This window comes from Amycolatopsis japonica (assembly GCF_000732925.1).
Classification (GTDB): Bacteria; Actinomycetota; Actinomycetes; order Mycobacteriales; family Pseudonocardiaceae; genus Amycolatopsis; species Amycolatopsis japonica.
The window spans coordinates 6,870,376-7,101,061 of record NZ_CP008953.1 but is presented as its reverse complement, the minus strand read 5'-3'; the positions used below and the strand labels follow the sequence as shown (position 1 = coordinate 7,101,061).

The 230,686-nt window shown below is 68.9% G+C and carries 189 protein-coding genes and 2 pseudogenes (2 of these 191 running past the window's edge); 110 read left to right on the top strand and 81 right to left on the bottom strand.

The genetic code is table 11. From position 1 onward, the window contains the following. A protein-coding gene (locus tag AJAP_RS32640) for a glycoside hydrolase family 76 protein (RefSeq protein ID WP_038518682.1) crosses the window boundary here: on the bottom strand, positions 1–1,201 show its 5' portion. The gene continues 224 nt to the left of window position 1, outside the view; the window shows 1,201 of its 1,425 coding nt (coding positions 1–1,201); the start codon lies at positions 1,199–1,201; the stop codon falls past the left edge of the window. 135 nt (positions 1,202–1,336) lie between these two features. Between AJAP_RS32640 and AJAP_RS32635 the strand changes: the two genes are divergently transcribed. Next, positions 1,337–2,410: an LLM class flavin-dependent oxidoreductase gene (locus tag AJAP_RS32635; protein WP_038518680.1), complete on the top strand. Its 1,074-nt coding sequence runs from the start codon at positions 1,337–1,339 to the stop codon at positions 2,408–2,410. Then, positions 2,407–2,988: an FMN reductase gene (locus AJAP_RS32630; protein WP_038518678.1), complete on the top strand. Its 582-nt coding sequence runs from the start codon at positions 2,407–2,409 to the stop codon at positions 2,986–2,988. The genes AJAP_RS32635 and AJAP_RS32630 overlap by 4 nt, the downstream gene beginning before the upstream one ends. 255 nt (positions 2,989–3,243) lie before the next feature. Here the strand turns inward: AJAP_RS32630 and AJAP_RS32625 are convergent, their stop codons facing one another. Then, positions 3,244–3,585, bottom strand: a complete 342-nt coding sequence (locus AJAP_RS32625; RefSeq protein ID WP_038518676.1) for a YciI family protein — start codon at positions 3,583–3,585, stop codon at positions 3,244–3,246. Positions 3,586–3,713: 128 nt separating this feature from the next. Here AJAP_RS32625 and AJAP_RS32620 point away from each other — a divergent pair, with 128 nt between their 5' ends. The 3 genes from AJAP_RS32620 (at position 3,714) to AJAP_RS32610 (ending at position 5,769) form a co-directional block, all read left to right on the top strand. Continuing rightward, complete coding sequence (locus tag AJAP_RS32620) at positions 3,714–4,127, top strand: PGPGW domain-containing protein (protein WP_038518674.1); 414 nt, start codon at positions 3,714–3,716, stop codon at positions 4,125–4,127. 29 nt (positions 4,128–4,156) lie between these two features. Continuing rightward, positions 4,157–4,825: a TetR/AcrR family transcriptional regulator gene (locus tag AJAP_RS32615; protein WP_038518672.1), complete on the top strand. Its 669-nt coding sequence runs from the start codon at positions 4,157–4,159 to the stop codon at positions 4,823–4,825. An 86-nt stretch (positions 4,826–4,911) separates the two neighbouring features. Further along, positions 4,912–5,769, top strand: coding sequence for an oxidoreductase (locus AJAP_RS32610; protein ID WP_038518671.1), 858 nt, complete (start codon positions 4,912–4,914; stop codon positions 5,767–5,769). Positions 5,770–5,828: 59 nt separating this feature from the next. On the opposite strand, the gene AJAP_RS32605 is transcribed toward AJAP_RS32610, so the two are convergent. Together AJAP_RS32605 and AJAP_RS32600 are read right to left on the bottom strand one after the other, a co-directional pair. Beyond that, positions 5,829–6,653, bottom strand: a complete 825-nt coding sequence (locus tag AJAP_RS32605) for an ABC transporter permease (protein WP_038518668.1) — start codon at positions 6,651–6,653, stop codon at positions 5,829–5,831. Continuing rightward, entirely contained in the window at positions 6,643–7,539 is an 897-nt protein-coding gene (locus AJAP_RS32600) for an ABC transporter ATP-binding protein (RefSeq protein WP_038524329.1), read from the bottom strand. The genes AJAP_RS32605 and AJAP_RS32600 overlap by 11 nt, the downstream gene beginning before the upstream one ends. A gap of 155 nt (positions 7,540–7,694) precedes the next feature. On the opposite strand from AJAP_RS32600, the gene AJAP_RS32595 reads away from it, so the two are divergent. Then, positions 7,695–8,153, top strand: coding sequence for a membrane protein (locus AJAP_RS32595; protein WP_038518666.1), 459 nt, complete (start codon positions 7,695–7,697; stop codon positions 8,151–8,153). 39 nt (positions 8,154–8,192) lie between these two features. Here the strand turns inward: AJAP_RS32595 and AJAP_RS32590 are convergent, their stop codons facing one another. Both AJAP_RS32590 and AJAP_RS32585 read right to left on the bottom strand, forming a co-directional pair. Continuing rightward, entirely contained in the window at positions 8,193–8,495 is a 303-nt protein-coding gene (locus AJAP_RS32590) for a hypothetical protein (RefSeq protein WP_228694684.1), read from the bottom strand. 37 nt (positions 8,496–8,532) lie between these two features. After that, positions 8,533–9,165 (bottom strand): hypothetical protein, encoded by a 633-nt coding sequence (locus AJAP_RS32585; protein ID WP_038518662.1) that lies wholly within the window; start codon positions 9,163–9,165, stop codon positions 8,533–8,535. Positions 9,166–9,532: 367 nt separating this feature from the next. Between AJAP_RS32585 and AJAP_RS44175 the strand changes: the two genes are divergently transcribed. The 5 genes from AJAP_RS44175 (at position 9,533) to AJAP_RS32565 (ending at position 15,385) form a co-directional block, all read left to right on the top strand. Then, positions 9,533–9,706, top strand: a complete 174-nt coding sequence (locus AJAP_RS44175) for a hypothetical protein (protein WP_158509814.1) — start codon at positions 9,533–9,535, stop codon at positions 9,704–9,706. Positions 9,707–9,810: 104 nt separating this feature from the next. Beyond that, positions 9,811–12,411 (top strand): CHAT domain-containing protein, encoded by a 2,601-nt coding sequence (locus tag AJAP_RS32580; RefSeq protein WP_051972669.1) that lies wholly within the window; start codon positions 9,811–9,813, stop codon positions 12,409–12,411. Positions 12,412–12,623: 212 nt separating this feature from the next. Next, positions 12,624–13,139, top strand: a complete 516-nt coding sequence (locus AJAP_RS32575) for a lytic polysaccharide monooxygenase auxiliary activity family 9 protein (protein ID WP_016331699.1) — start codon at positions 12,624–12,626, stop codon at positions 13,137–13,139. A 77-nt stretch (positions 13,140–13,216) separates the two neighbouring features. Further along, positions 13,217–14,158, top strand: a complete 942-nt coding sequence (locus AJAP_RS32570; RefSeq protein ID WP_038518660.1) for a DNA polymerase domain-containing protein — start codon at positions 13,217–13,219, stop codon at positions 14,156–14,158. Positions 14,159–14,230: 72 nt separating this feature from the next. Continuing rightward, positions 14,231–15,385 carry a 4-hydroxybenzoate 3-monooxygenase gene (locus tag AJAP_RS32565; protein WP_038518659.1) on the top strand — a complete coding sequence of 385 codons (1,155 nt, stop codon included), beginning with the start codon at positions 14,231–14,233 and terminating at the stop codon, positions 15,383–15,385. A gap of 147 nt (positions 15,386–15,532) precedes the next feature. Here AJAP_RS32565 and AJAP_RS32560 read toward each other — a convergent pair whose 3' ends face one another. The 3 genes from AJAP_RS32560 to AJAP_RS32550 all read right to left on the bottom strand — a co-directional run bounded on the left by AJAP_RS32560 (position 15,533) and on the right by AJAP_RS32550 (position 18,113). Then, positions 15,533–16,159: an AAA family ATPase gene (locus AJAP_RS32560; protein ID WP_038518657.1), complete on the bottom strand. Its 627-nt coding sequence runs from the start codon at positions 16,157–16,159 to the stop codon at positions 15,533–15,535. 55 nt (positions 16,160–16,214) lie between these two features. Continuing rightward, the gene (locus tag AJAP_RS32555) at positions 16,215–16,880 is read right to left on the bottom strand and encodes a DUF998 domain-containing protein (RefSeq protein WP_038518655.1); all 666 of its coding nucleotides are present in this window, start codon (positions 16,878–16,880) and stop codon (positions 16,215–16,217) included. Between the two features lie 81 nt (positions 16,881–16,961). Beyond that, positions 16,962–18,113, bottom strand: coding sequence for a beta-ketoacyl synthase N-terminal-like domain-containing protein (locus AJAP_RS32550; RefSeq protein WP_038518654.1), 1,152 nt, complete (start codon positions 18,111–18,113; stop codon positions 16,962–16,964). Between the two features lie 134 nt (positions 18,114–18,247). Here AJAP_RS32550 and AJAP_RS32545 point away from each other — a divergent pair, with 134 nt between their 5' ends. From AJAP_RS32545 to AJAP_RS32530, 4 genes are all read left to right on the top strand, one after another. After that, on the top strand, positions 18,248–20,824 hold the full coding sequence (locus AJAP_RS32545) for a sensor domain-containing protein (protein ID WP_038518652.1): 2,577 nt from the start codon (positions 18,248–18,250) through the stop codon (positions 20,822–20,824). 100 nt (positions 20,825–20,924) lie between these two features. Then, complete coding sequence (locus tag AJAP_RS32540; protein WP_038518650.1) at positions 20,925–21,491, top strand: Rv1733c family protein; 567 nt, start codon at positions 20,925–20,927, stop codon at positions 21,489–21,491. A gap of 407 nt (positions 21,492–21,898) precedes the next feature. After that, positions 21,899–22,462, top strand: a complete 564-nt coding sequence (locus tag AJAP_RS32535; protein ID WP_174492059.1) for a TetR/AcrR family transcriptional regulator — start codon at positions 21,899–21,901, stop codon at positions 22,460–22,462. Between the two features lies 1 nt (position 22,463). Continuing rightward, entirely contained in the window at positions 22,464–22,826 is a 363-nt protein-coding gene (locus AJAP_RS32530) for a tautomerase family protein (protein WP_038518645.1), read from the top strand. Here the strand turns inward: AJAP_RS32530 and AJAP_RS32525 are convergent, their stop codons facing one another. Next, positions 22,827–23,522, bottom strand: coding sequence for a CDP-alcohol phosphatidyltransferase family protein (locus AJAP_RS32525; protein ID WP_038518643.1), 696 nt, complete (start codon positions 23,520–23,522; stop codon positions 22,827–22,829). 60 nt (positions 23,523–23,582) lie between these two features. Between AJAP_RS32525 and AJAP_RS32520 the strand changes: the two genes are divergently transcribed. Genes AJAP_RS32520 through ribA form a run of 5 tightly spaced genes read left to right on the top strand, consistent with a single transcriptional unit; the run spans position 23,583 to position 28,451 of the window. Further along, positions 23,583–24,563: a zinc-dependent alcohol dehydrogenase gene (locus tag AJAP_RS32520; RefSeq protein ID WP_038518640.1), complete on the top strand. Its 981-nt coding sequence runs from the start codon at positions 23,583–23,585 to the stop codon at positions 24,561–24,563. 21 nt (positions 24,564–24,584) lie between these two features. Beyond that, complete coding sequence (locus AJAP_RS32515) at positions 24,585–24,983, top strand: 6-pyruvoyl trahydropterin synthase family protein (RefSeq protein ID WP_038518637.1); 399 nt, start codon at positions 24,585–24,587, stop codon at positions 24,981–24,983. Beyond that, positions 24,980–26,047, top strand: coding sequence for a glycosyltransferase family 4 protein (locus tag AJAP_RS32510; RefSeq protein WP_038518635.1), 1,068 nt, complete (start codon positions 24,980–24,982; stop codon positions 26,045–26,047). The genes AJAP_RS32515 and AJAP_RS32510 overlap by 4 nt, the downstream gene beginning before the upstream one ends. After that, positions 26,044–26,862 carry a methyltransferase domain-containing protein gene (locus AJAP_RS32505; protein WP_038518632.1) on the top strand — a complete coding sequence of 273 codons (819 nt, stop codon included), beginning with the start codon at positions 26,044–26,046 and terminating at the stop codon, positions 26,860–26,862. The genes AJAP_RS32510 and AJAP_RS32505 overlap by 4 nt, the downstream gene beginning before the upstream one ends. Further along, the gene (gene ribA / locus AJAP_RS43250; protein ID WP_084098414.1) at positions 26,859–28,451 is read left to right on the top strand and encodes a GTP cyclohydrolase II; all 1,593 of its coding nucleotides are present in this window, start codon (positions 26,859–26,861) and stop codon (positions 28,449–28,451) included. The genes AJAP_RS32505 and ribA overlap by 4 nt, the downstream gene beginning before the upstream one ends. Here the strand turns inward: ribA and AJAP_RS32490 are convergent. Beyond that, on the bottom strand, positions 28,407–29,102 hold the full coding sequence (locus AJAP_RS32490; RefSeq protein WP_083650079.1) for a creatininase family protein: 696 nt from the start codon (positions 29,100–29,102) through the stop codon (positions 28,407–28,409). The genes ribA and AJAP_RS32490 overlap by 45 nt on opposite strands. Before the next feature lie 18 nt (positions 29,103–29,120). Between AJAP_RS32490 and AJAP_RS32485 the strand changes: the two genes are divergently transcribed. The 3 genes from AJAP_RS32485 (at position 29,121) to AJAP_RS32475 (ending at position 31,875) form a co-directional block, all read left to right on the top strand. Continuing rightward, the gene (locus AJAP_RS32485; protein ID WP_038518626.1) at positions 29,121–29,909 is read left to right on the top strand and encodes an inositol monophosphatase family protein; all 789 of its coding nucleotides are present in this window, start codon (positions 29,121–29,123) and stop codon (positions 29,907–29,909) included. Between the two features lie 78 nt (positions 29,910–29,987). After that, complete coding sequence (locus tag AJAP_RS32480; RefSeq protein ID WP_038518623.1) at positions 29,988–31,082, top strand: glycosyltransferase family 4 protein; 1,095 nt, start codon at positions 29,988–29,990, stop codon at positions 31,080–31,082. A gap of 55 nt (positions 31,083–31,137) precedes the next feature. Continuing rightward, positions 31,138–31,875 carry a GNAT family N-acetyltransferase gene (locus AJAP_RS32475; protein WP_038518620.1) on the top strand — a complete coding sequence of 246 codons (738 nt, stop codon included), beginning with the start codon at positions 31,138–31,140 and terminating at the stop codon, positions 31,873–31,875. Between the two features lie 5 nt (positions 31,876–31,880). Here AJAP_RS32475 and AJAP_RS32470 read toward each other — a convergent pair whose 3' ends face one another. After that, positions 31,881–32,183, bottom strand: coding sequence for a hypothetical protein (locus AJAP_RS32470; protein ID WP_038518617.1), 303 nt, complete (start codon positions 32,181–32,183; stop codon positions 31,881–31,883). 94 nt (positions 32,184–32,277) lie between these two features. Between AJAP_RS32470 and AJAP_RS32465 the strand changes: the two genes are divergently transcribed. Further along, positions 32,278–33,141: an NAD(P)-dependent oxidoreductase gene (locus AJAP_RS32465; protein WP_038518614.1), complete on the top strand. Its 864-nt coding sequence runs from the start codon at positions 32,278–32,280 to the stop codon at positions 33,139–33,141. A 273-nt stretch (positions 33,142–33,414) separates the two neighbouring features. Here the strand turns inward: AJAP_RS32465 and AJAP_RS32460 are convergent, their stop codons facing one another. The 9 genes from AJAP_RS32460 to AJAP_RS32420 all read right to left on the bottom strand — a co-directional run bounded on the left by AJAP_RS32460 (position 33,415) and on the right by AJAP_RS32420 (position 44,826). Beyond that, a complete protein-coding gene (locus AJAP_RS32460; RefSeq protein ID WP_038518611.1) occupies positions 33,415–34,377 on the bottom strand; it encodes an LLM class flavin-dependent oxidoreductase in 963 nt (320 codons plus the stop codon). Positions 34,378–34,393: 16 nt separating this feature from the next. Beyond that, complete coding sequence (locus AJAP_RS32455; protein WP_038518607.1) at positions 34,394–36,295, bottom strand: elongation factor G; 1,902 nt, start codon at positions 36,293–36,295, stop codon at positions 34,394–34,396. A gap of 209 nt (positions 36,296–36,504) precedes the next feature. After that, positions 36,505–37,947: a glycoside hydrolase family 3 protein gene (locus AJAP_RS32450; protein WP_038518604.1), complete on the bottom strand. Its 1,443-nt coding sequence runs from the start codon at positions 37,945–37,947 to the stop codon at positions 36,505–36,507. Positions 37,948–37,950: 3 nt separating this feature from the next. Then, positions 37,951–38,781 carry a carbohydrate ABC transporter permease gene (locus AJAP_RS32445; protein WP_038518602.1) on the bottom strand — a complete coding sequence of 277 codons (831 nt, stop codon included), beginning with the start codon at positions 38,779–38,781 and terminating at the stop codon, positions 37,951–37,953. Next, the gene (locus tag AJAP_RS32440; RefSeq protein ID WP_038518598.1) at positions 38,778–39,764 is read right to left on the bottom strand and encodes a carbohydrate ABC transporter permease; all 987 of its coding nucleotides are present in this window, start codon (positions 39,762–39,764) and stop codon (positions 38,778–38,780) included. Before AJAP_RS32440 ends, AJAP_RS32445 begins: the two co-directional genes overlap by 4 nt. Next, positions 39,761–41,053, bottom strand: a complete 1,293-nt coding sequence (locus AJAP_RS32435) for an extracellular solute-binding protein (RefSeq protein ID WP_038518596.1) — start codon at positions 41,051–41,053, stop codon at positions 39,761–39,763. The genes AJAP_RS32440 and AJAP_RS32435 overlap by 4 nt, the downstream gene beginning before the upstream one ends. Positions 41,054–41,351: 298 nt before the next feature. Next, a complete protein-coding gene (locus AJAP_RS32430) occupies positions 41,352–41,774 on the bottom strand; it encodes a DoxX family protein (protein WP_038518593.1) in 423 nt (140 codons plus the stop codon). Between the two features lie 127 nt (positions 41,775–41,901). Next, positions 41,902–43,950: a hypothetical protein gene (locus AJAP_RS32425; RefSeq protein ID WP_038518591.1), complete on the bottom strand. Its 2,049-nt coding sequence runs from the start codon at positions 43,948–43,950 to the stop codon at positions 41,902–41,904. Between the two features lie 78 nt (positions 43,951–44,028). Then, positions 44,029–44,826 (bottom strand): thioesterase family protein, encoded by a 798-nt coding sequence (locus AJAP_RS32420; protein WP_038518588.1) that lies wholly within the window; start codon positions 44,824–44,826, stop codon positions 44,029–44,031. A 58-nt stretch (positions 44,827–44,884) separates the two neighbouring features. On the opposite strand from AJAP_RS32420, the gene AJAP_RS32415 reads away from it, so the two are divergent. Next, on the top strand, positions 44,885–45,580 hold the full coding sequence (locus AJAP_RS32415) for a TetR/AcrR family transcriptional regulator (RefSeq protein ID WP_038518585.1): 696 nt from the start codon (positions 44,885–44,887) through the stop codon (positions 45,578–45,580). A gap of 9 nt (positions 45,581–45,589) precedes the next feature. Further along, a complete protein-coding gene (locus tag AJAP_RS32410; RefSeq protein ID WP_038518583.1) occupies positions 45,590–46,795 on the top strand; it encodes a PP2C family protein-serine/threonine phosphatase in 1,206 nt (401 codons plus the stop codon). 1 nt (position 46,796) lies between these two features. On the opposite strand, the gene AJAP_RS32405 is transcribed toward AJAP_RS32410, so the two are convergent. Next, positions 46,797–47,366 carry a YdeI/OmpD-associated family protein gene (locus AJAP_RS32405; RefSeq protein WP_038518580.1) on the bottom strand — a complete coding sequence of 190 codons (570 nt, stop codon included), beginning with the start codon at positions 47,364–47,366 and terminating at the stop codon, positions 46,797–46,799. 90 nt (positions 47,367–47,456) lie between these two features. On the opposite strand from AJAP_RS32405, the gene AJAP_RS32400 reads away from it, so the two are divergent. Continuing rightward, positions 47,457–47,816 carry an arsenate reductase family protein gene (locus AJAP_RS32400; protein WP_038518577.1) on the top strand — a complete coding sequence of 120 codons (360 nt, stop codon included), beginning with the start codon at positions 47,457–47,459 and terminating at the stop codon, positions 47,814–47,816. Between the two features lie 84 nt (positions 47,817–47,900). Here AJAP_RS32400 and AJAP_RS32395 read toward each other — a convergent pair whose 3' ends face one another. After that, a complete protein-coding gene (locus AJAP_RS32395; protein ID WP_228694682.1) occupies positions 47,901–49,079 on the bottom strand; it encodes an MFS transporter in 1,179 nt (392 codons plus the stop codon). Between the two features lie 75 nt (positions 49,080–49,154). Between AJAP_RS32395 and AJAP_RS32390 the strand changes: the two genes are divergently transcribed. After that, positions 49,155–49,697, top strand: coding sequence for an ArsR/SmtB family transcription factor (locus AJAP_RS32390; protein WP_038518574.1), 543 nt, complete (start codon positions 49,155–49,157; stop codon positions 49,695–49,697). A gap of 4 nt (positions 49,698–49,701) precedes the next feature. On the opposite strand, the gene pdxR is transcribed toward AJAP_RS32390, so the two are convergent. Next, positions 49,702–51,051: a MocR-like pyridoxine biosynthesis transcription factor PdxR gene (gene pdxR, locus AJAP_RS32385; protein WP_148311604.1), complete on the bottom strand. Its 1,350-nt coding sequence runs from the start codon at positions 51,049–51,051 to the stop codon at positions 49,702–49,704. A gap of 46 nt (positions 51,052–51,097) precedes the next feature. On the opposite strand from pdxR, the gene AJAP_RS32380 reads away from it, so the two are divergent. Then, positions 51,098–52,102, top strand: coding sequence for an aldo/keto reductase (locus AJAP_RS32380; protein ID WP_038518572.1), 1,005 nt, complete (start codon positions 51,098–51,100; stop codon positions 52,100–52,102). 79 nt (positions 52,103–52,181) lie between these two features. Here the strand turns inward: AJAP_RS32380 and AJAP_RS32375 are convergent, their stop codons facing one another. Next, positions 52,182–53,339, bottom strand: coding sequence for an epoxide hydrolase family protein (locus AJAP_RS32375; RefSeq protein WP_038518570.1), 1,158 nt, complete (start codon positions 53,337–53,339; stop codon positions 52,182–52,184). A gap of 61 nt (positions 53,340–53,400) precedes the next feature. Between AJAP_RS32375 and AJAP_RS32370 the strand changes: the two genes are divergently transcribed. After that, on the top strand, positions 53,401–54,360 hold the full coding sequence (locus AJAP_RS32370) for a helix-turn-helix transcriptional regulator (RefSeq protein WP_038518567.1): 960 nt from the start codon (positions 53,401–53,403) through the stop codon (positions 54,358–54,360). Positions 54,361–54,378: 18 nt separating this feature from the next. On the opposite strand, the gene AJAP_RS32365 is transcribed toward AJAP_RS32370, so the two are convergent. Both AJAP_RS32365 and AJAP_RS32360 read right to left on the bottom strand, forming a co-directional pair. After that, on the bottom strand, positions 54,379–56,040 hold the full coding sequence (locus AJAP_RS32365) for a sulfatase-like hydrolase/transferase (protein WP_051972667.1): 1,662 nt from the start codon (positions 56,038–56,040) through the stop codon (positions 54,379–54,381). Between the two features lie 62 nt (positions 56,041–56,102). After that, a complete protein-coding gene (locus AJAP_RS32360; RefSeq protein ID WP_038518564.1) occupies positions 56,103–57,242 on the bottom strand; it encodes a PucR family transcriptional regulator in 1,140 nt (379 codons plus the stop codon). A 144-nt stretch (positions 57,243–57,386) separates the two neighbouring features. Between AJAP_RS32360 and AJAP_RS32355 the strand changes: the two genes are divergently transcribed. From AJAP_RS32355 to htpG, 3 genes are read left to right on the top strand one after another with little or no spacing between them, the layout of a single operon-like run. After that, positions 57,387–58,622: a YncE family protein gene (locus AJAP_RS32355; protein WP_038518562.1), complete on the top strand. Its 1,236-nt coding sequence runs from the start codon at positions 57,387–57,389 to the stop codon at positions 58,620–58,622. 51 nt (positions 58,623–58,673) lie between these two features. After that, positions 58,674–60,269: an alkaline phosphatase D family protein gene (locus AJAP_RS32350; protein ID WP_038518559.1), complete on the top strand. Its 1,596-nt coding sequence runs from the start codon at positions 58,674–58,676 to the stop codon at positions 60,267–60,269. Between the two features lie 20 nt (positions 60,270–60,289). After that, complete coding sequence (htpG, locus tag AJAP_RS32345; protein ID WP_038518556.1) at positions 60,290–62,155, top strand: molecular chaperone HtpG; 1,866 nt, start codon at positions 60,290–60,292, stop codon at positions 62,153–62,155. Between the two features lie 91 nt (positions 62,156–62,246). Here the strand turns inward: htpG and AJAP_RS32340 are convergent, their stop codons facing one another. The 8 genes from AJAP_RS32340 to AJAP_RS32305 form a co-directional block, all read right to left on the bottom strand. Continuing rightward, positions 62,247–64,262 (bottom strand): iron ABC transporter permease, encoded by a 2,016-nt coding sequence (locus tag AJAP_RS32340; RefSeq protein WP_038518553.1) that lies wholly within the window; start codon positions 64,260–64,262, stop codon positions 62,247–62,249. After that, the gene (locus AJAP_RS32335) at positions 64,262–65,239 is read right to left on the bottom strand and encodes an ABC transporter substrate-binding protein (RefSeq protein ID WP_038518551.1); all 978 of its coding nucleotides are present in this window, start codon (positions 65,237–65,239) and stop codon (positions 64,262–64,264) included. The genes AJAP_RS32340 and AJAP_RS32335 overlap by 1 nt, the downstream gene beginning before the upstream one ends. Positions 65,240–65,256: 17 nt before the next feature. Next, positions 65,257–66,072 carry an ABC transporter ATP-binding protein gene (locus AJAP_RS32330; RefSeq protein ID WP_038518548.1) on the bottom strand — a complete coding sequence of 272 codons (816 nt, stop codon included), beginning with the start codon at positions 66,070–66,072 and terminating at the stop codon, positions 65,257–65,259. 72 nt (positions 66,073–66,144) lie between these two features. Next, positions 66,145–67,014, bottom strand: coding sequence for a metal ABC transporter permease (locus AJAP_RS32325; protein ID WP_037346150.1), 870 nt, complete (start codon positions 67,012–67,014; stop codon positions 66,145–66,147). Beyond that, positions 67,011–67,754: a metal ABC transporter ATP-binding protein gene (locus AJAP_RS32320; protein ID WP_038518545.1), complete on the bottom strand. Its 744-nt coding sequence runs from the start codon at positions 67,752–67,754 to the stop codon at positions 67,011–67,013. Before AJAP_RS32320 ends, AJAP_RS32325 begins: the two co-directional genes overlap by 4 nt. Further along, a complete protein-coding gene (locus AJAP_RS32315) occupies positions 67,751–68,665 on the bottom strand; it encodes a metal ABC transporter substrate-binding protein (RefSeq protein ID WP_038518543.1) in 915 nt (304 codons plus the stop codon). Before AJAP_RS32315 ends, AJAP_RS32320 begins: the two co-directional genes overlap by 4 nt. 48 nt (positions 68,666–68,713) lie before the next feature. After that, positions 68,714–70,813 carry a (Fe-S)-binding protein gene (locus AJAP_RS32310; protein ID WP_038518540.1) on the bottom strand — a complete coding sequence of 700 codons (2,100 nt, stop codon included), beginning with the start codon at positions 70,811–70,813 and terminating at the stop codon, positions 68,714–68,716. Positions 70,814–70,836: 23 nt separating this feature from the next. After that, positions 70,837–71,274: a hypothetical protein gene (locus AJAP_RS32305; protein WP_038518537.1), complete on the bottom strand. Its 438-nt coding sequence runs from the start codon at positions 71,272–71,274 to the stop codon at positions 70,837–70,839. Positions 71,275–71,551: 277 nt separating this feature from the next. Here AJAP_RS32305 and AJAP_RS32300 point away from each other — a divergent pair, with 277 nt between their 5' ends. The 5 genes from AJAP_RS32300 (at position 71,552) to AJAP_RS43245 (ending at position 81,540) form a co-directional block, all read left to right on the top strand. Continuing rightward, the gene (locus AJAP_RS32300) at positions 71,552–72,136 is read left to right on the top strand and encodes a hypothetical protein (RefSeq protein WP_037346159.1); all 585 of its coding nucleotides are present in this window, start codon (positions 71,552–71,554) and stop codon (positions 72,134–72,136) included. 80 nt (positions 72,137–72,216) lie between these two features. Next, positions 72,217–74,163, top strand: coding sequence for a flotillin family protein (locus tag AJAP_RS32295; RefSeq protein WP_228694680.1), 1,947 nt, complete (start codon positions 72,217–72,219; stop codon positions 74,161–74,163). Beyond that, positions 74,160–79,043, top strand: coding sequence for a DNA repair ATPase (locus AJAP_RS32290; RefSeq protein ID WP_038518531.1), 4,884 nt, complete (start codon positions 74,160–74,162; stop codon positions 79,041–79,043). The genes AJAP_RS32295 and AJAP_RS32290 overlap by 4 nt, the downstream gene beginning before the upstream one ends. Before the next feature lie 285 nt (positions 79,044–79,328). Then, positions 79,329–80,552: an HNH endonuclease signature motif containing protein gene (locus AJAP_RS32285; RefSeq protein ID WP_038518529.1), complete on the top strand. Its 1,224-nt coding sequence runs from the start codon at positions 79,329–79,331 to the stop codon at positions 80,550–80,552. Positions 80,553–80,719: 167 nt separating this feature from the next. Then, positions 80,720–81,540, top strand: a protein-coding gene (locus tag AJAP_RS43245; RefSeq protein WP_456061776.1) for an IS5 family transposase whose coding sequence is annotated in 2 segments (ribosomal slippage) — positions 80,720–81,062 and positions 81,062–81,540 — 822 coding nt in all. Because the reading frame shifts where the segments join, the coding sequence is not laid out codon by codon here. Positions 81,541–81,715: 175 nt separating this feature from the next. Here the strand turns inward: AJAP_RS43245 and AJAP_RS32270 are convergent. Beyond that, positions 81,716–82,636: a MarR family transcriptional regulator gene (locus tag AJAP_RS32270; protein ID WP_038518526.1), complete on the bottom strand. Its 921-nt coding sequence runs from the start codon at positions 82,634–82,636 to the stop codon at positions 81,716–81,718. Positions 82,637–82,819: 183 nt separating this feature from the next. On the opposite strand from AJAP_RS32270, the gene AJAP_RS32265 reads away from it, so the two are divergent. After that, positions 82,820–84,022, top strand: a complete 1,203-nt coding sequence (locus tag AJAP_RS32265) for a cytochrome P450 (protein ID WP_038518523.1) — start codon at positions 82,820–82,822, stop codon at positions 84,020–84,022. 5 nt (positions 84,023–84,027) lie between these two features. Beyond that, entirely contained in the window at positions 84,028–84,207 is a 180-nt protein-coding gene (locus AJAP_RS32260; protein ID WP_037346172.1) for a ferredoxin, read from the top strand. Between the two features lie 49 nt (positions 84,208–84,256). Here the strand turns inward: AJAP_RS32260 and AJAP_RS32255 are convergent, their stop codons facing one another. Next, on the bottom strand, positions 84,257–84,808 hold the full coding sequence (locus AJAP_RS32255; protein WP_038518521.1) for a snapalysin family zinc-dependent metalloprotease: 552 nt from the start codon (positions 84,806–84,808) through the stop codon (positions 84,257–84,259). Between the two features lie 138 nt (positions 84,809–84,946). Between AJAP_RS32255 and AJAP_RS32250 the strand changes: the two genes are divergently transcribed. The 6 genes from AJAP_RS32250 to AJAP_RS32225 all read left to right on the top strand — a co-directional run bounded on the left by AJAP_RS32250 (position 84,947) and on the right by AJAP_RS32225 (position 91,840). Next, on the top strand, positions 84,947–87,568 hold the full coding sequence (locus tag AJAP_RS32250) for a P-loop NTPase fold protein (protein WP_038518518.1): 2,622 nt from the start codon (positions 84,947–84,949) through the stop codon (positions 87,566–87,568). Positions 87,569–87,604: 36 nt separating this feature from the next. Then, complete coding sequence (locus AJAP_RS32245) at positions 87,605–89,359, top strand: substrate-binding and VWA domain-containing protein (RefSeq protein WP_038518515.1); 1,755 nt, start codon at positions 87,605–87,607, stop codon at positions 89,357–89,359. A 1-nt stretch (position 89,360) separates the two neighbouring features. After that, a complete protein-coding gene (locus tag AJAP_RS32240; RefSeq protein ID WP_038518512.1) occupies positions 89,361–89,882 on the top strand; it encodes a hypothetical protein in 522 nt (173 codons plus the stop codon). A gap of 50 nt (positions 89,883–89,932) precedes the next feature. Further along, positions 89,933–90,298, top strand: coding sequence for a hypothetical protein (locus AJAP_RS32235; protein WP_016331763.1), 366 nt, complete (start codon positions 89,933–89,935; stop codon positions 90,296–90,298). A 29-nt stretch (positions 90,299–90,327) separates the two neighbouring features. Continuing rightward, positions 90,328–91,029, top strand: a complete 702-nt coding sequence (locus tag AJAP_RS32230; protein WP_037346186.1) for a Crp/Fnr family transcriptional regulator — start codon at positions 90,328–90,330, stop codon at positions 91,027–91,029. Between the two features lie 121 nt (positions 91,030–91,150). After that, the gene (locus tag AJAP_RS32225; protein ID WP_037346187.1) at positions 91,151–91,840 is read left to right on the top strand and encodes a hypothetical protein; all 690 of its coding nucleotides are present in this window, start codon (positions 91,151–91,153) and stop codon (positions 91,838–91,840) included. A gap of 200 nt (positions 91,841–92,040) precedes the next feature. Here the strand turns inward: AJAP_RS32225 and AJAP_RS32220 are convergent, their stop codons facing one another. From AJAP_RS32220 to AJAP_RS32200, 5 genes are all read right to left on the bottom strand, one after another. Then, positions 92,041–93,486 (bottom strand): DUF1996 domain-containing protein, encoded by a 1,446-nt coding sequence (locus AJAP_RS32220; protein WP_148311734.1) that lies wholly within the window; start codon positions 93,484–93,486, stop codon positions 92,041–92,043. Between the two features lie 167 nt (positions 93,487–93,653). Next, positions 93,654–94,208: a hypothetical protein gene (locus AJAP_RS32215; protein WP_038524306.1), complete on the bottom strand. Its 555-nt coding sequence runs from the start codon at positions 94,206–94,208 to the stop codon at positions 93,654–93,656. 121 nt (positions 94,209–94,329) lie between these two features. Beyond that, the gene (locus tag AJAP_RS32210) at positions 94,330–95,847 is read right to left on the bottom strand and encodes a tripartite tricarboxylate transporter permease (protein ID WP_038518508.1); all 1,518 of its coding nucleotides are present in this window, start codon (positions 95,845–95,847) and stop codon (positions 94,330–94,332) included. After that, positions 95,847–96,341 carry a tripartite tricarboxylate transporter TctB family protein gene (locus tag AJAP_RS32205; protein WP_037346191.1) on the bottom strand — a complete coding sequence of 165 codons (495 nt, stop codon included), beginning with the start codon at positions 96,339–96,341 and terminating at the stop codon, positions 95,847–95,849. Before AJAP_RS32205 ends, AJAP_RS32210 begins: the two co-directional genes overlap by 1 nt. After that, entirely contained in the window at positions 96,338–97,306 is a 969-nt protein-coding gene (locus AJAP_RS32200) for a Bug family tripartite tricarboxylate transporter substrate binding protein (RefSeq protein ID WP_081976006.1), read from the bottom strand. The genes AJAP_RS32205 and AJAP_RS32200 overlap by 4 nt, the downstream gene beginning before the upstream one ends. Positions 97,307–97,438: 132 nt before the next feature. On the opposite strand from AJAP_RS32200, the gene AJAP_RS32195 reads away from it, so the two are divergent. Together AJAP_RS32195 and AJAP_RS32190 are read left to right on the top strand one after the other, a co-directional pair. After that, positions 97,439–98,971 carry a sensor histidine kinase gene (locus tag AJAP_RS32195; RefSeq protein ID WP_038518505.1) on the top strand — a complete coding sequence of 511 codons (1,533 nt, stop codon included), beginning with the start codon at positions 97,439–97,441 and terminating at the stop codon, positions 98,969–98,971. Beyond that, complete coding sequence (locus AJAP_RS32190) at positions 98,968–99,630, top strand: response regulator (RefSeq protein ID WP_038518502.1); 663 nt, start codon at positions 98,968–98,970, stop codon at positions 99,628–99,630. Before AJAP_RS32195 ends, AJAP_RS32190 begins: the two co-directional genes overlap by 4 nt. On the opposite strand, the gene AJAP_RS32185 is transcribed toward AJAP_RS32190, so the two are convergent. Beyond that, a complete protein-coding gene (locus tag AJAP_RS32185) occupies positions 99,581–100,192 on the bottom strand; it encodes a TetR/AcrR family transcriptional regulator C-terminal domain-containing protein (protein ID WP_228694676.1) in 612 nt (203 codons plus the stop codon). The two genes, AJAP_RS32190 and AJAP_RS32185, sit on opposite strands and share 50 nt — an antisense overlap. 92 nt (positions 100,193–100,284) lie before the next feature. Here AJAP_RS32185 and AJAP_RS32180 point away from each other — a divergent pair, with 92 nt between their 5' ends. From AJAP_RS32180 to AJAP_RS32075, 22 genes are all read left to right on the top strand, one after another. Next, entirely contained in the window at positions 100,285–101,652 is a 1,368-nt protein-coding gene (locus tag AJAP_RS32180) for a DHA2 family efflux MFS transporter permease subunit (RefSeq protein WP_038518499.1), read from the top strand. A 92-nt stretch (positions 101,653–101,744) separates the two neighbouring features. After that, entirely contained in the window at positions 101,745–102,947 is a 1,203-nt protein-coding gene (locus AJAP_RS32175) for an ROK family transcriptional regulator (protein WP_016331776.1), read from the top strand. A 343-nt stretch (positions 102,948–103,290) separates the two neighbouring features. Further along, complete coding sequence (locus tag AJAP_RS32170) at positions 103,291–104,508, top strand: ROK family protein (RefSeq protein WP_228694674.1); 1,218 nt, start codon at positions 103,291–103,293, stop codon at positions 104,506–104,508. Next, on the top strand, positions 104,505–106,007 hold the full coding sequence (locus AJAP_RS32165; RefSeq protein WP_038518491.1) for a sugar ABC transporter ATP-binding protein: 1,503 nt from the start codon (positions 104,505–104,507) through the stop codon (positions 106,005–106,007). The genes AJAP_RS32170 and AJAP_RS32165 overlap by 4 nt, the downstream gene beginning before the upstream one ends. A 35-nt stretch (positions 106,008–106,042) precedes the next feature. Continuing rightward, positions 106,043–107,020, top strand: a complete 978-nt coding sequence (locus tag AJAP_RS32160) for an ABC transporter permease (RefSeq protein WP_228694672.1) — start codon at positions 106,043–106,045, stop codon at positions 107,018–107,020. A 22-nt stretch (positions 107,021–107,042) separates the two neighbouring features. Further along, a complete protein-coding gene (locus AJAP_RS32155) occupies positions 107,043–108,095 on the top strand; it encodes a substrate-binding domain-containing protein (RefSeq protein WP_038518486.1) in 1,053 nt (350 codons plus the stop codon). Positions 108,096–108,137: 42 nt separating this feature from the next. Then, positions 108,138–109,307, top strand: a complete 1,170-nt coding sequence (locus tag AJAP_RS32150) for a Gfo/Idh/MocA family protein (protein ID WP_038518483.1) — start codon at positions 108,138–108,140, stop codon at positions 109,305–109,307. Between the two features lie 109 nt (positions 109,308–109,416). Beyond that, positions 109,417–110,574, top strand: coding sequence for an inositol-3-phosphate synthase (locus tag AJAP_RS32145; protein ID WP_038518480.1), 1,158 nt, complete (start codon positions 109,417–109,419; stop codon positions 110,572–110,574). Beyond that, on the top strand, positions 110,571–111,419 hold the full coding sequence (locus AJAP_RS32140) for an SCO3242 family prenyltransferase (RefSeq protein WP_038518478.1): 849 nt from the start codon (positions 110,571–110,573) through the stop codon (positions 111,417–111,419). Before AJAP_RS32145 ends, AJAP_RS32140 begins: the two co-directional genes overlap by 4 nt. Continuing rightward, positions 111,416–112,828 (top strand): EboA domain-containing protein, encoded by a 1,413-nt coding sequence (locus AJAP_RS32135; RefSeq protein WP_038518476.1) that lies wholly within the window; start codon positions 111,416–111,418, stop codon positions 112,826–112,828. The genes AJAP_RS32140 and AJAP_RS32135 overlap by 4 nt, the downstream gene beginning before the upstream one ends. A 4-nt stretch (positions 112,829–112,832) precedes the next feature. Then, positions 112,833–113,696, top strand: a complete 864-nt coding sequence (locus tag AJAP_RS32130; RefSeq protein WP_038518473.1) for a TatD family hydrolase — start codon at positions 112,833–112,835, stop codon at positions 113,694–113,696. Next, entirely contained in the window at positions 113,693–114,763 is a 1,071-nt protein-coding gene (gene eboE / locus AJAP_RS32125; protein ID WP_038518470.1) for a metabolite traffic protein EboE, read from the top strand. Before AJAP_RS32130 ends, eboE begins: the two co-directional genes overlap by 4 nt. After that, the gene (locus AJAP_RS32120) at positions 114,760–116,133 is read left to right on the top strand and encodes an alkaline phosphatase family protein (protein WP_038518467.1); all 1,374 of its coding nucleotides are present in this window, start codon (positions 114,760–114,762) and stop codon (positions 116,131–116,133) included. The genes eboE and AJAP_RS32120 overlap by 4 nt, the downstream gene beginning before the upstream one ends. A gap of 159 nt (positions 116,134–116,292) precedes the next feature. Then, positions 116,293–119,388, top strand: a complete 3,096-nt coding sequence (locus AJAP_RS32115) for a ThuA domain-containing protein (protein ID WP_038518464.1) — start codon at positions 116,293–116,295, stop codon at positions 119,386–119,388. Beyond that, complete coding sequence (locus AJAP_RS32110; RefSeq protein ID WP_038518461.1) at positions 119,385–120,389, top strand: sugar phosphate isomerase/epimerase family protein; 1,005 nt, start codon at positions 119,385–119,387, stop codon at positions 120,387–120,389. Before AJAP_RS32115 ends, AJAP_RS32110 begins: the two co-directional genes overlap by 4 nt. A 10-nt stretch (positions 120,390–120,399) precedes the next feature. Beyond that, positions 120,400–121,287 (top strand): sugar phosphate isomerase/epimerase family protein, encoded by an 888-nt coding sequence (locus AJAP_RS32105; protein ID WP_038518458.1) that lies wholly within the window; start codon positions 120,400–120,402, stop codon positions 121,285–121,287. A 14-nt stretch (positions 121,288–121,301) separates the two neighbouring features. Continuing rightward, entirely contained in the window at positions 121,302–122,318 is a 1,017-nt protein-coding gene (locus AJAP_RS32100) for a multicopper oxidase domain-containing protein (protein ID WP_038518455.1), read from the top strand. Between the two features lie 19 nt (positions 122,319–122,337). Next, positions 122,338–126,303, top strand: a complete 3,966-nt coding sequence (locus tag AJAP_RS32095) for a ThuA domain-containing protein (RefSeq protein WP_038518452.1) — start codon at positions 122,338–122,340, stop codon at positions 126,301–126,303. A 71-nt stretch (positions 126,304–126,374) separates the two neighbouring features. Next, positions 126,375–128,267 carry an OmpL47-type beta-barrel domain-containing protein gene (locus tag AJAP_RS32090; RefSeq protein ID WP_038518448.1) on the top strand — a complete coding sequence of 631 codons (1,893 nt, stop codon included), beginning with the start codon at positions 126,375–126,377 and terminating at the stop codon, positions 128,265–128,267. Between the two features lie 72 nt (positions 128,268–128,339). Continuing rightward, positions 128,340–129,203 carry a sigma-70 family RNA polymerase sigma factor gene (locus tag AJAP_RS32085; RefSeq protein WP_038518445.1) on the top strand — a complete coding sequence of 288 codons (864 nt, stop codon included), beginning with the start codon at positions 128,340–128,342 and terminating at the stop codon, positions 129,201–129,203. Positions 129,204–129,232: 29 nt separating this feature from the next. After that, a complete protein-coding gene (locus AJAP_RS32080; protein WP_038518442.1) occupies positions 129,233–129,706 on the top strand; it encodes a carboxymuconolactone decarboxylase family protein in 474 nt (157 codons plus the stop codon). Next, on the top strand, positions 129,706–130,071 hold the full coding sequence (locus AJAP_RS32075; RefSeq protein ID WP_038518440.1) for a DoxX family protein: 366 nt from the start codon (positions 129,706–129,708) through the stop codon (positions 130,069–130,071). Before AJAP_RS32080 ends, AJAP_RS32075 begins: the two co-directional genes overlap by 1 nt. A 66-nt stretch (positions 130,072–130,137) precedes the next feature. Here AJAP_RS32075 and AJAP_RS32070 read toward each other — a convergent pair whose 3' ends face one another. From AJAP_RS32070 to AJAP_RS44435, 3 genes are all read right to left on the bottom strand, one after another. After that, complete coding sequence (locus tag AJAP_RS32070) at positions 130,138–131,883, bottom strand: BCCT family transporter (protein WP_038518437.1); 1,746 nt, start codon at positions 131,881–131,883, stop codon at positions 130,138–130,140. Between the two features lie 202 nt (positions 131,884–132,085). Then, complete coding sequence (locus AJAP_RS32065; protein ID WP_038518436.1) at positions 132,086–132,850, bottom strand: hypothetical protein; 765 nt, start codon at positions 132,848–132,850, stop codon at positions 132,086–132,088. 26 nt (positions 132,851–132,876) lie between these two features. Beyond that, complete coding sequence (locus AJAP_RS44435; protein WP_167551725.1) at positions 132,877–133,020, bottom strand: hypothetical protein; 144 nt, start codon at positions 133,018–133,020, stop codon at positions 132,877–132,879. Positions 133,021–133,106: 86 nt separating this feature from the next. Between AJAP_RS44435 and AJAP_RS32060 the strand changes: the two genes are divergently transcribed. Then, the gene (locus AJAP_RS32060; RefSeq protein ID WP_038518433.1) at positions 133,107–134,063 is read left to right on the top strand and encodes a GlxA family transcriptional regulator; all 957 of its coding nucleotides are present in this window, start codon (positions 133,107–133,109) and stop codon (positions 134,061–134,063) included. A gap of 9 nt (positions 134,064–134,072) precedes the next feature. Here AJAP_RS32060 and AJAP_RS32055 read toward each other — a convergent pair whose 3' ends face one another. Both AJAP_RS32055 and AJAP_RS32050 read right to left on the bottom strand, forming a co-directional pair. Next, positions 134,073–134,261 carry a hypothetical protein gene (locus AJAP_RS32055; RefSeq protein WP_038518431.1) on the bottom strand — a complete coding sequence of 63 codons (189 nt, stop codon included), beginning with the start codon at positions 134,259–134,261 and terminating at the stop codon, positions 134,073–134,075. A gap of 86 nt (positions 134,262–134,347) precedes the next feature. Beyond that, positions 134,348–135,250: a LysR family transcriptional regulator gene (locus tag AJAP_RS32050; RefSeq protein WP_038518428.1), complete on the bottom strand. Its 903-nt coding sequence runs from the start codon at positions 135,248–135,250 to the stop codon at positions 134,348–134,350. Between the two features lie 120 nt (positions 135,251–135,370). Here AJAP_RS32050 and AJAP_RS32045 point away from each other — a divergent pair, with 120 nt between their 5' ends. From AJAP_RS32045 to AJAP_RS32035, 3 genes are all read left to right on the top strand, one after another. Next, positions 135,371–136,069, top strand: a complete 699-nt coding sequence (locus tag AJAP_RS32045) for a type 1 glutamine amidotransferase domain-containing protein (RefSeq protein WP_038518426.1) — start codon at positions 135,371–135,373, stop codon at positions 136,067–136,069. A gap of 65 nt (positions 136,070–136,134) precedes the next feature. Then, on the top strand, positions 136,135–136,704 hold the full coding sequence (locus tag AJAP_RS32040; protein WP_051972666.1) for a TetR/AcrR family transcriptional regulator: 570 nt from the start codon (positions 136,135–136,137) through the stop codon (positions 136,702–136,704). An 18-nt stretch (positions 136,705–136,722) separates the two neighbouring features. Beyond that, the gene (locus tag AJAP_RS32035; protein WP_038518423.1) at positions 136,723–137,919 is read left to right on the top strand and encodes an FAD-dependent monooxygenase; all 1,197 of its coding nucleotides are present in this window, start codon (positions 136,723–136,725) and stop codon (positions 137,917–137,919) included. Positions 137,920–138,019: 100 nt separating this feature from the next. Here the strand turns inward: AJAP_RS32035 and AJAP_RS32030 are convergent, their stop codons facing one another. From AJAP_RS32030 to AJAP_RS32010, 5 genes are all read right to left on the bottom strand, one after another. Then, positions 138,020–138,769: an SDR family NAD(P)-dependent oxidoreductase gene (locus AJAP_RS32030; RefSeq protein WP_038518420.1), complete on the bottom strand. Its 750-nt coding sequence runs from the start codon at positions 138,767–138,769 to the stop codon at positions 138,020–138,022. A gap of 10 nt (positions 138,770–138,779) precedes the next feature. Beyond that, on the bottom strand, positions 138,780–139,826 hold the full coding sequence (locus AJAP_RS32025) for an ABC-2 transporter permease (RefSeq protein ID WP_038518417.1): 1,047 nt from the start codon (positions 139,824–139,826) through the stop codon (positions 138,780–138,782). Continuing rightward, positions 139,823–140,710, bottom strand: a complete 888-nt coding sequence (locus AJAP_RS32020; protein WP_038518414.1) for an ABC transporter ATP-binding protein — start codon at positions 140,708–140,710, stop codon at positions 139,823–139,825. Before AJAP_RS32020 ends, AJAP_RS32025 begins: the two co-directional genes overlap by 4 nt. After that, positions 140,707–141,099: a GntR family transcriptional regulator gene (locus AJAP_RS32015; protein WP_037346270.1), complete on the bottom strand. Its 393-nt coding sequence runs from the start codon at positions 141,097–141,099 to the stop codon at positions 140,707–140,709. The genes AJAP_RS32020 and AJAP_RS32015 overlap by 4 nt, the downstream gene beginning before the upstream one ends. Before the next feature lie 72 nt (positions 141,100–141,171). After that, positions 141,172–142,350, bottom strand: coding sequence for a glycosyltransferase 87 family protein (locus AJAP_RS32010; protein ID WP_051972865.1), 1,179 nt, complete (start codon positions 142,348–142,350; stop codon positions 141,172–141,174). A 134-nt stretch (positions 142,351–142,484) separates the two neighbouring features. Here AJAP_RS32010 and AJAP_RS32005 point away from each other — a divergent pair, with 134 nt between their 5' ends. From AJAP_RS32005 to AJAP_RS31990, 4 genes are all read left to right on the top strand, one after another. Beyond that, on the top strand, positions 142,485–143,390 hold the full coding sequence (locus tag AJAP_RS32005; protein ID WP_037346272.1) for an AraC family transcriptional regulator: 906 nt from the start codon (positions 142,485–142,487) through the stop codon (positions 143,388–143,390). Between the two features lie 78 nt (positions 143,391–143,468). Continuing rightward, complete coding sequence (locus AJAP_RS32000; RefSeq protein WP_037346274.1) at positions 143,469–144,311, top strand: dioxygenase family protein; 843 nt, start codon at positions 143,469–143,471, stop codon at positions 144,309–144,311. Between the two features lie 192 nt (positions 144,312–144,503). Then, positions 144,504–145,847 carry an erythromycin esterase family protein gene (locus tag AJAP_RS31995; RefSeq protein ID WP_051972665.1) on the top strand — a complete coding sequence of 448 codons (1,344 nt, stop codon included), beginning with the start codon at positions 144,504–144,506 and terminating at the stop codon, positions 145,845–145,847. 120 nt (positions 145,848–145,967) lie between these two features. Continuing rightward, positions 145,968–146,942 (top strand): sporulation protein, encoded by a 975-nt coding sequence (locus tag AJAP_RS31990; RefSeq protein WP_038518411.1) that lies wholly within the window; start codon positions 145,968–145,970, stop codon positions 146,940–146,942. Between the two features lie 57 nt (positions 146,943–146,999). Here the strand turns inward: AJAP_RS31990 and AJAP_RS31985 are convergent, their stop codons facing one another. The 5 genes from AJAP_RS31985 to AJAP_RS31965 all read right to left on the bottom strand — a co-directional run bounded on the left by AJAP_RS31985 (position 147,000) and on the right by AJAP_RS31965 (position 153,960). Continuing rightward, entirely contained in the window at positions 147,000–148,205 is a 1,206-nt protein-coding gene (locus AJAP_RS31985) for an acyl-CoA dehydrogenase family protein (RefSeq protein ID WP_038518408.1), read from the bottom strand. A gap of 188 nt (positions 148,206–148,393) precedes the next feature. Then, a complete protein-coding gene (locus AJAP_RS31980; protein WP_038518405.1) occupies positions 148,394–149,590 on the bottom strand; it encodes a GNAT family N-acetyltransferase in 1,197 nt (398 codons plus the stop codon). A 31-nt stretch (positions 149,591–149,621) separates the two neighbouring features. Beyond that, complete coding sequence (locus AJAP_RS31975) at positions 149,622–151,322, bottom strand: ABC transporter ATP-binding protein (protein WP_038518403.1); 1,701 nt, start codon at positions 151,320–151,322, stop codon at positions 149,622–149,624. Continuing rightward, the gene (locus AJAP_RS31970; RefSeq protein ID WP_038518401.1) at positions 151,319–153,061 is read right to left on the bottom strand and encodes an ABC transporter ATP-binding protein; all 1,743 of its coding nucleotides are present in this window, start codon (positions 153,059–153,061) and stop codon (positions 151,319–151,321) included. Before AJAP_RS31970 ends, AJAP_RS31975 begins: the two co-directional genes overlap by 4 nt. Beyond that, positions 153,058–153,960, bottom strand: a complete 903-nt coding sequence (locus tag AJAP_RS31965; RefSeq protein ID WP_051972664.1) for an alpha/beta hydrolase — start codon at positions 153,958–153,960, stop codon at positions 153,058–153,060. The genes AJAP_RS31970 and AJAP_RS31965 overlap by 4 nt, the downstream gene beginning before the upstream one ends. A 96-nt stretch (positions 153,961–154,056) precedes the next feature. Here AJAP_RS31965 and AJAP_RS31960 point away from each other — a divergent pair, with 96 nt between their 5' ends. The 5 genes from AJAP_RS31960 (at position 154,057) to fxsT (ending at position 163,394) form a co-directional block, all read left to right on the top strand. After that, positions 154,057–155,091 carry a PucR family transcriptional regulator gene (locus tag AJAP_RS31960; RefSeq protein WP_038518398.1) on the top strand — a complete coding sequence of 345 codons (1,035 nt, stop codon included), beginning with the start codon at positions 154,057–154,059 and terminating at the stop codon, positions 155,089–155,091. A gap of 150 nt (positions 155,092–155,241) precedes the next feature. Then, a complete protein-coding gene (locus AJAP_RS31955; RefSeq protein ID WP_037346286.1) occupies positions 155,242–155,958 on the top strand; it encodes a S1 family peptidase in 717 nt (238 codons plus the stop codon). Between the two features lie 168 nt (positions 155,959–156,126). Next, entirely contained in the window at positions 156,127–157,920 is a 1,794-nt protein-coding gene (locus tag AJAP_RS31950) for a VMAP-C domain-containing protein (RefSeq protein WP_038518396.1), read from the top strand. Positions 157,921–157,933: 13 nt separating this feature from the next. Beyond that, positions 157,934–159,016, top strand: a complete 1,083-nt coding sequence (locus AJAP_RS31945; protein ID WP_038518393.1) for an AAA family ATPase — start codon at positions 157,934–157,936, stop codon at positions 159,014–159,016. A 1-nt stretch (position 159,017) separates the two neighbouring features. Then, positions 159,018–163,394 carry an FxSxx-COOH system tetratricopeptide repeat protein gene (fxsT, locus tag AJAP_RS31940; RefSeq protein WP_084098412.1) on the top strand — a complete coding sequence of 1,459 codons (4,377 nt, stop codon included), beginning with the start codon at positions 159,018–159,020 and terminating at the stop codon, positions 163,392–163,394. Between the two features lies 1 nt (position 163,395). Here the strand turns inward: fxsT and AJAP_RS31935 are convergent, their stop codons facing one another. The 3 genes from AJAP_RS31935 to AJAP_RS31925 all read right to left on the bottom strand — a co-directional run bounded on the left by AJAP_RS31935 (position 163,396) and on the right by AJAP_RS31925 (position 166,198). Then, the gene (locus tag AJAP_RS31935) at positions 163,396–165,210 is read right to left on the bottom strand and encodes an HEXXH motif domain-containing protein (protein WP_038518390.1); all 1,815 of its coding nucleotides are present in this window, start codon (positions 165,208–165,210) and stop codon (positions 163,396–163,398) included. Continuing rightward, complete coding sequence (locus AJAP_RS31930) at positions 165,210–165,386, bottom strand: hypothetical protein (protein WP_228694668.1); 177 nt, start codon at positions 165,384–165,386, stop codon at positions 165,210–165,212. Before AJAP_RS31930 ends, AJAP_RS31935 begins: the two co-directional genes overlap by 1 nt. A gap of 98 nt (positions 165,387–165,484) precedes the next feature. After that, on the bottom strand, positions 165,485–166,198 hold the full coding sequence (locus AJAP_RS31925) for a Crp/Fnr family transcriptional regulator (RefSeq protein WP_038518385.1): 714 nt from the start codon (positions 166,196–166,198) through the stop codon (positions 165,485–165,487). A 185-nt stretch (positions 166,199–166,383) separates the two neighbouring features. Here AJAP_RS31925 and AJAP_RS31920 point away from each other — a divergent pair, with 185 nt between their 5' ends. The 3 genes from AJAP_RS31920 to AJAP_RS31910 all read left to right on the top strand — a co-directional run bounded on the left by AJAP_RS31920 (position 166,384) and on the right by AJAP_RS31910 (position 170,572). Then, positions 166,384–166,797 carry a hypothetical protein gene (locus tag AJAP_RS31920; protein WP_038518383.1) on the top strand — a complete coding sequence of 138 codons (414 nt, stop codon included), beginning with the start codon at positions 166,384–166,386 and terminating at the stop codon, positions 166,795–166,797. A gap of 411 nt (positions 166,798–167,208) precedes the next feature. Beyond that, on the top strand, positions 167,209–169,740 hold the full coding sequence (locus AJAP_RS31915; protein WP_038518381.1) for a phosphocholine-specific phospholipase C: 2,532 nt from the start codon (positions 167,209–167,211) through the stop codon (positions 169,738–169,740). A gap of 157 nt (positions 169,741–169,897) precedes the next feature. Further along, positions 169,898–170,572 carry a DUF4232 domain-containing protein gene (locus AJAP_RS31910; RefSeq protein ID WP_038518378.1) on the top strand — a complete coding sequence of 225 codons (675 nt, stop codon included), beginning with the start codon at positions 169,898–169,900 and terminating at the stop codon, positions 170,570–170,572. A 12-nt stretch (positions 170,573–170,584) separates the two neighbouring features. Here AJAP_RS31910 and AJAP_RS31905 read toward each other — a convergent pair whose 3' ends face one another. Next, positions 170,585–171,091 carry a MarR family winged helix-turn-helix transcriptional regulator gene (locus AJAP_RS31905; RefSeq protein ID WP_038518375.1) on the bottom strand — a complete coding sequence of 169 codons (507 nt, stop codon included), beginning with the start codon at positions 171,089–171,091 and terminating at the stop codon, positions 170,585–170,587. A 93-nt stretch (positions 171,092–171,184) separates the two neighbouring features. Here AJAP_RS31905 and AJAP_RS31900 point away from each other — a divergent pair, with 93 nt between their 5' ends. Then, positions 171,185–172,102, top strand: a complete 918-nt coding sequence (locus tag AJAP_RS31900) for an EamA family transporter (protein ID WP_038518373.1) — start codon at positions 171,185–171,187, stop codon at positions 172,100–172,102. Here AJAP_RS31900 and AJAP_RS31895 read toward each other — a convergent pair. From AJAP_RS31895 to AJAP_RS31885, 3 genes are all read right to left on the bottom strand, one after another. Next, the gene (locus tag AJAP_RS31895) at positions 172,059–178,352 is read right to left on the bottom strand and encodes a type I polyketide synthase (RefSeq protein ID WP_038518370.1); all 6,294 of its coding nucleotides are present in this window, start codon (positions 178,350–178,352) and stop codon (positions 172,059–172,061) included. The two genes, AJAP_RS31900 and AJAP_RS31895, sit on opposite strands and share 44 nt — an antisense overlap. A gap of 82 nt (positions 178,353–178,434) precedes the next feature. Next, positions 178,435–179,274 (bottom strand): poly(ethylene terephthalate) hydrolase family protein, encoded by an 840-nt coding sequence (locus AJAP_RS31890; protein ID WP_051972663.1) that lies wholly within the window; start codon positions 179,272–179,274, stop codon positions 178,435–178,437. Positions 179,275–179,520: 246 nt separating this feature from the next. Further along, positions 179,521–180,735, bottom strand: coding sequence for a cytochrome P450 (locus AJAP_RS31885; RefSeq protein ID WP_038518367.1), 1,215 nt, complete (start codon positions 180,733–180,735; stop codon positions 179,521–179,523). A gap of 133 nt (positions 180,736–180,868) precedes the next feature. Here AJAP_RS31885 and AJAP_RS31880 point away from each other — a divergent pair, with 133 nt between their 5' ends. Together AJAP_RS31880 and AJAP_RS31875 are read left to right on the top strand one after the other, a co-directional pair. Then, complete coding sequence (locus tag AJAP_RS31880; RefSeq protein WP_038518364.1) at positions 180,869–181,801, top strand: daunorubicin resistance protein DrrA family ABC transporter ATP-binding protein; 933 nt, start codon at positions 180,869–180,871, stop codon at positions 181,799–181,801. Continuing rightward, positions 181,798–182,541 (top strand): ABC transporter permease, encoded by a 744-nt coding sequence (locus tag AJAP_RS31875; RefSeq protein WP_038518361.1) that lies wholly within the window; start codon positions 181,798–181,800, stop codon positions 182,539–182,541. The genes AJAP_RS31880 and AJAP_RS31875 overlap by 4 nt, the downstream gene beginning before the upstream one ends. On the opposite strand, the gene AJAP_RS31870 is transcribed toward AJAP_RS31875, so the two are convergent. From AJAP_RS31870 to AJAP_RS31860, 3 genes are all read right to left on the bottom strand, one after another. After that, complete coding sequence (locus AJAP_RS31870; RefSeq protein ID WP_038518358.1) at positions 182,525–185,650, bottom strand: BTAD domain-containing putative transcriptional regulator; 3,126 nt, start codon at positions 185,648–185,650, stop codon at positions 182,525–182,527. The two genes, AJAP_RS31875 and AJAP_RS31870, sit on opposite strands and share 17 nt — an antisense overlap. Before the next feature lie 32 nt (positions 185,651–185,682). Continuing rightward, the gene (locus AJAP_RS31865; protein ID WP_038518355.1) at positions 185,683–186,234 is read right to left on the bottom strand and encodes a YbhB/YbcL family Raf kinase inhibitor-like protein; all 552 of its coding nucleotides are present in this window, start codon (positions 186,232–186,234) and stop codon (positions 185,683–185,685) included. A 320-nt stretch (positions 186,235–186,554) separates the two neighbouring features. Beyond that, complete coding sequence (locus AJAP_RS31860; RefSeq protein WP_038524283.1) at positions 186,555–187,316, bottom strand: NBR1-Ig-like domain-containing protein; 762 nt, start codon at positions 187,314–187,316, stop codon at positions 186,555–186,557. Between the two features lie 255 nt (positions 187,317–187,571). Between AJAP_RS31860 and AJAP_RS31855 the strand changes: the two genes are divergently transcribed. Continuing rightward, positions 187,572–188,390: a peptidoglycan-binding domain-containing protein gene (locus tag AJAP_RS31855; RefSeq protein ID WP_038518352.1), complete on the top strand. Its 819-nt coding sequence runs from the start codon at positions 187,572–187,574 to the stop codon at positions 188,388–188,390. Positions 188,391–188,437: 47 nt separating this feature from the next. Here AJAP_RS31855 and AJAP_RS31850 read toward each other — a convergent pair whose 3' ends face one another. Next, positions 188,438–189,112, bottom strand: a complete 675-nt coding sequence (locus AJAP_RS31850; RefSeq protein ID WP_038518350.1) for a GbsR/MarR family transcriptional regulator — start codon at positions 189,110–189,112, stop codon at positions 188,438–188,440. Between the two features lie 121 nt (positions 189,113–189,233). Between AJAP_RS31850 and AJAP_RS31845 the strand changes: the two genes are divergently transcribed. After that, the gene (locus AJAP_RS31845) at positions 189,234–190,049 is read left to right on the top strand and encodes an oxidoreductase (protein ID WP_038518346.1); all 816 of its coding nucleotides are present in this window, start codon (positions 189,234–189,236) and stop codon (positions 190,047–190,049) included. A gap of 1 nt (position 190,050) precedes the next feature. Here AJAP_RS31845 and AJAP_RS31840 read toward each other — a convergent pair whose 3' ends face one another. Then, positions 190,051–190,293, bottom strand: coding sequence for a hypothetical protein (locus AJAP_RS31840; protein WP_228694666.1), 243 nt, complete (start codon positions 190,291–190,293; stop codon positions 190,051–190,053). Between the two features lie 41 nt (positions 190,294–190,334). After that, positions 190,335–190,952, bottom strand: coding sequence for a TetR/AcrR family transcriptional regulator (locus AJAP_RS31835; protein WP_038518340.1), 618 nt, complete (start codon positions 190,950–190,952; stop codon positions 190,335–190,337). Positions 190,953–191,019: 67 nt separating this feature from the next. On the opposite strand from AJAP_RS31835, the gene AJAP_RS31830 reads away from it, so the two are divergent. Further along, entirely contained in the window at positions 191,020–191,649 is a 630-nt protein-coding gene (locus AJAP_RS31830; protein ID WP_038518337.1) for an MSMEG_1061 family FMN-dependent PPOX-type flavoprotein, read from the top strand. A 4-nt stretch (positions 191,650–191,653) separates the two neighbouring features. Then, positions 191,654–192,550, top strand: a complete 897-nt coding sequence (locus AJAP_RS31825) for a PDR/VanB family oxidoreductase (protein WP_202965596.1) — start codon at positions 191,654–191,656, stop codon at positions 192,548–192,550. A 13-nt stretch (positions 192,551–192,563) separates the two neighbouring features. On the opposite strand, the gene AJAP_RS31820 is transcribed toward AJAP_RS31825, so the two are convergent. After that, a complete protein-coding gene (locus AJAP_RS31820; protein WP_038518334.1) occupies positions 192,564–193,709 on the bottom strand; it encodes a hypothetical protein in 1,146 nt (381 codons plus the stop codon). A gap of 80 nt (positions 193,710–193,789) precedes the next feature. Here AJAP_RS31820 and AJAP_RS31815 point away from each other — a divergent pair, with 80 nt between their 5' ends. Together AJAP_RS31815 and AJAP_RS31810 are read left to right on the top strand one after the other, a co-directional pair. Further along, a complete protein-coding gene (locus AJAP_RS31815) occupies positions 193,790–194,746 on the top strand; it encodes an alpha/beta hydrolase (RefSeq protein ID WP_038518331.1) in 957 nt (318 codons plus the stop codon). Between the two features lie 84 nt (positions 194,747–194,830). Continuing rightward, on the top strand, positions 194,831–195,127 hold the full coding sequence (locus tag AJAP_RS31810; protein WP_016331847.1) for a DUF1540 domain-containing protein: 297 nt from the start codon (positions 194,831–194,833) through the stop codon (positions 195,125–195,127). Between the two features lie 217 nt (positions 195,128–195,344). Here the strand turns inward: AJAP_RS31810 and AJAP_RS31805 are convergent, their stop codons facing one another. The 4 genes from AJAP_RS31805 to AJAP_RS31790 form a co-directional block, all read right to left on the bottom strand. Beyond that, positions 195,345–196,013, bottom strand: coding sequence for a hypothetical protein (locus tag AJAP_RS31805; protein WP_038518328.1), 669 nt, complete (start codon positions 196,011–196,013; stop codon positions 195,345–195,347). Positions 196,014–196,165: 152 nt separating this feature from the next. Then, positions 196,166–198,346 (bottom strand): RICIN domain-containing protein, encoded by a 2,181-nt coding sequence (locus AJAP_RS31800; protein WP_038518325.1) that lies wholly within the window; start codon positions 198,344–198,346, stop codon positions 196,166–196,168. Between the two features lie 160 nt (positions 198,347–198,506). Further along, complete coding sequence (locus AJAP_RS31795; RefSeq protein WP_038518322.1) at positions 198,507–199,385, bottom strand: helix-turn-helix domain-containing protein; 879 nt, start codon at positions 199,383–199,385, stop codon at positions 198,507–198,509. 18 nt (positions 199,386–199,403) lie between these two features. Next, positions 199,404–201,218: a glycoside hydrolase family 15 protein gene (locus tag AJAP_RS31790; protein ID WP_038518319.1), complete on the bottom strand. Its 1,815-nt coding sequence runs from the start codon at positions 201,216–201,218 to the stop codon at positions 199,404–199,406. Positions 201,219–201,358: 140 nt separating this feature from the next. Between AJAP_RS31790 and AJAP_RS31785 the strand changes: the two genes are divergently transcribed. After that, positions 201,359–202,666: an MFS transporter gene (locus AJAP_RS31785; RefSeq protein WP_038518317.1), complete on the top strand. Its 1,308-nt coding sequence runs from the start codon at positions 201,359–201,361 to the stop codon at positions 202,664–202,666. Between the two features lie 87 nt (positions 202,667–202,753). Here AJAP_RS31785 and AJAP_RS44945 read toward each other — a convergent pair. Further along, a pseudogene (locus tag AJAP_RS44945) lies at positions 202,754–202,993 on the bottom strand (ion channel); the annotation flags it as partial. A gap of 326 nt (positions 202,994–203,319) precedes the next feature. Further along, positions 203,320–205,929 (bottom strand): LuxR C-terminal-related transcriptional regulator, encoded by a 2,610-nt coding sequence (locus AJAP_RS31775; protein WP_407639386.1) that lies wholly within the window; start codon positions 205,927–205,929, stop codon positions 203,320–203,322. Between the two features lie 172 nt (positions 205,930–206,101). On the opposite strand from AJAP_RS31775, the gene AJAP_RS31770 reads away from it, so the two are divergent. Together AJAP_RS31770 and AJAP_RS31765 are read left to right on the top strand one after the other, a co-directional pair. After that, positions 206,102–206,446: a hypothetical protein gene (locus AJAP_RS31770; RefSeq protein WP_051972662.1), complete on the top strand. Its 345-nt coding sequence runs from the start codon at positions 206,102–206,104 to the stop codon at positions 206,444–206,446. After that, positions 206,443–206,697 carry a hypothetical protein gene (locus tag AJAP_RS31765; protein WP_228694664.1) on the top strand — a complete coding sequence of 85 codons (255 nt, stop codon included), beginning with the start codon at positions 206,443–206,445 and terminating at the stop codon, positions 206,695–206,697. Before AJAP_RS31770 ends, AJAP_RS31765 begins: the two co-directional genes overlap by 4 nt. A gap of 23 nt (positions 206,698–206,720) precedes the next feature. On the opposite strand, the gene AJAP_RS31760 is transcribed toward AJAP_RS31765, so the two are convergent. Further along, positions 206,721–207,227, bottom strand: a complete 507-nt coding sequence (locus tag AJAP_RS31760) for a DUF1269 domain-containing protein (RefSeq protein WP_038518308.1) — start codon at positions 207,225–207,227, stop codon at positions 206,721–206,723. A 200-nt stretch (positions 207,228–207,427) separates the two neighbouring features. On the opposite strand from AJAP_RS31760, the gene AJAP_RS31755 reads away from it, so the two are divergent. Together AJAP_RS31755 and AJAP_RS31750 are read left to right on the top strand one after the other, a co-directional pair. Beyond that, positions 207,428–207,889, top strand: coding sequence for a DUF7144 family membrane protein (locus tag AJAP_RS31755; protein ID WP_038518305.1), 462 nt, complete (start codon positions 207,428–207,430; stop codon positions 207,887–207,889). A gap of 119 nt (positions 207,890–208,008) precedes the next feature. Beyond that, complete coding sequence (locus AJAP_RS31750; RefSeq protein WP_241832910.1) at positions 208,009–210,483, top strand: LuxR C-terminal-related transcriptional regulator; 2,475 nt, start codon at positions 208,009–208,011, stop codon at positions 210,481–210,483. Positions 210,484–210,491: 8 nt separating this feature from the next. Here the strand turns inward: AJAP_RS31750 and AJAP_RS31745 are convergent, their stop codons facing one another. Further along, positions 210,492–211,655, bottom strand: a complete 1,164-nt coding sequence (locus AJAP_RS31745) for an AI-2E family transporter (protein ID WP_038518299.1) — start codon at positions 211,653–211,655, stop codon at positions 210,492–210,494. Positions 211,656–211,862: 207 nt separating this feature from the next. Between AJAP_RS31745 and AJAP_RS31740 the strand changes: the two genes are divergently transcribed. Both AJAP_RS31740 and AJAP_RS31735 read left to right on the top strand, forming a co-directional pair. After that, positions 211,863–213,215, top strand: coding sequence for a hypothetical protein (locus tag AJAP_RS31740; RefSeq protein ID WP_038518297.1), 1,353 nt, complete (start codon positions 211,863–211,865; stop codon positions 213,213–213,215). 417 nt (positions 213,216–213,632) lie between these two features. Further along, complete coding sequence (locus tag AJAP_RS31735) at positions 213,633–214,097, top strand: hypothetical protein (RefSeq protein ID WP_038518294.1); 465 nt, start codon at positions 213,633–213,635, stop codon at positions 214,095–214,097. Here AJAP_RS31735 and AJAP_RS31730 read toward each other — a convergent pair. Further along, the gene (locus tag AJAP_RS31730) at positions 214,018–214,683 is read right to left on the bottom strand and encodes a TetR/AcrR family transcriptional regulator (protein WP_084098410.1); all 666 of its coding nucleotides are present in this window, start codon (positions 214,681–214,683) and stop codon (positions 214,018–214,020) included. The genes AJAP_RS31735 and AJAP_RS31730 overlap by 80 nt on opposite strands. Positions 214,684–214,751: 68 nt before the next feature. Here AJAP_RS31730 and AJAP_RS31725 point away from each other — a divergent pair, with 68 nt between their 5' ends. From AJAP_RS31725 to AJAP_RS45445, 8 genes and pseudogenes are all read left to right on the top strand, one after another. Then, entirely contained in the window at positions 214,752–215,477 is a 726-nt protein-coding gene (locus tag AJAP_RS31725) for an alpha/beta fold hydrolase (RefSeq protein WP_051972661.1), read from the top strand. A gap of 121 nt (positions 215,478–215,598) precedes the next feature. Then, positions 215,599–216,630, top strand: coding sequence for a VanH-AOV family D-lactate dehydrogenase (gene vanH / locus AJAP_RS31720; protein WP_073848014.1), 1,032 nt, complete (start codon positions 215,599–215,601; stop codon positions 216,628–216,630). Position 216,631: 1 nt separating this feature from the next. After that, the gene (vanA-Ao2, locus tag AJAP_RS31715) at positions 216,632–217,678 is read left to right on the top strand and encodes a D-alanine--(R)-lactate ligase VanA-Ao2 (RefSeq protein ID WP_038518292.1); all 1,047 of its coding nucleotides are present in this window, start codon (positions 216,632–216,634) and stop codon (positions 217,676–217,678) included. After that, positions 217,668–218,276 carry a D-Ala-D-Ala dipeptidase VanX gene (gene vanX, locus AJAP_RS31710; protein ID WP_038518289.1) on the top strand — a complete coding sequence of 203 codons (609 nt, stop codon included), beginning with the start codon at positions 217,668–217,670 and terminating at the stop codon, positions 218,274–218,276. Before vanA-Ao2 ends, vanX begins: the two co-directional genes overlap by 11 nt. Positions 218,277–219,416: 1,140 nt before the next feature. After that, positions 219,417–220,214 carry a winged helix-turn-helix transcriptional regulator gene (locus AJAP_RS31705; protein WP_038518287.1) on the top strand — a complete coding sequence of 266 codons (798 nt, stop codon included), beginning with the start codon at positions 219,417–219,419 and terminating at the stop codon, positions 220,212–220,214. A 137-nt stretch (positions 220,215–220,351) separates the two neighbouring features. Continuing rightward, on the top strand, positions 220,352–221,182 hold the full coding sequence (locus AJAP_RS31700) for a prephenate dehydrogenase (RefSeq protein WP_038518284.1): 831 nt from the start codon (positions 220,352–220,354) through the stop codon (positions 221,180–221,182). Between the two features lie 181 nt (positions 221,183–221,363). After that, entirely contained in the window at positions 221,364–223,316 is a 1,953-nt protein-coding gene (locus AJAP_RS31695) for an ABC transporter ATP-binding protein (protein ID WP_038518281.1), read from the top strand. Between the two features lie 32 nt (positions 223,317–223,348). Further along, positions 223,349–230,686 (top strand): annotated as a pseudogene (locus tag AJAP_RS45445) (amino acid adenylation domain-containing protein) (it continues 1,970 nt past the right edge of the window).

Here is a 230,686-nt window from a genome sequence, read left to right as displayed (position 1 = left end):
CGGCCCCGCAGTCGCCGGATTCGCACGGGTCGCGCAGGATCCCGTCCGAGTGCAGGAGCGACGTCGTGGTGGAGGCGTCCGCGAGCCGCCGGGCCGTGGTGAGCAGGGTGGCGTCACCGGTCGCGCGCCGCAGTTCGACGAGCGCGCCGAGGACGATGCCCTGGTTGTAACTCCAGACGGCCTGGCCGTTGTTGGCGCAGGAGGCGTTCAGGCCGTCGTTGATCAGGGCGTTCCCGTTGATCATGCCGCTCGCGCGGAACCAGTCCCAGACCTCGCGTGCCCGCGCGAGCTGACGCGTGTCGCCGGGGATCCGGTTGTGCAGTGAGGCGGCCACCTTGACGTACAGCTCGTTGGTGACGGCGTTCTTGTACGTCTTCGCCGTCGACCACCAGAGTCCGCCGCCGCAGGTCCCGTCACGGTAGGAGTACATGTAGTCCGCCGCGATGACGGCGGTGTCGAGGTAGCGGCGGTCCTTCGTGAGGTCGTAGGCGCGGATCCAGGCGAGCGCCCACCAGCCGGTGTCGTCGATGTATTCGTTCGTGAAGTTGTCGCCACGGTTGCGGTCGAAGGTGTTTCCGATGGCGTAGCGGTAGTTCTGCGAACCGGTTCGCGTGCTGTAGTCGAGGATCGCGGTGAGCGCGTTCGCCGAGTTCCACCAGCCCGTGGTCTGCCAGAGTCCCGTGCCGTTGTCGTAGAACTGCATGAGCGCGGTCGCCGCGGCTTCGGTGCGGTCCTTGGCGGCGACCGTGGTGCGGAACCACGGCGTGCAGGCGATTTCCGGCCGGTTGCCGGCCTTTCCGCAGGCGCGCAGGGCGCCGAAGCGGTGGGTGGCGGGGTCGTCGACGTTGAACATCAGGGTGCGCCAGCCGCGTTGGCCGTCGGGGACCTTCGTGTCGCCGATCCGGCTGTCGGCCGCCCAGGTGCGGCCGCCGTCGAAGGAGCGGTCGAGCCAGACTTCGTCGCCGGGGTCTCCGTTGGCGATGCCGCCCCAGCCCATGTCGTCGCCGTCGGAGAGGTGCAGCGTGATGCCGCGGCCCCAGACGGACGCCGTGCCGGGTCTTCTTTCGCCGACGGCCAAAGCGGGGTCGCGGCTGTCGCAGTACTTGGCGCAGATCGTCGCCGCGACGGTGGGTTCGGGAGTGGTGGTGGCCGGCGTGAGAGCGAATGTCAACGTTGTCACAAGCAGGGAGGTGAGCCACATGGATTCGAGTGTGGGGGCGGTCACTTTCGGGGCCGATCAAGTCACCCTTTCAGCCCGCGTCGATGGTCTGGAATACTTCTTGCGTGCGTGAAGTTGAACGCTCAAGCAACGTAACCCCGGCCTAGGGAGCAGGTCATGCAGTTCGGAATCTTCACGGTGGGCGATGTGACGACCGACCCGACCACCGGGGAGGCGCCCAGCGAGTACGAGCGGATCAAGGCGATGGTGCGGATCGCGCTCAAGGCCGAAGAGGTCGGTCTCGACGTCTTCGCGACCGGCGAGCACCACAACCCGCCCTTCGTGCCTTCGTCGCCGACGACGATGCTCGGCTACATCGCCGCGCAGACGTCGAAGATCATCCTTTCCACGTCGACCACGCTGATCACCACGAACGACCCGGTGAAGATCGCCGAAGACTTCGCGATGCTGCAGCACCTCGCCGACGGCCGCGTCGACCTGATGATGGGACGCGGCAACACCGGCCCGGTGTACCCGTGGTTCGGGCAGGACATCCGGCAGGGGATCCCGCTGGCCATCGAGAACTACCACCTGCTGCACCGGTTGTGGCGCGAGGACGTGGTCAGCTGGTCCGGCAAGTTCCGGACGCCGCTGCAGGAGTTCACCTCGACGCCGCGGCCGCTCGACGGTGTCCCGCCGTTCGTCTGGCACGGCTCGATCCGCAGCCCGGAGATCGCGGAGCAGGCCGCCTACTACGGCGACGGGTTCTTCGCGAACCACATCTTCTGGCCGAAGGAGCACTTCCAGGCGCTGATCGACCTCTACCGCGAGCGGTACGAGCACTACGGGCACGGCAAGGCGGACCAGGCCATCGTCGGACTGGGCGGACAGGTGTTCCTGCGGCCCAAGTCGCAGGACGCGGTGCGGGAGTTCCGGCCGTACTTCGACAACGCGCCGGTGTACGGGCACGGGCCGTCGCTGGAGGAGTTCACCGAGCAGACGCCGCTGACCGTCGGCAGCCCGCAAGAGGTGATCGACAAGACGCTGAGCTTCCGCGAGCACTTCGGCGACTACCAGCGTCAGCTGTTCCTGATGGACCACGCCGGCTTGCCGCTGAAGACCGTGCTGGAACAGCTCGACCTGCTGGGCGAGCACGTGATCCCGGTGCTGCGCAAGGAACTCGACTCGCTTCGTCCTTCTCACGTTCCGGAAGCCCCTACGCACGCTTCTCGTTTGGAGGTCTTGGCATGACCACGATCGCTGTCGTCACCGCGGGATTGAGTCAGCCGTCCTCGACGCGGCTGCTCGCCGACAAACTCGCCGCGGCGGTTTCCGTCGCGCTGCCGGACGTGAAGATCGAGGTGATCGAACTCCGCGATCTGGCCGTCGACGTCACGAAGAACATGCTGACCGGGTTCCCCTCCCCGGCCCTGCGGGCGGCCATCGACACGGTGACCACCGCGGACGGCCTGATCGCCGTGACACCGGTGTTCACCGCGTCGTACAGCGGGCTGTTCAAGTCGTTCTTCGACGTGCTGGACCAGAAGGCGCTCGACGGGAAGCCGGTGCTGGTCGGTGCCACCGGCGGGACCGAACGGCACTCGCTGGTGCTCGACTTCGCGCTGCGTCCGCTCTTCGCCTACCTTCGCGCCGAGCCCGTCGCGACGGCGGTGTACGCGGCTTCGTCGGACTGGGCGTCTCCGGGCGACCTCGACAAGCGGGCGTCGCGGGCGGGGCGGGAGTTCGCCTCGCGGCTGTCTTCGGATTCGCCGGCCGGGGCTCCGGAGAGCGGGTTCGTGCCGTTCGAGCAGCTGCTGGCCGGTGGGTGAGCAAGGGACCTTTGCTCTCTTTGTGCTCACGAGGCGCGTTCGGGGTTCGCCAGCTCGGCCGTTCGTCGAAGGGCGCGCGGGTCTCGGAGTTCGATGACATCGGACGCTCGCCGCGGCACGGGTCGAGTGGGGAGGATTTGGGACGTTGGACGTCCCGAATCCTCCCCGCTCACCGATATCGGCTCCACTACGGCGGCGGGACGAGGCCAAGCCCCGCAGGTCAGCAAACACCCACGGCCACGTCACAAGGCGCGTTCAGGCGGTCGGCCAGACCGGCCGGATCTCGATGGTCGCGAACTTGGCGACCGGATGCTTCGACACGACCTCGATCGCCTCGTCGAGATCGGCGCACTCGATCAGGTCGTAGCCGAGGATCTGTTCCTTCGTCTCCGCGAACGGCCCGTCCGAGACGAGCAGTTCGCCGTCGCGGTGGCGCACGGTGGTCGCGGTGGCCGCCGACCGGAGCCTGCTGCCGGACAACCGCACTCCGCGAGCGGTCATCTCGTCGACCCATTCCTGGGTCCGTTCGTCCAGCGGGTCTTCACAGTCGTCCGCACCGGGGAACGGCGTCCCGCAGATCAGCAACATGTAGCGCATCGGTCCTCCTTGGTCGAACAGTTCATCACCCCGACGAACGGTCTCCTCCGAAACAGACCGTCAGGACCAGCGCTTTCCCGTCCCGACCGGCACAATCGACGGAAAGGGACGACGGCGAGGAGACGACGGTGGGCATCGGAAAACCCGTGAAGCAGGCCCTGATCCTGATCGCGGGCATCATCCTGCTGGCGGTCGGTATCGCGCTGCTCGTGCTGCCCGGGCCCGGGTTGCTGCTGGTGCTCGCGGGTCTGCTCGTGCTGGCCTCGGAGTTCCCCGCGGTGGAAAAGTACGTCGATCCGATCCGCGACAGGGCGATGAAGGCGGCCGAGGACAGCGTTTCATCCCCGCTGCGCATCGCCGGTTCGGTGCTGGCGGGGCTGGGGCTGCTGGCCGCCGGGATCGTCTGGGGTCTGGTGCCGGGATTGCCCCTCGCGGGCTGGAGCAGCGGATCGAGTTTGATCCTTTCCGGGCTCATCCTGTTCGCGTTGCTGATCTGGAGCTACAAGCGGGTGCAGGCGCGGAGGTCCGCGAACGCCGAATAACAGCCGGGTGGTCTGGTACCGTGCGCCGCGTGGCACCCGACTTCCAGCGCGCACGGCGGCCGGAACAGGTCGAGGCCCGGCGTGCGGTGATCCTCGGCGTGGCGCGCGAACTCCTGGCCGAGCGGCCCGTCTCCCGGATCAGCCTGCGGGAACTGAGCGATCGGGTGGGCCTGGCGAAGTCGAACGTGCTGCGGTACTTCGACAGCCGTGAGGCGATTTTCCTGGAGGTCTTGGACTCGGTCTGGGTGTCGTGGCTCGACGAACTCGAAGGCGAGCTGAGCGCCCTCGACGGCCCCGGCTACGAGCGAGTCGCCACCGTCATCGCGACGTCGATCTCGCGGCAGCGCCTGCTCTGCGAGCTGATCAGCACGATGGCCGCCGTGCTGGAACGCAACATCTCCGTCGAGACCGCGCGGACGTTCAAGACGCGGGCCGGCGAACGGACCGAACGGCTCGCCGACATCGTCCGCACTCAAGTCGCGTTGGACGCCGAAGCGGCCGGCTATTTCGCGAAGGCCGTCTTCATCCTCGTCGCGGGACTGTGGCCCTACGCGAACCCAGGAGAGGCCGTGGCGACGGTCCTGGCCGAACGCGGAGCGCCCACCGGCCACGCGATGTTCGTCGACGGGTTGACCGAGGGGCTGGCGAACCAGCTGGTCGGCCTGGTCGTTCGCGCAGGTCAGAGCCCCGAGTGGTAGCAAAGGTCCCTTGCTCCCTTCCCGCACGCGCCGGTCGGCGAGAACCTGCCTAAGGTGAGCGGAACCCACTCGTACAAGGAGCGATCATGAGCCCAGGCGGCACCCACACCCTCGGCGATCTCACCGTGAGCCGGATGGGCTACGGCGCCATGCGGCTGTCCGGCCCCGGCATCTGGGGCCCGCCGAGCGACCGCGACGCCGCGATCGCGGTCCTCCGCGAGGCGGTCGAGCTGGGCGTGACCCACATCGACACGAGCGACTTCTACGGTCCGCACACGACCAACGAGCTGATCCGCGAGGCCCTGCATCCGTACCCGGACGAGCTGCACATCGTCACGAAGGTCGGCGCGAAGCGGTCCCCGGACAAGGGCTGGCCGTCGGCGCTCTCGCGCGAGGAGCTGACGTCCGCGGTCCACGACAACCTGCGCAACCTCGGCCTCGACGTGCTCGACGTGGTCAACCTGCGGCTCGCGGGGGAGCACGGCGTCTTCCCGATCCCGGTCTCGATCACGGAGCCGTTCGAGGTGCTCGCCGAGCTTCAGCAGCAGGGCCTGATCCGGCACCTCGGCCTGAGCCACGTGTCGGCGGAGCAGGTCAAGGAAGCGCGCGCCATCGCGCCGGTCGTCTGCGTGCAGAACGAGTACAACGTCGCGAACCGCGCCAACGACGGGCTCCTCGACGCCCTCGCGGCCATCAACATCCCGTTCGTGCCGTACTTCCCGCTCGGCGGGTTCACGCCGCTGCAGTCCGGCGTGCTCGACGACTGTGCCCGCCGGGTCGACGCGACGCCGATGCAGGTCGCGCTCGCGTGGCTGCTCCAGCGGTCGCCGAACATCCTGCTGATCCCGGGCACGTCCTCGCCCGCGCACCTGCGGGAGAACGTCGCCGCCGCGGACCTGGAGCTGCCCGCGGACGTCCTGGTCGACCTCGACGCCCTCGCCTAGCCGTCCGTGAAGGCCTCCTTCACTACCTTGAGGGTAGGGAAGGAGGCCTTCACGGACTTTCAGAGGACATCCCGGCGCCGCAGCAGCCAGCCGCCGAGGCCGGCGAAGACCACCAGGTAGCCGGCTACCACCAACGTCGCCTGAGAGGCGCTGACGAGTTCCCCGACGCCCGGCGTCGCGCCCGAAGCGCCGAGCGACGCCGCCAGCGAACCGGCGTTGGCTCCCGGCAGCGCCAGCTGAAGCGTGCCGACCCAGTCCACCAGCGGGGCCGCGACCCCGAACAGCAGGTTCTGCACCACCAGCAGCCACACCAGGCCGAGCCCGATCGGTAGCGCGACCCCACGCATCGCGATGGCGAGCGCCGCGCCGAGTGCCGCCCAGGTCATCGCGATGAGCCAACCGGCACCGATCCCCGTCAGCAGTGATCCGAACGACGGCCAGTTCATCGGCTCGCCTTCCGAAGAGGCGATCAGCGCGCTCGTGATCGCGCCGGTCGCGAAGCTCGTCACGACGACGGTCAGCGACGCGACGGCCAGCGCGAACAACTTTCCACTGTAGACGGTCAGTCGCGAAGGTCCTTGCGTCAGAACGGTCTTCCAGGTGCTCCAGCCGTATTCGGTGCCGACGGCCAGCACCCCGAGCACGAGCAGGATCGCCCCGAGGAACACCGGCAGTCCGCCGATCGCGTTGCCGACCAGGTTGGACGGCAGGGTCGCGGCCAGCCCGCGATCGGTACCGGGAGCTCCGCTCGACGAACCCGCCGCGCCCGCGAGCGGCAGCAGGTAGGTGAACGTCAGGCCGAGCACGACCGCGATCCCCAGCATGAACCAGTTCGCCGGACGCCGGACGAGTTTCGCCAGCTCGGCGGTGCAGCTACCCCACATGACCTGCCACCTCTCCGGTGAGCTCGAAGAAGACCTGTTCCAGATCCCGTTCGCGGACGTGCAGTTCACGGACCGCGATCCCTTCCGTGACGAGTTCGCGGTTGAGCCACGCCGCGCGTTCCGGGTCGACGGTCAGATCGAGCCCGGTCCCGCTCTCGCGCACGTTCTCCGCGCCGATCCGGCGCCGCACCAGATCGGCGGCACGCACGATCTCGTCGGACTCGATGTGCAGCACCGTGCCGCCGCGGAGTTCGGCGACGGTGTTCTCCGCGACCAGCCGCCCGCGGGAGACGACGCCGACGCGGTCGCAGATCTGCTGGACCTCGCCCAGCAGATGGCTCGACAGCAGCACGGTGCAGCCCTCCGCGCCGAGCCGCCGGATCAGCACCCGCATGTCGGCCATCCCGGCCGGGTCGAGCCCGTTGGTCGGCTCGTCGAGGATCAGCAGCCGCGGGTCCTTCAGCAGTGCCGCCGCGACACCGAGCCGCTGCCTCATGCCGAGCGAATAGGTGGAGTACCGGTCCTTGCCGCGATCGGCGAGGTCGACCATCGCGAGCACTTCGCCGACGCGGAGCGGATCCGTTCCGCTGTAGCGGGCCAATACCTTGAGATTGTCCGAGCCGGAGAGGTAGGGGTAGAACCCCGGCGATTCGATCAGCGCGCCGACCCCATCGAGGTCACCGGGCGGCCTGCCGAACAGCCGGACGCTGCCGGAGGTGGGCCGGACGAGGCCCAGCAGCATCCGCAACGTCGTCGTCTTGCCTGCGCCGTTCGGGCCGAGGAATCCGTAGATCTCGCCGGGCAGCACGGTCAGTTTCATCCGGTCGACGGCGAGTTGTTCGCCGTACCGTTTCGTGAGTTCGTCTGTGTCCACGGGAAGGTTCATGGTGACGAATGGTGTCGCGGGGAGGACTTCGCCACATCCGTTCACGAGCGGCACTTCGCGTACGTCGCCGGACGTAGCCGGATGGCCGGAATCCTGCGAGATCTGTCGAAAACACCGGTACCGGACACCTCGGCGATGATCATAGGCTCGGTGGCGTGTCGAAAATCCTCTTGATCCTCCACGTGCTCGCCGCCGTCATCGCGGTCGGCCCGGTCACCGTCGCGGCGAGCATGTTCCCCGCCGCGGCGCGAAAAGCCTTCGCCGAACCGGGTTCCGGGCTGTCGGTGCTGCGCGCGCTCAACCGGATCTGCCGCGTCTACGCGATTTTCGGTCTCGCGGTGCCGTTCTTCGGGCTGGCGACGGCGGGAAGCATGCGGGTCTTCGGCGACGCGTGGGTGATCGTGTCGATCGTGCTGACCGCCGCGGCCGCCGGTGTGCTGGCGTTGCTGGTGCTGCCCGGGCAGAACGCGATCCTCGCCGCGCTGGACGCGGAGCCGCCGTCGGCGCCGGTCACCGCGGGGCGGGTGGCGATGTACACCGGGATGTTCAACCTGCTGTGGGCCGTGGTGACGGTGCTGATGATCGTACGGCCCGGGTCGACCACCGGTGCCTGAAAAGCCTCGTGAGTGGATCACCACTCACGAGGCTCTTGGTCAGGCGCTCAGCAACTGATTGAAGAACGACCGGTAGCGGCGAAGCGCGATCCGGAGGTCTTCGGTGGCCGGTTCGCCCTGGCTCCACGCGGATTCCAGTTCCTTCTTGTGGTCCGCGAAGGTCGTGGCCAGGTTCTGGATCACCACCGCGACGAGTTCGTCGGCCTCCTTGACCGCTCGACGCGGATCGTCCACAAAGGCCGTCTGGATGCCTTGCCAGCTGTCGCGGAACCTCTCGACGTCGACGTTTTCGAACAACGTCTGCGCGTCGTCTTCGGTGGTGCGCCGGGAATCGGTGGCCACCAGGTCCTCGGTGCCCAGGGGACGGCCGGCGTCGCCGTCAGCGGTCCGATCCTCGTCGGGCCGTTCCGTCGTCCCCGCGACGCGTTCCGTTCCCTCGGTTTCCAGTGGCCTGCTTTCCATGGCTTTCCGCTCCTTCGCCGGCATCGGTCAACAGATCTTCGAACACTTCGCGGTAGTGCTTCATCGCTTCCCGCATGTCCTCTGTGGACATTTCGGATTCCCGGTGGCGCACCAGCGTGTCGTGCCCGGCGCGGTAGTGCCGCAACGCGTTCGCGTGCCGGACGGACAGATCCGCGAGCTGCTGGTCGTACCCCTCGGTCGGGTAGCCGCGCTCGGCCATCAACGAGACCAGTACCCGGTCCGCCTCGACGACGGCGCCGGACGGGCGGTCGACGAACTGTTCCTGGATCAGCGCCCATTCCTGCGCGTACCGGTCCTTTGTGGTCTCGGGCAACGGCCGGATGTCGAGATCCGAATGTCGTTTCACCCGCGACGAAAGCTCACGTTCGGCTTCTCGCGGGCTTTCGTGCTCCTTGACGGCCCGGTCGTATTCGGGCCCGAACGTCTCTCGCAATCGCCGCCTGCGTTGTCCTTCGATGACGAACCAAGCGGCCGCTCCCACCACCAGGATCGCGGCGATGACGATGATGATGACCAACCACGTGGGCATCGTTATCTCTCCTCCGGATATTCGCCGGTCATCCCCCGACAGGCGGTGAGTTCCCCGCCTTCTCGGCCGGAAACCCTTGTGCCGCAAGAAGTTTTGGATCTTAGGCCGGATGGCCCAGCGAAATGATCTCTCTTGGGCCACTTCGCGGACGTCTGTGCGGCCATGCGGAGGAGGTCGTGAGGCTCGCTAATCAAGCGTCCCCCTATTGGGTGCCGCCGATGACTCAGTGTAGGTAAAAACTCCCGATCACTGCTCCGTTGTGGCACTATTGCCCCGTTCGCAGGAAGAGGGCCTGCGAACGGAGGGGGCCGCCGTAATGGGGCTGCCTGGTACGACAGAAAAGATCATCAGGGGAGGAGATCGTCAAATGTCGACGCCTACGGACGTCAAGGACCCCATCGGCGAGGAGGAGCCGGTCGACCCGGCTCAGCCCAAGCCCGAACTGCCGCAGCACGAGCACAGCCCGGACTGCGAGCACTACCGCGACAAGCTGCTGGAATGCACTGGTGGGTGCGCCCAGACTCCGCCGCCTGTGCCCTGAGGCGCGGATTGTGCTGAAGGCTTTTTCCCGCCCGCCGGGTGTTTCCCGGCGGGCGGGATTCATTCGGCTACGGACTGTGTTCTCATAGATCAGTGGCTGTCACCATGCTCGATCAACTCGAGGTCATTCGTAAAGCGCGTGGCCTGCATCAAGCCGGGCTCGAAGCGGCTTGTTCCGCACGTCAGCGCGAGGGGATCCGGCTGCTTCGCCGAGGGATGGCGTTGCTCGAATCGATCCATCCCGTGGCGGCGGAACACGGTGACGAGTGGCTGGTCGCCCGGATTCGGCTGGCGTCGACCATCGCGACGGTCGGTTCGGAGACCAGTGGCGCGGTCTCGGCGGGGCTTGCCGGTCTCGACGCGATCCGCCCACTTCTCGACGAAGTCTCGGATCCATGGCTGAAGACGGACCTCAGCGGCCGCGTCGACCACAACTACGCCCTTCTGCTCATGTCGGCGGGGCGCAACGAAGAAAGCATCGTCTTTTTCGACGCTTCGCTCGAACACAAGAGGGCCGGATTGGCAGTGGCGACCGACCGGCTGCCGCTGCTCGACGGCTTCCTGAACACGCTGGCCACCCGTGGGCTCGCCTATACCCGGCTGGGTGAAGTCGGCCGGGCCCGGGCAGACCTTTCCGAGGGAATCGAGATCGCGGACTCGAACGGCTTGCGAGTACAGGCCGCCGAGGTGAGACGGCACCTCGGGATCCTCGAACAGCGCGTCGGGAACGTTCCGGCCGCGCTGCGCGTCCACGAGGAAAGTGAGCGCATCTATCAGCAGTTAGGGACCATGACGCCTCCGTTGCTCAAGCAGGAACAGGCCAGGGCCCTGCTCACCGCTGGGCTCGCGGACGAGGCCGGCGGTCATCTCGACGAAATAATTCCGTGGATGCTGGAGCAACGAAGCGTCGCCAGGGATTTGGCCGGGGCGGAGCTGCTCCGTGCCTCGGCGGCCTTGATGAGTGACGATCTCGAACTCGCCCGTTCCCACGCCGCGTCCGCCCGTCGCAGGATGCTTCGCTGGGGCTGCCAGACCTGTGTCGCCAACGCGACCATCGTCGGCCTCCGCGCCGACGTGCAGGAAGCCTTGCGCACCAACGAAATCCCGCCCACTCTGACCTCGCGCGCGCTGCGGGCGGCGAACGGGATGCCGATGCCGCGGCTCGCCGATCAGGCCGCGCTGGCGCGGATGCTGGCGGTTCGGGTCGAGCTGCGGAAGGGGAAACGCAAACGCGCCGCCGAGCTGCTCGCGCGGATTCCGCAGCCGGGGCGGTTGACTTCCGTCGATTACCGGATGCTGCGCAGGCTTTGCCGTGCGGAACTCGCGGTGGCCGAGGGGGACAAGACCAAGGCGCTGGCGGAGATCCGGGCCGGGCTCACCGAACTCGACCGCGTCCGCGACCGGATGGGCGGTATCGAGCTGGTTTCCGGTACGGCGCTGCACGGCAGGGAGCTGGCGGATCTGGCCGTCAAGATCGTGCTGGAGCGGGCCGATGCGGCCCGGTTGTTCGGCTGGACGGAGCGGACCCGGGCGCAAAGTTACCGGTACGAACCGGTTGTCGCGACCGATCCGGAGCTCGCCGAGCGCGTCGGCGAGGTCCGAGGGCTCGATCAGGCGATCCATCAGGCGCAGCACGAGGGGCATCCGACGGCGGCCTTGCGGACGAAGCACGCCGAGCGGTTGCGCGAGGCGCATCGGCTCGGCTGGCATACGGGTCGCTGGGGGAGGCCCCGGCCGGTCGCGCGGCTCGCGGAGGTCGCCGAGGAGCTGGGCGAACGCGCGTTGGTGAGTTTCGCGTCGTCGGGGGACGACCTGGTGGCGATGGTCGTCGTCGACGGGCGGTGCGAGCTGATGCGGCTCGGTTCGGCCGAGCGGGCGGCGGAGTCTGCGCGGATGCTGAACGTCGATCTCGACGCCCTCGCGCCGGATCGCCTGCCGGCGCCGTTGGTCCAGTCGGTGCTCGGTTCGGCGCGGAAACAGGCCGACCGGCTGGACACCCAGCTGATCCGGCCGCTCGAAGCGCTGCTCGGGGATCGCGGCCTGATCGTCGTGCCGACCGGTCCGTTGTTCGCCGTCCCGTGGGGAGTGCTGCCGGCGTTGCGGTCGCGGCCGATCGTCGTCGCGCCGTCGGCGACGGCCTGGCTGGGGGCGGCGCGGTCGACCGTCTCCCGTGCGCGGAAGGTCGTTCTCGTCCGGGGCCCCGGACTTGTCGGGACGCGTGGTGAGCTGGACAAACTCGCCGTGCATTACCGGACCGCGCGGACGCTGGCCGGTGCCGAGGCGACCGTGTCCTCCGTCTTGCGCGCGCTGGACGGGGCGAAGCTCGCGCACATCGCCGCACACGGTGCGCACGAGCCCGAGAACGCCTTGTTCTCCCGGCTGGAATTGGCCGACGGCGCGCTCTTCGCGCACGAGATGGCCGGGTTGGCGCAGCCGCCGACACAGGTCGTCTTCGCGGCGTGCGAATTGGCGCTGAACCGGATCCGGCCCGGCGACGAGGTCCTCGGTTTCGCCAGCGCGTTGCTCGCGAGCGGTTCGCGGACGGTGATCGCGCCGTTGAGCCGAGTCGGTGACGAGGCCGCGGCGGCCGCGATGGACGATTACCACCGCGGTCTCGCGGGAGGGGCCGGACCGGCGACCGCGCTGGCGGACACCATCGCCGTTGATCCGTTCCGGCGACCGTTCGTCTGTTTGGGTGCGGGCTGATCCTCCGGCTTGACAACCCCTGTTCGATCTTCACGACTCCAAGTGCCCGGTTGGTTACTCTTGACCGAGTCGTCTGAACCAATTATGGTCTAGACCACATTCGCCGGCTCGGCGCTTCGGCGGATGTGTCCCCACCTTCATTGGTATTTCGCTCGCTGTGACCCAGGAATCTCGAGTCCGCGGTGGGTGTAGAGATTGGGAAAGGGGTAGGCATGAGCTTCAAACGACGGCTTTTGACCCTGGCGGCCGGTGCGGCGATGGTGCCGGCGGCCCTGGTCGCGATCCCGGCGGGCACCGCCAGCGCGCACGGCTACGTTTCCTCGCCCGCGAGCAGGCAGGCGCAATGCGCCCAGAACACCGTTTCCTGTGGCTCCATCAAATGGGAACCGCAAAGTGTCGAAGGCCCCAAGGGTCTCATGAGCTGCAACGGCGGTGTCGGCCGTTTCGCGGACCTCAACGATGACAGCAAGGGCTGGAAGGTGCATTCCCTCGGCCGTACCACCACGTTCCGGTGGACGCTGACGGCTCGCCACCGCACCAGCACTTGGGAGTACTTCGTCGACGGCGCCAAGGTCGCCAGCTTCAACGACGGTGGCGCGCAGCCGGGTGCCACGGTCACCCACAGCGTGAACCTGCAGCAGAGCGGGCGGCACAAGATCCTCGCCCGCTGGAACGTGTACGACACGGCGAACGCGTTCTACGCCTGCATCGACGCCAACATCAGCTAAGTAGTGGCGCTCGTGAGTGGTAATGACGGTTCCCACCGTCATTACCACTCACGAGGCTTTTGTGTCAGGCTCGTCCCATGTGCGAACGGGACGGCGTCAAGCTGACCAATCTCGACCAGCCCTTGTTCGAGGGCGCGACCAAACGCGACCTGGTGGACTATCTGGACGCCGTCGCGGACCGCCTCGTCCCGGTGCTGGCGAACAGGCCGCTTTCGGTGATCCGGATCCTGCGCGGCCAGGACCCGTTCATGCAGAAGAACCTGCCCAAGTACACGCCCGACTGGGTGAAGCGGTACGGGATGTGGGCGGAGACGTCGAAGCGGCAGGTGTCGTACGCGCTCTGCGACGACCGCCGCACGCTGCTGTGGTTCGCGAACCAGCGCGCCGTCGAATATCACCCGACGTTGATGACCACGGACGTCGACGCGGGGCCCACTCATCTCGTGCTGGATCTGGACCCGCCCGCCGGTGACGATTTCGCGCATGTCGTGAAGGCCGCCGTGCTGGTGCGCCAGGCGCTCGCCGAATCCGGCCTCGTCGGGACGGTGAAGACCAGCGGTTCCAAGGGAGTGCACATCTTCGTCCCGCTGGTGCCGGGACAAGGCGGCGAAGACGTCTTCGCCGCGACCCGCGCGCTCGCCGCCCGCGCGGAGCGGCTCGATCCGTCGGTCGCGACGACCGCGTACATCGTGGAAGACCGCGAGGGCAAGGTGTACCTCGATTCGACGCGGGCGGGTAGCAACACGGTCGCGGCGGCGTACAGCCCGCGCCTGCGGCCGGGGCTGCCGGTGTCGTTCCCGGTGGCCTGGGACGACCTCGAAAACGTGGTTCCCGCCGATTTCACCGTGCACACGGCGCTCGATCTCCTCGGCGGCAAGGATCCGTGGGCCGAGTCGATGCCGGAACCGCAGACCTTGCCCGCCGACCTCGTCGAACAGGGGCACACGATCCCGATCGCGCGGGTCGTGGCGATGCACGAGGGGAAACGCCGGGCGAGGGCGCGCGAGCGGAAGGACTGAACGCCCACGGCGTCACGGTGTTTTGTGTACCTTGGACCGCGCTGGGGGCGGGCGAAGGTACTGGGGGCTTTCGTGGGAAAGATCGATGCCGACGTGGTGATCGTGGGGGCCGGTCCGGCCGGGCTCACGCTGGGGAACCTGCTGCGGGCGGCCGGGATCGACTGCTTGATCCTCGAGCGGCAAAGCCGTGAGCACGTCGAAAACCGGGCGAGGGCGGGATTTCTCGCCGCGAACAGTGTCCGCGTGCTCACCGAGAACGGGCTCGCCGCCGGGCTGATCGAGAAGGGCGCGAGGCACGACACCTGCGCGTTCCGCAATGATCAGGCCGAATTCGAGCTGAAGTACGGCGAACTGGGGAACGGCGAGGTGCACACCGTTTACCCGCAACAGTTCCTGGTCACCGACCTGATCGCCGAGTTCCTCGCTCGCGGCGGGGAGATCAGGTTCGGCACCGAGGTCTCGTCGGTGTCGGGCATGGACGCGACGGTCATCGCCGATGATCTTCTGTTGCGTGCCAAGTACATCGCCGGCTGCGACGGCAGGCGCGGTGTTTCGCTGAAATCCGTCCCCGCGCGGGTCTTCCGGCGGGATCACGACATCTCGTGGCTCGCGATCCTCGCCGAGGCGCCGCCGAGCATGTCCGCGATCGGGTACGCGATCCACGAACGGGGATTCGCCGGGCATATGGCGAGGACGCCGACGGTGACGCGCTATTACCTCGAAGTCCCGCGCGGCGAGGATCCGGACGAGTGGGGAGACGAACGGATCTGGGACGAACTGCACGTGCGGATGCGCTCCGATCGCTACGGCGAGCTCAAACGCGGCGCCATCATCGAGCGCCGGATCGTGGACATGGCCTCGCGCGTGATGGACACGATCCAGCGGGGGAACCTGTTCCTCGCGGGGGACGCGGCGAGCCTCATCAGTCCCGCCGCCGCGAAGGGCGCGAATCTCGCGCTGATGGAGGCCGAGATCCTCGCGCACGCGTTGATCGAAGCCCATACCGAGAGCGACACGACGGCGCTCGATCGCTATTCCGCCGACTGCCTGCCGCGGATCTGGCGTGCGCAGGAGTTCTCGCTCTGGATGATCAATCTGCTGCACGGCCCGGCGGGATACGACGACGAGGCCGTCTTCCAGCGGGCACTGCGGGACGCACGGCTGGAGAGCCTGCGGGTTTCCCGTGCGCACCAAGACTTCTTCGCCGAAAACTACGTGGGTATCTGAACCGGACGTCCGTCGCGTCCGTATTCCGGGGAAAGAGGATTTCGCGGAGTGAAAGGACGAACGACGATGCCGGTACGCATCCGCTGGACGCCGCCGAACCCGCACCCGAACTGTCCCGGCCCCGCGGACGAACCCGAGCCGGAACCGCTAGCCCGCGCGGACTGTGTGTGCGGCGGGGCGCTCGACGCGGAGGAGCCGGACGTCGCCTGAGCGGTGTCTCCCCGGCTCCTCCTCGGTGACGAAGCGCAGCGCGCCGGTGACCTCGCGGGTCACCATCCGCGCGCTGTGCCAGCCCGCCGGGACCCAGCCTTCACGCAGGGCGCGGCGGACCTTCTCGGCCCTTTTGACGTGGCGGGCGAACGAATGCCGCCGGATGACCCGCCCGCGCGCGACTTGGCCCGCGCGGGCGTCTTCCGGGGCCACGTCGAGCCACAGCAACCGGACCGGACGTCGGCTCAGCAGGCCGAGCAGGGCCAGCAGGCCGCGAGTCGTGGCCCTGGTCGACGGTTCGTGCACGACGAGCGGGCCGCCGTCCGCCAGCGCGGAGCGGACGACCCGCGCGCGATGCCAGACGTGGACCAGCGGCCGGTAGATCCGGTACGGCAGCGCGGGCGGCAGCCGTTCACGCAGCCGCGCGCGGACCTGGTCGGAATCGAGTACCGGTAGCGCGCCGGTCGCCGCCCGGGACAGCAGGGTGGTCTTGCCCGCCCCGGGGATCCCCGCCACCACCAGCAGGTCGCGACGGCCGAGCCGGAGTGCGATGCGATCGGTCATACGGCCTCAACGACCCGGCCGAGGATAAAGGTTCCTTTACCTTGATCGGCACAGGTCAGGCCGTCACGCGCGTTCCCGGGAGCGCGGTCTTGTCCGGCAGCAGCGTCCCGCCCTTGGTGAGCCAGGCGACACCGAACGCGAGGATCGCCACCGACTCCAGCCACAGCGCCGGGTAGAGGTCCTTCGTCAGGTCGTCGAACACCAGCCCGCAGAGCACGATCAACGCCAGGCACACCAGCATGATCACGCCCGACGCGACGTACAGCCGGTTCCGTTCGGGTTTGCGGGCGCCGGGGATCTCCTTGTCCGACTTGGTGAACAGCACGATGCAGAAGAACGCCAAGGTGAGGAAGAAGACCGCGGCGAAGCCGAGGTGCAGCAGCCCGATGATCTCGTCCGAGCGGTCGCCGTTCGCCGGTGTCGTGGGGAAGAGCGCCACCCCGACGGCGGCCACCGCCGCGATGTTCCCGGCGATGTCGTCGACCCGGCCGTAACCCCGGTAGGACAACAGGAAGACGCCGATGGCGCACATGACGCCGACCCAGACGTCACGCATTCCCGAGTAGTAGTAGCCGCTGATCGAATTGAGCAGGCCGCCACCGTCGACGACCAGCTTCCCGAAGACCAGTACGAAGGGCAGCCCGATCCCGAGGAAACCTATGGCGCGCCGCAAGAACAGGTAGTTGTGGACGAGATTGTCGGATGCCGTTCGCGGGCTCATGGTCGCCTCCGTGCTCAGAGCTTGTCGCTAGATAATGACAGCTCGTGACGACGTTGAGACCGTGTGTTATCGAATTGCTCGCTAGGGGGTTTCCAGTACGACAGCCGCGACGTACCCGCCCATCCCGATCGACGTCTTGACGGTGAGCCCGCTTTCCGGGCGGGACGGTCCGTCCAGCAGCTGTGGATGCCCGTCCGCCACCGGTTTCGGTGCCGGCACCAGATCCCGCTCGGCCGCGAGGCAGATCGCCGCGATCTCGGTCAGCGCGCTGCCCGACTGGCTGTGCCCGGTCAGCGGTTTGATCGAGTAGATCCCGGTCTCGTGGGGGAAGACCGCTTCGAGGATCTGGGATTCCGTGCGGTGGCAGAGTTTCGTGCCGGTGCCGTGCGCGTTCAGGTAGCGGACGTCCGACGGTGCGGCGGCCGCGTTCTCCAGCGCGCCGGTCACCGCCTCGATCGCGCTCGTCGAATCAGGGTCGAGCGCCATCGCGTTGTGCGCTTCGTGCGTCATCGCGCCGCCTCGCAGCGTCGCGTACGAATCGGTCTTCCGCTGGGTCAGCACGACCGCGACCGCGGCCTCGGAGAAGGTGAAACCCTTTGTGCCCTCTTGGAAAGGGCGGCAGGCCTCGAGCGGGGGCACGTCGGTGATCGCCACCCCGCAGTGCACGAAGTTGCGCACCATCGGCCTGGTGGCGGACAGATCGGTGGTGACCACGACGACGTCGTCGGCCATGTCCGCGTCCAGCCACATCTTCGCGGTGAGCACGGCGGCGCTGCCGGTCGCGCACATCGCGGACGTGGCCATGGAGGGGCCGTGGAAGCCGAACTCCGACATCAGCGTGGCGATCGGGGTCGAGGGCATCATGCCGATGAACTCGCGCCGGTACATGAGCTGCTCGCCGAGTTCGGTGAGCCTGTCCCAGGTGCGCAGGTCCTCACGGACGCCGCCGGAGATCACCCCGACCCGGCGTCCCGGCGTCCAGCCTCGCGAGCCGGCGTCTTCGATCGCCTCCCGTGCCGCGGCGAGCAGGGCGCGCGCGTGCAGGCTGCCGTCCCTCGCCTTGCCGCCCTCGGCGATATGCGCGACCCAACCGGGCAGATCCGGGGTCTCCCCGAAGCCGTCGGTGAATTGGGCGCAGGGGACGCCGCTCGCCAGGCCCTCCCAGAGTGATTCGCGCCCCCAGCCGTAGGCGGTTACGGCGCCGATGCCGCAGATGTCTGTTTTGCTCCGCACGTGTTTCCCTTCAACTACATTCAGTCAACGCTGGGGTGGAATAGCCGCACCGATCAGCTGTCCGGGGAGGACGGCTACGTCGATTTAGTGATCTAATCGGAAGCTACATCAGTCGAGTAGGGGGTTTGGATCAGATGGATCCTGACGATCTCGACGGTGGGACTCCCGACACCCACCGGCCCTCGGATCAGGATTCCTCGCCAGCGAACGGCACCGCGACCCGCACGGTGGGAAAAACCGACCGGCACGCGTCGCTCGTCCGTCTGCTGACCGAGTTGTCCGCCGAGAGGGATCGGCGCGGCGAACCCGCGCTCGCTTTTCTCGGCCAGGGGTACCGCCTTTTGGAGCAAAATTCCGACAGCGGGACTTTGGGGACGCAATATCTCACGATGGTGGAGGCGAGCCCGTACGGGATCTGTGTCCATCAGCGGGGCAAAGTCGTGTTCGTGAACTCGGCCACCATGCGCTTCGTCGGCGCGAAGGTGTCGACCGAGATCATCGGGATGCACATCACGGATCTGGTCGACGCGGGTTCGCAGGACGCGCTGCTGGCGCGGATCGGTTCGCTGGCCTCGCCCGGCTCGTTCAGCGAACCGACCGAGATGACCTTGCGGACCCTTCAAGGCCGTAGCGTCGCCGTCGAATCCCAGGCGGTGCTCACCACCTGGGAGGGCAAGCCCGCGTACCAGGTGATCATGCGCGATCTGACCACGCAGAAGGCGGCCGAGTCGGGCCTGCGGTTCCAGGCGGCGCTGGTCGGCCACGCGAGCGACGCGATCATCGCGACGTCGCCCGACGGGCTGGTCACGAGCTGGAACCCGGCGGCCGAGGCCGTCTACGGGCACGACCTCGACCAGGTCATCGGGGTGCCGGTGGCCGAGGTCGTCGGCGCGCCGATGAGCCCGCGGGAGGTCGTCGCGGCGGGTGGTGTCGTGCAGGCGACGCATTACAGCGCCGACGGCACGGCGCTGGCGGTGCGTGTCTCCGCGGCCGAGATGTTCGACGGTTACGTGCTGCTGTGCGCCGACGAGACCGCGCAGCGCCGGGCCGAGGCCGAATTCGCCACCGTCGTCGAGACGCTCGACGAGGGGGTGCTGCTGGTCGGCCCCGGCGGACGGATCGAGCTGGCGAACTCCGCGGCGCACCGGATCGCCGGCGTGCCGTCGGGATCCCTGGTCGGCCTGGAGAGCCGGACGCTGCGGCTGCACGACGAACAGGGCGTTCCGGTGCCCGTCGACGATCTGCCGTCCGCGCGGGTGCGCCGGTCCGGGAAGGTCGAGACCGGGCGGGTCGTGCAGGTGCGGCGGCGCGACGGCGCGCACCGATGGCTTTCGCTGACCTCCGGCCCGCTGATGGCGCCCGGCCAGAGCGTGCCCTCGGTGCTGACGTCCTTCGCCGACATCACCGAACGGCGGGCGATCAGCGAACGGCTGGCCTACGAGGCCACCCACGACCCGCTGACCAGGCTCGCGAACCGCACGTACGCGCTGAACCACCTGCGCCGGACGATCGCCGACCCGGCGGCCACGACCACCGTGATGTTCATCGACCTCGACAAGTTCAAGATCATCAACGATTCGCTCGGTCATACCGTCGGCGACCAGGTGCTGCGCATCATCGGCGACCGGCTGCGGGCCGCCGCCGGGCCTTCGGACCTGGTCGGACGGCTCGGCGGGGACGAGTTCCTGGTCATCACCACCGGTTATACCGAAGCCGCCGAGGTGCGGGCGCTGGCCGATCATCTCCAGCGGCGGCTCGCCGAATCGCTCACGGTGCACGGCCGAGAACTGCATATCAATACGAGCATTGGAATAGTGATCGCCGAACCGGGCGATCGACGCACCGCCGACGAATTGCTGGAAGACGCCGATTTGGCGATGTATCAGGCGAAAACTTTCGGCCCCGGTCGTTACGCGTTCTATGCGCCGATCATGCGGAAACGAGTGCGGGACCGTTTCGCGCTGGAACAGGATCTGCGGAACGCCGTCGCGGAAGGGCTGGTCGAGACCGTTTATCAGCCCGTCGTCGATTTGCGGACCGGTGAGATGGTCGCGGTGAAGGCGAAGTCCTGTTGGGACCATCCCGTTCGCGGGCCGATCGATCCGGCGGAATTGGCCGAGCTCGCCGACGACGGCGATCTTTTGACGGTCATCGGGGCGGAGGTTCTCGCCAAGGCCGCCTGCGAGATCTCTCGATGGCGTGCCGATCATGGTGTGCACTGTAATGTGAATGTGAGCCTTTCGGTCCGCCAACTGGGCGATCCCACGTTGCTGCAAGTGGTTCAGACAACACTGGAGAGTGCAGGTCTTGGGCCGCAGGACCTGAGTCTCGACGTCGACGAGACGGCGCTGAAGGACGCGGCCGACGCCGTCGACGCGCTGCGGAAGACCGGGGTGCGGGTGACCGCGGAACGGTTCGGCGCCGGGTACTCCTCGCTCGCGCAGCTGTGCAGGCTCGATCTGAGCGTGATCGAGATCGACCGGTCGTTCGTGGCCGACCTCGGGCGATCGAGCGACGCCGAACCGATCGTCGCCGGGATCATGGCGATGGCGCACGCCGTCGACCTGATGGTCGTCGCGGAAGGCGTCGAGACCGCGCGGCAACTCGAGGTGCTGCACGAACTCGGTTGCGATTGGGCGAAGGGGCCTCTGGTGGCTCCGCCGGGCCGGGTCGAAGACCTGAAACCCGCGTACGAACACGTTGTGCGGTGAACCGGACGCTCGCCGCGTGCGTGGTCCTTTGATGCGGGACCAAAGCCTCCTGTCGTGACGGCTCTTCCCGGCGCAGGCTTACCGGTGAAGGAGGTCCGTCGTGTCGCTTGTGTACCTGTGGCGCCGGATCCACCTCGGCCGCGGCTGGGACCGGGTCGAGGCGGCGATCTTGATCGCCTGCGTCCTGATCGCGCTGCTCGGTGTGCCGCTGGCCGCGGCGGCGGGCTCGGAGGCCTACGCGACCATGATGGCGCGCTCGGCTCTTGAGACGGCTTCGCGTCACTCGACGACCGCGTTCCTCCTCGAAGACGCTCCGCCGGCGCGCGTCGGTGTCGATGGGACGCCCTCCGTGGAGACGGCTCCGGTCGCGGCGCGGTGGGCGTTGCCGGATGGTCGGTTTCAGGAGGCGCGTGTCGCTTCGGACCTCGGCGCTTCGGCGGGGGACCCGGTGATCGTGTGGCTCGACGATTCCGGTGCCGTCGTCGAGCCGCCGGTGACGCCGCTGGACGCGGCCAGCACGGGGATCGGTGTCGGGGTGGGGGTGTGGCTGGGCGCGGTGACGCTGCTGGCGGCGGGGTATCTGCTCGCGCGGCACCTGCTGAACCGGGCGCGGTGGGCGGCTTGGGACCGGGAGTGGGAGCGGTTCGGGCAGGACTCGCGTTCTTGAGGCCTGGGCGTTTAGTCCTCTGAATGCCTGCGGTCCGTGAAGGCCTCCTTGAGGGACCCAGGGTCCCTCAAGGAGGCCTTCATGTACTTGGGGAAGGTGTGAAGGTCGAGTTTCCTCGGCTGAGCCGAGGGAAGGGGCCTTCACGCGCGCTGGCTGTGAGGCCTGAGGGTTCTGTGGCGTATGTGGTGATTTGGCGGTCCGTGAAGGCCTCCTTCCCTACTTTGAGGGTAGTGAAGGAGGCCTTCACGGACCGGCGGCCATCGCGGAGCGCGTGAGCCCGCGCGTTTAGTCCTCTAAATGCGGAAAGTGGGCGCTGACCTGCGGGGAAGCGTCAAAGTGGTAGCAAAGGTCCCTTGCTCCCACGCGCGTGGCTTGTCTCTGTACCTACTAGTATGTACGGTCAAGAAGTGGACAAGAGGGAACGGCTCATCGAGAGCACTCGCGAGCTTCTGTGGGAGCGCGGGTACGTCGGCACCAGCCCGAAGGCGATCCAGGAGCGCTCCGGCGCCGGCCAGGGCAGCATGTACCACCACTTCCAGGGCAAGTCCGAACTCGCGCTCGCCGCGATCGGCCGCAGCGCCGACGACCTGCGCGCCAAGGCGGAGGCCGAGTTCTCCGGGCCCGGTTCGGTCGTCGAGCGCATCACCGTCTACCTGCGCCGCGAGCGCACCGTGCTCAAGGGTTGCCCGGTCGGCAGGCTCGCCCAGGACCCCGACGTGATGGCCGACGCGGAGCTGCGAAGGCCGGTCGAGGAGTACTTCGGCTGGCTCACCGGGCGCCTCGCCGAGTTGCTCGAAGAGGGGCGCGCGGCCGGTGAGCTCGACCAGGCACTCGACCCGCTCACCACGGCGACCGCGCTGGTCGCGGTGCTGCAGGGCGGCTACATCCTCGCCCGCGCCGCAGACTCCCCGGACGTGTTCGCGAAAGCCGTCGACGGCGCCCTCGGCCTGCTGACCACCAAGGAGAACTGACATGCCCTTCGTCCGTATCGACACCATCGGGACCGAGAAGCTCGAAGCCCTCGGCAACGCCGTCCACGACGCGATGGTCGAGACGCTCGGCATCCCGGCCGACGACCGCTTCCAGGTCCTCAACGGCCAGAGCATCCTGAAATACGACGACTACCTGGGGATCCGCCGCGACGAGGGGGTCGTGTACGTCACGATCACCATGCGGCAGGGCCGCACCGACGTGCAGAAGAAATCGCTGTACCGGCGGATCGCGGAGCTCGCCGAGGAGTACGCGGGGACCGAGCCGCGGAACGTGCTCGTCACGATCACCGAGAACAATCCCGTCGACTGGTCGATCGGGAACGGCGAAGCGCAGTACGCGTGATCACGCGGGCGCGGCGGTGAAGGCGTGCTGCTCCAGCAGCCACCACGTGTCCCGTCCGAACGACCAGGTCAGCAGCGCCAGCGCGCCCAGCGTGACCACGAAGCCGGCCCAGAGCGGCAGGACCGTCGAGGCCACCACGACCAGCACGATGCCCTGGACCGCCGCGACGGTCTTGCGCGCCATGCTCGGCGGAAGCGGCGTGTTCAGCCACGGCCACAGCCTGCCCGCCACGACGAAGACGTAGCGCATCGCGCCGATCGTGAGCACCCACGGGCCCAGCGACTGCGCCACGACCACGCTCAGGATCAGGATCAGATACGCGTCGACCTCCATGTCGAACCGCGCGCCCAGCGGCGACGCCGTCCCGGTGCGGCGCGCGACCTGGCCGTCGACGGCGTCCAGGGCGAGCGCGACCGACGCGATGACGACCATCGCGACGATCTCCCGGCCCGCGGTGTCGACGACGAGCGCGGTCACGCAGCCGACCAGCCCGGAGCGAGCGAGCGTCACGGCGTCGGCGGGGCCCAGGGAGCGCGCGGTGCTCCGGTTCAGGCCGTAGGTCAGGAATCCGCCCACGGCGAGGCCGTAGGCCGCTCCGGCGAGCCAGCCCAGCGGGCCCAGCCCGGTGACGGCGTCCAGCGTCCCCAGCAGCGCCAGCTGGACGAGGACCCCCAGGAAAATACCGGGGTTGATCACGAGGCCTCCTCGTTATGGTGGCGGTGACCCCGCTTCCAGGGTCCGACATGAGAGGACACGATGGAACGCGCCTTCTGGTTCAGTGGTTCCGGCGACGGTGAGCTCAGGCCCGTCACGCTCCCTCCGGTCGGCGATGACGACGTGCTGGTCCGCACCCTGTACACGGGCGTGAGCCGCGGCACCGAGACGCTCGTCTTCCGCGGCGAGGTCCCGCCGAGTCAACGTGCGGCCATGCGCGCGCCGTTCCAGGAAGGCGATTTCCCCGGTCCCGTCAAGTACGGATACCTCAATGTCGGCGTGGTCGAACGCGGTCCCGAGGACCTCGTCGGGCAGGTCGTCTTCTGCCTCTATCCACATCAGACGCGCTTTGTCGTCCCGGCGTCGGCCGTCACGCCGGTGCCGAGCGAGGTCCCGCCGGAACGCGCGATCCTCGCGGGCACGATCGAGACCGCGGTCAACGCCGTCTGGGACGCGTCGCCGAAAATCGGCGACCGGATCGCCGTGGTCGGCGCCGGGATGGTCGGCGGCGGCGTCGCGAAACTGCTGGCCGGTTTCCCCGGGGCCAGGGTGCAGCTGATCGACGTCGACCCGGAGCGCGCGAAGATCGCCGAAGCGCTCGGTGTCGACTTCTCGACACCCGAGGACGCGCTGGGCGAATGCGACCTCGTCGTGCACGCCAGCGCGAGCGAAGCGGGGCTCGCCCGGTCGCTGGAGCTGCTCGCGCCGGAAGGCGAGGTCATCGAGCTGAGCTGGTACGGCGACCGGCGGATCAGCGTCCCGCTCGGCGAGAACTTCCACTCCCGACGGCTGGCTATCCGCAGCAGCCAGGTCGGCATGGTCTCGCCGTCCCGCCGCCTGAACCGGACCTACGCCGACCGCTTGGCGCTCGCTTTGCGTCTTCTCGCCGATCCAGGATTCGAAGTGCTGGTCAGCGGGGAATGTCAGTTCCGTGAACTGCCGGACGTCTTGCCGCGTCTGGCCGCGAATGAACCAGGAACGCTCTGCCTCCGTGTCACCTATCAGATGGAGGACACGCGTTAAGGGTTCGACCCGGGAGGTCCGTTGTTCAGTATCACCGTCCGCGACCACGTCATGGTTGCCCACAGCTTCCGCGGCGAGGTCTTCGGCCCAGCACAGCGACTGCACGGCGCGACCTTCCTGGTGGACGCGACGTTCCGCCGCTCCGAACTGGACGCCGACAACATCGTCGTCGACATCGGCAAGGCGACCGAAGAGCTCAAAGCGGTGCTCGCCGACCTGAACTACCGCAACCTCGACGACGTGCCCGAGTTCGCCGGGATCAACACCTCGACCGAGTTCCTCGCCAAGGTCATCGCGGACCGGCTGGCCGGCCGCGTCCACGCGGGAGCGCTCGGTGAGGGCGCGCGCGGCCTCGAAGGACTCACCGTTTCGCTGCACGAATCCCACGTCGCGTGGGCGAGCTACGAGCGTGCGCTGTGAACCGTCTCCACGTGGTCCTGCCCAACGACATCGACGACGTGAGCGCGCCCAGCGGCGGCAACGTCTACGACCGGCGGTTGTGCGACGGCCTCGCCGGCGAGGCGGTGGAGGTCCACGAGATCCCCGTGCGCGGGAACTGGCCGCGGCCCGACACCGAAGCGCGCAAGGTCCTGGCGCGCAAGCTGGCCGAACTGCCCGACGGAGCCGCGGTGCTGCTCGACGGACTGGTCGCCTGCGGAGTGCCCGAGGTGATCGCCCCGGCGGCGCGGCGGCTGTCGATCGCGGTGCTGGTGCATCTGCCGCTGGCCGACGAGACGGGACTTTCGCCTTCGCTCGCCGCCGAACTGGACCGGCTGGAACGCGAGACGCTGGGCGCGGTCGACGCCGTGGTCGTGACCAGCGACTGGGCGGCTCGACGGCTGATCGGGCACCACGACCTCGCCGCGCATCGCGTGCACGTGGTGCCGCCCGGCGTCGACAAGGCCGAAGTCGCCTCCGGGAGCCTGGACGGGACGCGGTTGGTCTGCGTCGCCAACGTCACCCCGCGCAAGGGACAGGGCACGCTCGCGGACGCGTTGAAGTCGCTCAAAGATCTACCGTGGATTTGTGAGTGCGTTGGTGCCATTCCCCGAGAGACCCGCTACGTCGAACGCCTGCGGCGGCACGCGCTCGGCGGTCGGTTCACTCTCACCGGCCCGCGATCCGGCGAGGCGCTCGAAGCGACGTACGCGGCCGCAGACCTTCTCGTGCTGCCTTCGCGCGCGGAGACCTACGGCATGGTCGTCACCGAGGCTCTCGCGCACGGCGTCCCCGTGCTGACGACCGCCGTCGACGCTCTGCCGGACACGCTCGGCCGGGCGCCCGACGGCAGTGTGCCCGGGCTGCTCGTCCCCGGTGAGGACGTCAACGCGCTGGCCGCGGCCCTGCGCCGCTGGCTCACCGAACCCGACCTGCGTGACCGCCTTCGCGCCTCCGCACGCCTGCGCCGCGAGACGTTGACCGGCTGGGACGAGACGGCCCGCGGCGTCGCCGCCGTGCTGCTGAGCGAACGGACGGCGGCATGACCAAATACGCCCCCAGCTGGCTCCAGCTGCGTGAAGACGCCGACGCCGCCGCTCGGGCGGCCGAGCTGATCGAGCCGGTGCGGTCCTTCTTGAACGAACAGGACGAGGTCGTCGTCCGGGATCTCGGCTGCGGCACCGGTTCGCTCGGCCGCTGGCTGGCCAGGCGGCTGCCCGGCCGCCAGCGCTGGATCCTGCACGACCGCGATCCGGACCTGCTCACCCACGCGCAGGCCCGCACCAGCCGTCCGGATCACGCTTTGGACGGAAGCGAAGTCACCGTCGTCACCGAGCAGCGTGACATCACCGAGTTACGCGCGGAGGATCTCGCCGGGACCTCGCTCGTGGCGGCGTCGGCGCTGCTCGACCTGCTCACCGCCGAGGAGATGTCCCGGCTGGCGGAAGCGTGCGTCGAGGCGCGCTGCGCGGTCCTGTTCACGCTGAGCGTTTCGGGCCGGGTCGTGCTTTCACCCAAGGACAGGTTCGACGTCGAGATCTCCGACGCCTTCAACGCGCATCAGCGCCGGGTGACCGGCGGCCGGTGGCTGCTCGGGCCGGACGCGGTGGACGTCGCCTTCGGGGTTTTCGAACGCCTCGGCGCCACCGCGCGGCGTGCGCCGAGCCCCTGGCGGCTCGGGGCGGATCAGGCCGCGCTGACCGCGGAATGGCTCACCGGCTGGGTCGGCGCCGCTTGCGAACAGCGGCCGGAACTCGCGGCGGACGGCGACTCCTACCTGCGATGGCGGCTCGCGCAGTGCGCGGCCGGCGAGCTGAACGCGGTGATCCAGCACGAAGATCTCCTGGTGGTGCCCGCGTGAAACGGCTCTGGCCCTGGCTTCGGATCGTCGGCGCGCTCGCCATCCTCGGCGCGCTCGTCTGGCAGCTGGGCACCGGCGTGTTCCTCGAAGGTCTGCGCGAGGTCGACGCGGGCGGGATCGCCGCCGCGCTCGGGATCGGTTTCGCCACCACGGTTTTCAGCGCCTGGCGCTGGCGCCTGGTCGCTCGGCGGCTCAGTCTCGAGCTCTCGTTCGGAAGTGCCGTCGGCGAGTACTACCGCGCGTTGTTCCTCAACGGCGTGCTGCCGGCGGGCGTCCTCGGCGATGTGAACCGCGCCGTGCAGCACGGGCGCGAAGCCGGTGACGTGCCGCGCGGCGTCCGCGCGGTGGTGCTGGAGCGCACGGCCGGGCAGATCGTGGTGATCGGCGCTTCGGTCGTCGTCGTGCTCAGCGTGCCTTCCGTGGTGCCGCCGCCGATCGACCGCGTGGTGACGGTTGCCGGGATCGTCGTGGTCGTGCTGGCGCTCGCGGCCGTCGTCACCGGGATGACGGCCGGGCGGCGATGGATCCACAGTGGATCGAAATGGCGCCGCGGGTTCGCCGTGTCCCTCGCCGACGTCCGGCTCGGCCTGCTGACCAAGGAAACCTGGCCAGGGGTGGGCCTGCTCTCGGTCGCCACCCTCGCCGGGCACCTCGCCCTGTTCGTCGTCGCCGCGCGCGCGGCGGGCGTCACCGCGCCGGTCGGCGACCTGCTGCCGTTGATGATCCTCGCCCTGCTCGCGATGGGGCTGCCGCTGAACATCGGCGGCTGGGGCCCTCGCGAAGGCGTTTGCGCGCTGCTGTTCGGCGCCGCCGGCCTCGGTTCGGCGCAGGGCGTCACCGTGGCCGTCGTCTACGGCGTGCTCGCGCTCGTCTCCAGCCTTCCCGGTGCGGGCGTCCTGCTCGCGCGTTCTGTCAGGAGTCACCGAACAGACAGGAGAAGCCCGATGACCGTCGAGAGGGTCGTTGAGACCAGACTGCCCACCCGGTACGGCGTTTTCCGCGCGTATGGGTACTTGGACGCCGACGGCACCGAACAGATGGCGCTGGTGCACGGCGACGTCGCGACCTCCCGCACGCTGGCGCGGGTCCATTCGGAATGCCTCACCGGCGACGTGTTCAGCTCGATGCACTGCGAATGCGGCGACCAGCTGGACGCCGCGCTGCGGGCGATCGTCGACGAGGGCGCCGGAATCCTCGTGTACGCCCAGGGCCACGAAGGACGCGGCATCGGCCTGCTCGCGAAGCTGAAAGCGATGCGGCTGCAGGACGAAGGGCTCGACACCGTCGAGGCGAACATCGCGCTCGGGCTGCCCGTGGACGCCCGCGACTACCGCGCCGCGGCGGAGATCCTGAACGATCTCGGCGTGCGGTCGGTGCGGCTGCTGTCCAACAACCCGGCGAAGGTCGACCAGCTGGAACGGCACGGCGTGCGGATCAGCGAGCGGGTGCCGCTGCTGGTCACGCCGAACGACGAGAACCTGCGGTACCTGCGGACCAAACAGGAACGGATGCACCATTTCCTGCCGCATCTGGACCTGATCGAGTCAGCCGAGCGCGGCCAAGGTGTCCCCGAAGCTCTCCACCAGTGACGCCAGCACCAGCCGTCCTTTCTCCGCAGTCGCCAGCGAAGGCCGCCCGACCACACCGGATTCCGCGTACGGGCGCAGGCCCACCGTCAGCAGGTGCCGCCTGTCGTCGGCGAGGTGATCCGCCTCGGTGAAACCGGGCCGGACCAGCGAAGGGTGCGCGTGCAGCAACAGGGAGGTCTCCAGCTCGCCGGCGTGCATGTCGCTGTCCAGCGACGTCTCCAGCCCGGCCGCGTCGTGCGCCGCCTGCCAGCCTTCGACACCGGGGAAGAGCGCCATCGGCGACGTCGACTCCTGGACCACGTTGGACAGGACGTAGTTGCCGCCGTGCGCGTTCACCAGCACCAGTTTCGGGACACCGGACCGGCGCAGTGACGCGGCGACGTCGTTCACCACGGCGTAGAGCGTCGCGGCGGAGATGCTGACCGTGCCCGCCCACTCCGCGTGTTCGTGGGAGCAGCCGATCGTGATCGGCGGGAGCCGCAGCACCGGATACGCCGCGGCGATGGCGTCGGCGATCGTCGTCGCGATCACCGCGTCGGTGGCGAGCGGGAGGTGCGCGCCGTGCTGTTCGAAACTGCCGACGGGCAGCACCGCGACCTCGGCGCCGCGGGCGCTTTCGTCGGCCGTCGTGGCCGTCGGGAACAGGTTCACGCGGGCTACGGTACCCATATGACCGACCACGCCGCATTGTTGTCCGTGGCCCGCGAGGCCGTCGCCAAGGCGACCGGGATCATCCGCTCGATGACGTCGTTTTCCGTTGCGGCCAAAGGTGATCGCGACATGGTGACCGACGTCGACCTCGCCGTCGAGGACGCCGTCCGCGAGTTCCTGGCACGCGAGACGCCGGAGATCGGCATCCTCGGCGAGGAGCGCGGGCATGAGGGGAACGAGGACCTGTGGTGGGCGCTCGACCCCGTCGACGGCACGGCGAACTTCGCGCGCGGGATTCCGCTGTGCGGTGTTTCGCTCGGTCTCGTCGACGGTCTGAACAGCACGGTCGCGGCGATCTCCCTGCCGTTCCTCGACGTCACCTACACCGCTGTGGCGGGCCAGGGCGCGTACGCGGGCGAAGAGCGTCTCACGGCGTCGAAAGCGACGAAGCTGTCCGACGCGATCGTGAGTATCGGCGACTTCGCGGTCGGCGAGGGCGCGGAGGTCAAGAACCGCGTCCGGATGGCGTTGCTGGCGGAACTCGGCGGCCGCGTGCAGCGGGTCCGGTTCCTCGGTTCCGCGGCGATCGACCTGGCGTGGGTCGCGGACGGCAAACTCGACGCGAGCGTCATCCTCGCCAACAAACCGTGGGACACGATGGCGGGTGTCCTGCTGGTGCGCGAGGCCGGGGGAGCGGTCGTCGACCTCGACGGCGGCGAGCACACGGTGCGGTCGGCGGCCACGATCGCGGTCGGCGCCGGACTGCGTGACGAGATCGTCGCGTCGATCGCGCGCGTGGCGGGCTGAACTTTGTCACCCGGGAAATGAACCGGACGGGCGCCTCATCCGTGTCTCCTGATAAGGCGCCCGCATCTGGAGGTAACCGTGTTCACCTCGAATGTCCGCGTGACCGAACCGGTCGTCTTCGTCCTGCCGGGCGAAACCGAGGACGTCAGCGGTGAATACGACCGCCGGATGTGCCAGAACCTCCCGGCCACCGGCCTCCCGCTGCTGGAACTGCCGATCGCCGGGGAATGGCCGATGCCGGGGCCGCTGTCGCGGTCGAGACTGGCCCGTTCGCTCGCCGCGCTGCCCGACGACACCGTCGTCCTGATCGACGGCACGGTCGCCTGCGGGGTCCCGGAGATCGTGGTCCCGCACGCGCGGCGGCTCCGGCTGGCCGTCCTGGTCCACCGGCCGCTCGCCGACGATCCCGCGCTCGATCCGGCGCAGGCCGCCGAACTCGACGCCTGCGAACGGGAGACCCTGCGGCTGACGGGGATGATCGTCGCCACCGGGCCGTGGCTCGCGCGGCAGCTGATCGACCGGCACGACCTCGACCCGACCCGCGTCTACGTGGCGACACCGGGGACGGACGCGGCGCCGCTCGCCGCCGGGGCCGACGGCGTTTCGCGGCTGCTGTGTCTCGCGCCCATGACCCCGCGCCACGGCCAGGACGTGCTCATCCGGGCGCTGTCCCTGGTCGACGAACTGGCGTTCAAATGCGTGTTCGCCGGCGCGACACACCACGATCCCGCGTACGTCGACGAACTGCGCTGGACGGTCGAACGGCTCGGGCTCGGCTCCCGGATCAGCCTCATCCAGCCGCCGGACGACCTCGACCTGGTCTACGACGGCGCGGATCTGCTCGTCCTGCCCGCCCGCGGCGGCACGTCCGGACTGGTCGTCGCCGAGGCGCTGGCGCGCGGGATCCCCGTGGTGGCCACGGAAACCGCCGGCGCGCACGACGCGCTCGGCACCGCGCCCGGCGGCGGCGTGCCCGGCATGCTGGTGCCGCCGAACAACCCGTCGGCACTCGCGGCGGCGTTGCTGCGCTGGTCGCTCGACGCCGAACTCCGCCATTCCCTGCGGACGTCGGCGCTCGCGCGCAGCAGCGTCCTCGAGGAATGGGACGTCGCAGCGGGCAGGCTCACCGATGTGCTCTCCCGGTTGCAGGCGGCGCCGCGCCAGCCGGTTTGATCATCGCCCGGAAGCAGCTATCGGGGGAGATCACCGGCTCGGTTGACTGGGCGGCATGCGAATCGTCGATCTTGTGTCCCGTCCCGATCTCCTCGATGCCGCGCTGAATCTCGGCGACGTCGGCGGTGAGTTCATCTACGCCGGGTTCAGCGGCAAGATGATCACCCCTGACCGGTTCCTGCGCCACTGGTCGCGGTATTTCCTGATCGCACTGGACGACGGCGGCGAGCCGATCGCGCGGGCGCTGTCGGTCCCGCTGACCTATCCGGCCGAAGACCGCCACGAGCTGCCTTCGCACGGGTGGGACGAGGCGATCCAGTGGGCCGCGCAAGATCTCATGGACGGCCGCGCGCCGGACACCCTGTGTGCGCTCGAAGTCGTTGTGGCGCCGCGAATGCGCGGGACGGGCCTGTCCACGCCGATGCTCAAGGCGCTGAAGGCGCGCGCGGCCGAGACGGGGTTGAAGCGGCTGATCGTCTCCGTGCGCCCGATCGGCAAGGAGGACGAACCCGACGTTCTCATGGAGGACTACGCCCTCCGGCGGCGCGAGGACGGGCTGTTCGCCGACCGCTGGCTGCGCACCCACGAACGGCTCGGCGCGCGGATGATCAAGGTGTGCCCGTTCGCGGTGACCATTTCGGGCTCGATCGCGGACTGGAAGGAGTGGAGCGGCGTCGACCTCGTCGACGGCGACAACGTGATCCCCGGCGGGATCGCGCCGGTGCACGCGAACGTCGAGCGGGACTGCGGGGTGTACGTGGAGGCGAACGTGTGGATGGAGCACCCGTTCTGATCGGCTCAGTCTTCGCGGCGGCGGAAGCGCTCGCCGTCGAAGACCATTTCGAGTGGCGGGAGCCGGCTGTCGGGCCGCCAGCCGGCGCGGAAGGCGTCGCGAATGGCGCGGCGGACCTGCGTCTGTGTCGGCAGGAAGGCGTGGTGGTAGGGGTCCAGGACGAGAATCTGACCGTCGGTGCCGTCTTCCTTGACGCGGATCGCGCGCGTCGTGCGTTCCCAGTCGGCGTCGAGATGCCAGAGGAACGACTGGCCGTTGCGCAGCGAGACCCGATGGGTGTCCTTCTCCGGCCAGGCCATCGTGCTCACTCCTCGTCATCGTGTCGCGGGGCGTTCCTCGCGATTTCCGCCGCAATCGTCGCATCGGGCCCGGTGCCGTTCTCCGGTACCGCAGAGTGGAGCCATGGACCTCGAACGAGTCGGTTTCGCCGGGCTGGGCAGTATGGGCGAGCCGATGGCACGGAACCTGGTGCGGGCCGGGATCCCGGTGCTCCGCTGGAACCGCACGCCGGGCAAGGCCGGCCAGGTGGCCGACGTCGCCGAACTCTTCGCGCGGTGCGACGTCGTGATCCTGATGCTCAAGGACGCGGCCGCCGTCGACGCCGTGCTCGGCCGCGGCGGGCCCGAGTTCGCCGGGCGGGTGGCGGGCCGCACGATCGTCCACATGGGAACGACGGCACCAGGTCATTCCCGCGCGCTGGAGGCGGACCTCGTCGCGGCGGGGGCGACGTACGTGGAGGCGCCGGTTTCGGGTTCGCGTGTCCCGGCGGAGGCGGGGGAGCTGGTCGCGATGCTCGCGGGCGACCCCGGCGCGGTCGAGGACGTCCGGGAGCTGTTCGGGCCGATGTGCCGGGAAACCGTGTACTGCGGGCCGGTTCCCAACGGGCTCCTGATGAAGCTGGCGGTCAACGTGCACCTGACGTCGGTCGTGACTTCGCTGGCCGAGACGGTGCATTTCGCCCGGGCGCACGGGCTTGATCTCGGCCGGCTCGCCGACGTGCTCGGCGCGGGGCAACTCGCTAGCCCGATCCTGCGGGTCAAGGCGCCGAAACTGGTCGAAGAGGATTTCGCGCCGCAGGCCTCGATCGCGAACGTCCTGGCGAACGTCGAGCTGATCGCGGCGGCGGCCGGGGACGCGGGCTTGAAGCTGCCGCTGATCGAGGCGTCCCGTGCCCTCTACGCCGAGACCGCGCGGCTCGGTCTCGGTGAGGAGGACATGGTCGCCGTCGTCAAGGCGCTCGACACCCACCCGCATCCAGAGGACTGAACGCGGTCGTTGCGTGTGCAAGGACCGCATTTAGTCCTCTAAATGCGGTGCTTTGGGGCAGGGACCCGGCGTGGTCGGGTAGCGATGTCCTGAAGGCCACCCTTGAGACATCTAACGTCCCCAAGGAGGCCTTCACGACGACGCCGACGCGGCCCTTGGTCGCTCGGATGTGGGGAAGGGAGCTTTCGCCGCATCGGATGTGGGGAAAGTCCCCTTCACCTCGGGCGCTGCCGCCCCCTGACCGCATTTAGAGGACGAAATGCGGAAGGGGGGTCAGCCACGCAGGGCCGAGGCGATCCGGCCCGCCGCGGCGAAGGACTCCTCCTCCGGCTCACCGAGCAGCGGCAGCAGGATGACGGACTCGGTCCCGGCCGCGTACAGCGCGCGGATCTGCTCGACGCATCGGTCGAGCGGGCCGCTGATGCTCAGCCTGTCGATCCATTCGGGCCGCAATCGCCGGGCCAGGTCTTTACCGTCGGTGGCTGCCTTGACCTCGGCAAGCAGTTCGGCGCCGAAGTCCAGCGGCTCCAGCGCCGGACCGGAGTTCGGCCCGATCGCGGACGCGACGTCCGACCGGGCGCGTTCGCGGGCCCGCTCGGGATCGGCGTCGAGGGCCAGCCAGTTGTAGGTCGCGATCGAATGGCCTTCGACACCGATCAGGTCCCGTGTCGCGCGGACGTACTCCGGGGTCGCCGGTTCGGCCAGGAGCGTCCCGTCGGCGACCCGGCCCGCCGCCGCGAGCGATTTCGGGCCGCGGACGCCTGCGACGAGCTTCGGCGGCAGCGCGGGCGGGAACTCCAGTTCGACCTCGTCGAGCCGGACATGCTTGCCCTCGAAGGAAACGCGCTCACCCGCCAGGAGCCGCCGGATGACCGTCAGCGTCTCCTCGAACGCGGCGAGCGCCGACTTCGGCCACGCGTCGATCTGCCGCATCCAGCTCGGCACCCCGTGCCCGAACCCGGCGATCAGCCGTCCCGGGTACAGCTCCGCCAGCGCCGCGATCTCCATCGCCGCGATGGCCGGGTTCCTCGCCACGGCGGGCATGATGCCGATGCCGAGCGTGATCTTCTCGGTCGCCGCCAGCACCGCCGACGCCGTCGCGATCCCGCCCGCGTAGAAGCAGTCCTCGACGATCCAGACCTCGTCCAAACCCTCCCGTTCCGCGCGCCGGGCGAGGCCGGTCAGCCGGGCGGCGGGCAGCTCGCGCGGGATCCTGACCCCGAGCCGTGAAACCATGACGTTCTCCGTTCACTCAGACGCGCCGCAGCACGCGTAGCAGGTATTCCTTGCGTTCCAACGGGTTGTGATCGGTTCTAGATCGTGAAGGCACCGGCCCCCGGACGGGCCGGTAGCCGTGGAAGGACGTCTCCATCGCGCCTTCTCCGCGGGTCGCCGAGGGCAGGAGCTGGTGCACCTCATGGGTTTTCGCCGCCGGGATCTCGCCTTCCAGCTCGGCCGTCCCGTCCTTCGTGAGCGTCGTCCGCGGCACGGCGCGCGCTCGCGCCAGCAGCGCGGTCACCGGGCCGAGCGTGTCGGCCGGCGTCTGGAGGGTGAACCGGTGCAGGGGTTCGTGCACGGTCGTCCCGGCTTCGCGCAGCGCCTCCATCAGCACCAACGGCGTCAGATCGCGGAAATCGCCCGCGGTGCTGGACATGCTCTTGTCGAACGTGCCGTGGGCGTGGCTTTGCCTGGCGTAGTAGCCGGAATGCGTCATCGTCACCGCGCAGTCGCGCACTTCCCAGCCGTGGATGCCTTCGCGCAGCGTCTCCTTCACCGCGTCCTCCACGGCTTTGATGAAGGAGTACGGCATCGAGCCGAGTTCGACCTCCAGCCGGAACGAAGTCCCGCTCCCGGGTTCGACGCGCAGTCCGACCGTGGCCAGAAAGGGATTCGACGCCGTGCCGATGAGTTCGACGGCCGATCCGGTGCCGTCGACGCGTTCGACGCAGATCGTGGTCGTCTCGCTGAACGTGACGTCGATGCCGTACTCGTCCGCGAGCGTCGCCTGTATGACCTCCTTCTGCACTTCTCCGTACAGCGAAACGGAAGTCTCCTGGCGGACCTCGTCGTGCCGCAGGCCGATCAGCGGATCCTGTTCGGTCAGCCGGGTGAGCGCCTGGTGCAGCGGCCCGCGATCGGCCGGCCGCAGCGGCGAGACGACGGTTTCCAGCGTCGGCGGCGAGAACCGCGCTTCCCGCGTCCGCGGCCGGGCCCCGAGCACGTCTCCGATCCGGACGTCGAGCCCCGAAAGCTTCGCGATCCGCCCGGCTTCGGCCGACGCCGACGGCACGGCCGAGCCGTTGTCGAAAACGCTGATCGCGGTGACCTTGCCTTCGCCATCGCCGAGCGGGACCTTGTCGCGCACGGCGACGCTGCCGGAGAACAGCCGCACGTACGCGATCTTCTCGCCGCCCGGCGCGCGCTCGACCTTGAACACCGTGCCGGACAGCGGCGCGTGGACGTCGGCTTCCTTGGCGGGCAACAGGTTCTCGATGCCGTCGCGGAGCGCGTCGATCCCGGCGCCGGTGATCGCGGACCCGAAGTAGACCGGATGAGCGCGACCTTCGGCGACTTTCGCGGTGAGTTCGGCGCGGAGCCGTGACGGCGTGAACGCGTCCGGGGCGGTGAGGTATCCGGTGAGGAAGTCCTCGTCGAGCGTCGCCAGCAGATCGATCACCCGATCGGGAGCCATCGTGACGGCCGTTGGCGTGAGTTTCCCGGTGATCTCCTGGAACACGCGCTCCGGATCGGCGCCGCGGCGGTCCAGTTTGTTCACGAACAGCAGCACCGGGATGCCCAGCCGCCGCAAGGTCCGCATGAGGACACGGGTCTGGGCTTGGACGCCTTCGACCGCCGACAGCACCAGGACGGCGCCGTCGAGCACGCCGAGCGCGCGTTCGACCTCGGCGATGAAATCGGGGTGGCCGGGGGTGTCGATCAGGTTGACGGTGACGTCGCCGAGGGCGAACGACACCACGGCCGCCTTGATGGTGATACCGCGGGCGCGTTCGAGCGCCAGCGTGTCGGTCTGTGTGCTGCCGTCGTCGACGCTGCCCAGTTCGCCGATGATCCCGGCGGTGTGCAACAGGCGCTCGGTCAGGCTCGTCTTCCCGGCGTCAACATGCGCCAGAATCCCCAGATTGAGGGTCTTCACGAGTGGTCTCGTCCTCGAGGTAGGCGGAAATTACCTGATGGAAGGACGTGGTCACTCGCAAGACGATCATCTCCTAGGCCGGGAACCGATCTTCCCGACTACAACACCCCGGCTCCGGCCCCGCAACCGAATAACGCAATTCGTCCTCTGAATGCGGTAGTTGCGTGTGCAAGTACCGCATCCAGAGGACGAAATGCGAGAGGGGCAGGTCAGGCCAGGTACTCCGCGGCGGCACGGAGGCTGACGTAGGACCCGCTGAACGTGTCGATCCGCGGCCCCTCGGTCTCCGGGCCGGGAACGCCGGTCTCGACCCGGATGTAGTCCACAGTGGACTCGCGCAGCCAGCTGAGGAACTCGCGGACCTCGGGGTGCCGGTGCGCCTCGCGCGTCACCACCACGAGGTCGCGCGCGCCGTGGACGGCCTCGATCGCGGTCGCGATCCCGTCCGCGCCGACCTTGAGCGCCCGGGTGCCGGGCACGAGTTCGGTCAGATGCGAGCCGAGCCCCCACGGCATCGGGCCCGCCGCGATGATGGGCTCGGTCTCGATGTCGATCACCAGCGGCGGGCCGCCCAGCTTCGGCGAACCCTGGATCCGCAACGCCTTGCGCGCCGCTTCCAGTCCGAGGCGGTGATCCACCGGAGAGATCGGCGTCGAAACCGGGGGAGTGCCGAGCGCGGCGACCCGCTCCGACGCCTCCACCAGCCGCTCCATCGGCAGCTCACCGGATTCGACGGCGGCCGCGATGACCGCCGCGATCCGGTTCAGCTCGTCCTCTTCGAACGACACCCCACCGAGGCAGAGCGCGTCGGCACCGGCGATCAGCGCCCGCACCGACGCCCGTCCGACGCCCTCGGTCTTGCCGAGTTCGCCCGCGACGGCGCCCATGTCCAGCGCGTCGGTGATGACCGCGCCGGTGAAGCCGAGCTCGCCGCGCAGCACGTCGGTGAGCGCCTTCGGGTTGAGCGTCGCGGGTAGTTCACCCCACGCGGGCACGACGAGGTGCCCGGTCATCACCGCGCGCACCCCGGCCGCGATCGCCGCTTTGAACGGGACCAGTTCGATCTCGTGCAGTTCCGCCTCGGTCCGGGGCAGCACCGGCAGCGCGTGGTGCGAATCGTCCGTCGCCGCCCCGTGCCCGGGGAAATGCTTGGCCGACGCGGCCACGCCGTACTTCTGCAGCCCGGTGATGAACGCCGCCACATGCGGCGACGCCTTCACCGGATCCGAACCGAACGCCCGGACCCCGATCGAGGGATCCTCCGCCGCCAGCGTGAGATCCGCGCACGGGGCGAAACTGATCGTCACCCCGCACGCGGCCAGCCGCTCGCCGAGCGCGGCCGCGACCGAGGTCGTCAGCTCGACGTCGTCCGCGGCGCCGAGTGCGAGTGGTCCCGGCACGAACGAGCCGGTGGCGACGTCGAGCCGGGTGACGTCACCGCCCTCCTCGTCGATGCCGACGAGCACGTCGGGCCGTTCCGCCCGCAGCTGTGCGCTCAGCGCGGCCACCTGCTCGTCGTCGACCACGTTGCGGCCGAACAGGATCGCGCCGCCGAGGCCGTCCGCCACCTTGCGGCGCAGCCAATCCGGCGCGGTGGTGCCGTCGAAGCCCGATACGAGAACGGATGCGGCGAGCTTTTCCGGTGAAGACAAGGATTACCCCTTCACTGCGCCTGCGGTCAGGTTGGACACGAGCTTGCGCTGGACGATGATGAAGAACACCAGCGCGGGCACGGCGTAGATGACCGACGCCGCCATGATGCCGCCCCAGTCCACGGAGAACGCCGTCCGGAACGACGACAGCCACACCGGCAGCGTCTGCTTGTTCTGGTCGCGCATGAACACGAACGCGAACAGGAACTCGTTCCACGCGGTGATGAAGCTGAACACCGAGGTGGTCACCAGTCCCGGCGCGAGCAGCGGCAGCGTCACCCGGCGGAAGGCACCCGCCCGGCTGCAACCGTCGATCATCGCGGCCTCTTCGAGGTCGTACGGGATGCCGTTGACGAAGCCGTAGAGCATCCAGCACGTGAAGGGCAGCGTCGCCGCGAAGTACACCAGCAGCAGCGAAGGCAGCTGGTTGAGCAGCCCGGCGTCGCGCATCAGCAGGTACATCGGGATCAGCAGCGCTTCGAACGGCGCCAGCTGGGCGACGAGCACCAGCAGCAGGAATCCCTTACGCCCGCGGAAACGCATACGGGACAAGGGAACCGCGGCCAGCACACCCGCGACGAGCGAACACAGCACCGCGCCGAGCGTGACGATCAGGCTGTTGGCGAGGTACGTGGTGAAACCGGGTTTCGTCAGCGCCGAGACGAAGTTGTCGAACGTCACCGAAAGCGGGACGAGGTCGTAGTCCGGGGACAGGACCTGGCCCGGTGTCTTCAGCGAGGAGGTGAACATCCAGTACGTCGGGAAGACGAACAGCAGCGCCACCACCACGCCGAGCGTGCCGAGGCCGATCCGCTGGGTCAGGGACTTCCTCATGACAGGTCGGCCTCCTTCGTGCGCACCAGCAGCTGGACGTACCGGGCGGTGAGCAGGATCAGCACGAGCATCATCAGCAGGGCGGCGGTGGCCGCCAGACCGAAGTGGTTGCCCGCGAGGCCCTTGAGGTACATGTAGACCGGCAGCGTCGTGCTGGCGCCGTCCGGCCCACCTTGACGGATCGCCCACACCTGGGCGAACAACTTGAAGTCCCACAGCACCGACAGGAACGTGACCATGGTCAGGATCGGCCGGATCGCCGGCCAGCTGACCGCCCAGAACGCCTGCCAGGCGTTGGCGCCGTCGATGCCCGCGGCCTCGTACTGCTCCTTCGGGACGCCGAGGAGCCCCGCGTAGAGCGTGAACGCCACGAACGGCACCGCCTGCCAGACCACCAGGATCCCGATGACGGTGAGCGTGCTCGGGCCGGTGGAGAACCACGAATGCCCGATGAAGCTCTCGAAACCGAGCTTCGCGAGCGTCTTGTTCAAGATGCCGTACTGCTGGTCGAAGATCCACTGGAACACCGTGGTCGTCGCGACCACCGGCGTCGCCCACGCGAGGATCAGCGCGACCTGCACGATCACCCGGACCACCGGGTTGAGATGCCGCATCAGCACCGCCATGAGCAGCGCGAGCAGCAGGGTGAGGATCACGACCGACGCGGTGAACACCAGCGTCCGGACGGTGATCTCCCAGAACTCCGAATCGGACAGGATCTCGGAGAAGTTCTCGAATCCGACCCAGACCATCTCCCCGGAGACCAGCTCACGGAGATCGAGCTTGCGGAGACTGATCCCGATCAGCTGCAGCGTCGGCCAGCCCAGCAGGACCAGGATCGCGACCAGAGCGGGAAGGATCAGCAGGTACGGCGCCGTCCGCTCGCCGAGGCGGAGGCGCCGGTTGGATTTCGGGGGTTTGATGCGCGGCGATGCCGGCGGGGTGGCCCCCGCCGGCATCGTCACATCTTTCGTCGTGGTCATCCGCCGATGAGCTTGTCGAGCGCTGCGTTGGCGTCGGCGGTCGCCTGGTCGAGCGTCTTCGTTCCGGTCAGGTAGGCGGTCAGCATGTCCTTGATCGGGTTCTGACCGGACTCGACGTCACCCCACTTGGGGCTGGTCGGCACGGCGCGGCCGTTCTTGGAAGCCTCGGCCATCACCTTGGTGAGCGGGTTCGCGTCGAGCGCGGACACGTCGGTCGAGGTACCGGGGACGTAACCGGCCTTGGCCAGCTCGGTCTGGTACTTCGGGGTGGAGAACAGCTTGACGTAGTCCTTCGCCGCGGCCGCGTTCTTGCTGTTGGCCGGGATGACCAGGTTCGAGCCGCCCAGGAAGACCGGGGCCGACTTGTCGGCGGTCTTGCCCGGGATCGCGAAGGCGCCCGACTTCTCCTTGATCTTCGGGTCGGTCTTCGCCGCGGTGTCGACCTCACCCGGGACACCGATCATCATCGCGACCTTGCCGGCGCCGTAGATGCCCGCCTGCTGCGGCGTGGCCTCGTCGGCGTCCTTCGGGGCCTTGGTGCCCGAAGCGTCGGTGAGCTGCTTGTAGAACTCCAGCCCGGCCTTCGCCTGCGCGGAGTCCAGGGTCGACTTGAAGGACTTGCCGTTGGCCTGGGCGATATCGCCGCCCTCGTCCCAGATGTAGGACAGCAGCTCGTACCAGTTCTGGCCGGGGTGGTAGAGGGCCTGGAACTCGGGGTCGCTGCCGAACTTGGCCTTGAGCTTGGTGATCGCGTCGAGCCACTCCGTGCGCGTCTTCGGCGTCGCGGTGATGCCCGCCTGCTCGAACATGTCCTTGCGGTAGATGACCTCGCGGTTGGCCGCGTAGAACGGGACGCCGTAGGTCTTGCCGTCGAACTCGCCCGACGCCTTGAGGCCCTGCAGCCACTGCGCGCCGTTGAAGTCGTTCACGCTGGAGGTGAGGTCGGCGAGCACGCCCTGGTTCGCGAACGCGGGCGTCTGGGTGTTGCCCAGCTCGATCACGTCCGGCGGGTTGTCACTGGCCAGCGCGGTGGTCAGCTTCTGCTGGATGCCGTTCCACTGCTGGATCTCGTACTTGACCTTGACGCCGGGGTGCGCGTCTTCGAATTCCTTGTGGAGCGAGTTCGTCAATGCTTCGGGGGCGGTCCCCGTCATGAGCCAGACCGTGAGCGAGCCGTTCGAGGCCGCAGCGCTCGAATTCGTGCTGTCGCCACTGCCGGAACCGGCGCAGCCCGCCGTCGCGAGGGTGATGGCGGCGGCGCCCGCAGCCATCTTGAGCCAGCGCTTCACTCGTGCCGTCCTTTCGATGCCCGGCCACCATGCCGAGCTCCCACAAAATGGTGTAGACCAATGCGGGCAGCGTGGTACGTACCACTCCGACTGTCAAGCGGGTGGCCGGTTCGTTGTAAACGAGCCGCAATCTTTCACCTTGAGTGAGCGTTCGATCACGCTGATGATCAGTTTTCGGCGCGCTCGTCAGCGCCTCGCGAGGCGGGCTGACATGCGGTTTTTCTTTGTCCGTCCCGGTGATCGGTGCATTCGGCGGGTGATCTTTGCGCCGTTCGGTGTAAGGGTGGCGCGCGTTCGCCTAGAGGTCGTCCTCGTCGTCTTCGGGAGGCTTGATCCCGAGCAGCGCGCGCGTCTGATCCTGGAGGAACCACGCCAGCGTCGCGCAGACGATCAGCAGGATCAGCGGGAGGACCGGGCCGCCGTTGGCGAGGATGAACAGTTCCGTGGCGCTCGCGCCCACCATGACGCCCGCCAGCAGCAGCGCCGACGGCCCGCCGAGACGGGGGATCAGCAGGCCGATCGCGCCGGCGACCTCGAGTACGCCGGTGACGTACCGCAGCCACTGCCCGAGCCCGATCTCGGCGAAGACCTGTTCGGTGTGGCCGCCGGAGAACAGCAGGTAGCCGCTGTAGAGGAACTCGGCGGCGAGCGCCACGCGCACGACCCACAGCAGGATCGAGCCGATGGGCAGGCTTCGGGTACCGCTGGCTCCTCCGGTCATGCCGGGGATCCTTCTCCTGCTGAGCGGGGCTGGCAAGGCGGCGGCGAGGTACATGGGCTGAAGGCTTCCTTCGCCGCGTCTGATGCGGTGAAGGGAGCCTTCAGCCCGGCCGAAAACGGGACACACGTCACGTCTGGTCGCCGAGGAGTATCTGTTCGAGCAGCAGGTCGACGTCGCGGGCGGACTCGGCTTCGCCTATCCGGTGGAACGTTTCGGCGGCACGGAGCGCGCGGCGGGCCGCCTCGCGGACGCGGCCGGCGGCGCTGAGCACGTGGGCGGCGACGTGGTCGAGCTGCGCGACGAGATGTTCCCTGACGGGCACGGTTTCGGTTTCCACCGCGTGCACGGCGGTTTCCGCGGCGTCGAGCGCGCTCAGTGCCGCGTCGACGTCGCCGGACCGCAGCCGGGACAGCGTCGCCGCGTTACGGCAAGTGGCGGCCACGTAGCCGCCGCCGATCGCCAAGGCCGCGTCGGCGGCCCGCGCGTAGAAGTCCGCGGCGTTCGCGCCGTAGCCGAGCAGATCGAGCTGTTCGGCGGCGGCCATGCTCACCGAGATGTAGGAATGCCCGGTGTCGCCCGAGGCGTGGAGTATTTCGGCGAGGACGGCGTATTCGTTGAAGGCGCGCGAAGATTCGCCGAGCGCGCGGTAGCTGTCGGCGTACATCCACCGGCAGCGGTGGCCCCAGTCCGGTGACGTGGCGAGCAGGGCGATGGTGCGGGGCGCGACGTCGAGCACCTCGTCGTAGCGGCCGGCGCCGTGCAGCGCGGTGACGAGGACGTACCAATGTTCCGCGGTGTCCTTGCCTTTCGACGCGGAGACACCGAGAGACGCGTAGGCGTCGTCGACGGCCTCGGCGAACCTGCCGGTGCCGATCAGCGACAGCGCCCGAAGATGGCGGAGATGTCCGCGCAACCGTTCCGGGCCGCCCACGGGCAACGTCGCCAGCAGATGCTCCACGAAGACGTCCAATTCGTCGAGCGATCCCGTGCGCTCGTAAGCGATCCGGACCTGCTCGACCGCCTCGACGGCCTTCTCGCCGACGTTCCCGACGATGAAGGCGTCCGTCGCCGACCGCGCGAGTTCCAGTGTGGTCACCGGATCCTCGCCGTCGCCGTTCCGCAACGACGCTTCGAGACACAGAAGTGTCCCGAGGAGCAAGGGATCGCCCGCCTCACCGGCCCGCTCGGCACCCCGTCGCAAGGCTTCGTACGCCTCGGAAGTGCGGCCTTGCCCGGAAAGCACGTGCGCCAGCCAGTATTCGCCCCAGCAGGCGGCGCGTTCGTCCGTCCCGGCGCGCAAGCGGGCCGCGGCCACCGTCGTCAGCGCGACCCCGGTCTCGACCTGATCGTCGAAGACGAGCCACAGGCCGAGCCAGCATTGGTTGAGCAGGAAGCGGATTTCGTCGCCCTGGCCCCGGAATCCGGCGGCCGCGTGGCGCAGCCGCTCCTCGGTGTCCTCGCCCTGGAAGAAGATCGCGCGCAGTTCGCTCAGCCGCGGCGCGATTTCATCCGGGACATCGCCGATCGCTTCGAGGCAGGCTCGCGCCTCCTCCGGTTCGCACCGGTGATTGTGGATCTCCGCCCGGATGACGAGTTCCTCCGCGGACAACCCCGGCGGCGGCAGGATCGGGACCCGGGGGAGCGCCGACGGCAGGAGCGGGACGAATTCCGCGACCGGTTTCGCGGCCATCTTCCGTTCGGCGTAGACGGTGAAGTATCCGGAGTGCTCGCGTCCGTCGAGTTCCTCGGCTTCGACGAGGGCCGCCGCCCGCATCCGCTCGTGCAGCCTGCTCAGGGAGACGCCGTCGTACGGGCCGTTGAGAACGAACGGGATCTCGCCGTATCCGGTTTCCGTCAACCGACGGGTGAGCAGCGCCGCCGAGGCGAAGAACTCGAGCCTGCCGACGGCGTCCGAATGGTCGCCGACACCGTCCAAAAGCGACAGAAGTTCGAGACCGGTGTGCTCGTTGCCGGTGAGGGCGCAGAATTCCAGCCGCGACGCGTGATCGCCGTACCGGATCGGGTCGCCGGACGAAGCCCTGCTCACCCAGCGATAGGTCGACGCGGCCTCGGCGTACTTGCCGGCGGCGGCCAGTGGCACCAGGGTCCGGCAGAGCCGGGTGATCTCGGCGCCGGCGGAATCGTTCTCGCCCGCGCGGCGTGGTTCCGCTTCCATGGTCCTGCCCCCAGAACAATGACGTCGACGCCGGATCTTAACTCCCGGCGCCGCGTCATGAACCCGCTTTCGGGTGGTTCAGGGGAGACGTACGGCGGCGATCTGGGTCGCCTGCCCGATCAGCCGGTTCTTTTCGTCCCAAAGCTCCGCGACCTCGTCCATCCGGTCGCCGCCGAGTTCACCCGCGCGCATCCGCACCCGCACCGGACCCGGCGCCGGAAGACCGCGCAGGTACGCGGTGAACTGGACGGTCGGCGCCCAGCCCGCGATGCCCAGGTCGTAGGAGATCGGCGGCACCGGATCGAGCGCGACGAGCAGGCTCACCGGATCCCAGTCGCTGCCGTCGGCGAGCCGCAGCCAGGACGAGATGACGCCTTTCCGGGACGGCTGTCCCACCGCGAAACCGGCCGCGGCCGGGTCGAGACGCTGCTCGACGACGTCCATCAGGCCGATGCGGAATCCGCCACCGCCGTCGGCGGGCACGGGCAGGCAGTCCTGCTCCGGCGGGATCTCGACCGGGTCCACTCCGGACCACCACGCGTCGCCGTCGGTCAGGACGCCTTGGGTGATCAGCGCCTCGGTGCAGGGCGCGCCGCCCTGGCTCAGCCGCGCGCGCAGCTGGGTGAGGCCGCGGCCCTCGCGCAGCACCTCGACCTCGACGACCGCGGGGCCGGGCTCGGGCGCCACCGAGAACGAGCCGCTGATCGCGGTCAGATGCGGATGGGAGGAGACCTCGGCGGCCGCCTTGGCGAGCACGGCGAGAAGGTAGCCGCCGTGCAGCTTCGTCCCGATCGTCCACTGTGGATCGAGCTCGGTGTCGAAGACCTGGCCGTCGCCTCGGCGGCGGAGGGCGGTCGCGGTCCGGAAGTGCGCCATGCCTCAAGCTGACATCGTCAAGTTGACGGTGTCAAGTCAATGCTGGCAGCATCACGGCATGGGCGCGAAGCGGACGAAGGCGCGGCCGGGCGAAGGGGACAAGCTGCGCGGTGAGATCTTGTCCGCCGCCGACGCCCTGCTCGGTGAGGCGGGTACCGACGAGGCGCTGACGCTGCGAGCCGTCGCGCGCCGCACGGGCGTCTCCACGCCGTCGGTCTACGCGCATTTCCCCAGCCGGGACGCGTTGCTGGAGGCGGTCTGCCTGCGGGTGTGGGACGAACTCGCGCGCCGTATGCACGAGCATGCCGTCGAGGTCGCCGATCCGATGCGTGCCCTCAGCCGCCGCGCACGGGTGTACGCCCGGTTCGCCCTCGACCATCCGGTGCAGTACCGCGTGCTCCTGATGCGTCCCTCCGGCGGTTCGTCGCCCGGCGCGGTCGCCTGTTTCCGGTACCTCGCCGACGCGACCGCCGCCTGCGTGCGGGCCGGGATCCTGCGCGGCGAACCGGAGGTCCTCGCGATGGGCCTCTGGTCGGCGATGCACGGCTGCGTGAGCCTGCTGATCGCCCAGCCGGGGTTCGACTGGCCGGAAGAGCCGGAGGCGCTGATCGACACCGTCATCCGGATGGCCGGGCTCGGCACGGCGCTCGCCTGCCGCGTCCCGAGGGACGCCATTCCGCCGAGTGCAGCATTGGCGGACGACCTCGACGAACTGGCGGCGGGCTGGGAGGTGGCCGCCGATCGGACTGGTTAGGCTCAGCGCATGCCCGAGACCCCGACAGCCGACGATCGGCTCCAGGTGCTCGAAGCCATCACCGACACGGCCTTGGGGAAACTCGGTCAGGACAAGGTGATGGCCACGATCCTGGCGCGCGTGCGCGAGGTTCTCGGTGTCGACACCGCCACGGTGCTGCGGCACGATCCCTCGGCCCAGCAACTGCTGGCGATCGCCGCTTCCGGGATCGAGGAAGAGGTCTACCAGGACGTCCGGGTGCCCGTCGGTGCCGGCTTCGCGGGCCGGGTGGCCGCGCAACGCCGTCCGGTGATCATCGACCACGTCGACGAGACCACGGTGGTGAACGCGCTCCTGTGGGAACGGGGGCTGCGCACGCTGCTCGGCGTGCCGATGCTCGCGGGCGACGAGCTGATCGGGGTCCTGCACGTCGGGTCGCTGACGCCGAGGGAGTTCTCCGAGACCGACATCGACCTGCTTCAGCTGGTGGCCGCGCGGCTCGCGCTGGCGGCGCAGATCGAACTCTCGTCGACCGATCGTGCGGCCGCCGCCGCGCTGCAACGCAGCCTGGTGCCCGCGCGGTTGCCCGCTGTTCCGGGCATCCAGTTCTCCGCGCGGTACGTGCCGGGTACCGAACCCGGGGTCGGCGGCGACTGGTACGACCTGTTCTCACTGCCGGGCGACCGGCTCGGCATCGTGATGGGCGACGTCGCCGGGCACGGCCTCAACGCCGCCGTGATCATGGGACGGCTGCGCAGCGCGCTGCGCGCCTACGCGCTCGAATCGGACGATCCGGCGGAAGTACTGTCCAAACTGGACCGGAAGGTGCAGCATTTCGAGCCGGGCTCGCTGGCCACCGTCGTGTACGGATTGCTGACGGCTTCGCGCAACAGCATGGCGATCTCGCTGGCCGGGCATCTGCCGCCGGTGCTCGCGCCGCCCGGTGGTCCGTCGGTGTTCGTCGACGCGCCGGTCGATCCGCCCATCGGGGTCACCGGGCCGCGGCGCCGAAGAACCGTCGTCGAACTGCCGCCCGGTGCCGTGCTCGCCTTCTACACCGACGGTCTCGTCGAGCGCCGGGATCAGCTGATCGACGTCGGTCTGCAGCGGCTCGCGGGCGTGGTCTCCGCGGAGCAGCCCGGAGTGGTCTGCGCACGCGTGATGGCCGCGCTCGTCGGCAACACCCCGGCACAGGACGACATCGCCCTCCTCGTCGCCCGGTGCGAACCGAACTGACTCACCGGACCGGGTGATTCGCGCGGACGTTCACGGCCGCGAGCTCGACGGTCCTGGTGATCCGCCGTTCCCGGGTCTCCGGCTTCTTCGCCGTCAGGATCCATTCGAGGATCAGCCTTTTCGACGACGGCGGGAACTTCTCGAAGTGAGTGCGGGCGGCCTCGTCGGCGTCGAGCCGGGCACGCAGGTCCTCCGGGACACCGCCGCCGTCCGGCACGACCTGCCAGCGGCCCTTCGCCTTGGCCAGGTCGATCATCGCCTGACCGCGTTCGGTCATCTGTCCTTCGGCGATCAGGCGGGCGGCCCGCTCGCGGTTGACCCGGCTCCACGTGCTCCGGGGGTTGCGCGGGGTGAACCGCAGCCGCGAGCTGGTGGCGTCGTTCTTGCGGTGCAGCCCGTCGATCCAGCCGAAGCACAGGGCCTGCTCCATCGCCTCTTCGATCCGGACGCCGGCGACGCCGCTGTCCTTGTGCGGGATGACCAGCCAGACCTCCTTTTCGGTCCCGGCGTTCTCGGCCAGCCAGGCGCGCCAGTCGGAGGGGGAGGCGGCGCTGAAGATGGTCTCGTCCATGGCCGGGTTCCTTTCGTCGTAACGTCTATGACCATCATCGGAAGCAAAGTGCTCATCGAGTGAGCACTTTTCGAAGGGAGGTGGCCCCGGATGGAGATCTGGGTGAACCCGGCGTGTTCCAAATGCCGGTCCGCGGTGTCGATGCTGGACGAGGCGGGGGCCGAGTACACCGTGCGGAAGTACCTCGAGGAGCCGCCGACGGCGAAGGAACTGAAGGCCGTCCTCAAGCGGCTCGGGCTCGAGCCGTGGGACATCACCCGCACCGCCGAGCCGATCGCGAAGGAACTGGAACTCAAGACCTGGGGGCGCACCCCCGCCGACCGCGACCGCTGGATCGAGGCGCTGGCGACGCATCCGAAGCTGATCCAGCGGCCGATCATCACCGCCGACGACGGCACGACCGTGGTCGGGCGGACCCCGGAGGCCGTTCAGTCGGTACTTCCGGACTGACCGCCTCGTGCGTGGTAGGTACCAGGTCCGGTCCGTGAAGGCCTCCTTGAGGGACTCTGGGTCCCTCAAGGAGGCCTTCACACCTCAGGTACGAGGGGTGAGCAGCGCCAGCGCCAGGATCACTGCCGCCGCGCCCGCGAACACCGGCCGCAGCCCGAAGACCTCCGCGAACAGCCCGGCGGCCGCCGCGCCCAGTGGTTTGGTGCCCCAGGCGACGAGCCGGTGGCCGCTGGTGGCCCGGCCCAGCAGGTGGTCCGGGATGATCCGCTGCCGCAGCGAAACGACGATCACGTTCCACAGCACGACGCCGGCCCCGCCGAGGAAGAACACCACGCCGATCACGTACGGGTTCGTGGTCGCCGCGGGAATCCCGGCGAGTGCGGCGCCGGTGAGCAGACTGAGCACCAGTGCGCGGGAGCGGCCGAGCGCGAGTTCGATCCGCTCGGCCGCGAACGACCCCGCGAAACCGCCGAGGGCGATGACGGCCAGCAGGAATCCGTAGGCCTGCTCGGACAGTCCCATCGCCGACGACGGGCCCACCGCGTACAGCACGAAGAGCGTGATCACGGCGCTCGTGGCGAGGTTGAACCCACCGACCATGATCGCCAGGATCCGGAGAATCCGGTTCTCCCAAAGGAAACGCAGACCTTCGACGAGATCTTCGCGCACGCTCGTGGCCCGCGGCCGTTCGACGCGGAACGAACCGGGGACGAAAAAGAGCGCGACGAGCGCGATGATCCAGAGCGCCGAGGGTGCCGCGAACGCGGCGAAAGTGCCTGCGGCGACGAGGAAACCGCCGAGCGGTGGTCCGGCGAATTCGTTGGCGGTGAGTTCGGCGGCGTAGAGACGGCTGTTGGCCCGCGTCAGCCGGTCGCGGCCGACGATCTGCGGGAGGATCGCCTGCGCTGCCGTGTCCTGGACCGTTTCGGCGATCCCGAGTCCCAGCGCGACGACGTAGAGCAGCCAGATCGACCCGGACCCCAGTGCGATCGCCACCGCGAGCACGGCGACGAGCGCCGCGCGGACCAGATTCGCGACGAGCATCGCGCGGCGGCGGTCGACGCGATCGGCGAGCACGCCGGCGTGCAAAGCGAACACCAGCCACGGCAAGGAAGACACGGCCGCCAGCCCCGCGACCAGCGATGGCGACCGGGTGAACTGGACGGCCACCAGGCCGAGCGCGACCTTGACGATCCCGTCGGCCAGATTCGACAGCCCCGACGAACTCCACAACCGCCGGTAGGCGGTCCCCAGTGAGATCACCGATCGAGGATCGCACATCGATTGAGAAAACTCCATCGATGTCTCTCTTCTCCATCGGTCGGCTACGCTGCGCTCATGGACGATCAGGTCGCCGCGAGGGTCGCGGACAGACGGCGCGAAGCGACCGCGCGTGAGGCCAAGGCGCTCGGTCATCCCTTGCGGCTGCGCATCCTTCGGCTCTGCGGCGAGCGGGAGCTGACCAACAAGGAGCTCGCCGACCGGCTCGGCAAAGACCCCGGCACGGTGCTCTACCACGTGCGCCAACTCGTCGAGGCCGGTCTCCTGGAGCAGGCCCCGGTGCGCACCGGGGCGAGCGGCGCGCTCGAAAAGCCCTATCGCAACGCGGGCAAGACCTGGTGGCTGGACGGGCCGTTGAACGGCGAGGACGAGGACACCAGGTTCGGGCCGATCGAGGCCTTCCAGGACGAACTCCGCGAGGCCGGGCCCGGTTCGGTGCGGGTGGCCGAGCGGTTCGCGCTGCATCTCTCGCCGGAAGAGGCGACCGAACTCGACAACCGCATCCTCGACATCCTCGACGAGTACATGGCGACCGACGGGCAGCGGCTCGACCGGCCTTTGCTGAACGGGATCTTCCTGTTGCACCGCATGGCCGAGTGACTCGTCATCGCGCGATGGCTTCCCGCAACAGGCGGGCCGCGGTGCCGACGGAGCCGTCCGCGAGGTTGCCGTAACCGAGGACCAGCCCGGGTTCGCCGGGTGCCACGCGGTAGTCGCCGAGATCGGCCACGCGCAGGCCTTTGGCCGCCGCTCGTTCCACCACCGCGGCGGCGGATCCGCCGGGCAGCTCCAGTACGAGATGCAGGCCGGCGGCGACGCCGGACAGGCGCGCCGGGCCGAGCGCGTCGACCAGCGCGTCGCGCCGAGCGCGGTAGCGGCGCCGGGCCGCGCGCAGATGCCGGTCGTATGAGCCGCGTTCGAGGAAGGCCGCGAACGCCAGCTGGTCCAATGCCGGCGGAGTGGGCGAGGGCTCCACTCTGTCCGTCCACTGTGGAGGGACGGTGTACCAGCCGAGGCCGAGCGCGGGACTGAGGGTCTTGCTGACCGACCCGAGCAGCGCGACCCTGGCCGGATCCATGCCCTGCACCGTCCCGACCGGACGCCGGTCGTAGCGGAACTCGGCGTCGTAATCGTCCTCGATGATCAGGCCGTCGGCTTCGCGCGCCCAGGCCAGCAGCCCGGCGCGGCGGGCGGGTGACAAGACGGTGCCGGTGGGGAACTGGTGCGCCGGGGTCACGAGAACGGCCCGGACGCCGGGAGGGATCTCGTCGACGCGGAGCCCGTCTTCGTCGACCGGGACGCCGACGACGTCGAGCCCGGCGCGTGTCGCGACGCGGCGCAGGGTGTGCCAGCCGGGGTCTTCTGCCGCGACGCGGGTGATCCCGGCCGCGAGCAGCGCCCGGCACAGGCGGCCGAACGCGTCGGTGACGCCGGACGCGATCCGGACGTCGTCGACGACCGCACCTCGGCAGCGGCGGAGGTGGTCGGCGAGCACGGCGCGGAGCCGCGGATGCCCGCCGGGGACGGGGTAGCCGAACTCGCCGTGGGGCGCGTTCACGAGTACTTCGCGGACCGCCTCCGCCCAGCGCGTCCGAGGGAAGTGCCGCAGATCGGGCAGGCCGGGCGCGAGGTCGATCTCGGGCGGCGAAACCTTGCGTACGGCGGGTTTCGCGGGCTCGGCGCTCGACGCGGACCAGCGCACGACGGTGCCCGATCCGGTGCGCGCGGCGAGGTAGCCCTCCGCGATCAGTTGCTCGTACGCCTGCGTGATCACCCAGCGGGAGCACCCCAGATCCGCGGCGAGGGTGCGACTGGGCGGCAACGCGGCGCCGGAGCCGAGCGTGCCTTCGCGGATCACGGTGCGCAGCGCCCTGGTGAGCCGCTCGTGCCTGGGGCCCGGCCCGGAGAGGTCGAGAAGCACGTCCCAAGCCAGATTGGTCCGGGATCCGGTCATGGGAACGGACTGTAGTACCGGACCGATCGCGCATAAGGTCCAGACCATGGAAAAGGTGGAACTCGGCCGGACCGGCCGGAAGGTCAGCCAGGTCTCGCTCGGGTGCATGACGATGGGCACCGCCACCGACGAGCGGACCTCGGCGCGGATCCTGGACGCGTACCTCGACGACGGCGGCGACTTCCTCGACACCGCGAACTGCTACTCGTGGTGGGTGCCCGGCGCGTCGGGCGGGGAGAGCGAGGAACTGCTCGGGAAACTGCTGAAAGGCAGGCGGGACAAGGTCTTCCTGGCGACGAAGGTGTCGGCCGCGGTCGCCGACGCCGACAGCGCGCGCAAGGGGTATCACGACGACGGCACCGCGGACTGGGATTACATCGGACGGCATTTCGAGGGCGCGGGCGGCGACGTGATCCGGCGCGGCGTCGACGAAAGCCTGCGGCGGCTCGGCACCGACCACATCGACCTGTACTACGTCCACGTCGACGACCGGGCGACCCCGCTGGAGGAGACGCTGGCCGCGCTCGACGAGATCGTCCGCGCGGGGAAGGTGCGGCAGATCGGCTGGAGCAACGTCCGGACCTGGCGGCTGGAACGGATCCGCGCGCTCGCGGAGCGGCACGGCTGGGCCTCGCCGGTGGCCGTCCAGTTGCAGCATTCGTACCTGCGGCCGGTGGCCGATTCGGCGTCGCTGGCCACCGGGGACATGCTCGACTTCCTGCGGGACAACGAAGACATCGCCCTCGCCGCGTACTCGTCGATCCTGCGCGGGATCTACGACGACTCCGCGCGGCGGCTGGCGCATCCCGTCTGGCAGACCTACGCCGGCGCGGACGGCGAGGCGCGGATGGCCGCCGTCGAAACGGTGGCGCGGGAGGTGGGGGCGACCGGGAACCAGGTCGCGCTGGCGTGGCTGCTGCGCCAGACGTCGCCGCGGGTGCTGCCGCTGATCGGCCCGCGGACCTGGGAACACTACGAGGCGATCCGGCCGGCCTTCACGCTGGAGCTGGGCGCGGAGGCCATGGCGCTGCTGGACGGCGCCGGTAGCTGAAGGGGACTTTCACCGCATGAGACCCGGCGATGGGAGCTTTCACCGCATGACATGCGGTGAAAGCTCCCATCAGCCCCCGTCAGGAAAGCTTGCGGAAGAACGCCCGGAGGTCCCCCACCAAAAGGTCCGGCGCGTCCTGCGTCGCCCAGTGGCTGCCCCGGTCGAACTCCTGCCACGAAACGATGTTCGCGTGGTCCCGCTCGGCGAAGCGCCGCAGCGGCCGGAAGTCGTAGGCGAAGCTGGCCAGCCCGGTCGGCGCGGTCGTCGGCTCGGCCGGGTGCTCGCTGTGCTTGTCCTCGTAATAGAACCGCGCCGCCGAAGCCGCGGTGTTGGTGAGCCAGTACAGCGTGGCGTTGGTGAGCACGTGGTCGTCGCTCGTGGCCGACAGCAGCTGCGCGCTCCAAGCCAGCTGCCCGGTCGGCGAGTCGGCCAACGCGTGCGCGAGGTTCTGCGGCGCGCTTTCCTGGAGTTTCGCGTAGCCGGACATGTCGTCGTTGAAGGACTGGAGGAACTGCATGTACTCCAGTTCCTTCTCGGTCATGCCCTCGAACTCCGCCGGATCGCCGCTGGGGAACGAGAACAGCTGCGTCACGTGCACACCGAGCACGTGCTCGGCGTCGATCCGGCCGACCTCGGGGGCGACGAACGAACCGGCGTCGTTCCCGTGCGTGCCGTAGCGCTCGTAGCCGAGGCGGCGCATCAGCTCGGCCCACGCCTGAGCCGTGCGGTACCGGTTCCAGCCCTTCTCGCGCGTCGGGCCGGAGAAGCCGAACCCGGGCAGCGAAGGGATGACCACGTGGAACGCGTCCGCCGCCTCGCCCCCGTGAGAACGCGGGTCCGTCAGCTGGTCGATCAGATCGAGGTATTCGAAGACCGAGTTCGGCCAGCCGTGCGTGAGGATCAGCGGCGTCGCGTCCGGCTCCGGCGAGCGGACGTGCAGGAAGTGGATGTTCTGCCCGTCGATCTCCGTGGTGAACTGCGGGTACTCGTTGAGCTTCGCCTCCCACTTCCGCCAGTCGTAGCCGTCGCGCCAGTACGAGACCAGCCGTCGCACGTACTCCAGCGGCACGCCGTACTCCCAGCCCGGCGTGACCGGTCCGCGCTGCACCCCGTCGGTCACCTGGTCGGTGGGCAGTTCGTTCGCCCAGCGGACGCGGGCCAGGCGGTCGGCGAGGTCGTCCAGCTCGGCCTGCGGGATCTCGACGCGGAAGGGCTTGATCTCGGTGTTTTCGCTCATGAGACCAAGGTAGAGTGCCATTAGGAACATCCCGTTCCTAATGGAGGAGCAGCCTGAAGAAATGTTGGAAACCTCGGCAAGATTGCTCCGTTTGCTCTCCCTGCTGCAGACTCCCCGTGACTGGACCGGCACCGAACTGGCGGAACGCCTGGAGGTCAGCGCCCGCACGATCCGCAACGACGTCGAGCGCCTCCGCGCGCTCGGGTACCCGGTGAACGCGACCCGCGGTTCCGTCGGCGGCTACCGGCTCGGCGCGGGCGCCGATCTGCCGCCGCTGCTGCTGGACGACGAGGAGGCCGTCGCGGTCGCGATCGGCCTGCGCACCGCGGCCGGCGGCACCATCGCGGGTGTGGAGGAGACGTCGTTGCGCGCGCTCGCCAAGCTGGAGCAGGTACTGCCGTCCCGGTTGCGCCGCCGCGTGAACGCCTTGCAGGCGTACACGGTCCCGGTGCCGAGGGACGAGCCCGGCCCGCGCGTCACCGCCGAGACGCTCACCGTGCTGACGGCCTGCTGCCGGGATCACGAAGTGCTGCGATTCGGCTACCGGACGCACGACGGTTCGGAAAGCGTCCGCAAGGTCGAGCCGTATCGCCTGGTGAACTGGGGACGTCGCTGGTATCTCGTCGCCTGGGACCTCGACCGCGGCGACTGGCGCACCTTCCGCGTCGACAGGCTGACCCCGCGTATCCCCACCGGCCCGCGGTTCACCGCGCGCGAGCTGCCCGAGGACGTCACGGATCGCGTGCGGCGTGGGGTGTCGTCCGCCGCTTGGCGCTACCAGGCGGACGTCACCGTGCACGCGTCCGCCGAAGAGGTGACCGCGCGGATCAACCCGGCCGTCGGGACGGTGGAGGCCGTCGACGCGAACACCTGCGTCCTGCACACCGGCGCGGACAGCATCGAGACAATGGCCGTCCACTTAGGACTCCTCAACGCCCCATTCCACGTCACCGAACCCCCGCAGTTAGTCGACTACTTGCGCGAGCTGGCCGATCGATATCGCGACGCCATCCGCATTTAGTCCTCTGAATGCGGGTTTTCAGCGGGCGAAGGTGGTCAGGAACCGGTCCCGGAACGTGTCCATTCGCCACACCGGCGCGTTCCGGTCCGGGTGCAGGCCGTCCTGCCAGTTCCACGCCGCGACCTTGTCGAGCACGGCCTTGTCCCGCGTGACCACGGTGATCGGGACGTCGTGATCCGCGCCCGCGCCGGCGACAATCGGGTTCGGCTGGTGGTCGCCCAGGAACACGAGCACGAGGTCGTCGTCGCCGTACGTCTCCACGTACGAGATGAGCGAGTTCAGCGAATACGCGATCGAGTCGCCGTACGCGCCGCGCACCTTGGCGGGATCGGTGAACACCTCTTCGGGCGTTTTCCCTTGCGAGGGCATGGGATCGTAGATCGATCCGTCGCCGACGGCGGCCCAGTCGACCATGCGGGGCAGCGGTGTCCACGGCCAGTGACTGGTGACGAGGTCGATCTCCGCCATCATCGGCGGGCGGTCCGGCTTCCCGCGTTCGGCCCGCTGGAACGCCGAAAGCGTGAACTGGTCCGGCATCGTGGCGTAGGAGAACTGCGGGCCGTGATACCCGATGCTTCGTGAGTCGTAGTAGCGGTCGTAGCCGTAGACCTTGCCCTCCGGCCAATCTTCGGTATGCGCCGGGACGACGCCGACGGTCTCCCAGCCCGCGCGTTTGAACGCGCCGCCGAGGGTGAACCGGTCGGTCCTCACGAAGTCGTCGTAGCGGTGCTGGCTGTCGACCCACACCCCGGATTGGAACGTCGAGTGCGCCAGCCAGCTGCCCGCGCTCGTCGTCGGCGACGTCAGGAACGCGCTGCGCGAGCCGTAGCCCGCGTTCTTCAGCCGCGCGGTCCCGGCGTCGAGGACCGCGTCGACCTTGGGAGCGATGTCCGAGTCCTGGACGGCCACCCGGCCGTAGCTTTCGATGAAGGTGAACAGCACGTCCTTGCCGCGCAACGCGTTCAGCAGCCCGGAAGACGGCGTGTCACGGAAGGCGTCAACGGCGACTTCTTCGGCGAAGGCCTGCCTGTCCCGGATTCCGGCCCGGACCTGGCGGAGATCGTCGTAGGCGAAGGCGACCGCGCTGCGCGAAGCGAAGGGTTGTCCCGGAGCGAGCTGAGCGCCGGAGACCGCGCACACCATCCAGACCACGCTGAGCACGGCCGTCACCCTGGTCGCCGCCGTGCGCCTTCCGGCGACCACCCGGCTCAGCCGCAGCACGGCCAGCGCCATCAGCACGATCACCATTACCGCGAGCAGCGTCAGCCCCATGAACGAGGCGATCGCGCCCGTCCGGCCGATCGACGTGCCGAGCAGGTCGACGCCGTTGCCGAGCACACCCCAGTCGAAAACCGGGTTGAACCGCCGGTTCAGCGCGAGCCCGAAACCGATGTCGATGGCCTTGAACACGGTCAGCAGCCCGAGGATCGCGCCGACGGACACCGCGACGATCCGCCGGGCGCCGTCGCGCAGCATGAGCACCACCGCCACCCCGAGCAGCGCCTCCACCGGCAACCGCACGAACGCCTCGGGTGTCAGCGCGTCGAGGTCGTTCGGCGCGAGCAGCGCGAACAGCACGAGAACGGCGGACAGGGTGGTCACCGCGCTGGACGCGATCTCACGGGCGGCCGTCCGGTCGCCGGGCAGGCCCACGAGGGCGGGGCGCGTGAAAACCGACAAGGCGGGTTCCTTCCGGGCGGAGAAGCCTTCACCGGGTTACACGGACGACGGACCCCGGCGGTTCAGCCCGATCGCCAGGTGCGCAGCGCCCACCACCAGCCGACGGTGTGCCGCACATGGGTACCGCCGTCGTCTTCCGGCGGATCGAGCGACGCCCCGGTGATCTCGCCGAGCCGGGCGAGCCGGTACCGCACGGTGTTCGCGTGGACGTGCAACGCCGCGGCGGTCTGGTCGAGCCGCCGCCCGTGGTCGAGGTAGGCCAGCGCGGTCGAGACGAGTTGCTCGTGGAAGTCGTCGCCCGGCGTCAGCGCGCTCAGCAGGGTGTCGCCGAGGAGCGCGGCGAGCCCCGGCTGGGCGGCGAGCGCGGTCTCGACGGCCAGATCGGCCACCGCGTGCAGACCGCGGGACCGCGCGGCCGTCGGCAAGGCCATCACGCACAGCGCGTGCATCCCGCGGACCTCCGCGAGCGGGACGGCGGGGGAGACCACCATGAGGACGTCGTCCCCGAGCGCAGACGAGGTGGGAAGCCGCGGCGCCAGCCCGGTCAGCCGCCCGTCGACCAGGCCGAAGACGCCACCCGTCGCGCCGAGCCGTCGCTCGACGACCCGCGCCTGGTACGGATCGCCGACGTCGGAGAGCAGGCAGTGATAGCGCCCGCCCGGGTTCAGCCCGACGTTCGCGACCTCCTCGGCCGAGGGCGCGGCCGTGTCGCCGCCCAGCAACCGCCGCAGCAACCGGGCCCGGCTGTCGTGCACCGTGCGGGAGAGTTCGAGTTCGGCCTCGTGATATCCGGCGATGACCTGCCGTTCGAGCGCGCGCGTGTTCCGGTCGAAGTCGACCAGTGCCGCCAGCATGACGTCGTCCGGCACCCCGGCCGCCTTGCCGCGTTCGACGGCGATCTCGACCGCGCGGCTGCGGCCGGCCTGCACCCCGCGCAGCAGCGCGGCGAGCGGGACCCCCTGCGTGGCCCGGTCCGCGCCGAGGACGGCGGCCGCGGCGTAGTCCTGCTCCCCGGCCCCGCCCGGCCGGTCGAACGAGGCGAGCCCGGCGGCGAGCACGATCGCGACGTGCCGCCGGTTCTCGCCCACCGGCAGGATCGCGACCTCCGGCGACTCCGTGCGGGCGGCACGGACCACTTCGTCGACGACGTCGGCGTCGGCGGCCATCGCGGCCAGCACCTCGTGGAGCGACCGGTGCGCCATCGCCACCGCCTTCCCGCGCGGATTGTGCCCGGTGCACAACGAAGCCGGCGGTCCTTGGCGGCCGTCCCCTACCGAGGGTGTCCGGCCGGTTGGTTTCCTGTGAGCTACCGAAAGGTAACAGGACCTCGCCGAAAGGTGCGCGTGATGCGGAAACGCCGGTTGCTGAATACCGTCCTCGTGACCTGCCTCGCCGCGGCACTGGGCTCGGCGCCCGCCGCCGCGGCGGAAGACGGCCTGCGGCAGGTGCTGTTCGTGGGCAACAACTGGGAGGGGACCGCGGACGTCATCGCGCCTTCCGGCGACTACGCCAAGATCGCGCGCGTGAACATGGTGCCGGACAAGGACGAACGGCTCACCGAGATCTACCTGAACCCGATCAAACTCGCCTTCTTCCTCGGCATCCGCAACGGTGTCGGCGAGGGACACGACCAGCTCGTCGACGATCTCTACACCACCCCGGACGGCCGCGCGGTGGTCGCGTCCCGCCCGAGTTTCGCCGACGTCGTGTCGATCGACCTCGCCACCGGCCGCGTCAACTGGCGGTTCCCGGTGTCGGGTTTCCGCTCCGACCACATGGCCGTGTCGCCGGACGGCCGCAGCATCGCGGTGTCGGCCTCGACGTCGAACACCGTCCACGTGCTCGACATCGAGACCGGACGGCAGCTCGGCTCGTTCAAGACCGGCGACAAACCGCACGAGAACACCTACACCGACGGCGGCCGGTACCTCTGGAACAGCTCGATCGGCGAGGTCAACACCGCGCTCGACGCGCCGTGGCAGGACTTCACCAAGGGCGACCGGCGGCTCACCGTCGTCGACGCGACCACCTTCAAGCAGGTGAAGGTGATCGACATGCGCGAGCGCTTGGACGCCTTCGGGCGTGGCGATCTCTCCGACGCCGTCCGGCCGGTGGCCTTCACCCCCGACGAGTCGAAGCTGTACTTCCAGGTGTCGTTCTTCAACGGCCTTCTCGAATACGACGTCGCCACCGACCGGATCACGCGGTCGAAGACGCTGCCGAAGAACCCGGACACGAGTGAGGACCGCACCACCTGGGTCAACGACTCGCGGCACCACGGGCTTTCGATGAGCCCGGCGGGGGACAAGCTCTGCGTCGCCGGGACGATGGACGACTACGCGACCATTGTGGACCGCGCGAGCCTGCGGGAGGCTCAGCTCGTGACGGCGGCGAAGCCGTACTGGGCGACCGTGAGCGGTGACGGAAGGCATTGCGTCATCTCGGAAAGCGGATCGGACCAGGTGACCGCGATCGACTTCGCGACCGGCGCGAAGGTGAAGTCCATTCCGGTCGGCGACCACCCGCAGCGGATCCGGATCGGCCACGTTCCCGAGGGCTGGGCGGGGCCCGCCGGCCGGTGACCCGCGCCGCTCAGCGCACGATCTTGGCTCCGCTGTGGCACCGTTTCAGGAATGAGTCTGCGTCTGGGGCCCTTGCTGCGGCATGTCGACGAGACGTCGGCGACGGTGTGGGTCGAGACCGGCACCGCCGGTGAGGTCGAAGTGCTCGGCACCACCGCGAGGACGTTCGAGATCAAGGGCCATCACTACGCCCTGCTGGTGCTGACCGGTCTCGAACCCGGCTCGTGCGTCGAGTACGAAGTGCGCGTCGACGGCGAAAAGGTGTGGCCTCCGGCCGGTTCCGAGTTCCCGCCGAGCCGGATCCGGACGTTGCCCGAGGAGGAGTCGAGGGTCCGGCTCGTCTTCGGCTCGTGCCGCAAACCGCACGACGGCGACGCCTTCGGCCCGGACGCGCTGGCCGCGTACGCCCGCCGGATGGCCGCGGGCGAGGAAACCGAGTGGCCGCAGGCGTTGCTGATGCTGGGTGATCAGGTCTACGCCGACGAGACCACCGACGAGACGCAGGAATGGTTGAAACGCCGCCGGGACACCTCCCGGCCGCCGGGTACCGAGGTGATGGACTTCGAGGAATACACCCATCTGTACTTCGAGGCCTGGGGCGAGCCGGCGATCCGCTGGCTGCTGTCCACCGTGCCGACGTCGATGATCTTCGACGACCACGACGTCCGCGACGATTGGAACACCTCCCTCGCCTGGCAGCGGCGGATGCGCGCGCAGCCGTGGTGGCGGGAACGGCTGCGCGGCGCGATCATGTCGTATTGGGTCTACCAGCACCTGGGGAACCTCGGCCCCGCGGAGCTCGCCGAAGACGGCACCTTCCAGAAGGCGATCGGTTCCGGCGGTGACAACGCCGATCTGCTCTCCGCGTTCGCCGATGAAGCCGACAACGAGCGCGACGGCACCAAAGGCGCGCGGTGGAGCTATCGCCGGGACTTCGGCGGCGTGCGGTTGCTGGTCATCGACAGCCGGGCGGGGCGGATCCTGGCGGGCGGCGCGCGGTCCATGGTCGACGACGACGAATTCGACTGGATCGAGGAGAACGCCGCCGCGCCGTGCGACCACCTGCTGATCGGCTCGTCGCTGCCCTGGCTGCTGCCGCCGGTCATCTCCCACCTGCAGTCGCTGAACGAACGTGCCTGCGACCGTCCCGGATGGCGCGGCAGGCTCGCGGAGAAGATCCGCCAGGCCGCCGACCTCGAACACTGGGCCGCGTTCCGGGCGTCGTTCGAGCGGTTGTCCGCGATGATCGCCCGCGAGGGACGGCGGGACGATCCGCCCGCCACCATCGCGGTGCTTTCGGGCGACGTCCACCACGCCTACATCGCCGAGGCGCACTACCCCGAGCCGGTGACTTCGACCGTCTTCCAGCTCACCTGCTCCCCGGTCCACAACGCCATGCCGCGTTTCCTCCGATGGGCTTTCGCCGGCACGTGGTCGGCCGCGCCGGCGTCCCTCGCGCGCCGCTGGGCCGGCCGGGGTGGCGTCGCGCCCGACCCGCTGACCTGGACCAAGGTGTCCGGACCGCATTTCGGCAACGTCATCGCCACGGTCGAGACCGAGGGCCGGGCGTGCGTCACGACGATCGAGCAGGCGACCGGCGACGGACTGGTCGAAGTGGCCCGACAGAGGCTTACCCGGGCCGAATAGGCGCTGGGTAATATCGGCCCGTGACAACCTCTGCCGAAACACTCGAGTTCCAGTCGGAGGCACGTCAGCTGCTTCAGCTGATGATCCACTCGATCTACTCGAACAAGGACACCTTCCTGCGGGAGCTGGTGTCCAACGCCTCCGACGCACTGGACAAACTCCGCCTCGAAGCGTTCCGTGACAAGGAACTCCAGGCGGACACCGACGATCTCCACATCGAGATCGCGACCGACCCCGAAAACCGCACCCTCACCGTGCGGGACAACGGAATCGGGATGAGCCGGGACGACGTCGTGGCGCTGATCGGCACGATCGCGAAATCCGGCACCGCCGAATTCCTGAAGAAACTGAAGGAGACCAAGGATTCCGCGGCCTCGCAGGATCTGATCGGCCAATTCGGCATCGGCTTCTACGCCAGCTTCATGGTGGCCGACAAGGTCACGCTGCTGACCCGCCGCGCCGGATCGGACGAGGGCGTCCGCTGGGAATCCGAGGGCGAAGGCACGTACACCATCGAGACGGTCCCGGACCTGCCGCAGGGCACGTCGGTCGTCCTGCACCTCAAGCCCGAGGACGCCGAAGACCAGCTCTTCGACTACACCTCGGCCACGAAGATCAAGCAGATCGTCAAGAAGTACTCGGACTTCATCACCTGGCCCATCCGGATGACCGAAGGCGAAGAGGTCGTCACGGTCAACTCGATGAAGGCGCTGTGGGCCCGTCCGTCGTCCGACGTCACCGAGGACGAGTACAACGAGTTCTACAAGCACGTCGCGCACGACTGGAACGACCCGCTGGAGACGATCCGGCTCCAGGCCGAGGGCACCTTCGAGTACCAGGCGCTGCTGTTCCTGCCCGGCCACGCGCCGCTCGACCTGTTCATGCGGGAGCGCAAACGCGGTGTCCAGCTGTACGTGAAGCGCGTCTTCATCATGGACGACTGCGAAGCGCTGATGCCGGAGTACCTGCGCTTCGTGAAGGGCGTCGTCGACGCGCAGGACCTCTCGCTCAACGTCTCGCGCGAGATCCTGCAGCAGGACCGGCAGATCCAGCTGATCCGCCGTCGCCTGGTCAAGAAGGTTCTGTCGACGGTCAAGACCCTGATGGCCGACGAGAACCGCTACAAGTACGACACCTTCTGGAAGGAGTTCGGCCGGGCCGTCAAGGAAGGCCTGCTGGACGACCACGAGAACCGCACCGCGATCCTCGACATCTGCTCGTTCGCCTCGACGAACGACCCGGAGAAGCTCACGTCGCTGCGTGAGTACGTCGAGCGGATGAAGGACGGCCAGGAGCACATCTACTACCTGACCGGCGAATCGCGGCAGAGCATCGAGAACTCCCCGCATCTGGAAGCCTTCCAGGCCAAGGGTTACGAGGTGCTCGTGCTCACCGACCCGATCGACGAGATGTGGGTCGACGCCGTCTCGGGCTACGAGGAGAAGCAGTTCCAGTCGGTCGCGAAGGGCGAGGTCGAACTCGACTCCGACACCACCGACGAGCAGAAGGAAGAGTTCTCCGGGCTGCTGACCTGGCTGACGACGACGCTGTCGGATCAGGTCAAGGAGGTCCGGCTGTCGTCGCGGCTGACGACGTCACCCGCCTGCATCGTCGGCGACACGAACGACGTCACCCCGACGCTGGAGAAGATGTACCGCGCGATGGGCCAGGAACTGCCGCAGATCAAGCGGATCCTGGAACTGAACCCGGGGCACCCGCTGGTGTCCGGGCTGCGGTCCTCGTTCACCGAGAAGGGCGAGTCCGAAGGGCTCGCGGAGACCGCGGAACTGTTGTACGGCATGGCTTTGCTCGCCGAAGGCGGCGAACTGGCCGACCCGGCGCGCTTTACCAAGCTGCTCGCCACGCACCTGCAGAAGACCCTGTAGTTCGAAGCGGCCAGGCCGCTCACATCGGTGGCCAAGTACATGAAGGCCCCCTTCCTTGCGCCTAGGTACAGGAAGGGGGCCTTCACGTACTTCAGGGCCGGGTCTTCCAGAGCACCAGCACGAAGTACGGCGTCCCGACCATCGCGATGACCAGGCCCGCCGGGATCTGGGCGGGCGCGATGACCGTCCGCCCCAGGGTGTCCGCGACGCTCACCAGCAGCGCCCCGAGCGCCGCGGCCACCGGGACGATCCGGCCGTGCCGTCCACCCACCAGCGAGCGCGCCAGATGCGGTGCGACCAGGCCGACGAAGACGACCACACCGATGGCGGACACCGCGGTGGCCGCCAGGATCCCGGACGCCGCCAGCACCACCAGCCGTGACCGTTCGATGCGCATCCCGAGCACGCGCGGGGTGTCCTCGTCGAGGGCGTGCAGGTCGAGTTCCCGGTGCTTGATCCACAGCAACGGCGTCAGCGCGACGAGCGCGAGCGCCACCGGCACGACCTGGTCCAGCGTGCGGCCGTAGGTCGACCCGGAAAGCCAGGTCAGCGCCTTGGCCGAGTTCCACGGGTCGGAGACCACGATCAGCAGCGTGATCAGCGCCATCCCGGCCGACCAGACCGCGATGCCGATGATCACCAGCCGGTCCGAATCCAGCCCCGACCGCCACGCCAGCCCGTAGACCAGCAGGAACACCACGGTCGCGCCGGCACCGGCCGCACCGGCGATCGACCAGGCGCCGACCGCGGGGACGATGGTGATCAGCGTGATCGCGCCGAGCCCGGCGCCCGCGGTGATGCCGAGCAACCCGGGTTCGGCGAGCGGGTTGCGGCTGACCGACTGGATCCCGCAGCCGGACACGGCCAGCGCGGCACCGGCGAGCAGCGCGGCCAGCACCCGCGGAAGCCGTTGGTCCAGCACGAAGGTGAGCGCGGTCCCGGTGTTGCCGGTGACCCAGTTCGCGAGATCGCCGAGCAGCACCATGCGGTCGCCCAGCATCAGGCCTGCTACCGGGACGACGGCGAGGAGAGCCACCAGGACGACGGAAATGAGCACGAGCCGCCGGGTCGATCCGGCGACCCCGACCCGCCCGGCCGGAGCCGGACGGCGCGAGCCGCTTCCCCGGCCGCGCCGCGCCAGCCACACCATCACGACGGCGCCGACGATCGTGGTCACCACCCCGGTCGGCACCCGTACGGCGGCGGCCGAGCCCATGATCGCCCGCAGGACGACGTCGGCGCCGAGCACCGTGACGACGCCGACCAGCCCGGAAACCGGCAGCAGGGCACGATGTTTGGCGATCGGCAGCAGCAGCCGCGTGATCACCGGCGCGCTCAGTCCGACGAACCCGACCGGCCCGGCGACGGTCACCGCCGCCGCGGTCAGCGCGACGGTCAGCACGATCGCGGTGACCCGGGTCCGGCGGACGCGCAGGCCGAGCACGGTCGCGTTGTCGTCGCCGAGGGCGAGGATGTCGAGTTTGCCGCCCATCGCGACGAGCGCCACCACGGCGATCACCACGATCGGCGTCATCTGACCGGTCGCACGCAGATCGGCCACCGTCAGCGAACCGCTGCCCCAAGCGAACAGCCCGCTCGTCTCCTCCTCGAACAGGAGCAGCAGCAGGACGGTCACCGACTGGAGCGCCAGCAGCATCGCCGAACCGACGAGCACCAGCCGTGGGCTCGCGGCACCGCCGCCCGCGAGACCGAGTACGACGACGGCCGCGGCGAGCCCGCCCATGAACGCCGCCCCGCCCACCGGCACGAGCGGCAGCGAGAGACCGAACGCGGAGATGGCGACCACGGCGAAATGCGCGCCCGCGTTGACCGCGAGCGTGTCCGGCGAGGCGAGCGGATTCCTTGCCACGGACTGCATTCCCGCGCCCGCGACACCGAGAGCGATCCCGAGCAGCAACGCGGCGAGCAGCCGGGGGACGCGCGCGCCCTCCAGTACCGCGAGGGTCTGCGCGTCGCCCTGGCCGAAGATCGCCTTCACCACGTCCAGCGGACCGGACGTCGAAGTGCCCTGCGTCAGGTGGATGCCGGCGAGGACGGCGATGAGCACCACCAGCCCCGCCGACACCGCGATGGTGCGGGCACGCATCAGGCCGTGACTGCCTTCACGATCTGGTCGGCGGTCATGATGATCGACTTCGGTCCGCCGAAGGTCCACGTGCCCGACTCGAGTTTGTGGATCTTCTTCGACACGACGAACGGCAGCCGCTGGTAGACGGCGTTCTGCGCGAGCCCGGTGGTGAAGACGTCCTCTTCGGACGCGCTGTAGAACAGCACGGTCTTCGGGTCGGTGATCGCGGTCAGGCCCTCGACGTCGGTCTGGCCGAGACCCCACTGCGGGTCGACCTTGCCGGTCCAGGCGTTCTTCAGGCCGACGGCCTCGGCGGTGTCGGAGACCAGCGAACCCTTGCCGAACGGGCGGATGCTGACGGTGCTGCCTTCGAGGTAGCCGTCGGCCATCAGGAACGGGGTGCCCGCGGCGCCCTTGGCCTCGACGGTCTTCTTGCCCTCGGCGAGTTTGGCGTCCATTTCGGACAGTTGCTTGTCCGCGTCGGCCTCCTTGCCGACCGTCTTCGCGATCAGCTTGAAGTCCTCGCGCAGGCGGTCGAAGTTCCGGCTCGCGTCGCTGGACTTGGTCACCACGACCGGCACGTATTTCTCGATCTGCGGGACCAGGGTCGAGTCGCGCTCGTCGGCGATGATGACGACGTCGGGGTTCAGCCCGACGATCGCGTCGACGCTGGGCTCGTTGCGCTTGCCGACGTCCTTGACCTCGGCGGACAGGGGAGCGGCCTTGTCCCAGACGTTGTAGCCCGCGACGTCCGCGGCGCCGACCGGCATGACACCGAGCGACGCGACCATCTCGGCCTCGCCCCACTCCAGCGCGACGACGCGCTTCGCCGGGGCCTTGAGGGTGACGGCCTTGCCGCGCGCGTCGGTCACGGTGACCGGTCCGCTCGCGGCGGCGGATTCGCTCGGCGCGGCCGCGGTGTTCTCCGTGGTGCCGCAGGCGGAAAGCAGCAGGGCGGTCGCCGCGACGAGGGCGGCGGGGATCGGCAAACGCATGGTTCTTCCTGGATTTCTCAGGCGGGCCTGGGCGAATACCGCCCGAGTGGCCTGCAGTGGATCGCGCCCGTCACCGGGTCGTTCGCGACGTGGACGGTGACGCCGTAGGCCTTGGAGAGGTGTTCGGAGGTGAGCACCTGCCCGATGTCACCCGTGGCCACGATGGTTCCTTCGCTCAGCAGGACGACCTCGTCGGCGATGATCGCCGCGTGGTCGAGGTCGTGCAGCACCACGCCGACCGCGACGCCTTCTCCTGCCAGATCGCGGACGACGTCGAGGATCTCGACCTGATAGCGCAGGTCGAGATGGTTGGTGGGCTCGTCGAGCAGCAGCACGGAGGTCTGCTGGGCGAGACAGGAGGCGAGCCAGACGCGCTGGAGTTCGCCGCCGGAGAGCTCGTCGACCCCGCGTTCGGCCATCGCCGTCACGCCGGTGAGTTCCATCGCGCGGCGGACCGCGGCGGCGCCGTCGATGTCGACCCCGCGCCAGCCGGAGCGGTACGGATACCGGCCGTAGGAGACGACGTCGCGCACGGAGACCCCGCTCGGGGTGGGCCGGTGCTGGGTCAGCAGCGTGACCTGGCGGGCGAATTCCTTGCCGGACAACGCGTTGCCGCCCCAGACGGCGCGCTCTCCGAGCCGGACGTCGCCCTCGCGGGGCTTGTGCAGCCGCGCCAGCGAACGCAGGAGCGTCGACTTGCCGGAGCCGTTCGGCCCGACCAGCGCGGTCACCGTACCGGCGCGCAGGGACAGGGACACCCCGTCCACCACGGCCCGCTCTTGGTGCGCGAGCACCAGGTCATGGCCGGTGAGCAGCGCGTCTTCCGTAGACATGAGGGGAGCCTAACCTAAGGCGAGGCTCGGACCCATGTCACGAGAGACACAGAGCGCGGGGTGATTGTCCGGTTACGCTGCCCGTGCCGTTTCCCGCCGCCGCTTGGCCAGCCGCTTCCCGACGATCCCGTGCCGCGGCCCGAACAGGTACACCAGCGTGAACCCGGCGCCCTGCACCAGCACGATCATCCCGCCGGACGCGGTGTCGAGGTGGTAGCTCAGGTACAGCCCGGCCACCGCCGCGAGCACCGAGAACGACGGCGCGATCACGAGCATGCGGCCGAACCGGTCGGTCAGCAGGTACGCCGTCGCGCCGGGGATGATCAGCATCGCCACCACCAGGATCACGCCGACCACCTGCAGCGCCACCACCGCGGTCAGCGCGAGCAGGCCGAGCAGCGCGGCGCCGAGCACCCGCGGGTTGAGCCCGATCGCGTGCGCGTGCGTGGGATCGAAGGCGTACAAGGTGAAATCGCGGCGTTTGAGCACGAGCAGGGTGAGCGTGATCGCGCCGAGGACGCCGATCTGGATCAGATCCGAGGTGTCGACGCCGAGCAGGTTGCCGAAGATGATGTGGTTCAGGTCGGTCTGGCTCGGCGTCACCGAGATCAGCACGAGGCCGAGCGCGAACAACGTGGTGAACACGATGCCGATCGCGGCGTCCTCCTTGACCCGGCTGGTGTCCCGGACGACGCCGATCAACGCCACGGCGAGGAAGCCGAACACGACGGCGCCCAGCGCGAAGGGCGCGCCGAGGACATAGGCGAGCACGACACCGGGCAGCACCGCGTGCGAGACCGCGTCGCCCATCAGCGACCAGCCGATCAGCACCAGCCAGCAGGAGAGCACCGCGCAGACCGCGGACGCGATCACCGTGGACGCCAGCGCCCGCACCATGAAGTCGTAGCTGAGCGGTTCGAGGAACAGGTCGTAGAGGCTCACGCGGGTTCTTCTTCCCGTTGCAGGACATCGAGCCCGAAGGCGAGCGCGAGATTCTCGGGCCGGAGCACCTCGCCGGGGGAGCCGTGCGCGAGCACCTTGCGCATCAGCAGGATCGCCTCGTCGGCCAGGCCGGGCAGCGCGTGCAGATCGTGGGTGGAGATCAGGACCGCGGCGCCGTCGGCCGCGAGTTCCTTGAGCAGCCGGGTGATCGTGGCCTCGGAGCGCTTGTCCACCCCGGCGAACGGCTCGTCCAGCAGTAGGACACGGGCGCCCTGGGCGATCCCGCGCGCGACGAACGCGCGTTTGCGCTGCCCGCCGGACAACTGACCGATCTGGCGTCCGGCGAGTTCGGTCAGCTCGACCCGTTCCAGCGCGTGGTCGACGGCTTCGTGGTCGGCGCGGCGCGGGCGGCGCGTGAAGCCGAGCCGCCCGTAGCGGCCGGTCATCACGACGTCCCGCACGGACAGCGGGAACGACCAGTCGACGTCCTCGCTCTGCGGCACGTACCCGATCACGCCGGTCTTGCGGGCGCGGGCGGGGGTGCCGCCGTCGATCGACACCGTGCCGGTGTCCGGCCGGACCATGCCCATGATCGTCTTGAACAGCGTCGACTTGCCGGAGCCGTTCATCCCGACCAGTCCGCACACGCGGCCGTGATCGAGCGTGACGTCGACACCGTCGAGCGCGAGGACGTCTCCGTAGTGGACGGTGACGCCTTCGACGCGGATCGCGGCCGTCACGGCTTCGCCCCGGTGAGCGCGGCGACGATCGTCTTCGAGTCGTGGCGGATGAGGTCGAGGTACGTCGGCACGGGACCTTCCGGCCCGGACAGCGAATCGACGAAGAGCACGCCGCCGAACGCGGCACCGGTCGCCGAGACGACCTGCCGCATCGGGGCGTCGGAGACGGTCGACTCACAGAACACCGCGGGGACCTTGTTCTCCTTGACGAACCCGATCGCGCGGGTGATCTGCTGCGGGGTCGCCTGCTGTTCGGCGTTGACCGCCCAGATGTACCGCTCGGTGAGCCCGGTGTCGCGCGCCAGATAGGAAAAGGCGCCTTCGCAGGTGACCAGCGCGCGCTCGTTCTTCGGCAGGGCGCTCAGCGCGTTCGTCATCTCGTCCTGCACCCCCTGCAGTTTCGCCTTGTAGGCGTCGCCGTTGGCCTTGAACACGGCAGCGTCGCCGGAGGAGAGCTCGCTGAACGCCTTCACCATGTTGTCCACGTAGATACCCACATTTTTCGGGGACATCCACGCGTGCGGGTTCGGCTTGCCCTGATAGGCGTCCTCGCCGATGGCGATGGGCTGGACACCTTCGCTGACCACCTTGTGCGGCGCGTCGCTCTCCTTGACGAACCGGGCGAACCACGCCTCCAGGTTCAGTCCGTTGTCGAGGATCAAGTCGGCCTTCGCGGCCTTCTTGATGTCGTCAGGCGTGGGCTCGTAGCCGTGGATCTCCGCGCCGGGTTTGGTGATCGACTCGACGCGGAGCTTGTCGCCCGCGACGTTCGAGGCGATGTCCGCCAGGACCGTGAACGTGGTCAGCACGACCGGCCGCTTGTCGTCCGTGCCGCCGGCGGGTCCGCCGCATGCGGACAGGACGAGTGCGGACGCCGCCAGCGCGCACACGGTCTTGCGCAGATTCGCCATCCCGTGAGTCTAGAGTTCGGTATGCCGAACTTCCAACTCACGTGTGCCTTAAATCTCGGTGGCGGTCCGGTCCCGTTCCCGTACGGACTCCAGCAGTAGCTGGGAAACGTCGCGCACAGTGACGTTCTCGCCACGCTTTTCGCTCTGCCGCTGCACGAGACCGTCGTTCAGCATCACGCGGCAGAACGGGCAGCCGGTGACGATCGTTTCGGCGTCGGTGCCGAGCGCTTCGTCGACGCGTTCGAGGTTGATGCGCTTGCCGATCTGCTCCTCCATCCACATCCGCGCGCCCCCGGCGCCGCAACACAGCGAGCGGTCCGCGTGCCGGGGCATCTCGCTGAGCGTCGCGCCGGTCGCGCCGACGAGTTCGCGCGGTGGCTCGTAGACCTTGTTGTGGCGGCCGAGGTAGCACGGGTCGTGGTAGGTCACCGGGCCGGCGTCGACCGGTTTGACCGGCGTCAGCTTGCCCGCGCGGACGAGGCGGTTCAGCAGTTGCGTGTGGTGCAGGACCTCGTAGTGCCCGTCCAGTTGCGGGTACTCGCGGCCGAGGGTGTTCAGGCAATGCGGGCAGGTGGTGACGATCTTGCGCGTCCCCGGTTCGCGGCCCTCGAACACCGCGTTCAGCGTCTCGACGGTCTGCTGCGCGAGCATCTGGAAGAGGAATTCGTTGCCGGAGCGGCGCGCCGGGTCGCCGGTGCACGATTCGTCGGTGCCGAGGATCGTGTACTTCACCCCGGCGAGATGCAGGAGTTCCGCCGTGGCGCGGACGGTCTTGCGGGCGTTGTCGTCGAACGCGCCCGCGCACCCGACCCAGTAGACGTACTCGACGTCGTCGGCGAGCTCACCGTCGAAGATCGGCACCTCGAAGCCGAGGTCCTTCGTCCAGGCGAGGCGGTCGGAGTTGTTCTGGCCCCAGGGATTCCCCTTGGTCTCGAGGTTCTTGAACAGCACCCCGAGCTCGCTCGGGAAGGCCGACTCGATCATCACCTGGTAGCGGCGCATGTCCACGACGTGGTCCACGTGCTCGATGTCGACCGGGCACTGCTCGACGCACGCGCCGCAAGTGGTGCATGACCAGAGGACGTCCGGGTCGATGACGCCGAAGTCCTCCTTGGTGCCGACCAGCGGACGCTCTTCGGGGGCTTCCTTCCCGTCCAGGATGTACGGCGCCTTTTCGAAGAGATGGTCCCGCAGGTCCATGATCAACAGCTTGGGGGACAACGGTTTGCCGGTGTTCCACGCCGGGCACTGCGACTGGCAGCGGCCGCATTCGGTGCAGGTGGCGAAATCGAGCATGCCCTTCCAGGTGAAGTCCTCGATCTTGCCGCGGCCGAACGTGTCGTCCTCGCCCGGATCCTCGAAGTCGATCGGTTTGCCGCCGGATTCCATCGGCAGCAGCGGGCCGAGCGCGTCCGGGAGCCGTTTCGCGGTGACGTTGACCGGCGCCAGGAAGATGTGCAGGTGCTTGGAGTAGAGCACGATCGACAGGAACGCCAGCATCACGCCGATGTGCAGCAGCAGCCCGACGGTCTCCAGTGGTTCGGTGACCGACGTCCCCAGCGGCTCCAGGAGTTCGCCGACGCCGAGGGAGACCCACGCGCCCGACTCGTACGGGAAGACGCCGACCGCCGCCGAAGCGCCGCGGAAGAGGAACATCGTCCAGATCACGTTGAAGATCATGAACAGGATCAGCCAGGCGCCGCCGGTGTGCGAGCCGAAGAACCGCGACGCGCGCTCCTTCCGTTCGGGTGCTTGGCGGATCCGGATGACCGCGAAGACCGCGAGCGAGACGAGTACCGCGACCGCGATGAAATCCTGCAGGAAACCCAGGACCGCCCAGTGCCCGATGAGCGGGATGTGGAAGTCGTGGTCGAACAGGGCGCCGTACGCCTCGACGTAGACCGAACCGAGGATCACGAAACCCCAGAACGTGAACAGATGCGCGAGCCCGGGGACGGACCATTTGAGCAGTTTGCGCTGTCCGAAGACCTCGGCCAGATGCGTTTTCGCGCGGACGGCCATGACGTCGGAGCGTTTCTCGTCCGGCTGGCCGGAACGGATCAGTTTGGCGAGCCAGGCGGCGCGACGGGCGGCGAAGGCGAGGCCGGCGACGGTGATGAGCAGACCGAGGATGAGACGAACGAGCACGAGTCCTCCGGGGGAGAATCGGCTCAGTGAGAGCCGGTGTAGTACCGGCACGCCTTGCAGGCGTACCGCATTTTGGCCACTCGCCACCGTTTTCGGTAGGCCTCCAGATGGCCCGGTCGTGGCGGATGCACGCCGAGCCTGCGGTGACGGCGGATCCGCCGTCCCGTTTCGAAGAGTTCGGTCGCCAGGCCGAGATAGGCACGCCTGAGCGCGATCCCCGGCTCCGCGGCGAGGTTGTCCCGGCAGAATCGGTGCAGCAGCGCGAGATCGGGCAGACCGGGGGAGGTCACGCCGGGGAGGTGTTCGACGACGCCGAGACCGGGATGTCCGGCGGGCACGGAGAATCTGGCGGGGAGTCCACAATGGACGCAGGTGAGCGTGCAACTCAGGCACCGGGTGACGTGGCGGATCCGCCGTTCGCGCTGATCCTCGTCGATCGTCTCGCGAACGTGCCAACCCAAGGGAGCCTCCCAAGACCGTGGTGTGTCCTGTGTCACTCTCAATACTGGAGAGTAGGGCTCGTCCCGATGGCGCGACAGGGCCAACCGGATGGCTTCCGGGCGGCCGGTCGGCGTAACGCTCCGCTCCCAGACCAGATCGCATTCAGAGGACTAAATGCGGGGAGGGATCGCGCACGCTTCCGCACACCGTGACCCAGTCGTAGCCGAAAACGGCCCGCCCGGCGTCACGCGCTGGTTATAGTCCTGACCCGGGGTAATGGGGGAGGGAACGACGGCGATGGGCGGGTTCGTCACCGCGGCTCTGGGGTTCCCGGCCGTGCTCTTCAGCTTCCTGCTGATCGTGGTGATCGGCTACTGGCTGCTGGCACTGCTCGGCGCGGTCGATGTCGACGACTTCGACGGCGGCGACGGGCTCTTGGCGGGCTTCGGCGGCGTCCCACTGTCCATTTCGCTCTCTTTGCTGATCGCATTCACCTGGTTCGCCAGCCTGGCAGGGACGGTTCTTCTCGATGACCTTGAGCTTTCGACACCATCGAGGATCGGGTTCGGGGTCGGCGTGCTCGCCGTCGCGCTCGTCCTCGGCACACTCGGGACGAGGGTGATCGTGGTGCCACTACGCCGGGTGTTCGGTCCCGCGAGGGAACCGAGCAGGAAGGACTTCGTCGGCAGGGCGGCGGTCATCCGCACCTCGTCGGTCACGCACGACTTCGGTCAGGCCGAAGTCGCCGCCGCCGACGGGTCGACGGCCATTGTGGACGTTCGGCAGGCGGGTCAAGGCAACCTGACGGCGGGCAGCCGCGTAGTTCTCTATGACTACGACTCCGAACGCGAGTTCTTCTGGGTCGAGTCTTTGGACATCTGAAGCAGAAAAGGAACACTATGGGTGCCATCAGCGTGGGGGCCGGCGTTCTGATCGCCGTGGTAGTTGTCATCCTCCTGGTCTTGCTCTTCACGATCACCAGGTTGTTCAAGAAGGTGCCGCAGGGTAAGGCACTGATCATCTCGAAGGTCCGCCGCGTCGACGTGACGTTCACCGGCGCGATCGTCCTGCCTGTGCTGCACAAGGCCGAGATCATGGACACCTCGGTCAAGGCCATGGAGATCACCCGGACCGGCCGTGAGGGCCTGATCTGCCGGGACAACATCCGCGCCGACATCCGGATCTCGTTCTTCGTGCGGGTCAACAAGACCGTCGAGGACGTGATCAAGGTCGCGCAGGCCATCGGCACCGAACGCGCGAGCCACGAGGCGACCCTGCAGGAGCTGTTCAACGCCAAGTTCTCCGAGGCGTTGAAAACCGTCGGCAAGCAGCTGGACTTCGTGGATCTCTACACCAAACGCCACGAATTCCGCGATCAGATCATCCGCGTCATCGGCACCGACCTCAACGGGTACAGCCTGGAGGACGCGGCCATCGACTACCTCGAGCAGACGCCGATGGCGCAGCTCGACTCCGCGAACATCCTCGACGCGCAGGGTATCCGCAAGATCACCGAGCTGACCGCGATCGAGCACGTGCGCACCAACGAGTTCCGCCGCAGCGAGGAGAAAGAGATCACCCGCCAGAACGTGGACGCCAAGGAGGCGATTCTCGAACTGGAGCGGCGGCAGGCCGACGCGGAGATCAAGCAGCGCCGCGAGGTCGAGACCATGCGTGCCCGCGAAGAGGCCGAGATCGCCAAGGTGCAGGCGGAGGAGCGGCTCAAGTCGCAGGCCGCCGGACTGCGCACGGACGAGCAGCTCGGCATCCAGCACCAGAACCAGCAGCGTGAGATCGAGGTCGCGGGCAAGAACCGCGAACGCGTGATCGCCATCGAGAGCGAGCGCATCGAGAAGGACCGGCTGCTCGAGGTCATCGGCCGCGAACGCGAGACCGAGCTGTCCCGGATCGCCAAGGACAAGGAAGTCGAGACCGAGAAGCGGTCCATCGCCGAGGTGATCCGCGAGCGCATCGCGGTCGAGAAGACCGTGGCGGAGCAGGAAGAGAACATCAAGAAGCTCCGCGTCGTCGAAGAGGCGCAGCGTCAGCGCGAGGCCATCATCATCCGGGCCGAGGCGGAGGCGCAGGAGAACCTCGTCAAGGACATCAAGGCCGCGGAAGCCGCCGAGGCCGCGTCGAAGCACAAGGCCCGCGAGGAGCTGACGCTGGCCGAGGCGCGCCAGCAGGCCGCCGAGCTGGAGACCAGGGCGAAGATCCGCCTGGCCGAAGGCATCCAGGCCGAGGAGGCCGCCGTCGGCCTGGCCGCGGCGCAGGTCAAGGAACGCGACGCCGACGCGCTGGAGAAGGTCGGCCGCGCCGAGGCCATCGTCGAACGCGAGAAGGCGATCGTGCTCGCCGACGCGATGCGCGACAAGCTCAAGGGCGAGGCCGAAGGTCTCACCGAGAAGGCCGCCGCGATGGCCGCGCTCGACTCCGCCAGCCGCCAGCACGAGGAGTACCGCCTGCGCCTGGAGGCCGAGAAGGAGATCCGGCTCGCCGCGCTCAACGTGCAGCGCGAGGTCGCCGAGGCGCAGGCCACGGTGCTGGGCATCGGGCTGGAGAAGGCCGACATCGACATCGTCGGCGGCGAGACCATGTTCTTCGAGAAGGTGATCGGCTCGATCGGCCTCGGCAAGAGCGTGGACGGTTTCGTCGAGCACTCGGACGTCGTCCAGACGCTCGGGAAGTCGTGGCTCGACGGGACGGGCAGCTTCACCGACGACCTGACCAAGCTGGTCGGCTCGGTGAGCACGGAGGACGTGAAGAACCTGACGCTGTCGGCCTTCCTGGCCAAGCAGCTGCAGGCGGGCGGCCCGGACAGCGGCAAGGTGCAGGAACTGCTGGCCATGGCGCAGCGGCTCGGCCTCGCTGACAAGTCCGTCGCCGCTCTCGCCCCCGCGAAGCAGTGACGACGACCGAACCGGCGGCAGGAACGGAGCAGCTGGACGCGGGCACCTACGAGGTGCTCCGCGCCCGGCTCGCCGCACAGGCCGCCGAACTGGCGAAACGCGCGGACGAGCTCAACACCGCGCGGCTCGGCGTCTTCGGCAGCGCGCAGCTCGCGCTGATCGGCACGGAGCGGATCCGCACCGCGAACAACTGCGTACCGCGTGACGTCGTGTCGGTCGGCGGGCGGATGTTGTTCGGCTACAACGTCTTCATCGGCCTCAAGCCGGAGACGACGGTCGATGACGTCTTCTCGTTGCACGGTTTCAGCCATGACGACGAGGCGTTCCGCTTCGACGACGTGCCTGCCGAGGAGCTGCCGGAGCTGTTGCGCGACGAGCAGTTCGTCCGCGATTTCGCCGAGCTGTACCGGTACTACCGGCAGGCGAAGCTGCTGCAGCTGCGGAGGGTCGAGGGCAAACTGCTCGCGGTGTTCCAGATCGGCCCGCGGACCGAGGACATCCGCGTGCTGCGCTGGGGCGTGGCCGCCGACGGCAAGGTGTCCTATGTGGACAGCCGAGGCGAACGCGATCACGTCTTCCCGCCGTCGCACGACTTCGAATGGGTCGAGACCGGCCGCGAGCAGCACGTCCTCGGCCGGCATCCGCATATCTCGATCGAGGACGAGGTGTTCGTCGAGACCGTCGGCGGCAACCTGACGATCAAGGTCGAGAACAACACCGAGACCGGTGAAGGCGTCTACTCCGAACCGGTCGACGAGCCACTGCAGAGCCTGGCCGACGCCGAGGTCTCCTACGCCAGGATCGGTCCGCTGATCCTGCTGAGGATGCTGCCGTACAAGGAGACCGAGCACCGGTACCTGGTGTTCAACACTCGCACCCGGAACGTGGTGCGCCTCGACGGGATCGGGCAGGCGTGCCAGCGGCTGCCCGAGGACCACGGGATCATCTTCCCCGGCGGCTACTACCTCGACACGGGTGTCAGCAAGACGTTCGACACCACTGTGGACGGTCTCGAATTCGAGCGCGTCATCCGTTCGCCCAACGGGGAGGACGTGCTCTACGTCTTCCACGCGCGGGCCGACGGACGCTCGCTGCTCCTGCCCTACAACGTGATCCGCAAAGAGGTCTCGAACCCGATCCCGTGCCACGGGTATTCGCTGTTCGACGACGGCACGATGGTGCTGTTCCGCGCGCTGTCCGACGAGCCGAGCCGCGTGCACCCGATGCAGGTGTGGCGGACGCCGTTCCAATCGGACACGTACGCCGCGTCGCAGCCGGCCGGGACGGGGCCGCTGGAGCGGGTCGGCAACGCCGATCTGGTCCGCGGGATCTCCGACTGTCTCTCGATCGGCCGGATGGTCGGCGAGATGGCGCCGTCGGCGGCGGTGTTCGAGGCGCTGATCGCCGCGTGCGCGCGGGTCTTCGACCACTATCACTGGCTCGGTGAGGCCGAACTCGGCGATCTGCGGTCGCCGCTGTCCGACGTCCGGGTCACCGCCGAGCAGGTGCTCGACGAATTCGAGACGGTCACCTCGCTCACCGCGCAGGCGGCCGAAGCCGTCGAAGAAGCGGCCGCCGAGACCGCGTCGCTGGTGCGCAAGGTCCGCGGCGAGGCGCTGAACGCGGCCGACGCGTGGGTGCGCAGGCTCGCGGAGATGCACCGTGCGCGCGGGCATCTCGTCACCGTGCGGGAGCTGCGGTACGTCGACACCGACCGCGTCGACAAGCTGATCGCCGATCTCGACACGGAATTCGGCGAGGCGGCGCAGCGGGCCGTCCGGTTCCTGCAGGGCGAGGACGCGTTCACGAGCTATCACGCCGAGGTCGACGGCCTCATCGAGGCGGCGGGCGCGATCTCGACCGTCGCCGAAGCGGTCCCGGTCGCCGAACGGCTGGACGAGCAGTCCGGCGGGCTCGAAGTCCTCACCGACGTCGTCGGCGGGCTGGAGATCGCGGACGCCGTGGTGCGGACGAAGATCCTCGAACGCGTCGGCGAGGTCATCGGCGCGGTCAACCGGGCTCGCGCGACCCTCGACGCGCGGCGCAAAGAACTGCTGGAGACCGAGGGCCGGGCCGAGTTCGCCGCCGAGTTCGCGCTGCTCGCGCAGGCCATCACCGGCGGTCTCGCGGTCGCGGACACGCCGGACCGCTGCGACGAGCAGCTCGGCAGATTGCTGCTGCAGCTGGAAAACCTCGAATCGCGGTTCGGGGAGTTCGACGACTTCCTGGCGTCGCTCGGCGAGAAGCGCACCGATGTCTACGAGGCGTTCTCCTCGCGCAAGCAGGCACTGCTCGACGAGCGGGCGCGCCGCGCGGACCGGCTGGTCGATTCGGCCGAGCGGATCCTCACGAGCGTGACCCGGCGGGTCGGCACGCTCGGCTCGGTCGACGAGATCAACACCTACTTCGCCTCCGACCCGATGGTCGCGAAGCTGCGCAGCGTCGTCGCCGAACTGCGTGAACTCGGCGATCAGGTGCGCGCCGAAGAGCTCGAAGGCCGCGTCAAGGCCGCGCGCCAGGAAGCCGGGCGCGCGCTGCGTGACAGGCTGGACCTCTACGGCGAGGGCGGCGAAACGATCCGCCTGGGCCGCAACACCTTCGCGGTCAACACTCAGGACATCGACCTCACCCTGGTGCCGCACGACGGCGGGATGAAGTTCGCGATCACCGGCACCGATTACCGTTCGCCGGTGCGGGATTCCGCGTTCGAGGAGACGCGGCCGTACTGGGACCAGCTGCTGGTCTCGGAGTCGGCCGAGGTCTACCGCGCCGAGTACCTGGCGACGTCGATCCTGGCCGAGCAGCCGGACTTGCAGGACGGCGATCTGCTGGATGTCGTCCGGCGTGCGGCGGGGGATCGGTACGACGAGGGTTACGCGCGTGGCGTGCACGACCACGACGCCGCCGCCATCCTGGCGGTGCTGGTGCGCCTGCGGTCCGCCGCCGGGTTGCTGCGGTATCCGCCCGCCGCCCGGGCCTCCGCCCAGCTGTTCTGGGCTTTCGGCGCCGAAGAGGCGGCGAAGTCCGCCTGGACCACGCGTGCCGCGTCGCTCTCGCGAGTGCGGGAGGCGTTCGGGCACACCACGGCGATCGACGCACTGGCACGGGAACTCGCCGACGCGATGGCCGCGTTCGCGACGTCCTCGGGGCTGACGCTGGATCTGGAACTGGCCGGCGAGTACCTGTTCGAGGAACTGGCCGACGCGTCGCCGGGGTTCGTCACCAGCGGTGGCGCGCGGACGCTGCTCGACAAGTTCCGGCTGGACCGCCGGAGCTTCGCCGAAGATCTGCGTGCGCTCGAAGATCTGGCGGATCGTCATCAGCTCGCCGAGGCATGGTTGCGATCCTTTGTGGACTCTACTGGTCTTTCTCGTGACGAACTCGCGGAGGCCGTCGCGATCGAACTGGCCGACCTGCCGCGATACGACTCTTCGGCCGAACTTTCGGCCACTGTGGACGGTCTGCTCGGCTCGCACCCGCGGATCGTCAACCGTTCACTGACCCTGCGGCTCGACGAGACACTCGCCAGGACTCGGCGATTCCGGCGCGATCGCGTCCCCGGTTTCCTTGCGTATCAACGGTTGCGCAACGACCTGGTGGCGGCCGAACGCGACAGGCTGCGGCTGGCCGAGTACAAGCCGAAGGTGATGAGCGCCTTCGTGCGCAACAGGCTCCTCGACGAGGTCTATTTGCCGCTGATCGGCGACAACCTCGCGAAACAGCTCGGCGCGACGGGCGACGCGCGGCGGACCGACCAGTCCGGTCTGCTGCTGCTCATCTCGCCGCCCGGCTACGGCAAGACGACACTCATGGAGTACGTCGCGAGCCGTCTCGGGCTGGTTTTCGTGAAGGTGAACGGGCCGGCGCTCGGACACGAGGTCACGTCGGTGGATCCGGCGGACGCGCCCAACGCGACGGCGCGGCAAGAGGTCGAGAAGATCTCGTTCGCGCTGGAGCAGGGCAACAACGTGCTGCTGTATCTGGACGACATCCAGCACACGTCGCCGGAACTGTTGCAGAAGTTCATTTCGCTCTGCGACGCGCAGCGGCGGATGGAAGGTGTGTGGGAGGGCCGGACGCGGACGTATGACCTGCGGGGCAAGCGGTTCGCCGTCTGCATGGCCGGTAACCCGTACACCGAGCAGGGCAAGCGGTTCCGGATCCCGGACATGCTCGCCAACCGCGCGGACGTGTGGAACCTCGGCGATGTGTTGTCGGGCAAGGAAGACCTGTTCGCGCTGAGCTACATCGAAAACTCGCTCACCGCCAACACCGTGCTGGCCCCGCTGGTCTCGCGGGAACGGTCCGATGTGGACGTTCTGGTGCGGCTAGCCCGCGGCGATGGCTCGGTGCGGGCGGATCAGCTGAAACACGCGTACTCGGCGACCGAACTGGAGCAGATCCTCGCCGTGCTGCGAAAACTGATCAAGGTGCAGCGGATCGTCCTGACGAACAACCAGGCGTACATCGCCTCCGCGGCGCAAGCGGACGCGTCCCGGGTCGAACCGCCGTTCCAGCTCCAAGGCTCGTACCGCAACATGAACAAACTCGCCGGCCGGATCGTGCCCGCGATGAACGACGCGGAGCTGGAAGCGCTGATCGACGACCACTACGCCGGCGAAGCGCAGACGCTCACTTCGGGCGCCGAAGCCAACCTGTTGAAGCTGGCCGAACTCCGCGGCCGTCTGAGCGACTCGCAGGCGCAGCGGTGGGCGGATGTGAAGGCGGCTTACCTGCGTGCGCAAGCGCTGGGCGGGGACGATGAGGACCCGATGAGCCGCGCTGTCGGTGCTGTGGGGCTGCTGGCTGATCGGGTGGGTGCGGTGGAGGCGGCTATTGAGCGGGCTTCGGAGCGGATGGTTGTGCGGGATGTGATGTAGGGCTTTTTGGGTTTTGACTGAGGCGGCCCATTGCCGGGAGACGGTGATGGGCCGCCGGTTTTGTTGCCATGGTGGACAGTCCTCGCGCTGAGGAGGCTCGTTGCCGAAAAACGGCGACGGCGTCTACGCGTCTTTCTCCATTGCTGGAATTGGTTTCACGTTATTGGCTGGTGATACTGATGTCGTGTGCGTTGCCGAAAATCGGCAATGCGTCTGCCGCTCGTGGGGTCGGGAATTGTCGGTGGTGGGTCGTATGTTCGTGGGGTGGATACTCATTCCGCGCCTGTGGCGCTCTTGGAAAGCCTCACCGATCCCGAGGTGCTGGCCGCGGTGAACGATGCCGCGATCCTGTTGGACGACAAGGATTCCGTCGCGTTGGCGCAAGCCGCGTCGGCCGGGATCGCACGCCTGGAAGCGGTCAGGTTCCGGGCGTTGGCGCAGCTGAACCGTCATCGTGAGGGCGTGCGGAGTGTGGCGCAGGAGGTCGCGTTCGCATTGTCTGTCACGGACAATCACGCGGGTGCACTGGTCGCCGCCGCGGACGCGCTGACCACCCGCCTGCCCCGCACGCTCAATCTGATGGACGAGGGAAAACTGGCTGGGTTCAGTGCGATGAAGGTCGCGACGGCCACCGCGTGGCTGTCCGACGAAGATGCCCGTGCGGTCGACGCCGTGCTGGAAGACCGGATCGGGGACAAGAACCCGGATCAGGTCCGGAAGGCGGCCAACCATGCTGCGAACACGATCGATCCCGAGGGCGCCGGTAAACGGGCCGAGCGGCATCGCGAAGGTCGTCGTCTCACGTTGCGGCAGGGCGAGACAGGGGTGGCGTCGATCGAGGTCGAGGATGGGCCGGTGGAGAAGGTCGCTGCTGCTTATCAGCGGATCGACCGCGAAGCACGCGCTCTCAGAACCGGTGGCGAGACTCGTACTCTCGACCAGTTACGGGCGGATGTCGCGCTCGATCTTTTGCTCGGCGGTCAAGGCGGGGCGAGCGAACGTAGCGAAGTGTTCCTGTACATGGATTTGTTCACCTATCTCGGCCTGAACGACGATCCGGCGGAGCTGGCGGGGCACGGCACGATCCCCGCCACGCTGGCCAGGGAGATCGCCACGGGTGGGAACAGTGTGCTGCGGCGGATCATCACCGATCCGCTGTCCGGGCAGATCCTCGATCTCGGCCGGGACAGGTACCGGCCCAGCGCGGGTTTGGCCGAGTTCGTGCGAGTGCGGGATCGTGAATGCCGAAGACCTGGCTGTCATCGTCCGGCGCAGGCGTGCGACATCGATCATGTGGTGCCGTGGCAGCACGGCGGGCATACCGCCGACACTGATCTCATCGATCTCTGCCGTCGAGATCACCGGTTGAAGGACGAACCCGGCTGGACCTACCACCTCGCATCCGACGGCACTCTGACGATCACCACACCCACCGGGCAGCGCTACGACAGCACACCACCGCCCCTGCACGAACCCCGTCCGGCAGTCGACGAGCCGCCACCGTTCTGAGCCGTCGCCGGAAAACGGCAACGGGGCTTCGGCGTTCCGGCCTGTCGCTGGAATACGGCGACAGGCGAGTTGTGTGTGACGGGGGCTGGACTTAGGGGTCGTAACAGAATGATCTTGGGGTGTGGTTTGATGCCGTGTCTCGGTGATCGTCTGTGAGGGGTGGGCTGGTGGGACAGCGGCGTCCGTGGGAGGTCGATGACGGTCTGTGGGAACGGATCGAGCCGTTGTTGCCGAAGGTGGAGCGTCGGTTCAGGCATCCGGGGCGTAAGCGGTTGGACGACCGCAAGGCGTTGTGCGGGATCATGTTCGTGCTCTATACCGCGATCCCGTGGGAGTTCCTGCCCCAAGAGCTGGGTTATGGGTCGGGTATGACGTGCTGGCGTCGGTTGCGGGATTGGACCGAGGCCGGGGTGTGGCAGCGGTTGCACGAGCTGCTGCTGGCGGAGCTGCACGCGGCGGGCCAGCTGGACTGGTCACGGGCAGCCGTTGATGGATCGCATGTGCGGGCGTTAAAAGGGGGCCGAAAACCGGCCCCAGCCCGGTCGATCGAGCCCGTGTCGGGTCGAAACACCATGTGATCACCGACGGAACCGGTATTCCTTTGGCGGCCACCCTGACCGGCGGGAACCGGCACGACGTCACCCAGCTGATGCCGCTGATCCACGCGATCCCAGCCGTGCGGGGCCGCCGTGGACGGCCCCGCCGGCGGCCACAACGGCTCTACGCCGACCGCGCCTACGACCACGACAAGTACCGCAAGCTTGTCCGCGCCGCGGGAATCACACCTCTCATCGCCCGCCGAGGCCAGGAACACGGCTCCGGCCTCGGCGTCCACCGCTGGGTCGTCGAGGGCGCCTTCGCCCTGCTGCACTGGTTCCGGCGGCTACGCATCCGCTGGGAGATCCGCGACGACATCCACGAAGCCTTCCTCACCCTCGGCTGCGCCATCATCTGCTGGCGCAGACTCAAAGCCCACTCAATCTGTTAGGACCCCTTAGTCGGAGCTGAGAAGTCCCGCTGTTCCGGTGCGTTGCCGAAATGCGGCAACAAGCGGGTCATGCGCAGAGGATTGGACGTTCGCCTGAAGCTGTCAACTCACACCGTCCGAAGCGTCACCGGAAAGCGGCGACGGGGCAATCGCCAACAGCTCAACACCCCAACCCTCAACACCCCAAAGCCGCCAACTGCCCCACCGTGAGCCGTTCCACCAAAGGAACCGCCCGATACTCCCCACCACGGCAATCCACCCGCACCGGCCCGGCGATATGTGGATGTTCCTCCACCACAAGCAAAGCCGCCGCAACCCGATCAAGCGACCATCCCAGCGCGTCCGCGAGGGCCGAAACGGAAAGCGCGCGGCCGGCATGCAGAAGGGCGGCGAGTACGGTCAAGGCGTCACCGGCGAACACCGCGACCCGGTCGTCGAGCATGATTTCGTTGATACGCGCGTGAAATCGGGAGAGGTCGTCCATGCGGGCGCCCGCGGGGGTCGAGGTGCCGAGGACTTCGGCGCCCCGGCGTGAGACCCGCACCCATTCCTGATTGGACCGGACGCTTTCGTTCCACACCCGTTGCGGCATTTCCTCGTCGATGACGTAGCGCTCGCGCCGTCCGTCCCGTTCCCGCCGGAGCATCGCCTGGGATTCGAGGTAGGCGACGGCGTTCGAGATCGACGCCGGGCTGACCTGGAGCCGCTGGGCGAGTTCGGCGGCGCTGAGTACGCCGTTGTCGCTGACGGACAGGCACGCGAGCAGCCGCGCGGTCATGCGGGGGAGGCCGGTCGCGACGATCATCTCGGCGAACTCGGTTTCGAAGGCGCGGACGGCTTCGGGGTCGCGGCCGTAGCCGTTTTCGACGACGGGCACAGCACGCGGCTGGGGTTTGCCGCGACGCGCGCGTTCTCCGGTCACCCTGGTCGCTTCTTCGGCGCGGTAGCCGGCTTGGCCGCTGTTGCGCGCGACCTCACGGCTGATCGTCGACGTCGGACGCCCGAGCCGCCGGCCGATCTCGGCGTAACCGAGGCCGTCCTTGAGCCAGGTCGCGATCAGCCGACGGTCCTCCTGGGTCAGTCTGCCGCCCGGCATGGGCACCTCCTGTGCGTTCACCCGCAGATCATTGCAACGTGCCGTTGCATTCACCGACAAGATCGTTGCAACGATTTACGGAAATCTACCAGCAAGAACGGCAAAAAAGCCAGTCCGTAGCTTTGAAGAGAATCTGAATGCAACGTAGCCTTTGGGCATCGGTAAAAACTGGGAGGAACAGAAATGACCACCTCGGTCCCACATCTCACCGAGCTGCCCCTGGAACGCCCGAAGGGCTGCCCGTTCGACCCGCCCGCCGAGCTCGGGACGCTGCGTGACGAGCACCCGCTCGTCCGGCTGACGTTCCCCGACGGGCACGAAGGCTGGCTCGCGACCGGCCACACGATCGCGCGGGCGGTCCTCGCGGATCCCCGGTTCAGTGCCCGGCAGGAGCTGATGCACTCGCCGCTGCCGGGAGCGGCCGCGATGATGGAGATGCCGCCCGCGGCGCCGGGGATGTTCATCAAGATGGACGATCCCGAACACGGCCACTACCGCAAGCTGCTCACCGGCAAGTTCACCGTCCGCCGGATGCGGCTGCTCAGCGAGCGGGTCGAGCAGGTGACCACCGAGTACCTCGACGCGATGGAGCGCCAGGGAACGACGGCCGATCTGGTGCCCGCCTTCGCGCAGCCCATTCCGGCGCTGATGATCTGCGAGCTGCTCGGCGTTCCCTACGAGGACCACGAGTTCTTCCGCCGCAACGTCATGCCGCTGAACCTGCCGGACGCTTCGGCCGAGGAGCAGGGAGCCGCCATCGACGCGTTGGGGCAGTACCTCTACAAGCTCATCGTGGCGAAGCGGGCCGAGCCGACCGATGACATCCTCGGCGAGCTGACGACCACGGAGCTCACGGACGAGGAGCTGACCAGCATCGCATTCCTCTTGCTGGGAGCCGGACTCGACACCACGGCCAACATGCTCGCGCTGGGCACCTTCGCTCTTCTCCAGCACCCTGACCAGCTCGCGGCCCTGCGCGAGGACCCGGAGCTCATCGACGGCGCGATCGAGGAACTGCTGCGCTACCTGACCATCACGCACACCGGGGCGCGCACCGCGCTCGAAGACGTCGAGATCGGCGGGCAGCTCGTCAAAGCCGGGGAAGCGGTCGCGCTTTCGGCCCAGGCCGCCAACCGCGATCCGCTGAAGTTCCCGGAACCCGACCGGCTCGACATCCGGCGGAACGCAGCCGGGCACGCCTCTTTCGGGCACGGGGTGCACCAGTGCCTCGGTCAGCAGCTCGCGCGTGTGCAGATGAAGGTCGCTTTCACCGGGCTGCTCGCCCGGTTCCCGAAGCTGCGCCTGGCCGTTCCGGCCGACGAGATCCCGATGCGGACGGACTCCGACATCTACGGGGTGTACGCGCTCCCGGTGGCCTGGAGCTGATCGCGATGAGGCTCGAAGTGGACCGGGAACGCTGTGTGGGCGCCGGAATGTGCGTGCTGACCGCGCCGGAGGTGTTCGCGCAGGACGAGGAAGACGGCCGGGTCCGGTTGCTGGACCGCGATCCGGCGGAGATCGGCGACGCCGTGCAGTTGTGCCCGGCCGCGGCGATCACGGCGAACGCCTGAAGAACACCCAAGCCAGGGGGTGCCGGGCGGGCACCCCCTGGCGCGGGGATCAGCCGATTTCCGCGAGAACCTTGCCCGCGTCGGCGCTCTGGACGGCGGTGCCGGCGTAGAGCTGCTGGACCCTGGCCTTCTCCTGGGCGTTGGGGTTCACGTTGGCGCAGCTGACGCCGCCGGTCGAGCCGGACATCAGCGACGAGCACGGCCCGGGCTTCACGTCGGGCAGGCCGAGGCTGTGGCCCAGTTCGTGCGACGCGATGCGGGTCTTGTTGTAGCCCTGCTGGACGGCCTGCCTGCCGTACCACACGGTGACCGTGCCGCTCGGGCGAACGGGGCCGAGGGTGGCGCGCGGCCAGCCGTTGTCGGCGATGATCCGGATGTTGACCCGCTGGCCCGGCGTCGCCTTCACGAGACGGACGTTGGTGACGTTGGTGTTCCAGACGTTGACGCCGGCGGCCACCGCGTCCTTGAACTCCGCGGCCTGGCTGTCGTCGTAGGTCAGGGTGGTCGCCATGATCTCGGCGGCACCCGCGGAGGGTGCCGTGAGCACCGAGATGGAGAGCGCGGCGCCGGTGAGCACCGCGGCGAAGGTACGTCGAAGCACGTTTGAACTCCTCGCGTCTAAGGCGTGCTGGAATTTCGGAGCAGTGTCGACACTGAACCTGTCGAAGCGCTCGGGGTACCCGCCGATAGTCGTCTGTCGTTAACCATGATCTTGACGCGACCGGAAGACTGTGCCGTTATGACGACGGCACGTTTCACCGGACACGAAGAACCGATCCTCGCGGTCGCGGTGAAGGGAAACCGGCTGGTCACCGGGGGCGCGGACCGGACGGTCCGGGTCTGGGACCTGGAGACGGGGAAGCAGCGATTCACGCTGAGCGGCCATGATCGGCCGGTCCTGGCGGTGGGTATCTCGGGTCAGTACGTGGTCGGTTGCGATGGGGCGACGGTGCGGCGCTGGCGGATCACCGGCGCCGAGGCGCATCCCCCGGAGGTCCAGACCACGAAGCGGGCCGTGGCGGTCGCGGTGGGCAAGGATGCCGTGGTGTCCGGCGCGGGGAGCGCCGTCGAGGTCCGGCGGCTGGACGGCGGGACGGTGCGCGGTCTGCGCACCGGCGGCCCGGAGATCGAATCGGTCGCGGTGACCCCGGACGGCGGGTTCGTCGTCGCCGGGGACGATGCCGGCGGCGTGCGGCTGTGGAACGGGAAAGTCGTTTCCCACTACCGGTTCGGCGGGGTGGGCGCGATCCACGTGATCGCGATCTCGCCCGACGGCGAGCAGGTGCTGTCCGCCGACGGGGAGACGGTCCGGTTGTGGCGGCGCAAGGGCGATTCCGCCCTCGTCTTCCCCGCGCACACCGGGGTGGTGCGGGCGCTGGCCTTCGGGGTGGACGGCAAACTCGTGCTCTCGGGCGGTTCCGACGGCGAGGTCCGCGTCCGCGAGATCGACGACCCGCGGGAGTACACGCTCCTCGAGGGACATCAAGGGAACGTCTGGGCGATCGCCTGCACCGCGGGCAACGAGAAGGTCGTCACGGTCGGGGACGACCGCACGATCCGGGTGTGGGACCGCTTCGGCAACCAGATCGACGGCACCGGTTTCGTCGAGCCCAAACCGGGCCGGGCGCGGCCGCGGATCACGCCCGACGTCGAAAGTCCGGTCGACCTGATCGGCTTCCACGACGACGTGCGCACCCTCGCCGCGGTCATCGCCGACCGTGAGACCAGCCCGCCCCTGTGCGTCGCGCTGCTGGGGCCCTGGGGCTCCGGCAAATCGAGTTTCGTCCGGCAGGTGACGGACCGGGTGGCCGAGCTGGCCACCCGGTCCCGCGGCGACGCCGCCAACAGCGTGTTCGCCGGTGAGATCCGGCAGATCCGGTTCAACGCCTGGCAGTATCACGACGACCATCTGTGGGTCGGCCTGGTGGACCATCTGTTCCGCAACCTCGGCGCACCCGAGGCGCATGCGGACGCCGGTGAGGTCCACGCCGAACGCGAAGCGTTGCGGACCCGGCTCGCGGGGCTGAAAGCCGTCAAGGCGGACTCTCCGCTCACGTGGCGTTGGCGGCTCTTGGTGTCCGGGGTGGACCGCGCCGAACGACGGCGGCGACGGCTCGCGGTGGCGGGCTACGCGCTGGCCGGAGTGCTCGGCATCGCCATGGCGATCACCGGCTGGGCGTTGTGGCACAACGCGATCCTCGCCGCCGCAGGTGCCGTCGTCGCGCTCGGTGCCGTGCTGACCCCGGCGCTCACCACCGCCAGGGCCGCGCTCGCGCCGGTGAAGTCCACATTGGACAAACTGCGGCACGATGTCGACAAGCGCGCGGAACGGTTCGAGACCGAGGTGCGGGAGACCGAGGAACGGCTTCGGCGGCTGGACGCGGCCGGCAGGCTCGGCGATCTGATCGAAGAGGCGAAGTCCGGCCGATACGGGGACTATCAAGGGGTTTTCGCCCGGGTCCGGGAGGATCTCGCGGACCTGAGCGCCGATCTGGCCGACGCGCGGGAACAGTGGCTGCGGGCGGGCGGGAAGGGCAAGCCGCCGCTGGAACGGATCGTGCTCTACATCGACGACCTCGACCGCTGCCCGCCGTCGAAGGTGATCGAGGTGCTGGCCGCGGTCCATCTGCTGCTGGCCCTGCCCGCGTTCGTCGTGGTGGTGGCCGTCGACCCGCGATGGTTGCGGCGCTGCCTCGACCAGCACCACGAAGAGCTGTTCGGCGCGGGGGAGTCGAGCCGGACCGAGTATCTCGACAAGATCTTCCAGATCGTGTTCGCCTTGCGCCCCATGGGAAGCGCGGCGGACGAACTCATCGACGCCCTGATGCCGATCGAGGAACGGGGACCGCGGGCATCCGCGCACGAAGAATGGCCGGAGGACGAGAGCGCCCCCGAACGCGGTGAACAGGTGGAGGTCGTGGTCCAGGACACCGCCCCGCCGACGTTCTACAACATGCGGCCGGATCGGTTGCGGCTCACCGAGGTCGAACGCGATTTCGTCCACGTGCTGCGGAAGAAACTGCACACGCCGCGCGAGATCCGGAAGCTGGTCAACCTCTACCGGCTCGTCCGCATCGGCATCCCGGACGCGGAGCTGGAGGCGTTCGTCGCCGGCCCCTATCGCGCCGTGCTCGTCCTGCTGGCCCTGCTGGTCGCCGATCCGGAGGCGGCGCGTGCGACGTTCATCGCGCTTTCCGGCGAAGAATCGTCGCGCGACGCCTTTCCACCTGAATGGCGGCTAGACGTCGAATCCTTCGATGATCTACAGGTTTATCGGAATTGGGTGGGCACGCTCGCGCGCTTCAGTTTCGAAACCTACGATCTGGTGACCGAGGAGACGGAACCGGGATTCACGTTGTAGCTACACTTGCCCGCTACGACGGCTAGGGGGCGGCGCATGCGGAGATCAGGCTGGCTTTCGCTCGTCTTCGGCGCGCTCGTCGGGACGCTCGTGATCGTCCTGCTCGCGACCACGGTCACCGCGCCGTCGAACGCGTCCAGGTCCGACTGCGTCCGGCTGGTCACCAGTTCCTCGACGGAGAAGGGCGATCTGATCGCCGAACTGGCCGCGCGGTACAACGAGACCGGCCGGACGTTCGACGGCGGCAAGTGCGCGAAGGTCGACCCGCACAAGAAGACCTCGGGCGCCACGCTCGACCTCATCGCCGACGGCTGGAACGACATCGACCAGCACCAGCCCGAGCCTCAGGTCTGGATGCCGAGTTCCTCGCTCTGGCTCGATCTGCTGCGGCAGCGAGGGAAGGGCGAGCGGATCAAGGCCGGGCCGAAGACGTCGCTCGCGACCAGTCCGATGGTGATCGCGATGCCGGAACCGATGGCCAAGGCGATGGGCTGGCCGGAAAAGACCCTCGGCTGGAATGACGTCCTGCAGGTGAACCGGGACGGTGGCTGGGCCTCGAAGGGCGCGGAGTACGCGAAGTGGGGCAACTTCACGCTCGGCAAGGACAATCCGCGGCGGTCGACGTCCGGGCTCGCGGCGACCATCGCGACCTACTTCGCCGCGACCGGCGGCGACTACGGCAAGATCGGGACCGCGGAGACCGTGCAGTTCGTCCGCGGGATCGAGGCGTCGGTCGCCTACTACAGCGACGATTCGGTGGCCTTCCTCAAGACGCTGTACGACGAGGACCGCAAGAAGCCCACGCCCTACATCAGCGCGATGGCGATGCAGGAGCAGATGGTCTACCTCTACAACCGCGGCGTGCCGACCGGGGATCCGGCGCAGCTGAACGCGAACCCCGTCGCCCCGCTGCGCCCGCTGGTCGCCGTGCACCCCAAGGAAGGGACGATGCTGATCGACCACCCCTTCCTGACCACCGCGAGCGCGTCGCCGGAGCAGCAGGCCGCCGCCGATGACTTCTACGCCTTCCTGCGGGAAGAGGGGCAGCAGAAGCGGTTCCGCGATCTCGGGTTCCGCGACCCGGATGGCAGGCCGGGGCCGGATCTGGCCGGGATCGTGGGCACCCAGGGGACCCAGGAACCCCCGAAGATCGGCGTCCCCACCGGCGAGCAGATCCAGAAGATGCTGGACGGCTGGGAGTACACGCAGCGGCGCGGCCGGATCCTGCTGGTGCTGGACCTGTCCGGTTCGATGAACGAGCCGTTCGACAAGAACCGCAAGGACAAACCGTATTCCGAGAGCCGCATCGCCCTGCTGAAACCCGCGATCCGGAAACAACTCGAGTACCTGCATCCCGAGGACGAGGTCGGGCTGTGGACCTTTTCGGACGGGTACGAGGAGAAGATGCCGATCGGCAAGGTCAAGAACGTCCGCGGCCCGATGCTCCAGCTGGTCGAGAACCTGACCCCGAGAGGGGACACGGCGCTGTACCAGACGGTGATGGCGGCCAACGACAAGATGCGGCGGGAGTTCGATCCGAACCTGATCAACGCCGTCGTCTTCCTGACCGACGGAGAGAACACCGAAGCCGGGACGAAGGAGCAGGTGCTGCAGAACGTCGACGCCGATCGGCTGGACAACTCCGTCCGGATCTTCACCATGGCCTACGGCGCGCAGGCCGACAGCCGCGTCCTCGACGAGATCGCGCAGAAGTCCAAGGCCCGCAGCTATCAGGCCGTCGACCCGTACGGCATCGACAAGATGTTCGTCAACGTCTTCAGCAACTTCTGACATGGCCGAGTACGACAACCGGCCGTTCCACGTCGTCGCGGTGGTGCTGGGCCTGATCGCCGGGATGATCGGCCGCGCCGTGACCTACCCGCATCCGCAGGCCTGGCTCTTCGGCGCGGCCGCCGCGCTGGCCGTGCTGGTCCCGGCCGAAACCGCGTTCTTCGTGCTGAACGGCCGACGACGGAAGCCGGTGCGGGAGGCGCGGGAAAAGAAGCGTGCGCCGCAGCCCGTCCGGCACGATCACTTCAGCCTGCTCGGCCGGGCGCTGACGGCCATCGAAACGCTGCGGCCGGGCGAAACGGAGCTTTCCGGAGCCTTCCGGCGGGCGGCGGCGCGACTCGAAGAGCACAAGAACCGGAACACTCCGGAAGTCGACGAGCTGAGGGACGAGACGAGCCAGATCACCGACAGGCTGGAGCGGCACGTGCGGGACGGGACCCCGGTCGGGGTGGTGCTCGTCCAGCGGATGAGGCTGTACCAGGAAAGGCTCGAAGTCGCTCTCGCGGCGGTCGAACCGGGGTGAGTGTTCGGTGCCGAACAGACTACGGCCGTGCGCCATGCTGATCTGACAGCATGCCGTTGATCGGGCGCCGGGTTGTCGAGGGCGTGGAACATGTGGTCGTGCCGGTGGAGCACCGGTTCAGCCTGGAGGAGGCCGTGCTGGCGGTGATGGCCGCCAAAAGCACCGTGCGGCCCGCTCCAGGGATCAAGGTCGCTCCGCTGAAGGTGTCGGAGGTACGGTCAGCGCTGCTTTATGCGGCGAAGCACGCCGATAGGCGACACCAGATCGTGGACAGCTATTTCGTCGAGGCCGAAGACGGGCCGTTGCACCGGTTGGCCGAGTGGATCAGATCGGAACTGGTCCGGCTGGGCATCTTCACCACCCACGACGGTTCCGCCGCCGGATCGGGTGGCCGACTCGGTTACTCTCCGCGATAGGTGTTCACGACTGCCTGGGAGGGTGTTTCGTGGGTTTGGGCCAAGAGGCCGCCGAAGAGAGAGAACGTCCGTTCCTGGAGCGACTGGACGAACCCGTCCGCGCCCGGTTGCTGGAGATGGGGACCCCGCAGACCTACGAGGCCAGACAGGCGCTGATGCGGGCGGGCGAGCCCGGCGACTTCGTCATGTTGCTGCGGTACGGCTACGTGAAGGTGACCAGCGCGGATCGGATGGGCGCGACGGTCATCCTCGACGTCGGCGTGCCCGGCGATCTGCACGGCGAGATCGCGGTGATCGCGGGCGGTATCCGGATGGCCGACGTGGTCGCCATCGAGGAGGTGCACGTCCGGCGCATCGCGGCGAGCGAGTTCAACCGGTTCCTGCTGGATCATCCGGCGGCGATGCGCGAAGTGCTCGTCAGCGTCGCCCGGCGGTTCGTGCTCGCCCAGCGTCAGCGGACCCAGTCGTGGAAACCGCAGGCGGTGGCGAGGGTCGCGACCCGGCTGGACTACCTGGTCGACGTCTGTGGCATCCGGACACCCGCCGGCTGGCGCATCGGGATCCCGTTGAGCCAGGACGAACTCGCGCAGTTCATCCCGATGGGCCGGACCATGGTCGCGCAGGCGCTGGACAAACTCCGGAAGGCGGGAGTTGTGGCCAGTTCGCGCCGTGCGATCACCGTCATCGACCGCGAGGCATTGCGGGTGATCACGGAAAAAGGTGTGACTTAGCTCACTGGCGTTGACCATCGCGAGGTCACGTTTTGTTCGGTTCCGAACAGAACTTCCGGTGAGGAGTGGGAACACTGCTTCCTGCCGCCAGTTTTCACCGATCAGGGGAGGGGTCGCAGAGATGCAGGTGCTGACCTCAGGCCGATACAACGCGCACACCCACGCCGTGCTTTCCGTCGACATCGTCGGTTCGTCCAAGGCCAGCGACGACCTGCTGGACCCGATGAAGACCGAGATGGAAACGCTGGTTTCCCGCTCGTTCAACGCGGTGGGGCTCGCCCCGGGGGAAGCGCGTCACTTCCGGGAGACCGGGGATGGGCTGATGGTCGCGTATCCGGACCACGCCGTCGGGCAGCTCTGCGAGGTCGCGTTCCACCTGGACCATCTGCTCCGGACCCGTAACCGCTACGCCAGGGTGCCGATGCGGGCACGGGTGGCGGTCCACATGGGACCGATGGCGGACAACCACCGCTACCACCGCACGTACATCACGCTGACCCGGCTGCTGTGCGCCTCGACCTTCAACGACGCCGTGGGCTACTGGTGCCGTTCGGATCCGACGGGCGACAAGTTCGGCGCCGGGATGATCGTCTCGCAATCCGTGTGGCGCAACGTGGTCGAGCCGTTCGGGGTCGCGCTGGTCCCGCCCGCCCGCTGCGCCCGGATCAGCGTCACCACCCCGGACTTCGCCGACAGCGCGTGGATCCACTTGCCCGGCTTGGACGCGGAAGCGGTCCTCGCCGAACTGAACCCCGCCGTCGCGGTGCCGCTCGTGTTCGACCGGGTGAGCCGGTTGTCCACGACGGCCTGACCCAGACCGGGCGGTCCGGTTTCCAGGGAGGGAAAACCGTATCGCTCGCCGGTTCCCGGCCCGGTACCCCTACGCCGGGCCGGGAACCGGACCCCCGGCGCGGGGGGTGGGGGCGCGGGTCATCCCCGCCGCGCCCTCTCGCAGAGACCTCGTGAGTGGCGAGGACGGTTCTAACCGTCCTCGCCACTCACGAGTTTGAGTCACTGTCGGCAGCGTTTACCGCTGTTGATGCACCTCACCAGCTGGTTCATCAGCCGCTGCGACATGACGTTCGCGAAGTCGTCGTGGTCGGAGCGCGGGTTGTGCTTCTCCTGAGCAAAGGCGTCGACCGCGTACTGCCCGGCGGCCTGGATGTTCGACGGGATGTTGTACACCAGCGTGATCCGCAGCTGCGGCACGTTCTTGAAGCCACGCGGGCATTTCCCGTTGCGGTCGGAGAACACGATATGCGTGCGGTGGTTCGCGCTGTCGGTGTTCTTCCCGTCCCAGCAGTTCGGGAACGAGTGGACGCGGGTGACCTTGCTGCCCCGCGGGCAGATCGGGTACAGCTCGGTGAGCCGGTCCTCGAAGCCGGTGCAGGTCCAGCTCGGCCGGGCGTTGGCCGGGCCGTTGGTGCTCTGCTTGGCGTCGCCGTAGAGCACGCGCAGGAACTTCGGCATCGCGACGACACGGCGGGCGCCGCCGCTGGTGAAGGTCAGGTCGACCTTCTCGGCGCGCTGGATCTCGCCTTCGTTGTTGCCGATCTCGTTGTTGTCGTTGACGCCGGGCAGGTCGGCCGCCTTGCCGTCGGACTTCTTCTTCTCGGCGTCACCGGCGGCGTTGACGTTGCTGTTGTCGCCGCCGTTGTCGAGACCGCCCTTGCCGTTCTGCTTCACGGCACAGCCGGCGAGCTGGTCTTCGTTCTTCGCGACCGGCTGGCCGGCCTGCCGCATGGTGTCGCCGATCTGCTTGATCGACGGCTTCCGCTTGTTCTTCAGCTCGTCGAGCACTTGGCCGGCTTGTTTTCCTTGCGCCAGCTGGTTGTTCGCGTTCTCGGACTCCCGGTCGAGTTTGTCGAGGTTCTCGTCGATCGCGGGCACGGCCTGGTCGGGGACTTCGCTGAGTTCACTGAGTTCGCTGGCGACGTCGGGGCAGTCGACCTGGGCGGCGGCCTCGTCCTTGGCGGCGTCGACGCGATCGGCGGCGAGTTTCTCCTCGTTCGCGGCCTCGTTCTCTTCCTCTTCCTCGGTGTTGATCCGGATCACCGGCCAGAAGTAGGCCGACTTGTCCCCGTTCTTGCAGGTGGTGCCCGCGCGCAGCAGGCTCTTGTTGTTCGAATCCGCGTTGGTCGAAAGGTTCCCGACGTAGTCGTGCAGATGCTCGGCTCCATTGCGGACGCCGGGCTGCGCGATGAAGTTGTCGCCGTTGAAGTGGCCGTTCTCGTTGCGGCCGCAGTCCACGGTGAACGTCCCTCGTGCGCCTCGTTTCGCGAGGTCGAGGTTGACGTTGTTGCCGCGGGGGACCTTCGTGATGTCGATGAAGAACGACTTGTCCGCGCCGTCGGCCCTGGCGGCGTCGGGGGTTCCGGTCGTGGTGACCACGACGATCCCGCCGACGGCGATGGCGAAGGCGGTGGCGCCCGTGGCGACCTTGGTGCGGCGCGCCATGCGGTGGCGGCCGGCGGATCTTTGGTTACGGGGCATGAACTTGTTCACCTCGTTCGGTGTCGTTGCCCGGAGCCCGGGGGATGCGTCGCCGGGAGTGCCGGCGTCACTGACTCCGTGTTGGCTGAAACGGCCCCGAACGAGAGGCGGTTCAAAAAGCGATCTCGCCGTTATGCTTTCGTTACCTTTCGGCGGTGGTGGTAGGCGAGCCCCAGAACGATGGTGATCGGTCCCCACAGGGCGAGTGGCGCGGTGCAGATCGCGGCCAGCGTTTCCCAGCCCGCGTTGACGTAAGCGACGTTTTCGGCGACGCCGAACAGGCCGAGCCGATGGCCGTCACCGAGGGGGATCGAGCTGAAGAGCGCTGTGAGAATCAAGCCGCCGACCACGGCGGGGACGGCTGCCGCAAGGGGCCGGACGGGTTTGCCGCCGAGGAACGGGATCCAGCGGGGCACCACTTCGCCCCAGCCCCGGACCAGCCCGATGGCCAGGAGCGCGATCACTTCGGAAAGCACACTGAGCGTGAGGACGTACGGGACGCTCAGCCAGTAGTCCGGCATCTCGCGATCGTGGATCTGGCCCATTTCGAAATGCACGGCGAAGGGCAGCCGCCACAGGCACGAAGGCAGGAGGAGCCAGGGGAGCGCGTAAGCCAGGCGCATCGCCCAGCGGGGAACCGGTCGTTCGGTGTCACTGACGGCCGGAGGACGATGAAGGATCTGCATGAGGCCGATCCTGTCGCCGTGAGGCGCCGGAAAGATCACTCGCGCGGACAAGTTCCCTCCTTCCGGAGAGGGAGAAAGGCCCGGCCTCGGGGCAGTCGAGGCCGGGCCGGGTTCCCGCTGGTCAGGCGTCGACCTTGTCCTTGGGCTCCGCCTCGGGAGCGGTGGGACGGGCAGGAAGGAAACGCTTGATCACCGGGAAGAACAGGATCACCAGGATGATCACGTAGACCACGATCGCGAACGGCGTGTTGACCAGCCCGGTCAGCGAGCCGTCACTGAGCTGCAGCGCGCGCCGCATCTGCTGTTCGGCGGCCGGGCCGAGGATCACGCCGATGATCGCCGGCAGCACCGGCAATCCGTAGCGGCGCATCGCGAACCCGATCAGGCCGATCACGAACATCACCAGCAGGTCGAAGATGTCCGCGTTGACCGCGTACGCGCCGACACTGGCGAAGAACAGGATGCCCGCGTAGAGGTACGGCCGCGGGATGCGCAGCAGCTTCGCCCACAGCGGCGCCAGCGGCAGGTTCAGCACCAGCAGCAGCGTCAGGCCGACGAACAGCGAGGCGATCAGGCCCCACACCAGCTTCGACTCGCGTTCGAACAGCAGCGGACCCGGCTGGATGCCGTACTGCTGGAACGCCGCCAGCATCACGGCCGCGACCGCGGTGGTCGGCAGGCCCAGCGTCAGCATCGAGACCAGCGTGCCCGCCGCCGAGGACGACGCGGCCGCTTCCGGACCCGCGACGCCTTCGATGGCGCCCTTGCCGAATTCGTCCTTGTGCTTCGACAGCCGCTTTTCGGTCAGGTACGAGAGGAACGTCGGGATCTCCGCGCCGCCGGCCGGGATGGCGCCGAACGGGAACCCGATCACCGGACCGCGCAGCCACGGCTTCCAGGTCCGCTTCAGATCGGCGCGCGAGAGCCACGGCCTGCCGACCGGGATCGGCTTGAAGGTGTTGCGCCGCAGATGCGCGGCCACCCACAGCGACTCGCCGACGGCGAACAGCGCGACCGCCACGATCACCACGTCGATCCCGTCCGCCAGATGCAGCGAACCGAAGGTCAGGCGCGACTGACCGGTCATCTCGTCCAGGCCGACGAGCCCGATGGTGAGGCCGATCAGCAGCGACGCGACACCGCGGATCCGCGAGTTGCCGAGCACCGAGGTGACCCCGATGAACGCCAGCACCATGATCGCGAACAGGTCGGGCGCGCCGATGTCGACCGCGTACTTCGCGATGATCGGCGCCAGCAGCACCAGCGCCATCGTGCCGAGGATGCCGCCGACGAAATGCCCGATCGCGGCCGCCGCCAGCGCCTGGGCGCCGCGGCCCTTGCGTGCCATGGGGTTTCCGTCGATCGCGGCGACCACGGAGAAGCTCTCACCCGGGGTGTTCAGCAGGATCGACGTCGTCGAGCCGCCGAACATGCCGCCGTAGTAGATGCCGGCGAACATGATGAACGCCGCCGTCGGCTCCATGCCGTAGGTCACCGGCAGCAACAGGGCCACCGCCATCGCGGGGCCGATCCCCGGCAGCACCCCGATCGCGGTGCCCAGCAGCACACCGAGCGCGGCGAGCGCGAGGTGCGTCGGGGTCAGCGCGGTGCCGAACCCGTCGATGAGTTGCTGCAGCATCAGAACACCTCCATCAACGGGCCACCGGGCAGCGGGACACCGAGCAGGTTGTTGAAGATCAGGAAGGTCACGACCGACATGCCCGCCGCGATCAGCGGATCACGCACCAGGTTGCGGCTGCCGAGGGCGAACGCCGCGCCCCAGAACAGGATCGCGCCCGAGATCGGGAACCCGACGAGGCCGATCAGCGCCGCGTTGGCGAGGAAGGCACCGCACAGCAACAGAACCGTGCGCATGTCGGCGGGTGCGGTGAGGTCGATGTCCTCGCCGCCCTCGGCCTCGCCCTTGCCGCCGCGCAGGACGTCGCGCGCCAGCAGTACCGCGACGATCAGCAGCAGCGAGCCGACCAGGACCGGGACCGCCTTCGGCCCGACGGGACCGCGCTGGGCGAAGTCGGTAGGAATGCTCAGCGCGTCGGTCAGCACCAGCACGCCGAGCACCACGAGCACCACGCTCACGCCGAGTTCGGAGCGCCCTTTCAGCCACGTGGTCATGCCAGACCCAGCTCTTTCAGCACCGTTGCCACTCGAGTGTTCTCCTCTTTGAGAAACGAACCGAACTGCTCACCTGGCGCGAACGCGCCGGTCCATCCGTTGCGCTGCAAGGCTTCCTGCCACTGCGGCGTCTTCTGCAACCGCTCGAACAGGCTCACCAGCTTCGCCCGGTCCGACTCGGTGATACCCGGCGGCGCGACGATGCCGCGCCAGTTCGTGAACTTCACGTCCACACCGGACTCCGTCAGCGTCGGCGCGTCGATCCCGGGGAGCCGCTTCTCGCTCGTCACCGCCAGGACCCGGAGCGTGCCCGCCGCGATCTGGTCGCGGTACTCGCCGACACCGGAGACGCCGAACGCGACCTTGCCGCCGAGTACCGAGGCGAGCAGTTCGCCGCCGCCGTCGTACTGGACGTAGTTGACCGTCTTCGGCGCGAGCCCGATCGCCTTCGCCATCAGCATCGGCGCCAGGTGGTCCGGCCCGCCGGGGGACGAGCCGCCGCCGACCTGGACCGCGCCCGGGTCCCGCTTCCAGGCGTCGAGCAGCTGGCCGATGTTCTGGTACGGCGAATCCTTGCCGACCACGACGATGTCCGACTCTTCGATCAGCTTCGCCACCGGTGTGGTGTCGAGCAGCGAAGACGGCGACTTGTTCGTGAACACGCTGCCGACGACACCGAGCCCCATCGACATGACGAGTTTGCCGTTGCCGCGTTCGGCCACCGTGCGGCCGAGACCGACCGTGCCGCCGGCGCCGGGGAGGTTGAACACCTCCGCGTTGCCGAGCAGGTCGGCGTCCTCCATGGCCTTGGTCGCGGTCCGCGCCGTGATGTCGTAACCGCCGCCGGGCGCGTTGGGCACGAGTACCCGCAACGACCGGATCTGCGAGCCCTCGTCGGCCTCGCTGCCCGGGGTGAGCAACGGTGGCACCAGCAAAACGGCGACGAGCGCCGCCGCGATGGCCAACCAGCTACTGGGCTTCACTGTGATCCCCGCCTCTCTGCCGCGTGGTTGGACATGTTGCACTCGTGTAAACAGAGATGTCTCGCTTAGACGCCTAAGGGTTCTTTTGTTCTTTGTGGTCACGAGGAGGTGGCGATGGGTGCTCGGGGTTCCTTGGCCCGCCAGCTCCTCGTGTGGCAACTGGTAGTCGTCAGCTGCCTACTCTGCGCGGTGGGCGTGCTGGCCGTCGTCCAGGCGGGGAACAACTTCCGCACGACCGAGGGACGCCGGGCGCTGTCGGTCGCGGAGAGTGTCGCCGCGCAGGGCATCGTGGGCGACCTCGACAACGGCCCGTGGGAGCTGAACGCGCCCGCGGAGACCGCGCGAAGCCTCTCCGGGGTCGATTTCGTCGTGATCGCGGGAGCGGACCGTTATGTGCTCGCGTCACCTGATCCGGGGCAGGTGCGCACGCTGCTCGACCTCGGCGACAGCACCGTCCTCTCTGGACGGTCGTGGGTCGGCGAACTCGACGGCTCGATCGTGGCGCACGTCCCGGTGCTCGACGAGAAGGGCGGCAAGGTGGTCCGCATGGTCGCGGCGGGCTCGAAGTCGCCCGGGTTCTTCGCCGGAGTGCTCGAGTCGCCGGACAACGCCCTGCGCGTGCTGGGGGTCGCGCTGGTGATCGGGGTGAGCGGTTCGCTGCTGCTGGCGCGGCGGGTGAAGAACCAGACGCTCGGCCTGGAACCGCACGAGATCACCGCGCTGGTCGAGAACCGGGAGGCCCTCCTGCACGGCATCAAGGAGGGCGTCGTCGGCCTGGATCCGCAGCACCGGATCACCCTCGTGAACGACCAGGCGCGCGAACTGCTGGCGCTGCCGGACGACGCCGTCGGCCGGTCGGTCGAGGACCTCGACCTCAACGAACGCATCCGCGACCTGCTCACCGGCCGCGCGACCGGCGCCGACCAGATCGTGCTGCGGCAGGGGAAGGTGCTCACGCTGAACCGGATGCCGATCGACGTGCGGGGAGCCGTGGTCACCCTGCGGGACCGCACCGATCTGATGACCCTGCGGGACGAACTCGACGCCAGCAGGCACGCCACCGACACGTTGCGGGCGCAGGCGCACGAGTTCAGCAACCGGCTGCACACCATCTCCGGGCTGCTGGAACTCGGGGAATACGAAGAGGTTCGCGGTTACGTCAGCCGGATCAGCTCGGCGCAGGGGGAGTGGCGCGCGGAGGTCGGCTCGCGCGTCGGTGACCCGGCGGTGGCGGCGCTGTTGATCGCGAAGGCGTCGCTCGCGGCGGAACGCGGGGTCGGGTTGCGGATGGCGCCGGACAGCGAACTGGATCGCGTCGAAGACGCCCTTTCCACGGATTTGGTGACAGTGCTGGGAAATCTCGTCGACAACGCCTTGGACGCGCTGGGTGGGGAACAGGGCTGGATCGAGGTCGGCGTGTGGCAGGAGGAGGACGAAGTGCGGGTGGAGGTCCGTGATTCCGGGCCGGGAGTCGCCCCGGAGATCGCGGAGGAAGTGTTCGAGCACGGGTTCACGACGAAGGCCGCCGCGCACGGCCAGCGCGGTCTCGGGCTCGCGCTGATCCGACAGGCGTGCGTGCGGCGAGGCGGTTCGGTCGAGGTGCACAACTCCGGCGGCGCGGTGTTCACGGCGAGGTTGCCGCGATGATCAAGGTGCTCGTCGTCGACGACGATTTCATGGTCGCGAAGGTCCACAGTGGATACGTCACGCGCACGGAGGGGTTCGCCGTGGTCGGGGTCGCGCACACCGGCGCCGACGCGATCCGCCTGGCGCGGGAACTGAAACCGGATCTGGTGCTGCTGGACGTCTATCTTCCCGATGTCGACGGGCTTTCGGTGCTGCGGGAACTGCGCGCGACCGAGGACGTCGACGTCATCCTGATCACCGCCGCGACCGACGTGGAAACCGTGCGGCAGGCGATGCGGGGCGGAGTCCTGCACTATCTGATCAAACCGTTCGAGTACGCGTCGCTGCGCGATCAGCTGACTCATTTCGCGTCGCTGCACCGGCGGCTGGACCGGCTCGCCGAGGCCGGGCAGGCCGACGTCGACCAGGTCTTCGGCGCGCGGCCGAGCGCGAAACCCGTGCTGCCCAAGGGACTCACCGCCGAGACCGCGCGATTGGTGGAGAACGCGCTGCGGGGCGCGGCCGGCGGGATGTCGGCGAGCGAATGCGCCGAGGCGACCGGTGTCGCACGGGTGAGCGCGCGCCGGTACCTGGAGCATTTCGTGGCGACGGGGAAGGCCGAGGTGACGCTCAAGTACGGCGGGACGGGACGGCCCGAACGCCGCTATCTCTGGTCGTGACCCCTCCCCGCATTTCGTCCTCTGAACGCGCGACGTCGGCGCGGAGCCCGGCGATGAGGCGGGCGAGGCCGTACTCGAACGAGGCGGCCGGATCCTCGTCGTGGTCGCCCTCGTCGTGCTGCTGTTCGTCGATCGCGCAGCCGAGGGTGTACCGGCTGATCGCGAGGATCGCGTGCGTCGCGTCCTCCTCGGCGAAACCGGCCCGCAGCAACGGTTTGATCAGCGGTGTCATCGCCGACCGGCCGGTCGGACGGGAGCCTGCGTGCAGGCGGGCGCCGTCCCGGTAGGACAGCAGCGTGGCGCGGATGGTGCGAGCGCGCCTGGCCAGCCATTCGGCCCAGTCGTCCATCGCCGCGGGATCGTCGAGCGGGGCGAGCCGGTCGTCCAGCATCGTTTCGGCCATCTGGTCGAGCAACGCCTGCTTGCTCTTGAAATGCGTGTAGAGCGCGGGACCGCGCACGCCGAGCTTCTCCCCGAGCTTGCGCAGGCTCAGTCCGTCCAGCCCGACCTCGTCGAGGAGTTCCAGCGCGGCTCGAACGTAGCCATCCCGTCTCACGACCATGCGCACACCTTCGCCGGTCCGTATCGAAGTTGACAACTCGGCAGTATCTTATCACTGTTAAGAACTTAACAGTGATAAGAAGGGCAGGTAGGATGATCGGAAGTCCCGATGAGGACCGGTTGACCCCGGCGTTGTGGGGGACGGCCGCGATCCTGACCGTCGGCGGATTCCTGTCGATGTTCACGTCGACCGTCGTCACCGTCGCGCTCGGCACGATCGCGGCCGGATTCCGTGCATCGCTCGGTACCGCCCAGTGGATCGCGACCGGTTATCTGCTCGCGCTCGCCGCGATGGTGCCGGTGAGCGGCTGGGCCTGCCGTCGCTTCGGGACGACGCGGGTGTGGCTGGGGTGCGTCGGTCTGTTCGCGGTCTTTTCCGCCCTCTGCGCGGCGGCGCCCTCGGGCGAGGCGCTGATCGCCTTCCGTGTCCTGCAAGGCGCCGCGGGCGGGCTGCTGGTCCCGGCGGGACAGATCCTGTTCGCGACGATGGTGGGGCCGAAACGGCTCGGCCGGATGATGGCCGTGCTGAGCGTCCCGATCTACCTCGCTCCCGTGCTCGGCACTCTGGCCGGCAGTGTGCTCGCCGAGCGGTTCGGCGTGCCGTGGCTGTTCCTGGTGAACGTGCCGCTCGCGCTGCTCTGCCTGCTGCTGGGCCGGAAACGGTTGCCGAGGGAAGGGCCCGTCGACACCCGTCCGCTGGATTGGCGTGGTTTGGCGCTCACCGTGACCGGATTGCCGTTGCTCGTCTACGGCTTCGCCGAAGCCGCCCCGATCGCGGCGGCCGCCGGTGCGATCCTGCTCGCCGTCTTCGTGGTCACCGCGCTGAAGTCGCCCGCGCCGCTGCTCGATCTGCGGCTGTTCCGAGACCGGACGTTCTCCTCGGCCGCCGCCGTCATCTTCGGGATGGGGATCGCCCTGTTCGGTGCGATGATCGTCCTGCCGCTGTACTACCTCGACGTCCGGCACGAAAGCCTCATCGCCACCGGGTTCCTGACGGCGCCGCTGGCACTCGGCACGGTGCTGGCCCTTCCGCTCGCGGGCAGGCTGACCGACCGGATCGGCGGGGCGCGGGTGATCTTCGCCGGGCTGATCGTCACGATCATCGGGACGGTGCCGCTCGCGCTGCTCACCGGATCCGACGATTACTGGTGGCTCTCGGCCGTCCAGGTGGTCCGCGGCTGCGGTATCGGGCTGACCACGACGCCGGCGCTCGCCACCGGCCTGGTGTCGGTGCCCAAAGAGCGAATTTCCCACGCGATGCCGCTCTTCGCCATGCTGCAACGGATCGGCGGATCCTTCGGCACGTCGGTCCTGACCGCGGTCGTCGCCGCGCGGCTCGCCGCCGCTCCCGGGTCCGCGGCGGCCGTCGCGGGCGCGCACGGGTGGATCGCCGGGATCACGGCGATCGTGCTGATCCCGTCGTGGCTCCTCGTCCGCGCCGAAATGTCCACAAAGGACTGACGAGGGCCGGTGGGTTTGTTCCCGTCCGGAGGGCGTGAAGGTTTCCAGTGTCATCTGGGACAGCGGGTGGACAACGCCGTAGGCTCAGGTGAATGAGCACGGCACCCACGTCGGAGCATCCGACGGTCGAAACCCGGCACCAGACCCAGTTGCTCACCCTGTTGCGCGATGAGGGACCGATGTCCCGGGTCGAACTGGGGGAGCGGCTGGAGCTGCCGCGTGCCCGGGTGGGGGCCGAGGTCGCGCGGCTGGCCGAGGTCGGCCTCGTCGAGACCGCGGGTCCGTCGGCGAGCCGCGGTGGCAGGCGGTCCACCCTCGTGCGGCTCGCGGGAGACCTGCGGGTGCTGTCGGTCGACGTCGGCGCGACGTCGGTCGGGGTCGCGCTCACCGACGCTTCGTGCGAGGTGCTGGTGCACACCGTCGAGGACTGCGACGTCCGGCAGGGGCCGCACGCCGTGCTCAAACGGGTCGTCGCGCTGGCGGAGAAGATCCGCGAAGAGGCGCCGGGCAAGCTGATCGCGGCCGGGATCGGCTTGCCGGGGCCGGTGAGTTTCGCCGAGGGTATGGCGGTCGCGCCGCCGATAATGCCCGGCTGGGACCGGTTCTCCGTGCGCGACCATCTCGGCGGGTTGCTGCGCTGCCCGGTCACGGTCGACAACGACGTGAACTCGATGGCGCTCGGGGAGCGGCACGCCGGCGTCGCGCGCTCCATCGACGACCTGGTGTTCGTCAAGATCGGTACCGGTATCGGCTGCGGGATCGTGCTGGGCGGCAAGGTGTACCGCGGCGTCGCCGGCACCGCGGGCGACATCGGGCACATCCGCCTCGACGACTACGGGCCGACCTGTGCCTGCGGCGAGACGGGTTGCCTCGAGGCGTACTTCGGCGGCGCCGCGTTGGCCCGCGACGGGCTGACGCTCGCGCGCAGCGGCCGGTCGACGTACCTCGCCGACGTCGTCGCGGCCCGCGGCGCGATCACCGCGCAGGACGTCGGCCGCGCGGCGGCATCCGGCGACTTCGGCGCCGTCAACCTGATCCGCGACGGCGGTCGGCGGCTCGGCCAGGTGGTCGCGTCGCTGGTGAGTTTCGTGAACCCCGGCATGGTCGTGATCGGCGGCGGCGTGGCGCAGCTCGGACATCAGCTGCTCGCCGAGATCCGCAGCTCGGTCTACCGGCGGTCGCTGCCGCTCGCGACCGGGAACCTGCCGATCGTGCTGTCCGAACTGGGGGACACCGCGGGGGTCATCGGGGCCGCCTGGTCCGCCACGGACCGGGCCTTCACACTGAGTAGCTGACCGCCTCCGTGGGCACGCGCTATGAAAGGTCCTTTCCTTGCAAAATTTGCAAGGAAAGGACCTTTCATAGCGCTCGGGGGCGGGTGCGGGGGAGCGCTGGGTGAGCATCCGGCGGCACGTTGGGCACTCACCTGATTCCGATTAGTAACGTCAAGATCGTACAGACTTTCGCTCAAAAAGTACGAAAGTCTGTGTCGTTTGAGACGGCTAATCGGGTGACGGAGGGCTTTAGTCGACATTTCTGTCCTGTTGTCACCTTGACGGGTGACGGGCGCCACCCTACTTTCGCTGGCTAAGTAACAAAGTTTGTTACGGCCGATTCGTAAGTGGGGACTGTGTGGCGGTGACGGAATCCGGGCGGCTCGACCCAGTCAGCCCCCGTACGGCGAACCTCGCCGCGCTCCTGCGGGCGTTGCGCGAGGGGCCGCTCTCGCGCACCCAGCTCGCGGCACGCTGCGGGCTCACCAAGGCGGCCGTCTCCGGGTTGATCACCGAGCTGTCCGAACGCGGTCTCGTCCGCTCCGCCGGACTCCAGGGCGGCGGCAACGGCAGGCCCAGCCAGCTGGTCGAGCTGAACGGCGCCAGCGCGTGCGGGCTCGCGCTCAGCGTCGAGGCCGACCGTTTCGCCGCCGTCGTCACGAATCTCGACGGCCGCGTGGTCTCCGAGCGCACCGAGACCGCCGACGTCGCCGCGCTCGGGCTTCACCGGAGCATGGACGAACTCGCCTTCCTCGCCCGGACCGTGCTGCTCGACGGCCGGCCGGTCGGGGTCACCGTTTCGGTTCCCGGCCTGGTCGATTCGGCCGCCGCCGTCCTCCGGTTCGCGCCGACCCTGCGCTGGCGCGACGCCGAGATCGCCGATCTCCTCGCCGCCCGGCTCGGCCTGCCGGTCGAGGCCATCACGGTCGACAACGAGGCCAACCTCGGCGCGGTCGGCGAGGCCGTCGCCGGGGTCGGAAAAGGCGTGCGGGAGCTCTTCTACCTCAGCGGCGGCACGGGTGTCGGCGGCGGGCTCGTGTCCGGTGGCGCGATTTTGCGCGGTGCCAGGGGTTTCGCGGGCGAGGTCGGGCATATCACCGTCGACCCGTCGGGCGAGCAGTGCCCCTGCGGCCGGGTCGGCTGCCTGGAGACCAAGGCCGGGCTCAACGCCGTCCTGCGCGGCGCCGCCTCGCCGGGCGACCCGCTGCACGATCCCGCGCTCGGCGTCGACGGCCGGGTCGGGCTGCTCAAGCACCGCGTCCAGCGTGGTGACCAGCGCGCGGTCGCGGCGGTCTCGGAACTCGGGGTCGCGCTCGGCATCGCGGTGTCCACCGTGGTCGACGTGCTCGACCCGGACCTCGTCGTCCTCGGCGGCTACTTCGCCGAACTGGGCGAGTGGCTGGTCGAGCCGGTGCGCCGCGAACTGTCCGCGCGTCCGCTCGGGCACGAGCCCGCCTGCCGCGTCGAGCCGTCGCCGCTGGGCACCACCGCCCCGCTGCGCGGCGCCGCGCATCTCGCCACCGAACGGCTTTTCGCCGATCCGACGCTAGTTCCCACCACGGCCGAGGAGGCTCCGGCATGACCTTGCTATCCGTCCGGGGGATCGTGAAGACGTTCCCCGGGGTGCGTGCGCTGGACGGGGTCGACTTCGACGTCGAACCCGGCGAGGTGCACTGCTTGCTCGGCCAGAACGGCGCGGGCAAGTCCACGCTGATCAAGACGCTCGCCGGAGCCCACCGGCCCGACGGCGGCGAGATCTTCTGGCAGGGCGAGCCGGTCACGCTGCCCTCACCGGTCGCCGCGCTGAAGATCGGCATCGCGACCATGTACCAGGAACTCGACCTGGTGCCCGGGCTTTCCGTGGCGGACAACATCTTCCTCGGCCGCGAGCGCGCGACGTTCGGGTTCACGCGGATCAGCGAGTCCCGGAGCAAGGCCGCGAAACTGATGGCGCGGCTCGGGCATCCCGAGATCGCGCCGTCGACCGAGGTCGGCAAGTTGTCCGCCGCCGGTCAGCAGCTGGTCTCGATGGCGCGGGCGCTCGCGTACGACGCGAAGCTGCTGGTGATGGACGAGCCCACCGCGGCGCTGGCGGGCGAAGAGGTCGACAACCTGTTCCGCATCGTCGGTGAGCTGACCGCCGAAGGTGTCGCGATCGTCTACATCTCCCACCGGCTCGAAGAACTGCGCCGGATCGGCCACCGCGTCACCGTGCTGAAGGACGGCAAGACGGTCTCCACCGGACTCGACGCCAAGGAGACGCCCACCTCCGACCTCGTCGCGCTGATGGCGGGCCGCAAGGTCGAAACCGTGTTCGGCCCGCGCCACCAGGAACACGTCGACCCGGACAACGAGGTCCTGAAGGTGGAGAACCTGACCACCGTCGGCGAGTTCGAGAACGTGAACTTCACCGTGCACGCCGGGGAGGTCGTCGGGATCGCGGGCCTCGTCGGTTCGGGCCGCAGCGAGCTGCTGGAGACGATCTTCGGCGCGCGCAAACAGGACACGGGTTCGGTGTCGGTCGACGGCGAACCCGTCCGGCCGGGCAGTGTGTCCGCGGCGGTCAAGGCCGGGATCGGGCTGGCGCCCGAGGAACGCAAGAGCCAGGGACTGCTGCTGGACCTGCCCGTCGTGCACAACGTGACCCTGGCGAGCCTGAGCAAGTACGCGACGTTCGGGTTCACCGAGCGGGGCAGGGAACTCGACGACGCCGGGGAAAGCCTGCGGCGTCTCGATCTCCGGCCCGCCGACCCGCACCGGATCATCCGCACGCTGTCCGGCGGCAACCAGCAGAAGGCGGTGCTGGCGCGCTGGCTTGTCCGCGGCTGCCGGGTCCTGCTGCTGGACGAGCCGACGCGCGGGGTCGACGTCGGCGCGCGGGCTGAGCTGTACCGGCTGATCGAGGAACTGGCCGCGACCGGGGTCGCGATCGTGCTCGTCAGCAGCGAGATCCCCGAGGTACTCGGCCTGTCCGACCGGGTGCTGGTGCTGCGTGAAGGACGTGTCCTGGCTGAAAAGCCGTCCGCGGAGCTGACAGAGGCGGAAGTGCTCGACGTGATTCTCGAAGGGAGTGCGGCGTGACCGACCAAGCCGAATCGGTGCGTACGGAGAGCGCCGTGGAACCTTTGCCCCCCAAGAAGACAGGGTTCAAGTTCACCGCCGATCCCCGGCTGCTCGGGCTGACCGGGGTGCTGGTGATCCTCTGCATCGTCGGCCAGGTGACCAGGCCCGACCAGTTCTTCACCGACGGCAACATCTCCACGATCCTGCGGCTCGCCGCGGCCATCGGGGTGGTCAGCGTCGGGATGACGTTCGTGATCATCGCCGGTGGCATCGACCTCTCGGTCGGGTCGATCGTGGCGCTGTCCAGTGTCTGGCTGACCACCTTGGCCACCCAGTCCTACGGCCCGTTCGTGATGATCCTTTGTGGACTCCTGGTCGGCCTCGGCTGCGGGTTGATCAACGGGATCCTGGTCTCCTACGGGAAGATCGTGCCGTTCATCGCCACACTGGCGATGTACGTCTCCGCCCGCGGCCTCGCGGAACGCATCAGCGGCCGCCGCACGCAGGTGGTGTCCGAAGCGGGCTTCCTGGACTTCTTCCGCGGTGACCTGCTCGGCATCCCGGTGCTGATCTGGATGTTCGCGCTGGTGTTCGCGATCGGCTGGGTGGTGCTGAACCGCACCACGTTCGGCCGCCGCACCTTCGCCGTCGGCGGCAACGCCGAGGCTTCGCGGCTGGCAGGCATCAACGTCAAACGGCACACCGCGCTCGTCTACGGCGTCGCCGGGCTGTGCTGTGGTATCGCCGCGCTGATGGTCGTCGCCCGCACCACCGCGGGTGCCTCGACCAACGGCATGCTCTACGAGCTCGACGCCATCGCGGCGGTCGTCATCGGCGGCACCCTGCTCACCGGTGGCCGCGGCTCGCTCATCGGCACCCTGATCGGCGTGCTGATCTTCACCGTGCTGTCCAACATCTTCACGCTCAACAACCTGGACACCGACATCCAGAACATCGCCAAGGGCGTGATCATCGTCCTGGCCGCGCTGCTGCAGTTCCGCTCCGTGAAAAAGACAAAGACGAGCACTTGATCATCGTGGATGGAGAGTCGTCATGACCGAACAATCCCTGCATCGCCGCCGTTTCCTGCTGGGAGGCGCGGCCGTCGGAGCGGGTGCGCTGCTGACCGCGTGCACCTCGAACGAGGCACCGGCGCAGAACAACGCGGCCAACGTGGCCAACGCCGGGGCGAACTCGCAGCCCGGAACCCCCGTCACCATCGGGTTTTCGGCTCCGGCCGCGGACCACGGCTGGATGGCGGCCATCACCAAGAACGCCCGCGCGCAGGCGCAGAAGTTCAGTGAGGTCACGCTCAACGCGACCGAGGGCACCAACGACGTCAACCAGCAGATCTCCCAGGTGGAGACCTTGATCAACGCCAAGGTCAACGTCCTGGTGATCCTGCCGTTCGACGGCAAGGCGCTGACCGCGGTCGGCCAGCAGGCGATGGACGCCGGTATCCAGGTGATCAACCTGGACCGCGTCTTCGACACCCCGCTGGCGTACCGGACCTGGATCGGCGGCGACAACTACCGCATGGGTGTCAACGCCGGCAACTACATCGCCCAGCAGATGAAGGCGAAGAACATCGCCAGCCCGGTGATCGGCGAGGTCGCGGGGATCGACTCGCTGCCGCTGACCCAGGAACGCAGCAAGGGTTTCAAGGACGCCTTGACCCGTCAGGGTTTCACGGTCGGACCGCGCGTCGCCGCGGAGTTCACGCCGGAGTCCGGTGAGAAGCAGACGTCGAACCTGCTGCAGTCGGCGTCCAAATTGGACGCTCTGTGGAACCACGACGACGACCAGGGCGTCGGCGTCATCGCGGCGATCAACAACGCCAACCGCAAGAACTTCCTGATGGTCGGCGGCGCGGGGTCGAAGAACGCGATGAACCTGATCAAGTCCGACGCCGAACCGCTGAAGGCCACGGTGCTCTACAGCCCGTCGATGGCGTCCTCGGCGATCTCGCTCGCCCGCCTGCTCGGCCAGGGCAAGGGCGCCGGCGACTTCGCCGAGCACGAGATCCCCGCCGAGATCACCACGTACTCCGCGGTGGTCACCAAGGAGAACGTCGACAAGTACATGGACGTCGGCTTCGACTCGTAAGACCCGCGTACCCGACACGCAAGCGGAGACATAGGAGGGGTATTGAGCACGGCAACGGAAACGATCGGGATCGGCATGGTGGGCCACGCGTTCATGGGTGCGGTGCATTCGCACGCGTGGCGCAGCGTGCACCGGTTCTTCACGCCACCGCTGATCCCGCGACTCGCCGTGCTCGGCGGCCGTGACGAGGTGCGGGCGAAGGCCGCGGCGGAACGGTTCGGCTGGGAAGACGTCGAGACGGATTGGCGCGCGCTGATCGCCCGCGACGACGTCGACCTGGTCGACATCTGCACCCCGGGCGACAGCCACGCCGAGATCGCGATCGCCGCGCTCGAAGCGGGCAAGCACGTGCTGTGCGAGAAGCCGCTGGCCAACACCCTCGCCGAGGCCGAAGCGATGGCCGAGGCGGCGGCGAAGGCGCGGGCCAACGGCGTCCGGTCGATGGTGGCGTTCAACTACCGCCGGGTGCCCGCGCTCGCGCACGCCAGGAAACTGGTCGCGAGCGGGGCGCTCGGCGAGATCCGCCACGTGCGGTCGGTCTACCTGCAGGACTGGCTGTCCGACGCCCAGGCGCCGATGACCTGGCGGCTGCACAAGGACAAGGCGGGCTCCGGCGCGCTGGGCGATCTCGGCGCGCACATCGTCGACGCCGCCCAGTTCGTCACCGGCGACACGATCACCGGGGTTTCCGCGCTGACGAACACCTTCGTCAAGGAGCGGCCGGACGGCGACGGCGGCACCGGGCAGGTCACGGTCGACGACACCGCGCTGTTCCTCGGCCGGTTCACCGGCGGCGCGGTGGCGAGTTTCGAGGCGACCCGGTTCGCGCTGGGCCGCAAGAACGCGATGCGGCTGGAGATCAACGGGTCGAAGGCGAGCCTCGCGTTCGACTTCGAGTCGATGAACGAACTGTCCTTCTTCGACGGTGGCCAGCCGCCCACCGAGGCCGGGTTCCGCCGGATCCTGGTCACCGAACCCGAGCACCCGTACGTCGGGGTGTGGTGGCCGCCGGGTCATCTGCTCGGCTACGAGCACACCTTCACCAACGAGGTCGCCGATCTGCTCACCGCGATCGGCGAAGGCAAGGATCCCGAACCGTCCTTCGAGGACGGATTGAGGGTTCAGCAGGTCTTGGACGCGGTCGAGCGCAGCGCGTCCGACGAGGCGCGATGGACCACTGTGCCCGGAGTCACCGTGAAGGGGAGTAACTGAGGAGTAGATCCAGCCGAAAGTCGCATGACGGCTATCACTGCGACTTGGTTCGATCCGAAACATCCGACCATCGGAGGTTGGGGTTCTCGGGTTCTTGAAAGGTGGAGAAATGCCTGCTCACGAGCGTACGGGCATCTGGTTGATCGGGGCGAGGGGGTCTGTCGCCACTACCGCGGCGGTCGGGCTCCTCGCGCTCCGCGCGGGGGTGGCCGGCGGTGGCGGCTGTGTCACCGAGCTGCCCGCGTTCGCCGGGGTTCCGTTGCCGGGCTGGGACGATCTGGTCCTCGGCGGGCACGACATCGTGCACACCCCGCTGGAGAAGCGCGCCGAACAGCTGGCGCACGCCGGTGTCTTCGGGCACTCGGTGTTCTCCGCGGTCCGGTCCGGACTGGCCGAGGTGGACGCCGAGATCCGCGACGGCTACCACCCGGCGACGCACACCGGTGCCCAGGCCGACGCGGCCGCCCGGCTCACGGCGGACATCCGGTCTTTCGCCGACCGGCACGACCTCGCGCGGGTCGTGGTGGTCAACGTGTCCTCCACCGAGGCCCCGTGCCCCCACCTGCCCGAACACGACGACCTCGACGCGCTCGAGGCGGCGCTCGCCGACCCCGCACGGGCGGTGCTCCCGTCGAGCTCCCTGTCGGCCTACGCGGCCTCGAAGGCGGGAAGCCCGTACGTCGAGTTCACGCCGTCCGCGGGGATCACCCTGCCCGCGCTGCGGAAGCTCGCCGAGCGGGAAGGCCTGCCGTACGCGGGCTGCGACGGCAAGACCGGCGAGACGCTGCTGCGCACCGTCCTCGCGCCGATGTTCAGCGCGCGGGCGCTGAAGGTCCGCTCCTGGGCGGGCACCAACCTGCTGGGCGGTGGCGACGGTGAGACGCTCGCCGACCCGGTGACCGCGAACAGCAAGCTGGAATCCAAGGCGCGCGGGCTCGCGGCGCTGCTCGGCGAGGACGTCACGGCGCCGCTGCACATCGACAACGTGCCCGACCTCGGCGAGATCAAGACCGCGTGGGACCACGTGTCGTTCGAGGGTTTCCTCGGCGCGCGCATGAGCCTGCAGTTCACCTGGACCGGCTACGACTCCGCGCTCGCGGCGCCGCTGATCCTGGATCTGGCCCGCTTCGTCACCGCGGCGCACGCCGGCGGCCAGAGCGGCGCGCTGACCGAACTCGGCTTCTTCTTCAAGGATCCGCTGGGCAGCGACGAACACCGATTCGCCGAGCAGACCGCCCGCCTGGTCACCTGGGCGGCCGACCTGTGAAGGCCTATGTGGAACTCGTCCGGGCGCCCGCGGCGCTGACGGTGCTCGGCGACACGGTCGCCGGATCCGCCGCGGCGGGGCTCAAGATGACCGGACGGCGGCTGCTGCTGCCGCTGTCCTCGGTCGCCTTCTACTGGGCCGGGATGGCCCTCAACGACTGGGCGGACCGGAAGCTCGACGCCGTGGAGCGGCCCGAGCGCCCGATCCCGTCCGGGCGGGTGAGCGCGGGCGCGGCGCTCACCACCGGTGCCGCGCTGACCGCCGCCGGACTCGGCCTGGCAGCGCTCGGCGGCGGCCGTCGGGCGATGCGCGTCGCGGTCCCGCTCGCGGCGTCGGTGTGGGCCTACGACACCGTGCTCAAACCGACCCCGGCCGGACCGGTGGCCATGGCGGCGTGCCGCACGCTCGACGTCCTGCTGGGTGCAGGTGATTCGCCGAAGAAGGCGGCCACGGCCGCGGCGGCGGTCGGCGTCCACACGCTCGGTGTCACCGCGCTCTCCACCGGGGAGGTCCACGGGGCGAACCCGGCGACCGCCCGGGCGGCCTTGGCCACCAGCTGCGCGGCGACAACGTTGGCATTGACCGGACCGGCCCGTGGGGGCTGGCATCGCGCCGCCTCGATGGCCGCCGGTTCGGGCTACGCGGGCCTGGTCGGCCGGGCGCAGGCGGACGCCGTCCGCGACCCGTCGGCGAAATCCGTGCGGTCGGCGACCAAGAACGGCATCCACGGCATGGTCCCGCTGCAGGCGGCGGTCACGGCGAAGGGCTCGGTACTGGGGGCGGCGCTGGTCGCGGCCGCGCTGCCGATCGCCCGCAAGCTGTCGAGGAAGGTGAGCCCCACATGACGTTCTCACTCGGATACGGCACCAACGGCTTCTCCAACCACCGCCTCGACGACGCGCTCGCGGTGATCGCCGACCTCGGCTACACCGGGGTGGCGCTGACCCTGGACCACGATCACCTCGACCCGTTCGCCGACGATCTGGCGCGGCAGGTCGACCATGTGGCCTCCCGGCTTTCGACGCTCGGCCTGAACCGGGTCGTCATCGAGACCGGCGCGCGGTACCTGCTCGACCCGTGGCGCAAGCACTCGCCGACGCTGCTTTCGGACGACCCCGCGTTGCGGATCGACTTCCTGGCGCGGGCTTTGCAAATCGCCGGTGACCTCGGTGCGGATTGCGTGTCGTTCTGGTCGGGTGTGTCCACTGTGGACAACGATCTGGCCTGGTCGCGGTTGCGTGAAGGGGTCGCGGCGGTCCTGGAGCACGCCGCGCGGCTGAACGTGCGGCTGGCGATGGAACCCGAGCCCGGCCACCTCGTGCAGCATCTGGCCCAGGTCCTGGACCTGCGCAAGGAACTCGGCGAACCGGATCTCTTCGGGGTCACGCTCGACGTCGGGCACTGTGTCGCCGTCGAGCCGGTGAACGCGGCCGAATGCGTCCGCCTCGCCGGTCCGCTGCTGTGGAACGTGCAGCTGGACGACATGCTGCCGAGGGTCCACGAGCATCTGGAGTTCGGCGACGGGCATCTGGATCTGCCGGGGACGCTCGCCGCGCTGGCGGAGATCGGCTACACCGGGCTGGCCGCGGTCGAACTGCCCCGGCACAGCCATGCCGCGCCGGACACCGCGCGCCGGGCCTTCGAGGCGCTCACCGCGGCGATGCCGCAGACGTGGCAGGCCAAGGCGGAACGCCGGATCCGGGAGAAGCCGTCGGTGATCGGCTCGATCTTCCCGGCCGTCGGCCGCGAGGTCGGTCGTGAGGCGCTGCGCCCGGACACCGATCCGCAGGGTCTGGTCCACGGCACGGTCGACGACCGGGCACGGGTCCGGCTCGTGTCGGTGCTGGCCGACGTCCTCGACGACGCGGCGCTGGCCGCGGAACTACGCGATCTCTACCGCTACGGCGACGACGCCGAGCGGCGCGGGGTCCTGCGGGCGCTCTCCGCGCTGAAGTCGCCAGGGGCCGAAGTCACCGATGCCGGGATCAAGCTGGTCGAGGACGCCTTGCGCGCCAACGACATCAGGCTGGTCGCCGCCGCGATGGGTGCCTTCGCCCGGTTCCTGGACGACCACACGTGGCGCCACGGCGTCCTCAAATGCGTCTTCGTCGGTGTGCCGCTGGCCGCCGTCGCGGACCTCACTTCCCGCGCGGACGACGAGCTGCGGAGAATGCTCGCCGATTTCGCCGACGAACGCAGGGCGGCCGGACGTGACGTACCCGCCGACGCCCTCGAACTCCTCAAGGAGAACTGAGCCAGTGCGTATCTTCGATCCCCACATCCACATGTCCTCCCGGACCACCGACGACTACGAAGCGATGTACGCGGCCGGTGTCCGCGCGCTGGTCGAACCCGCGTTCTGGCTGGGGCAGCCGCGCACCAGCGTCGGCTCGTACACCGACTACTTCGACGCGCTCATCGGCTGGGAACGGTTCCGTGCCGCGCAGTTCGGCATCCGGCACCACTGCACGATCGCGCTGAACCCCAAGGAGGCCAACGACCCCCGCTGCCGCGAGGTGCTCGACGTGCTCCCGAGGTACCTGGCGAAGGACGGCGTGGTCGCGGTCGGCGAGGTCGGCTACGACTCGATGACCAAGGAAGAGGACGAGGTCTTCGCCCAGCAGCTGGCGATGGCGCTGGAACACGACCTTCCGGTTCTGGTGCACACCCCGCACCGCGACAAGCTGGAAGGCACCAAGCGCACGCTCGACGTCGTGCGCGAGGCCGGCGTCGCGCCGGAGCGCGTGGTCGTCGACCACCTCAACGAGCTCACCGTCAAGCTGGTCAAGGATTCCGGCGCCTGGATGGGTTTCTCCATCTACCCGGACACCAAGATGGACGAACACCGGATGGTCGAGATCCTGCGCCAGTACGGGCTGGAGAAGATGATCGTCAACTCGGCCGCCGACTGGGGCCGGTCCGATCCGTTGAAGACCGCCAAGACCGGGCAGGCGATGCTCGACGGCGGGTTCACCGAGGCCGACGTCGACAAGGTGCTGTGGCAGAACCCGGTCGACTTCTACGGGCTCAGCGGCAGGCTCACGCTCGACCCGCTGCCCGGGTTCACCGGCGAGGCCGTGACGTTCGAGGGCAACTCGGTGCTGCGAGGTGCCCGCAAATGATCTCCTACTGTACGAACGTCCACCCCGCTGAAGACGTCGACGGTATCGTCGCGCAGCTGGAGCGGTACGCGCTCCCCGTGCGTGAGCGGCTGGGCGCCGATCGGCTCGGCGTCGGGCTGTGGCTTTCCGCGCCGGTCGCGCGCGGGCTCGCCGAAGACGCCGAGGCGCGCAAGCGTTTCCGTGCCGAACTCGACGCCCGCGGGCTGTCGGTGTACACGCTCAACGCCTTCCCGTACGGCGGTTTCCACGACGACGTCGTCAAGCACGCGGTCTACCGTCCTGAGTGGACACACCCGGACCGGGTCGCCTACACGATCGACTGCGTGAACGTGTTGTCCGACCTTCTCGCCGGGGATGCTTCTTACGGCAGCATATCCACGCTGCCGTTGGCTTGGCGTGAACCGTGGGGCGAACAGGACGACCGGCGAGCGATCGAGTCCTTCGCCGAGGTCGTCCGCGCGATCGGTGACCGGCCGATCAAACTGGCCGTCGAACCCGAACCCGGCTGCGTGCTCGACACGGTGGCCGACGCGCTGGGCTGGCTGTCCGGCCGCGTCGACCCGGAGTACGTCGGGCTGTGCCTGGACACCTGTCACCTCGCGGTGTCGTTCGCCGATCCGACGGAGACGCTCAGGGCGATCGCGGAGTCCGATGTGGACATCGTGAAGGTGCAGGCTTCCGCCGCGTTGCACGTCGAAGACCCGGCCGAGGCCCGTGACGCGTTGGCGGCGTTCGCGGAACCGCGGTATCTGCACCAGGTCCGCGAGTTTTCGGGTGGTGTCGTGCGCAAGGCCGACGACCTGCCCGAGGCGTGGACCGACCTGCCGGGGGAGGGGCCGTGGCGCGTGCACTTCCACATGCCGCTGCACCAGGCGCCTGCCGCGCCGCTGTCCACCACGACCGACGTCCTGCGCACCGTCGCCGCCGAGCTGCCCGGCGAACCGCATATCGAAGTCGAGACCTACACCTGGAGCGTGCTCCCGGACGCGGGCGACCTCGTCGGCGGGATCGCCGCGGAACTCGAATGGGCACAGGCGAACCTCGTCAAGGAAGGGGCTTCCGCGTGAAACCCTTGGTCGTCATCGACGTCGTCGGGCTGACCCCGAAGGCGTTGCGGGACATGCCGAAACTGTCCGCCGTCGCCCGCGACGGCTGGCAGGCCGAACTGGGCACGGTGCTGCCCGCGGTCACCTGCAGCGCGCAGTCGACGTTCCTCACCGGGCTCATGCCCGCGCAGCACGGGATCGTCGGCAACGGCTGGTACTTCCGCGAGCTCGGCGAGATCTTCCTGTGGCGCCAGCACAACCGGCTCGTCGGCGGCGAGAAGCTGTGGGAGACCGCGCGGGCGGCGCACCCCGGCTACACGTCGGCGAACGTGTGCTGGTGGTACGCGATGGGGATGAGCACCGACGTCACGGTGACCCCGCGGCCGATTTACCATGCCGACGGCCGCAAGTCGCCGGACGCCTACGTGCGCCCGCCGGAACTGCACGATCAGCTGACCGGTGCGCTGGGGGAGTTCCCGCTCTTCCAGTACTGGGGCCCGACGGCGTCGCTCAAATCGAGCAAGTGGGTGATCGGGGCGTCGCGGCAGATCCTGCGGGAGAAGCGACCGGATCTGCTGCTGACCTACGTTCCGCACTTGGATTACGACCTGCAGCGCTTCGGCCCCGACGCGCCGCAGGCACGGCAGGCCGCGCGGGAACTGGACAACGCGTTGGCGCCGTTGCTCGATGACGCCCGCAACGCCGGGGCGACCGTGGTCGCGCTCAGCGAGTACGGGATCACCAACGTGCACCGGCCGGTCGACATCAACCGGGCACTGCGGCGCGAGGGGCTGCTGGAGGTCTACACCCAGGCGGGCATGGAGTACCTCGACCCGTGGGCATCGCGTGCGTTCGCCGTCGCCGACCACCAGGTCGCGCACGTCTACGTCCGCGATTCCGCCGATCTGGAGCGGGTGCGCTCGATCGTCGGCGAGCTGACCGGCGTCGACGAGGTGCTCGACCGCGAGGCACAGGGCAAGTACGGGATCGACCACGAACGCGCCGGCGAGCTCGTCGCGGTCGCCGAGCCGGACTCGTGGTTCACCTACTACTACTGGCTCGACGACGAGCGGAAGCCCGACTTCGCGCGCGGCGTCGAGATCCACCGCAAACCGGGTTACGACCCCGCCGAGCTGTTCTTCGACCCGGAGGACAAGTTCGCCAAGGCACGGGCCGGGCTCAACCTGGCGAAGAAGTTCGCCGGGCTCCGGTACGCGATGGACGTCGTCCCGACCGACCCGCGCTGGGTGCGCGGCTCGCACGGACGGCTGCCCGATTCCACAGAGGACGGTCCGGTGTTGCTCTGTTCGGATCCGGCGTTCGAACCGTCCGGTCGTGTGGGGGCCACTGACGTGCACCCGCTTCTGTTGTCGCTGCAAGGACTGAAGTAGAGGAGGTCCTCGGTCCAGTGGGTCGTGAGTGGCAAGTGACGTTCTAACGGCACTTACCACTCACGACCAACGCAAGTCCTTCCTTGATCGCCGCCGCTCATCGAAAGGATCGCCACTGCTATGTCTTTGAAACGACGATTGGGTGTGCTCGTCACATCCATGGTCACGGCTCTGACAGGCGTCGCGCTACCGATGCAGACCGCATCGGCGCACGAAGCGGCCACGGTGCTCGTGTTCTCCAAGACCGCGGGCTTCCGGCACGATTCGATCCCCGACGGGATCAAGGCGATCAAGGATTTGGGGGCACAGAACCACTTCGCGGTGGAGGCCACCGAGGACGCGGCGGCCTTCACCGACGCGAACCTCAAGCGGTTCAACGCGGTGGTCTGGCTTTCCACCACCGGTGACGTGCTGAACGCGGACCAGCAGGCCGCGTTCGAGCGGTACGTGAAGGGAGGCGGCGGGTACGTCGGCGTGCACGCCGCCTCCGACACCGAGTACGACTGGCCCTGGTACGGCGAGCTGGTCGGGGCGTACTTCAAGTCCCATCCGCAGATCCAGCAGGCGAACGTCAAGGTCGAAGACCACGAGCACGTGTCCACTGTGGATCTTCCGGAGACGTGGCCGCGCACCGACGAGTGGTACAACTACCGCGAGAACCCGCGCAGCAACGTCCATGTGCTCGCGAGCCTGGACGAGAAGAGCTACCAGCCCGGCGACGGCGCGATGGGCGATCACCCGATCGCCTGGTGCCACGAGAATTCCGGTGGCCGCTCCTGGTACACCGGCGGTGGCCACACCAAGGCCTCCTACGCCGAACCGGCCTTCCTCAAGCATCTGGCGGGCGGCATCAAGTACGCCACCAAACTGAGCGAGGCGGGCTGCGCCAAGGAGACCCAGGAAGACCCGGTCGACGCGGACTTCGACCAGATCACCCTGGCCAAGGGTGAGGAGAAGACCGGCGAGCCGATCGCGCTTTCCGTGCTGCCCAACCGTGACGTCCTGCACACTTCGCGCGACGGCCGTGTCTGGTACACCAGCTCTTCCGCGACCACCTCGCTGGCCGGGCAGATCCCCGTCTACAACCACGACGAGGACGGCCTTCAGGGTGTCGCCATCGACCCGGACTTCGCCAAGAACCGCTGGGTCTACCTGTACTACGCGCCCAAGCTGAACACCCCGGCCGGTGACGCGCCGGAGAACGGCACCCCCGCCGACTTCGAGCCGTTCAAGGGTTACAACCAGCTCTCGCGGTTCAAGCTGGGCACCGACAACAAACTCGACCTCACGAGCGAGCAGAAGATCCTCCAGGTCCCGGCCGAACGCGGCATCTGCTGCCACGCCGGCGGCGAGATCGACTTCGACCCCAAGGGCAACCTCTATCTGTCCACAGGGGACGATTCCAACCCGTTCGCCTCCGACGGTTTCACCCCGATCGACGAGCGTGCCGACCGCAACCCGGTGTACGACGCGCAGCGCACCTCGGCCAACACCAACGATCTGCGCGGCAAGGTGCTGCGGATCAAGGTCGGCGCGGGAGGCAAGTACACGATCCCCAAGGGCAACCTGTTCCCCAAGGGCACGGCCAAGACCAAGCCCGAGATCTACGCGATGGGCTTCCGCAACCCGTTCCGCTTCGCCGTCGACCGCAAGACCGGCTGGATCCACCTGGCCGACTACGGCCCCGACGCCGGCGCGGCCGACCCGAAGCGCGGTCCCGGCGGCACGGTCGAGTTCAACCTGATCAAGAAGCCCGGCAACTTCGGCTGGCCGTACTGCGTCGGCGACAACCTGCCGTTCATCGACTACGACTTCGCCACCAAGCAGTCCGGCGCGGCCTTCGACTGCGCGAAGCCGAAGAACACCAGTCCGCGCAACACCGGCCTGACCGATCTGCCGCCGGTGGAGAAGGCGTGGATCCCCTACGACGGTGGTTCGCTGCCCGAGTTCGGCACCGGCCCCGAGTCGCCGATGGGTGGCCCGGTCTACCAGTTCGACGCGAAGAACCCGTCGCAGACGAAGTTCCCGGAGTACTTCAACGGCAAGACCTTCGCCTACGAATGGGAACGCGGCTGGATCAAGGAGATCACCGTCGGCGCGAACGGTGAACGCGGCGCCATCAAGCCGTTCTTCGACTCGATGGACCTCGTGCGCCCGATGAACCTCGAATTCGGCCCGGACGGCGCGCTCTACGTCCTCGACTACGGCACCGGCTACTTCGGCGGCTCCAAGGAATCCGCCGTCTACCGCATCGACTACACCAAGGGCCGCCGCACGCCGGTCGCCCAGGTGGCCGCGGACAAGACGTCCGGCCAAGCCCCGCTGACCGTCAAGTTCGACCCGGCGGGGACGAACGACCCCGACGGCGGAGCGCTCACCTACGCCTGGGACTTCGACGGGAACGGCACGACCGATTCCACCGAGGCCACCCCGGTTTCCCACACCTACGCCGCGAACGGCCAGTACACGGCGAAGCTGTCGGTCACCGACTCCACCGGGCTGACCGGTTCGGCGAGCGTGGTGGTCACCGTCGGCAACACCGCGCCGGTGGTCACGCTGAAGACTCCGGTCAACGGCAGTGTGTTCAGCTTCGGCGACATGGTCCCGTTCAAGGTCGAGGTGACCGACGCCGAGGACAACCCGATCGACTGCTCCAAGGTGACCGTCGAATACATCCTCGGCCACGAGGGCCACGGGCATCCGCTGAGCCGCGCGACCGGTTGTGAAGGCACCATCGCCACGCCCGCCGACGAAGGACACGGCGCGGACGCCAACGTCTTCGGCGTCATCAACGCCAGCTACACCGACAACGGCGGAAACGGCGTGCCCGCGCTCACCGGCGAGGCGGAATCCATCCTGCAGCCGAAGCTGAAGCAGGCCGAGTTCTACACCCAGTCCAGCGGCATCGAGGTCGTCGCGCACGCCGCCGCCAGTGGCGGGAAACGCGTCGGCCACATCGAATCCGGCGACTGGATCAAATTCGACCCGGTGAACCTCGTGGGTGTCAGCGGTATCGGCTACCGGGTCTCGTCCGGCGGCGCGGGCGGCACGATCGAGGTCCACTCGGGCGCGGTGGACGGACCGCTGGTCCAGACGGTCACCGTCGCCAACACCGGCGGCTGGGACACCTACGCCGACATCCCGGCTTCCGCCATCACCGACCCCGGCGGCACCGGCCCGTTGTTCCTCGTGTTCAAGGGCGGTTCCGGCGGCTTGTTCGACGTAGACGCGATCACCTTCGAGGAGAACCGATGAGCCGTCCGATCACCTTGTTCACCGGCCAGTGGGCGGATCTCCCGTTCACCGAGGTGTGCAGGCTGGCCAGTGAATGGGGCTACGACGGCCTCGAAATCGCGTGTTCCGGCGACCACTTCGAGGTCGACCGCGCACTGTCCGAAGAGGACTACGTGCCCGGACGCCTCAAGCTGCTCGCCGAGCACGGCCTCAAGGTGTGGGCGATTTCCAACCACCTCGTCGGCCAGGCCATCTGCGACGACCCGATCGACGAACGCCACCAGGCGATCATCCCCGCCCGGGTGTGGGGCGATGGTGAGCCCGAAGGCGTCCGGCAGCGGGCGGCGAAGGAGATGGCCGACACCGCCCGTGCGGCGGCGAAACTCGGCGTGGACACGGTGATCGGCTTCACCGGCTCGAAGACCTGGAAGTACGTCGCCATGTTCCCGCCGGTCTCGCAGGCGGTCATCGACGACGGCTACCAGGACTTCGCGGACCGGTGGAACCCGATCCTCGACGTCTTCGACGAGGTGGGCGTGCGGTTCGCCCACGAGGTCCACCCGTCGGAGATCGCTTACGACTACTGGACAACGAAACGTGCGCTCGAAGCTGTCGGCGACCGTCCGGCATTCGGGCTGAATTGGGATCCTTCGCATTTCATCTGGCAGGACCTCGACCCGGTCGGCTTCATCCTCGACTTCGCCGACCGGATCTACCACGTGGACTGCAAGGACACCAGGAAGCGGTTCGACGGACGGAACGGACGGCTCGGCTCGCATCTCCCCTGGGGAGATCCCCGACGCGGCTGGGACTTCGTTTCGACCGGGCACGGCGACGTGCCCTGGGAGGACTGTTTCCGCGCACTGAATTCGATCGGCTACGCCGGTCCGATCTCGGTGGAGTGGGAGGACGCCGGCATGGACCGGCTCCGGGGCGCGGCGGAGGCCGTGACCTTTCTGCGGGGGCTCCTGTTCGACAAGCCGTCGGCGGCCTTCGACGCGGCTTTCAGCAACCAGAAGTGAGGGCGGTTTCATGTGCGGTGAAGAAGCTGAGCAGTTCCACTCTCGACGGGCGCTCCTGCGCGGGGCGGCGACGGCGGCGGTCGCGGTCGGCGCGGCGGTAGCCCTGCCGGGCGTGGCCAGTGCGGCCACCGAGGCGGAGACCCAGGGATCCGGCCACCACGGACGGGGCCGGGTCCCGGTGGAGAAGATCAGCATCCAGCTCTACTCCCTGCGCACCGCGCTGCAGGCCGATCTGCCGGGAACCCTGTCCGCGCTGGCGGACATCGGCTACCGGAAGGTCGAACTGGCGGGCACCTACGGCCGCACGGCCGAGGAGTTCCGCGGTCTGCTGGACAAGAACCACATCAAGGCGACGTCCACCCACGTCGGCATCGACGGCGACCTCGACAAGACCATCGCGGACGCGAAGGTCCTCGGGAACACCCGCGCCAACGTGCCGTGGGCGAATTTCGACACCATCGACGGCTGGAAGCAGTTCGCCGGCCGGATGGACGCGGCCGCACGGAAGTTCCGCCAGGCCGGTATCCCGCTCGGCTACCACAACCACGCGCACGAGTTCGCGGCCATCGACGGCGTGCGCCCGTACGACGTGCTGACCAGGAACACGAACCCGCGGTACGTGCACCTGGAGATCGACCTGTTCTGGGCGGTGGAAGGCGGGATGGACCCGGTTTCGCTGTACCGGCAGCACTGTCCGCGCGTGGTGCAGTACCACGTCAAGGACCGGACCGCGGCGGGCGAGATGGTCGACCCCGGCAAGGGCGTCATCGACTTCCCGCGCATCTTCCGCCACACCCGTCCCCATCTCGCCGAGTACATCGTCGAGCACGACAACCCCACGGATCCCCTGAGCACCGCCCAGACCGGATTCACCTATCTCCGTAACGTCCGCTTCTAGCTGGGGAATCCACAATGGACAACAAGAAACGCGGGCTGTCCCGCAGATCGATGCTCGCGGGCACCGCGGCCGGGGTGATCGCCCCGGTCGTGGTGTCGGCCAGCGCCGGTTCGGCACCGGCCGCCGCGGCCGGGATGACCCGCAACATCACCGTCTACGCCGACTACGTTCCCGGCACGACCCGGGTCGGTTACGGGCTCGAGCCCGGCAAACCGACGATCCCCGGGCCGCTCCTGGAGTGCTACGAGGGTGACACGCTGGTGATCGAGCTGGTCAACAACACCGACCAGCGCCTCTCGATCCATCCGCACGGCGTCAACTACGACACCAAATCCGACGGCTCGCCGTTCAACGATTCCTTCAACAAGCCCTACGAGACCAAGACCTACACCTGGAAGACCCGGACGGCCTACCAGGCGGCCAACGGTTTCTGGATGCCCGGCAGCGCGGGGTACTGGCACTACCACGACCACGCGTTCGGCGGCGACCACGGCACCGCGGGCCTGATGAAGGGGCTCTACGGCGGCCTGATCGTGCGCAGGCGCGGGGATCTGCTGCCCAGCAAGCAGTTCACCGTCGTGTTCACCGAAATGTGGATCAACCACCAGGTCGCCCCGAACACGCCGATATTCGAGGCGAACCTCGGCGAACGCGTCGAGTTCATCTGCATCGGGCACGGCAACCTGATGCACACCTTCCACCTGCACGCGCACCGCTGGGCGGACACCCGCACCGGCATGCTCACCAGCGCGACCGACAACGCCCCCATCCTCGACAACAAGACCCTGGACCCCGGCAACTCCTTCGGGTTCCAGGTGATCGCCGGTGACGGCGTCGGGCCGGGCGCGTGGATGTACCACTGCCACGTCCAGCAGCACTCGGACGACGGCATGTCCGGGGTGTTCCTGGTCCGCAACGCCGACGGCGGGATGCCCGCGGGCGCCCAGGAGGCGATCGACCGCTTCAAGGGGCACCAGCACACCACCACGTCCACGCCGAACGCCACCGGCGCCTCGGCCCACCACCACTAGTCTTGAAAGGAGCGAGAACTTGAGACGAGTATTTTCGCAACGCCGGCTCCGCAGACGGTCACTGGCCGCGCTCGCGGTCGGCGCCGTCGTCACCTCCGGGCTGCCGCTGGCCATCGCGCCGGTGACCGCCGAAGCCGCGACGAACGTCCCGGTGAACGTCCTGGTCTTCCACGGCGCCGCCGCGGACCAGAAGGACCCCGTCCTGCGTGCCACGGACGCGATCGCGAGCCTGGGCCAGGCGAACGGCATCTCCGTTTCGTCCTCTTCGGACCCCGCGGTGTTCACCGCGGCCAACCTCGCGAAGTACCGCGGCGTCGTTTTCCTTTCCGCGCAGGGCATCACGCTCAACCGTGACCAGGAAACCTCGCTGCAGAACTACATGAAGGCGGGCGGCGGGTTCCTCGGCCTGTCCGACGCCGCACGGGCCCAGGACGGTTCGCAGTGGTTCTCGGGGCTGATCGGTGCCCGTCCGGTGGGGGCGCGTCCCACGCCGGAGGCCGTCGCGTCGGTCACCGCGAGCGCGGAGAACCCGCCCAACGAGACCAAGGAAAAGCTCACCGACAACAACGAGAACACGAAGTGGCTGGCCTTCCAGCCGACCGGTTGGGTCGCCTACAAGCTGGCCGCCCCGGTGGCCGTGAGCAGCTACGCGCTCGTCTCGGCGAACGACTACGCCGGGCGTGACCCCAAGAACTGGACCCTGCAGGGCTCCAACGACGGGACCACGTGGATCGATCTGGACACTCGCACAGGCGAGACATTCCCGGACCGGTTCGTGAGCCGGACGTTCACCTTCGCCAACACCACGGCGTACTCGAACTACCGGCTGAACATCACCGCCAACGGCGGCGAGCCGCTCATCCAGCTGGCCGATTTCAAGCTGTTCAAGGACAACTCGACCACCCCGCCGCCGCCGGAGCCCGACCCGGCGCAGGCCACGGTCGACGTCCTCGACAAGGCGAACCCGGCCACCGCCGGCCTGCCGCAGAAGTGGGTGCGCACCGACCGGTGGCTCAACTGGGAGGTCAACCCGGTCGGCACCGTGCACACGGTCGCGCAGGTCGAGGAATCGACCTACAAGCCGGGTGTCGGCGCGAACGGCGCCTTCCACCCGATCTCGTGGTGCCGTGACTACGACGGCGGCCGCTCCTTCTACAGCGGCATGGGCCGGACCGAGGCGAGCTACGGCGAAGCCCAGTTCCGCAGCCACATCCTCGGTGCGCTCAAGTGGACCACCGGCATGGTGCGCGGTGACTGCAAGGCGGGTATCGCGGCCAACTACAAGGTCGAACGCCTGACCGCGGTCAACCAGCCGGGCCAGATGGACCAGATCGGCGAGCCGCACGGGCTCACCATCGCGCCGAACGGCCGGGTCTTCTACATCGGCCGCGCCGCCTGCGCCGGCAACGTCGTGCCCGCGCCGAACGACTGGACCAACCCCGAGATCGGCGCCGGCTGCGGCACGATCCACCAGTGGGACCCGGTCACCAAGAAACCTAAGCTGCTCACCACGCTGAAGGTGATGGGCAACCGCGGTAGCGGCGACGAACTGGTCAAGAACGAGGAAGGCCTCCTCGGTCTCGTGCTGGACCCGAAGTTCAGCGAGAACGGCTTCATGTACGCCTACTGGATGCCGCACTCGTCGGTCGACATCGACAAGCGGATCGGCAAGCGCACGGTCTCGCGGTTCACCTACGACCTGAAGAACCAGACGCTGGACCAGGCGACCCGCAAGGACCTGCTGTCGTGGGACGTCCAGGTCCACAGCTGCTGCCACGCCGGTGGTGGCATGGACTTCGACAAGGACGGGAACCTCTACATCGGTTCCGGTGACAGCAACTCGTCGCAGGGCTCCAACGGGTACTCCGGAAACAACTGGACCCAGGACTACAAGGGCGTCTCGTTCCAGGACGCGCGCCGCACCGCCGGCAACACCAACGACCTCAACGGCAAGATCCTGCGGATCCACCCGGAACCGGACGGTACCTACACCAACCCGGCGGGCAACCTGTTCCCCGAGGCCAACGACCCCGGGAACAAGACCAGGCCCGAGATCTACGTGATGGGCGTGCGGAACATCTCGCGTCTGCAAGTCGACAAGAAGACCAACTGGCTGACCGCCGCCTGGGTCGGCCCGGACGCGACCTCGCCGAGCCCGGAACTCGGCCCGGCCAAGTACGAGACCGCCACGGTCATCACCGAGGCCGGTAACCACGGCTGGCCGTACTGCATGGGCAACAAGCAGCCGTACCGCGACCGCAGCAGCACCGACGCCGCGGTCCTCACCGGCTGGTACGACTGCGACAACCCGGTCAACACCTCGCCGCGCAACACCGGCCTGGTGAACCTGCCACCGATCAAGAAGAACATGATCTGGTACGCGCCGGACGGTGGCGGGCCGGTGTTCCCCAACCGCCCCAACAGCTCCGTCCCGACGTACAACGCGGCCGAAGCCACCTACACGCAGCCCTACCTCAAGGGCGGCGGCCAGGCGGTCATGACCGGACCGACGTACCACCGCGAACTGGTCAACACCAACAGCGGCGTCGCGTGGCCGTCGTACTGGAACGACAAATGGTTCATCGGTGACCAGAGCAACGGGCAGAACCGGATCGCGGTCACTCTCGACCCGAACGGCGTCGCGAAGCAGGATCCGCCGGTGTTCGCCGAGACGGTGCGGCAGATCATCCCGACCGGTGGTGGCGACAACAAGCTCAACCAGTGGATGGACGCCAAGTTCGGGCCGGACGGCGCGCTGTACGTGCTCGACTACGGCGGCGGCTTCTTCACCCTGACCAACAACCAGAAGCTGCTGAAGATCAGCTACACCGGCGGCGAGGCCACGCCGTCCGCGGCGGCGGCGTCGACCATGGTGCAGAACAAGCCGCTCACCGCGGCCTTCACCGGGTCGAAGTCCGGCGGCGTCTCCTACAAGTGGGAGTTCGGCGACGGCACGATCTCGACCCAGCCCGACCCGCGGCACACCTACCCGCGCACGGGTCTGTACACCGCCAAGCTGACCGTGACCTACGCGGACGGCGAGACGGTGACCACGCGGAACTCGGTCAGCGTCGGCTGTCTCGTTGCGGATTCCAGCGCCACGGTGACCATCGGCGACACCGACACCGGGGTGACCAACCGCAACGCCGGTGGCGGCTGCACGGTCGACGACATGATCGACGACGAGAGCACGTGGACCTCCCACGCCGGTTTCGTCAACCACGTCACCCAGGCCGTGGACCGGCTGGGCGACCTCGGCGTGCTGAACGCGGCCGAGTCGGACAAGATCAACGCCGCGGCCGCCGCGTCGCCCATCGGCAACAAGGGCGTCACCGGCTACGACGCGATCTACGACGGCACGGCCGAATCGTTCCGCAACTGGTCGCAGGCGCCGTCCGGGCAGTTCGCCATCCAGCCGGACGGGTCACTGCGACCGTCGGGCGGGCTCGGCATGCTGTGGTACTCGGCACGGCAGTTCGGCAACTTCTCGGTGAAGCTGCAGTTCAAGGACATCGCGCCGACCGGCAGCGCCAACAGCGGTGTGTTCGTCCGGTTCCCGGATCCGCGCACTCCGCTGGAGCAGCGTCCGCCGGGCAGCTGTGGCACGGTCGGTTCGGCGAGGACGTCGCAGGCCTGGGTCGCGATCTACTGCGGCCACGAAGTCCAGCTGTACGACGGGGCCACCGGTGAGCCGCAGAAGACCGGGTCGATCTACAACTTCGACCCGCGGTCGCTGGACCAGGCGGGTGTGAAGCCGAAGGGGACCTGGAACGAGTACGAGATCAAGGTCGTCGGGCAGAAGTACACGATCATCCGCAACGGCGTGGTGATCAACGAGTTCGAGAACGCGCCGGGGATCTCCTCGTCGCGGGCGGGCGATCCGTCCACCGACTTCCGGCAGTTCGTCAGCGGGTTCATCGGTCTGCAGAACCACGGTGACAACGACCTGATGGAGTTCCGCAACATCCGGGTGCGGCAGCTGTAGCGCGAAAACCGGCCGGGCGCGCGGGTTCGCGTGCCCGGCCGGTCTCCCTTTGTACGGAAGGTTTCCCTGCGATGTCCCCAAGAACCCTCGTCGTGGCCCTGGTGGCCGCGACGCTCGCACTGGCGGGCCTGGTGTTACCGGGCTCGTCCGCCCCCGCCTCCGCCGCACCCGTCCAGACCCTGGAATGGACCGCGGGCGACAGCACCGACCACTACCTCAGCGCGCCGTCGACCGCGGTGGCCGGTGAGACCACGATCGTCTTCAAGAACACCGAAGAGCTCGGTTCGACGATGTCGCACACGCTGACGTTCGACACCTCGACCCCGGGCTACAACCACGACGTCAACCTCAACATCCTCGCCAACCCCTACGACGACAAGAACGGCGTGCACGAGGCCACGGTCACGCTGACCCCTGGCAAGTACCGGTACTACTGCACGATCCAGGGCCACACCAAGATGATGGGCGAGTTCGTCGTCACCGACGGCGGCGGCGCTGACACCACCCCGCCGACCGTGACCGCGAACGTGACCGGCACCAAGGACACCGCCGGGAACTACGTCGGCTCCGCGACGGTGAATCTGTCCGCTTCGGACAGTCAGTCCGGCGTGGACAAGGTCGAGTACCAGCTCGACGGCGGCGCGTGGACCGCGTACACCGCACCCGTGGCGGTCACCGCGGCCGGATCGCACATGGCCCACTATCGCGCCACCGACAAGGCCGGAAACGTTTCGCCGGAAGGGATGTCGTCCTTCACCGTCGTCACCGGACAGCCCGGCGACACGACACCGCCGACGGTGACGGCCGAGGTGACGGGCACCAAGGACGCCGCGGGCAACTACCTCGACACCGCCACCGTGAAGCTCACCGCCACCGACGCCGGCTCCGGTGTCGACAAGGTCGAGTACAAAGTGGACGAAGGCGCGTGGACCGCGTACACGGCTCCGGTCGCGGTCACCGCGCCGGGGATGCACATGGTCTCCTACCGCGCCTCGGACAAGGCGGGCAACGTCTCGCCGGAAGGCATGGCGCACTTCACGGTCGTCAGCAGTGACACCACCGCGCCGACCGTGACGTCCGAGGTGACCGGGACCAAGGACACCGCCGGGAACTACGTCGGCAAGGCGACCGTGACCCTCGCGGCCACCGACGCCGGCTCGGGTGTCGGCAAGGTCGAGTACAACCTGAACGGCGGCCCGTGGCTCACCTATTCGGCGCCGCTCGCGCTGACCGTGGTCGGCGCGCACACGGTGAAGTACCGCGCTACCGACAAGGCGGGCAACGTCTCGGCCGAAGGCACGGCGACGTTCACCATCGTCGAAGGCGACGACAGCACCGCGCCGGTCGTCTCGGTGGTGGTGAGCGGTGATCTGGACGGAAGCTGGTCGTACATCGAGGACGCGACCATCAACCTGACCGCGACGGACGCCGGGTCCGGTGTGGACAAGATCGAGTACCAGCTGGACGGCGGGGCCTGGACGGTCTACACCGCGCCGGTGAAGGTGACCGCGCTCGGCACGCACACGCTGACCTACCGCGCGTCGGACAAGGCGGGCAACGTGTCGGCGGAACAGGGCGGCGCGTTCACCATCGTCGCCGCGCCACCGGGCCCGGACGCGTGCCCGGACTCCGACCTCCGGGACACCGTGATCCTCGGGACGGCGGACAGCCAGGTCGAGAACCGCGACACCGGCAACGGCTGCACGATCAACGACGTGATCGACGACGAGTCGGATTACTCGTCGAACGACCAGTTCGTGACCTACGTGCGGGCCGTGACCCAGGAACTCCTCGACGGCGAGGTCATCTCGTCCGACGAGCGGAACCTGATCGTCACGGCGGCGATCGAGTCCGGTATCGGCGGCACGGCCACCGAACCGGAGCCGGAGCCGGGCAAGAAGAAGCCGGAGACGAAGAACCCCGGCATGAAGAAGACCGTGAAGACGCCGATCCGCGACGTCTGAGCGAAGTCGGTTACCTTTCTCGCGTCGCGCTCGTCATGTCCATGACGGGTTCGGCGCGAGAAAGGTATCGATATGACCGGTGAGGCGCTGGCCAGCGCGTTCGAGGAGCAGCGCGGGCGTCTGGTGGCCGTGGCCCAGCGGATGCTCGGCTCCCGCACGGACGCCGAGGACGCGGTCCAGGAGGCCTGGCTGCGGCTCGCGCGCCAGGACGCCGACACGATCGACAACCTGTCCGGCTGGCTGACCACCGTCGTCGGCCGCGTCTGCATCGACACCCTGCGCTCCCGCAAGACCCGCCCCGAGGACTCCTACGACGAGCCGCCCGAGCTGCTGGTGCTCGACGATTCGCCGGAAGAGGACGCGCTGCTCGCCGAATCGGTCGGGGTGGCGCTGGTCGTGGTGCTCGACACCCTCGGCCCGGCCGAGCGGCTGGCGTTCGTGCTGCACGACCTGTTCGCCGTCTCGTTCGCCGAGATCGGCGAGATCCTCGGCAAATCCGCGGACGCGGCCAAGATGCTCGCCAGCCGGGCCCGCCGGAAGGTGCGAGGACAGCGTCCGGCCGACGAGCCGCGGCAACGCGCCGTCGTCGACGCGTTCCTCGCGGCCGCGCGCGAAGGGGACTTCGGTGGGCTGATGGAGATGCTCGACCCCGACGTGACGTGGCGCTCGCAGAGCCGTCACGGCGAGGTCGTGCGGCTCGGCGCGGCCGAGGTGGCCACCCGGGTCCAGCGCGGAGCACGCGCCGCCGGCATGACCCGTCCCGCGCTGGTCAACGGCAAACCGGGGATCGTGTCGTGGAGCCGGACGGGCAAGCTGCTGGGCGTCATGTCCTGCACCATCGTCGACGGCCGCATCGTCGGAATCGACTCCGTCAGTGATCCACGTCGCCTCGCGGCCATGGGTGTTACCTCTCGGGAGTCCTCCTCGTCGAAGTAAGTGAAAGACCGACGAGAAGGAGAAATCCCATGCAGGCAAGGATCGAATTCCTCAAGACCGCTCTCGCGCCGAAGCTGGTGAAGCACTTCGTCTCGGCCGCGAAGGTGCTCGACGGCAGCGAACTTCCTTTGGCGACAAGGGAACTGGTGAACATCCGCGCCAGCCAGATCAACGGCTGCTCGGGCTGCCTCGACATGCACACCAAGGACGCGGCACACGCGGGGGAGACCACGACGCGGCTGAACCTGGTCGCCTGCTGGCGCGAGGCCACGGTCTTCACCGAGGCCGAACGCGCCGCGCTGGAACTCACCGAGCAGGGTTGCCGTCTCGCCGACGGCAGCGGTGTCACCGACGAGGCGTGGGAGGCCGCCGCCAAGCACTACGACGAGGACCAGCTCGTGGCGCTGGTGGCCCAGATCGCGCTCATCAACGCCTTCAACCGGCTGAACGTCATCACCCGGCAGCCCGCCGGGGACTACACGCCCGGCCAGTTCGCGCACTGATGGAGACCGCACTGTGGATCGTCGCCGGTCTGCTGGCCGTGATGTATCTCGTGTCCGGGGTCGGGAAACTGTTCCTGCGCAGGGAAACGATCGCCGGAGTGGCCTCGGGCGCGGGATGGGTGCTGGATTTAGGCCCCGGCACGGTGAAGTTCATCGGGGTGGTCGAGATCCTGGGCGCGGTGGGCCTGGTCGTTCCCGCGCTGCTCGACATCGCGCCGGCGCTGGTGCCGCTGGCGGCCCTCGGACTGGCGCTGGTCATGGCGGGCGCGCTGGTCGTGCGGTGGCGTCGCCGCGAGCCCCTGATCGCGCTGCTGGACCTGGGGTACCTCGCGTTGTGCGCCTTCGTCGCCATCGGACGCGCCTGAAGTACGTGAAGGCCCCCTTCACTGCGCTAGACGCAATGAAGGGGGCCTTCACGTACTTTCACCGACTCAGGTGCGCTGTTTCGACCGGCCGAGGATGCGACGACGGCCGTGGCCGTTGGTGCGTTCCTCGTGCAGTTCCTTCAGCGACAACATCATCGCGTCTTCCTGCTTCATCAGCGGGTCGTTGCGAAGGTCCTTCCAGACCGACACGCACAACCCGACCATCACGAACACGAACGGCACCGCGATCAGGATGGTGAGGTTCTGCAACCCGGTCAGCGCCTTGTCCCCGCCGACCAGCAGCATCACCGCCGCGACGGCGCCCATCAGCACGCCCCAGAAGATGACGACACCCTTCTTCGGGTGCACGCTCCCGCGCTGGGACAAGGTGCCCATCACCACCGAAGCCGCGTCCGCGCCGGAGACGAAGAAGATGGACACCAGGATCATCACCAGGATCGCGATCGGGACGAACCACGGCAGCGTTTCGAGCAGTTCGAACGTCGCCGACTGGGCACTGCCCGCGCCCGCGATGTCCGTACCCGCCCGCTGCCTGCTGATCGCCGCGCCGCCGAAGATCGCGAACCAGATCAGGCTCACGATGCTCGGGATCGCGATGACACCGAAGATGAACTGCCGGATGGTGCGGCCGCGCGAGATCCGCGCGATGAACATGCCGACGAAGGGCGTCCACGAGATCCACCACGCCCAGTAGAAGACCGTCCAGCCGCCGAGCCAGGTCTGCATCTCCTCGCCACCGGTCATCCCGGTACGGCCGGACATCTCCGCCAGTTCGCGGAAGTAGTCGCCGATCGCGCCGGGCACGATGTTGAGGATCAGCACGGTCGGGCCGACCACCAGCACGAACACCGCGAGCACCGCGGCGAGCACCATGTTGATGTTGGACAGCCACTGGATCCCCTTGGCCACCCCGGACACCGCCGAAGCGATGAACGCGATGGTGAGGATCGCGATGATCGCGACCAGGAGTCCCTTGCCGGGATCGTCGATCCAGCCGACGGCGCCCATACCGCCACCCACCTGGAGCGCGCCGAGACCGAGCGAAGCGGCCGAACCGAACAGGGTCGCGAAGATCGCCATGATGTCGATCGCCTTGCCCAGCGGGCCTTCGGTGCGCCGCTTGCCGATCAGCGGCGCGAACACCGAACTGATCAGCTGGCTGCGGCCCTTCCGGAAGGTGCTGTACGCGATCGCGAGGCCGACGACGGCGTAGATCGCCCACGGGTGCACGGTCCAGTGGAACAACGTCGTCGCCATCGCGGTGTGGACGGCTTCGTCGGAGTTCGGGGCCGCGGTGCCCGGGGGCGGGCTCGCGAGGTGGGAGACCGGTTCGTACACACCGAAGAACATCAGGCCGATGCCCATGCCGGCGCTGAACATCATCGCGATCCACGACGACGTCCGGAATTCGGGGAGTTCCTTGTCCCCGCCCAGCGGGATCCGGCCGTAGCGGCTTATGGCCAGACAGACCGCGAAGAGCACGAAACCGCTCGCTGTCAGCACAAAGGCCCAGCCGCCGTAAGGGATCACGGCGTCGTTGAGGAGGGTCGACGCGACACTCGCGAGGCTCTCGGGGGACAGGACACCCCAGATGATGATGGCGAGCGCGAGGGCCGCCGCCACACCGAAAACGGTCCGGTCGGTTTCGGCGGGTCGTTCGGCGGCGAGGTCGAGCGGGACGTGCTCATCGGGCGGGTGCCCCGGACCTGTCGTGTCCGGCGCGTGGGCGAGGTCCGACGCGGTCTCCGCGACGACCTCTTCTTCCGCTTGTTTACCGTCCTGCGAACTCATGTTCAGACACGCGCCGATGACGGCGCGATCTCCTTCCGCCCGAGTTAACCCGTTTGCACCACTGCACCCTAACCAGAAAACTGGTAACCGGCAGAAAATGCGGGCGAAGAGGTTTAAACCGGTGATTGTGGGCCTGACCTCGGCGGATGCGAGCGTCGCCGACGATCTCGGCGGGGAACGTGTCGCTCGTGACACCGGGTGGTCAGGAGATCGGGCCGAGTTTTTCGCAGAGAGCCCTGCTGAACTGGGGTTCCTTGGCGAGGATTTCCTCGCATCCCTCGGTTTTGACGCTCGTCACCGCCTGCCATCGATCGGGTACCCAGCGGTAGAGCACGCGCAGCGACGGGCTTTGGGGGAAGTTCGTGCGGTCTACGACGAGCCACTTCTGGTCGCAGGCGCGCGTGTGGATGTCGATGGCCTCGCCGCGGGTCTGTTCGACCCGGACGTCGGCGCAGTGATCGGCGGGAGGGTCGCAGCCCAGCTCGCCGCAGTGACCCCAGGTCCCGTCCGGCAGTTTGTTCCAGGGAGCGTCCCCCGAGTTGAGCACCAGCGTCCGGTTCGCGATCGGGGCCGCGGTGGTGAGCTTGATCTCCGATGGCACCGTTGCCCGGCAATCGGCGGCCCCGGGGGTGATGACGACGTTCGCGTAGATGATGTCGTTCTCTTCTGTCAGGCCTTCGATCCGGGGTTCACGGCCGCAGTCCGGGAGCCGCACCTGGAGTAGGAGGCTGCGGTCGTCCGGCCCAGGGCGGACGCCCGTGGTCACGACGGTCAAAGTGGCCTCAGGCGGCACCGTCTCGACGGAGGGAGGCGGTGCCTGGAGCTTCGGCGCGGAAGTCGTCGGCGCCGGAGCGGTGTCCGCGTAAGGAATGTCGGCCGCCAACACGGCGGCGAAGAGTGCTCCGCCGCCGAGCAGTACGGCCGCGCTCCATCGGAACGTACGAACGAAACGCTGCCCATCGGCCATCAAACCCCCCACGGTTCGAAGGGATTTTAAGCCGTGGAGCCTCCTTTCCAGAAGGGCCGGCCGAGCGGGTCGCCGCCGGCGGTGTCCGGGCGGCCCTGCCGCGCGTGGTTGCGCTCCAGCAGGTAGGTGACGAGGGCGATCAGGGCGAGGGTGACGATGATTGCGGTCATGGCAGTAAGTTTGCGCCACTGCACATCCTGCCAAAAGTGGCAGTTCTGTCGTTGTGCGACAAAATCCTGCCAGCTATGCTTCGGGCATGCTGAAGAGCGTCGCCGTGGTGCTGCTGGACGACTTCGCCGCGTTCGAGTTCGGTGTCGTCTGCGAGGTGTTCGGTTACGACCGCACCGATGACGGACTGCCGCTGCTCGACTTCCGCGTGTGCGGGGAGCGGGCCGGAGAGCCGCTGAGCCTCGGTCACGGTGTCAAGGTCACCCCGGAACACGGTCTCGAAGCGACGGAAGACGCGGACCTGGTAGTCGTCCCCGCCTGCGACGTGCGCGACGAATACCCGCCCGCGGTGCTCGAAGCGCTCCGTGCGGTTTCGGCGCGAGGCGCCACACTGCTTTCGGTGTGCACCGGCGCGTTCGTGCTGGGCGCCGCGGGGCTGCTCGACGGGCGGCGGTGCACGAACCACTGGCGGCACAGCGAGCGGTTCCGGAAGCGTTTTCCCGAGGCGCGGCTGGATCCGGACGTCCTCTTCGTCGACGACGGCGACATCATCACCAGCGCCGGAACGGCCGCCGGCATCGACGCGTGCCTGCATCTGGTCCGGCGCGAACTCGGCTCCGCCGCGGCCACCGTGATCGCCCGGCGCATGGTGGTGCCGCCGCAACGGGAAGGCGGGCAACGCCAGTTCGTCGAGTTGCCGATCCCGGAGTGCACCGGGGACAGTCTTCAGCCGGTGCTCACGTGGATGCTCGACACCATCGACCACGAACATCCCGTCGCCGATCTGGCCCGCCGGGCCCGGATGTCCGAGCGCACCTTCGCCCGCAAGTTCGTCGCGGAGACGGGCACCACACCGCACCGATGGCTTTCGACACAACGGGTTCTGCACGCGAGGTCGCTACTCGAGGAGACGACGATGAGCATCGACGAGGTCGCGCGTCGCTGCGGCTTCGGCTCAGGAGCCTTGCTGCGTCACCATTTCCACAAGGTCGTCGGCGTTTCCCCGCAGGACTACCGACGAACCTTCGCACCGCAGCGCGTTTGACGCCCGGCCTCAGTCCTTCGATGGCTTGTTGAACAGGCCGAGGGATTGCGCGACCGCCGCGCCACCGGCCAGGAAGGCGAGCGGCAGCGTCTTGGCCCAGAACGCGCCGACGTCGAGCGAGATGAGCAAGGCGAGCAGCCCGGCCGCCAAGGCGGCCAAGACGAGCATGCCCAGGGCGAGGCGGGGTTTCGAGACCATGTGTCCTCCAGGAAACGGGTTCGGAAGAGCAAGCTTCGCGACGGTTCCGAGGGAGGAAGAGGTCATTTTTGCCCCGTGCGGGAGTTTCAGAGTGAACCCCAGGCGCGGGCGCGTTCCATCAGCCGGTCGCGAATGAGGGTCACGACCGGCCGCACCGTCCCGGAGCGGTGCGCGAGATAGATGGTGTTCAGCGGCGGCACTTCCGGGGTGTGCACGATCGAGACCGAGCCCGCTTCGAGCGCGGCCGCGGCGATGTAGCGCGGCAGCACACTCGCCCCGGCTCCCGTGACGACGACGGCGAGGATCGCGCGGAGATCGGGTACGACCATCGCGACGCGGTTCGGCGGCCGCCGCCCGAATTCGCTGCGCCAGTAGCGGCGGATGATCGGCAGATCGCCGGCGTAGGCGATCAGCGGCAGGTGGGCCAGCGCAGGCACCGGGTCGGCGGCGAGCAGTGCGGGGTCGACGCTCCGGGCGAGCGCGGGGGCGGCGACGAGCACGAACTCCTCGTCGATCAACGGAATCGCGGTGATGCCGCGTTGCCGTGGCCGGACCGGCGAGAGGACGAGGTCCAGGCGCGCGGCTTCGAGGGCGGACAGGAGTTCGTCGGCGAGCCCGAGGGTGACGGTGAGCCGCAGCCCTCGTTCGGTCAGCGGGGCGAGCGCGGGCAGGAACCGCGTCGCCATGCCGTCGCTCGCGCCGCCGATCGCCACTTGTTCGCGGTACTGGACCTCGTCGTCGCCCGCCGTCAGCGCGCCCCGCAGTTCGTCGATCCGGGTGCCGATCCTGGCGGCGAGTTCGGCCGCGCGGGCGGTCGGCGCCGCACCGAGCCGTGACCGGACGAAGAGCTGTTCGCCGAGTTCCTCCTCGAGCTTGAGCAGCTGCCCGGTGACGGCGGGCTGGGTCAGGCCGAGCTCCGCGGCGGCTGCGGAGAGCGAGCCGAGGCGGTAGATCGACAGGAAGGTCGCCAGCCGGTCCAAGTTGGGCATGCAAGCCGCCTTCCATAAGAAATCTTATGGATGCTAGCCGCCGTCTCGGAGTACTCGCAGCACGGACCCCGTTGAAGCGGGCAGTGGGCACAACGCTCCCGGACAACGAAAGGAACAGTCATGGCGCGGATCCTCATGATCGTCTCGGCCGCGGACCACGTGCGGCTCACGGACGGCGTCGACCACCCGACCGGCTACTGGGCCGAAGAGGTCGCCGAGTCGCACCGAGTGCTCGCCGCGGCGGGCCACCGGGTGGAGATCGCGACACCGTCCGGGCTCCGGCCGACCGTCGACCCGATCAGCCTCGACGAACGCGGCGGCGTCGACGCGGCCACGGGCGCGAAGTTCGCCGAGTACCTCGAGAAGCTCGACCTTTCGGCGCCGCTCAAGCTCTCCGACGTCTCGGCCGGCACCTACGACGCCTTCTACCTGCCCGGCGGACACGGCCCGATGACCGACCTGGTGGACGACGCCGACCTCGGTGCCCTGCTGAACGACGCCGACGCGCAGGGCAAGACCATCGCCGCGCTCTGCCACGGACTCGCCGCCTTGCTCAGCGCACGTCGCGAGGATGGCTCGTTCACCTTCGCGGGCCGCTCGATGACGTCGTTCAGCGACGAGGAGGAACGGCAGGGCGGACTGGGCGAGAAGACTCCCTTCTTCGTCGAGGCGCGGCTCCGGGAACAGGGCGCGATCGTCACTCCGGCGGCCGCCTGGTCGAGCGAGGTCGTCGTGGACGGAAACCTTGTCACCGGCCAGAACCCGCAGTCCAGTGTCGCGACCGCGGAACACGTGGTGGCGCGGCTGAAGACGGCGTGAGCTTGCACCGCGGCTGGATCCGGACATACGATCAGGGCAGTCGTACAGGACGAACGCCCTAGGAGATGACGGTGGCAGGATCCCCGGCCGCGGCGCGTGGCAAACTCGTTCGGCAACGGTTGCTCGAAGCGGCCGTCGCGCTCGTGCCCGAACTCGGCTGGTCCGCGGTCAGTACCCGGATCCTGGCCGAACGCGCGGGTGTCACGCCGAGCGTCGTGCACTACCACTTCCCGTCGCTGCAGGCCTTGATGATCGAGGGCGTGCTCGGCGCGATGCGCGAGGTCGCGGTCGCTTTCGAGCCGGCGCTGGAATCCGTCGAGACGCCGGCGGACGCGGTGGACGCGCTGCTGGCGTCGGTCGGCGAATACTCCGGCACCGACCCGATGTCGTTGCTGTTCGCCGAGGCCTATCTCGCCGCGACCCGCGATGACACCTTGCGTCAAGGCATCCGCGAGCTGCTCGCCGGCCTGCGCACCAGGTTCGGCGGGTGGCTGGCGGAGCGGGGAGTGGCCGACGCCGACGACACGGCGGCGGCACTCCTCGCCGCGGTCGACGGGCTTTTGCTGCATCGGGCGCTCGGACCGGAGTCCGGCCGGATCGTCTCTCCGGCCGTCCTGCGCAGGCTGGTCGGCTGAACGAAAGGGAGAGACCCCATGAAGGTGGCGATCTGCGGGGCCGGGATCACCGGTCTGGCGCTGGCGCACCGGCTCGCGGCGCTGGACGTCGAAGTCGTGGTGCTGGAACGGGCGGCGGGGCCGCGGCAACAGGGTTACATGATCGACTTCTTCGGCCCCGGCTTCGACGCCGTCGAGGAAATGGGGCTGCTGCCCCAGGTCGAGGAAGCGGCGTATCAGGTGGACGAGGCGAGCCTGCTGGACGAGCACGGTCGCCGCCGGGCGGCGATCGACTACGTCCAGTTCGCCAAATCGGTGCGGGGACGGCTCTGCAGCATCATGCGGCCGGATCTGGAACGGGTCCTGCGTACCGGTCTTCCGTCCACAGTGGACGTCAGGTTCGGTGCCGGGGTCACCGGCGTCGAGGACCTCGGCGACCGCGTGCGGGTCACCCTGGCGGACGGCGAGACCCTCGAAGCCGATCTGCTGGTCGGGGCCGACGGGATCCATTCGACCGTGCGGAGGCTGGTCTTCGGTGAAGAGAGCCGGTTCTTGCGTCATCTCGGTTTTCATACGGCGGCCTTCGTTTTCGAGGACGAGGAGATTCGCGCGCAGGTGGGCGAGCGCTTCTGTCTGACCGACACGGTCGGGATGCAGATGGGTTTCTACGGTCTCCGCGACGGCAAACTCGCTGCGTTCGCCGTGCACCGCACGACGGATCCGGCTCTGCCGGACGACACGCGGGCGGCGCTGCGCGCGACCTACGGTTCGCTCGGCTGGGCGGTGCCGAAAGCGCTCGACTTGTGCCCGCCTCCGGGCGAGGTGTACTACGACCAGGTCGCGCAGATCGAGATGTCTTCCTGGAGCCGAGGGCGGGTCGTGCTCGTCGGCGATTCCTGTTATGCCGTCTCCCTTCTCGCAGGGCAGGGCGCTTCACTGGGGATCGCGGGCGCGTTCGTTCTGGCCGAGCAACTCACCCGGGCGCCCTCGATCGAGACCGCGCTCGCGGAGTACGAGCGTCTGGTCCGCCCGGTGGTGACCGAGAAGCAACAGGTCGCCCGCCGGGGCGCGCGATGGTTCCTGCCCGCCAACCGGTTCCTGCTCCTGGCGCGCCGGGCGTTTCTTCACGTGGCCCGGCTCCCGGGACTCGAACGACCGCTCGCGGCCGCCGTCACGGGAAAGTCGACGGCGCTCGTGACGAATCTGAAGCGTGGGGCCGAGATCCGGAGCCGTTGACTTTCGGAAGGCGGGGTCGGTTGCGGAAGCTGGGGTGAAGGGGGCTTTCGCTGCGTCTGATGCAGTGATGGGCCCCTTCGCGTCTTGCTGGTGGCCGCGATCACCAAGTGGGACGCGCGGACACACCTCCGTCCACCATCAGGTTGTGCCCGGTGATCCACGACGCGAGCGGCGAAGCGAGAAAAAGGCAGGCGTTCGCGACGTCCTCAGGAGTGCCGAGCCTGCCCAAGGGCGCGGCCTGTCGCCAGCGGTGGACGCCCTCCGGCCAGGCGTCGTCGAGGCCGGGGCGGTCGATGAGGCCGGGGGAGACGGCGTTGACGCGCAGCCCTCGCGGACCGTATTCGAGCGCGGCGGCGCGGGCGTGCATGACCAGGGCGGCCTTCGCGCTGCTGTAGTGCGCGTGTCCCGGCGCGGGCTGGGCCGCTTCGATCGAGGCGATGTGGATCACGCTGCCGCCGTTCATCACTTCGGCCGCGGCTTGGGTGCACGAGAACGCGCTGGTGACGTTCGCGTCGAGGACGGCGCGCCAGTTCTCCGCCGACATCTCCGGCAAAGGTTCGATCGGCTGCACGCCGGCGTTGTTGACCAGGGTGTCCAGCCGTCCGGTCCAGGCCGCGGCGGCGGACACCAGCCGCCGGCATTCGCCGTCGTCGGTGAGGTCGGCGGCGAACGGCTTCGCGGTGCCGCCCGCCTCCTGGATCCGTTCGACGACGGCGAGCGCCGAGGACTCGTCACGGTGATAGTGCACGGCGACGGCGCTGCCCGCCTCGGCGAAACGCAGCGCGATGCCGCGGCCGATCCCGCCGCTGGCCCCGGTGACGAGCGTGGTGGTACCGGTCAGGTCGAGCATCGAGGTCCTTTCAGGCGAGACGGCGGCGGATCCACCAGAAACAGAATCCCGCGAGACCGAGGGCGAGCGCCAGGTACAGCGCGCTCTCGATCCATTGGAACGGCCAGAATCGCGTGGGCGGGTGGTAGATCACGTGCTGTCGATAGCCGAGCCGGTTGATTTCGGCCAGGCACAGATCCATCGGGTCCGCTCTGGTACCGCGGCCGCCGGGTGGCGCCGAGGGCGAACACGGGCCGCTCGACGTCGGCATGGTGACGTTCTCGACGGGTTTGCCGGAAGCGTCGACGGTTTCGCCCGCCAGCAGCCAGCCGCCGGGATCCGGTGCCTTGGCTTCGAAATGCAGCACCCCGGTGTTCGGGTTCCGGCCGATTCCATCCACAGTGGACAGAGAGAGTTCGAGCGTCGCGTCGATCGAGGGCAGCAGATGGGGCCGGACGACGATCGGTACGGCGACCTGGATCACCGCGAACGCGGCCAGCGTGACGGCCATCGCGGGCAGGCTGCGGCGCACCAGCATGCCGATGGTGACGCCGAGCGCGAAGGCGAACGCGGAGTACGCGATGGGGACGACACCGCGCGCGTCGAACACCATCGCCGAAAGCCGTGGGAAATCCTTCACGGCGGCCGTTTCAAAGGTGGTCGCCCACCAGGTCACCGCCAGGCTGCCCACGCCGCCGGCGAGCATCGCGGCCACACCGGTGATCCCGAATTTCACCGCCAGCCACCGTGTCCTGGTGACGCTCTGGTTCCAGATCAGCCGGTGCGTCCCCGCTTCGAGTTCACGGGTGAACAGCGGCGCGCCCCAGAAGAGGCCGATGAGCGCTGGCAGCAGGAGCACGAGCGCGGTGACGGCCAGGAAGGTGTTCTGGTGGTCGTTGAGGAAGCGCTCGACGAAGTCGTCGCAGGCGGCGGTGTCGCCCGCGCAGGTCGCGATCCCGGTGGCGTATTCGCCGGAGATGGCGGGCCCGGTGACGGCCAGGACGAGCGCGAGCACCGCCAGCGCCCCGAACACGGCCGCGGCCGGGAGCCGGAATTGACGCCAGGTCAGCCAGATCATCTCCGGACCTCCAGGATCCGCCGGTGGTTCGCGGTGGTTTTGGTCAGGTAGGCCAGTACGAGGTCTTCGAGGCTCAGCTTGCTCACCGTCCACACCGGATCGTGGATCGGCTCCTCGGTGCGGACGACGAAGGTACTTTGGACGTCCGTATGGCTTTCCGAGACGATGTGCTGGCTCGACGGGAGCCTGGCGGCGTCACGGCGCGGGCCGGTCAGGCGGTGGTGGGTCGCGAGCAGGGTCTCGACCTCGCCGGACACCTGCACACGGGAGTCGATGAGCACGATCAGGAAGTCGCAGGCGCGTTCCAGATCCGAGACCAGATGGGACGACAGCACCACGTTCAGTTCCTGCTCGACGGTGGCTTCGAGCAGCCCCTGCAGGAATTCGCGGCGCGCCAAGGGATCGAGCGCGGCGACGGGTTCGTCGAGGAGCAGCAGTTCCGGTCGTTTCGCCACGCCGAGGGTGAGGGCGAGCTGGGCGCGTTGCCCGCCCGAAAGTTTTCCGGCCTTGCGCGCGAGATCGAGACCGAGCCGGGCGATCCGGTCCCTGGCCAGCGCGTCGTCCCAGCCGGGGTTCAGCCGCGCACCGAGCCGCAGGTGGTCCGCGACGGAAAGACCGGCGTAGGTCGGGGTGTCCTGCGCGACGAAGCCGACCTTGGCGAGCTGGGCCGGGCTGGCGCCGGGACGCCCGCCCAGCACGGTGATCCGGCCGGTGGTCGGTGGCAGCTGACCGGCGGCCATGTTCAGCAGCGTGGTCTTGCCCGCCCCGTTGGGACCGACCAGTCCGACCACGTGCCCGGCCGGGATGTCCAGCGTGCACTCGGAAAGCGCCCAGTTCTTGCCGTATCTCTTGCCGAGACCCTCTGTTCGCAGGACGGCGGTCATGCTATTTCCTCTCCGGCGACGGTCCGAAAGGTCGTCATGAACAGCGCCTCGATGCTCTCGTCGTCGAGCCCGGCCTTGCGGGCCTTCGCCAGCCATCGCTGCAGATCCATCCGCAGGGGGCCGTGCGCGGCGAGGGATCCGTCGGTGAGCGTCGCGGTCACGAAGGTGCCGACGCCCGGCCTCGCGGCGACGAGGCCTTCGTGTTCGAGCTCGCGATACGCCTTGAGCACGGTGTTGGGATTGATCGCCAGCCGGGCCACCACTTCCTTGACCGTCGGCAGCTGGTCGCCCTCGGCGAGCAGGCCCAGCCGCAGCGCCTGCCGCACCTGGCGGACGAGCTGCAGATACGGCGACAGGCCGGAGTGGTCCTCGAGGTGGAACTCGATCATGGTTACTCCATTTATCTAGTTACCTAGTACTATAGAGACATGAAGGAGCGCGGTGTCAAGACAGGGGGATCGCTAGACGCGCTTCCGTAGCGCTAGCACGCCGGCGACGGTGAGGAAGATCAGGCCCGCGAGGACGTAGCAGTTCCCCAGCCACTGCTGGGTGGTCGTCCATGTCTGGCCCGGCCGGTCGAAGGCCGGGAAGTACCGGAACGGGGCCGCGACGAAGATCGTGGCGACGACGCCGGTGACGGCTAGCCAGGCTGCCGCCCTGCGGCGATCCTGACGCCTGAGCACCGCGAAGGCGACTGTGGTGAACAGCGCCGGGGCGATCCACACCCAGTGATGCGACCACGACGTCGGTGAGATGAGCAGGGCGAATGTCGCGTTCAGCAGCAGTGCCTGCACCGGTGCCGAGCGGTACATGGTCACCGTCACCAGCACCAGTAGCACACCGGTGAGGACGATCCAGAGCGGCTTCGCGGCGGACTCGACGCCGAAGCGCGCCAGCACCGCTTGCAGGGTCTGGTTGGTGTGGAACGAAGTGCCGCTGATCCCGGACGCCCCGGCGAGTCCGCCGAACCAGTAGCGCGCGGACGCCTCCGGGGCGACCGCGAACGCGACGGCCGAGGCGGCCACGAACGTGCCCACCGCGGTCAGTGCGCCACGGAAGTCCTTGCGCACCAGGAAGAACAGCAGGAACGCCATCGGCGTCAGCTTGACGGCCGCGGCGAGACCGACCCCGATGCCCCGGTAACGACCCCGTGCCAGCAGGCAGTCGGCCGCGACGAGACCCATCAGCAACAGGTTGATCTGGCCGAAACCGAGTGTCTGGCGGACCGGTTCGAGGAAGAGCGCCGGGGTGATCGCCAGCGACGCGACGAGCAACGCCTTCCGCCGGTCCCCGGACGGCCACAGCGTGCGGACGATCCCGTAGAAGGTGATGCCCAGCGTGGCCAGGCTGAGCGCGAACAGCAGGAGTACCGCGCCCGTCCACGGGACCAGCGCCAGCGGGGTGAGCACCAACGCGGCGAACGGCGGGTAGATGAACAGCAGGGGGATGCCGGCCTCGGAAAGCGGCAACGCGCCGTAGAGATCGCCGCCGCTCCACAGCGTGTCGACGCCGAAACGGTAGATCTCGAGGTCGCTGTGCGAAGTGCCCGCCGTCGCCATGGCCACGACGCACGCCAGCGCCAAAGCGGCGAACGCGCCGAGCGACCACTGGGCCCGACCGCGCGACTTGGTGGGAGACATCGCGTGGTGACCCTTCGGACGTGCGTCGATGATCCGACTGTACCCGGCGGGGGAGAAGCGACTTCCGTCGGCAGTCACGGCGCGAACATTGGTCTAGACTTTTCATTCCCCAGTGTGGTGAAAGGGACCGATCCATGCGCGGAACGACGGTGTTGCCGAGGACGCCTTGCCTGAAACCGAAGGCGGGGGAATTGCCACTGCATCGGCTGGAGGTCCGCGCGCCGGACGCCCTGCCGTTCACGGTCGGCACCTTCGACACGATCGGGCCGATGTCGCGGGCGGCGTTCCCGCATCGGCACACCTTCTACGAAATCGTCCATGTCACCGGCGGCACCGGCGACCACGTCATCGATTTCACCCGCTGGGAATTGGGGCCGCCGCAACTCGCGGTCATAACACCGGGGCAGGTGCATCATTGGGATGCCCGCGATCTCACCGGATTCGTCGTGTTGTTCACCGACGATTTCCTGCTCGAACATCCGTCGGATCGCGAAACCCTGCGAAGGCTCAGCCAGCAGCCGTGGCGGCTCGACGAACGCGCGGCCGAGGAGACGGCGCGGCTGGTCGCCGAACTCGACGAGGAATTCCGTTGTGGCGGGCAGGGTACCGATTCGGTGCTGCGGGCCCTGATGCACGTGCTGATCGTGCGGGCGGGACGGCTTCCCGGCCTGGCGGATCCGCGTCCGCCGGCCAGGGCACAGGCGGTGGGCACGGAATTCGCCCGGTTGCTCGGCAGACCCGACCTCGGGCTCTGGTCGGTCGGCGCGCTCGCGGAACGTATCGGGGTCACGCCGGGATATCTCACCGACGCGGTGAAAACGGCGACCGGCCGGACGGCGGCACAACTGATGCGCGAGGCGCGGACACGGGAGGCGAAACGGTTCCTGCTCGGCACGGATCTCACCGTGCGGCAGGTCGCCAGCCGGGTCGGTTTCGCGGATCCCGCGTATTTCTGCCGGTTCTTCCGGCGGGAAACGGGGTTGAGCCCCGGTGATTACCGCCGGACCGGAGACGCGCCCCCGGAGATTCACCACGACTGACCACCCCAGTCCATCGTCCGCAGCTGATCTTCTCCATACCGTCGAGGGTGATTCCCGAAGCCCCCACGAGGAGCAGGTATGGACGAAGAGAACAAGCTCAGCCGGAAGACCGTGCTGAAGGCCGCGATCGCCGCGGGTGTGGCGGCTCCGGTCGCGTTGATCGGCGGCCCCGCTCTCGCGCGCACCACCGTCGCGAGCGGCCAGGCACCCGAGCTGACCCCGTACTGCGACGACGGGGACGACCCGACCATCCCGCAGACCGAAGGTCCTTATTTCAAGCCGAATTCCCCGCAGCGCACCTCGCTCGTCACGGCGGGCACGCCGGGAACGCGGCTCACCGTGTCCGGCTACGTGTTCGGGCTCGGCTGCCTGCCGATCGCGCGGGCGCTGCTGGACTTCTGGCAGGCGGACGTCAACGGCGCCTACGACAACGTGGGGTACACCTTCCGCGGTCACCAGTTCACGAACGACCAGGGCGCTTTCTCGCTGAGCACCATCGTGCCCGGTCTGTACCCCGGTCGTACGCGGCACATCCACGTCAAGGTCCAGGCCCCCGGCAGGCCGGTGCTGACCACGCAGCTCTACTTCCCCAACGAGCCGCGCAACAACACCGACACGATCTTCGATCCGCGGCTGCTGATGACCGTCCGGGACGCGGGTACGGCCAAGGAGGCGGCGTTCGACTTCGTGTTGAACGTGCCGCAGACGCCGACGTCGACCTCGCGGCCGACCAGTACGACGCCGACGACGTCGACTTCGACCTCCAACCCGCCCGGCGGGACGACCTGGGCGGCGGGAACCGGCTATTCCGCGGGCGCCCGGGTCACCTACAGCGGTCGCGGTTACGTGTGCTTGCAGGCGCACACCGCCCAGCCCGGCTGGGAGCCGCCGTCCACACCCGCGTTGTGGCGCGCGGAGTGACGGACAGCCGCTGCGGAGGGAGATAAACGCGGGTGGATTCCCGCCGCCGGGTCCCACACCCCGGCGGCGGGGTCCACCCGCTTCCCATGGGGTGAGGAAAACCCCACCCCAAGTAGGAGCTTTGCTTCAATGCGCCCCCACCGTTCCGTCGACGATGATCGATTTCGACAGCGGAACGAAGGGGTGAGCGTTATGAAGAACGGCCGGAAACGGTGGGCGAGACGGGGAGTGGTGGCCGCCGCCGTGGTGGTGACGGGGGCGGTGCTCGCTCCCTTGACGAGTCCGGCTCTCGCGGCGGAGACGACCACGACCTGGCGGGATCCGGTGCGGTCGCTGGACCGGGCGGCGCATCCGTTGCGCTCGACCGAACCGGGCCGTAACACTGCCGATCTCCGGGCGCTGGGCGGGATGATCGCCGACGCGAAGGTGGTCGGCCTCGGCGAGGCGACCCACGGCTCCCACGAGTTCTTCACCATGAAGGAGCGGGTGTTCCGCTACCTCGTGGAGGAAAAGGGGTTCCGGGCCTTCGCGCTGGAGCTCAGCTGGTCCGCCGGCCTGGAGATCGACGAGTACGTCCAGACCGGGCGCGGCGACGCCCGTGAGATCGCGAAGCGCACGCTGGCCGGATCCCCGTGGGATCGCGAGGAGTTCGTCAGCCTGATCCGGTGGATGCGCGATCACAACCGCGCGCATCCCGATCGCACGGTGCACTTCGTCGGTGACGACCTCGGCGCGCCTTCGGTGAACGACGCGTTCTTCGCGCGGATCACCGACTACATCGGCAGGCATCATCCGGAGGCGCTGCCCCGGCTCAACGAGCTGTACACGGGACTGCGCCCGATCGACGACGCGTTCGCCTACGTGCGCAAACCCGTCGACGAGCGACGACGGCTCGCCACGCAGGCGGAGCAGGCCTTCGAGCTGGTCAAGGGTCTGGCCGGCGCGGACGCCTACGGCTGGACCGAGCAGCATGCCCGGTTCGTCGCGCAGACCGCCCGCTTCCTCGCTGTCGACCTCGCGGATCCGAAGGGGCTGCCCGCGGCCCAGATCCTGCGCGACCAGGCGATGGCGCAGAACGTGGCCTGGTGGCAGCGGCGGACCGGCCACAAAATCCTGCTCTCCGCGCACAACGCCCATGTCGCGTACATCCCCGACATGCCGTCGATCTACCCGAAGACCCAAGGCGCCTTCCTGCGCGAGACGCTGGGCCGCGGCTATCTGCCGATCGGGTTCAGCTTCGACCGGGGTTCCTTCCTGTCCAAGGACACCGCGGTAGGCGGCGAGTGGAAGCCGTTCTCCGTCCCGTCCGCGCCGTCCGGGACGAATGAGGACACCCTCGACCGGGTCCGGTTCGACGACTTCTACCTGGACCTGCGCACCGCGCCGCCCGCCGCCCGCGCCTGGCTGGACACCGCCCGGCCCACCCGCACCATCGGCACGCTGTTCCCCGTCGACCCGGCGGACATCTCGCTCGGCCGCTCCTACGACGTCGTCATCCACCTGCACGACGTCCGTCAGGCCGATCTGAGAAGGTAGTGACGTCGCGCCCGTTTAGGGGTTTTTAACCCGGTTTGCCTGGCGTGCCGCGACGGATCTCGGTAGTAGTCGAAGTGTTCCGGTACCCCCTGTTCCAGTACCCAGCGGAGGAAATCCCTGATGTTCAAACGGATGCTCAGCGCCTTCGGGGTCGGCGGCCCGTCCGTCGACACCGTGCTCGACTCGCCGCACGCCGTTCCCGGCGAGGTGATCACCGGCCAGGTCCGCATCCAGGGCGGTTCGAGCGACGCCCAGATCGAGGAGATCCTGCTTTCGCTGGTCACCAGGGTCGAGGTCGAGCACGGCGACCACGAGCGGGCCGGGACCGCGGAGTTCCTGCGGGTCAGCGCGGGCCGCAAGGTACGGGTGACGGCGGGGCAGCTGACGACCGTCCCGTTCCAGATCGCCTTGCCGTGGGAGACGCCGATCAGCGCGGTGGGCGGGCGTGAGCTGCCGGGCATGGTCGTCGGCGTGCGTACCGAACTCGTCATCGCCGGTGCGCCGGACAAGGGCGACCTCGACCCGGTGCTCGTCGGGCCGCTGGAATCGCAGGACCGGGTGCTGGAGGCGTTCGGCGAGCTGGGCTTCTCCTTCCGCAGCGCCGACGTGGAGGCCGGGCGTTTGCACGGTGTCCGGCAGGAGCTCGGGTTCTTCCAGGAGATCGAGTTCTTCCCGCCGTCGCGCTACGCCGGCCGGGTCAGCCAGGTGGAGCTGACCTTCGTCGCGAGCCCGGACGACCTCGTCGTGGTGCTGGAGGCGGACAAGCGCGGCGGCATGTTCCGCTCCGGCGGCGACTCCTTCGGCCGCTTCCACGTCTCGCACGAGGAGGCGCTGCGCACCGACTGGGCCGCCGCCATCGACGGCTGGCTGGCCAAGGTCGCCGAATCCGGCGGCGGGCACGCCATGTTCGGCGGGCACCAGGAGCACTACGGCCACGACTACGACCACCACGGTCATCACGGTCACCACGGCAGGCGTGGTCCGGGGATGGGCGGTGTGGTCGCCGGTGCCGCGGCCGGTGTGGTCGGCGGCATGATCCTCGGCGAGGTCATGGAGGACGTCTTCGACGGCGGCGACGAGGGTTTCGAGGAGTGATCCGGCTTTCTGGGCACACCGGCTCGCCGGTGTGCCCAGAAGTCACTTCGCCAGGACTCAGGTGTACCAGGTGGGCTCAGGAAGTTCGTTCAGCAAGGCGTAAGCACCGACTTCACGGCGTTTGTACGCCACCGGATCGTGCAGGGAGTGCGTCCGCAGATTCCGCCAGAACCGGTCCAGACCGTATTTCGTGGCGCTCGCGCGGGCGCCGGTCAGCTCGAAGATCTTCGTGCCGATTTCGAGGCCGGTATCGATCACGCGCTGTTTGGCGGCGGCGATGAGGACCGCGACCTCGCCGCGTGCCTCGGGGGTCAGTTCCTCGCGCGGAGCGTGCAGCACGGCGGAGATCGCGGTCCCGGCCTTGTCCACCAGCGCCTCGGCCGCCCACAGCTTCGACTGGAGATCCCCGTAGCCGTCGAGGATGTACCACTCCTCGCCGGCGGATGGCTTGTTGTCGCCGCCGTACGGCCACGCCCGGGTGTGCTCGCGCGTGTACGCCAGCGCGGTTTCGAGCGCGCCTTGCGCGATGCCGAGATAGAAGTTGGCGAACACCAGCTGGATCGCCGGGACGTTGAGCGTGTTGTAGGTCAGCGGGTGGAACTTCTTGTCGACGTAACCCGCCGCGCTCGCCCACGGGACGCGCACGTCGGTGATGGTCACGCTGCCCGATTCGGTGAGCCTCTGGCCGATGTTGTCCCAGTCGTCGTGGAAGACGATTCCGTCCTGTCCGGACGGGACGATCGCGAAGATGTGGTCCTCGGTGCCTTCGAGGACGCCCTCCAGCACGGTCAGATCCGAGACCTTGCTTCCGGTGGAGAACGACTTGTGTCCGTTGTAGACGATCTCGTCGCCGTCCTCGGCGATCTTCAGATCGGAATCGCGGGGGTTGACCGCGCCGCCGAAGAAGAAATCGTTTCGCGTATACAGTTCTTCGACGGCGGCGATCTGGTCGTCGGTCGCCACGAGGCGCGCGGCCCAGGCCCAGAGATAGTGGTAGCCGAGCAGTTGGCCGATCGAGCCGTCACCGCGGGCGACCTCGCGGATGACGCGATAGGCGGTCTCCCAGCTCTGGCCGCCTCCGCCGTGCTCGACCGGGCCGAGCAGCGTCACCAGGCCGGAATCCTTGAGCAGCCGGACTTCCGCGTAGGGCGTTTCGTTCTTCCGGTCGCGCTCGGCCGCGTTCACCGCGAGTTCCGCGGCGACCTCCTTCGCGGCCGACAGCCATTCATTGCCGGATCGGATCCGGGGCTCGGTCGTGGTCATGGGGTGAATTCCGTTCTGTGCGAGGGCGAACGGGAATTCCGGGCAGGGCGGAGCGCCCGGAATTCCCGGGTGTTTCTCGAGGATGAGCGACACTTGTTCAGGCCGTACAGAGCATGCGTCCGAGTAGAGCAGTGGCACTTTGGGGTGTCAACGAACGTCCGCGCTCTGAGACCGCGCCCCTCTCGCGATCAGAACCAGTGCAGGCAGTGCGGAGGACGCTCGGTGCGGAACAGAGCGTCGGCCGCCGCCGCGGCCTCCGAGTGATGGGCGCGGATATGGCCCGCCCGCACGAGTGTGCTCGGAGTGGTGCCGCCGAGATAGATCGAGCCCAGATCGCTCACGTCGAGGGACAGATCGGGTTCCCGCTCCGTCGGGACACAGGCCGCCTCGCCGTCCCGGACGGTGAGCAGATGGCGGCCGTGCTCGTCGAGCGCCGGGTCGCCGACGTCGAGGACGAGCTCGCCGTCGGCCGACCAGCCGCGGGCGGTGAGCGCGCGGGGGACGTCGAGCAGCCGCACCCACAGCCAATCCGTGTCGCCGCCGAGCTCGCCGGCGCGGAAGTCTTCGAGCTGCCAGCGCAGCGGATCGTCGAGCGGGCGGTGCTTGAACACGACTTCGCTGACGAGGTCGTGCCCGAGCAGGAACCTGGCCAGTGCCGTCGACACCGCGTCGTCGGTGGCGATGGTCTCGTCGACGGTCAGGGTGTCGGGTTCGGTGAGCGAGTAGGAGGCGTAACCGTCCGGGACGCCGTCGGCGTCGCGATGCACGGCGACGTACCGCGATGCCCGGGAGATCGGTGGTTGCCCGGCGCCGGCCTCCCACCAGCTGTGCGGGCGCGACAGCGCGCCGGGCCTGGCGCGGCGATACCGGTCGTAGACCGTTTCCAGGATCTCGCCGCAGTCGGCCCGGCGCAGCAGTTCGATCGAGCCGGTGGTCACCTCGGCCGCCCGGGGGACGGCGAGGGCGGCCCGGTGGCGCCGCACCGTCAGGCGCCGGGTGTAGGTCGCCGGCCCGTAGCCGAACCGGCGGTAGATCAGGGCCTCCGACGCCAGCAGGACGGAGAGGAACTCGCCCCTGGCCCGGAAATCGGCGAGCTGATGCCGCATCATCGCGCTGAGCACGCCCTGACGACGGTGCGAGGGCAGGACGCCGACGGCGGTCACCCCGGCGGCCGGCACGACGACCTCACCGGGCAGCGTCAGCTCGAAGGAGTAGGCGGCGGCCGTGCCCACCGGCCGCCCGTCCTCGGAAACCGCGAGCAGGGCGCGGTCCATTTCGAGCGAGGACCAGGTCTCGCCCGCGGTGTCCGGGAACCGGGCGAACGCGGTGAACATGGTGTCGACGAAGACGGCGCGGTCGTCGGCGGTCGTGGAACGGATCTTCATGGGCACAGTGCATTGCCGTTCCCCGGCGGCGTCAAGCGATTTGCGGTTCGAGGAACCCGGCGTACCGGCCGCCGAGCCGGGCCAGTTCGCCGTGGCTCCCTTCCTCCGCGATGCGGCCGCCGTCCAGGAAGACCACGTGGTCCGCACGCTCGACGGTCCGCAGCCGGTGCGCCACCATCACCACGGTCCGGCCCGCCATGAGCCGCTCGATCCCCTCGTGGACGGCCGCTTCGTTGACCGGATCGAGTGCGGAGGTCACCTCGTCGAGCAGCACGATGGGCGCGTCCTTCAGCAGGGCGCGCGCGATCGACACCCGCTGGCGTTCCCCACCGGACAGCAGCGCGCCGCCCTCGCCGACGTTCGCGGACCAGCCGCCGGGCAGCCGTTCGATCACCTCGTCGAGGCGGGCCGCCGTCGCCGCGGCCCGCACCTCGGCGTCGTCGGCGTCCGGACGGCCCAGCCGGACGTTCTCCTCGATAGTGCCGTCGAACAGGTAGACGTCCTGGAACACGATCGCGATGCGGGACATCAGGTCGTCGGTGCTCATCGAGCGGACGTCCACCCCGCCGACGCGCACCGCGCCCGAATCCACGTCGTGGAACCGGGCGAGCAGTTGCAGCACCGTGCTCTTCCCGGCGCCCGATGGGCCGACGAGGGCGAGCTTCTGTCCTTCGTGGACGGTCAGCGACAGGCCGTCGAGCACCGCGCGGCCGCTGCGGGTGAAGGCGGCCGACTCGAACTCCAGATCGTGCCGCTCCGGCCGGACCGGTTCCGGCGGTTCCGGCAGCGGTTCGGTGCGCAGCAGCGCGTCGAGCCGTACCAGCACCGAACGCGCGCCGCGGAGTTTGCCGTCGATGTCGGTCAGCGAGAGCAGCGGATCGGCGCAGCGCGTGGCCAGGACGAGGATCGCCACGACCTCGGCGGCCCCGATCTCCCCGCCAAGTGCGAGGAACGCGCCCAGCGTGAGCAGGACGGTGAACAGCGCCTGCACCGTGAACGTCAGCCCCACGACACCGGGCAGCGCCGACAGGGTGGACCGGCGGTTCGCCCGCTGAAGGTCCCGCAGCGAGTCGTCGAGCAGCCGGAATCGTTCCTCGGCCCGCCCTCCGGCGCGCAACACCGGCTGGGCCTGCAGGTACTCGATCACCCGGCCGGTCGCCTCGGTGCCGCGCCGGGCGGCCTCCTCGTCGGTCGCGGCCGACGAACGGCCCGTCCGCACTTGGATCACCGCCACGACCGGGACGGCGATCAGCGCGGCCAGCCCCAGCCGCCAGTCGAAGGCGAGGATCACGAACACGATCGTCAGCGGGGTGACGCAGGCGGCCACGAACGGGGCCAGCAGATGCGCGATCACGCCCATCGCCTGCAGGACACCGGGTCCGGCGAGCGCCGACACCTCGCCGACCCGGTTCCCGCCGTACCAGCCCATCGGCAGGCGGGCGAGATGGTCGCCGAGCCGGTGGTACATCCCGCGCAGCAACGTCGTCCCGGCGCGGAAGCCGGAGAGATCGGCGCGGTAGCGCAGGATCGCGAACACCGAGAAGGCCGCGCCGAACGCGATCAGCCACGGGACGGCGTCGCCGGGAGTGCTCCCGAGCAGCGCCCGCAGCAAGGGGACCAGCAACGCGTAGGACAGCCCTTCGACGATCCCGGTCACCGTCATCAGCGCCACGGTCCGCCGCACCGGCGGGGCGTGTTCGGGGCCGAGGACGCTCAGCAACATCCGGATCATCGAGGTTCCCCCTGTGGTTCGGCGGCGTGCTGGGAACGCCAGAATGCGGCGAATTTCCCGTTCCGGGTCAGCAGTTCCGCGGGCTTCCCGCGTTCGGCGATGACGCCGTTCTCCAGTAGTACGACGGTGTCTGCGTCGACGACCGTTTCCAGCCGGTGCGCGATGACCAGGATCGTCCGGTCGGCCCGTGTCGTCGCGAGAGCCCGGCGCACGGCCAGTTCGGTCTGCGGGTCGGCGAACGCGGTGGCCTCGTCGAGCACCAGGACGGGCGTGTCGGCGAGCAGCGCGCGGGCCAGCGAGATCCGCTGGGCTTCCCCGCCCGACAAGCCGGTTTCCTCGTGCAGCACCGTTTCGTAGCCGCGCGGCAGTTCGAGGATCCGGTCGTGGATGTTCGCCAGCCGGGCGGCGCGCACGACGTCGTCGAGATCGGCGTGCGGCACGGCCAGCGCGATGTTCTCCGCGACCGACGCGCGCAGCAGGCGGACGTCCTGGAACACGAAGGAGACCTTGCGATACAGCTCCTCGCCGCTGATCTCGCGCAGATCGACACCGCCTAGCAGGATCGTCCCTTCCGTGGGGTCGAAGAACCTCGGCAGCAAAGTGACCAAAGTGGACTTCCCACCGCCGGACGGGCCGACGAGGGCGGTGACGGTGCCCGGTTCGAGGACCAGGTCGATGCCGTGCAGGACCTCGCGGTCGGCGTCGTAGCCGAACCGGACGTCACGCAGCTCGACTCGATGCCCTTTTGGCACAAGGGGATTCTCCGGCTCCGGCAGGGGTCGCACACCGAGCACGTCGCGGATCCGGCCGGTCGCGCGCCGGGCGGCCTGCAGTTCGTCGAAGCCGTGGCCGAGTGCGGCCACAGGGGCGGTCAAGCCCAGCCCCAGCACCAGGAACGGCAGGAGATCGACCGGGGCGAGGCCTCCGCCGGTGATCAGCAGCGTGCCGCCGATCAGGACCACCAGCAGGACGAACGGCGGCGACAACGCCAGCTGCATTCCCGCCGCCGGCCCGGCCATCCCTCGTACCCATCGGGTGAAGGTGGCGACGAAGTCATCCGCGGCGGTGCGGAACCTGCGGTGGGCGCGGCCCGCTCCGCCGAACGCCTTGACCACGGCGATGCCCTGGACGAATTCGACGACCGAATCCGAGATCCCCGCCATCCCGCGGTCGAACTCCTCCTGCTCGCGAAGCCGGGAGGGCGTCATCATCAACGGCACCAGCGCCACCGCGAGGACGACCGGGATCAGCGTGATCAGGGTGAGCCGCCAGTCGATGGTGAGCAGGTAGCCCAGTGACACCAGCGGGACGACGAAGGCGGAGACGAGTTCGCCGGGGGTGTGGGCGATGAACGGGTGCACGGCGCCGACGTCCTCGCCGACGACCTTGGCCAGCTCACCGGTGCGACGCCCGGAGAACCAGCCGATCGGCACGCGGCCGAGGCGTTCGGCGAGCAGACGGCGGAAGGTGAGCTGGACCCGGCCGTCGAGCAGATGCCCGATCCCGGACGACGCGGCCGTGAGCACCAGCCGGACGAACAATCCGGCCGCGCCCACGATCACCGCGGTCCAGACCCGGCCCTCGTCGACCGGGCCGGGCGCCAGCAGCGCCCGGCCCAGTTCGACGACCGCGAGCAGCGGCGCCAACCCCGAGATGGCGCCGATGATCTGCAGGACGACGACGGCGGCGAAACTCCCGGCGAACGGACGCAGCAGGCGGGCTGTCGTAGGCGTCGTCATGACTCGGCCAGCGCGCGGCGCAGGACGCCGCCCAGTTCGTCGATCTGGCGGCGGGACACCTCGGCGGACAGGATCGCCTGTGACCCGTGGAAGGTGCCCGGCCAGTGGTGCAGCTCGACCGAAACCCCCGACTGAAGCAGACGGAGGGCGTACTCGATGTTCTCGTCGCGGTTGGGGCAGAGCTCGGCGGAGGCCACGTACGCGGGCGGCAGCCCGGAGAGATCGGTGGCCCGCGAAGGGGCGGCATACGGCGACGGTGCGGGCTTTCCGGCCAAGTAGTGCCCCCACGCGGCGGTGATCTTCGCGCGGTTCATCCACGGCGTGTCGGTGAAGTTCCGCGCCGACCACGACTCCTGACGGTCGTCGAGTCCGGGCTGGTTGAGCAGCTGGAAACAGATCCGCGGGCCGTCTTCGTCGCGGGCACGCAAGGCCGTCGCCGCCGCGAGCCCGCCACCCGCGCTGTGCCCGCCGATCGCGATCCGGTCGGGGGAGACGCCGAGTTCGGCCGCGTGGTCCGCGGTCCAGTTCAGCACGGTGTAGACGTCGTCGAACGCGGCCGGGAACGGGTTCTCCGGCGCCAGCCGGTACTCGACCGAGATCACGGTCGCGCCGGAGGCCTCGGCGAGCCGCGCCGCCCAAGGGTGCTCGGTCTCCAGGTTGCCCATGACCCAGCCGCCGCCGTGCAGCCAGATGATGGCGCCCCGCGCCTCCCGAGGGCGGTAGATCCGGATCGGGACACCCGGGTCGCCGGGTACGGTCCGGTCTTCGACCTCCATGGCCGAGGTGTCGGGCCGCGGCACCGACATGGCCAGCTTCGCGAGCTTCTCGCGATCCGCGATCGGGTCGTCGAGGTTCGCCGCGGGGAACAGGGCGATGAAGGCTTCGAGTTCGGGGTCCATGACGACGATCTTTCCGGCTTCGGGGCCGGAAGGCGGCCGCCATCCGTCGCGTGTGATCGCCCCTTCGTGCGACGATCGCCGCGTAGGCTCGCCGACATGGAGGCATTGGCCGCGCGGTTGTCGCATCTGGATCCCGACGTCGAGGGCGCGATCCGGGTCGTGATGTTCTACGACACCCTGATGCGGCGCCGGGTCGACCTCCCCGCGCTCGCCCGCGCCACCGCGGGCCTGGCGGAATGCGCGGCGGGTATCCGGCTGCACAGCACGGGACGCACCATCCGCATGGCCCCCGACGGACGCGAAGCCGCTCCGGCCTCCGTGCCCGCGTCCATCACGATGGCCGTCACCCTCGACGACGAAGAGATCGGCACGGTCTGGCTGGAACGCGAGGGGGAGGCCGCCGCCCTCGACGAAGCGGTGCTGGACCGCCTCGCGATCGCCGTGGCGACGGTCGTCGAACGCTACGGACCGGCCCGCACCACCATGGCCGATCCGGCGCTGGTGGAACTCGTGATCAGCTCCGCCAGCGACGACGCCGCCAGGAACCGGGCCTTGCGGCTGCTGGGCTTCCCCGGCGACGCGCCGATCCGCGTGATCGCCGTCCGGTCCGGGCTCCCGCTCGAGAAGATCGGGGGCCTGATCTGCCACGGGCGCCCGGTCAAGGCCGCGTCACTCGGCGACGTCGGCATCATCCTGGCCGCCGCGGTGGACCCGGCCCGGTTCCCCGAAGACGTCCGCGCGGGGATCGGCGACGCCGAATGCCCGCATCGGTCCTGGCTGGACGCGACGACCGCGCTGCGGTTCACGACCGCGCGCCGTCCGGTGATCCACCATCGCGACCTCGGCGCCCTCGCGCTGCTCGCGCGGATCCCGGAAGAGGACACGCGGGCCAACGCCGACGTCGTCGCGATCACGAAGCTGGCCGCGGATCCGGAGGACCTGCGGACGCTGGACGCCTACTGCGCCACGGGTTCCGTGCGCCAGGCCGCCGATTCCCTGCACCTGCACCACAGCAGTGTGGCGCGGCGGCTCACCCAGATCGGCAAAAGCCTGTCCGTCGACCTGACCGACCCGCTCGGCCTGACGCGGGTGAGGCTCGCCCTCACCGCTTGGCGCCTGCTACGCGAGTGACTACCTAATGATCTTCGCCCGGGCCCTCGAAATAAATAGGTAGCCCACGCGAACTTTCGTCGGTTTCCGGCTTCCCTTGGCACGACACAGAATCAGCGCGTTCGTCCCCACTGAAGCGGCCGGATCCCCGCCGCAGAAATGAGTCGGAACATGCGACTGCGCTCTCTTGTCCTGCTCGCCGGCACCGCCTTCATGGCGCTGCTCGGCTCGACCGCCCCCGCCGCGACCGCCGCCGAACCCTCGGGCGTGCAGCCGATGATCATCGGTGGTCAGTACGCGCAGAACGCTCCCTGGGCGGCCCGGCTGTTCGTGAACGGCCAGCAGAACTGCACCGCCACGATCATCGCGCCGCAGTACATCCTCACCGCCAAGCACTGCGTCGCGAGCAGCGGCAGCTACACGTTCCGCATCGGCAGCCTCGACCAGCAGAGCGGCGGCACCATGGCCACCGCGGCGAGCATCACCCGCCACTCGGGCGCGGACCTCGCCATCGTGCGGCTGACCAGTTCGGTCAACGCCACCTACTCGCCGCTCGGCACCACGAGCAATGTCGCCGTCGGGCAGAACGTCCAGGTCTACGGCTGGGGCGCGACGAGTCAGTGCGGTTCGGAGATCAACTGCCAGTCCCGCTACCTGAAGGTCGCCACCGTCCGGGTCAACTCGGTCAGCTGCAGCGACTACAACGGCGGGGTCGCGGTCTGCGCGAACCGCGTCGACGGCATCACCGCCGGCGGTGACTCGGGCGGCCCGATGTTCTCCGGTGGCCGCCAGGTCGGCGTCGCCTCGACCAGCGACCGGTCGAACAACACCGCCTACACCAACATCACCCGCTACCGCAGCTGGATCCAGCAGGTCGCCGGAGTCTGACCCCCTCGTGAGTGGTGAGGATGGTTCCCACCGTCCTCACCGCTCACGAGCGTTAACACCGAACCGCAGCCTCCTATTTGTCAATTGACACTCAACCCCGGGCCGATCGGCGCGATAATGTGGCGGTCGGCGCCGTGGGTCGGCGCCGTGGACCTTGGGAGGGGGCCAGTGGCGCGACCGACGCGGGCTCTCGACCGCACGATCGTCGTGGTGGACGTCGTGGGGTTCACCGCGCCGGACCGCAACCGTCTCGACCGGCTCGCCGTGCACCAGGGCATGTACGAGGTCTTGAAGATCGCGTTCGCCGAAAGCGGTATCGACTTCGATTCGTGCGCGCACGAGGACCGCGGTGACGGCGTCTTGATCCTGCTTCCGCCGGGAACGACCAAAAGCCTGGTCGCGGACCTGCTGCCGGACCGGCTCGGTGTCGCCCTCCGCCGGTACAACCACACGCGGACACCGCAGGCGCAGATGCGGCTGAGGGTGAGCCTCAACGCCGGCGAAGTGATCGGCGACGACAACGGCTGGGTCGGGGACGCGGTCGATATCGCTTTCCGCATTCTCGACGCACAACCGGTGAAGGAGGCCTTCGCCGAATCCGATCGGATGATCGCCTTCATCTCATCGGAGCGTTTCTTCGCGGACGTCATCGAGAAGGACCCGGGCTTGTTGCCCGAGTTGTACCGTCCGCTACCTGTTTCAGTGAAGACGTTCACCGGAATGGCTTATTTACGGCTGCACGGGGAAGTCATCGCGGATTCGGTGGTGGTGCGCGCCGAAGAACTCTTTCCGGCCGACCTGGCCGGTCCCGTTCTGGAGTTGGTCCCCCGCAAGGATCTGGTGGGCCTGCGTCGCCATCTGACCGGAATGAGAATCCCGAATCTGGCGATCATGGTGAGCCGTGCGCTCGGCCCCGCGGTCCGGCCGCCGCGGCTGGACGGCATCGCCGACGCGTGGGAAGCCTTTCAGCTGCTCACGGACTTCAACGCGGGACCGGACGGGATCCCGCCCGCGCTCACCTTTCTCGGGCTGCTGGCCGAAAACGCGGGAGGCGAACCGGACGCGATGATCGAGGGCTGGCTGGCGAATCAGGCCCGGTCCCTGCGGCTCGCCCCGGCGCTCGGGCATCAGCGGCTGACCAGGTCACCGATTCCGGACCGACCCCATCTGCATTTGATGATCATGCTCGAACCGGTTTCCGCTGATCCGACGCGGTGCACACTCGCGTTTTGGAGACAGGACGACCCGGAGGTCTGGCCGCCGTCGCTCGGCGGCGTGCGTGAAATCGGAATCGAAGAAGTCGAGCTCAGGGTCGATGACGTCATCCTGGAGACCGAGGGTGTCTGGTCCGGTCAGAGCATGTCCGCGTCGGTGGAATTCCTCCTGCCGAGGACGTTGATCAATTTGCCGGTGCAGCGGTGGGCGAAGGAGCATGAGACCGGTCAACCACAGCCGTTGCGCTACGGGTACCGTCTCGGAATACGCTCTTTGGAGAGGATGCGGGCGAGGCATTGGCATCGCGCATGGCATGTTCGCTGGGATTCGATGGTGAAGGACCCGGCCGCCGACCGGCTGCACTATTCCGGTCGCCCGGAGGTCGGGGATCACCCGATCGACGCCATACTGAGCGACGAGCACTGGGTCGGTCTGGTATTGGCGAAACCCCCTTCGCCCCAAGCGAAACCGGACGGCTCGCCGGACGAACTGACGAGCGCGCTCCGCAGTGGCCTTCCGGTCGTGCTCTGGCATCCGGACGCCGAGCCGGAGACCCTGCGCGAGTTGCTCGACTGGGTATTGGCCGCGGAGAGCGGATTCAACGAACTTCCGGATCGTCGCAAGCTGGCGAATTCCGGTATGGCGGTACCGTTCAAGAATTCTCTGGCTCACGATCTGGTGGTAATGTGGGACGACCCCAAACGCGTGATCGTTCTGGACCAGCCGTTGATCCCGACTCGACTGTAAGGGGATACCGCGGATGAGCGGGAACGATCAGGACGCGGCCGTGGACGGCCGGACCCCTCGGCTCGACGCACCCGATTGGTGGATCTACCGGGGCACCGGTATGCCTATTCACGACATCGATCTCGCGCAGTTGCTGCCCGCGCCGCCGCCGTGGCGTTCCTATCGCGGTGATCCCCCGCCGGAGAACGACGTACCGCCGCCGGACGACGGCGAGGCGGAGCGCCGTCTCGGTACCGCGTTCACGCTTTCGGAGCAGGACGTCGACGCCGCCGAACTGAACATGGTCAACGCGGCCCTGTACCTGCGGCGCCCGTTGCTGGTCACGGGAAACCCGGGAACCGGGAAGTCCAGCCTCGCGTACCGGATCGCCAGGGAACTGGGGCTGGGCAGGGTGCTGCGCTGGGCGATCACCAGTCATACCGCGCTGACTTCCGGGTTGTACGGCTACGACGCGATCGGCCGGGTCCAGGCGGCCGCGACCAGTCAGGCCCAGCGCGGAGACGAGGTGGAGGAACCCCCGATCGGCGATTTCGTCCGGCTCGGCCCGCTCGGCACCGCGTTCCTCCCCAGTAGGTTGCCGCGGGTCCTGCTGATCGACGAACTCGACAAATCCGAGGCGGATCTGCCCAACGATCTGCTTTCGATCTTCGAGGACGGCGAATTCTCCATCGAGGAATTGACCCGGGTGCGCAACCGGCATCCCGAAGTCACCGTGCACACCGCCGACCCGCAGCGCACCGCCGTGGTTCGCGACGGCCGGATCGCCTGTCACGCCTTCCCGATCGTCGTCATGACCAGCAATGGGGAGCGGGAGTTCCCGCCCGCGTTCCTGCGCCGGTGCCTGCAGTTGCGGATCGAGAATCCGGACGAGGAGCAGCTCGCCGCGATCGTGGCCGGTCATCTGGTCGGCGAGAACGGCGAACACCGCGACCGGCTCATCCGGGAATTCGCCGAACGGAGCAAGGCGGAGGGCGGGCTCCCCACCGACCGGCTGCTCGACGCCGTCTATCTCGCGACGTCAGGCGCGTACCAGCCGGATCAGGAGGCATGGCCGCGGCTGGTGGACGCCCTGTGGCAACGACTGACGGTGCGGTGACATGGAAGGGCCGGGCGGTGTGTCCGACTCGCGTTCCGCCCCGGTGGCGGACCGGCGGGACACCGGTTTTCCGCATGCGGGCAAGCGGTTCGGATTCGAGGACCTGAACTGGACCGACGTCGCCGACATCGTGTGGCTGGCCGCCGCCATTTCGCCGCGGCAGGCCGAGGGAGAGTCCGCGCCTGCCGAGGAGCCGCCCGAGGAAGTACGGATCCGTAACGCGCCCGCCGACCGCGGGGAAATCCCGGAACTTCCCGAGCCGGGGCCGTCCCGCCTCGTGGACGTCCCGCCGGAGGCGGAAGACGAGGATCAGGTCGTCGCGATCGAAGCCGTACCCGGTGAGCTGCCGGAACCCGCGGTGGACGGCGCCGGGCCCGGGGGAGCGGTACTCCTCGAATCACTGGAGTACTTCCGAGCGCTGAGAACCCTGAAACGAGAGATGGCCTCGCGGCGACACAACAATGTGGTCCTGGACGAAGTGGCGACCGCCGTCCGGGTCGCGGAGACCGGCCGGTGGTGGCCGGTCACCCGATCGAGAAAAGAGCGCTGGCTGGACCTGACGCTCGTCCTCGACAACGGTCCGTCGATGGCCTTGTGGCGCCCCAGGGTGTCGGCTTTCGTCGAATTACTCCGGCAAGTGGGTGCTTTCCGTACCATCCAGGTCCGCCTGTTGGAAACCGCTAAGGACGCCGAAGAGAATCTCGTTCTTCGTGGTGGCACGCCCGGCGCGCCCGCCCGCGATCCGGACGAAATCCTGGATTCGTCGGGACGGCGCGTGGTGTTGCTGGTGACCGATGGAGTGGGTGACGCCTGGCAGAAGAAGGACGCGCTCTACCCGATGTTGGCCCGGTGGGGCAGGAAGATGCCGGTGAGCATCGTGCACCTGCTCCCGCACTGGCTGTGGGGCCGGTGTGGGATGAGCCCGCACAAGGCCCGGTTGCGCGTGCCGAACGCGGTGGCGCCCAACGGCAGATGGAAATGCGACCTCGCGGACGCCTGGCTCGAACCGGGCTCGAAAGTGCCCGCTCATCTCGTCCCGGTGCCGGTCCTCGAACTGCGGCCGAGGTCGCTGGGCTGGTGGGCCGGACTGATGACCGGCGAAAACGACGACGCCGTGGAAGGAACCGTCGTACTCGCCACGGAACGGATTCCCCAGTCCGATTTCGATAACCCGCCGGTAACTTTGTCACCCGCCGAAAGAGTGCAACGATTTCGCAGTGTTGCGTCGCCGCCGGCGCTACGCTTGGCGCAGTTACTCGCGGCGGTACCGGTCCGTCTCGACGTGGCGAAGCTGGTGGGACAGGAATTCGTTCCGGAAGCGGGCCCGGAACACCTCCTCGAACTTTTGCTTTCGGGGATGATGTACGCTCCCGCACTCAGGGAGGGCAAGTCCACTTGGGACACAGACGGGGTCTTCGCTTTTCCCGAGGCAGTCCGGGAACTGCTGCTCAGCGGCGCGCGGCGGTCGGAGACGGCCAAGGTCGTCCGAGTGGCCGCCACCCATTTCGGTGACCGGATCCGGTTGATCTCCCACCTCCGAGACGCCATCGCCGACCCGAACAACACACCGGACCCAGACCTCACCCACGAGTCCCCGGCCGATGTGGAGCTGGAAACCGCGCTCATGCGCGCCCTTTCCGGGCCGTACCTGTCCCGAGCGGATCGGCTGCGCAACGCCGCGGCAAGCCAAGTCCTCCCCATACACGTATCTGAATCAAAGACTGAGAGCTCAATGATGCCTGAGACGGCCGAACGTCCACCTGCCTCGACACCTGTGACACAGGGACGCTCGTCTTATCTCAGTGAGCCCGAAGCGAACGAGCCGACGACCCGGATCGTGCACCCTTCGGCGGCGGAAACCTCCCGGAACTTCCCCGACCGCCAGGCCGACGACCCGCCACTGGTCTTCGGCAACGTTCCCCCACGGAACCCCAACTTCACCGGCCGCGACGAATTGCTCGACCAGCTCACCAAGAGATTGAGCAGTGGTACCACCGCCGTGCTTCCGTCGGCGCTGCACGGTCTCGGCGGTATCGGCAAGACCCAGATGGCCGCCGAATACATCTACCGGCATCTCCAGGATTACGACCTCGTCTGGTGGATCGACGCCGCGCACACCACCCAGATCCGCGCCGGTCTCACCGAACTCGCCGGAATCCTCGGCCTGCACGGCGCGTCCGAAGCCAGTGTCGCGGTGCCCGCGGTCATCGAGGCCCTCCGGACCGGACGCCCCTTCCGCCGCTGGCTCCTGGTCTTCGACGCCGCGGAAAGCCCGGATACCGTGCTGCCGTTCTTCCCGCGGAACGGTCCCGGCGAAATCCTGATCACCTCGCGCAACTCCGACTGGGCGGGGATCGCGCGCCCGCTGGAACTCGCGGTGTTCAAAAGAGAGGAAAGCGTCGAGCTGCTCGGCCGCCGCGGTCCGGAGATCGACCCGGCCGACGCCGACGAACTCGCCGAGAAGCTCGGCGACCTGCCCTTGGCCGTGGAGCAGGCTGCTGCCTGGCGCGCGGTGACCGGGATGCCGGTGCAGGAGTATCTGCGTCTGTTCGACGAGTCGGTCGAGGAAATCCTTGACACCGCTTCGGCGCCCGACAACGAGGTATCCGTCGCCGCCGCGTGGAACGTTTCGTTCGAGGAACTGAAGACCCGCAACCCGGCGGCGCATCAGATCCTGCACATCTGCGCCTTCTTCTCCCCGGAACCGATCTCGCGTGACCTGCTCACCGGCGTCAACCGGGTGTCGATCTCGCCCGAGCTGGACGCCGCGCTCCGTGACCCGATCAAACTGGCGCGCGCCATCCGTGACATCAACCGTTACGGCCTCGCCAAGATCGACCACGGGAACAACACGCTTCAGCTGCACCGGCTGGTGCAATTGGTGCTGCGCAACCGGGTGATGGCCCGGCAGGTGCACGCGCGCATGCAGCACGGCGCCCACCAGCTGCTCGCCGCGCTGGACCCCAACGACCCCGAGTCCAGCAGGCACTGGTCGCGCTACCGCGAACTGCTGCCGCACGCCTACGCGGCGAATGTCCTGGACTGCGACAACGACTGGCCGCGTCAGCTCTACATCAACCTGATGCGCTACCTGTTCGAGTACGGCGATCACGAGGAGGCGGCGCGGCTCGGTCTCGAAGCGCGTAAGCGGTTCACCGATGCCCTCGGCCCCACCCATCCGCAGACCCTCGAAGTCTCGTCGAGGCTCGGGCTCTACCTGTGGGCGATCGGCCGGTACTCCGAAGCCGCGGAGCTCAACCAGCGCACCCTCGCGCTGCGTTTGCAGATCTCCAGTGAAGAGAACGAGGAGACCTTCGCGCTTCAGCGGAACATCACGATCGATCTCCGGGCTCAGGGCGATTTCGCGGGAGCGACCAAGCTGAGCGAAGAGATCTATCACAAGGCCAAGCGGATGTTCGGTGAGGACGACCCGGAGACGCTCTACGCCGCGTATCAGCACGCGATCAGCCTGCGGCTGGCCGGCGCCTACCGGGAGGCCTTGGAACTGGATCAGGACACCCTCCGGCGACGGATCGAGGTCCTCGGCCGCGATCACGTCCGCACCTTCAGCGTCAACAGTTCGGTGATCGTCGACCTGCGCGAAGCCGGCGAATACGGCCAGGCCCGGATTCAGCAGGAGAGGCTGACGGAGAATTTCACCGCCCGCTTCGGCGGAGAGCAGCTGGACGCGACCGTCAACTCGTTCCTGCTTTCGGTGACCAGGCGGAAGGACGGCGACCACCCCGGGGCGCTCAGCTTGTCCACGGAGGCCCTCAAGAGGTTCCGGCTCGCTTATGGCGACGACCATGGCACGACGATGGCCACGGCTCTCGCGCATTCGATCGATCTTCGTCACTCGGGTGATCTGGCCGCGGCGAAGAAGCTGGGTGAGAACACCTTCGAGCGGTTCCGCGGCGGTCTCGGCGAGCATCATCCGCACACTCTCGCGGCCAACGTCGACCTGGCGGTGACGTTGCGGCTGATGGGCGACGCCGCGGCCGCCCGCGTGCTCGACGAACGCGCCCTCGAGCAGTTCCGTGCCACCATCGGCCCGGACCATCCCTACGCCATCATCGCCACGATCAATCTGGCGAGTGACCTGGCAGCGGTGGGCGAGCTCGACCGCGTGGTCGAGCTGGGACGAGACGCGATCGAACGTGGCACGCAGGTACTCGGCGAGGATCACCCCACGGTCCTGGCGGCGTCGTTCAACCTCGGACTGGATCTGGCCGCACTCGGCCGGACGGAGGAGGCTGCACCGTTGCGCGATCCGATCCTGGCGCGGTACCGCCGGATCCTGGGCGAGGCTCACCCCGGAACTCAGGCGGCCGGTCGCGGCACCCGTGCCAACTGCGACATCGACCCGATCCTGATGTGACTCAACCCGGCACGAGTTGCCCGATCCAGGAGGCGATCTCCTCCACGGTCGGGGGCCGGGGGCCGGATCGCAAGGGTCGATGCACCGCGCGGACCAGCTCGGGACAGTGCAGCAGGGCACGAGCGGCAGGGTGGAGGCCTCGGGCGGAGAGCGCGAGGCCCAGCCCGGCCAAGGAGTTCGGCCGGTCCGGATCCGCGGCGAGTTCCCTCCGGTAGCCCTCGACGGCTTCGAGGTGATCGCCCGCGGTGTACGCGATATCAGCCGCGGTGGCGCCGGGGACCGTCGGCGGTCGCCCGTCCGGTGACCGCGTCGCACCGAGGGTGAGCCGGATGAGGTCCGTTCTGGCCGGGGACCAGCCTCCGTCCGGTACCGGTGTCGGGGGGAGACTCGTGGCGTCGAGACTCGCGGGAGGCTTCGGTCGTCCGCTGAGCCAAGCCGCCGCGAGTTCGGCGACTACCGACGGGTCTGGACGCAGGTGCCGGGCCCGCCATCCCGCCAGGTGATCGTGGCGGGCCGCTGTGGCAAGCTCGCTCGCCTCCGTCGATACGGGCTCGGCCTGCCATGGCCCGAGGCGTTCGGCGATGGCGTCGAGAAAGCGTCGGCCGGCATCGGTCAGCGTCGAGTCGGCTCGCAGCACTTGCAGGGTGTGCCACGTCTGCTCACGCCAGTAGGCGAATTCGAAGGCGGAGCGACGGGGACTCGTCCCTGCCCTGGCCAGTGCGCGCCAGAAGGCGGTGACACCGAAGAAAGCGTAGACACCTTGGAAGGCGCCGCTCAGGGGGCGTGGATCGTCTCGCCAGGCCACATAGATCCGCTCTCGGGGGTCCGGCTCGTACAACTCGACGAGGTGCAGCAGACCCCCGAGCACTATGTGCTGGAACTCGTGGATCAGCGTTTCGGCGAGCGACGCGCCGTCGGTGGGCAGTCCGACGACCGCGCTGCCGAAAGCTTCTCCGGTCGACGCGCTCGGATTCCGGAAGAGCACCTGGGGTTTCGGAACCAAGGACGCCAATCCCACCGGCATGATGCGGGCCAGGCCGGGGAGATGGGTGGCGACCAGGCGGCAGGCCTCGTCGATCAGCCGTTGCCAATCCGCCAGGTCTTTGCCCGGTATCCGTTCCGGCGGGAGCGGCTCGTAGAGACCTCGATAGGGATCGAGGTCGTCGAGCCACAACGAGAACCGGTGCGCGCCGACCCGGCTTCGCACCCGCCGGATTCCCCACCAACCCGGGGCGTCGGAGTCCGGCGCGTCCGGCAGCTGAATCGTCGTATCGGCGTTCGACACGGAGTACCGGCCGTTCGCGCCTCGCACGAGGGCCGAAGAAAACGTTTCGGTGACCGGAAAGCGGGCCATGCCGAGTGAAGGGAGCATGGCGTCGCCGTGCCAAGCCGGGATGACGGTCTCGAAGTCCAGCTCGGCCCGGATCGCCGCGGCCGCCGCGATCGCGTGCGCGTGCCCCAGGTGCATCCACAAAGGACCGACGCCGTCGATCCCGTTGCGGAGCAGTCGAGTCGTATAGCCTGCCCAGCTTCCGGTATACGGATTGGTGAGCATCCTGTTCACCGAACGGGGTACTCGTGCTTCGGCACGGGCGAGGAGTTCCCAAGCGGAATCCAGCGGCGGTAGCGGGCCCGAATGATCCGGTGTCTTGGCGGCTTCGGTCAGCAAGGCGTGGATCAACAGTTTGCGACGGCTTCGCTCGGCGCGTCGCAGTCGCCGCGCCATGTCCTCATCGCCGTCGAGACGCGCGAGCGCGTCGAAGTCCCGCCACGACAAACGGTGGAACTCGGGCCGCGACCCGGCCGATGGCGGCATCAGTCGATCCGCTCACCGTTGTTCCCGGTGCCGCTTCTGTACCGTGCACGGACAAGGGTGGTGCGTTCGACGACCTGGCGCGCCGAATGGCGGAAGGCCTCGCTGTCCAGCTCTCGTAACGCGGTGAAGGAGACTGCGCCGAGATCGATCAACGCCGATTCGATGTCCGGTTCCATGTCTGCCGAGAATGAACTCATCGTGCCGATTCCCTCCAGCCCGTGAAACGATTACGAGAGCTGAACCTCGATAAGGATAGCCGAGATTTCGTGCCGGATCAGGCCTCGACGGCGGGTGGTGGCCGCCCGGCCGCCAATTCCCGTAGTGCGCGAGGGCTGGTGATGGTGACGCGCTGACGTGCGGTGCGCACCACGCCCAGGCGTCGGAGTTCGTCGAGGCCCCGGATCAGGGTGCTGCGCGAGACCCGCGCGAAGCCCGCCAATTCCCCTTGGTTGAAGCGGAGATCGACCTGTTTCCCGGCCGTCCAGTCGACGGCGTGCTGCAGCGCGAGTTCCAGGAGAACGGCGGCGAGGCGTTGCGGGAAATCCGGGCCGCCGGATTCGAGACGCAGCCGGTCGGATTGTTGCAGCCGGATCGCCGCGGTCCGGAAGATCTCCTCGGCGATACGCGGTTGCTCGCGTAATACGCCGAGGAATTTGTCCCTCGGTACGACGAGCGTGTGCACCTCGTCGATCGCCGACATCGTCGCGGAACGGGGGAGTCCGCTGATCGGGGCCAGTTCGCCGACGATTTCCGCGGGACCGCGGGCGGCGAGCGGGGCGTCCTCGCCGCGATAGTTGGTGGCGCTGATCTTCACCCAACCGTGCAGGACGACGAACATGCTGGTGGGCGGACTGCCCTGGAGGGCGAGGATCTGGCCGGGTCGCCACACTTTCACGTGGCCGGCGCGCCGGAGGGCGGACTGCTCCGCCGGTGTCAGCCGCCGCCAGGTGCCCAGACTCCCGTTTTCAGCCGCGGAGGAACCGGTCATCCTGGCCCTCCGGTTCCCCGGGAACCGGATCGGTGCTGTGTTCCATTTGACGCATCAGCCACTCCCCCGACTCGTCAGCATGGTCAGTGGGCAGAACGACCCGGAAGTTTCGAACCGCGACCGGTAATTGTGCCAGGCACGGGGTGACTTCACCAGGCCTCGGGCCGGCGACGGGGGAGGGTGTCATGCACAGTGCGGAAAGTGTCATGGGACGGCCGAAGGATCACCGCCATGTGCCGGTCGTGCAGAACCCGCGGACGCCCAAGGCGTTCGGCCGAAGACCGGCGTTCTTCGCGCCGCATCCGCCGCTGATGTCCGGCGGGTGGTACCAGGGTGACGACCACGAGGTCGTCGGGCCGGGGCGGTATCCGGTGCCCCGGCCGCCCGCCAAATCGGCGAAGGCCGCGTTGCTGTGGGCGCTCTTCTTGGGGCCGTTGGGCCTTTGTTACGTGTCACCCGTCGGTGGGCTGATCGCGACGGCGGTCTCGGTCACGGCGATCACCTTCGGCGGCGCCGCGTTGGTGGCCGTGATCTGGCCGGTCGTCATGGTGCTTTCCCTGGCGGCCTTGTCCGGGCGGCCTGACGACGACAGGAGATGACGTCCGGCCGGTTCCCGGCCGGATGAACCGCGGTGGGGGACGCTCAAGGGGGGCGGCCCCCACCGCGGTTCCCCTCGCGAGACCGCACTCACGTGATTGAAGGCGGAACTCGCGTGATCGGAGCCGGAACTCGCGTGATCAGAGGCGGAACACCCGAGTGCGGCCTCCGATCACGCGAGTCACGTCCCTGATCACGCGAGTCACGCCTTCACGGACTTGGGACAAGGAGGTACAGAACACTCACGAGGTCGTGACCATCCGAAAGTCGCGTCATCTTGCTCCGATCATGCAGCCCCGGGGCCGAACCCTTGAACCGATCAGGCACCTATGTTTCTATCTGCTCGATAGCCGCGTCAAAGGTGCAGTTTCGAACACGATCGAACGGGTTCAACGCAATTCCTGGAGGGCTTCGTGCGCCGTCGTACCCTGCTGAAGGCCGCTGGTGCGGCTTCCGCCTTCACCTTGCTCCCGGCGAGCGTCCGGCAGGCACTCGCCGCCGAAGCGCCGACTGGCGGGCTCGACGTCATCGAGCACGTCGTGGTGTTCATGCAGGAGAACCGGTCGTTCGACCATTATCTCGGGACGTTGCGCGGCGTCCGGGGTTTCAACGATCCGGCCGCGATCAAACTACCGTCGGGAGCGTCGGTCTTCCACCAACCCGACGGCACGGGCACCCTGCTCCCGTACGCGATCGACGATCAGTTCATGGCCGACGTCGACCACAGCTGGTCGGGCGGGCACCGGGCGTGGAACAAGGGCCGTCACGACGCGTGGCGCGCGGCCAAGGGGGTCCGGTCGCTGACCTATCACACCCGTTCCGCGCTGCGGTTCTACCACGAACTGGCCGACGCGTTCACCGTCTGCGATGCCTACCACTGCTCGGAAATGGGGCCCACGAACCCGAATCGGATGTACCTGTTCACCGGCAAACTCGGCTACGAGCCGGACGGGACGACCCGGGCGATCGGCAACGCCGCCTGGCAGAACCCCGGGCACACCGGCTACACCTGGAAGACCTACGCCGAGCGCCTGCAGGCCGCCGGCCGTAGCTGGCGCGTCTATCAGGAATGGGACAATTACGGCGACAACTCGCTGGACTATTTCAGCAGTTTCCTCGCCGTCGGCACCAAGGCGCTGTCGAAGGTGAAGGACTCCGCGGGCAAAGCCTTCCCGAAGCTGGAGTACTTCTACTACGCCCTCGATTCGGCTTCGGCCGCCGAGCGCACCCGGCTGCTCGACGGATTGGCGGCCGGTGTGGCGACCCTGACCGCGTCCGAACGCGCGATGTACGACCGCGGGCTGGCGCGGGTCGCGCCGAAGCAATTGTTGAGCGCCTTCAAGGGCGATGTCGACGCGGGCAGGTTGCCGTCGGTGTCGTGGATCGTCGCGCCGGAATCCCAGACCGAACATCCCGCGTGGGGCCCGAACACCGGGGCCGATCTGGTGAAGTCGATCCTCGACACGATCGCGTCCAAACCCGAGGTGTGGAACAAGACGTTGTTCCTGCTGACCTACGACGAGGACGGCGGCTTCTTCGACCACATGCCGCCGCCCGCGCCGCCGGTTTCCGACGACGAGGGCAAGAGTTCCGTCGCCACGACCGACGAATTCGTCTCCGGTGAGCCGATCGGGCTGGGCATACGGGTGCCCATGTTCGTGATCTCGCCGTGGAGCCGGGGCGGGAAGGTGTGTTCGGAGGTCTTCGACCACACTTCCGTGTTGCGCTTCCTCGAACAGTGGAGCGGCGTCGCCGAGCCGAACATCTCGCCGTGGCGGCGCACCGTCTGCGGTGACCTGACTTCGGCGCTGGACACGACGTCGCCGAGCGCGACCTATCCGGCGCTGACCAAACCCGTGCCGACCAGTGGACCGTGGAACACCCAGCCGCAGCCGCCGTCCGTGCAGAAGCATCCCGTCGCGGAGACCGGAGTGCGGGCCGCGCGCCCCTTGCCGTATCAGCTGACGGCTTCGGGACGGGTGACCGCCGAACGATTCTGGATCGACTTCGCCAACACCGGAACGGCGGGCGCGCACTTTTACGTGTACGCCAACGCGTACCGGACCGACGGGCCGTGGCGCTACACCGTAGGCGGGAGCGCGACGCTTTCCGATTATTGGCAGGCCGGTTCGCCGGACGGCGCGTACGACCTCACCACGCACGGCCCCAACGGTTTCCTGCGCCGGTTCGCGGGCAACCGGATCACCGCGACCACCGGCGGCAAACCGAATCCGGAAGTCGTGCTGCGGCCGGGTTCCGGCGTCGTGTACCTGAAGATGACCAACGCCGGCGCCGCTTGCGAGCTGACCGTGCGAACCGGCAACCGGGGCGGTGGACCGTGGACGTACACGGTCGCCCAGGGCGCGACGGTCGAGGACTGGTTCAGCACCGAAGGCGGCATGGGTGGCTGGTACGACCTGACCGTTCAGGGACCGGACGGCTTCCTTCGCCGCTTCGCGGGGCACGTCGAGACGGGCGTCGAAACCATCAGCGACCCCGTGATGGGCTCCGGGCCGCTCACGGCCACGGTCCGTTCGGCCGACAGCCAGGAGACGGTGGGGGAGAACGGCGCCGCGGCGAACGCCGTCGACGGGAATCCCGCCACCCATTGGCACACCAAGTGGTCCGGCGGGGAAGACCCGCTGCCGCACGAACTGCAGCTCGATCTGGGCGCCGCTCGCACGGTCACGGGCTTGGCCTACTTGCCGCGTCAGGACGGCTCCGACCACGGGCGCGTCGGTGGCTACGAAGTCCATCTGAGCACGGACGGCTCGACCTGGGGAAGTCCCGTCGCCGCGGGTACTTTCGCGGACGACGCCGCCCGTAAGACCCTGCGGTTCTGGCCCACCCGGGCGCGTTATGTGCGGTTCCGTGCCCTCACCGAGGCGGGCGGACGCGGGCCTTGGACGTCGGCGGCCGAGGTCACCCCGCTCGGCTGGATTTGACCCGAACGGGCAGAACTCCTTGTCCCAAAGGGAAAGATGCGTGACGGACGCTGAGGTTGCTTTTGTGAGAGCAGTGTCATCGTGACGCATCTTTCCCGCCCTGTCGGGCATCTTGCCCGGTGAGTGATCCACCGCAGGGACGACCGGGGAGAAGATGATGAGCCACCGCAAGATCCGACCGAACATCGCACGGCTCGCGAAGGGAATCGCCGCCTGCGCCGGTGTGCTCGCCGTCGTCGCCTGCAGCAACCCAGGGGCTCCCGCCGCCGCCCCGCGAACCTCCGCGCCCGTCGGTGGTGGCGGTGTCGAGACCTCCGCCGCGCCGACCGCCACCTCCGTGCCCACCACCACGGCCAAGCCGCCCGTCACCACCGGGAAACAGGCCGGCTCGGGCGGAAATCCCCGTTGTGCCACCACGGATCTTTCGCTCGCGCTCGGTTCTCCCAAGCCGAGCCCGAATTCGTCGGGGCAGCTCGACGTTCCGTTGACCTACAAGAACACTTCGTCGCGGACGTGCGCGCTGTACGGCGTTCCCGGCGTCGACCTGAACGGTCCCGAGGACCCGAACGGCCCGGTCTACCACCTGCCCCGGATCGACAACGGCGTGAAGTACAACGACGTTCCGGCGGGATCCACCGCGACCGCGACCATCACGATCCTGAAGCCCGCCGACGACTCGGCCACGTGGACGCCGACGCGGGTGACGACCATCCCGCCGGGGCAGACCCAGCCGCTCACCGCGAACTGGCCGTCGGATCTTCCTGTGCTGCGCCAGGATGCCGCGACGCGTCCGGGGACCTACGTGAACGGGATCCTGTCCGATCCCGCCTGAGCCTCGCCGCGATCACTCCAGTGACGTGTCGCCGAAGTGTTCGAGCAGCAGCCGCAGGCCGCCGATCAGTTCGGCCCACTGCGCCGGTTTCAGATCGGGCAGGAGGTCGGCTTCGTTCTCCAGGTGGAGGACGAAGACCTCGTCCACGACCTGACGTCCCTTGCCGGTCAGCCGGATCTTGACCGAACGCCGGTCGTCGCTGTCGCGCACCCGCTCGACCAGGCCCTTGGTCTCCATGCGGTCGATGCGGTTCGTGATCGCCCCGGACGTGACCATCGCGGCCTTGAGCAGCGCGCCGGGCGTCAGGCCGTCGGCTTCCCCGGAGCGGCGGAGCGTGGTGAGCACGTCGAACTCCCACGACTCCAGGTCGTGCTTGGCGTTGAACTCCTTGAGCTTCCGGTCGAGGATTCGCGAAAGCCGCTGAACGCGCCCGATCACCTCGGCGGGCCAGAGCTTGTCTTCGAGGTCCGGCCGCTCGTGTCGCCAAAGCGCGATCACCGCGTCCACCGCGTCGGCCATGACGTCCTCCAATCGTCTCAACATTAAGAGACTTGACATTGACAGAAGTCGCTGGTGTTATCTCAACGTTGAGATTATCAGTGAGGAGACATCATGGCGATCATCGCCGAGCGGCCCGTCGTCCCGGCGGAACCGGCGGCCGCGAAACCGACGCTGCGTGACGCCGGGCTCGCCGCGCTGGCCCCGGCCAGCTGGGGCACCGTCTACGTCGTCACCGCGACCCTGTTGCCCCCGGACCGGCCGCTTTTGGCCGCCGCGCTGCGGGCGCTCCCGGCCGGGCTGCTCCTGCTGGCACTGACCCGGCGGCTCCCGCACGGGTCGTGGTGGTGGAAGACGACGGTGCTCGGGATGCTCAACTTCGGCGCCTTCCTGCCGTTGATCTTCTTCGCCGCGTACCGCCTCCCCGGCGGGGTCGCCGCGACCCTCGGCGCCCTGCAACCCCTGCTGGTGGCGCTGCTCGCGCTCCCGATGCTCCGCGTCCGGACCCCGGCGCCGATCCTGCTCGCCGCGATCGCCGGCGCCGGTGGGGTCGCGCTGCTGACCCTTTCGTCGGAAGCCCGGCTCGACCCGCTCGGGCTGGCCGCCATGCTCGCCGCCGTCGGGCTCATGGCCGTTTCCCTGATCCTGACCAAGAAATGGGGCCGCCCTGAGCATCCGCTGGCGATGACCGGCTGGCAGCTGACCCTCGGCGGCATCGTCCTCGCCCCGGCGACGCTCCTGTTCGAAGGGCTCCCGAGCTCGCTGACGACGGCGAACCTGATCGGCTACGGCTACATCGGCATCGTCACCACCGCGCTGGCCTATCCGCTGTGGTTCCGCGGCATCGACCGGCTCGCCCCGGCGTCGGTCTCCCTGCTGACGCTGACCAACCCTCTCGTCGCCACCGCCGCGGGATTCCTGGTGCTGGGCCAGACCCTCACCGGCTGGCAGCTCACCGGATTCGCCGTCGCGCTCACCGCGTTGACGCTCAGCCAGACCCTCGCCCGGCCCGGTCGCGCAGGTGTCCGGTGAGCTCCGTGACGGTCGGGTGGTCGAACAGGACGCGGGCGGGGAGTTCGACGCCGGTCAGCTCCCGGAGCCGGGTCCGCAGATCGATGACGGCCAGGGAATCGAGTCCGAGTTCGGTGAACGGCTTGTCCATGGGGATCGTTCCCGGATCGTGGTGGCCGAGGACCTCGGCGAGTTCCACCCGCAGCAGCTCGCGCAGTTCCTGCTCCGTGGGCTGATCCGGCCAGCGCCGGTCGGGTGACGGCGGCGCGGGTCTCGCGGCGGGGCGGCCGAGACCGTCGGCGATCGGGGGCAGACCGGCGGCGGTGGGGTCGAGCCGGGCGGCGATCAGGACCGGTTCGGCGTGTCCGAGCGCGGCGTCGAACAGCGCCATTCCCTGCTCCAGGGTCAGCGCGGCCACCCCGGAGGTCTGGATGCGATGCCGCGCCGCTTCGGGGATCTTCGAGCCGAGGCCGATCTCCAGATCCCAGAGACCCCAAGCGATCGACGTCGCGGGAAGCCCTTCCGCCCGCCGTCGTACGGCCAACGCGTCGAGGTAGCGGTTCGCCGCCGCGTAGTTCGCTTGTCCCGCGTTGCCGAAAGTGCCGGCCAGCGAGGAAAAGAGCACGAAAGCCGACAGGGGGAGATGCCGGGTGGCCTCGTGCAGGATCGCCGCGGCGTCGGCCTTCGGGCGGAAGACGGTGTCGACCCCGGCGGTCGTCTGCGCGGTGAACGCGGCGTCGGCGACGACGGCGGCGGAGTGCACCACGGCGGTCAGCGGCGGGTCGCAGGAGTCGACCAGCTGTCGGACGAAGGCCGGATCGGCGATGTCGCCGTCGACGATCCGCACGTCGGCGGGCAGTTCGCGAAGCTCGTCCGCGCCGGGTGAGGACGAGCCGCGGCGGCTGACCAGCAGCAGATGCCGGACCCCGTGCGCGGCCACGAGATGCCGGGCCAGCGCCCCACCGAGCGCGCCGGTGCCGCCGGTGATCAGCACGGTCCCGGCCGGGTCGATCGGACGGCCGGACGCGGGCGCGGTGCGGGCGATCCGCAGCGCGTGCGGTACGCCGTCCCGGATCGACAGCTGGGGTTCGGGGTTGCCGCCGACGAGCTCGCGCACCTTCTCCACCGGGAGCGCGGTGTCGACCACGGTGACCAGGCCGCGGTACTCGCTCGACGCGGCGGCCCCGAGCCCGAAGAGGGCGGCCGACGCCGGATCGGCCGCGTCTCGGGTGACGACGACGGTGCGTTCCCCGCGCGGGAGGGTGTCCTGCAGCGCGGTGAGCGCGCTCCGGACGTCTTCGGTCTCGACGATCCGGACGTCGTCGGCGCGCGCGGCCGGGACGGGGATCCAGCGCGGCGCGTAGAGCATCGTGTTCCCGGCGGGCAGCGGCCGGGTGAGCAGCGATTCCACGACCGCGACGGGTGTTCCGGCCGGGTCGAAGAGTTCGACGCGGACTTCGCCGGGGCCGGACCGTACACAGTGGACTCGCGCCCGGCGCGCGGCGGGGGCGAACACGTGGACGCCGCTCCAGAAGAACGGCACGCGTGCTTCGTCTCCGGGTGCTCCGGCCAGCGCGAGGGTGTGCACCGCCGCGTCGAGCAGCACGGGATGCAGGGCGAACCGGCCGTCGACGTCTTCGGCGAGCGCGATGTCGGCGAACAGTTCGTCGCCGTCCTGCCACAGTCCGGTCACCGCGCGGAAGGCGGGACCGTAGTCGAGGGCCGCGTAAGCCCGGTCCACGTCGACCGATTCGGTGGCGGGAGGCGGCCACTCGCCCTTCCACGGCTGCGCGAAGACCTCGGAGGTCCCCAGACGGCCGGTGGCGTGCCGCGTCCAGGCGTCGGAGTCCTTGGCGTAGATGTCGATCCGGGGTCCGTCCACGACCACTTGGAGCGCGACGTCCTCTGACCGGCCGAGCCGCAGCGGCGCCTCGATCGTCAGCTCGGCTACGTTCGTTCCGCCCGCGTGCACGGCGAGTTCGACGAAGGCGCTGGCCGGGAACAGTGTCGCGCCACCGACGACGTGGTCGGCGAGCCAGCCGTGCGTGCGGACGCCCGCCGAACCGCCGTGCACGACCCTGGGCGAGTCGGGGGCGACGAGCGCCGGGCCGAGCATCGCATGGCCGTCGTGGCTCCGGCGCGGTTGCGGATCGAGCCAGAACCGCTCGCGCTGGAAGGGATACGTCGGCAGCGTGACCCGGCGGGCGCCGCTGCCGTCGAAAACCGATCGCCACGACACGGACACACCGGCGGTGTGCAGCTCGCCCGCCGCTTCCAGGACGCTCCGGCTCGTGTCCATAGTGGACACGGTGGGCAGTACCGATCCGGCGGCCCTGCTCAGCACCGCGGACGGGCCGATCTCCAGGCAGATGGCCGTTTCCGTCGCGGCGAGGGTGTCCAGCGCGTCGGCGAACCGGACCGTTTCCCTGGCGTGCCGCACCCAGTACTCCGGGTCGACGCCGGTGATCGCGCGGCCGGTCAGGCCGGAGATCAGGGTCGTCTCCGGTGCGCGGTAGGTCAGCCCGGTGGCGACCTCGTGGAATTCGGCGAGCATCGGGTCGATCAGCGGCGAATGGAACGCGTGGCTGACGCGCAGGCGTGTGGAACCCGGCCACTGGGCCGCGATCGCTTCGGTCACGCTCGCGGATCCGGACAGCACGAGGGATCGAGGGCCGTTGACGGCGGCGATCGCCACCTGGTCGGCGAATTCCCCGACCAGTGGGGCGACTTCGGCCTCGGCCGCCCGGACGGCGATCATGACGCCACCCGGCGGCAAAGCGGCCATCAGACGGCCGCGCGCGGCCACCAGGACACCGGCGTCCTCGAGGGAGAGGACACCGGCGACATGTGCGGCGGCGATCTCGCCGATCGAGTGCCCAGCGACCGTGCCGGGCCGGAGACCCCAGGATTCCAGCAGCCGGTACAGGGCGACTTCGTAGGCGAACAAGGCGGCTTGCGCGTGATCCGTCCGGTCGAGCAGCTCCCCGCCCTCGAACGCGACTTCACGGACTCCGCCGCCGAGCGCCTCACACGCCGCGTCGAACGCCTTGCGGAACAACGGGAACCGCTCCGACAGTTCCTTTCCCATTCCCGCGCGCTGCGCGCCCTGTCCGCTGAACAGGAACGCCGCGGCCGCCGGTCCGCGCACGGTCCGGCCGCGGCGTTCGCCCGTGGCGAGGGCGCGCAACGCGGCGAGATCGCCGGACGGGACCAGCGCGCGATGCTCCAGCGCGGAGCGGGTGGCGAGGGTGAACGCGACGTCGTCCTCGTCCCGGCCGCCCACGGTCGCCAGTAACCGGGAGGCGGCGGCTCGCAGCGCGCCGTCCCCGGCGGCGCTCAACAGCCACGGCGCTCCGAGAGACGCGGGAGTTCCATTTTCGGGCGAGGGCGGCGCTTCGGAGACGAGAACGTGCGCGTTGGTGCCGCCGATCCCGAACGCGGACACCCCGGCGTGCCGGGGTTTCGGCCCGGCACGCCATTCCCGGCCTTCGGCGAGCAGGCGCACATCGCCCGCGGACCAGTCGACGCGGGGGCTCGGCTCGTCGGCGTACAGCGACGGCGGCAAATGCCCGTGCCGCAAGGCTTCCACCATCTTGATCACCCCGGCGACGCCCGCCGCGGCCTGGGTGTGCCCGATGTTGGCCTTCACCGAGCCGAGCCACAGCGGCCGGTCACGCTCGCCACCGTAGGCGGCGATGAGGGCCTCCGCCTCGATCGGATCGCCGATCGGGGTGGCCGTTCCGTGCCCCTCCACCGCGTCGACGTCGGCCGGGGACAGACCGGCGTCGGCCAGCGCGGACGCGACGACCGCGCGCTGGGCCCGCCCGCTCGGCGCGGTCAGCCCGTTCGACGCCCCGTCGGAGTTGACGGCCGAACCGCTGAGCAGTGCCAGCACCGGATGCCCGTTCCGGCGGGCGTCCGACAGCCGCTCCAGGAGGACGACGCCCGCGCCCTCGGACCACGCCGTGCCGTCGGCGCCCGCCGCGTAGGAGCGGCATCGGCCGTCCGGCGAAAGGCCGCGCTGGCGGCTGAATTCCAGGAACGTGCGCGGGGACGACATCACCGTCGCGCCACCGGCCACGGCGAGCGAACACTCGCCGGCACGCAGCGCGCGCACGGCCCAATGCAGTGCCACCAGCGACGAGGAGCAGGCGGTGTCGACCGTGACCGCCGGGCCGTGCAGCCCGAAGGTGTAGGAGATCCGGCCGGACGCGAGCGCGTGCGAGGACCCGATGCCCAGCCGTCCCTCCATCCGATGCCCTTCGAACCGGCTGGCGTAGTCCTCGTTCATCACGCCGACGAACACCCCGGTGTCGCTTCCGCGCAGCGTGGCGGTGTCGAGGCCGGCACGTTCGAACAGCTCCCACGACGTCTCCAGCAGCAACCGCTGCTGAGGGTCGGTCGACAGGGCCTCGCGCGGCGACATCCCGAACAGGGCGGGGTCGAAATCCATGGCGTCGTACACGAATCCGCCGCGGCGGGTGGTGGAACCGCCGAGCCTGCCGGGATCCGGGTCGTATCGGACGGAGTGCTCCCAGCCCCGGTCGGTGGGGAAGTCGCCGGTCGCGTCGACGCCACCGGCCACCAGGTTCCACAGGGCCTCGGGCGACGTCACGCCGCCGGGGAACCGGCACGCGGTCGCGACGACGGCGATCGGTTCGTCGTCGCGAGCGGGAACGGCTCTTTTCGTCGCGGGTCTGCTTTCCCCGGCCAGGAGCCGTTCGAGCTCGGCGATGACCGCGGCCGGGGTCGGGAAGTCGTAGACGAGCGCTTGGGGGAGGGCCAATCCGGTCGCCTCGGCCAGCCGGTGCCGCAACTGCACGCCGCCCACCGACGTCAGGCCCAGTTCGGCGAACGGCCGGTCGCGCCACCGCTCGCCGACGTCGCACAGTTCGGCGATCGCCTCGCGCACCAGCGTTTCCGCCACGGGTGGCGGAACGCGCAAATCCTTCCGCAGCGCTTTCCCCGACGGCGTCCGGGGAAGGCTTTCGACGAGGTGGAAGGCAACCGGAACCTTGTACGCGGAGAGCCGGTGGCGGCACAGGCGGCGTACCGCGTCGAGATCCGGCTCGTCGGAGACGAGGAACGCCACCGGGACCGCGCCGAGGACCTCGTCGGGTCTTCCCGTCACCAGAACGTCTTTGACGCCAGGGACTTCGGCGATGACCGCCTCGATCTCCGTCGGGTGCACGTTCTGGCCGCCGCAGACGATGACGTCGTCGGCGCGGCCTTCGAGGATGAGCCGCCCCTCGGCGAGACCGCCCACATCACCGGTCCGGTACCAGCCGTCCGGCCCCGCGGCGCTCGGCGCCACTCCGGGACCGCGCACCTCGATCTGCTCGTCGACGACGCGGACCTCCATCCCCGGCACCGGTGTCAGATGATCCTCGCCGGGGAGCTGGACGGCGATCTTGCCACCGGTTTCCGTGCTGCCGTAACCGTCGAGGACTTCGATGCCGAACAGGTCCCTGACGGCGGCGCGAGTCGGCGCGGTGCACGGCGAGCCTCCGGAGAGGCACAGGCGTGGCGCGGGGAGATCGCCGCGGACCTCCTGACGCAGATTCAGAAACGTCGCCGGGACACCGGCGAGGACACCGCCGGGGAACGCCGTGAGCGCCCCGCGCAGATCGCGGTCGACGATCCTCGTGTGCGTGCCCAACGCGATCGTCCCGGCGAAGGCCAGCGACAACGCGTACGCGTGGTGCAACGGAAGCGGCCACAGAACGGTGTCTTCGCCGGAGATCCCGTACATCGGCCCGTAGCAGGCGGCCGACGACCAGAGCATCGCGCGCTGGGTCGTCAGCACGCCTTTGGGGCGGCCGGTCGTGCCGGAGGTGTAGAGCAGCCAAGCGGGTTCGTCGAGGCCGAGATCGTCGCGCGGTTCACCCCGCGGGGGCGACGGCTCGTCCTCGACGAACACCACTCGTAGCCGGAGCTTTCGCGTGAGCTCCGCGTGCCTGGCTTCGGTGATCAGCAGAACGGCGCCGGAATCGTCGGCGACACGGGCGAGTTCGGCCGCCGTCGACCGCGCGCTCACCGGAACACCGACCCCGCCCGCCCGCAGCACCGCCAGGCTGTACTCGGCGAATTCGACCCGCCCGCCGATGTGGACCAGCACCCGTTCACCGCGGGCGATCCCGAGCCCCGCCGCCAGCCGGCCGCTCGACTCCAGCAGTTCCCCGAAGGTCAGGGTCCGGTGCTCGTCGGTGAACGCCGGCCGGGCGGGCTGCCGTTCGCGTAACAAGGTCACCAGCGGGCGGATCTCGGTCATCCTTCGAAGGTATAGGCGCGCGGGTCGGCGCGGCGACGTGCTCAGCTTCCCGAACGGGCACTTTTCGCCGACGGATCGCGCATCAGGCGGCCTTTTCGTTCCGCTCGGTCGCGGACCAGCCGTCGTCGTCCTGGTCGAGGCCGGAAACGGTGCCATAGAAGACACTTTCGGCGTTCTGGTCACCGGAGAGGTGGAACCGCAGCCACGCGGTGATGGCGCCGATGGCCCGGTCGCGGGTCTCGCCCTGGAGGAAGTGCGTGGCGCCCTTCAGCTGGCCATACACGGCGGGAACCTGGTCGCAGGCAAGGAATCGGCTGCGCACGTAGAAGGCGGGCACGACGACGTCGGCCTGCCCGGACACGAAGAAGGCGGGTCCGTGCAGCTTGTTCACGTTGCCCTGCGGGCCGGGCATGATCGGCAGCGTGGTCTTGACGAGCGGGTCCGCCCCGGCCGCGATCGCGCCGCCCCCGCCCTGCGAATGCCCGGCGGCGGCGATCTTCCCGGTGGCGATGCGGCCCTGGAAGACGCTGCCCGCACGGGAGTTCTCCGCGATCAGATACCGGGCGCCCGCCAGCATCTCCTGGCCGGATCCCGACTGGCCGGTGTTCGCGGCCGCGACGACGTAACCCCAGCTCGCGAGGTGGGTGAAAAGCTGCTCGTACTGGTCGACGGTGGCGTTCGTGCCGTTGCCCCAGATCAGCACCGGATGCTCGGTGCCGTCAGAGGCGATGTCGGCCGGGTAGTAGAGGGTGTGCGCCGGACCGCCTGTCGCCTTGACCGCCTTGTGCGGCCCGGCTTTCTCGTACACGCGCGGACTGGTCGGGGCGGCCGCCGACGCGGCGACGGCGGTCTGCGGGACCGCCGTCGCCGACACGGCCAGCGCCAGCACGGTCAGCAATGCCCTGCGGCTCAAGGAACGCATGGTGTCTCCGAACGGTTTCGAGGAGTGATCTCGTGATCATTCCAAGCGGAGCGCTTGTTGTTTCCTGGAAGTCCCCAGAATCGCGGCGGGGCGGATTGTGAACGGTGACAATCGGCGGAACGGAATGAATACGGGTACTTATTCAACCGCGGTTGATCGCAAGTACATGAAGGCCCCCTTCCTTGCGTCTAGCGCAAGGAAGGGGGCCTTCAGGTACTGCAAGGGCGAGCGAGCCACTCACGAGGCCTATGCGGTCCAGGTGACCGGAAGCTCGTGCACGCCGTAGATGTTCATGTCGGTCTTGAGCTTGACCTCCTCGGCGGGCACGGCGAGCGCGAGTGTCGGGAAACGGCGCAGCAGTCCCTCGAAACCCGCGCGCATCTCGATCCGCGCCAGCTGCTGCCCGAGGCACTGGTGGATGCCGTGCCCGAACGACAGCAGACCGCGGGCGTTGCGGTGCAGGTCCAAGGCATCGGGGTTTTCGAACCGTCGCGGATCACGGTTGGCGGCCAGCAGCGAGATGATCACCGTCGACCCCGCGGGGATCGTTTCGCCGCCGAGCTCCAGATCCTCCGTGGCGTAACGGAAGAAGATGTCGGCGACGGACAGGTAGCGAAGCAGTTCTTCGACGGCGCCGGGGAGCAGCTCCGCGTCGGCCCGCAGTTCGGCGAGCTGCTCAGGGTGCTCCAGGAGCGCGAAGGTGCCCAGCGCCAGCATGTTCGCGGTGGTCTCGTGTCCGGCGAGCAGCAGCAGGAACGCGGCGCCCGCCAGTTCCTCGATGGTGAGGTCTTCGTGGCGGCCGAGGTCGGACAGGATGTCGTCGCCGGGCGTCTCGCGTTTGCGGGTGACCAGTTCGGTGAGGAACGTGTTCATCCCGATGAACGCGGCCATCTTCTCCTCCAGCGTCTGGTCCCTGACCATGAGCTGCGCGGAGTTGGCCTGGAAGCTCTCGCGGTCCTCGTAGGGGACGCCGAGCAGCTCGCAGATCACCAGCGACGGCACCGGCAGCGCGAACTCCTTGACCAGGTCGATCGGCGGAGTCAGGTTCGCCATCGCGTCCAGCTGCCGTTCAGTGATCTCGACTATGTGCTCTTCGAGCTGCTTCATCCGCTTCACGGTGAAGGCGCCGGTCAGCCGCTTCCGCAGCCGGCCGTGGTCCGGCGGGTCCATCGCGACGAACATGCCCGGCATCGGCGGCGACGGTTCGGTCGGAGCGGGCATCCCCGTCTCGTACGGCACGTGCAGGATGCCGATGTCCTGGCGCGAGCTGAACCGGGTGTCGGCCATCATCTGCCGGACCTCGTCGTAGCCGGTGACGAGCCATCCTTCGTGACCGTCGGGGAAGACCATGGGACTCACCGGGCGGGCCTCGCGCAGCCGGGTGATCTCGCGGGGCGGGTCGAAGGGCCCCGCGTCGCGCTCCATCGGGAGGCCCTGCGGGACGGGAACCGTCTGAGTCATCGCTTCGCCTTTCGTGGTGGTTGTGACGGCAACTCTCCCCGCGAGGCCTGACATCCGGCTGACACGGCGCTGACACCACCCGTGTCAGCGCCGTGGCGGGGCCGTGTCAGCGCGGCCGCCCAAAGTGGTGCCCATGAACGACACAGCGATCGCGGTCTCCGGACTGCGCAAGACCTTCGGCGACAAGGTCGTGCTCGACGGCATAGACCTCGAAGTCCAGGCGGGCACCATCTTCTCCTTGCTCGGCCCGAACGGGGCGGGGAAGACCACGACGGTGAACCTGCTGACCACCCTGATGAAGGCCGACGGCGGGACCGCGAAGGTCGCGGGCCACGACCTGGTGACCGAGGCCAAGGCGGTGCGCGCCGCGATCGGCGTCACCGGCCAGTTCGCGGCGGTCGACGAGCTGCTGACCGGCCAGGAGAACCTCCAGCTGATGGTGGACCTGAGCCGCGGGAAAGCGGGCAAGAACGTCGTGTCCGAGCTGCTGGAACGCTTCGACCTGGTGGAATCGGCGCGCAAGCCGGCGTCGACCTACTCGGGCGGTATGCGCCGGAAGCTGGATCTGGCGATGACGCTCGTCGGCGATCCGCGGATCATCTTCCTCGACGAGCCCACCACGGGCCTGGACCCGCGCAGCCGTCGCACGATGTGGTCGATCATCCGCGAGCTGGTGGCGGGCGGCGTGACCGTCTTCCTCACCACCCAGTACCTCGAGGAAGCCGACCAGCTCGCCGACCGGATCGCGGTCCTCGACCAGGGCCGCCTGGTCGCGCAGGGCACGCCCGCCGAGCTCAAGCGCCGGATGCCCGGCACGCACGTCCGGCTCCACTTCACCACCGTCGCCGAACTCGACGCGGCGGCCCGGATCTTCCCCGGAGCCACTCGCGACGACGAGGAACTCGACCTGCGGATCCCCAGCGACACCGGGACGAAATCCCTGCGCTCGCTGCTCGACCGGCTCGACGAGTACTCGATCGCCGCCGAAGAGTTCTCCGTCCACACCCCTGATCTCGATGACGTTTTCCTCGCCCTGACCGGCCACGACACGGAGGCAGCCCGATGAACTCCCCCTCGACGGTGATGTTGCGCCGCAACTTCAAGCACCTCGTCCGCAACCCGACCTCGGTGTTCAACGCGATCCTGATGCCGGTGGTGATGATGCTGATGTTCGTCTACGTCTTCGGGGACGCGTTCAGCGTCGGCGTCGACTACATCGACTACGCGACACCGGGTTTGATGCTGCTGGCCGTCTGCTACGGCCTCGGCGCCACCGCGACCGCGGTGAACTCCGACATGACCAAGGGCATCATCAACCGGTTCAAGGTCATGGACGTCTCCCGTGGCGCCGTGCTGACCGGGCACGTCATCGCCAGCGTGCTGACCAACCTGGTCGCCATCGCGGCGCTCACCGGGGTGGCCTTCCTGCTCGGCTTCTCGCCGGCGGCCGGTTTCCTCGACTGGCTCGGCGTGGTCGGTATCGTCGTCCTGCTCGGTTTCGCGGCGGCCTGGCTCACGGTCGCGCTGGGACTGGCGGCGAAATCCCCGGAAACCGCGGGAATGGCCTCGGTGCCGCTGGTCATGCTGCCGTTCTTCAGCAGCGCGATCGTGCCCGCCGAGAAGATGGGGCCGGGGCTCCGGGAGTTCGCCCAGTACCAGCCCTTCACGCCGATCATCGAGACCCTGCGCGGGCTTCTCAACGGGGCACCCGCCGCGGGCGACGTGCTCCCGGCCCTCGGCTGGTGCGCCGGGATCGCGCTCGCCGGATACCTGTGGGCGTCCTCGACGTTCAAGAAGCGAGCGTGACCTCGGCCAGCTGTTTCCAGTCCGCCGCAGCGCCTTCTCGCGCCGCCTCCGCGAACTTCGCTTCGCCGAGGCGGCGCAGCACTGTCTCATCGATGCGGGTCACGTCCGGCCGGGACCGGTCCGGCAGCCCGCGCAGTTCGTCGGCCGCCCCGAGCAGCCGCGCGGCCTGCTCGGCATCGTCTTGGCGCAGGGCCAGATCCGCGATGCCGACGAGCACGTGGGCGATCAAGGGCTGGTACTGCACTTCACTCGCCGCCTGATAGGCCGATTGCCGGTGTTCACGGGACCGGCCGAGATCGTCGGTGAAGTAACCGCGAAGGTCGTGGGTGATGGCGCGGACGTGTCCCAATCCCGCTTCGTCGCCCATCACGGTCGTCGCGAAGTCGAGCTGCTTCGCCGCTTCCTCGGTTTCGCCACGCCAGTGGAGGAGTTCCGCCTGCGAGAGGGCGAACATGCCCAGGGCACCCGGCCAGGTGACCCGCTCGGCGCGCCGTTCCGCATCGGCCGCGGCGGCGGCGCTGGCCTCCTCGTCGCCCATCAGCCAGAACAGCTGTGCCTGTCGCGACCGCAGCCGGATCAGGTCCTCGACGGAACCGACCTCGGTCACCACCGTGACCGCCTGTTCGTAGTACTCGCACGCGGTGGCGAACTCGCCGCGCGTGGCGAGCCGGTCCGCCAGTTCGGTCAGGGCGAACGAGATCCCGAACCGTTCCCCGATGGCCCGGAACTCGCTGAGCGCCCCCTCGAGATATTCGTCCGCCTCCCGGCCGGGATGGCCGAGCGAGACGCGCATCTTGCCGAGGTGCAGCCTGCCCAGCGCGCGGACCCAAGGGTTTTCGTCCGCCAGCACCGGTTCCCACGCGGACAGCGCCTCGTCTCCGGCCAGCATGCGTTCCAGCGGGACGACGAGGCCCAGCAGCGGATGCTTCTTCTCGGTGCGCGTGCCCAGCCGGTACGACTCGTGGATCCACTTCGCCGCGGTGTGCTCGTCGGCGAAACCGGAACTCACGAAGAGTGAGACGAGCCCGTACACGACGGCCGCGATCTCTTCCGGCACCTCGCCCGGCGTTTTGACGGCCGCGCTGACCAGCTCCATGCCTTCCGTGCGGTGCCCGCTGAGCCACCAGTACCAGCCACAGGCCGCCGCGAGCCGCATCGCTTCCGGCGCTTCGCCCGCCGTGAGGGCGCCGCGCATCGCCGCGGTGATGTTGTCGTGCTCGGCGTTGAGCTTGGCGAGCCATTCCAGCTGCTCGGCCTGGCGGAGCATCGGCTCGGCGGCCTCGGCGAGGCCGGTGAAATACGCGAGATGCGCGTGGCGTGCCAGCAGCGTTCCGTCCGCCTCGGCGAGCCGTTGCGCGGCGTACTCCTTGATCGTGCCGAGCATCCGGTAGCGCGGAGCCTCGTCGCCCGCGGAGACCAGCAGCGATTTCTCGGTCAGCGCGGTGAGCAGTTCGAGGACCTCGTACTCCTCGACGGCCTCGCTGACGCAGACCCGCTCGGCCGCTTCCAGGCTCGCCCCGCCCGAGAACACCGAGAGACGGCACAAGACCGTCCGTTCGGCGTCGGACAGCAGCTCCCAGCTCCAGTCGACCATGGCGCGCAACGTCCGGTGCCGGGGCAGCGCGGTCCGGCTGCCGCCGGTGAGCAGGCGGAACCGGTCGTCGAGCCGGTTCGCGAGCTGCTCGACGGACATCGTGCGCAGCCTGGCCGCGGCCAGCTCGATCGCCAGCGGCATCCCGTCCAGGATCCGGCACACGCGCGCCATCGTGTCGAGAGTGGTCTTGTCGGCCACGAAATCCTTGCGCACCGCGCTCGCCCGGTCCCGCAGCAACCGGACGGCGGGGGAGGACTCGATCTCGCCGGGGGCGGCGTGCCGGTCCGGGACGGCCAGCGGCACGACATGCCACAACGTCTCGCCGGTGATGCCGAGCGGCTCCCGGCTCGTCGCCAGGATCCGGAGACGACGACATTCCCCGAGCACCCGATGGGCGAAGGCCGCGGCCGCCTCGATCACGTGCTCGCAGTTGTCCAGGATCAGCAGGACTTCCCGGTCGCGGATCGCGGCGACGACCCGCTCGGCGGGTTCGGCGTTCGACGAGTCGCCGAGCAGCGCGTCCCGCAGGCCCAGCGCCGCGAGCGTCGCTTGAGCTACGTCATCATCCGGGCCGATGGCCGCGAGCTCCACCAGCCACGCCCCGTCCGGGAGGTCGCCGAGCACGGCGCGCGCGGTTTCCGTGGCCAGCCTGGTCTTCCCCGAACCGCCGGGCCCGATCAGGGTGGTGAGCCGGCGCTCGGCGACGAGCTCGCGGACCTTGGCGACGTCGTCGTCCTTGCCGACGAAGCTGGTCAGCTCGGCGCGCACGTTGGTCTTGCGGTTCTCCTCGCGCCGTCCCAGCTCGCCCCGCAGCAGCTGGACGTGCACCGCGGACAGTTCCGGCGAGGGATCGACGCCGAGCGCGTCGGCCAGTGCTTCCCGCGTGCGCTGGTAGACGAGCAGCGCTTCGGTGTCACGGCCGGTCGCCGCGAGGGCCCGCAGCAACGCGGCGACGAGCCGCTCGCGCAGCGGGTGCGCGGCCACCAGATCGGTCAGCTCGGTGACCAGGTTCGCGCCGTGCCCGAGGTCGAGTTCCGCGTCGAACCGGTCCTCCAACGCCGTCAGGCGAAGCCCTTCGAGCCGGGTGACCGCGGCGTCGAACGCGCCGCTGTCCTGCAGGCCGACGTCCTGCATGGCCGCCCCGCGCCACAGCCCGAGCGCCTCGCGCAGCCGCCTCGGCTCCTCGTCGCCGCGAGCCTGCTCGATGAGCCGCTCGAAACGCACGGCGTCGACGTCTTCGGGCGCCACCTTCAGCCGGTAGCCATCGGTCTGACCCTCGACGACGCCGTCCGGGAGCACCTTCCGCAGCCGGGAAACCAAGCGCTGCAAGGCGTTCGTCGCGTCGGCCGGGGGCTGCTCGCCCCAGATCCAGTCGACGAGCGTCGCTTTCGGGACCACACGGCCCGGCTCGAGCGCGAGGGCGATCAACAGCCCGCGCAGCCGCGCGCCCGGCACGTCGGCGAGCCCGCCGTCGTCCGTGTGCACCTCGAAGGGCCCCAGCATCCCGATCCGCATTGGGCCGATTTTGCCACGGGTGACCAGGGGACTTACGACTCGCCGGTGATCCTCGCCGAACCGATCGAAGCCGCAGTGATCGCCCTGGCGGCGGCCTGTGTCGACGAACCTGAGTTCAGGCCGGTGAGCGACGCCCGGTCGAGGGCGTGCACGACGAATTCGTAGGTGTTCACGGTCGAGGGCGAGCACGGGCCCTGGTAGCCGTAGAGACTGGCGCTGCCGCGGTAGTAGACCTGCCTGGAGCCGGCGGGGACCGGCGGCCGGTAGACGTGCTGGACGTTCTGGGGGAGCGAGGCCGTGGACGCCGGGATGTCGTAGATGACCCAATGGATGAGGTTGGCGTTGTCGAGGTCGCGCATGACGATCGCGTAGCTCTTCGCCGCGGCGGGAGCGCCCGACCAGGCCAGCGGCGGCGACTCGTTCTTCTTGGCCGGATCGTTCCCGCCGCCGCTGGTGCACTCGTGCACCTTGGGCATGAGGCCGCCGTTGGCGAACGCGGTGCTGGACAGGGTGAACGCGTTTTGCGCCGCCGACGCCGCGGGGGAAAGGCAGGCGGCGCCGAGGGCGAACAGGGCGCAGAACACGATTCTCGTTGCTCTCACTGGAGTCTCCCGAGGCCGTTTGTGGTTCTCGTGCGCGGAATTCAGCGTAGGGAGCCCGGAAAGCGGCGGCTAGCGCACTTTTCCGGCCGAACGAGGTGTTTTCCCCGGGCTCAGGCGCGTCTCACGCGTGATCAGAGGCGGAACTCACGTGATTGAACGGCGAACTCGCGTGATTGGGAGGCGAACTCGCGTGATTGGGAGGCGAACACGCCGGGAACCAGATCCGCCGCGTGATCGCCGTCCGGACACGCGAGTTCCGCCTTCAATCACGCGAGTTCCGCTTTCAATCACGTGAAAACGGCTCAGGCGCGCACGAGCACCGAGAAGTAGATCGGCCTGCTGGCCGGGAACAGTTCCCGGTTCTCCTCGTCGACCATCTTCCAGAAGACCTTGCAGTCGGCGGGCGCGGTCGGCGGGGCGCTCACGGTGACCGTCACCTGCACGTTCCCCTGCGGGGCGGTGTCGTTGACCGGGATCCGGTCCGGGGTGCGGCAGGCACCGGGCGCGACCGGGAGGTCGGTGCGGCGCAGATACCGCTTCCGCCATTCGACGGTGCCGGTGTTCTTGAGCTCCCACACCTTCACGAACTGGCTGCCCGGTTTGACCACGGTGTCGTCGGGGATGGTGACGTCGGCGACGAACTTGCTCGCGTCACCGGGATGGGGCGGCACGGACGGGTCCTTCGCGTCCGGCAGCAGGACGACCACGACGGCGGCGATCGCGGCGACGGCGACGAGGGCGAGCGTCACCAGGAGGAGTTTGGACCGCGACCGCGGCGCGGGATCCGGTTCGCGGTCGGCGGCGAGCACGAGCTGGACACCCTGCCATCGGGCGTGCCATTCCTCTTCGTCACCGTCGCAGGCGCGGACGAACTCCCGGACCGTCTCCCACGGCTGCAACCGCTTGCCGGTGACGGTGAGGTGCAGGGTCGCGTGGGACACCGCGCCGGACTTCGCGGCCATCTTCCGGAAGGACGGCTCCCCGGCTCGCGTCCGGAGCTTCCGCAGCTCCTCCATGAACGCTTCGAGCTCCGGTGCCCGTTCTCCTGTTCGCGGTTCCGGCACGCTCCCCCTCGCGATCGTGTCCAACGTGACAACGCTTTTCGTCACTCTTCGCGGCTTGGTGACTATATCGCGAAGAGTGTCCGGATCGCCGCGCCGACCAGCGGGATCGGGCCGCCGCGCGCGCTGTCAAACGCTGTCAACCTGCGGTTTTTGACGTCAGACGTTCCGTACAGGCGGTTCCGGGTGACACCGCTTCCGGGCCAGTGTCGGTCCCGAGCTGCTCACGGGGAGCAGCCATCGAGTGAAGGAGCAGTCATGCGCAAGGTGGCAACCGCCGCGATGTTCGCCGCTCTGTCCGGGGCCACGCTGGGGATGACGGCGGCACAGCCCGCGGTGGCCGCACCCTCGGTCAACATGGAGGCCGTGGTCAAGGCGGCCATGTGGGATCCGTACAAGGCCGACCAGTCGATCACGCCGGGCTCCGGGGAGAGCGTCAAGGTGGTCGAGCAGGCGCTGGCCGCGAAGAACCTGCTCGACAAGAAGCAGGTCGACGGGCACTTCGGCACCTCGACGGTGACCGCCTACCAGAAGTACCAGAAGTCGCTGGGCCACAGCGGCCTCGCCGCGAGCGGTCTGCCGGGCAAGGGCTCGCTGACCGAACTGGGCAAGGGCCGCTACACGGTGACCGCGCCGATCGGCGTCGGCTCGAAGACCAGCCTGGACGGCAAGACGGTCAACAAGCGCACGGCCGACATGATCGCGGCCGCGGAGAAGAAGGCCGGGGTCAAGTTCACCATCACGCAGGGCTCGTACAACGCCGGCGGGGTGGGCGCTTCGGGCGGTACGCACGACGGCGGCGGCGCGGTCGACATCTCGGTGAACAACATCTCGAACAAGACCGCCGCGGTGAAGGCACTGCGCGAGGTCGGGTTCGCCGCGTGGCACCGCACGCCGAGCCAGGGCGACTGGGTGGAGCACATCCACGGCATCGCGATCAGCGACACCGACATGTCGCCGCAGGCGCAGGCCCAGGCCGGTGACTACTTCAAGGGCCTCAACGGGTTGGCGAGCCACGCCAAGGACGACGGCCCCAAGGTGAAGAAGGTGACCTGGGAGGAATTCAAGCGTGGGTGACGCCACGGCGTTCCGGACGGGGCGGGCGGCTTCGGTCGCCCGCCCCGTCAGCGCGGGCCGGTCCGGCGCCAGTGTTCGGCCGCTTCGCTCATGTCCTTGCGCAGATGCCGGAAGAACCGGCTGGTGGCGTCCAGCCGGGCGCCCGCCGGGCCGTCGAGCAGGGCGGCACCTCGCCGGGTGACTTCAGCCCATTGGGTCATCGCTTCGAGGCTCGTCTGCCATGCGCGGTAGCCGAAGTCGTCGTCGATGACATATCGCTGCCGCCTGCCCTCACGCTCACGAGTGATCAGGCCGCGTTGTTCGAGCCAGCCGACGGCCTTGGACACCGACGCGGGGCTGACCTCCAGCCTGGCGACCAGTTCGGCGGCGGTACCGCCACCGGTGTCCGCGGTGAACAGGCACGCCAGGACCCTGGCCATCATGACCGGGACGCCGGTCGCGGCCATCGTTTCGGCGAATTCGGTTTCGAAGTCGCGCAGCGTTTCCGGGGGCTGCGCGGTTTCCGGCGGCGGGCCGGGTTTGCGGCGGCGCGCCCGCCATCGCGTCGCCTGCTGCGCCTGATCCGCCCGGTAACCGTGGGCGCCGCCGTTGCGCGCCACTTCCCGGATCACGGTCGATTTGGGGCGTTCCATCCGGCGGGCGATTTCGGCGTAGGCGAGCCCCGCCGACAGTCCCGACGCGATCCGCTCGCGCTCGTCGTGGGTCAAACGGTTTCCCGGCACCTGTCCTCCGGTGCATTCAGTGGCATGGTCATTGCATCGATTCTAGGTTCTGTGTTGCAGGAATAGGAAAAACGAGCCTACGGTTTCTTTGTAAGCGAAGAAATCAGGAGGTGCACCCGGGATGACGGCCAAGGTATGCCTGGTCACCGGAGCTTCGTCGGGGATCGGCCACGCCACCGCGCTGGAACTCTTGCGCGCCGGGCACATCGTCTACGGCGCCGCGAGGCGTGTGGAGAAGATGGACGACCTCCGCGCGGCGGGCGGCCAGGTGCTCAAGATGGACGCTCGGAACGAGGACGATCTCCGCCGAGCGGTCGGCACCGTTCTCGACGAGCGGCAACGAATCGACGTCCTGGTCAACAACGCGGGGACGGTGCTGCACGGCGCCGTCGAGGACGTGCCGCTCGACAGCGCGCGCGACCAGCTCGAAGTCAATCTCCTCGCGCCCGCCAGGCTCGTTCAACTCGTCCTGCCTGCCATGCGGAGCAGGCGATCCGGCACGATCGTCAACGTCTCGTCGATCGGCGGCGAGATCTCCTTGCCGTTCGGCGCTTGGTACTACGCGTCGAAGCACGCGCTCGAAGCCTTCTCCGACACGCTCCGGATGGAGGTCGAGCCGTTCGGCATCGACGTCGTCATCATCCAGCCGGGCATCATCAAAACCGAGTTCGAGGACCAGACTTCCGCGCAGTTGCGGGAGAATTCCGGCCACGGGGCTTATCGCGAGATGGCGGAAGCCATGGCGCGGCACGGGGAAACCGGGCTCAGCGACGGCTCCGACCCTTCCGTCGTCGTGGGCGCCATCCGCAGCGCCATCGAAGCCGAGAAGCCGGAGACGCGGTACGCCGTCGGTCACCTCGCCGAGCAGCTCCTGGAGCTCAACAGGACGCTGCCGGATCGCGAATTCGACCAGCTGGCCATGCGCGCGACGAAGTAGCTCAACCGCTCGGCTGTTTCTCGACGACCCTCCGGTGGCGAGTGCGCGCGACACCGATCCACAGCAGGACGGTGACGACGGCGCCCGGTGCCGCGGTCAGGTACACCGGCCACGCGCGGAAGCCGGACACCCACAGCATCGTGACCAGGCCGAAGGTGATCAATGTCCAGATCAGCGCGAGTGCGCCCCCTCGCCGCCGCCACCGGGCGGTGAGGCCGCGCACGCTGTCCCCAAGTCGGCTCACACCGGTGAATACCCGCTCATCGCCTGGTCAACCCCCGGAAATCAGGCGCGGAGGTAACCGGTGATCATCGCCACGAGCTCGTTCTCGAGCCGCGTGACGTCGATGGAGCCCGGCGAGGCGATGAGCTGGTGCACGGTGAGCTCCACGGTCGACGCGACGAGCCGGGCCGCGGTGTCCTTGTCCCGCACGCGGACTTCGGGATGGCCGTGGAGCAGTTCCCGCAGGTCGCCGATCATCTCCCATTCCAGCCGGGTGATCCGTTCCAGCAGTTCGCCGGAACGGGGCGCCTGCTCGATCATGATCTGTAGCAGCCGCGGATCGTCGAGATGGTTCTCGATCACCGTGCGCACGAAAGCCCGGATGACGGTTTCGAGCGGTTCCGGTGATTCCTTGTACCGGCGCAGCGTCTCGGTGGTCCGGTCGCCGTCGAGGTGGCGGGTCAGCAACTCGGCCAGGATCGCGTCCTTGTTCGGGTAGTACTGATACAGCGAACCGATCGAGATCCGGGCCCGTTCGGCGATCCGGTTCGTCGTCCCCGCGGCGTACCCGTACTCGGCGAAAACGTGAGCAGCCGCCGTGAGGATGCGCTGCCTGGTGAGCTCGGCCCGGACCTGGCGAGGCTGTTTACGTGGCTGAAGCCGTCGTTGCTCCGACGTCATGACACTCCCGGTGAAGCGGCGTGAAAGCGAGTAGCGAGCGGGCTGAACAATTGCTCATAATTGTGCCATGACCAGCACTGATACGCGTCCGCGCAGGCTGTCGCCCGAAGAGGTCCGTGCCCGGCTGGGGGAGCCGGAGGCCATGATCAGGGCCAAGGTCCACGACCGGATCGACCGGCACGGCCACCGGTTCATCGCCCATGCCCCGTTCGTGGCGATGGCGACGTCGGACGCGACGGGCCTGCCCGACTGCTCGCCGCGCGGCGACTACCCCGGCTTCGTGAAGGTGCTCGACGAGCGCACCCTGGCGATTCCCGACCGGCCGGGCAACAAACTCGCCGACTCGTTCCGCAATCTCGCGGAGAACGACGGGATCGGCCTGATGTTCGTGGTCCCCGGCGTGCGGGAGGTGTTCCGGGTCAACGGTCGCGCCTATCCCACCGACGAGCCGGACGTGCTCGCCAGGATGCGCACCGAAGGCAAACCGGCGGTCTTGGCGATCATCGTCGACGTGGTGGAGACCTTCTTCCACTGCGGCCGCGCGCTGATCCGGTCCCGGCTCTGGGATCCCGCGAGTCAGGCGCTGGCGGACGAATTGCCGTCCGTCGGCGAGGTCGCCGCCGAGCAGATGGGTCCCGGCGTCGATCCCGAGGTACTCCAGACCATGCTCGAAACCGGCTACCGGCAGTTGTACTGAGGTGATCCCGTTGACGCAGAAGACCGTTCTCGACCGCGTGGAACCGGTGGCCGATGGTGTCGTCTCGCTGGTGTTGTGCGGCGCCGAGGGACCGTTGGCGCCCTGGGAGCCGGGCGCGCATGTCGATCTGTCCCTGCCGAATTGGCTGACCCGGCAGTATTCCCTGTGCGGGGACCCGGCCGATCGCGGTGGCTACCGGGTCGCCGTCCGCCACGACCGGCTGAGCCGGGGCGGTTCGGAATACGTCCACCTGTTCCTGCGCGCGGGCCGCACCCTCGATGTTTCGTTGCCGCGCAACAACTTCCCGTTGCTGCCCGCCCCGGAGTATTTGTTCATCGCGGGCGGGATCGGCATCACGCCCATCGTGCCGATGCTCGCGGCGGCGGGTGACTCGGCCAGGTTGGTGTACGTCGGCAGGTCCGAAGCGACCATGCCGTTCGCCGCCGAACTCAAGGCGGCGTACGGCGACAGGGTGCGCCTGCACACGGACGGCAGACCCGATTTCGCCGCGTTGGCGGCCGGACTCGGCCCGGACGCGCTGGTCTACTGCTGCGGCCCCGCGTCGATGCTCGACGCGGCCGAGGCGGCGTTCCCCGCGCACCGCCTGCACCTCGAACGGTTTCGGCCGGTTGCCAAGGAATTCGCGCCCGATGTGCCGTTCGACGTGCACTGCGTCCGTTCCGGCCGGACGGTGTCGGTCGCCGCGGAGGAGTCGTTGTTGGATGCCTTGAACCACGCTGGGTTCCGGATCCCGTCCGGGTGCCGCGAAGGCGTTTGCGGGAGTTGCGAGATCCGCGTCGTCGGTGGGGAACCGGAGCACCGCGACGACATCGGCGCGCCGGACGGGCGGATGTACTGCTGTGTTTCGCGTGCGTCTTCGCGGTTGGACGTCGACCTCTGACCCGGCGTAGGCGCTACGCCGTATTGCTCACGATGCGCAGGGTTCCGTCGGCAAGGACGTGTCCGGCCCTGAACGCGTCGGTGACGTTCGGGGCGTCGAGCCAGTCCGCGTCCAGGTCTTCGTCCCAGCCGAAGATCTGCTCGGCGATCGTCAGGGCCCGCGTGTCTTCGCCACGCAAAAGCGCTTCGGCGATTCGCAGATACTCCCCGGGACGGTGGCCGGCGTAGCGCGTCGCCATCGCGGCCACGTCCTCGACCATCCGCCGTCCTTGATCGGGATAGAGGGCGGCAAGGCAGGCGAGTACGTATCGGGTCGCGGGTGGTTCGGCCTCCCACCGGGTCAGGAGCGCGGGAAGTTGCTCGCCGACGGCGATGTGCACGTCCGGTGTCCACGGAGCCGCGTCGGGGGCCCGTCCCCGCACGGACGCGGGTTCGGCGTCGGCGAGGACGCCGGCCGGAAGGCAATCCGCCGCTGTGACCAGCCATGTGTAGAGGTCGAGCCGCCGGGAGGCACGGAGGCCGCCTGTGGTGATCAACCGGCCGACGAACGGCAGCGCGGGGGCTGTCGCGGAATAGCAGCTCCCCTGGTGAAGCAGGTTGTCGCCGAAGAGTTCGTCGAGGAGTGCATCCCAGTTGTCGTCGTCTCGCGCGAGCGCCCGGATCAGCTCGGGAATGTCCTCCGCCGGACCGTGGGCATGGTCGAGCTCGCTCCATTCGATCTCGTCCAGCCCGCTCGGATCGGCGTGTGCGTCGGAGACGGGATCCGGAGTCAGTTCCAGGGCGTACGACGGAGGCGCGGGCGCGATCACGACGGTGGGGACAGGCGGCCGCGCACCGGGGTTGGTGCGCACGATCGGCGCGTTCCGGAAATGCGTGAGCATGCCGGGGTCGCATCGGCTGCCACCTTGTCGGTATCCGCCGAAGCCACGCGCCAGGCGGGCAGCGGCCTTGCCGACGGCGTCGATGGTCCGATGTCCCTGGACGTCGACCGGATACGGGCCCTCGTCCAACGCGCACACGATCCAGCCCTCGGCCTGCGCCGGGCGTGCCACGACCATCGCGAAGCCGTACTCGGCCAGAGCTTCGGTCAACGCTTCGGCGCTCACCCTGTCGGGGACCGCGTAGTTGTGCGTGCCCGCTATCGCCGACCAACCGGCCATGGCCGCCCCCTTATGTCACCGCAAGACTGCCAGAGCCGACGTATACGGATCGTCGGCGCCCGCTGGCTAGGCTCACGCGGATGGTGGAACCCGCATACGATCCCGAACTCGCAGCCGTCCTGCCCGCGTTGAAGGGGAACGTGCCGGTCGGTATGACGGCGGATCAGCTGGAGCGGTACCGGGCGTTGCCGTTCCCGACGATCGAAGAACAGATCGGCGATCGCCCGGTCACCTGGACCGATCACACGATCCCCGGATACGGCGGCGCGGAGATCACCGTTTCGGTCATCGCGCGCCGGGATCATCGCGGCGGCGGGCCGGGGATCTACCACGTGCACGGCGGCGGAATGGTGATGGGCGACCGGTTCGCGTCGGTGGGGCCGCTCGTCGAATGGGCGATGAAGCACGACGCCGTCGCGGTCACCGTCGAATTCCGCCGCGCGCCCGAACATCCGGATCCGGTGCCGGTGGAGGACTGCTACGCCGGCCTGGAGTGGATGGCCGCGCACGCGGACGAGCTGGGCTTCGACCCGGGCAAGCTGGTCATCTTCGGCGGCAGCGGCGGAGGCGGCCTGGCCGCCGGGGTCACGCTCCTGGCGCGCGACCGCGGCGGGCCGGCGCTGTGCGGCCAGTTGCTCCAGTGCCCGATGATCGACGACCGGAACGACACCGGGTCCGCGCGCCGGTACGACGGCGTCGGCGTCTGGGATCGGACGAGCAACCTGACGGCGTGGACGATGGTCCTCGGCGATCGGCGAGGCGGCCCCGACGTCTCGCCGTATGCCGCTCCGGCCCGCGCGACGGATCTCGGCGGACTGCCGCCGACGTTCATCGACGTCGCCGCCGCCGAGGTGTTCCGCGACGAGGCCGTGGCCTACGCGAGCGCGATCTGGGCGGCCGGGGGAGAGGCGGAATTGCACGTCTGGGGCGGCGCGTTCCATGGCTTTTACGATCTCGCACCGGAAACGGCCGTCGCCCGATCGTGTCTCGCCGCCCGCGATTCCTGGCTGGACCGGCTGCTCGCCGGACGTGAATGAATTTCCCCGAATTGCCGCCGCACCGGGCCGGTGTAACCCTGGTCATACCGAACGACACCACCACCACGAAGTACAGGAGTCGTTATGACCACCACCGAAATGCCCGCCGTCCACGAATGCACGGTCAGCGGATGTTCGTACAACCACGACGGCTGTCACGCTTTCGCCATCACGGTGGGCGGCGGCAATGGTTCGGCCGATTGCGGAACGTTCGTCCCGCTCAATACCAAGGGCGGACTCGATCGAGTGACCGCTCAGGTGGGCGCCTGCTCCCGGTCCGACTGCCGCCACAATTCCGCTCTGGAATGCACCGCGTCGAGTGTCCGGGTGGGACCGGGCGAGGGTGACCATGCCGCCAACTGTCTGACCTACGCTCCTTAGTCGCTTAGGGGCGGAGTTCATGTCGCGAAAGCCACTTTCGGGACATCAGACGTCCCGAAAGTGGCTTTCGCGACGTGCTCGGCGGCATCGACTCAACCCGGAACTCGCGTGATTGAAGACGTAACTCGCGTGATGGAAAGCGGAACTCGTGAGTTCCGGCTTCGATCACGTGAGTTCGGCTCCCGATCACGCGAGTTCCGTGCCGGAGCACGGGCCGTCAGGCGCCGGGCTGGTCGCAGCTCGCGGCGTCGGTGCCCAGCACCGGGTCGGTCACCGGACGGCTCGTGATCGGGATGGTCTTCTGCGTGGTCAGCGCGCCGTCGCGAAGGGTGTAGACGGTGCGCGTGCCCGAGTAGGTGAGCGGGTCGGCGCCGACGTCGTCGGCCTCGGCCGCGACGGTTTCGAAGCTGCGGCCGCCGCCGTCGAGCGGGGTGCACTGGTAACCCAGGTGGGCGGCGATGCCACCGCCTTCGGCGACCGACAGCGGCTTGTCGTCGTCGCCGACGACCTGGGCGAGGTTGCGGCCGTCGTAGTGCAGCGCGGTGAAGAACGTGGTGTTGGCGCCGACGGACTGGGTGACGATCAGTTCCGCGCGGCCGTCGCCGTTGAGGTCGGTGACGCGCGGGGCCTCGAGCGGGACGGAGTTGTCGGCGCCGAGGTGGATCGACGTGAAGGTGCCTTGCACGGTGGCCGAGATGACCTGGTCGTCGGGGCCGGTGAGCTGCGCGGTGACGGTCTCGATCTCCCCGTCGCCGTCGAGGTCGGCCACGGTGGTGACCGGGTCGGCGGAAGCCGGGCTCGCCAGCGCCGGGACGATGGCGGCCAGGCTCAGCGCCGCGACGACGCCGGTGATGGTGGTGGTGCGGATGATGCCGGTGTGCTTCATGGTGCTCTCCCTCCAACGCTCCCGGTGAACTTTTCACCGAAAGTGCTCTCATGAAGGGAGACGGTTGCGGATCATGGACGTGCAGTGAGAGTGTGATGTGCCACACAAACGCAACCCGGTGGCCCGCCCCTGAAGGAGCGGGCCACGCGGGATCAGCCGATGGCCCACGCTTGCAGCGCGGAGCCCGTGTCGGCCCGTTGTGTCACGGCCGCACCGTCCGAAGTGGACGCCGTGGTCAGCAGCAGACCCGAGCGGACACTGGCGATCTTGTAGGCGCCGTTGGGCTGTTTCGTCGCGTTCCAGCGCTGGTTGGCCCCGCCGGTGCACGTCCACTGGATGACGCGCGCGCCCGCGGTGGTGGCCCCGCCTTCGACGTCGGCGCAGAGTTTCGAATGCGCGTTGGTCAGCGTGTAGGAACCGTCGGACTGGCGGGTGAACAGCCACTTCTGGTTGGCGCCCTGGTTCGGCGTCCAGGTGACCAGCGGGGTTCCGGAGGCGGTCGACGAGTCCGGGTCGTCGAGGTTCTTGCCGGACGCGGCCAGGGTGTGGACGCCGTCGAGGGTGCCCGCGCCGGCGTCGGTGAACTTCAGTGTCTGTTCGGCCGCGGTCCGGCCGCCGCCGACGGCGTTCCCGGTGGTGTCGGTCCAAGACCGCAGCGGGGTGGTCTCCGCCAGGCGTGACGTCTTGCCGGACAGGCCGAGCACGAGGCCGCTGTACCGGTTCACCAGGCGGAAGGTTCCCTTGTCCACAGTGGACGGGATGACGAACCACTGCTGCCCGACCGTCGAAGCCGACGTGACGGTCGGTTTCGCGCCCCACGCCCGGCCCGCCTGCACGGCGTCGACGCCGAGGAGCTGGCCCGTGGCGGCGTTGGCGATGCGGTACGAGCCGTCGCCGTCCGAGGAGAACTGCCATGCTTCGCGGTCGGATCCGGTCGTGGCCGCGACCGACGTCGTCGCGGTTCCGGTGCCCTGCGCGAGAACCCGGCCGTCACCGAGACCGATCCGGTACTTGCGCGAAGTGTCCACAGGGGACGGTGCGGGCGCCGACGAAGTGATGGTCTGCGTGGTGTACTCGCCGCCCGCGTTGTTCGAGCAGGCCACCGCGCAGTACGACCGGAACTGCTTGCCGATGATGGTCGAGTTCGTCTTGTTCGCCGCGTCGACGAACCAGCGGTACCACGACTGGTTGGTGTAGCTCCCGGTGTCGCCGATGAGACGCCATTTCTGCGTCGTCAGGTCGTCGGTCACGTAATAGCGCTGGGGCACGACGCTGTCCACGGCCTCCGGGGCGCCGATGTAGAGCCCGAGATGCGCGTTGTAGGCGATGTTCATGATGAACAGGTCGGACTTCTTCGGCAGCTGTCCCGCGGCGATCTGCTGGGTGACGTTGCCGGTGTTGGCCGGGTCGTAGTCGTCCGCGACGGGCGTGTAGCCGGTGTCGCCCGCGGCGGACACGGGGACCATGTTGCTCTCGCGGCCGCCGACGCCGGGCTGGCTCCAGCCGCCGTCGAACCACTTCTGCCACGAGCCGGACGCCATCTTGGCCGAGATCGGCGAACGGGCGACGTGCGCCAGCCCGGTCATCGGGCCGCCGGCTCCAGCCTTCGGCACGATGCGCGAGCCGTAGTAGACGTAGAAATAGCCGGAGGCGGTGTCGACGAACAGGCGTGGGTCGCCGTCGCCGTAGTCGAACGTCTGATGCGGGAACGCCGCCGTGTCACCGCGTTTGGTGCTGTACGGCGAAGTGATCGCGTGATCCTTGATGGTCCAGGTCTTGCCCTGGTCCTTCGAGACGGCCATGTCGATCGCGTCGTAATGGGAGAACGAGTACGCGCCGAACGGCTCGGGGGTGAACTCGTTGTGGATCAGGCCGTACCAGTCGCCGGTGTCCGGATCGACCCACGTGCCGACGAGGTCGCAGAAATTGCGCTGCGAATAACCCGACCCGGCGGGCGGATCGGTGGATTCCTTGCCGGTGGGGCTGTTGTTGCAGCGCCAGGTGGTGTCGTCGTTGCGGTCGGCGGGATTCGCCGGGTTCACCGCCGAGCTGATCGGATTCTTGGTGAAGCTGTCGAAATCGCGTCCGCTGTAGAAGTCCCATTCCCGCGGCTGATCCGCACCGTAGAGCGCGGCCGCCTGCTGGAAGTAGAACGTGCCGTCCTTGTCGACATAGGTACTCGCCGGGGTGTCGGTGGTCGGGCTGAACGACTTCTTGGCGTCGACCGTGATGGTGTACGTCGCGTCCGGCGGCGCGGCGTCGGACGACACCGGTACCACCGTGGTCGCCGCCACGGCCAAGGCCGCGGCGCCGAGAAGAGGCAGGGTCCGCATGACTCTCTCCCAAGGGTGACCCGCACCACAGTTGGCGGGGCGGTCGCCGATGTTATGAACGTTATTGCGCGTAAGTCAACGCTTTCAGTCAACTTCAAGCGTTGGTCATGCACTTAGTGCGCGGAAAGTCCAAGCGGTCCGGTGCGGAAGTCCAAGGCGGTCAGTCGGGTACCAACGGCGGGTCGTCGGCCGGGGGAACGCGCGAACTCCAGCCGCCGGGGACGGCCTGGACGCGCGACTCGCGGAAGCGTGCCGGAGAGACACCGACCCGGCGGGTGAAGAGCCTGCTGAAGTAGGCGGCGTCCTCGTAACCGATCGCCTGCGCCACCTCCTGCACCGGCATCCGTGTGGTGGCGAGGAGTTCCTTGGCGCGGTTGAGGCGGAGGGTCAGCAGGTGATCCTTCAGCCCGGTCTCGGTGCTCCGGCGCACGGCGGTGCGGAGTTCGGGCAGGGTCATGCCACGGCGGGCCGCGATCTCGGCGACGCTGAGCGGCAGCAGGGCGTCCTGCGCCAGCGCCTCCAGCAGAGGGCCGTCGTCGGGAGTGCTGTCGGCGGCCCGCCGCAACGCCACCAGCAGATGATGCACGGCCGCCGAAGCGTCGACCTGGGCGAGCGGGCTGCCGCCGCGCGCGCAGCGCACGATCCGGCTCACGATGTCGCGCACGGCCTCGACGTCGCCCAGCGGCACCACCGGCGTCCCAGGCGTGACGTAACCGAGTTCGACATAGGCGTCCACGGCGCTGCCGTCGAAGTCGACGAAGCATTCTTCCCAGCCGTGCCCGGGGTCGGGCGCGTAGTGGTGCCCGACCCCGGGGACGAGCCACAGCAGCGCGGGCGCGACGACCTCCTGCCGTTCCCCGCCCGTCACGGCGAACCACCCGCGCCCCTTGGACACCACCACGGCCACGTAATGGTCGAGCACCCGCGGCCCGACGGCGGGCAGGACGCCGTGCTGCAGCCCGACCCCGAGGCACACCAGGCCCAGCCGTCGGTGAACGGCGGACGGTGTGAAGTACCGCATCCAGGTCCGGTAACCCATCCCCGCATCTTCGCGCAATCAGCCCAAAGCGGCGTCGAGGGTGACCGCCGCGTCGATCAGCGCGAGATGGGTGAAGGCCTGCGGGAAGTTGCCGAGCTGCTCGCCGCTGGGCGCGATCTCCTCGGCGTAGAGGCCGACGTGGTTGGCGTAGGTCAGCATCTTCTCGAACGCCGCCCGCGCCTCGTCCAGCCTGCTCGCCCGGATCAGCGCGTCGACGTAAGCGAAGCTGCACAAGGAGAAAGTGCCTTCCGTGCCCGCCAGGCCGTCCGGGGTCGCGGCCGGGTCGTACCGGTGCACCAGGCTGTCGACGACCAGATCCTTCCCGATCGCGTCGAGTGTCGAGAGCCAGAGCGGATCCCGCGAAGGGAGGAAGCCGGTGCGGGGCATCCGCAGCAGCGACGCGTCCAGTTCGTCGCCGGTGTAGTGCTGGACGAACGCCTGTCTCGTCCGGTGCCAGCCCTGGTTCAGGATCTGGTCGTAGATGCTGTCGCGCTGCCACGTCCAGTCCTCGACCGGGGCGGGACGGCCGTGGGTGCTCGCCATCCGGAGGCCGCGGTCGAAGGCGACCCAGCTCATCAACCGGCCGTAGGTGAAGGACCGGCGGCCGCCCCTGGTCTCCCAGATGCCCTCTTCCGGCTGGTCCCAGTGTTCGCCGAGCCAGTCGAGCGCCGCGCGGACCGCGGTCCACCCGCGATGGGGCAGTTCGAAACCCGCCCGGTCGGCGGCGTAGACGCTGTCCATCGCCTCGCCGTAGATGTCCAGTTGCAGCTGCCCGGCCGCGTCGTTGCCGATCCGGACCGGGCTCGACCCGCGATAGCCGGACCAGTGCGGGAGGTCCTCCTCGCGGAGATCCGTCGCGCCGTCGACGCGGTAGAGCACGGCCAACGGCCCGCCGTCCCCGGTGCCGCCTTCGCGGATCCGGTCGCCCAGCCAGCCGCCGAAGCGGGCGGCCTCTTCGGTGAAACCGAGCGCCAGCAGCGCGGAGACCGAGAACGACGCGTCCCGCACCCAGGTGTAGCGGTAGTCCCAGTTCCGTTCCCCGCCGAGTTCCTCCGGCAGCCCGAGGGTCGGCGCGGCGACCAGCCCGCCGGTCGGCCGGTAGGTGAGCAGTTTCAGGGTGATCGCCGAGCGGGTCACGATCTCGCGCCAGCGGCCGCGGTAGGTGGAGCGGGCCAGCCACGAACGCCACCAGCCCACCGTGCCGTCGAACAGGGCGGTGAACTCGCGGAGCCGGATCTCCCGCGGCGGTTCCGCGGTTTCGGTCTCGAGGACGACGCCCCGGACCTGCCCGGCTGTGAGACTCAGCCGCAGATGCGCGTCGCCGCCTTCGAGCCGCGTCTCGGCGAGGTGCTCGTCGCCGGGTTCGCGGACCGGGTGCAACGTCAGCGACAGTTCGCTCGACACGAAGACGACGCCGTGCCCGAACGGGATCGCCTCGTGCTGACGACGGCCGTAGTCGAATCGCGGCGCGACCACCATGTCGAAGGTGATGCTCCCCCGGACACAGCGCACGAGACGGGCGATCCGATGCCGCGCGGTCGCGGCGCCGTCACACGGGGGCATGAAGTCGACCACCTCGCCGATCCCGTCCGCGCCGGAGAACCGGGTGATCAGGACCGCGGTGTCCGGGTGGTACATCTGCCTGCTCGTATGCGGCCCGCTCGGCCGGATCCGGAACCGGCCGCCGCGTTCGTCGTCGAGCAGCGCGCCGAAGACCGACGGCGCGTCGAAACGCGGACTGCAGAACCAGTCGATCGACCCGTCGGTGGTGACCAGCGCGGCGGTCTGCAGATCGCCGATCAGGCCGTGGTCGGCGATCGCGGTTTCGGGCATGGCGCCTCCTCGGGCATCGGGTGCGGTCGGTGATCACCGTCGTCCGGACGGGTGGGCGCCGCCTCATCCGCCCGGGGTGAGGTGGCCCGGTGGTGGCCACGACACCGTGTGCGGCAACCCCCGACCGGAAGGCCACGCCGATGCTCGTGCCGCCCTTGGCCCTCGCCCAGTTCGTCGCCAGTTACGCGGCGACGACGATGACCGTGGCCGTGAGCGTGCTCGCCGCCGACCTCGGCACCACGGTGCTCGGCGTCCAGACGGCGATCACGTTGTTCACCCTCACCATGGCGACGCTGATGGTGCCCGGCGGCAAACTGACCGACGTCCTGGGGCGCAAGCGGTGTTTCGTCGCCGGCCTCGCCGTCTACGGCGCGGGCGCGCTGCTCGCCTCGGCCGCGCACGGGCCGGTGGCGCTGGTGCTGGGGTATTCCCTGCTGCAGGGCATCGGGTCGGCGCTGATGATCCCGCCGATCTACATCCTGGTGACCGTCGCCAGTCCCGACGTCGAGACCAGGGCCCGCCGGTTCGGCGTGGTCTCCGGCGCGGGCGCGCTCGGTGCCGCCGCCGGTCCGCTCCTCGGCGGGCTGATCACGACGTGGCTGGGCTGGCGGTCCTCGTTCCTCCTCCAGGTGCTGATCGTCGGTGTGATCGTCCTGCTGGCGCTGCGGATCGCGGAGCCGCCGGAAACCCCCGCCCGCACCCCGTTCGACGTCGGCGGTGCGGTGCTTTCGGCGGCGGGCCTGTTCTTCGTCGTGGCCGGTGTGCTGCGTCCGGCTTGGCTCCTCATCGGACTCGGCGCCGCGATCCTTGTCGCCTTCCACTTCCACATCCGCGCACGGGAACGGGGCGGCCGCGAACCGCTGGTGTCCCCCGCGCTCTTCCGCGACCGCGTCACCCGGCTCGGCCTGATCACCCAGCACGTGCAATGGCTGATGCTGCAGGGCTCGTTCTTCGTGATCGCCGTTTTCCTGCAGCAGGCCCGCGGGTACGACGCCGTCGAAACCGGGCTGACGCTGACACCCGCCACGATCGGCATCCTCGCCGCTTCGGCGGCCGCGGGACGGATGGCCCGGCGGCACGCGCAACGCCGTCTGATCCGCGGTGGTTTCGTGCTCGCCATCGCCGGGCTGCTGCTCGTACTCCTGCTGGTGCGGGCGGATTCAGGGGTGGCGAGTGCCGTTCCCGGGCTGTTCCTGCTCGGTGCCGGGGTCGGGATCATGCTGACGGCGTCGGTGAACCTGGTCCAGTCGCGCAGCCCGGACGCGGCCCAGGGCGACATCTCGGGGGTCTCGCGCGGTGTGTCCAACCTGGGTTCTTCGGTGGGGACGGCGCTCGCGGGTTCCGTGCTGGCCGGGGCGGCAGGCCACGGCTTCGCCTTGGCACTCGCGACGATGACCGCGGCCGGGGTGATCGGCCTGATCGCCGCGGTGCTGCTGCCCGCGCGATAGGTCCACTGTGGACGAACGCCGGTGCCGCACGGCGGTCACGATCACCCGCAGGGCGATGCTCAGCACCAGCAGGTTCGCCACCATCTGGATCATCACGAGGATCCGCGCCGTCGCCGAAACCGGCGCGATGTCCCCGAAACCGACCGTCGTGAACATGGTGACCGTGAAGTACAGGGCGTCGGTTCGCGTCAGCTCCGTGCCGAACGAGCCGGGCCGGTCCTGCCCGAGCACGTAGTAGACGTCGGCGAACAGAAGCAGGAACAGCGGCACGACCAAGGCCAGCGCCTGGATCCCCTGCAGTGCGGGGAACGGCGAGCGCAGGATCATCCGCACCTCGCCGACGACGACCAGCACCACGATCGCGAGGCCGCAGGCGAAGGCGGCCACGGTCCAGGGACGCAGCCCTTGGTCGACGGGGAGCAGGTAGTACAGGCACAGCAACGCGGTGACGGTGAGCAGCGGCCGCAGCACCGCGAGATGGACGAACCGCCAAACCGCCCGCGTGGTGTCGGTCGTAGGCACCAAGGCCGTGGTCTCCTCACGCCGGGTTCGAATTCCGTTCAGGGGTAAGGCGGAACGGTGTTGCGAAAGCCACTTTCGCAACCTTCAACGTTGCGAAAGTGGCTTTCGCGACACAGGATCGCGAGTGGCCGTCAGCGCGGGAGATCGATGCCCTCGGTGTCCAGCAGGCCGCGCCGGAGCGCGATCGCCACGGCGTCACGTCTGCTGCGGACGTCGAGTTTCGCGTAGATGCCGCGGACGTGGGTTTTGACCGTGTTCGGCGAAACCGTCAGATCCTGGGCGATCTCGTCGATCGAGCGCTGCGTCGGCAGCAGGCGCAGGACATTGCGTTCCCGTTCGGTCAGCGGCGCCGGCATCGGCGGAGTGCGCGATTCGCGGCGCCGGGCGAGCACCTGGCAGGCGAACCGCTCACCGGCGCCGAGTTTGCCCAGGCGCGCGGTCAGGAACGCGATGACGTCGGAAGGGGCGAACACGAACGGAAACCGGACGTCGCCGGGTCCGGCGGCGCGCAGGGCGTCGTCCAGCGACCGCACGGCGCGTTCCGGCGCACCGGCCGCGAGCGCCGCCCGCACGCCGATCAGCGACGCCTCGATCCCCGACCACGGCAACAGCATCGGCGCGCCGTCCTCCGACAGCGAGCGCAGCACGGCACTCGCCGCGCCCTGCCTGCCGAGCCGCAGCTGGGTGCGGGCCCGCATCAGCAGCAGTTCGCCGGAACCGGTGATGATCGGCTGGGCCCAGTGGAAGGTCTCCCGTGCCTGATCGGCCGCGCCGAGCCGCAGCGCCGCCCGGTGTTCCAGTACCGCGCACCACGCCGCGTGTTCGGCGGAGAAACTCCGCCCGGTGCCGAGCCGGGTGCGGGCGCGGCGCATTCTCCGCAGTCCCGAATGCCAGCCGCCGAGCTCGAATTCCGCCGCGCCACGCAGGGTTTCGGCGATCAGGCCCAGATTCGCGGCCGCGCGGGCAGGCGCGTCCCCGAGCATCCGGCCGATCTGTTTCGCGTGTTCGACGCATTCGGCGGCCTCGCCGCGCAGCAAGGAGCCGTAAGCGAGTTGCGCGGACACCTGGGCGCCTTCGAGCGAGCGATGCGGGTCGTGTGCCGCGTGCCGGGCCTGCACCCGCCGGGCGAGCGCCTCCATTTCGCGGTAATCGCCGTCCGATCCGGCCAGTCCGCTCAGCGTGACAAGGCATTGCGTGGCCAGGAAATGGTGACGCGCGTCCCCGGCGGACTCGGCGACGCGGGCCAGTGCCGCCCGTGCGGAGGCACGATCGCGGCGTGCGGTCAGCACACCCACCCGGTGCAGGGTCGCCAGCCCGCTGAGCCCGGTGTCCGCCGCGAGATGCTCGTCGACCTGTTCCGCCGCGCGGACGGCCTGCGCCGGGCCGCGATCGACCTGGGCCAGCCGGGATCGCACCAGTTGCCGCAACACGGTCAGCTCCGCCTCCGGTTCGGCGGGCCAGGCCGCGTCCGCGCAGCTCAGCTGCGACTCGGCCGACGTCGGTTCACCCCGTTCCAGATACAGCGCGGCCGAGACCAGCGCGAGCAGGGGAGAGGCCACGGCCCGCCGCTCACCGAGGACGGCGAGCGCGAGCCGCAGGACGTTGTGCTCACCACCGAGGAACAGCGGCACCGCGTGGCGGCGCGAAAGTTCGCCGACGCGAGTGGTGTTCCCCGAGCGGACGCTGTGCAACAGCGCGGCGGCGGCCTGGTCGTGTTCGGCGAACCAGCGCGCCGCGGCCGCGTGCAGGGATCTCGTCCGGTCCGGATCCCGGCGCAGCAACTCGGCCCGAAGGTAGGTGCGCAGCAGGGGCGGGACCCGGTGGCGCGGCGGGGTTCCGCCGGAGTGGACCACGCGCGCGGGTTCGCTGAGCTCGCGCAGCAGCGCCTCCGCGTCCGGCCGGTCCGTCAACGCGGCCGCCAGCCCCACCGGGACCTCGTCGCAGATGCTGATCGCGCGCAACAGATCCCGGTGGACGGCGGACAGGGGAGCGAGTACCTCGTCGGTCAGGTAGTCGAGCACCGCCCGGTCCCGTCCGGCGAAGAAGTCGGCGAGATTTCCTTGACGTGCCGCCGAAGCGGCGGCGAGGCGCAGTCCGGCCGGCCAGCCGCCCGTCCTGCTCACGAGCAGCCCCACCTGATGGGGCGGGATGCCCGGCCCGATCGCCGAGATGAGGGCGTCGGCCTCCTCCGGCGAGAAGCGCAACCGGTCCACGCCCACTTCGACGAGTCCTCCCGCAACCCGGGCACGCACCAGCGGCAGCGGTGGCTCCAGACGGCTCGAGACCACCAGTCGCAGCCCCGACGGCTGATGGCGCAGGAGCGCACGCACCCCGCGCCAGGTGCCGGGGTGGGTGATCTCCTGCGCGTCGTCGAGGACGAGCAGGACGGGTTCGTCCACCGTGTCCAGCGCGTCGGCGATCGTGGCCAGGAAGGCGAGATCCGTGCCGGGGGACTCGGGGACCGCCAGCGAGCGCAGCGGATTCCCCGCCGGGATCCGGGCGCAGCCGCACAGTGCTTCGAGGACCGCCGACCAGAAGAGCCGCTCGTCGTCGTCCTCCGCGTCGGCGGACACCCAGGCCACCGCCCCGCGACGGCGGGCGGCCCATTCGGCGAGCAACACCGTCTTGCCGAGACCCGCGGGCGCCCCGACGAACACCAACGCGTGTTCTCCCGCTTCGTCGAGAGCGGCGAGCAAACGCGGCCGGGAAACGAGATCCGGGGGCGGATCGGGGATGGTCACCTTTGTCCTCGGGACCCGTCTTCGCGGCGGAATATGCTGATCCTGCATCATGCGCCAGCCTCCTTCGCGGCCAGTTTCACATCGTCGAAGCGGATCCTGCCAGGCAATTCGCCGGTCTCACCCGTGCTGGGCGAGGAAAAGGGCGAGCGCACCCAGAATCGTGTGCCGCGTGATGGCCCGTGGAGATTGCCGGAGAAAAGGGAATGGCCGGAAACGGCCGACGTCGGTATTCGTCGCGACACAGTTCTTCTGGATCGGTCCCGCCGAGTTCGCGGTACTCGACCTTCTGGGGACCGGCCGGGTCGGACCCGAGACGGGGTTCTTCTCGCTCGCCGTCCTGCTCGCGGCTCTGACCTCGGTGACCTCGATCCGGCTCGCCGCGCGGGCCGGTCTCGACCTGTTCGCGCGGCTGCTCTTCCTGCCGTGGCACACCTGGTCTTCGATCATGGCGGCGGTCGATCTGGCGGTACTCGCCGCGGCCTGGTACCTGGCCGGGCGGGGAAAGGGGAACCGATGAGCCCGTTGGCCGGAATGAATTACGTCTTCCGGGGCAGTGGCCGAATCCCCGAACAGGCGAACCGGGCGGTAGACGATTTCCGGGGAATGTGCGTGGTCCCGATCGGCGGCGAGCTGATCGTCTTCGGCACGGTGACCGAGCAAAGAAGCGTTTCGCGCATTCTGTGCGCACTCGAAGCACTCGGGATGCGCGTGGACTCCGTGCACCGGGTCCGGGAACTGCCGTCGCGGGTTTTCCCGATCGCGCGGTGAATCGGGAAAACCCGCGGCCGGGATCAGAGCCGTTCGGGGAGGGCGAACTCGCCGAACGCGGCACGCAACCGCGCCTCTTCCTCGTCGGTGAGATTCGTGGTGACCAAGGCGGCGCCGGTCTCCTTGAACGGCTCGGCCACCCGGTCGAGCACGGCACCGTCCGCCATCACGAACAACGCGGACGTGCCGGGCGTGACCTTGGCCCGGACCGCGGCGATGAAGTCGTCGTCGATGCCGACGCGGGAAAGCGAGCCGGTCAGTGCCCCGATCGCCGCGCCGACGGCCATTCCCAGCAGCGGCACCAGGAAGATCAGGCCGAACAGCAGTCCCCAGAACCCGCCGCCGAGCGCGCCGGCGCCGGTCAGCGAACCGAGGTCCTTGGTCTTCGGCTTCTTCCTGCCCTCGGGCCAGGTGACATAGGCCGCGTCGGCGATCTTGATGAGCTGTTGTTTCTGCAACCGTTCGAGCAGCGCGAGCGCGTTCTCCGCGCCGTCCGCGGTGGGAAAGGCCCATACGGTCAGCGAACTCATGGTGTGTCCTCCTCGGTCGGGATCGGTGCTCGGAGGCCGCACTGTGCTCCGGGCGGCGGCACCCCCGCATCGCCCGGGCCGGATGAGGCGGACCGGCGGGGACACGGCCCTGATCTCACCTGGCGCGGGGGAGGCCGCCGTCACGGTGGACGCACCATGATCGCCCGGGTCCGCAGCCCCCGCTTCCGAAAAGAGGGACCATGAGCGAAAGAGCGCATCACTGGACCACCACGGCGGACACCGGCCCGCCGTCCTCGCCGGAGCACGCCGCGAGGGCGTCGCGGCGATCGGGCTGGGTCTGGTTCGCCGCGTCGATCACCATCATGGCCGGCCTGTTCACCGCGGTGGAGGGGCTGGTCGCGCTGTTCGAACAGAACTACTACCTGCTCGGCCCGTCGGGGCTGCTCGTCTTCGATCTCGGCGCCTGGGGCTGGATCCACCTGATCGTCGGGGTCCTCGCCGTGTTCGCGGGGAGCGCGTTGTTCACCGGGGCGCCGTGGGCCCGCGTCGTCACCGTCCTGCTCGCCGGGTTCAACGCGTTGGCGCAGCTGGTGTTCCTGTCCGCGTACCCGATCTGGGGCGTGGTCGTCATCGCCCTCGACGTCCTGGTGATCTGGGCCGTGCTCGTGCACGGGGACGAGACCTCGGACGAGCTCTGGTGACCCGCTGACCAGTACAGTCGTGGCCTCGCCGGGGTCGCGATCCTTCGGACGATCGAGAGGTTGACTTGCCCGCTCGAACGACATCGCGGTCCTGGCGGATCCCTTCGGCCAAGGTGACGGTGCCGCGGGTGCCGGGGATCTTCGTCCCGCGCGCCCGGCTCACGGCCCTGTTCGACCGTGCCGGAACCCGGCCGGTGACCGTGCTCCGGGCACCCGCCGGTTCCGGCAAGACCACCGCATTGGCCTGCTGGGCCCGCGATCGGCGGGACGTGGCCTGGGTGTCGCTGGACGACGACGACAACGACGAGCGCCGTCTGTGGTCGGCCGTCCTCCTCTCGCTGCGCCGGAACCTCGGCCTCCCGGAGTTCCGGCTCGGGCCACCGTCACCCGGACGGCGCACCGAGTTCCTCGCCGATCTCGGTGACGTGTTCACCGGGCTGCGTGAACCGGTGTGGCTCGTCCTGGACGACGTCCAGGAGATCTCCCGTCCGGAGCCGGTGGAAGCGCTCGCCGCGCTGGCCCGGCACCAGCCGCCGATGCTGCGGCTGGTGCTGGCCACCCGCGTCGAGCCGAAACTGCGGCTGGCCCGCCTGGCGGTCGAAGGCGCGCTTTCCCGGCTCGGCGCCGCCGAACTCCGCTTCAGCGTGGAGGAAACGGCGCACCTGCTTCGCTCCACCGGGGCCACGGTGGGCGAGGACCGGGTCCGCGAACTGACCGAGCGCACCGCGGGATGGGCCGCCGCGCTCGGCTGGGCCGCGGTCTCGGTGCGCGAGGCCGAGGACGCGGACGGGCTCGTCGCGGCCGTCGGGGGCGACGAGCTCGCCGTGGCCCGGTTCTTCGCCGACGAGGTGCTCTCGCGGTTGCCGTCCGCGACGTCGGATCTGCTGCTTTGCGTCAGTGTCTGCGACAACGTGAGCGCGGCGCTCGCGGCGCGGCTGACCGGTTCGCCGGACGCCGGGGTGACCCTGGACGAACTCGAGCGCGAGACCGGATTGGTCGTGCGCACGCCGGCCGACACCTACCGGCTTCCCGCCCCGCTGCGGGGTTTCCTGCAGGCGGAGCTGGCGCGCCGGTCCCCGGCGCGGGCACGGCGGCTGCAGGGGATCGCCGCCCGCTGGTACGCCGGGGAAGGGCGGTTCGGGGAAGCGCTGACGCACGCCGTCGCGGGCCGGGATCGTCAGGGCGCCTTGCGCCTGGCGCGTGACCACGCGGTGCGCCAGGTCCTGGCAGGCGACGGGAAACTCGTCCGGGGCGCGCTCGCCTATCTGGGTGAGGGGGCGTTGAGCGCGAGCCCCCGGCTCCGGCTGGCGTCCGCGCTGGAACACGTCCAGCGCGGGGAGTTCACCGCCGCCGCCACCGATCTCGGTGACGACGGACTGCGACGGCTGGCCGCGCCCCATCTCGCGCTGGTGACCGGGAACGGGCCACCCGAAAGCACGGTGACGCGGTCGCCGGAGTCGATCGCGTGGGACAAGGTCGACCTGGTCTGGCGGGCACTGCACCGGGGTGCCCGGCGGCACGCCGTCGCCCGTGCCGAGGCCGCGCTGCGCCTCGCTCACGGGGAACGGCTCGAACATCTCGTCCTGCACAGCAGACTCGCGCTCGCCGTCGCGACGGGATTGCTCGGTGACCACACGGCGATGCGGCGCGCGTGCATCGGCGCGCTCGCCGTCGCCCGGCGGCACGGCTGGTGCCGCTCGCCGGGGGTCGCCGAATGCCATCTGATGCTCGCCTACGACGATCTGATGCGCTTCGAACCGGTGGCGGCCGCGGGCGAGCTGACCAGGGCCCCGCGGGCGGAGGTGCCCGTATCCGCACCGGTTCTGGGGCCACTGCGGGGTTTCTTCGAGGGCATGGTCCGCTTCGACGGCGGCGACCGGACGGCGGGCTCGCAGGCCATGCGGGCGGCCCGGCGGCGGCTCGCGGATCTCGAACTGCCCCGCGAGATCATCGGGATGTGCACGGTCGTCGAGCACCACGCGGCGCTCGTGGTGGGCGAGGGCCTGCACGCGGCCGAGGTGTTCGCCTGGGCGCAGGAGAGCTTGTCCGGCACCGCCGAGCTGGCCCTGCTCCAGATCCGGGCCCACCTCGCCGTCGAGGAGACCGACCTCGCCGAAAAGGTCCTGCGCGCCACCGAATCCGCTCCCGCGTTGCTGCCGGCCACCCCGGTGGACACCCGCCTGGCCGAGACCGCGCTCGCGTTGCGTTCCCACCGGCGGACCCTGGCGCTGCAGGCGCTCGACCGCGCGCTCACCCTCGCGCGGCCGCAACGGCTGATCCGCCCGTTCGCGCTCGCGGAGCCGCGCGTCAGGAACCTGCTGATCGACCATTCCGGTGGTTTCGGCTCGCTGGACCGCTTCGCGCAGACGGTCCGCGGGCGTCTCGTGCCGAACACCCCGCCCAGTGAGCTGACCGATCGCGAGCAGGTGGTGCTGCGGCGGCTGCCGTCCCAGCGTTCGCTCGACGAGATCGCGTCGGATCTGACGGTGTCGGTCAACACGGTGAAGACCCACGTCCGGTCGATCTACGGCAAGCTCGGGGTGAACAACCGCCGGTCGGCCGTGGTGGTCGCGCGCCACCACGGCCTGACCTGAGCGGGCGGTCAGCCCTTCCGGCGATCCGGCGAGCACAGCAGCGCCTCGGCCCAGCGCGCCCGCGGATCGACGTCGATGAGCAGCGCCTTGGCCAGCAGCGTCGCCGGCACGGCGAGGACGGCGCCGAGCGGCCCGAGCAGCCAGGTCCAGAACACCAGCGCGAGTACGGTGACCAAAGTGGACAGACCGACCGACTCGGCGACGAACCGGGGCTGGATCAGCGACTGCACCACGAAGTTCAGCAGGACGTACACGGCGATGGTCACGAGCATGGCGCGCCAGCCGCCGTCGAGGAGCGCGATGAGCGCGGGCGGGGCCACCCCGATCACGAAACCCACGTTGGGCACGTAGTTGGTGACGAAGGACAGCAGCCCCCACAGCACGGCCGCCGGGATGCCGAGCAGGGCGAGCGCGATCGTGTCGAGTATCGCCACCGCCCCGCCGAACACCGTCGTCACCACCAGGTACCGCCTCGTGCCGAAGGCGAACCGCCGCAACGCCGCGCCCGCCCACGGCCGATCGCGCGAGATCCGGCCGAGCCGTTGCCCGGCCCACGCCGATTCGGTGCTCAGGAAGAGCATCAAGGCGAGCAGGAAGGCCAGGTTCGTGACCAGGCCGCAGACGCCGGCGAGCAGGGATCCGGCGAACCCGATCAGCTTACCCGTGTCCATAGTGGACAGAATTTCGCGCAGTTGTGGTTCGCCGACCCCGAACCGGCCGAGGAACGCCGTTCCGTCACGGAGGAGTTCGTCGGCCTGTCCGGCGTAGCGGGGGAGCAGGGCGGAAAGCTGCGCGAGGGAGACCACGACCACCAGGAAGAGCGCGAGCAACGCGGCGTAGACGGTGACGACCAGGACGGCGACCGTGAGCCAGCGTGGGAAACCCTTGCCGCGCAACCAGGTCCGCACCGGGTCGAGGGTGATCACGATGACGAGGGCGAGGAACACGGGCCCGGCCAGCCAGGCGACGGCGCTCAGTCCGGCCAGCACGACGACCGCGGCGGCGGATCCCAGAAGCACCACCAGTGCGCGGGGAAACGGGGTGCCGGTGGCGGGAGGTGGCGCCGGTATCGGGGGCGGCCGTTTCGTGAGGCTCCGGGTTTTCCGTCGCCCGCCGGTTTTCCGGCGGCGGAACCGGTACGCGGAGAATTCGTCGAACGATATTCGCACCATGCGGCACCTTCCGGGAGGCGGATCGGTGTTCCACGGTGGCAGATCGCCGGTATCCGAAGATCGCCCGGCGCGGGCGAAAAGCGCGTCCCGGGCCGCCCTTTCGGGCGCGCTCCGGTGCCTGCACGATCATCGGAAGTTCCGGTATACGTGGAAGGGAGGGCGCCGCCGGGGAGGACGGCATGGCGCTTCAAGCAAGGGGGAATACCGATGTTCGACGCGCGTCTCGTCGCTGATCAAGTCAGCCCGCTCGCCAAGCCGAAGATCAGAATTCTGTTCTACACCGATTTCGTCGGCTTCTCGGGGAACGGCGGCTTCTCCTTGGGAATCATCCGTGATCTCCTATTGGGGAATCAGCCTTTCTTCGCCGAGTTCGAGATCGATTTGATCAACCGGCACGAAGGCGGGCACGCCGCCAACAAACTCACTTCCGAAGTGCTCGGCCGCTACGAGCAGGTGTGGTTCTTCGGCATCCTGCAGTCCAACATGCCGGGGGAGCCGGAAAACGAACTCGTGGACGCGGAGGTCGCCGCGCTGCGGACGTGGATGGACGCCGGTGGTGGCGTGCTCATCTGCGGCGACCACTCGAATCCGCGTCCGCCGGGAGCGGATCCGTCGCTGCCCGACTACCTGAACCTGGGGCGGGCACTGGGGCACCGGGTCCCACGCGCGGGTGAGCTGCGGGTTTGGAACGACCGGCCGGACGCCAGTATCGAGTTCAGCCACAACACCCACCAGCCGGATCCGTGGGGCAGTGACATCAACAATCCGATTCCGAACGATCTCGACCCGTACCCGCAGGAGCTGATCCTGCGGAAGCGGTTCGGCAGGCCGCACGTGCTGTTCCAGGGACGGCGGGGACCGATCACGATCTTCCCGGACCACATGCACGAGGGGCAGCTGGTCATCCCGGCGCAATTCCCCGCGGATGTCTGGCCGTCCGGCCGTTCGGGGCAGCCGAAGCCCGAAATCGTCGCGCAGGGCACCGACAAGCGCAACGGCCAGGTCTACGGCGTGTCCTGCGTGTACGACGGCGCGGCCGCCGGCGTCGGACGAATCGTCGCCGACGCCACTTGGCACCACTATTTCGACATCAACCTGTGGGGTTTCGAAAAAGGCGGCGAAGTGCTCGATCGCCTCACCGAGTACTACGTGAACCTCACGCTGTGGTTGGCGCCGAAGCCGGTCAAGCTGGAAGTGAACGCGCAGCTGCTGTACTGGCTTTCGCACAACATGAGCGTCCGCGCGGTGCTGCCGGAGGGTTTCCGGGTGCCGGGGGGCACCGCGGCCGGCCTGGTCCGCGAAGTCGGCGGGCAAAGCGTGCTCGACGACCTCGTCTGGCCGCTGGAAGGGGCGCCGGGGGTCCCCGAAGAACTCCTGCTCGGCGCCGTCGTCAAGGAATCCGTCGCGGCGCTGAGCGGAGGGGACGTCGAGACGTTCGATGCCGTGGACGTCGTCGAGCGGGGCCTGCGGGCCGGGGCCGAGGAGTACGCCGCCGAGCTGCGAGCAGCGCTCGACGACGTCGAAGGCCTGGGGGAACGGCTGGCGCAGGGCATTCGCTGACGCTCGCTGAAGTACGTGAAGGCCCCCTTCCTGTACCTAGGCGCAAGGATGGGGGCCTTCATGTACTTGGGGACGGTGTGAAGGTCGAGTTTCCTCGGCTGAGCCGGGGGAAGGAGGCCTTCACACGCGGCCGCTGTGACTGCTGGTGCTCATGGGGCTCGTGTGGCGCCTCGCAAGTCCGTGAAGGCCTCCTTGAGGGACCCTGAGTCCCTCAAGGAGGCCTTCACGGACTTATGCGTGTGTCCCCAATGTGGCATTGGAGACGCTCAGCGCCCCCAATGCCACATTGGGGACATTCGCCCGCCGAACGAAGTCCCTCAAGGGGGCCTTCACGGACCCGGCCGGTCACACGATCGAGGCATGAGGCCCGTCTCCCGGCGTTCCGCGGGTATCCCCCGGGAAACGGAGGAGGCAACGATGCCCGACAACGAACTTCCGGGTTTCCTGATCATCGGCCTGATCTTCGTCGTCGCGGACGGCCAGGTCCTGTACCGCGGCGCCCGCCGCTTCCTGGCCGCACCGGACGCCCGCGAGGGAAGCGGATCGGTGGCCTGGATGGTGGTGACGGTCTTCCATCTGGCGGCGATCGGGATGCTGGCGTTGCTGGCGGTCGTGGCGCCGGACTGGTCCGGTTCGACGGCCGCGTTCGTCGGCAGGCTGGGTGTGTTCCTGCTGCTCATGGCCGTGGCCCATGTGCTCACCCTGTCCGTGCTCGCCCGGCGGCGCGAGGACGACGTGGCGGTCGGCGCGCGGCGGCGGAAGCGCGCGGACGATGACGCCGAACCGGTGCGGGAGGTGACGGTCACCCCGGTGCCCGGGCAGGAGGGCCGGACGCCTCGGGTGAGCCCGGATCTCGGGGACCAGGGGCCGTATCGGGCCTGAGCCCGAGCGCCGAATGGAGCTGACGCGCCCACCAGCGCACTTGCGCGGACGAGTCGTCGGCCGCGGCACCGGTGAGCCCGGCGCTGCGCCGGAAATCGCTCCCGTACAGGGGCTCCGTGGCCATCGCCTGGTGCAGGGCGGCGACGGCGAGCCGCGTGTCGTCGAGTGAGCCGCCGGGCGGCCGGAGCCGGTGGAGGGCGTCGACGACCGGGTCGAGCATCCCGCTGCCCGGGTCGCGCCAGCCCGCCGCGTGCAGCGCCACCGCGAGCTCGCCGTAGCCGTCGCGGTACAGCGTGTGCAGGGCTTCGACGAATTCCAGCAGGTCGGCGTCGTGGTCCAGCCAGCTGGTGAGCAGGTCCTGAAGGGCGTCCCGGAGACGGCGGCCGCCGTGCCGGAGGAGTTCGGCGAGCAGCTTTTCGCGGTTGCCGAAGTGGTGGGCGACGCCGGCGTCGGTCATGCCGACCCGCGCGGCCACGGCGCGCATCTGGACGGCGGCGACGCCGGACTCGCCGAGCAGGGAAGCGGCCGCGTCGAGGATCAGCCGCCGGGCCTCTTCGGGCGCCCGTCGTGCGCGGGAAGTCGTCACGGGCGGATCGTACCTTGATGGGCCAAGGTATCTGCGTTACCTTGACGGTCCAAGGTAAGGGGGATGCCATGCGTACCGAAATCAGCCTCGACCTGGGCGAGGTCACCCTGCGGGGCACGGTGACCGGAGCCGGCCCGACGGTCCTGCTGCTCCACGCGGGCGGGGAGCGCCGCGAGGTCTGGACGCCGGTCGCCGCGGTGCTGGCCCGGAACGGCTTCCGGTCGGTGGCCTTCGACCTGCGCGGACACGGCGACAGCTCCGGTCGGGCGACCACGCTCCGGGCCTTGGCCGACGACGTGGCCGGAATGATCGCGAGCCAGCCCGCGCCGGTCGTCCTGGTGGGCGCCTCGGTCGGTGGCCTGGCCGCCATCGCGGCGCTCGCGGATCCCGCCGTCGCGGCGCGCGCGTCCGGGCTCGTGCTCGTCGACGTCGTACCCGACCTGGAGCCGGGCAGGGCGCGTTCGTGGCTCGATTTCCATGGACTCACCGGCCGCTACGCCCGCCTGGTGGACGACGTCCTCGGCTCGGGCCCCGCCCTGCTCGCCACGGCCGGGGTCGTGGACCTGCCCATCCTGGTGGTGCACGGCGGCCAGGGATCGCCGCTGCGCGACGCCGATGTCGGCCGTCTGCGCGCGGCAGGCCGTCAGGTCACCGTCGTCCGCGTCCCGTCGGCGGGTCACCTGGTGGCCAGGGACGCGCCCGAACACCTCGCGGACCTCGTGTCCGGATGGCTTTGTGGCATCGGTCACGGGGCGGTTCCGGCGTCCGGGGGAGGTGGGCAAGATCTGCGGTAGAGCTGTGCGGCGCAGGTGAGCGACAACGACGTGCACTCGGCGCTACCAGTTGGTAACTTATTGTCGGGGCATCGAAAACCCCATAAGAAGCGGCAACAACGCGCTGCCTACAATGTCGGGCATGACCCACAGCGAACCAGCGCGATCAGCTGCCCCCCGCACCGGATCGCCGGCGTCCGCCTCCTCCTCGGCCGTCTTGGCGAGGGGAATCACGATTTATGGTTGCGGATCGGACGAGGCCGCCTTGTTCCGGGAGATGGCTCCTCGTTTCGGCGTAATTCCGACCATTGTGGACGAGCCGGTATCCGAGGCCAATATCGGGCTGGTCTCCGGAAATCGGTGCATCAGTATCGGTCACAAGACCAAGGTCACGAACTCCATTCTTCTCGAACTCGGCAAAGCGGGTGTCGAATACATCTCCACCCGGAGCATCGGCTTCAACCACATCGATGTGGACTACGCGGCGAGCGTCGGTATCACCGTGGGCAATGTCGCCTACTCGCCCGACAGCGTGGCCGATTTCACGCTGATGCTGATGCTGATGGCGGTGCGCGACGCCAAGTCCATCGTCCGCCGCACCGAGGTCCACGACTACCGGCTGAACGAAGTGCGCGGGAAAGAGCTGCGCGATCTGACCGTCGGAGTGGTCGGAACAGGGCGGATCGGGGTCGCGGTGCTGGACCGGCTGCGTGGTTTCGGCTGCCGGGTGCTGGCCTACGACACGCTGCTGACCGCGTCGGCCGATTACGTTCCGCTCGACGAATTGCTCCAGCAGAGCGACATCGTGACGCTCCATGTGCCGCTCAATACGGACACATATCATCTCCTCGACCGCGAGAACATCGAGCGGATGAAGGACGGCGCGTACATCATCAACACCGGACGTGGCCCGCTCATCGAAACCGAAGCCCTCATTTCGGCACTGGAAGACGGAAAACTGGGCGGAGCGGCATTGGACGTCGTCGAAGGAGAGGAAGGGATCTTCTACGCCGACTGCCGGAACAAGCCGCTCGAGAGTGAAACGTTGCTGCGGCTGGAAAAGCTGCCGAACGTGCTCATCAGTCCGCATACCGCCTATTACACGGACCACGCACTGAGTGACACTGTTGAAAACTCCATCATCAATTGTCTCCAATTCGAAAGCGGGAAGTAGTATGGGTAGGCTGAAAATCGGAATTCTGTTCGGCGGGCTTTCCGAAGAACATCCTATCTCCATCAAATCTGCGCGTGAGGTCCAGAAGAACCTCGACCTCGAGAAGTACGAGCCGTACTACATCGGGATCACCCAGAGCGGCTCCTGGATGCTCTGCGACGGCCCCGCCGAGGACTGGGAGAACGGGAACGTCCGCCCGGCCGTCCTGTCGCCGGACCGCGGGGTGCACGGTCTGCTCGTCCTGGACGAGGGCAAGTACGAGACGATCGCCCTCGACGTGGTGCTGCCGGTGCTGCACGGCAAGTTCGGTGAAGACGGCGCGATGCAGGGCCTGCTGGAGATCTCCGGCGTCCCCTACGTCGGCTGCGACCTCCCGAGCTCGGTCATGTGCATCGACAAGTCCCTCACGTACTCCGTCGTCAACGGTGCCGGTATCGCGACGCCGACGTTCCACATCGTCACGCCGGACAAGGACGTCGACGCGGACGAGCTGAACTACCCGGTCTTCGTGAAGCCCGCCCGCTCCGGCTCGTCGTTCGGCGTCAGCAAGGTCTCCTCGAAGGAGGAGCTGCCCGCCGCGCTGGCGGAGGCGCGCCAGTACGACGCGAAGATCCTGATCGAAGAGGCCGTCATCGGCAGCGAGATCGGCTGCTCGATCCTGGGCGACGGCGAGGACCTGTTCGCGGGCGAGGTCGACCGCGTCGCGCTGACCCACGGCTTCTTCAAGATCCACCAGGAGGAGAGCCCCGAGACCGGTTCCGAGAACTCGAGCTTCATCGTCCCCGCGGACATCCCGGACTCCTCGCGCGACCTCGTGCAGCAGACGGCCAAGGTCATCTACCGCGCGCTGGGCTGCAGCGGGCTCGCGCGGGTGGACCTGTTCCTCAAGGAGGACGGTAGTGTCGTGCTCAACGAGGTCAACACCCTGCCCGGCCTGACCTCGTACAGCCGTTACCCGCGGATGATGAACGCCGCCGGCCTCTCGCTCGGCGACGTGATCGACCGCCTGGTGAAGCTGACGCTGGCGGACGTGACGAATGAGGGATGATTTCGTCTTCGTCGACGAGGTCGTCTCCGGAATCCGCTGGGACGCCAAGTACGCCACGTGGGACAACTTCACCGGCAAGCCGGTGGACGGCTACCTGGTGAACCGTGTCGTCGGCACGCGTGCGTTCTGCGCGGCGCTGGAAAAGGCGCGGGACAAGGCCGCGGAGCTCGGCTTCGGTCTGCTCCTTTGGGACGTGTACCGCCCGCAGCGCGCCGTGGACCGGTTCATGCGCTGGGCGGAAGAGCCCGAGGACGGCCGGAAGAAGGCCAGGCACTACCCGAACATCGAGCGACCCCAGATGTTCGAACAGGGCTACGTGGCCACCAAGTCCGGGCACAGCCGGGGCAGCACGGTGGACCTGACGCTCTACCGCCTGGACACCGGTGAGCTCGCCGACATGGGTGGCGACCACGACCTGATGGACGTCGTCTCGCACCACGGTGCCGACGGTGTGCCGGAAGAGGCCGCGAAGAACCGCGCGCACCTCTGCGCGGTCATGGAGGGCTCGGGCTTCAGCTCGTACGAGTGCGAGTGGTGGCACTACACCCTGAAGGACGAGCCTCACCCGGACACCTATTTCGATTTCCCCATCGAGTAGGCAGGCGCGCGTGAAGGCCCCCTTCCCTCGGCTCAGCCGAGGCAAGGGGGCCTTCACGTTTTACGGGTGTATCCGTCCAGCCGGTCGTGAACACCATTTCATCCCATGAATTGCCGGGGGTGCCACGACGTCGTGGATGGCCTGGGGCTGACCGCTTTACATCATGCCCGCCTTCACTTTGCTCCTGGCGTTCCACGCCGACCAGACCGTGGGAAGCGGACTCGGCCGTTCGTGTGAACAAGTGTCGAAGAACGGAACGTGAACCGGCGGGGGCAGTGATCCTCCGAGTAGAAGGCAAGCCGCGCGAACGGCCTAAGGGAGCCTGCGAACAGCCCAATCCGGAGTGCCCGGACAAGCGTGTACGCGGGTGCTTTACTTATGTTCGCCAATCGAGTCAATACCGCATGCGGAGTTTCGGATATTGATCTTGTGGGCTCCCTTCACTACGAAAATCACACTGTTCGTCAATTGCCGACATGGATTGTTCATGCCATGCTGCACATGTGCGCATCAGCTGGGGCTGACATGGTGTGCGCGCTTTACTGGGGACAGGGGGGACGCGTCGGGTGACTCGCGACCACGAGGCAGACCAAAGACTTCACTCGCCGAACCTCTGAACCGGAACCATAAGATCGGACATGTCCGAGACCTCGCACTGAAGCGGGCAGCCGTTCCGTCAGTGTTCGTCTCGCAGATCGCCGTCGGGGCGATGGGAGGATGCCGTTCAGCTTCGGTAGTTCGTCGGAATACGCGCCGAACGGTCAACTGGGAGACCGTTGTGGCGGGCCGCTCGCACGCGGCTCCGCCCGTCGGCGCTTGAGGGATCCTCACCGTCGAGGGCATCCCGTCCAACGGCCGAGGCCGGCATCGGACGGGTTCATGGTGTCCAACCGCCGAAGCCGAGCAGTTGGACGGTGGGGTTTCGTGGCGTGTCCAAATAGTTGATGAATCAACAGATTCAATGGGGGCTAGGTGGATCCGACGAGAGTTGACTTGTCCGCTCTCCCTGTCGTCGAAATCGAGCTGTCGAGACTGTCTTCTGCCTGTTCGCCGCGGACTTCGGGCGAGGATCCAGAGCACGTCGAGACACTGTTGTCGGCGGAGTGGGAGCTTCCGCCCATTCTCGTTCACCGCCCGACGATGCAGGTGGTCGATGGCCTGCACCGGCTGAAGGCGGCACGAGTCAGGGGCGATACGAAAATTTCCGCGAGGTTCATCGACGGCGCCGAGTCCGACGCCTTCGTCCTCGCGGTGGAAGCGAACATCCGGCACGGGTTGCCGCTTTCGCTCGCGGATCGGAAACGGGCGGCCGTCCAGATCATCGGGACGCATCCGCAGTGGTCCGATCGGCGGGTGGCCTCGGCGACCGGCATTTCCGCAGGCACGGTGGCGGACCTGCGCAAACGTGGCGGCGAAGGCGGAAACGGCGCCAGGATCGGGCGGGACGGGCGGATCCGTCCAGTGGACAGTTCGGAGCGGCGGAAGCTCGCCGCCGACCTGATCCGCAACGACCCCGGCCTGTCGCTCCGCCAGGTCGCCAAGCAGGTCGGCATCTCCCCGGAGACGGTGCGGGACGTGCGCGGCAGGCTGGAGCGTGGTGAGAGCCCGACCCCGGACGGGACCAGGAGACTGCGGACCAAGCCGGATCCGTTGAGCCTCACCGAAACCGACCTCGGTCATTCGCTGGACCGGGAACGGCTCACCGTGCTGGAGCGGCTCAAGGCCGACCCGGCGCTGCGGCTGAGCGAGGTCGGCCGGATCCTGTTGCGCATGCTCGCCATGCACTCCATGGACGGGCAGGAATGGGAACGGATCCTGCACGGTGTCCCGCCGCATCTGTACGGCGTGGTCGCCGGTTTCGCCAGGGATCACGCCAGGGTCTGGGCGGGGTTCGCGGATCATCTGGAGAACCGGGCGACCGATCTGGCCGCACGATGAGCGCGGACGGCATCGGGTAGGCACGGACGGGGCGAAGGGGACTTTTCCGCTTCACGCGGTGAAAGTCCCCTTTTCTCTTGCGCGGTGCCCAGGCCCCGTCGCTCGACATCACCGGGTGGGCGGCCTAAGAAGTAGCTGTGACCATCGAGAAGGCGCTTGTCGTCGGCACCGGCCTGATCGGCACTTCGGCCGCGTTGTCCCTTCGGGAAAAGGGTGTGGCGGTTCATCTCTCCGACATCGACGCGCAAGCCGTCCGGGTGGCGCGGGAGCTCGGCGCCGGGCGCGAATGGACCGGCGAGGAAGTGGACCTGGCGGTGATCGCGGTCCCACCGCAGCTCGTGGGGGAGCGGCTGGCCGAACTCCAGAAGCGGGGCGCGGCGCGGGCGTACACCGACGTGGCCAGCGTCAAGGTCGATCCGATCGCCGACGCGGAGCGCCTCGGCTGCGACATGACCTCTTACGTACCAGGGCATCCGCTCGCCGGGCGGGAGCGATCCGGTCCGGCGGCGGCACGGGCGGGATTGTTCGCCGGCCGCCCTTGGGCGCTGTGCCCCGGCCCCGGAACAGGGGCGGAGGCCCTGCGGCTGACCCGCGGACTGGTGGCGCTGTGCGGGGCCGAGGCCGTCACCGTCGGCGCCGCCGAGCACGACTCGGCGGTGGCGCTGGTGTCGCACGCCCCGCACGTCGCCGCCTCGGCGGTGGCGGCGAGCCTGGCGAGCGGCGACGACGTCGCCCTGAGCCTCGCCGGGCAGGGGTTGCGGGACGTCACCCGCATCGCGGCCGGAAATCCTTTGCTGTGGCGGAGGATTCTCTCCGGCAACGCGGTTCCGGTGGCGGCGGTGCTCGACCGGATCGCGGCCGACCTCGCCGCGGCGGCCACCGCGCTGCGGGCCGGTGACCTGGACGATCTGACGGAACTGCTGCGCCGGGGCGTGGACGGCCACGGCCGGATCCCGGCCATCGGGTAGCAAGTCATCGTGATTCAGTACCGCCCATGCGTGCTTGGAGCCGGAACTCGCGAGCTCGGGGGCGGAACACGCGAGTCCTTTGTGGACGAACAGACGGCGGTGTTCCCGGGGCCACTCGTGGACATCGACACGATTCAGCACGATTGAGCTCGCCGACTTCGTGCGTGAGAGGGATGCCCAAATGGAAGTAATGTTGCGCTTCGGGGCGTCGCCCAAGAGCGATGACGACCCCGATCCCTGGTCGAACCGGGTCCGCCCCGGGACGGTGCGCAGAGTCCTCGCGTACTTCCGTCCCCATGTCGGCAAGGTGGCGCTGTTCGTCCTCATCGCCGCGATGGAGGCGTTCGTCGTCATCGCGACCCCGTTGCTGATGAAGGAACTCATCGACGGCGGCATCCTCAAGAACGACTTCGGTGTCGTGATCCTGATGGCGGTCCTGACCGCCGGGCTGGCCGTCGCGGGCGCGTTGTTGTCGCTGATGTCGGCGTACGTCTCCGCGAAGATCGGGGAGGGCGTCACCTACGACCTCCGCGTGCAGGCGCTGGATCACGTCCGGCGGCTGCCGATCGCGTTCTTCACCCGCACCCAGACCGGGGTGCTGGTCGGCAGGCTGCACACCGAGCTCATCATGGCGCAGCAGGCGTTCGGGCATCTGCTGATGGCGGCCACCAGCGTGGTCACCGTCCTGCTGGTGCTGGCCGAACTGTTCTACCTGTCCTGGCTCGTCGCGCTCGTCACGCTGGTGCTGGTGCCGTTGTTCGTCGTGCCCTGGATCTGGGTGGGACGGATCATCCAGCGGCGCACGGGCACGTTGATGGAGACGAACGCCGGCCTCGGCGGCCTGCTGCACGAGCGGTTCAACGTCCAGGGCGCGATGCTCTCCAAGCTCTTCGGCCGCCCGGACGAGGAGATGGCCGATTACCGCACGCGCGCCGGGAAGATCCGCAAGATCGGCGTGAGCATCTCCATCTGGGCCCGGATGTCCTTCGCCATGATGGCGCTGATGGCCTCGATCGCCACGGCGGTCGTCTACGGCGTCGGCGGCGGGCTCGTGATCGACGGTGCGTTCCAGCTCGGGACGCTCATCGCCATCGCCACCCTGCTCGGGCGCCTGTTCGGGCCGATCACGCAGCTGTCGGGGATGCAGGAGACCGCGCAGACCGTCGTGGTGAGCTTCTCCCGGATCTTCGAGCTGCTCGACCTGAAGCCGCTGATCCAGGAACGCCCGGACGCGAAGGAACTCGAAAAGGACGTCGCCCCGGGTATCGAGTTCGACGACGTGGCGTTCCGCTATCCCACCGCGGACGAGGTCTCGCTGGCGTCGCTCGAGCACCTGCGGACCAAACGGGAACACGGCGACGTCACGGCGGACGTCCTGCGCGGCATCAGCTTCGAGGCCCCCGCCGGAACGCTCACCGCGCTCGTCGGCCCGTCCGGCGCCGGCAAGAGCACCATGACGCATCTGGTGTCGCGGCTGTACGACCCGAATTCGGGAGCGGTCCGCTTCGACGGCCACGATCTGCGCGACCTGACCTTCGACTCGATCCGCGGGACGGTCGGGGTGGTCAGCCAGGACGCCTACCTCTTCCACGACACGATCCGGGAGAACCTGCTCTACGCCCGCCCGACGGCCACCGAGGACGAGCTGATCGAAGCCTGCAAGGGGGCGCAGATCTGGGAGCTGATCCAGTCCCTGCCCCGCGGGTTCGACACCGTCACCGGCGATCGCGGCTACCGCATGTCCGGTGGGGAGAAGCAGCGGCTCGCCATCGCGCGGCTGTTGCTGAAGGCGCCCACGGTCGTCGTGCTCGACGAGGCGACCGCGCATCTGGACTCCGAGTCGGAGGCCGCCGTCCAGCGGGCGCTCAAGACCGCGCTGCGCAGCCGGACGTCGCTGGTGATCGCGCACCGGTTGTCCACGATCCGCGAGGCCGACCAGATCCTCGTGATCGACGGCGGAACGGTCCGTGAACGCGGCACGCACGACGAATTGCTGGCGCGGGGCGGGTTGTACTCGGAGCTCTATCACACGCAGTTCGCCAGGCCGGAGAACAACGCGGCCAAACCGGAGCCCGAGGAAGACGAGTTCGACGAAGAGCCTGAACCGCTGGACACCGTGGTCTACGGAGGATGACGATGAGTTCCGCAGCGCAGGCCGCGTCGACGGTGCCGGCCCTCTTCGCCCGGCAGGTGGACCGGGCACCGGACGCGGTGGCCGTGGCCGACGGGGACCGGGCCCTCACCTACCGGGAGCTCGACGAGCTCGCGGGCAGGCTGGCCGGGAAGCTGATCGCCCGCGGCGTCGGTGTCGGCGGACGGGTCGCGGTCATGCTGGATCGCTCGGCGGATCTGCTGGTGGCGCTGCTCGCCGTCTGGAAGGCGGGCGCGGCCTACGTGCCGGTGGACGCCTCGTACCCCGCGCCGCGGGTGGCGTTCATGGTCGAGGATTCGGGCGCGTCCCTGATGCTGTGCTCCGCCGCGACCCGCGACGGCGTCCCGGCGGGGATCGAGTCCCTTCTCGTCACGGACGACGCGGGCGAGGCCGCGGTCGTCCCGGCGAGCCCGGAAGACCTGGCGTACGTGATGTACACGTCCGGGTCGACGGGCAAACCGAAGGGCGTGGCCGTCCCGCACGCCAGCGTCGCGGAACTGGTGGGGGATCCCGGCTGGGCGATGGAACCCGACGACGCGGTCCTCATGCACGCGCCGCATTCCTTCGACGCGTCCCTGTGCGAGATCTGGGTTCCGCTGGTGTCGGGCGCCAGGGTCGTGATCGCCGAGCCGGGGCCGGTGGACGCGCGGCGCCTGCGGGAGGCGGTCGCGGGCGGGGTGACGCGCGCGCATCTCACCGCGGGCAGTTTCCGTGCGGTGGCGGAGGAAGCGCCGGAATCGTTCGCGGGGCTGCGCGAGATCCTGACCGGTGGGGACCTGGTGCCCGCGCACGCGGTGGACCGCGTCCGGCAGGCCGCGCCGGGCGCGCGGATCCGGCATCTGTACGGGCCGACCGAGACGACGCTGTGCGCCACCTGGTTCGTGCTCGAACCGGAGGACGAGCCGGTCTCGGTCCTGCCGATCGGCCGTCCGCTTTCCGGCCGCCGGGCCTGGGTGCTGGACGACTCGCTGCGGCCGGTGGCGCCGGACGTGGTCGGCGAGCTGTACCTGTCCGGCGCCGGTCTCGCCGACGGCTATCTCGCCCGGCCAGGGCTGACGGCCGAGCGGTTCGTGGCGGATCCGTTCGCGCCGGGCGAAAGGATGTACCGGACCGGCGACCTCGCGAAGTGGACACCGGACGGCGAGCTGCTCTTCGCGGGCCGCGTCGACGACCAGGTGAAGATCCGCGGTTTCCGCGTCGAACCCGGCGAGGTCGAAGCCGCGATGACCGCCCAGCCGGACGTCCACGAGGCCGTCGTGGTGCCGATCGACGGACGGCTGATCGGTTACGTCGTGGCGGACGTCGATCCCGCTCTCGTCCGCGAGCGGCTCGGCGCGGTGCTGCCGGACCACCTGGTCCCCGCCGTGGTGATGACGGTGGACGCGTTGCCGCTCACCGGCAACGGCAAGGTCGACCGGGCGGCGTTGCCCGCCCCCGACTTCACGGCGAAGACCGGCGGACGCGAACCCGTCACGGAGACCGAGCGTGTCCTTTGTGGACTGTTCGCTGAAGTGCTCGGTTCGGCCGGTGCGGGCGTCGACGACGGCTTCTTCGCGCTGGGCGGGGATTCGATCCTCGCGGTGCGCGTGGCGGCCCGTGCGGCGAAGGCCGGTCTGCTGGTGACGCCGTCGCAGATCTTCCGGGAGCAGACACCCGCACGGCTGGCCGCGGTGGCGGGTGCCGTGGCGGCCGATCAGCAGGTCACCGGTCCGCTGATCGAGCTGACCGCGGAAGACGAGGCGGAACTCGCGGCCGCGGTCCCGGACGCCGTGGCGGTCTGGCCGCTGGCGCCGCTCCAGGCGGGCTTGCTCTTCCAGACGACCCTCGACGACCAGGGTCCCGACATCTACCAGACCCAGTGGATCGTGGAGCTGACCGGCGAGCTGGACGTCGCCAGGCTGCGTTCGGTGTGGGAGGCGGTCTTCGCCCGGCACCCCGAGCTCCGGCTGACCTTCCACCGGCTCTCTTCGGGCAAGGCGGTGCAGGCCGTCGCCGGTCATGTCGACCTGCCGTGGCGCGAGGTCGATCTGTCCGGCGCGGACGTCGAGGAGGCCGTCAAGGCGCTGTCCGCGGCGGAGCAGCGGGACCGGTTCGATCTCGCCAAGGCGCCGCTTTTCCGGCTCGTCCTGATCAAGGTCGGCGAGGACCGGCACCGGCTGCTCGTGGTCAATCACCACATCCTGACCGACGGCTGGTCGGTGGCGGTGATCCTCAACGAGGTGTCGGCGGCTTACACCGCCGGGGGTTTCCCGGAGCGGACGGCCGCCTCGTACCGCGACTATCTGGCGTGGTTGGACAGGCAGGACAAGGAAGCGGCGCGCACGGCGTGGCAGGCGGAGCTGTCCGACATCGACGTGCCCGGGCTGGTCGCCAAATCGGACGCGGCGACGGACTACGACTACCGCGTCACCCATCTCGCGCCGGAGCTCTACACCCGGCTCACCGGTTTCGCCCGCGACCACGGGCTGACACTGGCCACGGTGGTGCAGGGCGCGTGGGCGCTGGTGCTGGCGCGGCTCGCGCGGCGGACCGACGTGGTGTTCGGCACCACGGTCGCCTGCCGCCCCGCCGAACTTCCCGGTGTGGAGGCGATGCCGGGGCTGATGATGAACACGATCCCGGTGCGGGTCTCACTGGACGGCACACAGTCCATAGTGGACATGCTCACCGGCCTGCAGCGGCGCCAGGTCGCCTTGATGCCGCATCAGCACCTGGGTCTTACGGAGATCCAGAAGACGGCCGGACCCGGCGCGTTGTTCGACACGCTGTTGGTGTTCGAGAACTACCCGCGGGATTTCGCCGACCAGTTCTCGTATCTGGGCACGGTCGAAGGTACGCACTACCCGGTGACCGTCGGGGTGATCCCCGGCGACGAGTTCCGGATCCAGCTCGCTTATTGGCGCGGGCAGATCGACCGGGCCGTCGCCGATTCCCTGCTGGACTGGTTCGTCGGCGCGCTCGGCGCCGTCGTCGAGGACCCGTCCGCCCTCGTCGGGCGGACCGGAATGGGTGAGATCCCGTTGCCCCGCTGGGAACCCGCGCTGCTGGACGGCGAGCCGCTGCCGGAGCTGATCGGGCGGATGGCGGCCGAGCGGCCGGACGCGGTGGCGGTCACGGACGGGGAAGGCGACCTGACCTACGCGGAACTGTGGGACCGCGCGACGAGGTTCGCCGCCGTCCTGCGGGCGGGCGGGGTCGACCGCGAACGCCGGGTCGGGCTCGTGGCGGGACGGTCCGCGTGGTGGCTCATCGGGATGCTCGGGGTTTCGCTGGCGGGCGGTGTCTTCGTCCCGGTGGATCCGGCGTATCCGGCCGAGCGGGTGAAGCTGATCTTCGGCAGCGCGGATCCGATGCTGGTGGTGTGTCAGCGAAAGACCCGCGACGCGGTACCGGAGGAATTCGCCGACCGGATCGTCGTGCTCGACGAACTCGACCTGACGGCGGCCCCGGAAGCGGCCTTGCCGAAGGTGGGGATGCGCGACGCGGCGTACGTGATCTACACGTCGGGCTCGACGGGGACGCCGAAGGGTGTCATCGTCACGTACTCGGGCCTGGGCAACCTGGCGATGGCGCATATCGAACGGCTCGCCGTGACGCCGTCGTCCCGTGTGCTGCAGTTCGCGGCACTCGGCTTCGACACCATCGTGTCCGAGGTGATGATGGCGTTGCTTTCCGGGGCGACGCTGGTGATGCCGCCGGACGAGGATCTGCCGCCGCAGGCGTCGTTGAGCGACACGCTGGAGCGCTGGGACGTCACGCATGTGAAGGCACCGCCGTCGGTGCTGGCCACCGTGGACGTCTTCCCGGCAGGCGTGCGGACGGTGACCGCGGCGGGCGAGCTCTGCCCGCCCGGGCTGGTGGACCGGCTTTCGGCCGACCGTCGGATGCTCAACGCCTACGGGCCCACCGAGACCACGATCTGCGCGACGGTGAGCATGCCGCTGGCGCCGCACGGCGAGATCATCCCGTTCGGCGGGCCGATCGCCGGTGTCCGCGGCTATCTGCTGGACGCGTTCCTCCGCCCGTTGCCGCGGGGCGTCGTCGGTGAGCTGTACCTGGCCGGAATCGGGGTGGCGCGGGGATATCTGGGCCGCGCGGCGCTGACGTCCGAGCGGTTCGTCGCCGATCCGTTCGTCGCCGGTGAGCGGATGTACCGGACGGGCGACCTCGCCTATTGGACGGACGAGGACGAGCTGGTGTCCGCCGGCCGGGCCGACGACCAGGTGAAGATCCGCGGGTTCCGGGTCGAGCCGCGCGAGATCGAGTTCGCGCTGTCCAACAATCCTCGCGTCACCCAAGCGACGGTGACCGTTCGCGAGGGCCGTCTGGTGGCCTACGTGTCGCCGGGCGACGTCGACCCGGAGGCGCTGCGGACCGAACTCGCCGAGCGGATGCCGGCGTACATGGTGCCCGCGGCCGTGATGGCGCTGGACGTCCTGCCGCTGACACCGCACGGCAAGATCGACCGGAAGGCGTTGCCCGAACCGGATTTCTCGTCGAAGACGGTCGGCAGGGAACCGGCGAACGAGGCCGAGCGGATCCTGTGCGAGGTCTTCGCCGAGGTGCTCGGGCTGGCGCGGGCCGGGGTCGAGGACAGTTTCTTCGAGCTGGGCGGGGATTCGATCTCGTCCATGCAGGTCGCGTCCCGCGCGCGTCGTGACGGTATCTCGCTCACGCCGAAGCAGGTGTTCGAGCACCGGACTCCCGAACGGCTCGCGCAGCTGGTGACCCTGGTTCCCCGGCAGGAGTCGGCCGTGGCGGCCGATGGTGTCGGTGAAGTCGCGATGACGCCGGTGATGCGGCTGTTCGGGGACGGCGTCGCGGCCCCGGGGTTCGCGCAGTGGATCGTCCTGGGCGCTCCCGCGGATCTGACGGAAGAGACGCTGACCGCCGGGCTGACAGCGGTGCTGGACACGCACGACATGCTGCGGGCACGGATCGTCGACAGACGGCTGGTGGTCGGCGAACGCGGCTCGGCCGGGATCTTCACGCGGGTGAAGGTCGAAGGCGAGCCGGACGAGACCGCCGCGGCCCGGGAGGCCGTCGGACGGCTGGATCCCGCCGCCGGCGTGGTCGTCCAAACCGTGTGGTTGGACGCCGGACCGGAGCGGGTGGGCCGGATCATCGTGGTGGCGCATCACCTCGTCGTCGACGGGGTTTCGTGGCGGGTCCTGGCGGCGGATCTGCAGGCCGCGTGTGAGGCCGCCGCCGCCGGGCGGAAACCGGAACTGGAGCCGGTGGCGGTGTCCTTCCGGCGATGGGCGGGGCTGCTGGAGGAATGGGCCGTCTCCGCCGAGCGGGTCGCGGAACTTCCCGCGTGGCAGGCGATTCTCGGAACCGGAACCCAGCAGGCCGCGGTCGGCGAGGTGCGCTCGCGGTCGTGGGTGGTGCCTGCGGCGGAGACGTCGGTGCTGGTCGGGCGGGCCCCGGTGGTGTTCCACTGCGGTGTGCACGAGGTCCTGCTGGCCGGGCTCGCGGGAGCCGTGGCGCGGTGGAGCGAGACGGACTCGGTGCTGGTGGACGTCGAGGGCCACGGTCGTCATCCCGCCGAGGGCATGGATCTGTCCAGGACGGTGGGCTGGTTCACCAGCACGCATCCGGTCCGCCTCGACGTCTCCGGGATCGACCTGGCCGGGGTGCTCGCCGGGGACGCGGCGGCGGGGACGTTGCTGAAGGTCGTCAAGGAACAGTCGCGTGCGGTGCCCGGCGACGGGCTCGGGTACGGCTTGCTGCGCTACCTCAACGCCGAGACCGCGCTCTCGCTGGCGGAGCTGCCGTCGGCGCGGATCGGGTTCAACTACCTCGGGCGGTTCGCCGCGGGTGACGGTGGCGACGTGCGGGCTTGGCAGCAGACGGGCGAGATCGGCGGCTCCGTCGACGCGGACATGCGGCTGCCGCACGGGCTGGACGTCAACGCGATCGTCCAGGACCTGCCGGACGGGCCGGAACTGATCCTCATGCTCGAATGGTCGGACGGCGTGTTCGACGAGGCCGGGATCGAACGACTCGTCCAGGAACTGCTGGCCGTGTTGTCCGGGCTGGCCGCCCAAGCGGAAGACCCCGCCGCGGGCGGGCACACCGCATCCGATTTCGGTCTCCTCGAATTGGACCAGGACGAGATCGAGAGCTTCGAAGCATTGGCAGCGGAACTCAGCGAAGGCCGGGCATCGTGAAAACTTCGACGAACACTGGATCGGCACTGGCCGAAGTCTGGCCCCTCTCCCCGATGCAGGCGGGCATGCTCTACCACGCCTCGTTGGACGACGAGGCGCCCGACATCCATCTCATCCAGCAGACGCAGATCATCGACGGACCCCTGGACACGGAACGGTTCCGGAAGTCCTGGGAGATCGTCCTCGCCAGGCATGCCGCGCTGCGGGCGAGTTTCCAGCGGCGGAAGAACGGAGAGACGATCCAGCTCATCCCCCGAGAGGTCAAACTCCCGTGGGCCGAACGGGATCTGTCCGATCTGTCCGAAGAGGACGCGCTGGCCGAGGCGACCGTGATCGCGGAGAAGGAACGCTCCACGCGGTTCGACCTCACGCGGCCGCCGTTGCTGCGGTTGATGCTGATCCGGCTCGGCCCGGACAAGCACTGTCTGGTGACCACGAGCCATCACCTGCTCATCGACGGCTGGTCGCGGGCGATCATGGAGGCGGACCTCCTCGAGATCTACGCGACGGGTGGCGTCGCGCGTGCCCCTGGTTCCTACGGGAACTACCTGGCATGGCTGGGAAAGCAGGACAAGGAGGCCGCCAAGGCGGCCTGGCGCACGGAGCTGGACGGTGCCGACGGCTCGGCGCTCGGGTTGCCGGAAAACCCCGGCAAGGCGCACGGACTGCCGTCGAGCGAGGTGGTCCGTCATTCGCCGGAGTTCACCACCGCATTGGCCGAGTTCGCTCGTGGCAACGGGTTGACGTTCAACACGCTCGTTCAGGGCGCGTGGTCGCTGGTGCTGGCGAGGCTTTCCCGCCGTCAGGACGTGGTGTTCGGCGCGGTGGTCTCCGGACGGCCCGCCGAACTGCCCGGCGCGGAGCAGACCGTGGGCCTGTTCATCAACACCGTGCCGGTGCGGGTGCGGTTGGACGCGGCTCAGCCGGTCTTGCGGATGCTCACGGAGCTGCAGGGGCGCCAGTCGGAGATGATGGCGCACCACCATCTCGGCCTTCCGGAGATCCAAAAGCTGGGCGAGGCGGGTTTCGACACGATCGTCGTGTTCGAGAACTACGCCGACCCGGCGAGCGACTCGCCGTCCGCGCTCAGCCTGACCTTGCGGGACTTCAACCAGGCGACGCCGTACGCGATCACGCTGGGTGTCATGCCGGGCGAAAGCCTCGAAATCGAACTGCAGT

Coding starts and splice junctions, on each gene's coding strand:
- AJAP_RS32635 (WP_038518680.1), top strand. CDS start 1,337: ATGCAGTTCGGAATCTTCACGGTGGGCGATGTGACGACCGACCCGACC.
- AJAP_RS32630 (WP_038518678.1), top strand. CDS start 2,407: ATGACCACGATCGCTGTCGTCACCGCGGGATTGAGTCAGCCGTCCTCG.
- AJAP_RS32625 (WP_038518676.1), bottom strand. CDS start 3,585: ATGCGCTACATGTTGCTGATCTGCGGGACGCCGTTCCCCGGTGCGGAC.
- AJAP_RS32610 (WP_038518671.1), top strand. CDS start 4,912: ATGAGCCCAGGCGGCACCCACACCCTCGGCGATCTCACCGTGAGCCGG.
- AJAP_RS32605 (WP_038518668.1), bottom strand. CDS start 6,653: ATGTGGGGTAGCTGCACCGCCGAGCTGGCGAAACTCGTCCGGCGTCCG.
- AJAP_RS32600 (WP_038524329.1), bottom strand. CDS start 7,539: ATGAACCTTCCCGTGGACACAGACGAACTCACGAAACGGTACGGCGAA.
- AJAP_RS32585 (WP_038518662.1), bottom strand. CDS start 9,165: ATGCCCACGTGGTTGGTCATCATCATCGTCATCGCCGCGATCCTGGTG.
- AJAP_RS44175 (WP_158509814.1), top strand. CDS start 9,533: ATGTCGACGCCTACGGACGTCAAGGACCCCATCGGCGAGGAGGAGCCG.
- AJAP_RS32580 (WP_051972669.1), top strand. CDS start 9,811: ATGCTCGATCAACTCGAGGTCATTCGTAAAGCGCGTGGCCTGCATCAA.
- AJAP_RS32575 (WP_016331699.1), top strand. CDS start 12,624: ATGAGCTTCAAACGACGGCTTTTGACCCTGGCGGCCGGTGCGGCGATG.
- AJAP_RS32570 (WP_038518660.1), top strand. CDS start 13,217: ATGTGCGAACGGGACGGCGTCAAGCTGACCAATCTCGACCAGCCCTTG.
- AJAP_RS32560 (WP_038518657.1), bottom strand. CDS start 16,159: ATGACCGATCGCATCGCACTCCGGCTCGGCCGTCGCGACCTGCTGGTG.
- AJAP_RS32555 (WP_038518655.1), bottom strand. CDS start 16,880: ATGAGCCCGCGAACGGCATCCGACAATCTCGTCCACAACTACCTGTTC.
- AJAP_RS32545 (WP_038518652.1), top strand. CDS start 18,248: ATGGATCCTGACGATCTCGACGGTGGGACTCCCGACACCCACCGGCCC.
- AJAP_RS32530 (WP_038518645.1), top strand. CDS start 22,464: ATGCCCTTCGTCCGTATCGACACCATCGGGACCGAGAAGCTCGAAGCC.
- AJAP_RS32520 (WP_038518640.1), top strand. CDS start 23,583: ATGGAACGCGCCTTCTGGTTCAGTGGTTCCGGCGACGGTGAGCTCAGG.
- AJAP_RS32505 (WP_038518632.1), top strand. CDS start 26,044: ATGACCAAATACGCCCCCAGCTGGCTCCAGCTGCGTGAAGACGCCGAC.
- AJAP_RS32485 (WP_038518626.1), top strand. CDS start 29,121: ATGACCGACCACGCCGCATTGTTGTCCGTGGCCCGCGAGGCCGTCGCC.
- AJAP_RS32475 (WP_038518620.1), top strand. CDS start 31,138: ATGCGAATCGTCGATCTTGTGTCCCGTCCCGATCTCCTCGATGCCGCG.
- AJAP_RS32465 (WP_038518614.1), top strand. CDS start 32,278: ATGGACCTCGAACGAGTCGGTTTCGCCGGGCTGGGCAGTATGGGCGAG.
- AJAP_RS32460 (WP_038518611.1), bottom strand. CDS start 34,377: ATGGTTTCACGGCTCGGGGTCAGGATCCCGCGCGAGCTGCCCGCCGCC.
- AJAP_RS32445 (WP_038518602.1), bottom strand. CDS start 38,781: ATGAGGAAGTCCCTGACCCAGCGGATCGGCCTCGGCACGCTCGGCGTG.
- AJAP_RS32440 (WP_038518598.1), bottom strand. CDS start 39,764: ATGACCACGACGAAAGATGTGACGATGCCGGCGGGGGCCACCCCGCCG.
- AJAP_RS32430 (WP_038518593.1), bottom strand. CDS start 41,774: ATGACCGGAGGAGCCAGCGGTACCCGAAGCCTGCCCATCGGCTCGATC.
- AJAP_RS32425 (WP_038518591.1), bottom strand. CDS start 43,950: ATGGAAGCGGAACCACGCCGCGCGGGCGAGAACGATTCCGCCGGCGCC.
- AJAP_RS32420 (WP_038518588.1), bottom strand. CDS start 44,826: ATGGCGCACTTCCGGACCGCGACCGCCCTCCGCCGCCGAGGCGACGGC.
- AJAP_RS32415 (WP_038518585.1), top strand. CDS start 44,885: ATGGGCGCGAAGCGGACGAAGGCGCGGCCGGGCGAAGGGGACAAGCTG.
- AJAP_RS32410 (WP_038518583.1), top strand. CDS start 45,590: ATGCCCGAGACCCCGACAGCCGACGATCGGCTCCAGGTGCTCGAAGCC.
- AJAP_RS32405 (WP_038518580.1), bottom strand. CDS start 47,366: ATGGACGAGACCATCTTCAGCGCCGCCTCCCCCTCCGACTGGCGCGCC.
- AJAP_RS32400 (WP_038518577.1), top strand. CDS start 47,457: ATGGAGATCTGGGTGAACCCGGCGTGTTCCAAATGCCGGTCCGCGGTG.
- AJAP_RS32390 (WP_038518574.1), top strand. CDS start 49,155: ATGGACGATCAGGTCGCCGCGAGGGTCGCGGACAGACGGCGCGAAGCG.
- pdxR (WP_148311604.1), bottom strand. CDS start 51,051: ATGACCGGATCCCGGACCAATCTGGCTTGGGACGTGCTTCTCGACCTC.
- AJAP_RS32380 (WP_038518572.1), top strand. CDS start 51,098: ATGGAAAAGGTGGAACTCGGCCGGACCGGCCGGAAGGTCAGCCAGGTC.
- AJAP_RS32375 (WP_038518570.1), bottom strand. CDS start 53,339: ATGAGCGAAAACACCGAGATCAAGCCCTTCCGCGTCGAGATCCCGCAG.
- AJAP_RS32370 (WP_038518567.1), top strand. CDS start 53,401: ATGTTGGAAACCTCGGCAAGATTGCTCCGTTTGCTCTCCCTGCTGCAG.
- AJAP_RS32360 (WP_038518564.1), bottom strand. CDS start 57,242: ATGGCGCACCGGTCGCTCCACGAGGTGCTGGCCGCGATGGCCGCCGAC.
- AJAP_RS32355 (WP_038518562.1), top strand. CDS start 57,387: ATGCGGAAACGCCGGTTGCTGAATACCGTCCTCGTGACCTGCCTCGCC.
- AJAP_RS32350 (WP_038518559.1), top strand. CDS start 58,674: ATGAGTCTGCGTCTGGGGCCCTTGCTGCGGCATGTCGACGAGACGTCG.
- AJAP_RS32340 (WP_038518553.1), bottom strand. CDS start 64,262: ATGCGTGCCCGCACCATCGCGGTGTCGGCGGGGCTGGTGGTGCTCATC.
- AJAP_RS32335 (WP_038518551.1), bottom strand. CDS start 65,239: ATGCGTTTGCCGATCCCCGCCGCCCTCGTCGCGGCGACCGCCCTGCTG.
- AJAP_RS32330 (WP_038518548.1), bottom strand. CDS start 66,072: ATGTCTACGGAAGACGCGCTGCTCACCGGCCATGACCTGGTGCTCGCG.
- AJAP_RS32315 (WP_038518543.1), bottom strand. CDS start 68,665: ATGGCGAATCTGCGCAAGACCGTGTGCGCGCTGGCGGCGTCCGCACTC.
- AJAP_RS32300 (WP_037346159.1), top strand. CDS start 71,552: ATGGGCGGGTTCGTCACCGCGGCTCTGGGGTTCCCGGCCGTGCTCTTC.
- AJAP_RS32270 (WP_038518526.1), bottom strand. CDS start 82,636: ATGCCGGGCGGCAGACTGACCCAGGAGGACCGTCGGCTGATCGCGACC.
- AJAP_RS32265 (WP_038518523.1), top strand. CDS start 82,820: ATGACCACCTCGGTCCCACATCTCACCGAGCTGCCCCTGGAACGCCCG.
- AJAP_RS32260 (WP_037346172.1), top strand. CDS start 84,028: ATGAGGCTCGAAGTGGACCGGGAACGCTGTGTGGGCGCCGGAATGTGC.
- AJAP_RS32250 (WP_038518518.1), top strand. CDS start 84,947: ATGACGACGGCACGTTTCACCGGACACGAAGAACCGATCCTCGCGGTC.
- AJAP_RS32245 (WP_038518515.1), top strand. CDS start 87,605: ATGCGGAGATCAGGCTGGCTTTCGCTCGTCTTCGGCGCGCTCGTCGGG.
- AJAP_RS32240 (WP_038518512.1), top strand. CDS start 89,361: ATGGCCGAGTACGACAACCGGCCGTTCCACGTCGTCGCGGTGGTGCTG.
- AJAP_RS32235 (WP_016331763.1), top strand. CDS start 89,933: ATGCCGTTGATCGGGCGCCGGGTTGTCGAGGGCGTGGAACATGTGGTC.
- AJAP_RS32225 (WP_037346187.1), top strand. CDS start 91,151: ATGCAGGTGCTGACCTCAGGCCGATACAACGCGCACACCCACGCCGTG.
- AJAP_RS32220 (WP_148311734.1), bottom strand. CDS start 93,486: ATGGCGCGCCGCACCAAGGTCGCCACGGGCGCCACCGCCTTCGCCATC.
- AJAP_RS32215 (WP_038524306.1), bottom strand. CDS start 94,208: ATGCAGATCCTTCATCGTCCTCCGGCCGTCAGTGACACCGAACGACCG.
- AJAP_RS32210 (WP_038518508.1), bottom strand. CDS start 95,847: ATGCTGCAGCAACTCATCGACGGGTTCGGCACCGCGCTGACCCCGACG.
- AJAP_RS32205 (WP_037346191.1), bottom strand. CDS start 96,341: ATGACCACGTGGCTGAAAGGGCGCTCCGAACTCGGCGTGAGCGTGGTG.
- AJAP_RS32195 (WP_038518505.1), top strand. CDS start 97,439: ATGGGTGCTCGGGGTTCCTTGGCCCGCCAGCTCCTCGTGTGGCAACTG.
- AJAP_RS32190 (WP_038518502.1), top strand. CDS start 98,968: ATGATCAAGGTGCTCGTCGTCGACGACGATTTCATGGTCGCGAAGGTC.
- AJAP_RS32185 (WP_228694676.1), bottom strand. CDS start 100,192: ATGGTCGTGAGACGGGATGGCTACGTTCGAGCCGCGCTGGAACTCCTC.
- AJAP_RS32180 (WP_038518499.1), top strand. CDS start 100,285: ATGATCGGAAGTCCCGATGAGGACCGGTTGACCCCGGCGTTGTGGGGG.
- AJAP_RS32175 (WP_016331776.1), top strand. CDS start 101,745: ATGAGCACGGCACCCACGTCGGAGCATCCGACGGTCGAAACCCGGCAC.
- AJAP_RS32165 (WP_038518491.1), top strand. CDS start 104,505: ATGACCTTGCTATCCGTCCGGGGGATCGTGAAGACGTTCCCCGGGGTG.
- AJAP_RS32155 (WP_038518486.1), top strand. CDS start 107,043: ATGACCGAACAATCCCTGCATCGCCGCCGTTTCCTGCTGGGAGGCGCG.
- AJAP_RS32145 (WP_038518480.1), top strand. CDS start 109,417: ATGCCTGCTCACGAGCGTACGGGCATCTGGTTGATCGGGGCGAGGGGG.
- AJAP_RS32135 (WP_038518476.1), top strand. CDS start 111,416: ATGACGTTCTCACTCGGATACGGCACCAACGGCTTCTCCAACCACCGC.
- eboE (WP_038518470.1), top strand. CDS start 113,693: ATGATCTCCTACTGTACGAACGTCCACCCCGCTGAAGACGTCGACGGT.
- AJAP_RS32115 (WP_038518464.1), top strand. CDS start 116,293: ATGGTCACGGCTCTGACAGGCGTCGCGCTACCGATGCAGACCGCATCG.
- AJAP_RS32110 (WP_038518461.1), top strand. CDS start 119,385: ATGAGCCGTCCGATCACCTTGTTCACCGGCCAGTGGGCGGATCTCCCG.
- AJAP_RS32105 (WP_038518458.1), top strand. CDS start 120,400: ATGTGCGGTGAAGAAGCTGAGCAGTTCCACTCTCGACGGGCGCTCCTG.
- AJAP_RS32100 (WP_038518455.1), top strand. CDS start 121,302: ATGGACAACAAGAAACGCGGGCTGTCCCGCAGATCGATGCTCGCGGGC.
- AJAP_RS32090 (WP_038518448.1), top strand. CDS start 126,375: ATGTCCCCAAGAACCCTCGTCGTGGCCCTGGTGGCCGCGACGCTCGCA.
- AJAP_RS32085 (WP_038518445.1), top strand. CDS start 128,340: ATGACCGGTGAGGCGCTGGCCAGCGCGTTCGAGGAGCAGCGCGGGCGT.
- AJAP_RS32080 (WP_038518442.1), top strand. CDS start 129,233: ATGCAGGCAAGGATCGAATTCCTCAAGACCGCTCTCGCGCCGAAGCTG.
- AJAP_RS32075 (WP_038518440.1), top strand. CDS start 129,706: ATGGAGACCGCACTGTGGATCGTCGCCGGTCTGCTGGCCGTGATGTAT.
- AJAP_RS32070 (WP_038518437.1), bottom strand. CDS start 131,883: ATGAGTTCGCAGGACGGTAAACAAGCGGAAGAAGAGGTCGTCGCGGAG.
- AJAP_RS32065 (WP_038518436.1), bottom strand. CDS start 132,850: ATGGCCGATGGGCAGCGTTTCGTTCGTACGTTCCGATGGAGCGCGGCC.
- AJAP_RS44435 (WP_167551725.1), bottom strand. CDS start 133,020: ATGACCGCAATCATCGTCACCCTCGCCCTGATCGCCCTCGTCACCTAC.
- AJAP_RS32060 (WP_038518433.1), top strand. CDS start 133,107: ATGCTGAAGAGCGTCGCCGTGGTGCTGCTGGACGACTTCGCCGCGTTC.
- AJAP_RS32055 (WP_038518431.1), bottom strand. CDS start 134,261: ATGGTCTCGAAACCCCGCCTCGCCCTGGGCATGCTCGTCTTGGCCGCC.
- AJAP_RS32050 (WP_038518428.1), bottom strand. CDS start 135,250: ATGCCCAACTTGGACCGGCTGGCGACCTTCCTGTCGATCTACCGCCTC.
- AJAP_RS32045 (WP_038518426.1), top strand. CDS start 135,371: ATGGCGCGGATCCTCATGATCGTCTCGGCCGCGGACCACGTGCGGCTC.
- AJAP_RS32040 (WP_051972666.1), top strand. CDS start 136,135: ATGACGGTGGCAGGATCCCCGGCCGCGGCGCGTGGCAAACTCGTTCGG.
- AJAP_RS32035 (WP_038518423.1), top strand. CDS start 136,723: ATGAAGGTGGCGATCTGCGGGGCCGGGATCACCGGTCTGGCGCTGGCG.
- AJAP_RS32030 (WP_038518420.1), bottom strand. CDS start 138,769: ATGCTCGACCTGACCGGTACCACCACGCTCGTCACCGGGGCCAGCGGC.
- AJAP_RS32025 (WP_038518417.1), bottom strand. CDS start 139,826: ATGATCTGGCTGACCTGGCGTCAATTCCGGCTCCCGGCCGCGGCCGTG.
- AJAP_RS32020 (WP_038518414.1), bottom strand. CDS start 140,710: ATGACCGCCGTCCTGCGAACAGAGGGTCTCGGCAAGAGATACGGCAAG.
- AJAP_RS32015 (WP_037346270.1), bottom strand. CDS start 141,099: ATGATCGAGTTCCACCTCGAGGACCACTCCGGCCTGTCGCCGTATCTG.
- AJAP_RS32010 (WP_051972865.1), bottom strand. CDS start 142,350: ATGTCTCCCACCAAGTCGCGCGGTCGGGCCCAGTGGTCGCTCGGCGCG.
- AJAP_RS32005 (WP_037346272.1), top strand. CDS start 142,485: ATGCGCGGAACGACGGTGTTGCCGAGGACGCCTTGCCTGAAACCGAAG.
- AJAP_RS32000 (WP_037346274.1), top strand. CDS start 143,469: ATGGACGAAGAGAACAAGCTCAGCCGGAAGACCGTGCTGAAGGCCGCG.
- AJAP_RS31995 (WP_051972665.1), top strand. CDS start 144,504: ATGAAGAACGGCCGGAAACGGTGGGCGAGACGGGGAGTGGTGGCCGCC.
- AJAP_RS31990 (WP_038518411.1), top strand. CDS start 145,968: ATGTTCAAACGGATGCTCAGCGCCTTCGGGGTCGGCGGCCCGTCCGTC.
- AJAP_RS31985 (WP_038518408.1), bottom strand. CDS start 148,205: ATGACCACGACCGAGCCCCGGATCCGATCCGGCAATGAATGGCTGTCG.
- AJAP_RS31980 (WP_038518405.1), bottom strand. CDS start 149,590: ATGAAGATCCGTTCCACGACCGCCGACGACCGCGCCGTCTTCGTCGAC.
- AJAP_RS31975 (WP_038518403.1), bottom strand. CDS start 151,322: ATGATCCGGATGTTGCTGAGCGTCCTCGGCCCCGAACACGCCCCGCCG.
- AJAP_RS31970 (WP_038518401.1), bottom strand. CDS start 153,061: ATGACGACGCCTACGACAGCCCGCCTGCTGCGTCCGTTCGCCGGGAGT.
- AJAP_RS31965 (WP_051972664.1), bottom strand. CDS start 153,960: ATGGACCCCGAACTCGAAGCCTTCATCGCCCTGTTCCCCGCGGCGAAC.
- AJAP_RS31960 (WP_038518398.1), top strand. CDS start 154,057: ATGGAGGCATTGGCCGCGCGGTTGTCGCATCTGGATCCCGACGTCGAG.
- AJAP_RS31955 (WP_037346286.1), top strand. CDS start 155,242: ATGCGACTGCGCTCTCTTGTCCTGCTCGCCGGCACCGCCTTCATGGCG.
- AJAP_RS31945 (WP_038518393.1), top strand. CDS start 157,934: ATGAGCGGGAACGATCAGGACGCGGCCGTGGACGGCCGGACCCCTCGG.
- fxsT (WP_084098412.1), top strand. CDS start 159,018: ATGGAAGGGCCGGGCGGTGTGTCCGACTCGCGTTCCGCCCCGGTGGCG.
- AJAP_RS31935 (WP_038518390.1), bottom strand. CDS start 165,210: ATGCCGCCATCGGCCGGGTCGCGGCCCGAGTTCCACCGTTTGTCGTGG.
- AJAP_RS31930 (WP_228694668.1), bottom strand. CDS start 165,386: ATGGAACCGGACATCGAATCGGCGTTGATCGATCTCGGCGCAGTCTCC.
- AJAP_RS31925 (WP_038518385.1), bottom strand. CDS start 166,198: ATGACCGGTTCCTCCGCGGCTGAAAACGGGAGTCTGGGCACCTGGCGG.
- AJAP_RS31920 (WP_038518383.1), top strand. CDS start 166,384: ATGCACAGTGCGGAAAGTGTCATGGGACGGCCGAAGGATCACCGCCAT.
- AJAP_RS31910 (WP_038518378.1), top strand. CDS start 169,898: ATGAGCCACCGCAAGATCCGACCGAACATCGCACGGCTCGCGAAGGGA.
- AJAP_RS31905 (WP_038518375.1), bottom strand. CDS start 171,091: ATGGCCGACGCGGTGGACGCGGTGATCGCGCTTTGGCGACACGAGCGG.
- AJAP_RS31900 (WP_038518373.1), top strand. CDS start 171,185: ATGGCGATCATCGCCGAGCGGCCCGTCGTCCCGGCGGAACCGGCGGCC.
- AJAP_RS31895 (WP_038518370.1), bottom strand. CDS start 178,352: ATGACCGAGATCCGCCCGCTGGTGACCTTGTTACGCGAACGGCAGCCC.
- AJAP_RS31890 (WP_051972663.1), bottom strand. CDS start 179,274: ATGCGTTCCTTGAGCCGCAGGGCATTGCTGACCGTGCTGGCGCTGGCC.
- AJAP_RS31885 (WP_038518367.1), bottom strand. CDS start 180,735: ATGACTCAGACGGTTCCCGTCCCGCAGGGCCTCCCGATGGAGCGCGAC.
- AJAP_RS31880 (WP_038518364.1), top strand. CDS start 180,869: ATGAACGACACAGCGATCGCGGTCTCCGGACTGCGCAAGACCTTCGGC.
- AJAP_RS31875 (WP_038518361.1), top strand. CDS start 181,798: ATGAACTCCCCCTCGACGGTGATGTTGCGCCGCAACTTCAAGCACCTC.
- AJAP_RS31870 (WP_038518358.1), bottom strand. CDS start 185,650: ATGCGGATCGGGATGCTGGGGCCCTTCGAGGTGCACACGGACGACGGC.
- AJAP_RS31855 (WP_038518352.1), top strand. CDS start 187,572: ATGCGCAAGGTGGCAACCGCCGCGATGTTCGCCGCTCTGTCCGGGGCC.
- AJAP_RS31845 (WP_038518346.1), top strand. CDS start 189,234: ATGACGGCCAAGGTATGCCTGGTCACCGGAGCTTCGTCGGGGATCGGC.
- AJAP_RS31835 (WP_038518340.1), bottom strand. CDS start 190,952: ATGACGTCGGAGCAACGACGGCTTCAGCCACGTAAACAGCCTCGCCAG.
- AJAP_RS31830 (WP_038518337.1), top strand. CDS start 191,020: ATGACCAGCACTGATACGCGTCCGCGCAGGCTGTCGCCCGAAGAGGTC.
- AJAP_RS31820 (WP_038518334.1), bottom strand. CDS start 193,709: ATGGCCGGTTGGTCGGCGATAGCGGGCACGCACAACTACGCGGTCCCC.
- AJAP_RS31815 (WP_038518331.1), top strand. CDS start 193,790: ATGGTGGAACCCGCATACGATCCCGAACTCGCAGCCGTCCTGCCCGCG.
- AJAP_RS31810 (WP_016331847.1), top strand. CDS start 194,831: ATGACCACCACCGAAATGCCCGCCGTCCACGAATGCACGGTCAGCGGA.
- AJAP_RS31805 (WP_038518328.1), bottom strand. CDS start 196,013: ATGAAGCACACCGGCATCATCCGCACCACCACCATCACCGGCGTCGTC.
- AJAP_RS31800 (WP_038518325.1), bottom strand. CDS start 198,346: ATGCGGACCCTGCCTCTTCTCGGCGCCGCGGCCTTGGCCGTGGCGGCG.
- AJAP_RS31795 (WP_038518322.1), bottom strand. CDS start 199,385: ATGGGTTACCGGACCTGGATGCGGTACTTCACACCGTCCGCCGTTCAC.
- AJAP_RS31790 (WP_038518319.1), bottom strand. CDS start 201,218: ATGCCCGAAACCGCGATCGCCGACCACGGCCTGATCGGCGATCTGCAG.
- AJAP_RS31785 (WP_038518317.1), top strand. CDS start 201,359: ATGCTCGTGCCGCCCTTGGCCCTCGCCCAGTTCGTCGCCAGTTACGCG.
- AJAP_RS31770 (WP_051972662.1), top strand. CDS start 206,102: ATGGCCCGTGGAGATTGCCGGAGAAAAGGGAATGGCCGGAAACGGCCG.
- AJAP_RS31765 (WP_228694664.1), top strand. CDS start 206,443: ATGAGCCCGTTGGCCGGAATGAATTACGTCTTCCGGGGCAGTGGCCGA.
- AJAP_RS31760 (WP_038518308.1), bottom strand. CDS start 207,227: ATGAGTTCGCTGACCGTATGGGCCTTTCCCACCGCGGACGGCGCGGAG.
- AJAP_RS31755 (WP_038518305.1), top strand. CDS start 207,428: ATGAGCGAAAGAGCGCATCACTGGACCACCACGGCGGACACCGGCCCG.
- AJAP_RS31745 (WP_038518299.1), bottom strand. CDS start 211,655: ATGGTGCGAATATCGTTCGACGAATTCTCCGCGTACCGGTTCCGCCGC.
- AJAP_RS31740 (WP_038518297.1), top strand. CDS start 211,863: ATGTTCGACGCGCGTCTCGTCGCTGATCAAGTCAGCCCGCTCGCCAAG.
- AJAP_RS31735 (WP_038518294.1), top strand. CDS start 213,633: ATGCCCGACAACGAACTTCCGGGTTTCCTGATCATCGGCCTGATCTTC.
- AJAP_RS31725 (WP_051972661.1), top strand. CDS start 214,752: ATGCGTACCGAAATCAGCCTCGACCTGGGCGAGGTCACCCTGCGGGGC.
- vanH (WP_073848014.1), top strand. CDS start 215,599: ATGACCCACAGCGAACCAGCGCGATCAGCTGCCCCCCGCACCGGATCG.
- vanA-Ao2 (WP_038518292.1), top strand. CDS start 216,632: ATGGGTAGGCTGAAAATCGGAATTCTGTTCGGCGGGCTTTCCGAAGAA.
- vanX (WP_038518289.1), top strand. CDS start 217,668: ATGAGGGATGATTTCGTCTTCGTCGACGAGGTCGTCTCCGGAATCCGC.
- AJAP_RS31705 (WP_038518287.1), top strand. CDS start 219,417: ATGCAGGTGGTCGATGGCCTGCACCGGCTGAAGGCGGCACGAGTCAGG.
- AJAP_RS31695 (WP_038518281.1), top strand. CDS start 221,364: ATGGAAGTAATGTTGCGCTTCGGGGCGTCGCCCAAGAGCGATGACGAC.